This window comes from Streptomyces sp. NBC_00104 (genome assembly GCF_045160825.1).
In the GTDB taxonomy this organism is placed as follows: domain Bacteria; phylum Actinomycetota; class Actinomycetes; order Streptomycetales; family Streptomycetaceae; genus Streptomyces.
Window position 1 is genome coordinate 9,714,413 of sequence record NZ_CP108215.1, and the last position, 230,686, is coordinate 9,945,098.

The 230,686-nt window shown below is 69.8% G+C and carries 192 protein-coding genes and 15 pseudogenes (2 of these 207 cut by a window edge); 111 read left to right on the forward strand and 96 right to left on the reverse strand.

What is annotated here, in order from left to right:
- The 6 genes from OG272_RS42475 to OG272_RS42500 all read right to left on the reverse strand — a co-directional run.
- A protein-coding gene (locus tag OG272_RS42475; RefSeq protein ID WP_405895793.1) for a family 43 glycosylhydrolase crosses the window boundary here: on the reverse strand, positions 1-2,945 show its 5' portion. Its footprint begins 2,248 nt before the window's first position; only the first 2,945 of its 5,193 coding nucleotides appear in the window; its start codon is at positions 2,943-2,945; its stop codon lies off the left edge, out of view.
- A gap of 291 nt (positions 2,946-3,236) precedes the next feature.
- On the reverse strand, positions 3,237-4,211 hold the full coding sequence (locus OG272_RS42480) for a GNAT family N-acetyltransferase (RefSeq protein WP_327726682.1): 975 nt from the start codon (positions 4,209-4,211) through the stop codon (positions 3,237-3,239).
- 328 nt (positions 4,212-4,539) lie between these two features.
- A complete protein-coding gene (locus OG272_RS42485) occupies positions 4,540-6,261 on the reverse strand; it encodes a sulfate permease (protein WP_327726681.1) in 1,722 nt (573 codons plus the stop codon).
- A 467-nt stretch (positions 6,262-6,728) separates the two neighbouring features.
- Positions 6,729-7,460, reverse strand: coding sequence for an FAD:protein FMN transferase (locus tag OG272_RS42490; RefSeq protein ID WP_405895794.1), 732 nt, complete (start codon positions 7,458-7,460; stop codon positions 6,729-6,731).
- 4 nt (positions 7,461-7,464) lie between these two features.
- Entirely contained in the window at positions 7,465-8,193 is a 729-nt protein-coding gene (locus OG272_RS42495) for an FMN-binding protein (protein WP_405895795.1), read from the reverse strand.
- A 27-nt stretch (positions 8,194-8,220) separates the two neighbouring features.
- Positions 8,221-9,564: a ferric reductase-like transmembrane domain-containing protein gene (locus tag OG272_RS42500; protein WP_328224475.1), complete on the reverse strand. Its 1,344-nt coding sequence runs from the start codon at positions 9,562-9,564 to the stop codon at positions 8,221-8,223.
- A 148-nt stretch (positions 9,565-9,712) separates the two neighbouring features.
- Here OG272_RS42500 and OG272_RS42505 point away from each other — a divergent pair, with 148 nt between their 5' ends.
- The 5 genes and pseudogenes from OG272_RS42505 to OG272_RS42525 all read left to right on the forward strand — a co-directional run.
- Positions 9,713-10,402: a response regulator transcription factor gene (locus OG272_RS42505; protein WP_326574403.1), complete on the forward strand. Its 690-nt coding sequence runs from the start codon at positions 9,713-9,715 to the stop codon at positions 10,400-10,402.
- Positions 10,399-11,868, forward strand: a complete 1,470-nt coding sequence (locus OG272_RS42510) for a HAMP domain-containing sensor histidine kinase (RefSeq protein WP_326574402.1) — start codon at positions 10,399-10,401, stop codon at positions 11,866-11,868. The genes OG272_RS42505 and OG272_RS42510 overlap by 4 nt, the downstream gene beginning before the upstream one ends.
- A 261-nt stretch (positions 11,869-12,129) precedes the next feature.
- Positions 12,130-13,392, forward strand: coding sequence for a histidine kinase (locus OG272_RS42515; protein WP_405895796.1), 1,263 nt, complete (start codon positions 12,130-12,132; stop codon positions 13,390-13,392).
- A 70-nt stretch (positions 13,393-13,462) separates the two neighbouring features.
- On the forward strand, positions 13,463-14,107 hold the full coding sequence (locus tag OG272_RS42520; protein ID WP_326574400.1) for a response regulator transcription factor: 645 nt from the start codon (positions 13,463-13,465) through the stop codon (positions 14,105-14,107).
- Positions 14,108-14,121: 14 nt separating this feature from the next.
- Positions 14,122-14,747, forward strand: a pseudogene (locus OG272_RS42525) (hypothetical protein); the annotation flags it as partial.
- Between the two features lie 191 nt (positions 14,748-14,938).
- Here OG272_RS42525 and OG272_RS42530 read toward each other — a convergent pair.
- The 3 genes from OG272_RS42530 to OG272_RS42540 all read right to left on the reverse strand — a co-directional run bounded on the left by OG272_RS42530 (position 14,939) and on the right by OG272_RS42540 (position 17,905).
- Positions 14,939-15,982, reverse strand: coding sequence for a zinc-binding dehydrogenase (locus OG272_RS42530; protein WP_326574399.1), 1,044 nt, complete (start codon positions 15,980-15,982; stop codon positions 14,939-14,941).
- A 137-nt stretch (positions 15,983-16,119) separates the two neighbouring features.
- On the reverse strand, positions 16,120-16,887 hold the full coding sequence (locus OG272_RS42535) for a glucose 1-dehydrogenase (RefSeq protein WP_328224477.1): 768 nt from the start codon (positions 16,885-16,887) through the stop codon (positions 16,120-16,122).
- Between the two features lie 85 nt (positions 16,888-16,972).
- Positions 16,973-17,905: an SGNH/GDSL hydrolase family protein gene (locus OG272_RS42540; RefSeq protein ID WP_328224478.1), complete on the reverse strand. Its 933-nt coding sequence runs from the start codon at positions 17,903-17,905 to the stop codon at positions 16,973-16,975.
- Positions 17,906-18,344: 439 nt separating this feature from the next.
- On the opposite strand from OG272_RS42540, the pseudogene OG272_RS42545 reads away from it, so the two are divergent.
- The 8 genes and pseudogenes from OG272_RS42545 to OG272_RS42580 form a co-directional block, all read left to right on the forward strand.
- Positions 18,345-18,851: pseudogene (locus tag OG272_RS42545) on the forward strand (MarR family winged helix-turn-helix transcriptional regulator); the annotation flags it as partial.
- A 212-nt stretch (positions 18,852-19,063) separates the two neighbouring features.
- Positions 19,064-19,783, forward strand: coding sequence for a response regulator transcription factor (locus OG272_RS42550; RefSeq protein WP_326585517.1), 720 nt, complete (start codon positions 19,064-19,066; stop codon positions 19,781-19,783).
- A 360-nt stretch (positions 19,784-20,143) separates the two neighbouring features.
- A complete protein-coding gene (locus tag OG272_RS42555; RefSeq protein ID WP_327726674.1) occupies positions 20,144-21,385 on the forward strand; it encodes a cytochrome P450 in 1,242 nt (413 codons plus the stop codon).
- 39 nt (positions 21,386-21,424) lie between these two features.
- Entirely contained in the window at positions 21,425-21,622 is a 198-nt protein-coding gene (locus OG272_RS42560; protein WP_257537290.1) for a ferredoxin, read from the forward strand.
- Complete coding sequence (locus tag OG272_RS42565) at positions 21,619-22,842, forward strand: FAD-dependent oxidoreductase (RefSeq protein WP_328224479.1); 1,224 nt, start codon at positions 21,619-21,621, stop codon at positions 22,840-22,842. The genes OG272_RS42560 and OG272_RS42565 overlap by 4 nt, the downstream gene beginning before the upstream one ends.
- Entirely contained in the window at positions 22,811-23,650 is an 840-nt protein-coding gene (locus tag OG272_RS42570) for an SDR family oxidoreductase (RefSeq protein ID WP_328224480.1), read from the forward strand. The genes OG272_RS42565 and OG272_RS42570 overlap by 32 nt, the downstream gene beginning before the upstream one ends.
- 82 nt (positions 23,651-23,732) lie before the next feature.
- Positions 23,733-25,580 (forward strand): NAD(P)/FAD-dependent oxidoreductase, encoded by a 1,848-nt coding sequence (locus tag OG272_RS42575; protein ID WP_326574392.1) that lies wholly within the window; start codon positions 23,733-23,735, stop codon positions 25,578-25,580.
- A 17-nt stretch (positions 25,581-25,597) separates the two neighbouring features.
- On the forward strand, positions 25,598-27,316 hold the full coding sequence (locus OG272_RS42580) for a PQQ-binding-like beta-propeller repeat protein (protein WP_328224481.1): 1,719 nt from the start codon (positions 25,598-25,600) through the stop codon (positions 27,314-27,316).
- Here the strand turns inward: OG272_RS42580 and OG272_RS42585 are convergent.
- Positions 27,301-28,179: a LysR family transcriptional regulator gene (locus tag OG272_RS42585; protein ID WP_328224482.1), complete on the reverse strand. Its 879-nt coding sequence runs from the start codon at positions 28,177-28,179 to the stop codon at positions 27,301-27,303. The two genes, OG272_RS42580 and OG272_RS42585, sit on opposite strands and share 16 nt — an antisense overlap.
- A 68-nt stretch (positions 28,180-28,247) precedes the next feature.
- On the opposite strand from OG272_RS42585, the gene OG272_RS42590 reads away from it, so the two are divergent.
- The 9 genes and pseudogenes from OG272_RS42590 to OG272_RS42630 form a co-directional block, all read left to right on the forward strand.
- The gene (locus tag OG272_RS42590) at positions 28,248-29,204 is read left to right on the forward strand and encodes an EamA family transporter (RefSeq protein WP_328224483.1); all 957 of its coding nucleotides are present in this window, start codon (positions 28,248-28,250) and stop codon (positions 29,202-29,204) included.
- A gap of 79 nt (positions 29,205-29,283) precedes the next feature.
- Positions 29,284-29,925 (forward strand): TetR/AcrR family transcriptional regulator, encoded by a 642-nt coding sequence (locus OG272_RS42595; RefSeq protein WP_328224484.1) that lies wholly within the window; start codon positions 29,284-29,286, stop codon positions 29,923-29,925.
- Complete coding sequence (locus OG272_RS42600; protein ID WP_327726666.1) at positions 29,922-31,532, forward strand: CocE/NonD family hydrolase; 1,611 nt, start codon at positions 29,922-29,924, stop codon at positions 31,530-31,532. The genes OG272_RS42595 and OG272_RS42600 overlap by 4 nt, the downstream gene beginning before the upstream one ends.
- Positions 31,533-31,619: 87 nt before the next feature.
- Complete coding sequence (locus OG272_RS42605; RefSeq protein ID WP_326574386.1) at positions 31,620-32,270, forward strand: GntR family transcriptional regulator; 651 nt, start codon at positions 31,620-31,622, stop codon at positions 32,268-32,270.
- 78 nt (positions 32,271-32,348) lie between these two features.
- Positions 32,349-33,104 carry a PIG-L deacetylase family protein gene (locus OG272_RS42610; RefSeq protein WP_327726665.1) on the forward strand — a complete coding sequence of 252 codons (756 nt, stop codon included), beginning with the start codon at positions 32,349-32,351 and terminating at the stop codon, positions 33,102-33,104.
- The gene (locus OG272_RS42615) at positions 33,104-33,814 is read left to right on the forward strand and encodes a 4-carboxy-4-hydroxy-2-oxoadipate aldolase/oxaloacetate decarboxylase (RefSeq protein ID WP_327726664.1); all 711 of its coding nucleotides are present in this window, start codon (positions 33,104-33,106) and stop codon (positions 33,812-33,814) included. The genes OG272_RS42610 and OG272_RS42615 overlap by 1 nt, the downstream gene beginning before the upstream one ends.
- 79 nt (positions 33,815-33,893) lie before the next feature.
- Entirely contained in the window at positions 33,894-34,991 is a 1,098-nt protein-coding gene (locus tag OG272_RS42620) for a 4-oxalomesaconate tautomerase (protein WP_327726663.1), read from the forward strand.
- A gap of 10 nt (positions 34,992-35,001) precedes the next feature.
- Positions 35,002-35,952, forward strand: coding sequence for a catechol 2,3-dioxygenase (locus OG272_RS42625; RefSeq protein WP_405895797.1), 951 nt, complete (start codon positions 35,002-35,004; stop codon positions 35,950-35,952).
- Between the two features lie 130 nt (positions 35,953-36,082).
- Positions 36,083-36,482, forward strand: a pseudogene (locus tag OG272_RS42630) (MFS transporter); the annotation flags it as partial.
- Positions 36,483-36,573: 91 nt separating this feature from the next.
- Here the strand turns inward: OG272_RS42630 and OG272_RS42635 are convergent.
- The gene (locus OG272_RS42635) at positions 36,574-37,521 is read right to left on the reverse strand and encodes an alpha/beta hydrolase (RefSeq protein ID WP_327726662.1); all 948 of its coding nucleotides are present in this window, start codon (positions 37,519-37,521) and stop codon (positions 36,574-36,576) included.
- Positions 37,522-37,603: 82 nt separating this feature from the next.
- Between OG272_RS42635 and OG272_RS42640 the strand changes: the two genes are divergently transcribed.
- On the forward strand, positions 37,604-38,122 hold the full coding sequence (locus tag OG272_RS42640) for a MarR family transcriptional regulator (RefSeq protein ID WP_326574380.1): 519 nt from the start codon (positions 37,604-37,606) through the stop codon (positions 38,120-38,122).
- Positions 38,123-38,205: 83 nt separating this feature from the next.
- Here OG272_RS42640 and OG272_RS42645 read toward each other — a convergent pair whose 3' ends face one another.
- Positions 38,206-39,303, reverse strand: coding sequence for an FAD-dependent oxidoreductase (locus tag OG272_RS42645; RefSeq protein ID WP_326574379.1), 1,098 nt, complete (start codon positions 39,301-39,303; stop codon positions 38,206-38,208).
- A gap of 135 nt (positions 39,304-39,438) precedes the next feature.
- Here OG272_RS42645 and OG272_RS42650 point away from each other — a divergent pair, with 135 nt between their 5' ends.
- Positions 39,439-39,927 carry a hypothetical protein gene (locus OG272_RS42650; protein WP_405895798.1) on the forward strand — a complete coding sequence of 163 codons (489 nt, stop codon included), beginning with the start codon at positions 39,439-39,441 and terminating at the stop codon, positions 39,925-39,927.
- A gap of 21 nt (positions 39,928-39,948) precedes the next feature.
- Here OG272_RS42650 and OG272_RS42655 read toward each other — a convergent pair whose 3' ends face one another.
- The 5 genes from OG272_RS42655 to egtA form a co-directional block, all read right to left on the reverse strand.
- Positions 39,949-40,167: a dodecin gene (locus OG272_RS42655; RefSeq protein ID WP_326574377.1), complete on the reverse strand. Its 219-nt coding sequence runs from the start codon at positions 40,165-40,167 to the stop codon at positions 39,949-39,951.
- Between the two features lie 337 nt (positions 40,168-40,504).
- On the reverse strand, positions 40,505-41,467 hold the full coding sequence (egtD, locus tag OG272_RS42660) for an L-histidine N(alpha)-methyltransferase (RefSeq protein WP_326574376.1): 963 nt from the start codon (positions 41,465-41,467) through the stop codon (positions 40,505-40,507).
- Positions 41,464-42,273: an ergothioneine biosynthesis protein EgtC gene (gene egtC / locus OG272_RS42665; RefSeq protein ID WP_326574375.1), complete on the reverse strand. Its 810-nt coding sequence runs from the start codon at positions 42,271-42,273 to the stop codon at positions 41,464-41,466. Before egtC ends, egtD begins: the two co-directional genes overlap by 4 nt.
- Positions 42,273-43,619: an ergothioneine biosynthesis protein EgtB gene (gene egtB / locus OG272_RS42670; RefSeq protein ID WP_327726658.1), complete on the reverse strand. Its 1,347-nt coding sequence runs from the start codon at positions 43,617-43,619 to the stop codon at positions 42,273-42,275. Before egtB ends, egtC begins: the two co-directional genes overlap by 1 nt.
- Positions 43,616-44,890 (reverse strand): ergothioneine biosynthesis glutamate--cysteine ligase EgtA, encoded by a 1,275-nt coding sequence (gene egtA, locus OG272_RS42675; protein WP_326574373.1) that lies wholly within the window; start codon positions 44,888-44,890, stop codon positions 43,616-43,618. The genes egtB and egtA overlap by 4 nt, the downstream gene beginning before the upstream one ends.
- Before the next feature lie 309 nt (positions 44,891-45,199).
- On the opposite strand from egtA, the gene OG272_RS42680 reads away from it, so the two are divergent.
- Positions 45,200-46,024, forward strand: coding sequence for a TIGR02452 family protein (locus OG272_RS42680; protein ID WP_405895799.1), 825 nt, complete (start codon positions 45,200-45,202; stop codon positions 46,022-46,024).
- A gap of 78 nt (positions 46,025-46,102) precedes the next feature.
- Here the strand turns inward: OG272_RS42680 and OG272_RS42685 are convergent, their stop codons facing one another.
- The 6 genes and pseudogenes from OG272_RS42685 to OG272_RS42710 all read right to left on the reverse strand — a co-directional run bounded on the left by OG272_RS42685 (position 46,103) and on the right by OG272_RS42710 (position 52,762).
- Positions 46,103-46,549: a type II toxin-antitoxin system PemK/MazF family toxin gene (locus tag OG272_RS42685; RefSeq protein WP_405895800.1), complete on the reverse strand. Its 447-nt coding sequence runs from the start codon at positions 46,547-46,549 to the stop codon at positions 46,103-46,105.
- Positions 46,550-46,647: 98 nt separating this feature from the next.
- Positions 46,648-48,066, reverse strand: a complete 1,419-nt coding sequence (locus OG272_RS42690) for a flotillin family protein (protein ID WP_405895801.1) — start codon at positions 48,064-48,066, stop codon at positions 46,648-46,650.
- A gap of 159 nt (positions 48,067-48,225) precedes the next feature.
- Positions 48,226-48,450, reverse strand: a complete 225-nt coding sequence (locus tag OG272_RS42695; RefSeq protein WP_326574369.1) for a hypothetical protein — start codon at positions 48,448-48,450, stop codon at positions 48,226-48,228.
- An 82-nt stretch (positions 48,451-48,532) separates the two neighbouring features.
- The gene (locus OG272_RS42700; protein ID WP_326574368.1) at positions 48,533-49,957 is read right to left on the reverse strand and encodes an amidase; all 1,425 of its coding nucleotides are present in this window, start codon (positions 49,955-49,957) and stop codon (positions 48,533-48,535) included.
- Between the two features lie 295 nt (positions 49,958-50,252).
- Complete coding sequence (locus OG272_RS42705; protein ID WP_405895802.1) at positions 50,253-51,542, reverse strand: helix-turn-helix domain-containing protein; 1,290 nt, start codon at positions 51,540-51,542, stop codon at positions 50,253-50,255.
- Between the two features lie 246 nt (positions 51,543-51,788).
- Positions 51,789-52,762, reverse strand: a pseudogene (locus OG272_RS42710) (alpha/beta hydrolase).
- A gap of 725 nt (positions 52,763-53,487) precedes the next feature.
- Here OG272_RS42710 and OG272_RS42715 point away from each other — a divergent pair.
- A complete protein-coding gene (locus OG272_RS42715; protein ID WP_405895803.1) occupies positions 53,488-54,522 on the forward strand; it encodes a LacI family DNA-binding transcriptional regulator in 1,035 nt (344 codons plus the stop codon).
- Positions 54,523-54,626: 104 nt separating this feature from the next.
- Positions 54,627-55,919: pseudogene (locus OG272_RS42720) on the forward strand (4-hydroxybenzoate 3-monooxygenase).
- A gap of 10 nt (positions 55,920-55,929) precedes the next feature.
- Here OG272_RS42720 and trxA read toward each other — a convergent pair.
- Positions 55,930-56,316 (reverse strand): thioredoxin, encoded by a 387-nt coding sequence (gene trxA / locus OG272_RS42725; protein WP_326574364.1) that lies wholly within the window; start codon positions 56,314-56,316, stop codon positions 55,930-55,932.
- A gap of 127 nt (positions 56,317-56,443) precedes the next feature.
- Between trxA and OG272_RS42730 the strand changes: the two genes are divergently transcribed.
- A complete protein-coding gene (locus OG272_RS42730) occupies positions 56,444-57,904 on the forward strand; it encodes an NAD(P)/FAD-dependent oxidoreductase (protein WP_326574363.1) in 1,461 nt (486 codons plus the stop codon).
- A 52-nt stretch (positions 57,905-57,956) separates the two neighbouring features.
- Here the strand turns inward: OG272_RS42730 and OG272_RS42735 are convergent, their stop codons facing one another.
- Positions 57,957-58,622 carry a peptide deformylase gene (locus OG272_RS42735; protein ID WP_327726655.1) on the reverse strand — a complete coding sequence of 222 codons (666 nt, stop codon included), beginning with the start codon at positions 58,620-58,622 and terminating at the stop codon, positions 57,957-57,959.
- A 184-nt stretch (positions 58,623-58,806) separates the two neighbouring features.
- On the opposite strand from OG272_RS42735, the gene OG272_RS42740 reads away from it, so the two are divergent.
- Complete coding sequence (locus OG272_RS42740) at positions 58,807-60,216, forward strand: PepSY-associated TM helix domain-containing protein (RefSeq protein ID WP_405895804.1); 1,410 nt, start codon at positions 58,807-58,809, stop codon at positions 60,214-60,216.
- 166 nt (positions 60,217-60,382) lie between these two features.
- Here the strand turns inward: OG272_RS42740 and OG272_RS42745 are convergent, their stop codons facing one another.
- Genes OG272_RS42745 through OG272_RS42755 form a run of 3 tightly spaced genes read right to left on the reverse strand, consistent with a single transcriptional unit; the run spans position 60,383 to position 61,716 of the window.
- Positions 60,383-60,730 carry a tetratricopeptide repeat protein gene (locus OG272_RS42745; protein WP_326574360.1) on the reverse strand — a complete coding sequence of 116 codons (348 nt, stop codon included), beginning with the start codon at positions 60,728-60,730 and terminating at the stop codon, positions 60,383-60,385.
- A 51-nt stretch (positions 60,731-60,781) separates the two neighbouring features.
- On the reverse strand, positions 60,782-61,231 hold the full coding sequence (locus OG272_RS42750) for a MarR family transcriptional regulator (RefSeq protein WP_328224488.1): 450 nt from the start codon (positions 61,229-61,231) through the stop codon (positions 60,782-60,784).
- A complete protein-coding gene (locus tag OG272_RS42755) occupies positions 61,228-61,716 on the reverse strand; it encodes a MarR family winged helix-turn-helix transcriptional regulator (protein ID WP_405895805.1) in 489 nt (162 codons plus the stop codon). Before OG272_RS42755 ends, OG272_RS42750 begins: the two co-directional genes overlap by 4 nt.
- A 159-nt stretch (positions 61,717-61,875) precedes the next feature.
- Between OG272_RS42755 and OG272_RS42760 the strand changes: the two genes are divergently transcribed.
- Complete coding sequence (locus OG272_RS42760) at positions 61,876-62,841, forward strand: pirin family protein (protein ID WP_326574357.1); 966 nt, start codon at positions 61,876-61,878, stop codon at positions 62,839-62,841.
- 1,542 nt (positions 62,842-64,383) lie between these two features.
- Positions 64,384-65,511 carry a transposase gene (locus OG272_RS42765; protein ID WP_405895806.1) on the forward strand — a complete coding sequence of 376 codons (1,128 nt, stop codon included), beginning with the start codon at positions 64,384-64,386 and terminating at the stop codon, positions 65,509-65,511.
- Between the two features lie 315 nt (positions 65,512-65,826).
- Here OG272_RS42765 and OG272_RS42770 read toward each other — a convergent pair whose 3' ends face one another.
- The 5 genes from OG272_RS42770 to OG272_RS42790 form a co-directional block, all read right to left on the reverse strand.
- Positions 65,827-66,594, reverse strand: coding sequence for a glucose 1-dehydrogenase (locus OG272_RS42770; RefSeq protein WP_327732060.1), 768 nt, complete (start codon positions 66,592-66,594; stop codon positions 65,827-65,829).
- 122 nt (positions 66,595-66,716) lie between these two features.
- Positions 66,717-67,976, reverse strand: a complete 1,260-nt coding sequence (locus OG272_RS42775) for an MFS transporter (RefSeq protein ID WP_328224490.1) — start codon at positions 67,974-67,976, stop codon at positions 66,717-66,719.
- A 186-nt stretch (positions 67,977-68,162) separates the two neighbouring features.
- Positions 68,163-68,699 carry a cyclophilin-like fold protein gene (locus OG272_RS42780; protein WP_405895807.1) on the reverse strand — a complete coding sequence of 179 codons (537 nt, stop codon included), beginning with the start codon at positions 68,697-68,699 and terminating at the stop codon, positions 68,163-68,165.
- A 19-nt stretch (positions 68,700-68,718) separates the two neighbouring features.
- Positions 68,719-69,384, reverse strand: coding sequence for an SDR family NAD(P)-dependent oxidoreductase (locus OG272_RS42785; RefSeq protein ID WP_326574353.1), 666 nt, complete (start codon positions 69,382-69,384; stop codon positions 68,719-68,721).
- Between the two features lie 77 nt (positions 69,385-69,461).
- Positions 69,462-70,478: a zinc-dependent alcohol dehydrogenase family protein gene (locus tag OG272_RS42790; protein ID WP_405895808.1), complete on the reverse strand. Its 1,017-nt coding sequence runs from the start codon at positions 70,476-70,478 to the stop codon at positions 69,462-69,464.
- 173 nt (positions 70,479-70,651) lie between these two features.
- Here OG272_RS42790 and OG272_RS42795 point away from each other — a divergent pair, with 173 nt between their 5' ends.
- Positions 70,652-71,533, forward strand: coding sequence for a helix-turn-helix domain-containing protein (locus OG272_RS42795; RefSeq protein WP_326574351.1), 882 nt, complete (start codon positions 70,652-70,654; stop codon positions 71,531-71,533).
- A 109-nt stretch (positions 71,534-71,642) separates the two neighbouring features.
- On the opposite strand, the gene OG272_RS42800 is transcribed toward OG272_RS42795, so the two are convergent.
- From OG272_RS42800 to OG272_RS42830, 7 genes and pseudogenes are all read right to left on the reverse strand, one after another.
- The gene (locus tag OG272_RS42800) at positions 71,643-72,893 is read right to left on the reverse strand and encodes an MFS transporter (RefSeq protein ID WP_326574350.1); all 1,251 of its coding nucleotides are present in this window, start codon (positions 72,891-72,893) and stop codon (positions 71,643-71,645) included.
- Between the two features lie 681 nt (positions 72,894-73,574).
- Positions 73,575-73,832 (reverse strand): annotated as a pseudogene (locus OG272_RS42805) (hypothetical protein); the annotation flags it as partial.
- Positions 73,769-74,020 (reverse strand): annotated as a pseudogene (locus tag OG272_RS42810) (hypothetical protein); the annotation flags it as partial. The pseudogenes OG272_RS42805 and OG272_RS42810, both read right to left, overlap by 64 nt.
- The gene (locus OG272_RS42815; RefSeq protein WP_327726646.1) at positions 73,902-74,735 is read right to left on the reverse strand and encodes an NADP-dependent oxidoreductase; all 834 of its coding nucleotides are present in this window, start codon (positions 74,733-74,735) and stop codon (positions 73,902-73,904) included. The pseudogene OG272_RS42810 and the gene OG272_RS42815, both read right to left, overlap by 119 nt.
- A 27-nt stretch (positions 74,736-74,762) precedes the next feature.
- Positions 74,763-76,349 (reverse strand): Na+/H+ antiporter, encoded by a 1,587-nt coding sequence (locus tag OG272_RS42820; protein WP_405895809.1) that lies wholly within the window; start codon positions 76,347-76,349, stop codon positions 74,763-74,765.
- A gap of 34 nt (positions 76,350-76,383) precedes the next feature.
- Positions 76,384-76,755: a DUF2255 family protein gene (locus OG272_RS42825; protein WP_327726644.1), complete on the reverse strand. Its 372-nt coding sequence runs from the start codon at positions 76,753-76,755 to the stop codon at positions 76,384-76,386.
- 88 nt (positions 76,756-76,843) lie between these two features.
- Positions 76,844-77,860 (reverse strand): zinc-dependent alcohol dehydrogenase family protein, encoded by a 1,017-nt coding sequence (locus OG272_RS42830; protein ID WP_405895810.1) that lies wholly within the window; start codon positions 77,858-77,860, stop codon positions 76,844-76,846.
- Positions 77,861-78,227: 367 nt separating this feature from the next.
- Here OG272_RS42830 and OG272_RS42835 point away from each other — a divergent pair.
- From OG272_RS42835 to OG272_RS42860, 6 genes and pseudogenes are all read left to right on the forward strand, one after another.
- Positions 78,228-79,164: pseudogene (locus tag OG272_RS42835) on the forward strand (helix-turn-helix domain-containing protein).
- Between the two features lie 154 nt (positions 79,165-79,318).
- On the forward strand, positions 79,319-79,915 hold the full coding sequence (locus tag OG272_RS42840; protein ID WP_327726642.1) for a flavodoxin family protein: 597 nt from the start codon (positions 79,319-79,321) through the stop codon (positions 79,913-79,915).
- 35 nt (positions 79,916-79,950) lie between these two features.
- Complete coding sequence (locus OG272_RS42845) at positions 79,951-80,340, forward strand: nuclear transport factor 2 family protein (RefSeq protein WP_327726641.1); 390 nt, start codon at positions 79,951-79,953, stop codon at positions 80,338-80,340.
- Positions 80,341-80,367: 27 nt separating this feature from the next.
- Positions 80,368-81,069: a type 1 glutamine amidotransferase domain-containing protein gene (locus OG272_RS42850; protein WP_327726640.1), complete on the forward strand. Its 702-nt coding sequence runs from the start codon at positions 80,368-80,370 to the stop codon at positions 81,067-81,069.
- Positions 81,070-81,108: 39 nt separating this feature from the next.
- Positions 81,109-81,447 carry a MoaF-related domain-containing protein gene (locus OG272_RS42855; protein ID WP_327726639.1) on the forward strand — a complete coding sequence of 113 codons (339 nt, stop codon included), beginning with the start codon at positions 81,109-81,111 and terminating at the stop codon, positions 81,445-81,447.
- A gap of 104 nt (positions 81,448-81,551) precedes the next feature.
- Entirely contained in the window at positions 81,552-82,421 is an 870-nt protein-coding gene (locus tag OG272_RS42860; protein WP_328224493.1) for a helix-turn-helix transcriptional regulator, read from the forward strand.
- Positions 82,422-82,735: 314 nt separating this feature from the next.
- On the opposite strand, the pseudogene OG272_RS42865 reads toward OG272_RS42860, so the two are convergent.
- A pseudogene (locus tag OG272_RS42865) lies at positions 82,736-83,777 on the reverse strand (transposase); the annotation flags it as partial.
- 895 nt (positions 83,778-84,672) lie between these two features.
- Between OG272_RS42865 and OG272_RS42870 the strand changes: the two are divergent.
- From OG272_RS42870 to OG272_RS42895, 6 genes are all read left to right on the forward strand, one after another.
- A complete protein-coding gene (locus OG272_RS42870; protein WP_326574349.1) occupies positions 84,673-85,527 on the forward strand; it encodes a helix-turn-helix transcriptional regulator in 855 nt (284 codons plus the stop codon).
- A 360-nt stretch (positions 85,528-85,887) separates the two neighbouring features.
- Complete coding sequence (locus tag OG272_RS42875) at positions 85,888-86,556, forward strand: (2Fe-2S)-binding protein (protein WP_327726637.1); 669 nt, start codon at positions 85,888-85,890, stop codon at positions 86,554-86,556.
- 12 nt (positions 86,557-86,568) lie between these two features.
- Positions 86,569-87,549, forward strand: coding sequence for a xanthine dehydrogenase family protein subunit M (locus OG272_RS42880; RefSeq protein WP_326574347.1), 981 nt, complete (start codon positions 86,569-86,571; stop codon positions 87,547-87,549).
- Positions 87,546-89,741: a xanthine dehydrogenase family protein molybdopterin-binding subunit gene (locus tag OG272_RS42885; protein WP_327726636.1), complete on the forward strand. Its 2,196-nt coding sequence runs from the start codon at positions 87,546-87,548 to the stop codon at positions 89,739-89,741. Before OG272_RS42880 ends, OG272_RS42885 begins: the two co-directional genes overlap by 4 nt.
- A gap of 145 nt (positions 89,742-89,886) precedes the next feature.
- Complete coding sequence (locus OG272_RS42890) at positions 89,887-91,065, forward strand: XdhC family protein (protein WP_405895811.1); 1,179 nt, start codon at positions 89,887-89,889, stop codon at positions 91,063-91,065.
- Positions 91,066-91,292: 227 nt separating this feature from the next.
- Complete coding sequence (locus OG272_RS42895; protein WP_328505488.1) at positions 91,293-92,156, forward strand: helix-turn-helix transcriptional regulator; 864 nt, start codon at positions 91,293-91,295, stop codon at positions 92,154-92,156.
- A 187-nt stretch (positions 92,157-92,343) separates the two neighbouring features.
- Here the strand turns inward: OG272_RS42895 and OG272_RS42900 are convergent, their stop codons facing one another.
- Positions 92,344-92,493, reverse strand: coding sequence for a hypothetical protein (locus OG272_RS42900; RefSeq protein WP_405895812.1), 150 nt, complete (start codon positions 92,491-92,493; stop codon positions 92,344-92,346).
- Positions 92,494-92,540: 47 nt separating this feature from the next.
- Positions 92,541-94,040, reverse strand: a complete 1,500-nt coding sequence (locus OG272_RS42905) for a 3-hydroxyacyl-CoA dehydrogenase (protein WP_327726633.1) — start codon at positions 94,038-94,040, stop codon at positions 92,541-92,543.
- Between the two features lie 220 nt (positions 94,041-94,260).
- On the opposite strand from OG272_RS42905, the gene OG272_RS42910 reads away from it, so the two are divergent.
- The 8 genes from OG272_RS42910 to OG272_RS42945 all read left to right on the forward strand — a co-directional run bounded on the left by OG272_RS42910 (position 94,261) and on the right by OG272_RS42945 (position 102,955).
- Entirely contained in the window at positions 94,261-95,037 is a 777-nt protein-coding gene (locus OG272_RS42910; RefSeq protein ID WP_327726632.1) for an enoyl-CoA hydratase-related protein, read from the forward strand.
- The gene (locus OG272_RS42915) at positions 95,034-95,990 is read left to right on the forward strand and encodes an acyl-CoA dehydrogenase family protein (RefSeq protein WP_327726631.1); all 957 of its coding nucleotides are present in this window, start codon (positions 95,034-95,036) and stop codon (positions 95,988-95,990) included. The genes OG272_RS42910 and OG272_RS42915 overlap by 4 nt, the downstream gene beginning before the upstream one ends.
- Before the next feature lie 52 nt (positions 95,991-96,042).
- The gene (locus tag OG272_RS42920) at positions 96,043-97,245 is read left to right on the forward strand and encodes a CoA transferase (protein ID WP_326574339.1); all 1,203 of its coding nucleotides are present in this window, start codon (positions 96,043-96,045) and stop codon (positions 97,243-97,245) included.
- Positions 97,233-98,009, forward strand: a complete 777-nt coding sequence (locus OG272_RS42925; protein WP_405895813.1) for an enoyl-CoA hydratase/isomerase family protein — start codon at positions 97,233-97,235, stop codon at positions 98,007-98,009. The genes OG272_RS42920 and OG272_RS42925 overlap by 13 nt, the downstream gene beginning before the upstream one ends.
- A 14-nt stretch (positions 98,010-98,023) precedes the next feature.
- Positions 98,024-99,181, forward strand: coding sequence for an acyl-CoA dehydrogenase family protein (locus tag OG272_RS42930; protein WP_326585514.1), 1,158 nt, complete (start codon positions 98,024-98,026; stop codon positions 99,179-99,181).
- 58 nt (positions 99,182-99,239) lie between these two features.
- Positions 99,240-100,703: an aldehyde dehydrogenase gene (locus OG272_RS42935; RefSeq protein WP_405895814.1), complete on the forward strand. Its 1,464-nt coding sequence runs from the start codon at positions 99,240-99,242 to the stop codon at positions 100,701-100,703.
- Positions 100,704-100,826: 123 nt separating this feature from the next.
- On the forward strand, positions 100,827-102,020 hold the full coding sequence (locus tag OG272_RS42940) for an acyl-CoA dehydrogenase family protein (RefSeq protein WP_326574336.1): 1,194 nt from the start codon (positions 100,827-100,829) through the stop codon (positions 102,018-102,020).
- Between the two features lie 194 nt (positions 102,021-102,214).
- The gene (locus OG272_RS42945; protein ID WP_327726629.1) at positions 102,215-102,955 is read left to right on the forward strand and encodes a FadR/GntR family transcriptional regulator; all 741 of its coding nucleotides are present in this window, start codon (positions 102,215-102,217) and stop codon (positions 102,953-102,955) included.
- Between the two features lie 122 nt (positions 102,956-103,077).
- Here OG272_RS42945 and OG272_RS42950 read toward each other — a convergent pair whose 3' ends face one another.
- Both OG272_RS42950 and OG272_RS42955 read right to left on the reverse strand, forming a co-directional pair.
- Complete coding sequence (locus tag OG272_RS42950) at positions 103,078-103,947, reverse strand: NAD(P)-dependent oxidoreductase (RefSeq protein ID WP_327726628.1); 870 nt, start codon at positions 103,945-103,947, stop codon at positions 103,078-103,080.
- 110 nt (positions 103,948-104,057) lie between these two features.
- Positions 104,058-105,542: an aldehyde dehydrogenase gene (locus OG272_RS42955; RefSeq protein WP_326574334.1), complete on the reverse strand. Its 1,485-nt coding sequence runs from the start codon at positions 105,540-105,542 to the stop codon at positions 104,058-104,060.
- A gap of 592 nt (positions 105,543-106,134) precedes the next feature.
- Between OG272_RS42955 and OG272_RS42960 the strand changes: the two genes are divergently transcribed.
- The 10 genes from OG272_RS42960 (at position 106,135) to OG272_RS43005 (ending at position 117,330) form a co-directional block, all read left to right on the forward strand.
- Entirely contained in the window at positions 106,135-108,525 is a 2,391-nt protein-coding gene (locus OG272_RS42960) for a SpoIIE family protein phosphatase (protein ID WP_327726627.1), read from the forward strand.
- A 546-nt stretch (positions 108,526-109,071) separates the two neighbouring features.
- A complete protein-coding gene (locus OG272_RS42965; protein ID WP_326574332.1) occupies positions 109,072-109,815 on the forward strand; it encodes a 3-oxoacyl-ACP reductase family protein in 744 nt (247 codons plus the stop codon).
- Positions 109,816-109,839: 24 nt separating this feature from the next.
- Positions 109,840-111,054, forward strand: coding sequence for an acetyl-CoA C-acetyltransferase (locus OG272_RS42970; RefSeq protein WP_257562030.1), 1,215 nt, complete (start codon positions 109,840-109,842; stop codon positions 111,052-111,054).
- Entirely contained in the window at positions 111,051-112,013 is a 963-nt protein-coding gene (locus OG272_RS42975; RefSeq protein WP_405895815.1) for an NAD-dependent epimerase/dehydratase family protein, read from the forward strand. Before OG272_RS42970 ends, OG272_RS42975 begins: the two co-directional genes overlap by 4 nt.
- Positions 112,014-112,043: 30 nt before the next feature.
- Positions 112,044-112,883: an aspartate/glutamate racemase family protein gene (locus OG272_RS42980; RefSeq protein WP_328224499.1), complete on the forward strand. Its 840-nt coding sequence runs from the start codon at positions 112,044-112,046 to the stop codon at positions 112,881-112,883.
- Complete coding sequence (locus tag OG272_RS42985; RefSeq protein ID WP_327726624.1) at positions 112,880-113,239, forward strand: carboxymuconolactone decarboxylase family protein; 360 nt, start codon at positions 112,880-112,882, stop codon at positions 113,237-113,239. Before OG272_RS42980 ends, OG272_RS42985 begins: the two co-directional genes overlap by 4 nt.
- Before the next feature lie 67 nt (positions 113,240-113,306).
- Positions 113,307-114,056 (forward strand): SDR family oxidoreductase, encoded by a 750-nt coding sequence (locus tag OG272_RS42990; RefSeq protein ID WP_326574328.1) that lies wholly within the window; start codon positions 113,307-113,309, stop codon positions 114,054-114,056.
- 73 nt (positions 114,057-114,129) lie between these two features.
- Positions 114,130-114,918, forward strand: a complete 789-nt coding sequence (locus tag OG272_RS42995) for an SDR family oxidoreductase (RefSeq protein ID WP_405895816.1) — start codon at positions 114,130-114,132, stop codon at positions 114,916-114,918.
- A complete protein-coding gene (locus OG272_RS43000; protein WP_405895817.1) occupies positions 114,915-116,534 on the forward strand; it encodes a class I adenylate-forming enzyme family protein in 1,620 nt (539 codons plus the stop codon). The genes OG272_RS42995 and OG272_RS43000 overlap by 4 nt, the downstream gene beginning before the upstream one ends.
- On the forward strand, positions 116,527-117,330 hold the full coding sequence (locus OG272_RS43005) for an enoyl-CoA hydratase/isomerase family protein (RefSeq protein WP_328505483.1): 804 nt from the start codon (positions 116,527-116,529) through the stop codon (positions 117,328-117,330). The genes OG272_RS43000 and OG272_RS43005 overlap by 8 nt, the downstream gene beginning before the upstream one ends.
- 5 nt (positions 117,331-117,335) lie before the next feature.
- Here the strand turns inward: OG272_RS43005 and OG272_RS43010 are convergent, their stop codons facing one another.
- The 5 genes from OG272_RS43010 to OG272_RS43030 form a co-directional block, all read right to left on the reverse strand.
- Positions 117,336-117,506, reverse strand: coding sequence for a hypothetical protein (locus OG272_RS43010; RefSeq protein ID WP_327726621.1), 171 nt, complete (start codon positions 117,504-117,506; stop codon positions 117,336-117,338).
- A gap of 246 nt (positions 117,507-117,752) precedes the next feature.
- Positions 117,753-118,742, reverse strand: coding sequence for a GTP 3',8-cyclase MoaA (moaA, locus tag OG272_RS43015; RefSeq protein ID WP_405895818.1), 990 nt, complete (start codon positions 118,740-118,742; stop codon positions 117,753-117,755).
- Positions 118,743-119,211: 469 nt separating this feature from the next.
- Positions 119,212-121,521 (reverse strand): heterodisulfide reductase-related iron-sulfur binding cluster, encoded by a 2,310-nt coding sequence (locus OG272_RS43020; RefSeq protein WP_405895819.1) that lies wholly within the window; start codon positions 121,519-121,521, stop codon positions 119,212-119,214.
- Between the two features lie 85 nt (positions 121,522-121,606).
- Positions 121,607-122,569, reverse strand: a complete 963-nt coding sequence (locus OG272_RS43025; protein ID WP_405895820.1) for an electron transfer flavoprotein subunit alpha/FixB family protein — start codon at positions 122,567-122,569, stop codon at positions 121,607-121,609.
- Between the two features lie 104 nt (positions 122,570-122,673).
- On the reverse strand, positions 122,674-123,471 hold the full coding sequence (locus tag OG272_RS43030) for an electron transfer flavoprotein subunit beta/FixA family protein (protein WP_405895821.1): 798 nt from the start codon (positions 123,469-123,471) through the stop codon (positions 122,674-122,676).
- Positions 123,472-123,675: 204 nt separating this feature from the next.
- Here OG272_RS43030 and OG272_RS43035 point away from each other — a divergent pair, with 204 nt between their 5' ends.
- Together OG272_RS43035 and pntB are read left to right on the forward strand one after the other, a co-directional pair.
- Positions 123,676-125,208, forward strand: coding sequence for a Re/Si-specific NAD(P)(+) transhydrogenase subunit alpha (locus OG272_RS43035; protein WP_328224501.1), 1,533 nt, complete (start codon positions 123,676-123,678; stop codon positions 125,206-125,208).
- 6 nt (positions 125,209-125,214) lie between these two features.
- Positions 125,215-126,633 (forward strand): Re/Si-specific NAD(P)(+) transhydrogenase subunit beta, encoded by a 1,419-nt coding sequence (gene pntB / locus OG272_RS43040; protein ID WP_327726617.1) that lies wholly within the window; start codon positions 125,215-125,217, stop codon positions 126,631-126,633.
- Positions 126,634-127,574: 941 nt separating this feature from the next.
- Here the strand turns inward: pntB and OG272_RS43045 are convergent.
- Entirely contained in the window at positions 127,575-128,402 is an 828-nt protein-coding gene (locus OG272_RS43045; RefSeq protein ID WP_327726616.1) for a CoA ester lyase, read from the reverse strand.
- The gene (locus tag OG272_RS43050) at positions 128,399-129,004 is read right to left on the reverse strand and encodes a hypothetical protein (protein ID WP_405895822.1); all 606 of its coding nucleotides are present in this window, start codon (positions 129,002-129,004) and stop codon (positions 128,399-128,401) included. Before OG272_RS43050 ends, OG272_RS43045 begins: the two co-directional genes overlap by 4 nt.
- Before the next feature lie 535 nt (positions 129,005-129,539).
- On the opposite strand from OG272_RS43050, the gene OG272_RS43055 reads away from it, so the two are divergent.
- The 7 genes from OG272_RS43055 to OG272_RS43085 all read left to right on the forward strand — a co-directional run bounded on the left by OG272_RS43055 (position 129,540) and on the right by OG272_RS43085 (position 139,085).
- Complete coding sequence (locus OG272_RS43055; protein WP_328224503.1) at positions 129,540-130,787, forward strand: CoA transferase; 1,248 nt, start codon at positions 129,540-129,542, stop codon at positions 130,785-130,787.
- 779 nt (positions 130,788-131,566) lie between these two features.
- Entirely contained in the window at positions 131,567-132,658 is a 1,092-nt protein-coding gene (locus OG272_RS43060; protein WP_326585513.1) for an ABC transporter permease, read from the forward strand.
- A gap of 59 nt (positions 132,659-132,717) precedes the next feature.
- Positions 132,718-133,998 (forward strand): substrate-binding domain-containing protein, encoded by a 1,281-nt coding sequence (locus OG272_RS43065; RefSeq protein WP_328224504.1) that lies wholly within the window; start codon positions 132,718-132,720, stop codon positions 133,996-133,998.
- A 103-nt stretch (positions 133,999-134,101) separates the two neighbouring features.
- On the forward strand, positions 134,102-136,639 hold the full coding sequence (locus tag OG272_RS43070) for an ATP-binding cassette domain-containing protein (RefSeq protein WP_327750268.1): 2,538 nt from the start codon (positions 134,102-134,104) through the stop codon (positions 136,637-136,639).
- 31 nt (positions 136,640-136,670) lie between these two features.
- Positions 136,671-137,591, forward strand: a complete 921-nt coding sequence (locus tag OG272_RS43075) for an SMP-30/gluconolactonase/LRE family protein (RefSeq protein ID WP_326574313.1) — start codon at positions 136,671-136,673, stop codon at positions 137,589-137,591.
- A 280-nt stretch (positions 137,592-137,871) separates the two neighbouring features.
- Entirely contained in the window at positions 137,872-138,591 is a 720-nt protein-coding gene (locus OG272_RS43080; RefSeq protein ID WP_326574312.1) for a DUF6152 family protein, read from the forward strand.
- Complete coding sequence (locus tag OG272_RS43085; protein ID WP_328224505.1) at positions 138,588-139,085, forward strand: hypothetical protein; 498 nt, start codon at positions 138,588-138,590, stop codon at positions 139,083-139,085. Before OG272_RS43080 ends, OG272_RS43085 begins: the two co-directional genes overlap by 4 nt.
- Positions 139,086-139,278: 193 nt before the next feature.
- Here OG272_RS43085 and OG272_RS43090 read toward each other — a convergent pair whose 3' ends face one another.
- From OG272_RS43090 to OG272_RS43115, 6 genes are all read right to left on the reverse strand, one after another.
- Positions 139,279-139,674 (reverse strand): hypothetical protein, encoded by a 396-nt coding sequence (locus tag OG272_RS43090; protein WP_328224506.1) that lies wholly within the window; start codon positions 139,672-139,674, stop codon positions 139,279-139,281.
- Between the two features lie 230 nt (positions 139,675-139,904).
- Positions 139,905-140,678 carry an IclR family transcriptional regulator gene (locus tag OG272_RS43095; protein ID WP_405895823.1) on the reverse strand — a complete coding sequence of 258 codons (774 nt, stop codon included), beginning with the start codon at positions 140,676-140,678 and terminating at the stop codon, positions 139,905-139,907.
- A 262-nt stretch (positions 140,679-140,940) separates the two neighbouring features.
- On the reverse strand, positions 140,941-141,624 hold the full coding sequence (locus tag OG272_RS43100; protein WP_327726609.1) for an aspartate/glutamate racemase family protein: 684 nt from the start codon (positions 141,622-141,624) through the stop codon (positions 140,941-140,943).
- Positions 141,625-141,720: 96 nt separating this feature from the next.
- A complete protein-coding gene (locus OG272_RS43105) occupies positions 141,721-142,677 on the reverse strand; it encodes a class II fructose-bisphosphate aldolase (protein ID WP_328224508.1) in 957 nt (318 codons plus the stop codon).
- On the reverse strand, positions 142,677-144,125 hold the full coding sequence (locus OG272_RS43110; RefSeq protein ID WP_327726607.1) for a four-carbon acid sugar kinase family protein: 1,449 nt from the start codon (positions 144,123-144,125) through the stop codon (positions 142,677-142,679). Before OG272_RS43110 ends, OG272_RS43105 begins: the two co-directional genes overlap by 1 nt.
- A 352-nt stretch (positions 144,126-144,477) precedes the next feature.
- Positions 144,478-145,317 (reverse strand): hypothetical protein, encoded by an 840-nt coding sequence (locus OG272_RS43115; RefSeq protein ID WP_405895824.1) that lies wholly within the window; start codon positions 145,315-145,317, stop codon positions 144,478-144,480.
- A 318-nt stretch (positions 145,318-145,635) separates the two neighbouring features.
- On the opposite strand from OG272_RS43115, the gene OG272_RS43120 reads away from it, so the two are divergent.
- The 6 genes from OG272_RS43120 (at position 145,636) to OG272_RS43145 (ending at position 152,436) form a co-directional block, all read left to right on the forward strand.
- Complete coding sequence (locus OG272_RS43120; protein ID WP_327726605.1) at positions 145,636-146,457, forward strand: SDR family oxidoreductase; 822 nt, start codon at positions 145,636-145,638, stop codon at positions 146,455-146,457.
- Positions 146,458-146,502: 45 nt separating this feature from the next.
- On the forward strand, positions 146,503-147,954 hold the full coding sequence (locus OG272_RS43125; protein WP_328224509.1) for an aldehyde dehydrogenase family protein: 1,452 nt from the start codon (positions 146,503-146,505) through the stop codon (positions 147,952-147,954).
- A 31-nt stretch (positions 147,955-147,985) separates the two neighbouring features.
- Positions 147,986-148,777, forward strand: a complete 792-nt coding sequence (locus OG272_RS43130; RefSeq protein WP_328224511.1) for an aldolase/citrate lyase family protein — start codon at positions 147,986-147,988, stop codon at positions 148,775-148,777.
- A gap of 43 nt (positions 148,778-148,820) precedes the next feature.
- Positions 148,821-149,807, forward strand: a complete 987-nt coding sequence (locus OG272_RS43135) for a 2-dehydropantoate 2-reductase (RefSeq protein ID WP_328224512.1) — start codon at positions 148,821-148,823, stop codon at positions 149,805-149,807.
- A 68-nt stretch (positions 149,808-149,875) separates the two neighbouring features.
- Complete coding sequence (locus OG272_RS43140; protein WP_328224513.1) at positions 149,876-150,904, forward strand: zinc-binding dehydrogenase; 1,029 nt, start codon at positions 149,876-149,878, stop codon at positions 150,902-150,904.
- A 32-nt stretch (positions 150,905-150,936) separates the two neighbouring features.
- Positions 150,937-152,436, forward strand: a complete 1,500-nt coding sequence (locus OG272_RS43145) for an aldehyde dehydrogenase family protein (protein WP_405895825.1) — start codon at positions 150,937-150,939, stop codon at positions 152,434-152,436.
- Between the two features lie 26 nt (positions 152,437-152,462).
- On the opposite strand, the gene OG272_RS43150 is transcribed toward OG272_RS43145, so the two are convergent.
- From OG272_RS43150 to OG272_RS43180, 7 genes and pseudogenes are all read right to left on the reverse strand, one after another.
- Positions 152,463-152,846 carry an IS3 family transposase gene (locus OG272_RS43150; RefSeq protein ID WP_405895826.1) on the reverse strand — a complete coding sequence of 128 codons (384 nt, stop codon included), beginning with the start codon at positions 152,844-152,846 and terminating at the stop codon, positions 152,463-152,465.
- A 231-nt stretch (positions 152,847-153,077) separates the two neighbouring features.
- Entirely contained in the window at positions 153,078-153,374 is a 297-nt protein-coding gene (locus OG272_RS43155) for an IS3 family transposase (protein WP_405895827.1), read from the reverse strand.
- Between the two features lie 8 nt (positions 153,375-153,382).
- The gene (locus OG272_RS43160; protein ID WP_405895828.1) at positions 153,383-153,526 is read right to left on the reverse strand and encodes a hypothetical protein; all 144 of its coding nucleotides are present in this window, start codon (positions 153,524-153,526) and stop codon (positions 153,383-153,385) included.
- A gap of 107 nt (positions 153,527-153,633) precedes the next feature.
- Positions 153,634-153,813 (reverse strand): annotated as a pseudogene (locus OG272_RS43165) (winged helix-turn-helix domain-containing protein); the annotation flags it as partial.
- Between the two features lie 15 nt (positions 153,814-153,828).
- Positions 153,829-154,116, reverse strand: coding sequence for a helix-turn-helix domain-containing protein (locus OG272_RS43170; RefSeq protein WP_327726598.1), 288 nt, complete (start codon positions 154,114-154,116; stop codon positions 153,829-153,831).
- A gap of 66 nt (positions 154,117-154,182) precedes the next feature.
- On the reverse strand, positions 154,183-154,578 hold the full coding sequence (locus OG272_RS43175) for a nuclear transport factor 2 family protein (protein WP_327726597.1): 396 nt from the start codon (positions 154,576-154,578) through the stop codon (positions 154,183-154,185).
- Positions 154,579-155,006: 428 nt separating this feature from the next.
- Positions 155,007-155,511: pseudogene (locus tag OG272_RS43180) on the reverse strand (IS5/IS1182 family transposase); the annotation flags it as partial.
- 69 nt (positions 155,512-155,580) lie between these two features.
- On the opposite strand from OG272_RS43180, the gene OG272_RS43185 reads away from it, so the two are divergent.
- From OG272_RS43185 to OG272_RS43195, 3 genes are all read left to right on the forward strand, one after another.
- The gene (locus OG272_RS43185) at positions 155,581-157,020 is read left to right on the forward strand and encodes a sugar porter family MFS transporter (RefSeq protein ID WP_327726596.1); all 1,440 of its coding nucleotides are present in this window, start codon (positions 155,581-155,583) and stop codon (positions 157,018-157,020) included.
- Between the two features lie 93 nt (positions 157,021-157,113).
- Positions 157,114-157,881, forward strand: coding sequence for a glucose 1-dehydrogenase (locus OG272_RS43190; RefSeq protein WP_327726595.1), 768 nt, complete (start codon positions 157,114-157,116; stop codon positions 157,879-157,881).
- Positions 157,882-158,229: 348 nt separating this feature from the next.
- Positions 158,230-158,757 (forward strand): cupin domain-containing protein, encoded by a 528-nt coding sequence (locus tag OG272_RS43195; protein WP_327726594.1) that lies wholly within the window; start codon positions 158,230-158,232, stop codon positions 158,755-158,757.
- A gap of 1,453 nt (positions 158,758-160,210) precedes the next feature.
- Here OG272_RS43195 and OG272_RS43200 read toward each other — a convergent pair.
- Together OG272_RS43200 and OG272_RS43205 are read right to left on the reverse strand one after the other, a co-directional pair.
- Positions 160,211-160,702, reverse strand: coding sequence for an IclR family transcriptional regulator (locus OG272_RS43200; RefSeq protein WP_327726593.1), 492 nt, complete (start codon positions 160,700-160,702; stop codon positions 160,211-160,213).
- Positions 160,703-161,067: 365 nt separating this feature from the next.
- Positions 161,068-162,453, reverse strand: a complete 1,386-nt coding sequence (locus tag OG272_RS43205; RefSeq protein ID WP_327726592.1) for an MmgE/PrpD family protein — start codon at positions 162,451-162,453, stop codon at positions 161,068-161,070.
- 121 nt (positions 162,454-162,574) lie between these two features.
- Between OG272_RS43205 and OG272_RS43210 the strand changes: the two genes are divergently transcribed.
- From OG272_RS43210 to katG, 8 genes and pseudogenes are all read left to right on the forward strand, one after another.
- Complete coding sequence (locus OG272_RS43210; protein WP_327726591.1) at positions 162,575-163,333, forward strand: glucose 1-dehydrogenase; 759 nt, start codon at positions 162,575-162,577, stop codon at positions 163,331-163,333.
- A 42-nt stretch (positions 163,334-163,375) separates the two neighbouring features.
- A complete protein-coding gene (locus OG272_RS43215; RefSeq protein WP_327726590.1) occupies positions 163,376-164,248 on the forward strand; it encodes an NAD(P)-dependent oxidoreductase in 873 nt (290 codons plus the stop codon).
- Between the two features lie 38 nt (positions 164,249-164,286).
- A pseudogene (locus tag OG272_RS43220) lies at positions 164,287-165,749 on the forward strand (aldehyde dehydrogenase).
- An 81-nt stretch (positions 165,750-165,830) separates the two neighbouring features.
- Entirely contained in the window at positions 165,831-166,598 is a 768-nt protein-coding gene (locus tag OG272_RS43225) for an SDR family oxidoreductase (protein ID WP_327726589.1), read from the forward strand.
- Between the two features lie 854 nt (positions 166,599-167,452).
- Entirely contained in the window at positions 167,453-168,466 is a 1,014-nt protein-coding gene (locus OG272_RS43230; protein ID WP_405895829.1) for a zinc-binding dehydrogenase, read from the forward strand.
- A gap of 295 nt (positions 168,467-168,761) precedes the next feature.
- Positions 168,762-169,517: an SDR family oxidoreductase gene (locus OG272_RS43235; protein ID WP_326574303.1), complete on the forward strand. Its 756-nt coding sequence runs from the start codon at positions 168,762-168,764 to the stop codon at positions 169,515-169,517.
- A gap of 810 nt (positions 169,518-170,327) precedes the next feature.
- A complete protein-coding gene (locus OG272_RS43240; protein ID WP_405895830.1) occupies positions 170,328-170,801 on the forward strand; it encodes a lipocalin-like domain-containing protein in 474 nt (157 codons plus the stop codon).
- A 939-nt stretch (positions 170,802-171,740) separates the two neighbouring features.
- The gene (gene katG / locus OG272_RS43245) at positions 171,741-173,930 is read left to right on the forward strand and encodes a catalase/peroxidase HPI (RefSeq protein ID WP_405895831.1); all 2,190 of its coding nucleotides are present in this window, start codon (positions 171,741-171,743) and stop codon (positions 173,928-173,930) included.
- 210 nt (positions 173,931-174,140) lie between these two features.
- Here katG and OG272_RS43250 read toward each other — a convergent pair whose 3' ends face one another.
- The 4 genes and pseudogenes from OG272_RS43250 to OG272_RS43265 form a co-directional block, all read right to left on the reverse strand.
- Entirely contained in the window at positions 174,141-174,533 is a 393-nt protein-coding gene (locus OG272_RS43250) for a VOC family protein (RefSeq protein ID WP_326574300.1), read from the reverse strand.
- 596 nt (positions 174,534-175,129) lie between these two features.
- A complete protein-coding gene (locus tag OG272_RS43255; RefSeq protein WP_326574299.1) occupies positions 175,130-176,251 on the reverse strand; it encodes a peptidoglycan bridge formation glycyltransferase FemA/FemB family protein in 1,122 nt (373 codons plus the stop codon).
- Between the two features lie 171 nt (positions 176,252-176,422).
- Complete coding sequence (locus OG272_RS43260) at positions 176,423-178,186, reverse strand: FAD-dependent oxidoreductase (RefSeq protein ID WP_405895832.1); 1,764 nt, start codon at positions 178,184-178,186, stop codon at positions 176,423-176,425.
- 182 nt (positions 178,187-178,368) lie between these two features.
- A pseudogene (locus OG272_RS43265) lies at positions 178,369-178,451 on the reverse strand (IS5/IS1182 family transposase); the annotation flags it as partial.
- Between the two features lie 352 nt (positions 178,452-178,803).
- On the opposite strand from OG272_RS43265, the gene OG272_RS43270 reads away from it, so the two are divergent.
- The 4 genes and pseudogenes from OG272_RS43270 to OG272_RS43285 all read left to right on the forward strand — a co-directional run.
- Entirely contained in the window at positions 178,804-178,968 is a 165-nt protein-coding gene (locus OG272_RS43270; RefSeq protein WP_405896150.1) for a hypothetical protein, read from the forward strand.
- Between the two features lie 432 nt (positions 178,969-179,400).
- Positions 179,401-179,688: a transposase gene (locus tag OG272_RS43275; protein WP_326584620.1), complete on the forward strand. Its 288-nt coding sequence runs from the start codon at positions 179,401-179,403 to the stop codon at positions 179,686-179,688.
- A 14-nt stretch (positions 179,689-179,702) separates the two neighbouring features.
- Positions 179,703-180,602: pseudogene (locus OG272_RS43280) on the forward strand (IS3 family transposase); the annotation flags it as partial.
- A gap of 32 nt (positions 180,603-180,634) precedes the next feature.
- A pseudogene (locus OG272_RS43285) lies at positions 180,635-180,868 on the forward strand (transposase); the annotation flags it as partial.
- A 141-nt stretch (positions 180,869-181,009) separates the two neighbouring features.
- On the opposite strand, the gene OG272_RS43290 reads toward OG272_RS43285, so the two are convergent.
- The 3 genes from OG272_RS43290 to OG272_RS43300 are packed head-to-tail and all read right to left on the reverse strand — an operon-like array spanning position 181,010 to position 183,019.
- Positions 181,010-181,936 carry a sugar phosphate isomerase/epimerase gene (locus tag OG272_RS43290; RefSeq protein ID WP_328224521.1) on the reverse strand — a complete coding sequence of 309 codons (927 nt, stop codon included), beginning with the start codon at positions 181,934-181,936 and terminating at the stop codon, positions 181,010-181,012.
- On the reverse strand, positions 181,933-182,205 hold the full coding sequence (locus tag OG272_RS43295; RefSeq protein ID WP_327726583.1) for a hypothetical protein: 273 nt from the start codon (positions 182,203-182,205) through the stop codon (positions 181,933-181,935). The genes OG272_RS43290 and OG272_RS43295 overlap by 4 nt, the downstream gene beginning before the upstream one ends.
- A gap of 52 nt (positions 182,206-182,257) precedes the next feature.
- On the reverse strand, positions 182,258-183,019 hold the full coding sequence (locus tag OG272_RS43300) for a nuclear transport factor 2 family protein (RefSeq protein WP_327726582.1): 762 nt from the start codon (positions 183,017-183,019) through the stop codon (positions 182,258-182,260).
- 675 nt (positions 183,020-183,694) lie between these two features.
- Here OG272_RS43300 and OG272_RS43305 point away from each other — a divergent pair.
- A complete protein-coding gene (locus OG272_RS43305) occupies positions 183,695-184,591 on the forward strand; it encodes a helix-turn-helix transcriptional regulator (protein WP_327726580.1) in 897 nt (298 codons plus the stop codon).
- Positions 184,592-184,857: 266 nt separating this feature from the next.
- Here the strand turns inward: OG272_RS43305 and OG272_RS43310 are convergent, their stop codons facing one another.
- From OG272_RS43310 to OG272_RS43320, 3 genes are all read right to left on the reverse strand, one after another.
- Entirely contained in the window at positions 184,858-185,076 is a 219-nt protein-coding gene (locus OG272_RS43310) for an HAD-IA family hydrolase (RefSeq protein ID WP_327726579.1), read from the reverse strand.
- 5 nt (positions 185,077-185,081) lie between these two features.
- Positions 185,082-185,270 (reverse strand): hypothetical protein, encoded by a 189-nt coding sequence (locus OG272_RS43315; RefSeq protein WP_405895833.1) that lies wholly within the window; start codon positions 185,268-185,270, stop codon positions 185,082-185,084.
- A gap of 345 nt (positions 185,271-185,615) precedes the next feature.
- Positions 185,616-186,236, reverse strand: a complete 621-nt coding sequence (locus OG272_RS43320; RefSeq protein WP_405895834.1) for an SMI1/KNR4 family protein — start codon at positions 186,234-186,236, stop codon at positions 185,616-185,618.
- Positions 186,237-186,504: 268 nt separating this feature from the next.
- Here OG272_RS43320 and OG272_RS43325 point away from each other — a divergent pair, with 268 nt between their 5' ends.
- On the forward strand, positions 186,505-186,798 hold the full coding sequence (locus OG272_RS43325) for a hypothetical protein (RefSeq protein ID WP_327726577.1): 294 nt from the start codon (positions 186,505-186,507) through the stop codon (positions 186,796-186,798).
- Between the two features lie 60 nt (positions 186,799-186,858).
- Here the strand turns inward: OG272_RS43325 and OG272_RS43330 are convergent, their stop codons facing one another.
- The 3 genes from OG272_RS43330 to OG272_RS43340 are packed head-to-tail and all read right to left on the reverse strand — an operon-like array spanning position 186,859 to position 189,430.
- Positions 186,859-187,503 (reverse strand): 3-oxoacid CoA-transferase subunit B, encoded by a 645-nt coding sequence (locus OG272_RS43330; protein ID WP_328224787.1) that lies wholly within the window; start codon positions 187,501-187,503, stop codon positions 186,859-186,861.
- A gap of 56 nt (positions 187,504-187,559) precedes the next feature.
- Positions 187,560-188,231 carry a 3-oxoacid CoA-transferase subunit A gene (locus OG272_RS43335; RefSeq protein ID WP_328505454.1) on the reverse strand — a complete coding sequence of 224 codons (672 nt, stop codon included), beginning with the start codon at positions 188,229-188,231 and terminating at the stop codon, positions 187,560-187,562.
- Complete coding sequence (locus tag OG272_RS43340; RefSeq protein ID WP_328505453.1) at positions 188,228-189,430, reverse strand: thiolase family protein; 1,203 nt, start codon at positions 189,428-189,430, stop codon at positions 188,228-188,230. The genes OG272_RS43335 and OG272_RS43340 overlap by 4 nt, the downstream gene beginning before the upstream one ends.
- Before the next feature lie 82 nt (positions 189,431-189,512).
- Between OG272_RS43340 and OG272_RS43345 the strand changes: the two genes are divergently transcribed.
- Positions 189,513-190,400 carry a LysR family transcriptional regulator gene (locus OG272_RS43345; protein WP_326574260.1) on the forward strand — a complete coding sequence of 296 codons (888 nt, stop codon included), beginning with the start codon at positions 189,513-189,515 and terminating at the stop codon, positions 190,398-190,400.
- Between the two features lie 221 nt (positions 190,401-190,621).
- Here the strand turns inward: OG272_RS43345 and OG272_RS43350 are convergent, their stop codons facing one another.
- A complete protein-coding gene (locus tag OG272_RS43350) occupies positions 190,622-191,335 on the reverse strand; it encodes an IclR family transcriptional regulator (protein ID WP_328508094.1) in 714 nt (237 codons plus the stop codon).
- A 442-nt stretch (positions 191,336-191,777) separates the two neighbouring features.
- Here OG272_RS43350 and OG272_RS43355 point away from each other — a divergent pair, with 442 nt between their 5' ends.
- The 4 genes from OG272_RS43355 (at position 191,778) to OG272_RS43370 (ending at position 197,538) form a co-directional block, all read left to right on the forward strand.
- Positions 191,778-192,917, forward strand: a complete 1,140-nt coding sequence (locus tag OG272_RS43355; protein WP_405896130.1) for a maleylacetate reductase — start codon at positions 191,778-191,780, stop codon at positions 192,915-192,917.
- Complete coding sequence (locus tag OG272_RS43360; protein WP_328224527.1) at positions 192,917-193,870, forward strand: dioxygenase; 954 nt, start codon at positions 192,917-192,919, stop codon at positions 193,868-193,870. Before OG272_RS43355 ends, OG272_RS43360 begins: the two co-directional genes overlap by 1 nt.
- Positions 193,867-195,087 carry an FAD-dependent monooxygenase gene (locus tag OG272_RS43365; protein ID WP_328224528.1) on the forward strand — a complete coding sequence of 407 codons (1,221 nt, stop codon included), beginning with the start codon at positions 193,867-193,869 and terminating at the stop codon, positions 195,085-195,087. Before OG272_RS43360 ends, OG272_RS43365 begins: the two co-directional genes overlap by 4 nt.
- 213 nt (positions 195,088-195,300) lie before the next feature.
- Positions 195,301-197,538 (forward strand): SpoIIE family protein phosphatase, encoded by a 2,238-nt coding sequence (locus tag OG272_RS43370; protein WP_405895835.1) that lies wholly within the window; start codon positions 195,301-195,303, stop codon positions 197,536-197,538.
- 28 nt (positions 197,539-197,566) lie between these two features.
- On the opposite strand, the gene OG272_RS43375 is transcribed toward OG272_RS43370, so the two are convergent.
- From OG272_RS43375 to OG272_RS43385, 3 genes are all read right to left on the reverse strand, one after another.
- On the reverse strand, positions 197,567-198,571 hold the full coding sequence (locus OG272_RS43375) for a PDR/VanB family oxidoreductase (RefSeq protein WP_327726571.1): 1,005 nt from the start codon (positions 198,569-198,571) through the stop codon (positions 197,567-197,569).
- Positions 198,568-199,659: an aromatic ring-hydroxylating dioxygenase subunit alpha gene (locus tag OG272_RS43380; RefSeq protein ID WP_326574254.1), complete on the reverse strand. Its 1,092-nt coding sequence runs from the start codon at positions 199,657-199,659 to the stop codon at positions 198,568-198,570. Before OG272_RS43380 ends, OG272_RS43375 begins: the two co-directional genes overlap by 4 nt.
- Positions 199,660-199,963: 304 nt before the next feature.
- The gene (locus OG272_RS43385) at positions 199,964-200,887 is read right to left on the reverse strand and encodes a LysR family transcriptional regulator (protein ID WP_328224531.1); all 924 of its coding nucleotides are present in this window, start codon (positions 200,885-200,887) and stop codon (positions 199,964-199,966) included.
- A 238-nt stretch (positions 200,888-201,125) separates the two neighbouring features.
- On the opposite strand from OG272_RS43385, the gene OG272_RS43390 reads away from it, so the two are divergent.
- The 5 genes from OG272_RS43390 to fxsT all read left to right on the forward strand — a co-directional run bounded on the left by OG272_RS43390 (position 201,126) and on the right by fxsT (position 206,169).
- Complete coding sequence (locus OG272_RS43390) at positions 201,126-201,743, forward strand: nuclear transport factor 2 family protein (RefSeq protein WP_326574252.1); 618 nt, start codon at positions 201,126-201,128, stop codon at positions 201,741-201,743.
- A 186-nt stretch (positions 201,744-201,929) separates the two neighbouring features.
- Positions 201,930-202,391: a hypothetical protein gene (locus OG272_RS43395; protein WP_326574251.1), complete on the forward strand. Its 462-nt coding sequence runs from the start codon at positions 201,930-201,932 to the stop codon at positions 202,389-202,391.
- 76 nt (positions 202,392-202,467) lie between these two features.
- Complete coding sequence (locus tag OG272_RS43400; RefSeq protein ID WP_326574250.1) at positions 202,468-202,701, forward strand: hypothetical protein; 234 nt, start codon at positions 202,468-202,470, stop codon at positions 202,699-202,701.
- On the forward strand, positions 202,694-203,101 hold the full coding sequence (locus OG272_RS43405; protein ID WP_405895836.1) for a hypothetical protein: 408 nt from the start codon (positions 202,694-202,696) through the stop codon (positions 203,099-203,101). The genes OG272_RS43400 and OG272_RS43405 overlap by 8 nt, the downstream gene beginning before the upstream one ends.
- On the forward strand, positions 203,071-206,169 hold the full coding sequence (gene fxsT / locus OG272_RS43410) for an FxSxx-COOH system tetratricopeptide repeat protein (RefSeq protein WP_405895837.1): 3,099 nt from the start codon (positions 203,071-203,073) through the stop codon (positions 206,167-206,169). Before OG272_RS43405 ends, fxsT begins: the two co-directional genes overlap by 31 nt.
- A gap of 41 nt (positions 206,170-206,210) precedes the next feature.
- Here fxsT and OG272_RS43415 read toward each other — a convergent pair whose 3' ends face one another.
- From OG272_RS43415 to OG272_RS43425, 3 genes are all read right to left on the reverse strand, one after another.
- Positions 206,211-210,017, reverse strand: a complete 3,807-nt coding sequence (locus OG272_RS43415; RefSeq protein ID WP_405895838.1) for a tetratricopeptide repeat protein — start codon at positions 210,015-210,017, stop codon at positions 206,211-206,213.
- A gap of 55 nt (positions 210,018-210,072) precedes the next feature.
- Complete coding sequence (locus tag OG272_RS43420; RefSeq protein WP_405895839.1) at positions 210,073-213,579, reverse strand: tetratricopeptide repeat protein; 3,507 nt, start codon at positions 213,577-213,579, stop codon at positions 210,073-210,075.
- Between the two features lie 244 nt (positions 213,580-213,823).
- Positions 213,824-214,258, reverse strand: a complete 435-nt coding sequence (locus OG272_RS43425) for a DUF2809 domain-containing protein (RefSeq protein ID WP_326574246.1) — start codon at positions 214,256-214,258, stop codon at positions 213,824-213,826.
- Between the two features lie 540 nt (positions 214,259-214,798).
- Here OG272_RS43425 and OG272_RS43430 point away from each other — a divergent pair.
- The gene (locus OG272_RS43430) at positions 214,799-215,590 is read left to right on the forward strand and encodes a hypothetical protein (RefSeq protein ID WP_326574245.1); all 792 of its coding nucleotides are present in this window, start codon (positions 214,799-214,801) and stop codon (positions 215,588-215,590) included.
- A gap of 58 nt (positions 215,591-215,648) precedes the next feature.
- Here OG272_RS43430 and OG272_RS43435 read toward each other — a convergent pair whose 3' ends face one another.
- Positions 215,649-216,071 carry a pyridoxamine 5'-phosphate oxidase family protein gene (locus OG272_RS43435; protein WP_327726564.1) on the reverse strand — a complete coding sequence of 141 codons (423 nt, stop codon included), beginning with the start codon at positions 216,069-216,071 and terminating at the stop codon, positions 215,649-215,651.
- A 119-nt stretch (positions 216,072-216,190) separates the two neighbouring features.
- Here OG272_RS43435 and OG272_RS43440 point away from each other — a divergent pair, with 119 nt between their 5' ends.
- On the forward strand, positions 216,191-216,334 hold the full coding sequence (locus tag OG272_RS43440) for a hypothetical protein (protein WP_327726563.1): 144 nt from the start codon (positions 216,191-216,193) through the stop codon (positions 216,332-216,334).
- Positions 216,335-216,440: 106 nt separating this feature from the next.
- On the opposite strand, the gene OG272_RS43445 is transcribed toward OG272_RS43440, so the two are convergent.
- The 3 genes from OG272_RS43445 to OG272_RS43455 all read right to left on the reverse strand — a co-directional run bounded on the left by OG272_RS43445 (position 216,441) and on the right by OG272_RS43455 (position 218,559).
- Positions 216,441-217,142: a response regulator transcription factor gene (locus OG272_RS43445; RefSeq protein ID WP_327726562.1), complete on the reverse strand. Its 702-nt coding sequence runs from the start codon at positions 217,140-217,142 to the stop codon at positions 216,441-216,443.
- Positions 217,143-217,340: 198 nt separating this feature from the next.
- Complete coding sequence (locus tag OG272_RS43450; protein ID WP_326574241.1) at positions 217,341-218,042, reverse strand: CBS domain-containing protein; 702 nt, start codon at positions 218,040-218,042, stop codon at positions 217,341-217,343.
- A 52-nt stretch (positions 218,043-218,094) separates the two neighbouring features.
- Positions 218,095-218,559, reverse strand: coding sequence for a cyclic nucleotide-binding domain-containing protein (locus OG272_RS43455; RefSeq protein WP_326574240.1), 465 nt, complete (start codon positions 218,557-218,559; stop codon positions 218,095-218,097).
- A 517-nt stretch (positions 218,560-219,076) separates the two neighbouring features.
- On the opposite strand from OG272_RS43455, the gene OG272_RS43460 reads away from it, so the two are divergent.
- The 3 genes from OG272_RS43460 to OG272_RS43470 are packed head-to-tail and all read left to right on the forward strand — an operon-like array spanning position 219,077 to position 221,911.
- Positions 219,077-219,982 (forward strand): universal stress protein, encoded by a 906-nt coding sequence (locus tag OG272_RS43460; protein ID WP_327726561.1) that lies wholly within the window; start codon positions 219,077-219,079, stop codon positions 219,980-219,982.
- 22 nt (positions 219,983-220,004) lie between these two features.
- Positions 220,005-221,027: an alcohol dehydrogenase AdhP gene (adhP, locus tag OG272_RS43465; protein ID WP_326574238.1), complete on the forward strand. Its 1,023-nt coding sequence runs from the start codon at positions 220,005-220,007 to the stop codon at positions 221,025-221,027.
- Between the two features lie 5 nt (positions 221,028-221,032).
- Positions 221,033-221,911, forward strand: coding sequence for a universal stress protein (locus OG272_RS43470; protein WP_326574237.1), 879 nt, complete (start codon positions 221,033-221,035; stop codon positions 221,909-221,911).
- Positions 221,912-221,928: 17 nt separating this feature from the next.
- Here OG272_RS43470 and ppk2 read toward each other — a convergent pair whose 3' ends face one another.
- Positions 221,929-222,732 carry a polyphosphate kinase 2 gene (gene ppk2, locus OG272_RS43475; protein ID WP_326574236.1) on the reverse strand — a complete coding sequence of 268 codons (804 nt, stop codon included), beginning with the start codon at positions 222,730-222,732 and terminating at the stop codon, positions 221,929-221,931.
- A gap of 49 nt (positions 222,733-222,781) precedes the next feature.
- Here ppk2 and OG272_RS43480 point away from each other — a divergent pair, with 49 nt between their 5' ends.
- Positions 222,782-225,163 carry a phosphoketolase gene (locus OG272_RS43480; protein WP_405895840.1) on the forward strand — a complete coding sequence of 794 codons (2,382 nt, stop codon included), beginning with the start codon at positions 222,782-222,784 and terminating at the stop codon, positions 225,161-225,163.
- Between the two features lie 83 nt (positions 225,164-225,246).
- Here the strand turns inward: OG272_RS43480 and OG272_RS43485 are convergent, their stop codons facing one another.
- Entirely contained in the window at positions 225,247-225,639 is a 393-nt protein-coding gene (locus OG272_RS43485; protein ID WP_327726559.1) for an STAS domain-containing protein, read from the reverse strand.
- Between the two features lie 367 nt (positions 225,640-226,006).
- Between OG272_RS43485 and OG272_RS43490 the strand changes: the two genes are divergently transcribed.
- On the forward strand, positions 226,007-227,725 hold the full coding sequence (locus OG272_RS43490) for a GAF domain-containing sensor histidine kinase (RefSeq protein WP_326574233.1): 1,719 nt from the start codon (positions 226,007-226,009) through the stop codon (positions 227,723-227,725).
- Positions 227,726-227,901: 176 nt separating this feature from the next.
- On the opposite strand, the gene OG272_RS43495 is transcribed toward OG272_RS43490, so the two are convergent.
- The 3 genes from OG272_RS43495 to OG272_RS43505 all read right to left on the reverse strand — a co-directional run.
- On the reverse strand, positions 227,902-228,864 hold the full coding sequence (locus tag OG272_RS43495; RefSeq protein ID WP_327726558.1) for a carbohydrate kinase: 963 nt from the start codon (positions 228,862-228,864) through the stop codon (positions 227,902-227,904).
- Positions 228,865-229,020: 156 nt separating this feature from the next.
- Positions 229,021-230,010, reverse strand: coding sequence for a zinc-dependent alcohol dehydrogenase family protein (locus OG272_RS43500; protein WP_327726557.1), 990 nt, complete (start codon positions 230,008-230,010; stop codon positions 229,021-229,023).
- Positions 230,007-230,686 carry the 3' portion of a carbohydrate ABC transporter permease gene (locus tag OG272_RS43505; protein WP_327726556.1) on the reverse strand. Its footprint extends 205 nt past the window's final position, so 680 of the gene's 885 nt are visible here — the last part of the coding sequence; its start codon lies off the right edge, out of view — the gene reads right to left on this strand; the stop codon is at positions 230,007-230,009. The genes OG272_RS43500 and OG272_RS43505 overlap by 4 nt, the downstream gene beginning before the upstream one ends.

Consider the following 230,686-nt stretch of genomic DNA (forward strand, 5'->3'; position numbering starts at 1 on the left):
GCGTCGATGGTGACGGTGACGTGCTTCCACTCGCCGACGGGGAGCCGCGCCCCCGACAGCTTCTTCTCCGCGCCCCAACTCGCCGCCGTGATGGCCGAGTAGAGGGACGAGGAACCGTTGGACGGGCTGGCGAAAAGGTACTTGTCGCTGTCGGGGCCGAGGCCGAACAGCCACTGCCAGTTGTCGCCGCCCTTCCACTTCGCGTACGTGGCGACGGTGATGCTGTCGGCGTTCTTCAGCACGCCGTTCGGGATCTTGACGTACGGGGAGGTCGAGCTGCTGGAGCCGCCGGACATCTTGAACGAGCCGCCGTCGACGCCGGTGCCGAAGTCGGGCGTACGGACGTAGGTGCCGTGGTAGCCGTGGCCGCTGGAGTCACGGGCGATGTTGCCGCCGGTCTCTTCGAAGCCGTAGTGCAGGAGCAGGTCGGCCGGGACGTCCGGGCCCTCGGCGGAGACCGTGACCTCCGCGGTGACCTCGATCGCCGCGTCGCCCGGCAGGTCGCCCTTCACCGTGAAGGTGCCGGCCTGCGCGTACTGCGAGGCGTCCACGTCCTCCCAGGTGACGGCGACGGGCCGCTTGGCGCCGTCCGCGAACTCCGCGATGACGGTGGCCGGCAGGACCGGGGCGTCACCGATGCGCGTCTCGACCTTCGTGTCCTCGACGCTCGTGACGATCTGGTCCGGCTGGTAGGTCTGCAGCAGCCGGTCGTACTCGGCCTGGGTGACCGGGAGCACGGTGCCGTGCCGGGGCTTGGACGGCAGGTCGTAGTCGCTGGACGGGGTCCAGACGCCGGAGGCCAGGTCGGTCGTCTCGAAGGGGATGTAGCCGCGACCGCCGAACTCGTCGAGGAACGCGTACCACTTCTCCTCGGTGTTCGACTTGAACACCAGCGGCCCCTCGGCCGCGCTCATCTCGCCCTTGCCGATGCCCTCGGCGACCGCGGTCCAGGAGAGGCTGCGCAGCGAGTCGCTCTTCTCCTCGAAGATGAACTTGCTGTTGGGCGTGGAGGACGTGTTGTTCCGCTCGTCCTTGGAGAGACGGAAGTACTCGCCGTCGTGCTGGATGACCGTGGAGTCGATGACCGAGTAGCCGCGGTCGACCCAGACCTTCGGCTCGCTGAAGGTGTAGAAGTCACGGGTCGTCGCGTACATCATGCGGTTGTACGTGTCGCCGGAGTGCGCCTCGTTGTCGTACAGCTTCGACGCCCAGAAGACGACGTACTCGCCGAGCTGCTCGTCGTAGTACGCCTCGGGGGCCCAGGTGTTGCCCGCCGAGTCGGGGGAGACCTTCACCAGGCGCTGGTTGGTCCAGTTCACCAGGTCGGTGGACTCCCAGACCATGATGGACTTGCTGCCGGTGCGCTGGGAGGCGTCCCAGTCGCCGTTGCCGTAGATCCTCAGGTCGGTGGCGATCTGGTAGAACTTGTCGCCCTCGGGGGAGCGGATGATGAACGGGTCGCGCAGGCCCTTCTCACCGAGCGTGGAGGTCAGGACGGGCTTGCCGTCGTTCAACTCCCGCCACTTCAGCGGGTCGTTGCCCTTGCTCAGGGCCGCGTAGAGCTGCTCGCCGTCCGAGGTGCCCTCGCCGGTGAAGTAGCTGAACATGTAGCCCTTGTAGGCCTGCTTCGCGGGCAGTTCGGGCACCTTCGCGGTGAAGTCGCGGGTGGTCTTCGCGTCGCCCTTGGTGACGGTCGCGGTCAGCTCGACGGTCGTGGCGCCGTCGCCGTGCGCGGGACGGTGGACCTCGCCCTCGGCGGAGACGACGTCCGCGTTCGCGGAGGACCAGGAGACCTCGGTGCCGAAGTCGCCGTCGGTCGGGAGCGTGAGGTTGCCGCGGGCGTCGTCGAGGTTGTGCACGGTCAGTGCCTCGGCGGCCTGCTTGACGGCGGTCGTGTCGTCGAAGGCGGGCAGGACCGTGACCTCGAAGGTCTTGGTGGCGCTCGCGGTGCCCTTCTTCAGGGTCGCCGTCAGCGTGGCGTGGCCGTCCGGCTCACCGGCGGCGGGGCGGGTCACCGCGCCGGAGTCCGAGACCACGTCGGTGTTGTCGCTCTCCCAGCTGATGGACGAACCGCCGGCCGTGCCGGTCTTCGGCAGGTCCAGGTCGGTGGTCACCGCGCTGGTGTCGCCCAGGGTGAGGGCCGCCTTGTCGGCGGCGACGCCCTCCTCGGCGATGGGGAGCGAGAGCTGCTCGACCTCGGAACCGGCGAGGGCGCGGTCGTAGACCCGGAAGTCACGGATCTTGCCCTTGAAGAGCTTGTCGCTGGTGTAGACCGACTTGCCCAGGTAGTTGGCGGTCGTGGTGCCCGAGCCGATGGAGCCCGGGGTGATGCTGACCGACGTGTTGCGGCCGACCTCCACGCCGTCCTCGTACAGCACGCCCGTGGTGCCGGTCTGGGTGTAGGTGAGCTGCTTCCACACCGAGCGGGTCAAGTTGTGCGAGTCGGAGGGCCGGGTGTTCTGCTCGGTCGACCAGTTGCCGGACGCGATGGAGGTGCGCAGCGAGTTGCCGGTGGCGAAGAGGTAGCCGTTGCCCGCGCCGCCGCTGGTGTTGCCGAAGCCGTAGATGAAGTACGGGCCGGTCTGCGACTCGTCCATCAGCACGTCCATGGAGACGCTGATCGAGTCCATGCCCTTCATGACGTCGTTCGGCACCTTGACGTAGGTGTCCGAACCGTTGAAGGCGAGACCCTGGCCGTTGCCCGTCCAGCCGGCCGTGCCGTTCAGCGTGCCGTCCCGGCCGTTGCCGGAGGCGTCGGCGACCGTGGTGCCGGAGGCGGCGTCGAGTTTGTACCAGAGCGCCAGACCGGCGGTGAGGTCGGCGCTGTCCGCGGCGGCCGGCGCGGCGGGCCCGGCGAGGCCCAGAAGAAGTGACGCGGCTGTCAGTCCGGCGAGCGGACCCGCCCAGCGTCTCGCGCGGCCGCGCAGACGTTCTATGTACGTCATATCGAGTTATCCCTGCTGAGAGCACGGCTGATGAAGAGGTGGCGAAGGCAAGGGGAAAGCAAGGGGGAGGGGGGTCGAAAAGGGGCGGGAGCCCTCGCCCCGGGCTTCCCGCTGTTTCCACCATGTGACGTCGTGTTGCGAGAGTGTCAATCGGCGTGTGGTGAGGCGTCAAGAGGTTTCGAACAATGTCCGACAGGTCGAACGCGAACCCCCGTTCCCAGAGGGAACGGGGGCTTCGTCGTGGCCTGACGGGGCGTCGACGTGCCGCCCCTCCATGTCCTGCCGCCCGGCTCACTCGGCCGGGGTGCGCTCCACGGGGCGTATCAGCTCCCAGGTGTCCACCGCGAAGTCCCGCTTCATGCCGTGCCGTTCGTAGAGAGCGAGGGCGCCGCTGCTGTTGTCGGTGTCGACGCCGAGGCCGACGCGGTCGCGGCCCAGCGCCGCGTAGTGACCGAAGGCGTGCCGGAGCAGCAGGCTCCCGAGGCCCCGGCCGCGGGCCTCGCTCAGGACGCCGATGCTGGCGATCCAGGCCATGGCGGAACGGTCGTTGCGGGACCGCAGGGCCGCCACGTCACCGAGACCGTCGACGTGGGCGATCCAGATCAGCGACCAGTCGACGTGTGCGGCGTCGATGTCGTCCAGCCACTGTGCGTACGTACGCGGCTGGAAGTCGAAGTGGTCGGCGAAGGCCGTCTGGAGCAGGGCATGGGCCTGCCTGCGGTCCGCTTCGGCGGCACAGGTGCGCAGGGTCACGCCGGGCGGGAGCACCGGCAGAGGCTCGGTGGGGGAGAGCGGGCGGGCCATGACGTTGTAGCGGCGGACCGTGCGCCAGCCGCGCCCGCGCAACGCGTCGAGGTCCATGGTCGGCGCGATGTTGAGGTGCATGTGCACGACGGCCCGGTCCGCCCCGTTGGCCGCCGCGCGCTCCGCGGCCCGGGCCTCCATCAGGTCGAACAGGTGCAGCGCGCCGAGCGGTTGACCGGGCAGGGTGTAGTGGTCCATGTCGATGCGCTCGCCGCCGGACTCGTCCCACTGCAGCCCGTACGCCACGAGCCGGTCCCCGTCGAACAGCAGCCAGGAGTCCTGCTCCAGGTCCGCCTCGGGGTGCTTCAGATCGGCCTGCACCTCGCCCAGCTCGGTCTCGGCGCGGCCGATCTCCAGGACGTCGATCTCGTTGAGCAGCGCGCACACCGCCTCCGCGTCGTCGAGCGTCGCCGGGCGCACGGTCTGGCCGGGCGGCAGGGGGGTGGTGTGCGTCGTCGTCATGGGGTCACTGTCACGGGGCGGGGGTGGGGACCGCAACGGGATTTCGGGGCGGTCGGCGGGTGGCACCACGGCGGGCTGGTGGGATCGCGGCGGGCAGGTGGCACGGCGGTGGGGCGGTGGGGCCGTAGCACCTGGGCGGTGGGGCCGCACCAGGTGGGTGGGGCCGTAGCACCCGGGCGGTGGGGCCGCGCCCGGTGGGTGGGGCCGTAGCACCCGGGCGGTGGGGCCGTACCCGGGCGGTGGGGCCGTACCCGGTGGGTGGGGCCGTACCCGGTGGGTGGGGCCGTACCCGGTGGGTCGGGTCGCAGCCGGTCGGTGGGATCGGGGGTCACCCGTCGCGGTACCACGCCCGGTACGCGGCCACGGCGGTCGGCAGCGTCGGGAAGAGCAGGTCTTCGCCGACCGACTCGGCGAGGCCGTACGCCTCCAACTCGTCGAGCAGGTCCTGTTTCACACGGGCGAGGGCGAAGACGATGCCGCGACGGGTCAGTTCGCGGCGGAGTTCCTCGACCGCGTCGAGGGCGGTGATGTCGACCTCGACGTTGGCCTCGGCGTTGAGCAGGAACCAGCGCACCGTCTCCCCCCTCTCCTCCTGTTCGTCCACGGCGGCGACGGCGCGGCGGCGGAAGTCCTCCGCGTTGGCGAAGAAGAGCGGGGAGTCGTAGCGGTAGACGAGGAGCCCGGGGATCGTCCGGGCCTCCGGGTAGTCGTCGACGTCGTGCATGCCGGCCACACCCGGCACCAGTCCCTCCACGGCGTCATGGGGACGGGCCACCCTGGTCAGCAGCTCGGCCACCGACAGACCGACGGCGACCAGGACGCCGTACAGGATGCCCCAGGCCAGCACGCCGGCCAGACAGCCGACCGCGAGGAGCAGCTCCCGGTGCCGGAACGTGGCCAGTCGGCGGAAGCCGGCCAGGTCGACCATGCGGGCGGCGGCGTAGACGACGATCGCGCCCAGCACGGCCGACGGGGTGCGGTTCAGCAGCGAGCCGAGGAAGAGCAGTACGGCGAGGACCGCCACGCCGGAGACGAGCGCGTACACCTGGCTGCGGGCGCCCGCCGAGGCGGCCAGCGCGGTTCGGCTGGCGCTGCTGCTGACCGGCATGCCGTGCAGCACCCCGGCGCCCAGGTTGGCGGCGCCCAGCGCCAGGAACTCCTGGTTCGGGTCGAACCCCGGGCCCTTGTCGGCGCGGTCGGCGAACGCGCGGGCGGTCAGGACGACGTCCGTGTAGCTGACGAGCAGGACCCCCAGGGCGGGCAGCAGCAACGACGGCAGCTCGGTCAGGTCCGGCACGGCGAAGCCCGGCAGGCCGGACGGGATCGCGCCGATCACGTCGATGCCGTACCGGTCGTCGAGGTCGAGGACGACGACGGCGGTCGTACCGAGGACGACGGCGAGGAGAGGGCCGGGGAGAGCGCCGGAGAGGCGGGGCACGAGAAAGAGGAACGCGATCGCGACCGCCGAGAACACGACGGTGGCCGGGCGGGCGTCGTCGAGGTGCCGGAGGAAGGACCACAGCTTCGGGAAGAACTCCGAGCCGGACGCCTCGACCCCCGCGAGCTTCGGCAGCTGATCCATGACCATGATGAGTGCCAGGCCGGCCAGATATCCGATCAGGACCGGGCGGGAGAGCAGCTCGGCGACGAAACCGAGTCGCAGCGCGCGGGCCAGGAGACCGAGCAGGCCGACGGCGATGGCGAGGACGGCGGCGAGGACGGCGTAGCGGTGCGGGTCCCCTGCCGCGAGCGGGCCGATCACCGCCGCCGTCATCAGGGCGGCCGTCGACTCCGGGCCGACCGACAGGAGGCGGGAGGAGCCCAGGAGGGGGTACAGGGCGAGGGCGGGCAGCATCGTCCAGAGGCCGGTCACGGGCGGCAGCCCGGCGACGACGGCGTACGCCATGACCTGCGGGACGAGGTACGCGGCGACCGTCGCGCCGGCGAGCAGGTCTCCGCGTAGCCATGAGCGTCGATAGCCAAGGAGCGTGGCGAGGCCCGGGAGAAGGCGGCGCCATGCCGCTGTGCGCTCGGCGGGGGCGTCGGCCATGCGTCTCCCTTCGGCCCGGGGATCTCAGGATCTACCGCGGGTGGGGGGAACGCGACGGGGGTGGCGGGGCGGTGGCGGGGCGGTGGCGGTGGCCGTGGGGCCGATCGGCCGGGGTGCGGAGGTGCGCGGCGGCCTGGGCTGGGGCGGGGGCGCTCGGCGCGGCGGCCTGGGCTGGGCTGGGGGAGGGGGCGCTCACCGGCGCTGGCAGGGTGCCGCCGCGCCCACCCGTGCCGCCCAGCGGCACGATTGCCCGCAGCTACGCGACCCCTTCAGCGGCGCGGGGAACTGCGCGACCAGCCACGCACTTCCCGCGCTCGCCGAACAAACCGAGTCCCGAGCTGTTCGGCGCCCCGCACGAAAATCCAGCGGCTCGCCCATCGAGCCGTACCCCGTGCTGTTCGGCGCCCCGCACGCACACCCAAAGGTCGCCGAACGGGCCGCACCCCCGAGCGATCAGGCGCGCCCCCTCAGGACGCCACCGGCAACCCCGGCGTCCGGAACACCCGCTGCCGCGCGTCGACCGCGAAGATCTCGCAGCCCTCCCGGGACGCGGCCCACTCGATGCCCTCCGTGCCCATCGCGAACGCCGCCGTGGCCGTGGCGTCGGCCTCGGTCAGGGTCGGGGCCACCACCGTGAGGCTCAGCAAACCCGTCGCCGGGCGGCCGGTGCGGCCGTCGAGGATGTGGTCACCGCGCTCGTAGCGGGCGGAGGTCGCGACCGCGCCGTCCGTGAGGGACAGGACCGTACAGAGGCGGTCGGCCCGTTCCGGGTGCCGTACGCCCACCCGCCACGGACCGCCGGTCGCGGCCACGTCACCGCCCGCGTTGAGGCACAGCCTCTTCGCGCCCAGGTCCGTCAGCAGTTCCGCCGCCCGCTGCACGGCCCATCCCTTCACCATGGCGCAGGGGTCGAGCCCACGCCCCGGCAGCCGTACGTCGAACGCGCCACCCGTCGCCACCCGGTACTCCTCGCAGAGGGCCAGCACCTCGGCCAGGTCCCGGCCGACCTCGTCCGGTGCCAGCTCACCCCGGTCCAGCCGTGACACCTCGCTGTCGGCGCGGAACGGGCTGAACCGCGCGTCGACCTCGCGCAGCCAGTCGAACGCGGGCTCCGCGGCCTCGGCCGTCATCGCCCCGTTCTCGCCGTCCTCGACGAGCAGCGAGATGGGGAACCCCATGATGTGTTCGACGCGGCGCACCGGATCAGGCCTTCGCGTCGAGCGCGGCCTGGAGGGACTCCCGGTAGCCGTCGCTGGTGATCGTGGCGCCCGAGACCGTGTCGATGTCGGCGCTCTGCGCCGCCAGGGTCTCCTTGATCAGCACCGGGACGGCCGCCTCGGTCTGCGGGTGGTTCGGCTGCTTCAGCATCTCCACGGCGGTGATGTCGTCGCCCTCGAAGGTCACCTGGACCTGGACGTCACCCTTGGAGGTGCCGACCGTCGAGCCCGCGACGGTCCGGCTCGCGCTCTCCGCCGAGGACTCGGAGTCGGACGCGGAGTCGGAGCTGGACGCGGAGTCGGAGTCGGAGTCGGACGAGGACGCCGACTTCTCGTTCTCGTCGAGGGCGGCCTGCAGCGACTCCCGGTAGGCGTCGCTGGTGATCGTGGCGCCCGAGACCGTGTCGATGTCGGCGCTCTGCGCCTCCAGCGTCTCCTCGATCAGTACCGGCACGGCGGCCTCGGTCTGAGGGTGGTCCGGCTGCTGGAGCATCCTGACGGCGGTGATCTTCTCACCCTGGAAGGTCGCCTGGACCTGGACGGGCCCCTTCTCGGTGTCGATCGTCGGGCCCGAGACCACGGTGGAGCCCGCCGCGGCGGACGGGGCCGACTCGGCCGTCGCCGTCGTGGACGTCGTGTCGGTCGAGGGCGCGTAGCGCCAGACGGGGACCAGCGCGGCGGCGCTCAGGACCAGGGCGGGTATCGCTCGTTTCACAGTGCTTTCCTCGTGTCCCGGTGTCCCTCAGCCGGCCAGGCTGAAGCGTTCGAAGTGGATCTGCGGCTTGGGCACGTCCAGCTCGCGCAGGCTGCCCAGGACCGCGTTCATCATCGGCGGCGGCCCGCACAGGAACACGTCCCGGTCGGTGATGTCCGGCACCATGCGCTGCAGCTCGCGCGGTGCCAGCAGGTCGGGGCTGGCGGGGCCGGAGACCAGGTGCAGTTCGGCGCCCTTGTCGAAGGCGAGCTGCTGGAGCTCGTTGTAGAGGACCGCGTCCTGCTCGGCGGCCACCCGGTAGATGACCACGGCGTGCCCCTCGATCTCCTCCAGCAGGGCCCGGATGGGGGTGACGCCGACGCCGCCCGCGATGAGCACGGACTCCGGCCGGGTGCGGTGCATCGCGGTGAACGCGCCGTACGGACCCTCGGCGAAGACGCGGGTGCCGACCTTCACGTGGCGCAGGGCGGCGGAGCCCTCGCCGGCCGCCTTCGCGGTCAGCCGCAGCTGCTTGCCGTCCGGCGCGGCCGACAGCGAGAACGGGTTGGCCTGCCACCAGCGGTCCCGGGTGAGGAAGCGCCACAGGAAGAACTGGCCGGCCCGGGCAGGCATCCGGTGCAGGTCACGGCCGGTCATGTAGATCGAGACGACGTTGTCGGCCTCGGGGACGACCGCCGTGACGCGGAGCTGGTGACGCCAGTTGCGCCACAGCGGGAGCACCAGCCGGCCCACGAAGACGGAGGCCAGGGCCACGCCCCACAGCACGTACCAGTACGCCGTCGCGGTCTCCGACGAGGCGAACGACGTACCCGCCGCGACCTGGTGCGTGAAGGCCAGCACCACCGCGACGTAGGTGTACAGGTGGATGAAGTGCCAGGTCTCGTAGGCGAGCCTGCGCCGGGCGAAGCGGGCCGAGACCACGCCGATCACGATGATGATGCCGAGCGCGACGATCGCGCGCAGCACGCCCTCGACGGTCTCGGCGAGGTCGACCAGCTGGCTGAGCGGGTCCATGTCCGAGGACTGGGCGTAGCCGAAGGCGATGAACACACCGTGCGCGACCAGCAGCCACAGCACGGAGAAGCCGGTCCAGCGGTGCCAGGAGGTCAGCCGGTCCATGCCGATGCGCCGGTCGAACCACGGCAGCCGGGCCACCAGCAGCAGCTGGAAGGCCATCAGCAGCCCGCCGTAGAGACCGGCCAGGCGGCCCAGCACGATGAGGGCGTTGGAGGCGAAGCCGGCCTGCACGAAGAAGAAGGTCACCACGGCCACGTTCGCCGCCAGCACCGTGTACAGACCGGTGCGGGCGACCACTTTGGGGCGCGCTCCCGAGCGGCTGACCGCCGCGGGGGGTTGTTGGAGAGTGGTCACGGGGACAGCTCCTTGATCGGGTGGGGGATACGAGCTTGTCCGGCGGGAGCTGTCGTTTTACTGTCGGACAACTTTCAAGTATTTATCGATCTGCGGCCGAGCTGTGAGCGGCTATGGCGTGAAGCGACAGGTAGCGCAGTATGAGCACGTGGAAAAAGTGCGACTTCTCGTGGTGGACGACGACCCGCCGATCGCGGACCTGGTGGCGACCGTTGCCCGCTACGAGGGCTGGGACGCCGTCACGGCGCACTCCGGTGAGGAGGCGCTCAGGCAGGCGGCCGAGTTCCATCCCGACATCGTGGTCCTGGACCTGATGCTGCCGGGCGTGGACGGCTTCGGCGTGCTCGACCGGCTGCGCCAGTCCGGGACGATGGTGCCCGTGGTGTTCCTGACCGCCCGCGACGGCGTCGCCGACCGGGTCGCCGGCCTCACCCGGGGCGGCGACGACTACCTGGTCAAGCCCTTCGCCGTGGAGGAGTTGATGGCCCGGCTGCGCACCGTGCTGCGCCGCAGCGCCGGGCCCGCCTTCCAGCGGTCCGTGCTCCAGGTGTCGGACCTGACGATGGACGAGGACACCCGCGAGGTCCGCCGGGGCGACAAGCTGCTCACCCTCACCCCCACCGAGTACGAGGTCCTGCGCTACCTCATGCGCAAGTCCCCGACCGTCCTCACCAAGGCGCAGATCCTCGACCACGTCTGGGAGTACGGCTTCGGCGGTCGCTCCAACGTGGTCGAACTGGTCGTCAGCCGGCTGCGCCGCAAGCTCGAGGACACCGGCGAACCCCTCATCCACACCGTACGGGGCTTCGGCTACGTCCTGCGGCAGGCCACCGAGTGATCGACCGACTCAAGCAGACCTACCGCGGCATGCGCCTCGGCACCCGGCTGGCCCTCGGCCTCGGCGCCCTGGCGCTCGTCGTGTTCGCCGTCGTCGGCAGCGCACTGACCGTGTACATGCGCGACTATCTGTCCGCGCAGCTCAACGAGCAGCTGAAGATCGCCCAGATCGCCCAGTCCAAGAGCATCGCGGACTACGGCACGCTCCAGGGCAAGAAGTACTACCGCTGGTACTACGCCGTGTACGACACGTCGGACGGCTCCCCGGTGCTGCGGAAGCCCGAGGACCCCGGCGACCTGCCCGAGGACATCGACGACTTCACCCTCGTCGCCAAGGCGCTCACCGTCGAGGGCACGGAGGTCACCCGCACCGAACACCTCAAGGGCCAGGGCCAGTACCGGCTGCGGGCCTGCGAGGTCGAGCCCGGCGTGGTCCTGGTCAGCGCCGCGCCCATGGACGACATCGAGGACACCGTGGGCCGGCTGATCACGATCCAGGTCGTCACCTTCGTCCTCGCCCTGATGGCGCTCGTGGTGTTCGGCCGGGCCATGCTGCGGCGCGGCCTGAAACCGCTGAGCGACATGGCGCACACCGCCCGCGGTATCACCTCGCACGACCTGACGGACTCGGCGCGGCTGCCGGTGCGCCACGACAACCGCGACGGCGGTCCCGAGGTCGAGGAACTGCGCACCGCCTTCAACACCATGCTGGAGCACATCGACGACGCGCTCGCCGTCCGTACCGAGGCCGAGCAGCGCCTGCGCCGCTTCGTCGCCGACGCCTCGCACGAACTGCGCACCCCTCTGATGTCGGTACGCGGCTACGCCGACCTCTTCCAGTACGCCGCCGCCCACAGCCCCGAGGAACGCGACAAGCACCTGGCCCGGTTGCGTGCCGAGGCCGCGCGGATGGGATACCTGCTGGACGACCTGCTGATGCTCGCCCGCCTCGACGCCGCCGACGTGGAGACCCCGCTGCGGCTGGAGGAGGCCGACCTGGTGCGGTTGGCGCTCCAGGCGGCGGACGCCTTCCGCGCGGGCCACCCAGGCCATCCGCTGACCGTGACGACCGGCTCCGACCCCGTACGGCTGCGCCTGGACCCCCTGCGCCTGCGCCAGGTCCTCGACAACCTCCTCACCAACGCGGCCGTGCACACCCCGCACGGTACGAAGGTCCGCCTGGAGGTGTCCGTCGACTCCGGCACGGCCGAGGTACGGATCACCGACTCCGGGCCCGGCATCCCGGCCGACGACCGGGAGCGCGTCTTCGACCGCTTCTACCGCGTCGACAAGGCCCGCAGCCGCGACCGGGGCGGCAGCGGGCTCGGCCTCGCCGTCGCCCGCTCCCTGGTCCGCGCCCACGGCGGCACGATCGACCTGACCAGCCACCCGGGCGCGACCACGTTCACGGTGCGATTGCCGAGGGGCGAGGGGGAGAGCGACGGCGATGGTGGGGGCGGGGCCTGAGTGCCGTCGGCAATCGCACCGTGAACGTGGCCGCGGTGTGGTGCGCAGCCGAAGCACGGTGCGGGCGCGGGCGGGACGGCGCCGCGATCATGAAGGTGGGTGCGCAGCCGAGGCGAGCGGCCCGTGTCGGCGGGCTGCGCCACCGGAGGCCGAGGGCCCGCCCCGGACTCATGGCCCCCGCCGGACTCTCCGGCACGGGGTGATCAGCGGCTCACCCCGTGCCGCGTCGCCCGCCCCGTCCGGTCGCCTAATCTGATCGGCATGGGCAAGACGGTGCGGCAGGCCGCGCGGGCCACGCTCCAGTTGGGCATCGCCGCCGCGATGGCGTTCGGCATGTACCTGTTCATCACGGTGCTGCTGGTCACCGCGATCGCCACGCTCGCCGTGGTGGGTGCCTGGATGCTGCCCGAGACCGTGACGCTGGTCCGTCGCATCGCCGGCGCGAAACGCCACCAGGTGGCGGCCTGGACCGGCCGGGCCGTCCCCGAGGCCTATCAGCCGATCGAGGGCACCCTGCGCGAACGCCTGCGCATCGCCGTCCGCGACCCCGGCACCCGCACCGACGCCCGCTGGATGCTCGCGTACTACGTCTACGGCGCCCTCTTCTTCCTCGCGGTACCCCTGTGGCCACTGGGCCTCGCCGTCGACGGCGTGTGGAGCGGACTGCTCCGCCGCGATGCCCTCGTCCTGCCGCTGATCAGCCGTCTCGCCGACCTCGACGCCCACTGGTCCGAGACGCTGCTCAAGCCCTCGCCCAGGGCCCGCCTCGCCGAACGGGTGGAGGAGCTGACGGCGACCCGCGCCGACGCGATCGCCGCCCACGGTGCCGAACTCCGCCGTATCGAACGGGACCTGCACGACGGCGCCCAGGCCCGCCTGGTCTCGCTGTCCATGCGGATCGGGCTGGCCCGGCGCGCGTACGACCGCGACCCGGAAGCCGCGCGCAGGCTGCTGCTCGACGCCCAGGACCAGGCCGAGGCCGCGCTCATCGAACTCCGCCACGTCGTACGCGGCATCCACCCGCCGATCCTCACGGACCGCGGTCTCGCCGGAGCCGTACGGGCCCTGGCGGCCAGCAGCGGCCTCGAAGTGGCCGTGGACGTGCGCGGGTTGGAGGACACCGACGGGCCGCGCCCGCCCGCCGCGGTGGAGGCCGCCGCCTACTTCGTCGTCGCCGAGGCTCTGACCAACGCCGCCAAGCACAGCGGCCGCGACCACGCCGAGGTCCGTCTCGCCCGCACGACCCGGGGCGTCCGAGTCCTGGTACGCGACGACGGCCGGGGCGGCGCCGAAGGTGGCGCCGGTACGTCCGGTCCGGCTGCCACGACGAGCGGCCCCGGCACGGCCGGTCCGGCGACGGTCACGGGCCGCCCCGGCCCCCCGGCCGTCGGCGCCCCCGCGATGGGCGGATCCGGACTCCTCGGTATGCGGCGGCGGGTCGCCGCGCTCGACGGGAGCATGGCCGTGACCAGCCCTGTCGGGGGGCCCACCGTGATCGAGGTGGAGCTGCCCTGCGTATGGTGAGCGAATCGGGATCAGCGGCCGATCCGGGGACATCGCGTACGCGGCGGTCGAAAACAGAGGTGGGACTGCCGTGCGTGTGGTGATCGCCGAGGACAACGCCCTGCTGAGAGAGGGCCTGGTCCTGCTGCTGACCTCCTCCGGACACGAGGTGGCGGCCGTCGCGGGCAGCGGCCCCGAGGTGCTCCCCGCACTGCTGGAACACCGCCCGGACGTCGCCGTCCTGGACGTCCGGATGCCGCCCGGCTTCCGTGACGAGGGGCTGCGCGCCGCCCTGGAGGCCCGCCGGGAGATTCCCGGCCTGCCGGTGCTGGTCCTCTCGCAGTACGTGGAGGAGTCGTACGCCGCCGAACTGCTCGGCGGGGGAGCGAGCGGCGTCGGCTATCTGCTCAAGGACCGGATCGGCCGGGTCGACGAGTTCCTGGACGCGCTCGACCGGGTCGCGGCCGGCGGTACCGCGCTCGACCCGGAGGTGGTCACCGAGCTGCTGTCCCGCCGCAAGGACTCACCGCTCGACTCGCTCACCCCACGCGAGCGCGAGGTGCTGAAGCTGATGGCCGAGGGACACGACAACGCCACCATCGCCAGGACCCTGGTCGTCACCGAACGCGCGGTCAGCAAGCACATCGGCAACGTCTTCCTGAAGCTCGGCCTGCCCACCAGCGACAGCGGACACCGCAGGGTGCTGGCCGTGCTGGCCTACCTGAACAACACATAGCCGCCCCGCTGGTCGCGGCGCGGACGGGGGTTCTGCTGCTCCTCGCCGGGCACGGGACGACGGCCGGCATGGTCGCCCTCGGCACGCTCGCGCTGCTCGAACACCCCGACCAGTCGGCGGAGTTGCGGAACACCGACGCCCCGAGGCGGATCGCCGCCGCCGTCGAGGAACTGCTGCGCCACCTCGACATCACGCACACCGGACGGCGCCGGGTGGCCACCGAGGACATCGAGATCGCCGGGTGGACGCCGAGGACATCAAGATCGCCGGAGAGGCGGTCCGCGCCGGGGAGGGAATCATCTTCCCCGACGATATTGGCGACCGCGACCCGGAGACCGTCACCGACCCGGACGCCGTCACCGACCGGAGGCCGTCACCGACCGGAGGCCGTCACCGACCCGGAGGCCGTCACCGACCCCGACCGGCTCGGCCTCGGCCGCGACGCCCGCCGCCACATCGACTTCGGCTTCGGCGTCCACCAGCGCCCGGGCCGGCCGCCGGCCCGCCTGGAACTTAAGGTCGTCCACGGCACCCTCACCGCCGTATCCCCACCCGCCGCCCGGCCGCCGACAGGGACCGCCTCGCGTTCAAAAACGACGGGTCGGTGTACGGCGTGTACGGGCTGCCCGTGGCCCGGTGACGACCGCGCACGCGAGGGGCCTGCCACCGGCGACCACCGGCGGCAGGCCCCTCTCCCGTGGAGACGCCCGAGATGCCCGAGACGCCGAGACGCCTGAGACGCCCGAGACGCCTGAGACGCCCGAGACGCCTGAGACGCCCGGGGTGCCCGAGACGCTCGGGGCGCCCGGAACTCCGGGGACGTCTACTCGTCTACTCGTCGAACGTCACGACCACCTTCTCGGCCGCCCCCGGCGTCAGCGCCAGCTCGAAGGCCCGGTCGACCTCGGCGGCGGGCACCCGGTGGCTGATGAGCTTGGCGAAGCGCTCATGGTGCTCGACGATCTCGGGGGTGACCTCGAAGATCTCGGTGGGGTAGCCCTGGGAGGCGACGAGGGTCAGCTCGCTGCGGAGCATGCCGCCGAGGTCGATCTCCGAGCCCTTCTTCTGCACGGCGACCATGACGAGCTTCGCGCCCCACTTGGCCGACCCCACCACGGTGTTGAACACGGCGGGGACACCGGCCGCGTCGATGAAGATGTCGGTTCCGGGCCGGGGCTGGCCGAGCGCGTTGGCGGCCTGCCCGTGCAGTTCGGTCAGCCGTGCGGCGACATCCTCCTTGCCCGAGTCGATGACGGCGTCCGCGCCCACGGCCAGTGCCTTCTCCAGCCGGGAGGGGATGACGTCGGCCACGACCACGTGCTTCACACCGCGCAGCTTCAGCCAGATCGCCGCGCCGAGGCCGATGGGCCCGGCACCGAAGACGACGACCTTGTCGTCGGGCCCCGCCTCGGAACGGTTGACGCAGTGCCGGGCCACGGCCATGGGCTCGTTGAGGGAGGCGATGTCGAAGGGCACGGAGTCGGGGAAGACCGCCACGCCCTTGCCGACCTCGGCGTTCTCGATCAGCAGGTACTCGCTCATGCCGCCGTACCTGCCGCCGCAGCCGATGATGCCGGTCGGCGCGTCCTGCGGGTTGACCACCACCCGGTCACCCACCGCGAGGCCGGTGACCTCGGTGCCGACCTCGACGACCTCACCGGCCGGCTCGTGGCCGAGCGGCACCGGCACCATCTCGCCGCCCTGGTGACCGCGGGACGGCATGCCTCCCATGTGGAGGAAGGTCACGTCGGTGCCGCAGATGCCGCAGGCGCGTACGCGGACGAGGGCGTCCTTGGGGCCGGGCACGGGACGCTCGACGTCCACCACCTCGACCTTGCCGACGCCGGCGGTCTGGACGGACTTCATCGTCGCCATGGGGAGACTCGCTTTCTGGAGGTGCGGGACAGGGATGCCGCGGAGTGGGATGTGTGGAGAGGTGTTGCCGGTCGGGTCCGGCCCCGGACGGGTTCCGGGAACCGTGACCCGACCGGGTCGGGCCTGGGCGCGGGCCGTCAGACGGCGGCCCAGGCGTCGTCGACGGGCAGGATCACGCCGTTGACGAAGGCGGCCGCGTCGGAGGCGAGGAAGAGGATGGCGTCGGCCTGCTCCTCGGCCGTGCCGAGGCGCCCCATGGTGGCGCCGATCAGCCCGCCGACGACCGCCGGGCCGTGGGCCTTCTGGTCGGCGTCGACCTGGATGTTGGTCAGCGTGGGGCCGGGGGCGATCGCGTTGGCCCGGATGCCCTGCTTGCGGTACATCACCGACAGGCTCTTCACCAGGCCGACGACGCCGTGCTTCGACGCGGTGTAGGCGGCGCCGGCCGCGCTGCCGCGCAGCCCGGCCTCGGAGGCGGTGAAGACGATCGCGCCGCGCTCCGCCTTCAGCATGTGCGGCAGGGCGGCCCGGGTGAGCAGGAACGGCGCGGTCAGGTTGACCCGGATGACCCGCTCCCACTCGGCGTCGTCGACATCCGCGAGGGCCGACATCCGGTCCATGATCCCGGCGTTGTTCACCAGGACGTCCAGTCCGCCGAAGGCCTCCACGGCACGCTCGACGACCGCGTCCACGACCGCCTGGTCGCTGAGGTCGCCGACGACCGCGACAGCGGTGCCGCCGGCGGTCCCGATCGTCTTGAGGGTCTCCTCGGCGGCCTCCTCGTTGAGGTCGGCCACCAGGACCTTCGCGCCCGCCGCGGCGAACTTCAGGGCCGCGGCCCGGCCTATGCCGGAACCGGCGCCCGTGACGACGACGCTGCGGCCGTCGAGACCGATACTGCTCATGAACTGTCCCTCTTTCGTCGGGTGGGCCGGTCGCCGGGCCGGGGAGTGTCCGCCCCGGTCGGCCCACGATCAGTCGTCCGATGGTTCATGGGCGCGCCCCCAGGGCGTGCAGGACCGCGTCGGCCATGCCGCGCTCACCGCGCTCGTTGGGGTGCACGGAGGCCGCGGGGGAGCGCGGCACAAGTGGCTCGATCCAGCGGGTGCCCTCGGCGGAACAGGCGTCGTGGCCCTCGGACGCCCCGTACGTGTCGACGTACCGAGCCCCGGCGGCCTCGGCGCGTCGGCGCAGCATGGTGTTGAGCTCCCGCTCCTTGCTCCGGACGAAGGCGAGGTCACCGGGGGCGAGGCCCAGCTCGCGGCCGCAGTCACCGCCGTCGGACGGCAGGATCGCCGGATAGCCGACCACATGGACCCGTGCCTTCGGCGCCCGCCGTCGGACCTCGTCCAGCGCGCGGGCGAGGCGTTCGCCCGCCGCCTCGATCTTCTTCCGGATTTCGTCGCGGCCCCCGTACGTGTACAGCTCCGTGCACGGGGCGTCGCCGTCGCCGTCCCGGCCGCCGGTGACCTCGTACAGCACACCGCTCGTGACGCACCGCCGGATCACCGAGGCGAAGCCGATGTCGTTGCCGCCGATGCCGAGGGTGACCAGCCGGGTCGCGCCGGACAGGGCGTCGAACTGGGCGGGGTTGGTGCCGTCGTCGGTCGACTGGGGTGCGGACAGGTCGGCGATGGTGGCTCCGGTGCAACTGACGTCGCGGAAGTCGGACGCCTTGATCTTCAACTCCGCGGCGACCAGTGAGGGGTAGTTCCGGCCGGACCGCTCACACCCGGCGGGGCTGCCGCTCTGGTCCGGGATCCTCGGCCCGGCCGTGTAGGAGTCGCCGAGGGCCACGTACGGGCCTGTCGGGGGCGCCGGGGCACGGCCGCCCCCGTCGCCGTCCCGTCCGACACCGATCGCGATGACCAGTACTCCGCAGGCGAGCGCCCCAGCCAGGCCGGCTCGTAGAAGGGTCCTCATCGCTGTGTCCTGTCTTCCGTCTGCTGTGGTCTCGTTCGCTCGGCCGGGGGAGGAGCGGCTGGGGCGGCCGGGCGAGTTCGGGTCGTACGGGGTCGGGCTCGGCGTGCGTGAGGCACCGGGGGTATGAGGGTGTCCCCGGGCCCGGCGCCGTTCGGGGGGAGGTGATCGGCTGCCGGGTCCGGGGACGGCGCCGGGCCCCGTCCCCACGGGTGCGGCGCGTCGGGGCCGTTCCGCTCGAACGGCCCCGGTCCTTGGTCGCCCGCGGCCGGGGAGGCCGAGGGCGAGGGTGGGTCTTCGCTTCGTCCGTCCTCCGGCCTTCTTCCGGAGCGGACCCTGTCGTCTTGCTTGAGTTAGGCAAACACATGTGACTTACTTGAGTCAAGCAATCGAGCGAACGGGATTGCTTGAGTTAGGCAACGAGAAGGGTAGGGTGATGTTCATGTCCCCATCGCCGCCGACGGCCGGTCCCGCCTCCCCGGAAGTGATCGAGATCGAACGGGCTCTGACGCAGATCACCTATCTGAGCACCAGGGCCCGGCAGCACGAGCGGCTGATGGCCCTGGCCGGAGTGCCGCTGGACCGGGCCGCCGTGGCCCTGTTGCGCCAGGTGGCCGACTCCGAGCCGCTGCGCCCGGGGGAGCTGGCGGGTCGCCTCGACGTCGAGGCCTCCCATGTCACCCGCCAGGTCCAGCAGTTGGAGAAGTCCGGCTACGTCACCCGGGTCGCCGACCCCGGTGACCGCCGTGCCCTGCGCATCCGCCTCACGCCCACCGGTCAACAGGCCGTCGACCGCATCCGCGATGCCGGCGCGGTCGGCATGCGCATGGCCCTCGCCGACTGGTCCCCCGACCAGATCCGCCAACTCGCCACGCTCTTCCACCGCATGGCCGAGGTGTTCCTCGCCCACGCCGTCGACGAGGGCCAGGGCCCCGACGCGGGTCCCCCCGGCCTCGCCGACTGCCCCCGAAAGGGGCGCGGAGAACAGTGCGAGCCACCACGACGGACGGAACCCCGCCCCCACGGCGGCACCCCCACGGCGAGCAGGCTCTCAACGCCCCCAAGGCCTTCGGCCACGCACGACACCCGGCCCAAACCGCCGGCGGCAACCCATGCCGAAGGCGCCCCCAAGGAAAGAGCCCGACACGAATGGCCTTAACCATGTACGGCAGTGCCAGTGAGAATCCGTCGCTCCCCCGGGGCGCGGGGCAGCACGTCCTGATCGTGGTCGACGACCCGGACGTCGCCGAACTACTGTCCACGACCCTGGAGTTGGCGGGATACCGCATCCATGCGGCGGAGTCGGGCACGGAGGCGGTGGCACGGCTCACCGAGCAGCGGTTCGACCTGGTGGTGCTCGACCTGGCGCTGCCGGACCTGGAGGGCCTCGGCAGGGAGCGCCGCCCCGTCGCCCACCGCCCGCCGGTGCTGTTCCTGACTCAGTACGACTCCCTCGGCAAGCTTCTCCCCGAAGTCGGGCTGGGGGAGCAGGACTACGTCACCAAGCCCTTCCGCATCGCCGAGGTCCTGGCCCGCGCCCAGGTCCTGCTGCGCGGCCGAAAACCCGTCCGTCGGGACAGCGAACTCTCCTACGACGACCTGGTCCTGGACGATCCCGCCTGTCAGGCCCTGCGTGCGGGGCGGCCGTTGAACCTCACCCCGGCGGAGTACCGGCTGCTGCGCTACCTCCTCGTCAACGCCCACAAGGTGCTGTCGAAGGAGCAGATCGGCCGCTATGTGTGGGGCGACTTCCACGGCGACAACGCCATTGAGCAACTAGTCTCCCGGCTCCGCCGCAAGGTGGACCGCGAGGGCCCGCCACTGATCCACACCCGCCGGGGCTTCGGCTACTGGCTCGGTGGCTCGGGCGGCCAGGAATGAAGCTTTCGTGGACACTCCGAGAAGCAAACGCGCACTGACCACGTCGGAATGCGTGACACTCCGCGACGTCGTCGGCAGGGCGGCGCCAGAACACTCCGGCGCCGCCCTGCTCCGTCCCCGCGGCCCCCGCTCCGGACACTTCTGTGGACGTCAACTCATGCCCGGTGAAAGCTGGTTGCGGTCGAATGCGCGATCCGCACGGCCCGGCGCCCCAACTCGGGATGTGATCCGGCTCACGTCAGCTTCTTGTCAGGTAACTGGCCGGGAGGCGTCAGACCGCTCTGTTTGCATGTGTTCATCGAGGCCTCGAAGCAGTCCCCCGGCGCTCCCCACCGGAGCCCCCACCACCGAGGAGAGACCATGGCCGACACACTGACCGACGCCGCGTCCGACACGAGCGGGCAGCTCCCCGAGTATCCGATGCCCAGGGCGACGGGCTGCCCGCTCGCACCGCCGCCGGCCGCGGCGGAGCTGCGCGGCGACCAGCCGATCACCAAGGTGCGGATCTGGAACGGCAGCACCCCGTGGCTGATCACCCGCCACGCCGACCAGCGGACCCTGCTCACCGACCCGCGCGTCAGCAACGACGACCACGAGCCGGACTTCCCCCACGTCAACGCGCACCGCGCGGCGATCGCCCCGCACACCCCGAAACTCATCACCAACACCGACGCGCCGGAGCACACCCGGCTGCGCCGCTCGGTCAACGCGCCGTTCCTGGTGAAGCGGATCGAGGCCATGCGCCCGGCCGTACAGAAGATCGTCGACGACCTGATCGACGACATGCTGGCCGGCCCCAACCCGGCCGACCTGCTCACGGCCCTGGCCCTGCCGGTGCCCTCGCTGGTCATCGCCGACCTGCTCGGAGTGCCGTACAAGGACCACGAGTTCTTCCAGGAGAACAGCAACCGGGCCCTCGACAGCGCCCTGACGGCGGAGGAGGCGTCCGCGGCGGGCCGCAACCTGGGCGGGTACCTGGACGCCCTGTTCCGGGAGAAGCTCGTCGAGCCGGGTGACGACGTGCTGTCGGAGATGGCCGGCCGGGTCAAGAACGGCGAGATGGCCCACGAAGAGGCCGTCAACATGGGCGTGGCCATGCTGATCGCCGGGCACGAGACCACCGCGACGATGATCAGCCTCGGCACGCTCGCCCTGTTCGAACACCCCGACCAGCTGGCCGTGCTGCGCGAGACCGACGACCCGAAGGTGCTCAACGGCGCCGTCGACGAGCTGCTGCGTTACCTCTCCATCGTCCACTCGGGGCTGCGCCGGGTCGCCAAGGACGACATCGAGATCGGTGGGCAGGTCATCCGCAAGGGCGACGGGCTCCTGTTCGACCTCCAGACCGCCAACTGGGACCCGAACGCCTTCCCCGAGGCCGAGCGCCTGGACCTGAGCCGGCCCGCCCGTCAGCACAACGCGTTCGGCTACGGCCCCCACCAGTGCCTCGGCCAGAACCTGGCCCGCCTCGAACTCCAGGTCGTCTACGGCACGCTCTACCGCCGCGTCCCCACCCTCCGCCCGGCCGCCCCGATCGAGCAGCTGGCTTTCAACCACACGGGGACGACGTACGGCGTGAAGTGCCTGCCCGTCGCCTGGTGACACCCCCCCCACGAGTACGCGAGAGTCAAGGAGCAACCCATGCGTGTGGAACTCGACGAACCGAAGTGCGTGGCCTCCGGCCAGTGCGTGATGGCCTCGCCCGAGGTGTTCGACCAACGGGACGACGACGGCGTCGCGATCCTGCTGGAGGAGCACCCCGCCGACGACCTCATGGACGGTGTGCAGGAGGCCATCGCGATCTGCCCCGCCGCCGCGATCCGACTGGTGGACCAGTGAGGCGGATCCTCGTCGTGGGTGCCTCCGCCGCCGGACTGGCGGCGGCGGAGACGCTGCGCCGCGAGGGCTACGACGGCACGCTCACCCTCGTCGGCGACGAACCCCACGCCCCGTACGACCGGCCCCCGCTGTCCAAGCAGCTCCTCGCGGCGGAGTGGGACACCGACCGGCTCACCCTGCGCACCCCGGCCCATCTCGACGGACTCGACCTGGACCTGCGTCTCGGGGCCGCCGCCACCGGCCTCGACCTCAGGGAACGCGAAGTACGGCTGGCCGACGGCTCTTCGGTGCCGTACGACGGACTGGTCATCGCCACCGGCGTGCGGCCGCGGCGGCTGCCCGGTGAGGGCGCGCATGTGCTGCGCACCCTGGACGACGCGCTGACGCTGCGGGAACGCCTGACACCGGGGACGCGGCTGGTCGTGGTCGGCGCCGGGTTCCTCGGCGCGGAGGCCGCCGCCGTCGCCTGGCGGCTGGGCGCGAAGGTCACCCTCCTCGAACCGGCGCCGGTACCGCTGGCGCACGCGGTCGGCGGGGAGGTCGGCGCGGTGTTGTCCCGGGCCCACCTCGACCACGGGGTGGACCTGCGGACCGGTGTCACCGTCACCGAGGTGGCCGAGGACGGGGTACGGCTCGCGGACGGTGAGACGATCGAGGCCGACGAGGTGCTGGTCGCCATCGGCTCGCTGCCCAACACCGAGTGGCTGGCGGACAGCGGCCTGGGCGTCGGCGACGGCGTGCTGTGCGACGCGTACTGCGAGGCCGCGAGGAACGTGTACGCGGCCGGTGACGTCGCCCGCTGGTACAACCCGCTGTTCGGTACCTCGATGCGCATCGAGCACCGGACGAACGCGGCCGAGCAGGGCATGGCGACCGCCCGCAACCTGCTCGGGAGCCAGGCGCGCAAGCCGTTCGCGCCGGTGCCGTACTTCTGGTCCGACCAGTACGACATGAAGGTCCAGGCCTACGGCCATCTGCGCGGCCACGACGAGGTGTCGGTCGTCGACGGGGACCTCGCCGAACGCCGCTTCGTGGCCGTCTACCGCACCGGCGACCGGGTCACCGGCGCCCTCGCGGTCGGTATGCCGCCCAAGGCGATCCGGCAGTGGCGGCAGGCCATCGCGTCCGGCACCGGATGGCGCGAGACGTTCCCGTCGGAGAGACCGGCGGCAGAGGGGGAGGTCGACCATGGTGGAACAGTTGCCCGGCCCGTCGCGTGACGTGGTCGTCGTCACCGGCGCCGGCGGGATGGGCCTGGCGGTCGCCCGTCGGCTCGGCAGCGGGCGGACCCTGTTCCTCGCCGACGCCTCGCGCGGTCAACTCGACCGGGCCGTCGCCGCGTTGCGCGACGAGGGGTACGCGGTACGGGGCGTCCTGACCGACGTGTCCGACCGCGAGTCCGTGGACAGGCTCGCGCAGGAGGCGGCCGGTGAGGGCCGGGTGGCTGCCGTCGTGCACACCGCGGGGGTCTCCGCCGTCCAGGCTTCGGCGAAGACGATCCTGGAGGTCGACCTGCTGGGCACGGCCCATGTCATCGACGCCTTCGAGGCCGTGGCCACGCCGGGGACGGCCATGGTCTGCGTCTCCAGCATGGCCGGCCATGTCGCCTCCCTCAGCGCGGAGGACGAGGCCGCCCTCGCCACGGCCCCCGCGGAGGAACTCCTCGGGATCGGCGCCGTCGAAGCCGTCGGGGACAGTTCGACGAGGGCGTACGTCGTGTCCAAGCGGGCCAACCACGTGCGCGTCGAGGCCGCCGCGCTCGCCTGGAGCCGGCGCGGCGCCCGTATCAACAGCGTCAGCCCGGGGATCATCGCCACCGCCATGTCGAAGGCGGAGGTCGAGGGCCCGAGCGGCGCGCGCATGCTCGCGATGCTGGAGGCGAGCGGCGCGGGCCGCACCGGCACCCCGGCGGAGATCGCCGACGCCGTGGCATTCCTCATCGGCCCCGAAGCGGGTTACATCACCGGCACGGACCTGCTCGTCGACGGCGGGCAGGCCGCCTGGCTACGGCGCCACCGACCGGCCTGACCCCACGGCGCACGAGCGCACCACCACAACCGCACCACCCCGACCGCACCACAGTCGTACAAGGACCGCAGAGAGGACACCGATGTCCACCCCCCACACGCCGTCCGTCCCCACCTCCTTCGACCCCACGGCCTTAGACCCCGACGAGCTGGGTTTCGACCCGGAGGCGCTCCGCGCCCGGTACCGGGCCGAGCGCGAGCGCCGGATCCGCCCGGACGGCGGCGCGCAGTACCAGCGGATCGCCGGTGAGTTCGCGTACTACGACGACGACCCCTACACCGACCAGGAGTTCACCCGCGAGCCGCTGCACGACCGGGTCGAGGCGATCGTCGTCGGCGGCGGCTTCGGCGGGCTCCTCGCCGCGGCCCGGCTGCGGCAGGCGGGCGTCGAGTCGATCCGGGTGATCGAGAAGGGCGGCGACTTCGGCGGCACCTGGTACTGGAACCGCTACCCCGGCATCCACTGCGACATCGAGTCGTACATCTATCTGCCGCTCCTCGAAGAGCTCGGCTACGTCCCGAAGTGGAAGTACGCCCCGGGCGAGGAGATCCGGCAGCACACCCGGGCCATCGGCCGCCACTTCGACCTCTACCGGGACGCGGCCTTCCAGACCGTCGCCACCGAACTGCGCTGGGACGAGACGGAGTTGGAGTGGACCGTCGCCACCGACCGTGGTGACCGCATGCGGGCCCGCTACGTCGTCGTCTCCAGCGGCACGCTCAGCCAGCCGAAGCTCCCCGGCATCCCCGGCATCGAGACCTTCAAGGGCCGCACCTTCCACACCAGCCGCTGGGACTACGACTACACCGGCGGCGACGCCAGTGGCGGCCTCACCGGGCTCGCCGACAAGCGGGTGGCCGTCATCGGCACCGGGGCCACCGCCATCCAGGTCGTCCCCCACCTCGGGGCCGACGCGGCACACGTGTACGTCTTCCAGCGCACCCCCTCGACGGTCGACGTACGCGGCAACGGGCCCACCGACGAGGAGTGGGCGAAGACGCTCACCCCCGGCTGGCAGCGGCAGCGCATGGACAACTTCCTCAAGACCGTCACCGGCGTCCGGGTCGAGACGGACCTGGTCGACGACGCCTGGACCAGCAGCGCCCGCCTCCAGGAGAAGCTCATCCCGACCGACGCCTACGCGGACGTGCCGGAGGACGAGCGGGAACGGGCGTACGAGATCGCCGACTTCCAGAAGATGAACGAGCTGCGCGACCGGGTGTCGACGATCGTCGAGGACCCGGAGACCGCCGCGAAGCTCAAGCCCTGGTACCGCTACATGTGCAAGCGGCCCACCTTCAGCGACACCTACCTGCAGACCTTCAACCGTCCCAACGTCACCCTCGTGGACACGGCCGACACCCACGGCGTCGAGCGGATCACCGACAAGGCGGTCGTGGTCGGCGGGGTCGAGTACGAGGTCGACTGCGTCATCTTCGCCACCGGCTTCGAGGTCGGAGTCTCGGGGCTCCTGTCCGGCCGGCTCCCGGCGTACGGCCGGGACGGCGTGGGCCTGCTGGAGACCTGGATGACGGCCGGCCCGAAGACCCTCCACGGCTTCTACAGCCACGGCTTCCCCAACCTCTTCCAGCTCGGCCCCATGCAGAACGCCAGCGCGGTCAACTACGTCCACATCCTCGACCAGCAGTCGATCCATGTCGGCGAGGTCGTCGCCGAGGCCCGCAGGCGCCGCGCCCGGTACGTCGAGCCGACCGCCGAGGCCGAGGCGGCCTGGGTCGCCACGATCCGCGAGAAGGCCGCCGACCTGCACAAGTTCCAGGCGGAGTGCACCCCCGGCTACTACAACAACGAGGGCCGGCCCAGGAAGCGCAGCGAGTCGTACGGCGACGGGCCGGTCGCCTTCCACGAACTGCTCCGGCGCTGGCGCGCGGACGGTGGCATGGACGACGTCCTCGTCGGTGCCGAGTGAGAAGGGAGGGAGGAGACATGACCACCCTGGGAGAGGACTTGAGCATCCGGCACCGGTGGGCGAAGGCGCCCAACCGGTACGACGAGAGCGGTGATCTCCGTACCACCAGCGCCCGTTGGCGGGCGCGCCGGCTCAACCCGCCCAATCCGCTGTGGGGTTCCAACGGTGTCGCGTTCGGCCCCGACGGGCGGCTGTACGTGGCGCAGTTCCTCGCCGGGCAGATCAGCGCCGTCGACCCGGCGACCGGGGACGTCGACGTCGTCGTCCCGATGGACAGCCCGGTGCAGTCGCCGGACGACCTCGCCTTCGGCGCCGACGGCTCGATGTACATAGCCGACCTGGTGCCGGGCCGGGTGTGGCGGCGGAGCCCGGCGGGGGAGTACGGCCTCGTCTCCGACGAGGTGACGAACCCCAACGGCATCACCTGTATCGGCGACCGGCTCTTCGTCAACGAGATGAAGCCCAACGGCCGTCTGATGGAGCTGTTCCCGGACGGCGGCGACCCGGTCGTGCTCACCGACGGCCTGGCCCTCGGCAACGCGATGCAGCGCGGCCCGGACGGCTGTCTGTACTACCCGCACATGATCACCGGCCAGGTCTGGCGCATCCCACCGGACGGCGGGACGCCCGAAGTGGTCGCCGAGGACGTGCACGAACCGGTCGCGGTCCGCTTCGACCAGGGCGGTGTCCTGCACGTCCTCTCCCGGGGCGTCGAGGGCATCGTCACCCGCATCGACCTGCACGGCAGCGGCACCCGCACCCTCGTCACCAGCGGTCTGAAGGGGCTGGACAACGCGGCGTTCGACACCGAGAACCGCATGTTCGTCTCCAGCTTCGCCAGCGGCGGCGTCACGGAGCTGCACCCCGACGGCCGCACCCGCGAGATCGTGCGCCGCGGCCTCGACGGCCCCTACGGAGTGACGGTCGACCTCGGCGGCACGGTCTACGCCGCCGACCACTACCGGCTGGCGGGCCCGGCGGCCGACGACGAGGGCGAGCCGGTCGGTACGTCCGCGGAGGCGGGGCCCGGCGGGGTGCGGACCCACCTCCTGCTGCCCTTCGCGCACGGCATCACCGCCGACGGCGAACTGCTGCACTACACCTCGCAGTTCGGCATCGTGCAGACCTACGACCCGGCGAGCGGGGCGCTTTCGGAGCGGGCGCGGGGGCTGAACCGGCCCATCGGCATCGCGGTCGGACCGGACGGCTCGCTCGTCGTGGCCGAGACGGGCGCGGGCCGGGTCGTGGCCGTCGACGCCGAACCCGGGTCGGAGCCCGGCACCGTCACCGTGCTCGCCGAAGGCCTCGACCGTCCCACGGACGTGGCCTTCGACGCGGAGGGCCGTCTCTACGTCAGCGAGGAACGGCTCGGGTCGGTGCTCCGGATCGAGGCGGACGGCGGGACTGTCGTCGTCGCGGACGGGCTCGGCGCCCCGCAGGGGCTGGCGGTCCTCGGGGAGGAGCTGTTCGTGGTGGAGACCGGGCACCGCAGGCTGTGCGCGGTCGACCTCACCACGGGGGAGCGGCGGATCGACGCGGAGGATCTGCCGGTCGGGCCGCCCCCGGGCGTCGTCCCCCGCACCGAACCGGCGCTGTTCGCGGACGTCATGCCCGGTATGGCCCGCCGCTTCGCGGGCCTCGCCGCCGCCCCGGACGGGACCCTGCTCCTGTCGGCCAACGGCGAGGGCACCGTGCTGCGGCTCTCGCCGAGGGCGGGGGCTCAGCCGGAGCGGTAGAGCGCCGTCAGCAGTTCGATGGCGGCCGGGGTGGCGGGATGCGGGTCGTCCCGCCACCAGGCGAGCCGTACGGCGATCGGCTCGGCGTCGCGCACCGGCCGGTAGACGACGCCGGGCCGCCGGTACTGGTTGGCGGTGGCCTCCGCCGTCACGCCGACGGCGCGGCCCGTCGCGATCGTGGTGAGCCACTCGTCGACGTCGTGCGTCTTCTCCGTCGCCGGACGGGAACCGGGCGGCCACAGATCCGTGGTGGTCGTGCCGGTCCGGCGGTCGACCAGCAGTGTGTGCCCGCTCAGATCGGCGAGCCGCACCGATCTGCGGCGGGCCAGTGGATCGTCGCTCGCCATCGCGCACAGCCGCCGTTCCAGCCCCACGATCGCCGAGTCGAAGCGGCGGTCGTCCACCGTCCGGCGGACCACGGCGAGGTCGCAGGAGCCCTCCGCCAGCCCGGCCGTCGGGGAGTTGGCCCGCACGAACTGCAGGTCCGTCTCCGGATGCGCGGTACCCCAGCGGCGCTGGAACGTCAGCGTGTGCCTGCCCAGCGCCGACCAGGCGTACCCGATCCGCAGCCGCACGTGGCCCGAGGTCGCCTCCCGCACCAGGTCGTCCACCTCGCCGAGCACCCGCCGCGCGTGCGCCACCACCCGCAGTCCGGTCGGCGTGGGCGTCACCTCGCGGGAGGTCCGCCGCAACAGGCGTACGCCCAGGGCCCGTTCGAGCGAGGCCAGGGTGCGGGACACCGCCGCCTGGGAGACGCCGAGCGCCATGGCCGCGTCGGTGAAGGTGCCCTCCTCGACGATGGCCACGAGACACCGCAGCTGCCGCAGCTCCACATCCCCGGCGACGGGGCCCGTGTCATCCATGACTCCAGCGTATAGATCGGGACGCGGATGCATTTTGCGCAAGGGTCGTCCGGGCGCACGATCGGCGCATGGACACCGCCTCCGCTCCCGCTTCGTCCGGCACGGTCCCCGCGTCCCCGCCCTCGTCCCCGTTCCCCTGCCCGTCGCCGGCTCCCGGCTCCGCTTCCGAGTCGGGCGGGGCCCGCCTGGCCGGTGTTCTCACCATGGTCGGCTGCGGGGTGTCCAACCAGGTCGGGGCCGCCCTCGGGTCGCTGGCCTTTCCCGTGCTCGGGCCCGCCGGGGTCGTCGCGATACGCCAGTACGTCGCCGCGATCGTCCTCGTGGCCGTCGGCCGGCCACAGCTGCGGTCCTTCACCGCGCGGCAGTGGTGGCCGGTGGTGCTGCTGGCCCTGGTGTTCGGGACGATGAACCTGTCGCTGTACACCGCCATCGACCGCATCGGTCTCGGACTCGCGGTGACCCTGGAGTTCCTCGGTCCGCTCGCCATCGCCCTGGCCGGCTCGCGCCGCAAGGTGGACGCGTGCTGTGCGCTGATCGCCGCGCTGGGCGTGGTCACCCTGATGCGTCCGCAGCCCTCCGCCGACTACCTGGGCATGGGCCTCGGGCTCCTCGCCGCCGCCTGCTGGGCGTCGTACATCCTCCTCAACCGCACCGTCGGCCGCCGTATCCCCGGCGCGCAGGGTTCCGCGGCCGCCGCCGGGCTCTCCGCCCTGGCCTTCCTGCCGGTCGGCATCGGCGTCATGGTCGTGGCACGGCAGCCGCCCACCGCCGGGGCCGTCGGCTACGCCGTCGCCGCCGGGATCCTCGCCTCGGCCGTGCCGTACCTCGCGGACGTCTTCACCCTGCGTCGCGTACCCGCCCAGGTCTTCGGGCTCTTCATGAGCGTCAACCCCGTCCTGGCCGCGCTGGCCGGCTGGATCATGCTCGGGCAGGACCTGGGGTGGGTCGAGTGGGCGGCGATCGGCGCGGTGGTCGCGGCGAACGCGCTGAGCATGCTCGTGCCCGTCCGCCCCTCCACCGGGTGAGGGATCCAGGGCCGGATCCGCTCGCTGCGGTGTTCATGGACACTTGCTCATTTATTGACAGGTGTCCATTATCGTCGTCATGAAGCCGGAACCCGCCGAGTCGTCGACGCCTCGGCCGCCCATGGACCGCAGGGTCCGCCGCTCCCGGTCCGCGTTGATGCGGGCGGCGATCGCCCTGGTCACCGAGCGGGGCACCACCGCCGTCCCGGTGTCGGAGATCGCCGAGGCCGCGGATGTGAGCCGGCAGGTGCTGTACCAGCAGTTCGGCGACCGTGACGGGCTGCTGCTCCAGACCGGGCTCGACCTCGCCCGGCGCGAACTGATCGAGGGCCCCGCGTACGACCCGGCGGACATGACCGACCGCACCGGAGTGCTGGCCATGGCGCGGCACTTCGCGGAACACCGCGGCTTCTACCGCGCGATGTTCACCGGGTCCTGCGCGTTCGCCCTGAACAAGGCGCTGACCGAGCTGATCACGCCGGTCAACCGGGAGGTCGTACGCCGGCGGTACGGCACCCGTCTCGACCCCGAACTGGTCGACGACCTCGCCACGTTCCTCACCGGCGGCGCCTCCGCCGTCGTCAACACCTGGATCGTCGAGGGCGAAGAGCCGCTCGACCCCGAGGAGTTCACCGACCGGCTCCTGCGGATGGCGCCCGTGGTCGCCGCCGTGCCGGGCCGGCCCACCACGCCCGCACCGAACCAGGAGCAACGCCGGTGAACCTGAGCAGTCATCTCGTCCAGCGCGTACTGAAACTGCCCCCGCCGCTCACCCGCGACCTCGTCGTCGAGCGGGACCTACGGGTGCCGATGCTCGACGGGGTCGACCTGCTGGCCGACCGCTGGGCACCGCGCACCGGCGGCGAGGGCCTGCCGACCGCGTTGATCCGCTGCCCGTACGGCAGGCGGGGCGTCATCGCCCTCGGGGCGGTCAGGCCGTTGGCCGAGCGCGGCTACCAGGTGCTGATCCAGAGCACCCGCGGCGGCTTCGGCTCCGGCGGCACCCCCGACCACATGCGGCAGGAGCGCGCGGACGGCCTGGCCACCCTGGACTGGCTCGTCGAGCAGCAATGGGCCGGCGACGCGATCGTGCTGATCGGCACCAGCTACATGGGCTATGTGCAGTGGGCGGTGGCCGACCGGGTGCCGCCGCAGGTCAAGGCCATGATCCCGCACATGACGGAGTCGGCGCTGACCCTGGAGTTCCTGCGCGGGGACGGGATGTCGCTGCAGACGCCGTTCGGCTGGGGCGCGATGATCGCCCTGCAGGAACGTCCGTTCGCGATGGTCCGCCAGCCCTTCGAGCTGAAGGGAATCCGCCGCGCCCTCGACACCCTGCCCCTCGCCGACGCCGACCTCGCCGCCCTCGGTCACCGCTCCGACTACATCCAGGCCATCCTCGCCCACGACGCCGACGACCCGCACTGGGCCGCCCTCGATCACCGGGACCGGGTGGCCGACGTGACCGTCCCGGTCAGCTCGATCGGTGGCTGGTACGACATCTTCCTGCCCGGCCAGATACGCGACTTCACGACCCTCCAGGCGGCCGACCGGCCCGCCCGGCTGACCATCGGGCCCTGGACGCACACCTCGCTCGACAACACCCTGACCCGCGAGGCCGTCGAGTTCGGCCTCGCCCACGCACGCGGCGAACAGCCCCCGGAGCGCGCCCCGGTACGGCTGTACGTGACGGGGGAGGAGGCCTGGCGCGACTTCGCGTCCTGGCCGCCGCAGGGGTACGAGGGGCGGCGCCTCCACCTCCACCCCGGCGGGGCCCTGGCCGTCGAACCACCCACCGCGCCGCGGTCCGACGGGTACCGCTACGACCCGGCGGACCCCACGCCCTCGGTCGGCGGGGTGACCATGCCGCCCGGCGCCGGACGCGTCGACAACACGGCGCTGGAGGCCCGCCCGGACGTGCTCACCTACACCACCCCCGTGCTCGACGAGGACGTCGAGGTCGTCGGTGAGGTGAGCGCCGAGATCTGGTTCCGCTCCAGCCTGCCGTACGCCGATGTCTTCGTCCGGCTCTGCGAGGTCGACGCGCAGGGCCGCTCGGTGAACGTCTGCGACGGCCTGACCGGGCTGACCGGTGCCGACGAACTCGGCCGTGCCACCGTCCGGTTGTGGCCGACCGCCCACCGCTTCCGGCGCGGGCGGCGCATCCGGGTCCAGGTCTCCAGCGGCGCCTTCCCGCGCTACGCCCGCAACCCGGGCACCGGCGAGCCGCTCGCCACGGCCACGACCCTGCGGGCGGCCGACCAGAGCGTCCATCACGGTCCGGAACACCCCTCGGCGGTGATCCTGCCGGTGCGCGTAGCCCTGTAAACCGTGCGAACCCTGTGAGAACAAAATTGTTGACAATTCTGTTGGCTTAGATTTACGTTCGACAGGCACTCACTCAGGGAGGGCACGATGCAGGAGGAAGCCCGTCCGGGCACCGGGGAGCAGGCCAAACAGCTCGCGTTGGCGAAGCTGCGGCAGGCGATCCTGCATGGCGAGATGGCACCGGCCCAGCGGCTGGTGGAGAACGAACTCGCCGAGCAGTTCGGTGTGACACGGGCCAGCATCCGTGCGGCACTGATCGATCTGGAGGCCGAGGGACTGGTCGAGCGGATCCGTAACCGTGGCTCGCGGGTGCGGGTGGTGACCGTGGAGGAAGCGGTCGCCATCAGCGAGTGCCGCATGGCTCTGGAAGGGCTGTGCGCGGCGAAGGCGGCCACCCTGGCCACCGACGACCAGCTGGCCGAACTGGCCGACATCGGTACGGCGATGACCAAGGCCGTGGCCGACGGCGAGCCGGTGACGTACTCCGAGCTGAACCAGCGGCTGCACGCCCGCATCCGGGAGATCTCCGGTCAGCGGGTGGCGGTGGAGCTGTTGGAGAGGCTCAACGCCCAGCTGGTGCGCCACCGTTTCCAGCTCGCGCTGCGGCCGGGACGGCCCCAGCACTCCCTGGGTGAACACCTGGCCATGATCGAGACGATCACGGCGAGGGACCCGCGGGCGGCCGAGGAGGCCGTCCGCGCCCACCTCACGAGCGTGATCACCGCGCTGCGCGAATAGCGCGTCGCGCACGACGCTCCGGGGTGGCAGACAGGCCTGTTCGGCCTGTCCGGTCCGTCCACCGAGGAGATCCGACACATGACCGACGGCACGGCGCACGCCACCGCACCACCACGATCGACACTCGTCGTCACCGCGCACGCGGGGGACTTCGTGTGGAGGGCCGGCGGCGCCATCGCCCTGGCGGCCTCGCGCGGCGAGAAGGTCACCATCGCCTGTCTGACCTTCGGTGAGCGCGGCGAGTCCGCGAAGGCCTGGCGCGAGGGCCGGAAGCTGGACGAGATCAAGGAGATCCGCCGGGAGGAGGCCGAGAAGGCCGCCGCCACCCTCGGCGCCGGCATCGTCTTCTTCGACGCCGGCGACTACCCGCTGATCGGCACCCCCGAACTCACCGACCGCCTGGTCGCCGTCTATCGCGCGGCCCAGCCGGACGTCGTCCTCACCCATCCGCTGGAGGACCCCTACAACGGGGACCACCCGGCCGCCGCCCGGATGGCCCTGGACGCCCGGGTGCTCGCCCAGGCCATCGGCTACCCCGCCGAGGGAGAGATCATCGGCGCCCCGCCGGTGTTCTTCTTCGAACCGCACCAGCCCGAGATGTGCGGCTTCAGGCCCGAGGTCCTCCTCGACATCACCGAGGTCTGGGAGACCAAGCGCAAGGCCATGGAGTGCCTCGGCGCCCAGCGGCACCTGTGGGACTACTACACGGACCTCGCCGTACGCCGGGGCGTCCAGCTCAAGCGCAACGCGGGCCCCAACCTGGGCCTCGCCCACACGACCATGGCCGAGGCGTACATGCGCCCCTACCCGCAGGTCACGGGGGTGCTGGACTGATGGGCGGCGTGATCGTCACCAACCCGCCGAAGGCGCGGGCCGAGGACGTCGAGGCGATCGGTCGGTACGGCGTCGCCACGGTCCACGAGGCGATGGGCCGCACGGGCCTGCTCGGTACCCACCTGCGCCCGATCCAGCAGGACACACGGATCGTGGGCACCGCCGTCACGGTCCTCTCCTGGCCCGGCGACAACCTCATGATCCACGCGGCCGTCGAGCAGTGCGGCGAGGGCGACATCCTGGTCGTCACCACCACCTCGCCCTCCACCGACGGCATGTTCGGCGAACTCTTCGCCACCGCGCTCAGGCGCCGTGGCGTACGCGGCCTGGTCATCAACGCCGGCATCCGCGACACCGCCGAACTCCGCGCGATGGACTTCCCCGCCTGGGCCGCCGTCGTCAGCCCGCAGGGCACGGTCAAGGCCACCGGCGGCTCCGTCAACGTCCCCGTGGTCATCGGCGGCCAGGTCGTCCGCCCCGGCGACGTGATCCTCGCCGACGACGACGGCGTGGTCGTCGTCCCCCGCGAGAAGGCCCGGCGCACGGCCGAGGCCTCCGAGGCCCGCGAGCGGAAGGAGGCCGCCTCCCGCGCGGCCTTCCTCGACGGCCAACTCGGGCTGGACCGCTACGGGTTGCGCGAGACGCTCGTACGCCTCGGCGTGACCTACCGGTCCTACGAGGAGTACGCGGGCGAGGAGGCGGACTCGTGACGCCGTACGGGATGAACGTCGGCGAGCGCGGCCAAGTCGTGCGGCCGCACAGGGTGTACGCCGGCGGGGAGGCCCGGCCGTGACCGGGTGGCCGGAAGGGATCCGCTGCACGCTGATGCGCGGCGGCACCTCCAAGGGCGCCTACTTCCTGGCCGAGGATCTGCCGGCCGACCCGGCCGACCGCGACGATCTGCTGCTGAGGGTCATGGGCAGCCCCGACCCGCGCCAGATCGACGGCCTGGGCGGGGCCCACCCCCTCACCAGCAAGGTGGCCCTGGTGTCCGTGTCGGCCGACCTGCGGGCCGACGTCGACTACCTGTTCCTCCAAGTCGGCGTCGAAGAGCCGGTGGTGAGCGATCGTCAGAACTGCGGCAACCTGCTCGCCGGAGTCGGGCCGTTCGCCGTCGAACGCGCACTGGTGACCGCCGGCGAGCAGGAGACGTCCGTACGTGTCCGCATGCTCAACACCGGTGACCTCGCCGTCGCCACCTTCCCCACCCCCGGCGGCCGGATCGCGGTCACCGGGGAGGCGGGGATCTCCGGGGTGCCGGGGACGGCCGCGCCGGTGCTGATCGAGTTCCCGCGCGGCGGCGGCCCGCTGCTGCCGACCGGGAACCCCCGGGACGTCGTCGCCGGTACGGAGGTCACCTGTGTGGACAACGGCATGCCGACCGTCCTGATCCCCGCCACCGCCCTCGATGTCACCGGTCACGAGGCTCCCAAGGACCTGGAGGAGGCCCAGGCCCTCGCCGACCGGCTGCGGGAAATCCGGCTGGCGGCAGGCCGGTTGATGGGCCTCGGCGACGTCGAGCACACCACCGTGCCCAAGCTCAGCCTGCTCGCCCCGCCCCGGGACGGCGGCGCGGTCGCCACCCGCACCTTCATACCGGTGCGCTGTCACACCTCCATCGGCGTGCTCGGCGCCGCGAGCGTGGCGGCCGGGCTGCGCGTGCGGGGCGGCGTGGGGGAGGGGATCGCCCAACTCCCGCCCACCGGCGGCCGGTTGCGCATCGAGCACCCCACCGGCTTCCTCGACGTCGAGACCGACGTGGCGTACGGCGCCGACGGCAGCCCCTCGGCGAGCCGCACCGCCGTCGTCCGCACCGCCCGCAAGATCTTCGACGGCACGGTCTTCCCCCGGCCCGCCGACCGCTCCTTCCGCCCCTTCCGCTCCTGAGGAGTCACCGATGACCCCGCCGCTCGGCGACATCGCCCACCTCGGCCATGTCGAACTGCTCACCCCCGACCTCGACCGCAGCCTCTGGTTCTTCACCGAGATCCTCGGCCTCACCGAGAACGGCCGCTCCGGCGGCTCGGTCTACCTGCGGACCTGGGACGACTACGAACACCACAGCCTCACCCTCACCGCCCACTCCACCAACGGCATCCGCCGCACCGCCCTGCGGGCGTCCAGCGAGGAGGCCCTGCAGCGGCGGGTCAAGGAGCTGGGGAACACCGGGCGTTCGGGCCGCTGGGTCGAGGACGAACCGGGCATCGGCCCGCTGTACGTCACCACCGACCCCGACGGCCACGAGATCGCCCTGTACTGGGAGAGCGAGTGGTACGAGGCACCGGCCGACCTCAGGCCGGGGCTGAAGAACCAGCCCCAGGCCAAACCCGGCCACGGCGTCGGCGTCCGCCGCCTCGACCACGTCAACTTCCTCGCCTCCGACGTCGACGCCAACGCCACCTTCACCCGCGAGGTGCTCGGCGCCCGTCCCACCGAACAGATCGTCCTCGACACGGGGAAGGTGGCCGCCCAGTGGCTGACCTTCACCAACAAGTCCTACGACGTCGTCCACACCGAGGACTGGACCGGCTCGCGCGGCCGCCTGCACCACATCGCGTTCGCCACCGACACCCGCGAGGACATCCTCCGGGCGGCCGATCTCTGTCTCGACCAGGGCGTGTTCATCGAGACCGGCCCGCACAAGCACGCCATCCAGCAGACGTTCTTCCTGTACGTCTACGAGCCGGGCGGCAACCGCATCGAGCTGTGCAACCCGCTCACCCGGCTCGTGCTCGCCCCCGACTGGCCGCTCATCACCTGGACCCAGGAGGAGCGAGCCAGGGGCCAGGCATGGGGGCTGAAGACCATCGAGTCCTTCCACACGCACGGGACACCGCCGGTCGACTGACGGGCTCCGCTGACGGGCTCAGCCGAAGGGCCGCTCCGGGCCGGACGGAACTCAACTGTCGCCAAGATTGTTGACAAAGACTCTTGCTTGCGGCTGCCTAGCGTGTGGCTCACCCTCCGAGTTTTCCTGGTCCGAGAGCGTCGGCGTCTTCGGCCTCGGCCGCACCCTCGCCGGCATCGGCCTCGGCGGTCTGCTGCCGACCGCGATCAGCATGGTCTCCGACTACGCCCCGCGCGGCCGCGCCGCCCTCACCATCGGCATGCTGATGACCGCCCACCACGCCGGGCGGCATCCTCTCCGCGTACGTGGCCCTGTGGGTCGTGGAGCCCCTCGGCTGGCGCGCCGCCTTCTGGATCTGTGTGACCCCGCTGCTGTTCGTGCCGGTGCTCGCCCGGTTCATGCCCGAGTCGCTGGGCTTCCTGGTCGCCAAGGGCCGTCTCGACGAGGCCGGGCGGCTGGCCTGCCGCTTCGACGTCGACCTGCCCGCCGCGCGCGCCGGGAAGGCCCCCGCCGACCGATGCCGAGCGATCCCGAGAAGTCCCTGTCACCCACCGGCTGACCGCGGCGAAGGGCCGCTCGTGACCACCCCACGAGTCGACCCTTCGCCGCGGTGACGGCGTCCTACGACGCCCCCGCGCCGAACGCCCGCCGCACCCGCTCCGCGATCAGCGGATACACCGCGCGGGCCCTGGTCTCGTCCTTGGTGTCGTAGCCGTGGTCGGCGCCGCTGACGTCGTGGTGACCGACCAGGGATCCGGCCGTGCGCAGCCGGTCGGCGTAGGCCACGCCCTCGGCCTTGAGGAGGTCGTACTCGGCGGTGACGACGAAGGCCGGGGCGATGCCCTTGAGGTCGGCGGTGTCCGAGGGGTGCGCGGGCGAGACGAGGCGGTCGGCGCGCTGCTTCGGGTCCGGGACGTACGCGCTGTCGAAGACGTCCGCCATCCACGGGCGCAGCAGCGGCTTGGCGATGGCGGCCCGCTTGTCGCGGGCGGCGGTGGCGAGGTCGAGCGGCGGGTAGTGCAGGACCTGGAGGGCGATCGACGGTCCGCCCTCCTCCAGGGCCTGGCGGGCCACCGCCGCCGCGAGACCGCCGCCCGCGCTCTGCCCGCCCACCGAGAGCCGGGCGCCGTCCCAGCCGTGCTCGCCCCCGTGCTCGGCGGCCCACCGGACGACCTCGAACGCCTGCCGGGGCGGCGCGGGGAAGGGGTGCTGCGGGGCGACCACGTAGTCCACGTTGAGCACGGCCACACCCGCCTCCACGGCTATGCACCGGCACAGCGCGTCGTCCAGCTCGATCTGCGGCATGACGTAGCCGCCGCCGTGGAAGTTGACATGGACCGGCGGGGGAGGGGTGCCCTCGGCGTCAGCGGGCAGGTACAGCACGGCGCGGGCCGGGCCGTACGCGGTGGGGACGGTCAACTCGCGGGTGGCGCAGGCGTATTCGGGGAGGCGGGCTTGCCACGCTGCGGTGGACCCCGGACCGTCGGCTCGGCGGTTCGCCAGCGCCGCGAGCCGTTGCATCGCCTTGGCCGCGAAGGCGGCCACCGCCGGGCGGGCGAGAAGGGACATGGGGGCTCCGTTCGGTCGCGGGGGGCTGCCCCGGGGCGATGAACTTACTTGAGTCAGGCAACAAGATGGTAAAGTAGATCCCATGTCCCCATCACCGCTACCCTCCGACCCCGCCTCCCCGGAAGTGATCGAGATCGAGCGAGCCCTCACTCGCATCACCTACCTCAGCACCCGGGCCCGGGCGCACGAGCGTCTGATGAGCCTGGCCGGCGTACCGCTGGACCGTGCCGCCGTGGCCCTGCTGCGGCAGATCGCCGACTCCGAGCCGCTGCGCCCGGGAGAGCTGGCCAACCGGCTGGGCGTCGAGGCCTCCCACGTCACCCGGCAGGTCCAGCAGCTCCAGAAGACCGGCTACGTCACCCGCGTACCCGACCCGGACGACCGTCGCGCCCAGCGCATCGAGCTGACGGCGGTCGGCAAGCAGGCCATAGGCCGGATCCGCGAAGCCGGCGTCCGCGGTATGCAGATGGCGCTGGCCGACTGGTCGCCGGAGGAGCTCCAGCAGCTCGCCGGACTCTTCCACCGGATGGTCGACGACTTCCTCGCCCACGCCAACGAGCTCGTGGAGCAGGAGCCGGCGGCTTCGGTCCGGGCCGACTGACCCGTTCGAGGTGGGGTGCTCGGCTGCGGGTGGGTGGGACCGCGTGCGGCCACGACCCGCCCGCACCCGGCACACGAGCGTCGTCAGTAGCCGAGCTGCTTGCGTATGTACGGCGTCATCAGCGTCTTCGCCTTCGCGAGGGTGGACGTGCGAGCCCCCAGCACGGCGGTCTCGCCCCCGGGCACGGGCAGGAGGGTGAGTCCGTCGGCCGGACCGAGGGGCACGATCAGCGGGGTCCGCCTCAGCGGCCGGTACGGACGTGGTTCCTTGCGGTGTCTGCCCGAACTCCCCAGATAGGCGCGGATGTTGTGGGCGACGATGTCCGCCTGGGCGAACGCGACGGGGGAGATCTTCAGCTCGGAGACGTCGTTCACGTCACCGACCGCGAACACGTCGAGCCGGCCGTCGACCCGCAGCATCTGGTCGACCTTGACCTGCCCGGCGTCGTTCAGCCAGTCCCCGTGCCCGGCCAGCCGCAGCCAGAGGGTGTTCGGCGTGGTGCCGTTGGCCCAGAACGAGAGGTCGGCCTCGATGAGGTTGCCCCGGCCGTCCCGGTAGGTGCCGAAGTCGGGTCCGGGTGAGATGAACGAGTCGAGCCGCACCTCCACGTCGTGCGACTCCAGCCAGGTCAGGGCGCGCCGCCCGGCCCACTTGCTGCCGGTGGAGCCGAGCAGCTCCGTACCGGCGTGCGCGAGGGTGACCCGTGCGTCCGGCCGGGCCAGCCGGATCTCGGCGGCGAGCTCCACGCCGCCCGGCCCGCCGCCGACGATCAGGACGTGCTCGGCGGCGGCCACGCTCTCCTGGTGCGCGGCGAACGTCTTGGCCGCCTCCTCGGTGGTGGTGCCCAGGAAACGGGCCGGCTCCGGGTAGTCCGCGCCGGTCGCGATCACCACCACGTCGTACGGCAGCCGCTCACCCGTGGCGAGCCTCACCTGCCGCTCGCCGGTGTCGATGTCGATCGCCTTGCCCACCACGACACGGCCGTTGCGCAGCAGCCGGTTGTACGGGATGAAGGGTGTTGTCGTCCATGCCCTGTGCACGCCCGCGCGCAGCGCGGCAATGCGGTGGAAGAAGACCTCTTTGCGGTCCACGAGGGTGACCCGTGCGACCTCGTCCAGCTGCTTGGCGAGGCGGATGCCCCCGTATCCGCCGCCGATCACGATGATTTCGCCGTCAGGCACGCCGATTCTCCTGTGCTGTGTGGGGGGAGAGATGACGAGCGTAACGCTTGAAACTTAAAGCTATGGACGGAGTTCGTGTTTGTTGTGTGAAGCGACGACGGACGACACGAGTCATCTGCTGCCTAGGCTGGGGCCGTGACCGACAACGACCGGCCCCTCGCCGTATTCGACCTGGACAACACCCTCGCCGACACCGCGCACCGGCAGCGGTTCCTGGAGCGGAAGCCGCGTGACTGGGACGCGTTCTTCGCCGCCGCCCCGCAGGATCCGCCGCTGGACGAAGGTGTCGCGCTGGCACGGGAGAGCGCGCGGGAGTGCGAGGTCGTGTATCTGACCGGGCGCCCCGAGCGCTGCCGCCGCGACACCGTCGACTGGCTCGCCGGGCACGGGCTGCCCGAGGGGAGGATCTGGATGCGCCGCGACAACGACCGCAGGCCCGCCCGGCGCACCAAACTCGAGATCCTCCGCCGGCTCGCCCGTACGCGCGAGATCCGCGTCCTCGTGGACGACGACGAACTCGTCTGCGTGGACGCGGAACGCGCGGGCTTCACGGTCGTACGGGCGCGGTGGGCCGCCGGCTCCGCCGCGCTGAAGGTGGCGCAGGAGCGGGAGGGGCGGACCTGAGCGCCTGCCGTGACCGCCCGGTCAGTCGCTGTCGTCGTCCAGCCGGAAGCCGACCTTGAGGCCGACCTGGTAGTGCGCGATCTGCCCGTCCTCGATGTGCCCCCGGACCTGCGTGACCTCGAACCAGTCCAGGTTGCGCAGGGTCTGGGCGGCGCGGGCGACGCCGTTGCGGATGGCGTGGTCGACGCTCTCGCCCGAACTGCCGACGATCTCGGTGACCCGGTAAACGTGGTCGGTCATGCGGGTTCTCCTTGTCGCGTACTCCGCCGTGGCCGGTGCGCCACACATCACTCCACGGTGCCTCAGAGTGCGCGGGTCCGCGAGACGTCGGATCCGATCGCCCCGCCGCCCCCGAGGGGTGCGTTGTCGGGTGCGGGTGGGTGGGGGCTGGTCGCGCAGTTCCCCGCGCCCCTGAAAGACACGGCCCCTGCGGGCCGAAAAGCATGGGGCGCAGCCCCTGCTTTTCAGGGGCGCGGGGAACTGCGCGACCAGCCCCCACCGGACCCGCGCCTGGGGGTCGAAGGGGCGCAGCCCCTGGGGGATGGGACGGGTAGGGGCGGCGGGGGCGAGGAACCCGCTACGCCACTCCGCTCAGCGACAGCGCGAAGCGGCCCTCCTCATCCGTCCACCAATGCGTCAACTCCAGCCCGGTGGAGGCAAGTTCGGACCGCACGCCCTCCTTCCTGAACTTCGCGGAAACCTCCGTCCGCAACTCCTCCCCGGCCCCGAAATCGACCGCGAGGTCGAGCGCCGGGATCTTCACCGTCTGGGCCGTACGGGACCGCAGCCGCATCTCGATCCACTCGCACTCGGCGTTCCAGAGGGCGACATGGTCGAAGGCACCGGGATCGAAGTCCGCCCCCAGCTCCCGGTCGACCACGTTCAGCACGTTCTTGTTGAACTCGGCCGTCACCCCGGCCGCGTCGTCGTACGCGGCGACCAGCACCGCCTCGTCCTTGACCAGGTCCGTGCCCAGCAGCAGCGCGTCACCGGGCGCCAGCAGCGCGCGGACGGCGGCCAGGAACGCGGCGCGCTCCACGGGCACCAGATTGCCGATGGTGCCGCCCAGGAACGCCACCAGGCGCGGCCCGGGTGTCTCGGGCAGTGCGAGCCCGGCGGTGAAGTCGGCGATCAGGGCATGCACGTTCAGCCCCGGCCGCTCGGCGATCAGCGCCTCGCCGGCCTGCCGCAGCGCGCTCTCGCTGACGTCGACCGGCACGTACGTGTGCAGGTCCGGCATCGCGTCCAGCAGGTGCCGGGTCTTGTCGGAGGAGCCGGAACCCAGCTCGACCAGGGTGCGCGCACCGCTCGCCGCGGCGATCTCGGCCGCCCGGTCGACGAGGATCTCGCGCTCGGCCCGGGTCGGGTAGTACTCGGGCAACCCGGTGATCCGCTCGAACAGTTCACTGCCGCGCGCGTCGTAGAACCACTTCGGCGGCAGCGTCTTCGGGGTCCGGGTCAGGCCGTCCAGGACATCGGCGCGCAGGGCGGCGTCGGTGGCGTCCTCGGGCAGGGTGCGGGTGAGGAGGAACGGACTCACGCAGGGGGCTCCTTCGGACGTACGGGCGAGGTGTCGTCGTGCGGGCGGCTGGATTCCTCCAGCTCCTTGAGCGGGGTGAGCAGCACGTCCGTACGGCTCGCCGCGAGCAACGTGCGGTCCGGGACCTCCACCCAGTGCGGATCGTCGTCGTACGGCTCGGACGCCACGACCGTGCTGCGGCCGGGCTCGGCGCGATACCACAGCGTGTCGCCCCAGGCCGTCGCCGCGATGGTCTCGCCGTTGGTGAGCAGCAGGTTGAGCCGCGAACCGGGGGCCGCCCGGGCGACCTCCAGGACCGTGTCGGCCAGCGCCTGGCCCTCCTCGTCGCCCGCGCGCAGCCGGTTCAGCACCAGGGCCCACACCAGCGCGGAGTCGTTGCGGGCCTCCATCGACAGCACCTCGACGGCGGGCAGGTCGGCGGCGAGCGGCGCCAGGGACCGGGGCCACCCGGCGACCGCCCCGTTGTGGCTGAACAGCCAGGGCCCGGCCGTGAACGGCGCCGCCGCGGCCTCGTCGTCCGCGCCCGCCACCGTCGCGTCCCGTACGGCGGCCAGCAGCGCCCCGGTGCGGACGACGCGGGCGAGGTCCGCGAAGGACTGGTCGCCCCAGATCGGCCCGGCCCGGCGGTACCGCCCCGGCACCGGGTCGCCCTCGGCGTACCAACCGACCCCGAAACCATCGGCGTTGACCGTCCCGTACCGCTGCCGGCGGGGCGCCCACGACTGACGGAACAGACTGTGCGGAGGGTCCACCAGGACCCGGCCCAGCGCCGAATCCGGTCCGAGATAAGCGATGTGACGACACATCAGACGACCTCCGGTGAAGCGTCCCGCGCCGTGCGGAATCCGCTGAAGATCTGCCGCCGGATCGGATAGTCCCAGTTGCGGAACGTGCCCCGGCACGCCACCGAATCCACGGCGAACGCGCCACCGCGCAGCACCTTGTACTCGGGGCCGAAGAACACCTCCGAGTACTCCTTGTACGGGAAGGCGGTGAACCCCGGGTAGGGCAGGAAGTCGCTCGACGTCCACTCCCACACATCACCGATCAACTGCCGTACGCCGAGCGGTGATTCGCCCGCCGGGTAGCTGCCGGCCGGTGCCGGGCGCAGATGCCGCTGCCCGAGGTTGGCGTGCTCGGGCGCCGGGTCGTCGTCGCCCCACGGGTAGCGGGTCGAACGGCCGGTGACCGGGTCGTGCCGGGCGGCCTTCTCCCACTCGGCCTCCGTGGGCAGCCGACGCCCCGCCCAGCGGGCGTACGCGTCGGCCTCGTACCAGCACACGTGCAGCACCGGCTCGTCGGCCGGGACGACCTCGGTGACGCCGAAGCGCCGCCGCAGCCACTGCCGGCCGTCGCGCCGCCAGAACAGCGGCGCGTGGATGCCGTGCGCGCGGATGTGCTCCCAGCCGTCGGCCGTCCACCAGCGCTCGTCGTCGTAGCCGCCGTCGTCGATGAACGCCTGGTACGCGCCGTTCGTCACCGGCGTGGTGTCGATGTGGAACGCCGGGACGATCCGCCGGTGCGCGGGCCGCTCGTTGTCCAGCGCCCACGGCTCGGTGGAGGTGCCCATCGTGAACTCCCCGCCGGGCACGAGGACTTCGGTGGGCCCCGTGAACAGCGGGACGGGATCCGGGTCCGGCGCCGACAGCACGGCCGGTCCCCTGCGGAGCTGATGGGTGATCAGCATCGTCTCGTCGTGCTGCTGTTCGTGCTGGGCGATCATGCCGAAGGCGAAGCCCGCGTCGGTGAGCCGGGTGCCGTGGAAGTCGGCGCTCTCCAGCACGTCCAGGGCCCGACCGCGCACCTCGTGCAGATACTGCCGGGCCTCCTCGGGTGCCAGCAGCGGCAGCGAGGGCCGCTCGGCACGCGGATGCTCGAAGGCGTCGTACAGCCCGTCGATCTCGGGCCGCATCGCCTCCCGCCCGGCGACGTTACGCAGCAGCCACAGCTCCTCCTGGTTGCCGATGTGGGCCAGGTCCCACACCAGCGGGGACATCAACGGCGAGTGCTGCGCGGTGAGATCGGGCTCGTCCACCGCGGTCGTCAGGAGCGCGGTGCGGGCCCGGGCCGTCGTCAGCGCCGCCAGCGCGCGCTCCCGGAGTATGTGAGGGTCGGCGTCGGCCGTCGTGGCCGGCGTCTCGGGTGCGGTCATGCGGGGCTGTCCTTCCCGTGGAACAGGTCGAGCAGATCGTCGGCGGGGCAGCGGCCCCGGGCCACATAGCGGTCGGTGTACGCGGCGACCGCGTCCAGCACCTCGGAGCTCGCCCCGAGTCTGGGCAGCGCCTCGACCGCCGCGGCGAAGCAGACGGCCGCCGCCTCCCGCAGTTCGGGATCGGTGAGGCCGTCCCGCGTGGCCGCGTCCCACAGCGGATTGCGCGGCGGCGGCTGCGAACCCGCCCGCTCCGCGAGGGGTTTGACGGTCCGATAGGCGGTCTCGGCGGCCTCCGGGTCGTCGAACAGCGCCGTCGTCACGGCGAGCGGCACGATCCACCCGTCCTCGCCCGGCTGCGCGTCGATCATGCGGAGCTCCAGGTGGCCGCGCGGGCGCACCGGCGGGAACAGCGTCGTCAGGTGATAGTCGAGATCGGCGCGGCTCGGCGGGGTGTCGGACCTCGTCCACTCCCGGAACGTCATCGCTCCGGGCACACCCCAGGGGCCCTCGTCCGCCCGTACGCACATCACCGGCGCGTCCAGCACCAGCCGGGCCCACGCCCCGCGCGGGTCGCCGTCCAGCGCCGGGGCGTTCGTGCGGGCCGGGTCCATCGCCGCCCACAGCGCCTGCCGGGTCGAACGCCAGCCGGTGATCCGGCCCCGCGCCAGCGGCGAGTGCGCGAACGCCGCCACCAGCACCGCGCCGAGCTGGTGCGCGAGCCACCAGCGCCGCCGATGGCCGAGAGTGCCCGGCTCCTCGTGCCCGGCGTCGAGACACACCTGCACCGAGGCGGACGAGCACATCATGGCCCGGCCCTCGGGTCCGAAGCGGTCGAGATAGATCTCCATCGCGTCGTACCGGGGCTCGTGGAGATAACGGGTCGGGGGGTTCCAGGGTTCGTGACCGAAGCCGCTGATGCCGAGATCCGCCTCGCGCAGCGTGGCGCGTACGGCGGCGAGGTCGGCCGAGACGGACCCGACGCACTCCATCAGGGAGGCGGCCGGTGCCGAGCTGAGCTCCAGCTGGCCGCCGGGCTCGACGGTCAGCGGCGAGTTCAGGGTCAGGGTCCGCAGTGCGGCGTAGGCCGCTTCCAGTCGTGCGGGTGTTGCCGGGAGCCGCGGATCACGCAGCTCGTGGACGTGCCATTCCAGCTCGACACCGAGGGTGCGGGGTGGACCGGTCTTGAAGCAGATGCCCCGTACCAGGGCCTCCACCTCCGCCTCGGTGACCGCGGAGTGTCGCTCCGTACAGTCACTCAGCGAATCTGACATGTCGGGATCCTCCTGAGATGCCATCTCGTTGGCCAAGCCGCCGATCCGTTCCCGATGAGGGGCGGCCCGGCAATGCTCGTACCACCCAAAACCCTCGTGCCGCTTTCGCACAAGGGGGCACATCATGGCAATGCGGATCGACGATCTCTGTTTTTGTGAACTCCAGGCACCTCTTCCCGCTCCCGTACCGGGCCATTCCCACGAGAAAACTCCGTTGCGGTCACTCACCAGCATCGCCCAGGATGCGCCCATGAGCACGACGGGGGAGTACGGGCGGGCAGCGCCCGCGCCGCACATGGGGGCGACGCCTTGAGCGCACGCCTACGGGGAATCGCCCACGAGACCGAGAAGATCGTCGCGGCGGGCGGCTATCGGGCCCCCGCCGGCCACGACGTCTTTCTGGCGGTCGGGATCGAGACCGCACGGTCCGGCACCCGCCTGTACGGCCCGGACCCGGTGGAGACACCACGGATCGGCCCGGTGACATCGGTCATCGAGGTCACCGGCGAGAGCAGCCTGGAGGCCGCCCACCGCCTCACGGCCACCGACGGCCCCGTGGCCGTCCTCAACTTCTCCTCCGCCCGCAACCCCGGCGGCGGCTACCTCAACGGCGCCCAGGCCCAGGAGGAAGCCCTCTGCCGTGCCTCCGCGCTCTACACCTGCGTCCGCGAGGCCCGCGCGTTCTACGACCACCACCGCACCCACCGCGACCCGTTCTACACGGACCGCGTCATCCACTCGCCCGCCGTCCCCGTCTTCCGGGACGACCGAGGCACCCTCCTCGACACCCCGTACACCGCCGGGTTCCTGACCTCCGCGGCTCCCAACGCGTCCGTCGTCCTGCGGACGACGCCGGAGCGCGCGGCCGAGCTACCACGAGCCCTGGCCGTACGCGCGGAACGCGTACTGGAGACGGCGGCGGCCCACGGCTATCGGCGACTCGTGCTGGGAGCCTGGGGCTGCGGTGTGTTCGGCAACGACCCGAAGCAGGTGGCGGCGGCGTTCCGAGCGCTCCTCACCGAGGGCGGCCGCTTCGCGGCCCACTTCGAGCACGTGGTGTTCGGGGTGCTGGACCGTACGAAGGGCGCGGTGGTCCGGAGCGCCTTCGAACAGGAGCTGAGCACCGGGTCCTGAGGGCGCGGGGCTGTGTCGACCTGCGGCTCCGCCGCGTGGGCGCGACCAGCCACAGGCAGCCTGCAGACGGCCTACGGCCTAACGCCACCCATACCGTTCCCGCAGCCGGTGCACGACGGCGTTGAACCGCATCCGGTCCAACGCACAGGCCTCCCGCCGCATCCCGGCCTCATGCAGCCGCAGCACCCGATCCACAGCCACCCAGGAATCCCGCCCCGACCGATCCCACGGCCCACTCCCGATCGGCACCCACTCGCGGTCCCGGTCATGCCGCTTGCTGGACAACTGCACGGCGAGCAACGTCCCTGCGGCCTCCCGGGCCACCACGAGCACCGGCCGGTCCTTCCCCCGCCCGTCGTTCTCCTCGAACGGCACCCACGTCCACACGATCTCCCCGGGATCCGGATCCCCGTCATGCGCGGGCGAGTACTCGGTCCGCACCCGCCCGACATCACGGGGATCGGCTTCGGTGGTGGCGGTGGGCCCGTAGCGCCCGGGCACTTCTTGATCAGCGAAGGAAGTCACAGCCACACGCTAACCCGCGCCCCTTCAGGGGCGCGGGGCACCGCGCGACAGGCCACCGTCAACCCGCGGCCGACGACTCACAGTCGAGGCCGCGGCGGCTATGACTCCCTGTCGACCTGCACCTTCTCCACGGCCACCTTCTCCACAGACACCCCATTGACCCCGGCCGGGCCGCCGGCGGGCACCGCGTTCTGGTTCATCGAGGACAGCAACTGCCGGGCCAGCCCCAGCCCCGTCCCACCCATCGTGAGCGCCTTGGCGAACATGTCCGCCATCCCGTCGGCCCCGTTGAGCAGCACCATGTTGTCGACGTTCCCGAAGGCGGACGCACCCGCCTGCACGATCTCCGGCCACTGCTCGGCCAGTTGCTGCGCGATCACCGCCTCCTGGTTCTCGGCCAGCGCGGCGGCCCGCGCCTTGATGCCCTCGGCCTCGGCGAGCCCCTTCGCCCGTGTGGCCTCGGCGGCGGCGAGCCCCTTGGCCTGCCGGGCGGCGGCCTCGGCCTCACCGGAGATCTGGGTCGCGGTCGCCTCGGCGGCGGCCGCGAGTTCGGTCTCCTTGGCCTTGGCCTGCGCGGCGGAGATACGGGCGTCGCGCTCGGCCTCGGCGAGAGTGCGTTTCTCGTAGGCCTTGGCGTCCGCCGGCTTGCGGACGTCCGCCTGGAGCTGCTGCTCGCGCCGGGCCGCCGCCAGCTCCGCCACCCGGGTCTCCTGGACGACGACCTCCTGCAGGGCGGCCGCCTCGGCGAGCGGGCCGGCCTGCTTGGACTCCGCGGCGGCCTTGTCCCGCTCGGCCTGGTAGCCGGCCTGCAGGATCTCGCTGTCCCGGGTGGCCTCCGCCATCCGTGCCGCGGCCATCTGCTCGGCCTCGGTGGCGAGCCGGTTGGCCTCGGCCTGCGCGATACGGGCGTCCCGCTGGACGGCCGCCGCGTGCGGCATGGCCAGGTTCTTGATGTAGCCGGTCGGGTCCTCGATCTCGTGGATCTGCAGCGAGTCGACGATCAGACCCAGCTTCTCCATCTCCGTCCCGCACGCCGCCCGTGTCTGACCAGTCAGCTTGTCGCGGTCGCGGATCATGTCCTCGACCGTCAACCCGCCCACGATGGACCGGAGATGACCGGCGAACACGTTGTGCACCCGCTCCGAGACCCGCTTCTGCTGATCGAGGAAACGACGGGCCGCGTTCGCGATGGACACGAAGTCGTCGCCCACCTTGAAGATGACGACACCACGGATCTTCAGCGGAATGCCCTGATGGGTCACGCAGTCCACGGAGAGCTCGGTCTGGTTCAGGTCGAGCGAGAGCTTGCGCACCGCCTGCACACCGGGCAGCACGAGCGTGCCGCGCCCCGTGACGATGCGGAAGTTCATGCCCTCCTCCAGGCCCTCCATCTTGGTCTTGGAGCCGGAGATGATGAGCGCCTCGTTGGGTTCGGCGACACGCCACATGAGTTTGAACAGACCGACCATTACCAGGACGGCGCCCAGGGCCGCCCCCGCGATCATGCCGATGAACATCGGCACACCCCCTCTGCCAGGTGCCCTTTCGGCACCGAACGTCGGGAGTGTCCCGCGTGGTTCAGCGATGGACCAGACATCCGGGGACCGTTGTTGCAGTCCTGATGCGAACCGGTGCCAGAAGGCCGACAGACCGGGAGCCGCCGACCTGTCGGACCGTCAACCGTCGTACGCCGCCGACACGTACACCGTGCGCGGCGGCAGATACTCCATCACCATCACGAGCGTCCCCGGCGCGATGCGGTCCTTCGCGGAGGCGGGGTACGCCAGAAAGTGCTCGGCGCCGCCCCGCACCCGGACGATCACCTCGCCGACGAGCCCGGGACCGACCGCACCGGTCACCCGTCCCATCAGCCCGACCATCGACGCTTCGTCCATGGTCACAGCGTACGGGTCGTATCCCGGGCACCGGACCCGCCCGCGCGACCGGCGCCGAACCCGCCGACGCCGCGCGGGCCGAACGCGCTCACACGGCGGGGGAATCCGCGGTGGTCCGCTGCGGCGGCCACAGCTCGTGCCAGCGCTGGTCCGCCTCCAACTGCGCGGCCAGCGACAGCAGGAGAGGCTCGCTGTTCGCCGGGCCGAGCAACTGCGCGCCCACCGGCAGTCCGTCGTCCACGAACCCCGCCGGTACGTTCACGCCGGGCCAGCCCAGCACGTTCCACGGCCAGGCGTACGGGCAGGCCGCGATCATCGCGCGGTCGGTGCCGAGGCCGCCGAGGTTCAGCATGGAGCCGACACGCGGCGGGGGAGCGGCGGTCGTCGGCGCCAGCAGCACGTCGTACGACCGGAAGAGCGCGCCGATCCGCCGGTGCAGCGTGACCTCCGCGCGGCGGGCCAGTCGCAGCGGTGCCCCGCCGAGGAGCCGGCCGAGGCGGGCGGCGTCGAGGGTGCGCCGGTCGAGGAGGCTCTGCTCGGTGATGGCGCCGACCCGTTCGGCGATACCGGCGGTGGCGCGCGGGATGAACGTCAGCCCGATCTGCCCGTAGCGGGGCTCCGCCTCCTCCACCACGTGTCCGAGCGCGGCGAGCCGCTCCGCGACGGCCCGCACCCGCTTCTCCACGCGGGGGTCGAGGCGTGCGGGCAGCGCGGTGAAGGGCGGCCTCAGGGACAGGGCGATCCTGAGCCGCCCCGGATCCCTCCCGACGGCCTCGGAGGCGTTGACGGCGGGGGGCCGGTGCAGGTCGCCCTCGTGGTTGCCGGCGGCCGCGTCGAGCAGGAGGGCGGCGTCGGCGACCGTGCGGGCGAGGGTGCCGTTGACGGTGATGCCCTGGAAGGACTCCGCGTGCGGCCAGGTCGAGACGCGGCCGCGCTGGGGCTTGATGCCGATGAGATGCGTCCAGGCCGCCGGGATGCGGACCGAACCGGCGCCGTCCGAGCCCAGCGCGGCCGGCACGAGCCCCGCGGCCACGGCCGCCGCGGAACCTCCGGAGGAGCCGCCGGGCGTGTGGTCCGGGTGCCAGGGATTCCTGGTTGCTCCGAAGGCCGGCCCCTCCGTGAACGGCCACTGCCCAAGTTCGCAGGTGTTGGTCTTGCCGACGACGATCGCCCCGGCCGCGCGCAGCCGCCGTACGGCCTCGCCGTCCTCCGGCAGCGAGGGGAACTCACCCTGGCAGCCGAACGCGGTCGGTTCGCCCGCCACGTCCATGTCGTCCTTCACGGCCACGGGCACGCCGAGCAGCGGCCGCCGCCCGCCCGCCGCCAGCTCCTTGTCCGCCGCGTCGGCCTCCACGAGCGCCGCCTCGGCCCGCACCCGCCGAAACGCGTTCACCGTCCCCTGACTCGCCTCGATCCGGGCGAGCGTCCCCTCCACGAGCGCCCGCGACGTCACCTCCCCGGCGGCCAGCGCACGAGCACACTCCACGAGACCCGGCGCACGGTCGACACCCATACGGAACACCTCCGGAAGCAGACTTTCTACCGAACGGTAACGTCCGCACGGTCGCGAAGATACGGGGAGGACAAGTTGGCTGACGGGGGCGGCGATTCTTGGCGAGGGGCGAGGGGCGAGGGGCGAGGGGCGAGGGGCGAGGGGCGAGGGGCGAGGGGCGAGGGGCGAGGGGCGAGGGGCGAGGGGCGAGGGGCGAGGGGCGAGGGGGACGGCTGGGCTCGGCTCCGGTGAGCCGCACCCGCACCCGCACCCGCACCCGCACCCGTAGCCGTCCCCGCCCGCCGGACGCGGTCGCTCAGCCGCGTGCCAAGTGCCGCATGGTGAGGGCCAGATGGAGCCGGAGCCGGCCCTGGGGGGTGCGGACCGGCCAGCCGAGGAGGGCCTCCGCATGGGTCAGGCGGTCCTGGAGGGTGGAGTGGTGGACGTTGACGCCGACGGCCGCCGCCCGCAGGCTGGCCGTCGAGGCGACCGCGTGGAGCGTGGCGAGCATCCAGGGCGAGTCGGCCGCAGCCCGCTCCAAGTCCCGTACGTCCGGCGGCGGTTCGGCCCCGGGCCCGATCAGTTCGGCGAGGAGGGCGATCCCACCGAGGTCGTCGGCGTGGACCACCCGCTCACCGGGGTCCTGCGCCGTGCCCTCGGCGGTGAACCGCAACGCGATCCGCGCGCCGTCCCAGGAACCCGGCAGCCCCAGCACGGGCACCGCGGGCCCGACACCGACCCGCCCACCGGGAAGCCTGGTCTCGCCGAGCCTGCCGCCGGCCGCCCGATCCCGCGGTCCACCGTCGCCGGGCCCGACGACGGCTCGACGACCATGTGCCTCCCCATCGCCGAGCCCGCCTTCCCCACGACCACGCGCGCTCCTGCCACCGGGCCTGCCGTCCTCCCGAGCGCGCGGCCCGTCACCACCGGGCGCGTCGTCACGAAGACCGGGCCCGGCGCCGTGCCGGTCACGCGCCTCGCCGTCGGCGAGCCTGCCGGCTCCGCGGGCGCGTCGCGCCTCGTCGTCGGTCGCTCTCCCCTCCCGGCGTACGCGCAGGATGCGGGGCCGGCCGCGGAGTGGCGCGAGGGCGCGGGCCAGGGTCGTGGGGTCGTCGGGGTCCAGGCCGAGGCGGCGGGCGGCGTGGAGGCGCGCCTGCTCGGTGGCGGTGGCGTCGAGGACGGTCTCCACGAGCGCCGGGTCGTCGGCGGGGGAGAGGGGCGCCCGGCCCCGGGTCCGGTCCAGCACCAGCCGGAGGACGCCGGCGGCCCGCTCCAGGATGACCGCGTCCACCACGCTCGGCTCGGCGTTCCCGGCCCGTTCCAGCCACAGCGCGGGTTCGCCGCCCGGGACGAGCGGGGCGGACGGCCAGGTCGGGTCCGGCGGCAGGTCGCTGTCCTGGCGCCGCCCGTCGGGCTCCACCCGCACGTGCACGCGCCGCTCGGTGTCGACCAGCCGCGCGGGGCACCCGGCCAGCACGGCCGCCCCGCGCACCAGCGCCTCCAGCCCGGCCCGCCCCTCGGCCAGCGTGTCGAAGTAGGCGATGACCCGCACAGCCGCACCGGCATCCGGATCCACCGCCGTCAGCCGCCCCGCCAGCTCTTTCATACGACCCATAGTGCGGCATGGGCCACGCCGCACTATGTCCGCGCCCCTGAAGAGCACGGGGAACTGCGCGCCCAGCCCCCACCGACCCGCAGACGGGGGTCGAAGGGGCGCAGCCCCTTGGTGGGGGCACCTCCCGCTCGAGCGAAGCCGAGAGTGGGGGAGGGACGAGTAGGGGCGGCGGGGGCGAAATCCATCGAGGGCCCCAACGCACCGCCCCCAACTCACCACCCCCGACGCACCCCCACCTCACTCCCCGAGCAACCGCCGCAACCACCGCACATGCGCCTCCCGACAGTCACGAGACACCGCCGCCTGAGGCGCGAGCCCGTCGAACCCGTGAAATCCGCCAGGCCAGACATGAAGCTCGGCGACCCCACCCGCCTGCCACAACCGAGACGCATACGCGACGACCTCGTCCCGGAACGTCTCCGCGGACCCCACATCGAGAAACGCCGGAGGCAACCCCGTCAGATCCTGCGCCCGCGCGGGCGCCGCGTACTCGGACACGTCCGGCCCACCCCGCCGCTCACCCAGCAACGCCGTCCACCCCGTCTCGTTGGCCGTCCGGTCCCACACCCCCCGCCCCGCCATCTGGTGGGCGGACGGGGTGTCGTTGCGGTCGTCGAGCATCGGGCACAGCAGCACCTGCCCGATCGGCCGAGGCCCCTTCCGGTCCCGAGCGAGCAACGCCAGCGCGGCGGTCAGCCCACCACCCGCACTCGCCCCCGCGATGACGATCCGCTCGGCATCGCCGCCGAACTCCTCCGCGTGCGCGGCGGTCCACAGCAGTCCCGCGTAGACGTCCTCGACGGGCGCCGGGTGCGGATGCTCGGGAGCCAGCCGGTACTCCACGGACACCACGACCGCGCCCAGCTCTCGCGCCCAGGCCAGCGGCTCGTCCACCCCGACCCGGTTGTTGCCCACGACCATGCCGCCGCCGTGGACGTGGTAGATCACCGGTAGCGGGCCCGGCGTCGCCGGGGCGGCCGGGCGGCAGATCAGCAACGAGATCCCCGGCGCACCCTCGGGCCCCGGCACGATCCGGTCCTCGACCTCGTAGACCCGCCCATGGTGAGGTCGAGCTGTGCCAGCATCTGGATGCCCGGTCCCCGGCGCATCGCGGGGATCTCGTCCATCGTCAGCGCGCGCGGAACCATGTCCTTGATCGCCTCCAGAGCCGCGGCGAGCTCCGGATCGAACGGGGGCGGGATCATGGTCATGGCTTCTCCTCGTGCGGGTACCGCGTCCACGGTTCGTCCGTACCGCGACGCGTGCCAACGGTTCTGTACCGCGATGATGCGCGCGACGGCAGGGCGGGCGGACGCCGTCGTACGGCGGTGGATGCCCGCCATCCGGCGGGTGGCCCGCGGGAAACCCGGGGGAGAGGCGGCCGGCGGAAGCCCGTAGCGGCGCGTCCGGCGGTAGCACGCAGCGGTGCGGTCCGTGGGTGTGCCGACCGCTGTCCGTGCCCACATCGAACACACAGTTCACGCCATAGCTTTCGAGCATCACCACCCCATGGCGCCCGGAAGTTCCGGTCGCCGGACAGCGGAGGCCGGCCCCCGCGCTCGCCGTCCGAGGGCCGGTCGCACGTGTCGGCCAGGCGTGACACCCGTACCGGCCGCCCCCGCCGACCAGTGGGTCGGGTACGGCCACCAGCGGAACCCCGGTCCCTCGGCCGCATCGCGCGACCGTGGCGGTCTCCGGGCGGAGGTCGGTCGCCCATACACCGGGCGGAGGTGGAAGACTGACCGATCGTCTGTTCGGGGCCATCTTCGCCACGCTTGTGGAGATGGCGCGAAATAGCTGTCGGGTTGCACAGATTTCGAACACATTCGCCAAACTGCCCAGCCACAAAGATCGGTGGCCCGAACCCGAGCTCCCGCGTGGCCGGTACTCCCCCGGCCGGAACGACCTTCACCGCTTCTGCAAGGATGCCGTCCTCATGGTGCAGATACCGAAAGAGCCCGCCCCGCCCTCGCCCCTGCAGCGATCCGTGCCCACGAGCGCCGATGTGGCACGACTCGCGGGTGTCTCACGCGCGACGGTCAGTTACGTCCTCAACAACACCAGCGCCGTCCGTATCAGCGAGCCCACCCGCCGCCGGGTCCACGAGGCCGCCAAGGAACTCGGCTACGTGCCGCACGCGGCGGCCCGCAGCCTGCGCGCCGGACACAGCCGCCTGGTCCTGATGCCCACCCCGAACGTGCCCATCGGCCCGCTCTACAGCCAGTTCATCAACGAGATCCAATGGGCCCTCAGCCGTCTCGACTACACCGTGGTGCAGCACGGCGGCATCGGCCTGCGCGGCGACGACGCCGCCCGCGCCTGGGCCGAACTGCGCCCGGTCGCGGTGATCGTGCCCGGCGTCGGCCTGGGCCCGCAGGGTGTGGCCGTCCTCAAGCGCTCCGGCGCCAAGGCCGTCGTCACCCTCACCCCCGAACCCGTCGAGGGCGCCCACGCGCTGATCCTGGACCACGCGGGCGTCGGCCACAGCGCCGGCCGGCACCTGATCGAGCGCGGCCGCCGCCGGATCGGTGTCGTCGTGCCCGAGGAGCCCGGCCTCGGGGTCTTCTCCCAGCCCCGGCTCGCCGGCGTACGGCGCGCGGTGCAGGGCACGGAGGCGACGATCACCGAGCTGCCGCTCGCGTACGACGAGGGGGCCGCGGCCCGGCTCGCCCGCGACTGGCGCTCCCTGGGTCTGGACGCGGTCTTCGCGTACAACGACGAATACGCGATGCTGGTGATGCGGGCTCTGCAGGACGAGGGCATCGGCATCCCCGGGGAGACGGCCGTGGTCGGGGCCGACGACCTGATGCTCGGCCGGCTGCTGCGGCCGCGCCTCAGCACCGTCCACCTGGAGCTGCCGTCCGGACGTCACCTCGCGGAACTGGTCGACCGCGTGGTGCGCGACCCCGCGTCGGTCCCCACGACCCACGACGTACTGGGTGCGAGGATCGTCCACCGCGAATCGAGCTGAACGGCGACCGTCCGAGCCGAACGGCGACAATCGCGCGGGGCCCCGAGGGCGCATCAGCTGAGCGGACAGGGCAGGACCGGATTCCTCGCCTCGGGAGGCGCGTCATGCGCACGACGGTCGGCATCATCGGCGGCGGCCCCGCCGGGCTCCTCCTCGCCCGGCTGCTGCACCGGGCGGACATCGACTGCGTGGTCCTGGAGAGCCGGACCCGCGCGTACGTGGAACAGCACCTGGGGTATCCCCGGCCGGAGGCCGGGGGAGTGCCGGAACGCTGGAGCAGGGCACGGTCGACGCGCTGCGCGCGTGCGGCGCCGCCGAACGCCTGGAGATCGAGGGCGTGGTGCACCACGGCATCGAGCTGCGCTTCGACCGCGAGCGGCACCACCTCGACTTCCCGGTCCTCACCGGCGGCCGTACGGTCACGATCTACGCCCGCACGGAGATCGTGAAGGACCTCGTCGCCCTCCAACTCGCCGACGGGCCAACCTGTTGTTCCAGGCGGAGGCGATCGGCGTCGAGGGCGCGCTCGGCGAGCGGCCGGTGGTGCACTTCGTCCACGACGGCTACCAGGAGGAGCTGTCCTGCGAATGGGTGGTCGGCTGCGACGGCTTCCACGGCATCGCCCGCCATGTCTTCCCGGCCTCGACCCGCCGGGTGTACGAGCACGAGTACCCGTACTCCTGGCTCGGTGTCCTGGCCGAAGTCCCACCGTCCTGCGAGGAGTTGATCTACGCGCGTGGCGAGCACGGCTTCGCCCTGCACAGCATGCGCCCACCCGTCTCCCGCCCCCACCCTTCCGGGGAAGTCGCTTCGCTCCCGGTGCGCACGCCGGTGTCCCGGCTCTACCTGCAGGTCCCGAACGGCACCGACCCCGCCGAATGGCCCGACGAGCGGGTCTGGGACGAACTCGCCGCCCTCCCCCAGCTCTCGGCTTCGCTCGAGCCGGGGGCACCCCACCGCGACCGACGCCGACTGGACCCTGGAACGCGGACCGATCACCGCCAAGGCCGTGACACCGATGAGGAGTTACGTCTACGAGCCGATGCGCAACGGACGGCTGCTGCTCGCCGGGGGACGCCGCCCACATCGTGCCGCCGGCGGGCGCCGAGGGCCTCAACCTCGCGGTCTCCGACGTCCGCGTCCTGGCACGCGCCTTCACCGAGCTGTACGAAGGCGGAAAGGCGCAACTCCTCGACCGCTACTCGCAGTCGTGCCTCGACCGGGTCTGGCAGGCGACCCGCTTCTCGTACGACATGACCAGGATGCTGCACACCCGGCCGGACGGCGGCGCCTTCGACCACCGCCTCCAGCTCGCCAGGCTGCGCCGGATCACGGCGTCCCGGCAGGCGGCCGCCGGACTGGCAGCCAACTACACGGGACTGCCGCTGACCTGGTGAACCGGCCGGCTCACTGACCGTTCTGCTCGACCTGCGCCTGCTGCTCGGCGACGGCCTTGCGGACCTCGTCCATGTCCAGCTTGCGCGCCTGCCCGATGACGTCGGTCAGCGCGGCCTCGGGCAGCGCGCCCGGCTGCGCGAACACGGCCACCTGGTCACGGACGATCATCAGCGTCGGGATCGACTGGATACCGAAGGCCGCAGCCAGCTCCGGCTGCGCCTCGGTGTCCACCTTGCCGAACACCAGGTCCGGGTTGTCGTCGGCGGCCTTCTCGTAGACCGGGGCGAACTGCCGGCACGGCCCGCACCAGGACGCCCAGAAGTCGATCAGGACGAACTCGTTGTCGGTGACCGTCTGGTCGAAGTTCTCCTTGGTGAGCTCCACGGTGCTGCTCATGGCGTGCATCCCTCTTCCTGGTATCGGTGCTCGGGGCGAGCCGCACTCGACAACGCCGCCCCGCGGTGGCGTATTCCGCGCGCGTACCCGTTTGGCCACCGCGCACACCAACAACCAGACTGACCCCATGACGGATACGGAGAACACCGAAGGCGCCGCAGGCGAAGCGACGCCGACCGAGTACGACGTCGTGGTGCTCGGTGCCGGACCAGTGGGGGAGAACGTCGCCGACCGCACCCGCGCGGCCGGCCTGTCCACCGCGATCGTGGAGAGCGAGCTGGTCGGCGGCGAGTGCTCGTACTGGGCGTGCATGCCCAGCAAGGCCCTGCTGCGCCCCGCGATCGCCCGCGCGGACGCCCGCCGTGTACCCGGCCTGCGCCACCTGGTCGACGGCCCACTGGACACCGCCGCCGTGCTCGCCCACCGAGACTACGAGACCGCCCACTGGAAGGACGACGGCCAGGTCGGCTGGCTGGAGAGCGTCGGGGCGAAGCTGTATCGCGGCCAGGGGCGCCTGGCCGGGCCCCGCCGCGTGGTCGTGGACGCCCCCGACGGCGGCCGCCACGTCCTCACCGCCCGGCACGCCGTGGTGGTCTCCACCGGCAGCCGCGCCCTCCTGCCCGACCTGCCGGGACTCGCGCAGGTCAGGCCCTGGACGAGCCGCGAGGCCACCAGCGCGCGGACGGCCCCCGGCCGGCTGATCGTCGTCGGCGGCGGTGTCGTCGCCGTCGAGATGGCCACCGCCTGGCGGTCCCTGGGCTCCGAGGTCACCCTCCTCGTCCGCGGCAAGGGGCTGCTGCCCCGGATGGAGCCCTTCGCCGGTGAACTGGTCGCCGAGGCGCTGGCCGAGGCGGGCGCGGACGTCCGCACCGGTACGTCGGTGACGGCGGTGTCCCGCGAGAACGGAACCGTGGTGGCCCTCACCGACACCGGCGACCGCCTGGAGGCCGACGAGATCCTCTTCGCCACCGGACGCGCCCCGCGCACCGACGACCTCGGCCTCGACACCGTCGGCCTGGAACCCGGCTCATGGCTGCCCGTCGACGACAGCCTCCGGGTGACGGGCAGCGACTGGCTGTACGCGGTCGGGGACGTCAACCACCGGGCGCTGCTCACCCACCAGGGCAAGTACCAGGCCCGGATCGCCGGGGCCGCCATCGCCGCCCGCGCGGCCGGGGTCCCGCTCCTGGAGAGCGACCCCTGGGGCGCCCACGCGGCCACCGCCGACCACGCAGCCGTCCCCCAGGTCGTCTTCACCGACCCCGAGGCCGCCGCCGTCGGCCTCTCCCTCGCCGAGGCCGAACAGGCCGGCCACCGGGTCCGCGCGGTCGACGTCGAGTTCTCCTCCGTCGCGGGGGCGGGCCTGTACGCCGACGGCTACCGGGGCCGCGCCCGTATGGTCGTCGACCTGGACCGCGAGATCCTGCGCGGCGTCACGTTCGTCGGCCCCGGCGTCGGTGAACTCATCCACTCCGCCACCGTCGCCGTCGCCGGAGAGGTCCCGATCAACCGGTTGTGGCACGCGGTGCCCTCGTACCCGACGATCAGCGAGGTGTGGCTGCGGCTGCTGGAGGCGTACCGGGGCTGAACCGGCCGGCGCGACGGGGCGGACGTCGCCTGTCGTGGCGCAAGTCGGGGCGCTAGCTGTTCTGTTCGGGGAGAAGGAAGCCGAGGGCGCGGGCGGCGTCGGCCGGGGTCGGATCGTTCCAGCGGTCGGCCATCGCCTGGTTCGAGGAGAGGGAGCGCAACTCGGCGTGGTCGAGGTAGAGCATGCCGTCGAGGTGGTCCGTCTCGTGCTGGACGATCCGGGCGGGCCACCCCGAGAACTCCTCGTCCACCGCCCGCCCGTGCTCGTCGAGCGCGCGTAGGCGCACCTTGGCGTGCCGGGCCACCACGGCCTGCCAGCCCGGCACGCTCAGACAGCCCTCGAAGAACGCGTCCCGGGACGGGCCCACGGCCTCGTACGCCGGATTGACCAGGACGCGGAACGGCTGCGGGACCCGGCCCCGGGCCAGCCGCACCTCCTCAGGGACCGGCGCCGGGTCCTCGATCACCGCGATGCGCAGGGGCACCCCGACCTGGGGTGCGGCGAGGCCGACGCCCGGGGCCGCGTGCATGGTGGCGCGCAGGGCGGCGACGAAGCGGGCCAGGAGGCCCGGGGCCAGCTGGCCGTCGAAGGGCTCGGCGGTGCGGCGCAGGACCGGATCACCCGCGGCGACGATCGGCAGCGGCCCCTCGTGGGCGAGGAGCTCCTCTACCCGGTCGCTCAGGGGGCGGGACTCGGTGCGATCACGTTCGGAAGGCATCGGGCCAGGATGCCAACCCCGATCGCGCGACGCGAGGCGGCTCTCGCGGAGACCCGCCCGCGAAGGGACGAGAAGTACCGGAGATGGTGCGTGACCCACATCACACAAAGCGCCGGGAACTCGGAGGCCGCACGCCCCGACTACTGAACCGCCACGTCGTCCCCGCAACCCGGAGCGTCCGCCGATGACCATCGCCCCCTCGACCGAGACGGACGAGCCCCAGAAACCCGTCGCCAAGCCCGACGGCGCCACGAAGGGCTGGGCCTCGCTCAGGCCCCTCGTCCTGCGGCTGCACTTCTACGCGGGCGTCCTCGTCGCCCCGTTCCTGCTGGTCGCGGCGCTGACGGGTGGGCTGTACGCCGCCTCGTTCTCGATCGAGGACATCGTCTACGCGGACCGGACGACGGTCGCGAAGGTGGGCGACGAGAAGCTGCCGATCTCCGAGCAGGTGGCCGCCGCCCGCAAGGCGCACCCCGAGGGCACCATCGCCGCCGTCCGCCCCTCGCCGGAGGACGACGCGACGACCAGGGTGATGCTGACGGGCGTCGAGGGCATCGACGAGACCAACACGCTCGCGGTGTTCGTCGACCCGTACACGGCTCAGGTGCGCGGCGCCCTGGAGCAGTACGGCTCCACGGGCGCGCTGCCGGTGCGGACCTGGATCGACAAGTTCCACGCCAACCTCCAGCTCGGCGAGACCGGCCGCCTCTACAGCGAACTCGCCGCGAGCTGGCTGTGGGTCATCTCCGGCGGCGGCCTCGTGCTCTGGTTCGCCCGCCGCCGCGCGCAGCGCAAGGTGCGCGGCACCAGCGGCCGCCGCCGCACCCTGGGCCTGCACGGCACCGTCGGCGTCTGGGCCGCCGCCGGGTTCCTCTTCCTCTCGGCGACGGGCCTGACCTGGTCGACGTACGCGGGGGCCAACATCGAGGTCCTGCGCACCGAGCTCCACCAGGCGACCCCGGCCATCTCGGCCGCCGCGGGCGACCACGGCGGCCACGACGAGGCCGCGGCGGACGGAGGGGCCGCCGCGGAGGGTGACCTGGTCAAGATCCTCGCCGCCGCCCGCGCCGAGGGCCTCGGCGACCCGGTGGAGATCGTGCCGCCCGCCGACGAGTCCTCCACGTACGTCGTCAAGCAGGTTCAGCGCAGCTGGCCCACCAAGCAGGACGCGGTGGCCGTGGACCCCGCCACCGCCGAGGTGACCGACACGCTCCGGTTCGCCGACTTCCCGATCCTCGCCAAGCTGTCCCGCTGGGGCATCGACGCCCACACCGGCGTCCTGTTCGGCCTCGCCAACCAGCTCCTCCTGATGGCCCTCGCGCTCTCCCTGGTCATGCTCGTCCTCTGGGGCTACCGCATGTGGTGGCAGCGCGGCCGCGCCTCGTCCTTCGGCCGCCCGATCCCCCGCGGCGCCTGGCAGCAGGTACCACCCCAGATCCTGGTCCCCGCCCTCGCCCTCATCGCCGTCCTCGGCTACTTCGTGCCCCTCCTCGGCATCCCGCTCGCCGTGTTCATCGCGGTGGACGTCGTCCTGGGCGAGATCGCGCATCGGCGCGGGAAGCGGTCGTACGAGGGCCGGGTGGAGGCGAAGTAGGTCCGCCGGGGGAGACGGGACAGGTCTCTTGGCGGAGGCAGGAACAGGTTTTGCGGCGGAGGCCGGAACGGGTCTCCCGGCGGAGGTGAAGCAGCGCGAGGGGGCGCGTCCGGTCGGACGCGCCCCCTCGCGCTGTGACGTCGTCCACAGCCGCTCGACTCTCGGGCTACAGCCGCTCGAAGTCGCCCGAGAGCGCCGAGGCGATCCGCAGATGGGACTCCGCCTCGTCGTGGCGGGCCTGCCGCTGGAGTGTGCGGCCCAGCATCAGCCGGGCGTAGTGCTCCACCGGGTCCCGTTCGACGAGAACGCGCAACTCGGCCTCGGCGCGGCGCAGTTGGGCCGAGTGGTAGTAGGCGCGGGCCAGCAGCAGCCGTGGGCCGGTCTGTTCCGGAACCTCCTCGACCAGCGGGCCGAGGACGCGCGCGGCTGCGGCGTAGTCCTTGGCGTCGAAGAACATCCGGGCGCGTTCCCAGCGCTCGGCCGATGTTCCGTGGTCGTAGTACGTCGTGTCCACTGGTGACCTCCTTCGACGGCCCACAACCCCCACTGTCTGTTGAATATTCCACTACTTCATCGCGGCCAGCTCCGCGTTGGCCCGCTCGGTGATGAGCGTCAGTACGCGCCCGGCGGCCGCCAGGTCCTCGGCGGGGATGTCGGCGTAGATCCGGGCGGAGATGGGTGCGGTCTCGGCGGCGGACCTGGTGAAGGATTCCCGTCCGGCGTCCGTGATCCTGAGCCGGGACGGCTGTGCCGGGTCCGTCTCCACCAACTCCGCGGCGACCAGCTCCTCGACGACGGCCCGTATGTCGGTTTCCCCGACCTTGAGGGCGTCGACGACCTGGTCCACGAGCCGGTCGCGGTCGACGGGTTCGTCGGCGACCGCGACGACCCGGAGGGTCACCGACTGCGGGAACGTCAGGCCGTGGCCGGTCAGCACCCTCTCCAGTACCGCGCGGCCGGCGTAGTGGGCGAGGGCGATGACCCGGGGGTTGGTCGTGGGTGCGACGGCGGTCATGACTGCTCCTTCTCGTGTGCGTGCTCGGTGGAAGGGGGGAGCGGTACGTCGAGCAGGGTGGTCAGCTCGCGGGCGAACTGGTGCGTGCGGGCGCCGTCGAGGCCGCCGAGCGGCTCCAGCAGCCGGTGCAGCAGCCCCTGGACGACCTCGATCGCGCGCCGGGTGACCTCGCGCCCCTGCTCGGTCAGCTCCAGCCGCACGGCGCGGGGGTCGCGGGGGTCCCGGGCGCGTTCCAGGAGGCCTGCGGTCTCCAGGGCGCGGGCGAGCTTGGAGACGTACAGGGCCTCCAGCCCGGTGTGGTCGGCGAGCTGCCGCTGGCTCGGCCGCTGTCCGGCCCGGTGCATGCCGTACAGCGACGCCACCAGCGCGTACTGCGCGTGCGTCAGCCCCAGCGGGGCGACCGCGCGATCGACCGCGACCCGCCACTTCATGGACAGCCGCCAGACGAGAAATCCGGGCGTCCCGCCCTCGAAAGCCGTACTCACGAGAGATACCGTACATGGCTACTATAGTCATGGCTACTATTTTCGATCGAGGCGGCGGGCGGGCCGGATGCGCGCCCCGCGCCGTTTCCGAGTCACGTGACCCGGGGCGGGAGGGGGGATGGCTGACGGTGGGAGCCGGACGGGTCTAGGTTGTGGAGCATGAGCAATCTTGATCGCGAGGCGGTGCCCGCGGTGTGCGGTGGCCGTGGCTTCGTGGTGGCCGAGCCGGTTCGTGAACTCCTCAGCCCCCGCCGGGTGAAGCTCGGCGAGTCCACCGAGGTGCGGCGTCTGCTGCCCAACCTGGGCCGCCGCATGGTGGGAGCGTGGGCCTTCGTCGATCACTACGGGCCCGACGACATCGCCGACGAGCCCGGCATGCAGGTGCCGCCGCACCCGCACATGGGCCTGCAGACGGTCAGTTGGCTGCATCAGGGGGAGGTGCTGCACCGCGACTCCACGGGCAGCCTCGCGACCATCCGCCCGCGCGAGCTGGGACTGATGACCTCCGGGCGGGCCATCAGCCACTCGGAGGAGAGCCCCAGGTCGCACGCCCGTTTCCTGCACGGCGCCCAGCTCTGGGTGGCGCTGCCGGACAGCCACCGGCACACCGACCCGCGCTTCGAGCACCACGCCGAACTGCCCGTCGTCACGGCGGCCGGCCTGAGCGCCACCCTCATCCTCGGCTCCCTGGACGGCGCGACGTCACCCGGCACGACCTTCACGCCGATCGTCGGCGCCGACCTGACCCTGGCCGCCGGCGCCGACCTGCGCCTCCCTCTCGAACCCGACTTCGAGTACGCCGTCCTCTCCATGTCCGGCGAGGCGCATGTCGACGGCGTCCCCGTCCTCCCCGGCTCCATGCTCTACCTCGGCTGCGGCCGCACCGACCTCCCCCTCCGCGCCGACTCGAACGCCTCCCTCATGCTCCTCGGCGGCGAACCCTTCGAGGAGGAGCTGATCATGTTCTGGAACTGGATCGGACGGTCGCAGGAGGAGATCGCGCAGGCGCGTCGGGACTGGATGGAAGGGACGCGATTCGGGGAAGTGAAGGGGTACGAAGGGGACCCGTTGCCGGCCCCCGCACTACCGCCGACGCCTCTGAAGCCGCGAGGAAGGGCTCGCTGACCTGCGAATGTGGCTGATTGGTCGGTGACGGGTGGGTGACTCGCCGCCGTGCGTTGGCTTCCGCGGTTCCTTCGTCTGCGGGAGGGCGGCTGGGCGCGGCGTAAGCCCGACGCGGGTGCTGAGCCATTCCACGGTGTTTCCGTCTTTGGGTGGCTGTGGCAGGACGCTTAACCCTTTGCCAACCGTGCTGACGCGTCATCAGATGTCGGTAGGGGTTGGTGTCCTGCCTTTGCGGGGGTAGGGCGGTCGCTGCAGGCCGGGTGGTCCCTGGACGACTTCCGACTTGGCGAGTGACCGAGTCCCAGGCGGGCAGGGGGACTTGGTGCGCGACCTGATTCGACGACGCCTCCGTCGCCGAGGTCGTGCCGGCCTTCGAGCGGATGGCAGCGACCGCGGTTCCTCGCCAGCTGCCGCTGGACAGCCCGCCCCTCGTCCTGGGCGCCCGCCTCACCCGCGGAGGCGCCAAGGCCTCGGGAGTACGGCGTCGGCTCTTCACTGCGACGTTCGATGTCGCTGGTAGATGGGGTTACTGCAGGACCGCGGCGCCGACTGCCGCCGCTGGTGCCGGGGGCGGCACTGGTCGCATCCGTGGTAGGCGATGGTTGACTGCGTGCGACCCTGGTGGCTGGTCGTGCTCAGGGCCGCGGTGGCTGCATATCCCGGTGGGGCCGTGAGCGATGTCAAACTCCACGCTGTGAGGGGGGCGGCCCTGTCGGTGAATTGGGGTCCTGGACCGATGTTCACGGTCGGACGACGGGCCGCCGCACAGCCGGCTCCCAAGCCCTTGAGGTACGCCGTTTTGCGGACCCGGCATTCGAGCAGAGCGCGGGAGCGGTGAGCAAGCGGTAAGCGCCGGATGGCCTCCCCCTCGCTGGGGTGCAGCGTGTGCGGCAGTGTTGCCTCGGTAGAGTCGGCGGCTGCGAAACCGATACCCACGGGTGTCCGGGCGAGGGCGATCACGACGGTGGTGCGCGCGTGTCGCCGTTCAGTGAAACAACCGTGGTTCTGGATCACTTTCCGTGCCAGAGCCACGGAGGGTCACCACAACCGCGATCATGAACGGCCGTGGGTGATGTGTTCCTCCAGGACCTGTGGTTCCACCGGGTCGAAGGCGTTGTGCTCGAAAGTGCAGTGGTCGACGGCGAGTTGGTGATCGTGCGGGCCCGCGCGTCGGCGGAGCGGGCTGCGTGTCCTGCTTGCTCGACGACGTCGGGCCGAGTGCACAGCCGATACGCCGCCTCGCCGACACCGCAGTCGGCGGTCGTCACGTGGTGATCGAGTTACAGGTCCGGCGGTTCCGCTGCCGCGACCGCGCCTGCCGGCAGGCCACGTTCGCCGAGCAGGTCGACGGGCTGACCTTCCGGCACGGGAGACGAAGCGCTGGGCTGCAGACGGTGCTGCAAAAGGTGGCGGTGATGCTGGCGGGCCGGGCCGGCGCCCGCCTGGGCGGACACGCTCGCGGTCCGGGCGAGCCGGTCTACGCTCCTGCGGCTGATACGCCGCCTTCCGGAGCCGGAAGTGCACACACCACGGGTGCTCGGAGTGGACGAGTTCGCCCTGCGCAAGGGACACAACTACGGCACGATCCTGGTAGACATCGACACGCGCCGTCCGGTCGACCTGTTGCCCGACCGGGCCACGGCAACGGTGGCTGCCTGGCTCACCGACCATCCCGGCGTCGAGGTGATATGCCGTGACCGGTCGACCGCTTACGCCGAGGCCGGACGGCTCGGCGCCCCGGATGCGATCCATGTCGCGGACCGGTGGCACATCTGGAAAAACCTGGTGGACGCCGTCGAGAAGACGGTCATCCAGCACCGCGCCCTGCTGCGCGAGCCGGAGGAAACTCCCCCGGTCCGCGCTGAGCCCCTCGAGAATCCGGCTCTTATGCCGCGTTCCCTGGATGAGCCACGACAGTCAGGCCGTCTGTCCGATCGGGTGCGGGAGCAGCACTCGGCCGTCCATGCCCTGCTGGATGAGGGGCTCGGGCTGCGGCCGATCGCCCGCCGGCTGGGCCTGGCCCGCAACACCGTCCGCCGACTCGCGAATGCGGCCACCGCGGACGAGCTCCTCGTCGGACGGTGGACCGGCAGGACCAGCATCCTCGATCCCTACAGGCCCTACCTGCATCAGCGGTGGGCGGAGGGCTGCACCGTCGCCCGCCGCCTGTTCGAGGAAGTCCGCGAGCGCGGCTATCCCGGTGGCGAGAGCGTCGTGAAGAAGTACGTGCAGCGGCTCCGCGAAGCCTTCCCGCACGACGATCCGCCCCGCAAAGCGCCGTCCGTGCGGGACGTGACCAGCTGGATCACCCGTCGCCCCGACCGCCTCACCGACGACCAGGCCCAGCAGCTCAAGCAGATTCTCGCCCGCTGCCCCGCCCTCGGTAGAACCGCCGAACACGTCAGTCTCTTCGCCGAGTTGATGAACGACCGCCGGGGCCGGGACCTCAGTCAGTGGACAGAGCGCGTGCAGGCTGACGACTTGCCCGCCCTGCATGGCTTTGTCACCGGCCTCGGCCAGGATTTCGATGCCGTCGTCGCCGGGCTCAGCCTGCCCTACAGCTCTGGAGCGGTCGAGGGCCACAACAACAAGATCAAGATGCTGAAGCGGCAGATGCTCGGCCGCGCCAACTTCGACCTGCTCCGCAAGCGGGTCCTCCTCGCAGCGTGAGGCCGTTCATGATCGCGGTTGTGATGACCCTCCGCGGCTCTGGCACGGAAAGTGATCCAGAACCCGTGCAGGTCTGGCCCAGAACATGGGAGTGCCAGTTGGTGCGCGCGCCCGGTGAGAAGCGGACCATGTCGACGCCAATCCGGGTCGGCTCCTGGCCGTCGTGGACGACGTCCCACCAGACGTCACCGGTGAACCAGCCCGACGGGGCCTCGTTGCTGGGCTGCTGCTTGACGAACTGCATGGCGCCTCACACATCGTCGCCTGCGAGCGGGGTTTGGGATGCCGGCCCGACGACGCCGTCGCGGCCCGTCCCTATCGGGCGACGTAGCCGCCGTCGACGGGGAGGGCGACGCCGACGACGAAGCCGGCTCCGGGGCTGCACAGCCACAGGACGGCGTGGGCGATCTCCTCGGCGGTGCCGAGGCGGTTGATGGGCTGGTTGGCCTCGGCCTCGGCGCGGTCGAGCTCCCCCTTGGTGATCATGTCGCTGACCATGGGGGTGTCGATGGTGCCGGGGCAGACGGCGTTGACGCGGATGCCGCGCGGGGCGTATTCGAGGGCGGCGCTGGTGGTCAGGCCGATCACGCCGTGCTTGGAGGCATGGTAGGAGGCGCGGCCGGGGAGGCCGACCAGGCCGCCGAGCGAGGAGCAGTTGACGATGGCGCCGCTGCCCTGGGCGCGCATGTGCCGCAGCTCGTGCTTCATGCAGGCCCACACGCCGCGGAGGTTGATGGCGTTGACGCGGTCGAACCGCTCGGCGGGTTCCTCGGCGGCATCGCTGGGCGGGATCTGGATGCCGGCGTTGTTGTAGGCCATGTCGAGGCGGCCGAAGGTCTCGACCGTGCGGTCGACCGCGGCGGCGACCTGTTCCTCGTCGCTGACGTCGCAGGTGAGGGCCAGCACCCGGTGGCCGACGTCGGTGAGGTCCTTCGCGGCGGCGTGGAGAGCGGCTTCGTCGACGTCGGTGAGGGCGACGGCGGCCCCGGACTCGGCGAAGGCGCGGGCGGTCGCCAGGCCCATGCCTGAGGCGGCTCCGGTGACGAGGGCGACCTGACCGGTGAAGTCGTAGGTGGGGTTCACGTCGTGCTCTCCCATCGTGGATGATCTGTGGTTCTGGAGTCCCCCGTTCCGTTCATGGCAGGGGGCTGCTCGCTTGCTTTGTGCGCTGGGTCGCGTCAGGTGTGCGGCGGTCAGGGCTGGGGTCAGCGATGCGACGGTGTCTGTACCGGCTCGTCATCCAGCGCGTGGGCCGGGGCGGCAGGGTGCTGGGCCACGATGCGGCTCCTGCCGGAGGTGCCACGGACGGCGAGGGCGATGAGCGGGAGCAGGGTGAGCGCGGCGATGACGGTGCCGACCAGGGGCGGGCCGGTCACGCCGAGGGAGGAGTCCAGGGCCGCACCCGCGATGAAGGATCCGCCGGCCACGCCGACGTTGAAGGCGGAGGTGGTCAGCGCGGACGTCAGGGTCGGGGCGTCACCGGCGAACCGCATGGCGAGCGCCGTGACGACGGGGTTGACCGCGAAACCGGTCAGGCCCATGAGGAAGACCAGGACGGTGGCCGTGACCGCGTTGGTGGACAGCGGGATCATCAGGAACAGGACCAGGGCGGTGGCCGCTGCGGCTGTGATGGTGGTGCCCATCGGACGGCGCTCACCCAGACGGCCACCGGTGGTGGTGCCGCCCAGGGCGCCGATACCGAAGGCGATGAGGACGAACGGGACGGCGCCCGCCGGGATCCCGGCGCGGTCGGTCAGCAGCGGGGTGACATAGCTGTAGGTCGCCAGCACCCCGCCCATGATCAGCATGGCGGCGCTCAGTGCCAGCCACAGCCGGCCCTGGCGCAGAGCGCCGAACTCGGCGCGCGGCGAGACGGTCACGCGGTGTTCCTGGGTGGGGATGAAGCGGCCGATGAACACGGCGGCGAGCGCGGAGAGAGCGGCCAAGGCCCAGAACGGGCCACGCCAGCCGACGAACTGGCCGGCGAAGGACCCGATGGGCACGCCGACGACGTTGGCCAGGGTCAGCCCACCGATCATGACGCCGGTCGCGCGGGTGGCCCTCTGTGGGCCCGCGGCGGCGGTGGCGACGACGAAACCGACCGACCAGAACGCTCCGGTGGCCAGCGCGGTGACGACGCGGGCGGCGAGGACGACGGAGAAGGAGCTGCTGAGGGCAGCCACCACGTGACCGAGGCTGAAGACGGACAGGGCCAGAAGCAGCGTCTGACGCTGGGGCAGGCGCAAGGTGGCCATCGCCATGGTCGGCGCCCCGATGATCATGCCGATGGCGAATGCGGTGATGAGCAGTCCGGCCTGGGAGGTGCTCACACCGAGGCCGGTGGACAGTTCGGGAAGCAGCCCGGCGATGACGAACTCGGTGGTGCCCATCAGGAACGTACCTGCGGCCAGCACCCAGACGACGAAGGGGAGCTTGCCGGGGGTGGTCCCGGATGTGGAAGGCATACGGGTGGACTCTCCTTGAGCGGAATGGCGGATCGGAATGTGGTCAGGCCACGGGGACGGGAAGGCCGCCAGAGCGGGCGGCGGCCACCTGTTTCAAGGTTCCACGGCCGAAAGGGGGCGGAAACGGGAGAATGTTCTCCCCCCTCTGGGTCGCTGGCCGCATGCTTGCGGTGGCTGTCGGCCGGGTCAGGGGGCGGCTTCGATAGTGATGTGTTTGGCGTCGGCGAGCCGTTGGGTGTCGCTGTCGTCGACGTGGCCGAGGATGATCAGGTCGGCCGAGGCGGAGTCGCCGTCGCGGTAGAACAGCGCCATGTTGCCCCAGGGTGCGTAGTAGGTCAGGTCGCCGGCCTTCGGTGCTGCCGGGGCCGGGGCGCCGGAGGTGTCCAGCTTGCGCGGCAGATAAGCGATCCGCTCCGTCTGGTGGAAGTCCTCCAGATCGAGGCTGAGCGGGAGCAGGGAGGCGAAGTCGCGGGCTACGGCGTTGTCGTCGAGGGTGGCGTCGACCGGTTGGCCGCCGAGGGTGAGCCGGATGTCCATGGCGGTATTCCTGTCGGACGATGCGGTGGATGTCGGGCGGGTCGGCGTCTGTTGCCGTACGGAAGGGGACGACGCGGAGGGCGCGGAGGGGGTGGCGGGCGAGTTGTCGGTGCAGGCGGTGACGGCAAGCAGCAGGGCTGTGGCTGCGGCGCCGCGGGCCGCCCAGGTCGGGAGGGTGGTCGGCATTACGGGGCGTCCAGGGGGTTCAGTCGGGCAGGGGCTCGGAGTAGTGGCGGAAGCCGTCGCGCTCGGTGTGGATGTCGTACAGGCGCCGGGCCAGGGCGTCGGGGCTGCTGTGTTCGGCGTCGGGCCGGATGGCGCCGGGGACGATCAGCTGGGCGACGTGGATGTTCTGCGGGGCGAGGGTGTCGTGGAGCAGGTGGGCGTAGGCGCTCTCGGCGGCGAAGGCGATGGAGGTGCCGGCCACGTTCGGGTTGGGGCGTACGGCGCTGGAACCGTTGACGAACAGCAGGGTGCCGCGGCCGAGTTCGCGCATGCCGGGCAGGACGGCGTTCACCGCGGTGACGGGGCCCTTGACGGAGAAGGCGAGGGGGGCGTCGAGGTCGTCTGCGCCGGTGTCGAGGACCGGTTTCATGAAGTCGGCCCGGGGCACGGGGCTGTACTGGAGAATCTCGACGGTTCCCAGCGAGGTACCGGCCGCGTACAGGGCCGCGGTCAAGGACTCGATGTCGAGGACGTCGGCGGCGAAGCCGCGCGCTTCGATGCCGTCGCGGGCCAGCTCGGCCGTGAGGTCGTCCAGGTGCTGGGTGTTGCGGGCGATGAGGGCGACGCTGTGGCCGGCGGCTCCGAAGCGGCGGGCGCTGGCGAGCCCGAGGCCGGGTCCGGCCCCGATGAGCGCGAAGGTGGTCACGGTGAGTCCTTGGTGGAGAGGGGCAGCGCCGGGGCCGGGCTTCGGATGCCCGGCCCCAGTGGCGGGACGGGGTGCGGTCAGGGCTTCAGAAGGGCCTTGATGGCGCGGCGTTCGTCCATCGCCTTGTAGCCTTCGGCGACCTTGTCCAGGGGCAGGGTGAGGTCGAAGACCTTGCCCGGGTTGATCCGGCCGGTCAGGACCCGGTCGATCAGGTCGGGCAGGTATCGGCGCACCGGGGCGGGGCCGCCGCGCAGGCCGACCTGGGAGAAGAACAGCTCCTGGCCCTCGACCGAAACCTCGTGCGGGACGCCGACGAAGCCGACGTTGCCGCCGGGCCGGGTCGAGTGCAGGGCCTGCCGCATGGACTCGGCCGTGCCGACGCACTCCAGGACCGAGTCGGCGCCGATGCCGCCGGTGAGGTCCTTGACGCGGGCGATGCCTTCCTCGCCGCGTTCGCTGACGATGTCGGTGGCACCGAACTCCGTAGCCAGCTTCTGTCGCGATTCGTGGCGGCTCATGGCGATGATCCGCTCCGCCCCGAGCTCCTTCGCGGCGATGACACCGCACAGGCCGACCGCGCCGTCGCCGACGACGACGGCGGTGGAGCCGGGCTTCACCTCGGCGGCGAGGGCGGCGTACCAGCCGGTACCCATCACATCCGAGACGGCCAGAAGACCAGGCACGAGCGCGGCGTCCGGGTGCTCGTCGGTGGCAACCAGCGTGCCGTGGGCGTTGGGGATCCGCACGTAGTCGGCCTGGCAGGTGCTCATGAACTCGCGGTGCAGGCAGGAGGACTGCCAGCCGTTCAGGCAGTTCGCGCAGGTGTTGTCCGAGGTGGCGAACGATCCGACGACGAACTGGCCCGGCTTGACGTTGGTGACCTCGCTGCCGACCTCCTCGACGATACCGACGTACTCGTGTCCCATCGGGTGGGGCTCGTCGACGGGTTCCGCGCCACGGTAGGGCCACAGGTCCGAGCCGCACACGCAGGTGGCGACCGTGCGGATGACGGCGTCGGTCGGCCGGCTGATCGTCGGGTCGTCCAGGGTCTCGAGGCGGACGTCGCCGGGGGCGTGAATGACTGCTCCGCGCATGATGGGTGTTTCCTTCGGCACGAGGGTCTGGAACCGCAGCCCGGACATCTGGGACGGCTGCTCGAAATCGAGCCTCGCACGCGAGGGCAGGCGCGAAAAGCGGAGGAATCTATCCGGGGAGAGGAACATCCAGGGAGGAAATTCTCCCTCCTTCCTCAGGTGCGATCGATGTCATGCTGGGAAGCATGACCAGCAATCTCGCCTCGAACGAACTGGGAGAATTCCTCAAGAAGCGCCGTTCGGAACTGAGCCCACGCACGGTCGGGCTGCCCGAGACGGGCGGGCCCCGCCGGGTGGACGGGCTGCGCCGTGAGGAGGTCGCCCAGCTCGCCTCGATCAGCACCGACTACTACACGCGTCTTGAGCAGGGCCGTATGCAGGCGTCCGCCCCTGTGCTGGACGTCCTCGCCCGCGTACTGCACCTGGACGACGACGAGCGGGGCTATCTGTTCCAGCTCGCGGGCAAGAACACCACCCGCACCCGGCGTCACGGCAGGCAGAAGGTACAGCCCCAGCTGCAACGCGTGCTGGACGACCTCACCGCCACCCCGGCCATCGTGCAGGGGCGGCGCGGTGACATCCTGGCGTGGAACGCGCTGGCAGCCGCCCTGGTCACGGATTTCTCCCGCATTCCGGAGAAGCACCGCAACTACCCGCGGCTCATCTTCACCGAGCCGGCGCTGCGCAGCCTGTACGCCGACTGGGAGGGCTCGGCGCGGATCGCCGTGGCGCAGGTGCGGATGGAGGCGGCGAAGTATCCCCAGGATCCCCGTCTCATCGAGCTGGTCGGTGAGCTCTCCACGCGGGACAAGCAGTTCGCCCAGTGGTGGGGCGATCACAGGGTCGCTGCCCGCACGGTGGGCACCAAGACTCTCAACCATCCGGTCGTCGGCGAACTCGTCCTGGACTGGGACACCCTCACCGCCAACACTGACCCCGACCAGCACCTGACCGTCTGGACCGCCGCCCCCGGCTCCGCCACCCACGAGCGGCTGCGCATCCTCGCCTCGTGGGCCGCCGACCAGAACCTGGCGCCCTCGCCTTCCCTCCGCTGACCGGTGCCGCCCCTACACCGACGGTGTGACCCCACCGGGCTGAACCTCACGCTCGGTCGGTCCGCGAGCGCGACCTGCTGCTCACGTGTGGGACGAGTCGAGCGCCGCGTCAGCCAATGTCCTGAGTGCCGCAGCTGACCGGCTGGTCTGCGACCGCTTGGGGCTGAGGCGGGGACGTTTCGGTGCGGGTGGCGCGCATCAGCGCAAGTACGGTCAGCGGTACGAGGGTGAGGGCGACCGCCATCGTGCCGACCAGCGGGGGCCCTGCTTGCCCCAGCGGTGAGGTCAGGGCGATGCCTGCCGTCCAGGAGCCGATGGCGATGCCCACGTTGGGCGCCGAGCCGCTGAGGCCGGAGACGAGGTTGGGCGCGGAGCTGGAGAAGCGCAGGGCCAGCGCGCCGAGCACCGGGGTCGCGGCGAAGCCGGTCATCCCCATGAGTGTCACCAGAATGACGGCCGCCACGGGGTTCGGGGAGAGCAAGGTCAACAGCAGCAGGACCAGTGTGGTCGTGGCAGCGGAGGTGATGAGCGTGGCAAGGGGGCGGCGGTCGCCCAGGCGCCCGCCGACCGTGGTGCCCAGCAGGGCTCCCAGGCCGTAGCCGGTCAGGACCATGGGCACGGCTCCATGGGGGATGCCGGCCCGTTCGGTGAGCAGGGGCGAGATGTAGGTGTACGTCGCCAGGACACCGCCCATCAGCAGCGTCATGGAACTCAGCGTCAGCCAGACCCGGACATCGCGCAGCGCGGCGAACTCGGCCCGGACGGAAGGCGCTTCGCGCCGCTCGTCGGCAGGGATGTACCGGCCGATGACCGCCGCCGCGCCGGCCGACAGCGCGGCGAGTACCCAGAACGGCCCGCGCCAGCCCGACAGCTGTCCCAGCCACGCGCCCAGCGGTACGCCGGCCACGGTGGCCACGGTCAGACCTCCCAGGAGCATGCCCAGGGCCCGTGACGTAGCTGCCGGTCCTGCCGCGGTCGTGGCCACGATCGCGCCGACGCACCAGAAGGTCCCGGTGGCCAGCGCGGTCACCACGCGGGCCGCGAGCACAAGGGCGAAGGACGAGCTGAGCGCGGCGACCAGGTGGCCGAGGGCGAAGACGACGAGCGCGAGGATCAGCGTGGAGCGCCGCGGCAGGCGCAACGTCGCAATAGCCATCACCGGGGCCCCGACGATCATGCCTGCAGCGAACGCCGTGATCAGCAGACCTGCCTGAGAGACGCTGACATGCAGATCGTCGGCGATCTCGGGCAGCAGGCCCGCGATGACGAATTCGGTGGTGCCCATGAGGAATGTTCCGGCGGACAGCACCAGGACGACGAAGGGCAGTTTGTGGGGTGGGCCGTCGGCCGTGGGTGACATTCGGTGGCATTCTTTTTTAGGGCGATGTGCGACCGCTGCGAGGTGGGGATGCCGTAGAGCATCGCACCGCACGGGCGTTCTGTGAGGGGGAGGAATTTCTCCCTGCTTCGTAGCGGACCAGGGAGTGGTCTCCCTTTTCGGCAGCTGCCGCTTCACGGGATGAGGAACTCACTTGTTCCGGCAGAGACGTGGCAGCGGTGCGTCGGCCACCCAGGTATTGGAGGGGCCAGAGACCAGCGGCACAGCCTGCGCTTTGGGGCTGTGCCCGTTTCCGTGGCGCCTTGTCGGCCGTCGGCCAGGATCTGCCGCCTCTTCCCTCAGCCGGCCGTGGTCGGACTTCAGTGGGGGGGAGCGGCCGGTGGATCGGTCCGGTGGCCTGGGACAGGGGCAGCCCCGTGACCCGGTCGGTGTGGGCGATGATCTCCGCGGGGATGGAGAGGGACGTCTCCTCGGCGGTGTGGGCCCCGAGGCCGAGCCGATCGGGGAGTGCAGGCGGGGAGTTGGTCCTCGGCAACGTCGGCCTTGCTCAGCAGGCGGAGGCGTTCGTCGTGTCGAGGGTCTGCTGCTCGGCGTGGACGCGGAGTTGCAGGTCGCGGAGTTCTCGTGGGGGAAAGCCCACGGTCCGGGATGCTCCGTGCACCGGGTGTAGAAGTCGGCCCGGACCGCCACAACCACACACGGTCGGCTGTTTCGATCACCTGCGGCCAGCAGCAGGTCGATGAAGCGGGTGCGCTCCGCGGAATCACGGCACAGGGTGAAAATTTCCTCGAACCGACAACGATCACCCAGCCCTCCGGGTCGTCCTCGCCCAGGGTCAGCAGCCGCCCGTAGGTTCCTGCAGGCTTCGCTCCGGGGGTGAGCACACGCAACACGGCGGGTGAGTGCCGACGGGTGATGTGCGCCCTCAACCGGGGTATCAGCCCGGCCCTCAGGTGCGATGACGTGCCGCTGCCGGACGGGCCTGGGACCACGGCGAACCGGCGGTCGCGCCCCATCTGCAGCAACTCGTCAGCCAACCGGTCCCGCCCGAAGAACGACGCGCTGTCGTCGGGCTCGAACCGGGCCGGTCCGCGGTACGGCGCAGTGTCGGGTCTCGATGCCGCGCTCACCGGGCACTTCGACGCCACCGACCGATGAGGCGACACGGCCACCGTCGCGGACCGCACCGATGGCGAAGCCGGCGACGCCCGCGGTGTCGACGAGTCCGTCGACACCATCGGGTGTCTCCCTGCGCACCAGCTCCGGGAACTCGGTACCGCGAGGCACGACCACGTCAGCCCCGAGCTCCTTCACCAGTGCCTCGTCCTTCGGCGCCGCGTCGGCGATCACCCGGAGCCCGTCGGCCTTGGCCAACTGGACAGCGTAGCCGCCGACCGCGCCGGCCGCTCCCGTGACCGCCACGGTGGCACCTGCGGGAAGTTCCAGCAGGTCCAGCGCCATACGGGCCGTCAGTCCGTTCATCGGCAGCGTGGCGGCCTCGACATCGGTCGCGCCCGCCGGTACGCGGACCACCGACTCGGCGGGTACGACCAGGTGCTCGGCGTAGGCGCCGTGTGTTCCGGAGACGACCACGACGGCCATGACGTGGTCACCGGCCTTGAGATCGGTGTTGGTTCCCTCGCCGATCTGCTCGACCACGCCGGCCGCGTCCATCCCTGGAACGTAGGGCGGCTCGGCGTCGGAGACGAAGGCGATTCCGCGGCGTACCAACATGTCGACGGGGTTGACTGTCGCCGCGTGCACGCGGATCCGGATCTCGCCCGGCCCGGCCTCGGGGACCGGAAGGTTAAGGACCCGCAGTACGTCGGGTCCGCCGAATTCGGTCAGTCCTATGGCCTTCATGGGAAGTCCTTCCTCAGAAGAGATGAGTCATTCGACCGCCGCGCCTCCCGACAGGCGGATCTCTTCGCTGTCGAGGGCGGCCTGCTGGCGGCGCAGTACGGTGTCGTCGATCTGGCGCTCGTCGCGTAGCCGTACGACGGTGGCGCGTTTGTTGGCGATGAGGGCCAGGCGCAGCGCGAGGTAGTCCTGGTGCTGGAGCACCGCGGGGTCGTCGTGGGCGCCCGCGCTCCGGGCCCTGACGGACGCCAGGTGGGCCTCGTACTCCTGCCGCAGCCACTCGACGATCTTCGGATCGCTCTGCAGGCCGGCGGCGAGTCGGGGTATCGCCTTGATCGCCTCTTCGATGGCGGTGGCCTCGGCGAGGCCGTGTTCGTCGTCGACCGCGGTGTCGGGTGGCAGCTTCGCCCAGCGCACCGCCACCGGCAGCAGCAGGCCTTGCACCACCAGCGTCACGAGGATGACGCCGGAGGTGACGAAGACGATGAAGCTGCGGTCGGGGAAGGGCTCGCCCGAGTCGAGTGTCTGCGGCACGGAGAGCACCATCGCGAGCGAGACCGCGCCCCGGAAGCCGGCCAGCCCGCTGACCACCCGGGTCCGGTGACCTACGCGGAGCATGCGTTGCTGGGGCCGGCGGTCGAGCGCGCGGACCAGGTAGGTGGAGGCGTACAGGAACGCGAAGCGCACGGCGACGAGTACCACGCAGATGACACCGACCGCGATCAGCGCGTCCCGGAGATCGGCACGGCCCAGGTCGCGGACCGCGTACTGCAGTTCCACCCCCACCAGGACGAACAGCGCCCCATTGATGATGAAGGTGGCCAGCGGCCAGAGCGCCAGTGCCTGCGTGCGGTGTTCGGCTCGGATGATACGCGGGGCGACCTGGGACATGATCAGACCGCTGACGACCACCGCGAGGACGCCGGAGGCTTCGATGAGTTCAGCGAGCAGGTAGGCGGTGAAGGGCGCAAGGATCATGACCAGGTTGCCCAGCAGGGGATCGGTCAGGCGGCGCCGCAGGTTCATGTTGATCCACGCGACCGCCACGCCTACCGCGGCTCCGCCACCGTAGGCGAGCAGGAACAGCCCACCGACGTGCGGGACGCTCAGGTGTTCCTCGCCGACCGTGATGCCGACGGCGAGGCCGTAGATGACCAGAGCCGTGCCGTCGTTGACCAGGCTCTCCGCGCGCAGGACAGTGACCTGGCGGCGCGGCAGGGCGCGGGCCAGGACACCGACCGCCGTCGCGTCCGTGGGCGCCATGGCCGCGCCGAGCACCCACGCCGGCCCCCACGGCAGGCCGAGGGCATGCCCGGCCGCGGCGACGGCCCAGGCCGTGAGGATGACGAGTACGGTGCTCAGCTGCAGGATGCCGCGCAGGTTGGTGCGGATCTCCCGCAGGGAGGTGGTGAGGCTCTCCCAGTACAACAGGACCGGAAGGAAGAGCAACAGCACGACTTCCGGGGGCAGGTGCGCCTCCCGCACCGCCGGGACGAACCCCAGGAGCACACCTGTCACGAGCAGGACGACCGGCGGGGCGATGCCGAGGCGCTGTCCCACGGCGTTGCCCACCAGCACGGCCACGCCCAGGACCACGACGAGTTCGAGACCGAGCAAGGTGTTTCTCCTGGAGGGGTGAAAGAGCTGCCGTTCAGCGGGGTACGAGCTTCAGGGTCGTGTCCCGCGACGCCACCATGGGATTGACGTAACTCGCTCCGTACCGGCCGTACTTGGTGCGGTAGGCGGTGTCGATGCGGTCGTTCACGCCGGGGTCGGTGACCTCGACGAAAGTGACGTCCTTGTCGACGCCGCCGGAGCGGATACGGCCCTCGTGGCGGGCCAGGGCCGCGCGGTACCAGGCGCCGGCGCTGCCACGGAAGGAGCGGACGTAGAGGTCGTCGCCGTCGCGGACGACCCAGATCGGCACGGGAGTGCGCGGCGTTCCGTCGCTGCGCGAGGGGGCGATCCGAAGTTCCTCGGCGTGCCCGATCCGGGTCAGCTCGTCGTTCGCCCAGGTCGTCATGGGCTTGCCTCCTCTGCGACCGTTCAGTGGGGTGTGCTCTCCTGGACGTGAGCGCCGCTGGGGCAGCTCACGCCCAGGAGGCGGCGGGTCAGGGCGTGAGGAGGGTCTTGATGGCGCGGCGTTCGTCCATCGCCCTGTAGCCTTCGGCGACCTTGTCCAGGGGCAGGGTGAGGTCGAAGACCTTGCCCGGGTTGATCCGGCCGGTCAGGACCCGGTCGATCAGGTCGGGCAGGTATCGGCGCACCGGGGCGGGGCCGCCGCGCAGGCCGACCTGGGAGAAGAACAGCTCCTGGCCCTCGACCGCAACGTCGTGCGGGACGCCGACGAAGCCGACGTTGCCGCCGGGCCGGGTCGAGTGCAGGGCCTGCCGCATGGACTCGGCCGTGCCGACGCACTCCAGGACCGAGTCGGCGCCGATGCCGCCGGTGAGGTCCTTGACGCGGGCGATGCCTTCCTCGCCGCGTTCGCTGACGATGTCGGTGGCACCGAACTCCGTAGCCAGCTTCTGTCGCGATTCGTGGCGGCTCATGGCGATGATCCGCTCCGCGCCGAGCTCGCGCGCGGCGATGACACCGCACAGGCCGACCGCGCCGTCGCCGACCACCACGGCCGTCGAGCCGGGCTTCACCTCGGCGGCGAGGGCGGCGTACCAGCCGGTGCCCATCACGTCGGAGACGGCGAGCAGGCCGGGCACCAGCTCGCCGGACGGGTGCTCGTCGGTGGCGACCAGGGTGCCGTGGGCGTTGGGGATGCGGACGTAGTCGGCCTGGCAGGTGGACATGAACTCGCGGTGCAGGCAGGAGGACTGCCAGCCGTTCAGGCAGTTCGCACAACTGTTGTCCGAGGTGGCGAAGGAGCCGACCACGAACTGTCCCGGCCTGACGTGGGTGACCTCGCTGCCGACCTCCTCGACGACACCGACGTACTCGTGGCCCATGGGGTGGGGTTCGGTGACGGGTTCCGCGCCTCGGTAGGGCCACAGGTCCGAGCCGCACACACAGGTGGCAACCGTACGGATGATCGCGTCCGTCGGCTTGACGATCTTGGGCTCGGGGACGTCCTCCACCCGGATGTCACCGGGGGCGTGGATCACAGTTGCTCGCATGTCTTTTCTCCTGATGCGTTTCTCGGGTGGGGGTGGCTCCGGTGGGGGTGGCGCGGGTGGGGTCTTCGCGCCGGTGGGTGGCCCTTGCCGGTCGGCGGCCGCTTCAGGAGTTCCATCGTGCTTCTCTTCGTGCGTTGCTGTGGCGCTGCTGCTTGGGCAGCGGTGACACCCGGACGTGACGGATTCCTCGATGATGGCCAATGGGGTATACGGAAGCGTCGACGGCCTGTGAAAAAGAATTGCCGGTCTCTCGCTGCTGTCACCGCCCGCAGGGCCCGTACACAGGAGAATTTCACCCCAGGGAAGAAGTAACCAGGGATAAAACCTTCCTACCCAGCAAAGTGGCGGACAGCGCACACTGGCCAGTATGAACAGCAGTGCGCACCGTAAGGAGCTGGGGCAATTCCTCAAGGCCCGCCGGGCCGAGCTCAGCCCCCGCACGGTCGGTCTGCCCGAAACCGACCGGCGCAGGCGCGTGGCCGGCCTGCGCCGGGACGAGGTGGCCGTGCTGGCCGCCATCAGCACCCGTTACTACACCGGCCTGGAGCAGGGTCGCATGACCCCTTCCGCGTCCGTGCTGTCCGAGCTTGTTCGCGCCCTGCACCTCAGCGACGACCAGCGGGATCGTCTGTTCGAGCTGGCCGGAAGGGAGGCCGGCGGGGCGCGGCGGCGTGCTCCGCAGAAGGCGCACCCCCGGTTGCATACCGTGCTGAACGAGCTCAGCGTCGCCCCCCGGCATGATCCTGGGCCGGTACCTGGACATCCTGGCGTGGAATCCGATGGCCACGGCCTTGCTCGGCACCGACTTCGCGAAGGCCCCCAAGCAGCAGCGCAACTACGCCCGGCAGCTCTTCACCGATCCGGCCATGCGGACGCTGTACGCCGACTGGAGTGACTCCGCTCGCAACGCTGTGGCCGTGTTGCGACAGCAGGCCGCGGCCTGCCCCGACGACCGGAGACTGACCGCCCTCGTCGGTGAGCTGTCGGTCCAGGACGACCAGTTCTGTCAGTGGTGGGGAGGCCGCCATGTGGCCCCCCGCCCCGGAGGCACCACGATGTTCAACCACCCGGAAGCCGGTGAACTCACCCTCGCCTGGGACGCCCTCACCTGCGTGGCCGACCCCGACCAGCAGTTGATCGTCTGGAGCGCCGAACCCGACTCGCGCACCTACGAGGGGCTGCGCTTCCTCTCCTCCTGGGCTGCGACCCAGCACGAGACTCCGCGGTCGACACCCTCAGCCGACGGGTGCTGTCTCCTTTCCCGCCCGCACAGGGAAATGACAGAGGGATCCCAGTGTAAATAGCCACTGGGATTCCTGCGTGCCACCTTTGTACTTCCTCCCAGCCAGGAACAGTTCCCGACCAGGGACAGATCCTTCCTACCTTCGCAGTCGAATTGCGTGCCATGCTTTTTTCAGAGCACGATTCGCACAATCCTTTTCGAGGAGCAATACCGTCATGTCTTCCTCCCGCCCCGCGGTCGCCGTGGCGTTCCACTCCGGCTACGGCCACACCGCTGTCATGGCCGAGGCCGTGGCGCGCGGTGCCGCGGAAGCCGGTGCCGAGGTGATCTCCATCTCCGTGGACACGATCACCGACGAGCAGTGGACGCAACTGGACGCCGCAGACGCGATCATCTTCGGCGCCCCCACCTACATGGGCACCGCCTCCGCCGCCTTCCACACCTTCGCCGAGGCCAGCAGCAAGCGCTGGTACACCCAGACCTGGGCCGACAAGATAGCCGCCGGCTTCACCAACTCCGGTGCCAAGAACGGCGACAAGTCCTCGACCCTGGGCTACTTCTTCACCATGGCCGCCCAGCACGGCATGCACTGGGTCAGCCTCGGCGTGCAGCCGGGCTGGGCCTCCACCGAAGGCAGCGAGGACGACATCAACCGTCTGGGTTACTTCGTCGGCGCAGGCGCCCAGACCCCGGTCGACGCCGGCCCGGAGGCCGTCCACAAGTCCGACATCGCCACCGCCGAGGGCCTCGGTGCCCGCGTCGCGCAGCAGACCGCATTCTTCCTGGCCGGCCGTAGCGCTCTCGCCGCCTGAGACAGACCGTCCACACACATCCAAGGAGCATCATCATGTCCGACTCCCCGAACGTCGCTCTCGTCCGTCGGCTCTACGACTCCGGTATGGCTCCGGACGTGGCCGCCGAGGTCATCGACCCCGACGTCGTCTGGGACATCACCCCCGGCTTTCCGTACGGCGGCGTCTACAAGACCTGGGCGAGTGCCGGGGCCGACTTCTTCGGCCGGCTCGCGCCCAACTTCACCTCCTTCGGCGCGGTGCCCGAGGAGTTCTACGGCTCCGGTGACCACGTCTTCGTCCGCGGCCACTACCACGCCGTGTCCAAGTCGGGCCAGGAATCGGACGCGCGCTTCATCCACCTGTGGACGGTCGGTGGCGGCAAGCTCACCCACCTGATCCAGGCCGCCGACAGCCACGTCGTCCAACAGGCCGCGAACGGCTGACCGCACTCACTTCCAGGGAGAAACCCAATGGCAAAGATCCTCTTCCTCATCACCGCCGCCGACCACTGGACCCTGGCCGACGGGTTCGAGCAGCCGTCCGGCTTCTGGGCCGAGGAGGCCATCGGTCCGTACGGCGTCTTCAAGGAGGCCGGCTACGAGGTCGCCGCGGCCACCCCGGGCGGCGTCCCGCCGACCGCCGACGCGCTCAGCCTGACGCCTGAATTCAACGGCGGCGAGGAGGGCGCCGAGCAGATGAAGACCGCCCTGCGCGAGGCCACCGAACTGGCGAACCCGATCCGCATCGAGGACGTCCGGATCGACGACTATGACGCCGTCTTCGTCCCCGGCGGCTGGGGCCCGATGGAGGACCTGTCCGACGACCCCGCGGCCGGCAGGCTGCTGAGCGACTGGCTCGCTTCCGGCAAGATCGTGTCGCTCGTGTGCCACGGCCCGGCCGCCCTGCTGTCCACCGTGGACGCCGACGGCAAGTCCCCGTTCCACGGCTACCGCCTGACCGGACTGTCCAACTCCGAGGAGATCCAGAACGGTCTCGCCGACCGGGCGAAGTGGCTGCTCCAGGACCGTCTCGTCGCGGACGTGGGCGCGGACTACCACAAGGGCGAGGAGAACTTCGCCCCCCACATCGAGGTGGACCGCACCCTCATCACCGGCCAGAACCCCGCCTCGGCCGTCCCGCTCGCCCAGGAAGTCGTCAAGGCCCTCGGCTGACACCCCGCACCGCCGCTCAAAGAAAAAGAGGCAGTACCGATGGACAGCAACGTGACCCTTCCCAGCGTGGGGCAGACCTGGCTGGCGGACCTCGGCCCGGACACGCCGCTCGGCCACTTCACCGTGGAGATCACCTTCGACTCGGCGACCCAGGTCACCTTCGAGGTGACGGGCGGTGCCATCAAGGGCCGGAAGCAGACGATGGAGTACACCACCACCCAGCTCCGCGACGGCCTGTACGTCGTGCGCTGGACCGAGCCCGACGCCGGTGACCACGTCACCCACATCGAGGACTACACCGAGGGGACCTGCATGGCCAGCTCCGTCATCGGTGGCGAATTCGTCCAGCTCCATGGAAAGTGGAGCCGCGTCCGCTGAACCTGTGGATGTCAGCCGCAGGCCGCGCATCATCCTGGCGGTGAGGCTTCCAGGGACAGATCTCTCCCCCTGACAACACTGCTCTGCGATGGCAGGGTGATGGCATGAACCGCGATCCTCACCGCCATGATCTGGGGGAATTCCTCAAGGCACGCCGTGCCGAGCTCGACCCGGCCGCCGTCGGCCTACCCGACGGCGGCCCGCGTCGTGTCGCGGGCCTGCGCCGTGAGGAGATCGCCGTACTTGCGGCCATCAGCACCGACTACTACGCCCGCCTCGAACAGGGCCGTATCCAGCCCTCACCGTCCGTGCTGGAGTCCCTGGCCCGGGTGCTGCACCTGGACGACGACCAGCGCGCCTACCTGTACGAGCTCGCGGCCAAGGACGAATACCGCCCGCACCGCCGACAGCCGCGCCCCAGGATCCAGGCCCAGTTGCAGCGCATGCTCGACGACATGGCGCACACCCCCGCCTTCGTGATCGGACCGCGCACCGAGATCGTCGCCTGGAACGCCATGGGCGCCGCCCTGATCACCGACTTCGCGAAGATCCCCGAGAAGCAGCGCTACTACATACGGCTCCTCATCACCGACCCCATGATGCGCCGGCTGTACGCGGACTGGGAGGGCGTCACCCGGCTCGCCATCGCCCAGATGCGGATGCACAACACGAACAACCCCGGGGACGCGCGGCTCGCCGCTCTGGTCGGCGAACTCTCGGTCCGGGACGACCAGTTCCGTCAATGGTGGGGCGCCCACAACGTCGCCGTCCGGGACACCGGGACCAAGCACCTGCACCACCCCGTGGTCGGAGACCTGCATCTCGACTGGAACGCCGTCACGTGGGCCGCCGACCCCGACCTGCAGATCATCGTCTGGACCGCCGAATCCGGCACGCCCACCCACGACAGCCTGCGCATGCTGGCGTCCTGGGCCGCCGACCCCAGCCACATGACCAGCGGCAGCTCCGCCTGACCGTCCCCAGTATTCCTCCGAGAAATGGGAGAGTCCTTTCTCCTACGCAGCGCGCATACAGGAAAGGGCTCTCCCTTCTTCACTCGGTGCTGGACGCCATCGCCCGGGTGCTGAGGCCGAGCACAGCCACGTCACCCGCTGAAGCAGCACAAGAAGCCGGCGGCGGCGCAGACCCAGCGGGTGCGCGGTGTGCTGCGGCAGTCGCTCGACTCGATCGAGGGCGTCCCGGCCTACATCATCGGTCGGCGCTCGGACATCCTCGCCTGGAACAAGATGGCCGGACCGTGTTCGGAGACTGGTCGGAACTGCCGATACTGCCACCAGCGGTCCACGTCCGCCGGTGTGGCGGCGGTGGCTGAGCACCACAGCCAGACCGGTTTCGGGTCGCGGTCGCCCGGCAGGCGCTCGACTTCGAGGCGCACCAACGTGCCGTGCAGGACGGGCAGTTCCTCCTTGGCGTGGTCCAGCCAGGGGCCGCGGTGGGTGAGTCTGGGGTGCATCCGGTCCCAGGCCCGGCGCCTCGGCGTTGCCGTAGCGGGTGGTGTCCGTAGCTGTGGTGACGTCGGGCTGGTGCCGGCTGTCGGGCTTTGGGAAAGTGAGGACGCCGTCGTGCCGACGGGGCCGCCCGCCCTTCGGGCCAAAGCGCGCGGTGCCCGGGTCGCGGAGCATGACCCGGTCCGAGCGCAGGTGCCCGACCAGCACGACCGGCAGGTCGGCCAGGGCGTGGGAGAGACGGGTGACGTCGCAGCCGGCGTCCATCACGATCAGGATCTCCGGGTCGCCCGGCCGCCAGTGCCCGGCCTGCATCAACCGCTTGACGACGCCGCGCAGTTGGGCGGCGGTCAGGAGCGTCGCGTCGTCGGCGGACCCCAGGCGCACGGCGTCCAGCAGCGCGACCCAGGAGGTGCGGCCGGACTCCAGCGCGGCGACGAAGGAGTACGGCCAGCCCGGCACGAACTGGTCCGTCTTGCGGTCGCCACGCCCGTACACATGGCAGAACAGCCGGTCGTCGCTGGTCGGGGCATCGGGGCGGAGCCAGTTGCTCACGTCCACGGCCGGCACGACCCTGCCGTCGGCCGCCGTCGGCAGCGGCAGGCCGGCCAGCGTGCGGCGCAACCGCGTCGGCTCCGGCCAACCCCGGTCCACCGCCGCGTACAGCGCACCGTGCCCGCGCCGGTGCTTGAGGGCCAGCGACAGCTCGACCAGCGAACTCACCGGCCCGTCCGCGCACAACACCGCGTCCGTGAGCTCGAAGAGCGCGTCCGCTCGGGCGTAGAGGCATTCGTCGAACTCGACCCGAAAGCGGGACAGGATGCCCCATGCGTCGCCTGCGGGCGCGTCGACCGGGAGACTCATACGCAGCGGCCGTTCTCTCGTGCTTCATGACTCGACATCTCGAAGCGTGGAGGACGGCCGCCCCTGCTGTCCCGGGAGGAACCGCAGATCAGCAGGTCGGGTGACCTGCGAGGTTGAACGCCAAGCTAAGCGGCGGCGTTGGTCATGTCCTCCGGCGGGTTGGAAGGGATCTCCCGGGAAGCGTGGTCCCCCTTCGGCTCGCCCTGAAAGGCCGTGCCGAAGCGAGGGCGGCGAATCCGGGCGCGGCCGGCCGTCGGGCACAGAGAGTATCCGTCTGCTCATTCATGCCGCCCCCATGGAGGGGCGATCACGCTCGCGGGCAGGGAGCCGGGTACGCCGTCACGGGCATGGGGGGCTGTGGAAATGCCGACCGGCCTCATACCGCTGCTGGGGAAGTGGCATCCGCCCCCGCGTCCTTCCTCGCCTCGTTCGCGCGCCACACGCCTTTCGGCAACGAACAGAGGACGGCCCACGGGGTGGGGGACTCCAAGGGGATGTCCTCCAGTAGCCTGAGCCGGTCCCGGGCCGCGCCGATGCCCCTGCGACTGTCGCGCGTGCCCACAAAAGGGAAAACGTGGTCCCGGGATCACATCATCCAGGGAGAAAACTGTCCCTCCCTCTGCCCGGGTGAACGGTGGCAGACTCGCGGCCATAACCAGTAACGTGCCGGATGCGAGTGGGGAGAATTCTCGCGAGATGCCGTGTCGAATCGAGTTCGGATTCATCGATGTCGGCCGCGTCAGGAACCCTATTTCGGACCCGCCGCGCACGCCCGGAGTCTGCCGCTCCTCTCGGCTCGACTGATCCCGTCAGCTGGTGTGAATGAAATGCAAGGCCATCCTGGGATGAAAACGCCCCCCTCACAATGTGGGGATTTCGTGTGAGAGTGACTTGCATGGAGAGCAGCACACATTTGAACGAGCTGGGTGCGTTTCTCAGAGCCCGGCGAGCGGAGCTGAGCCCGCGCACGGTAGGGCTGCCGGAGTCGGGAGCGCCGAGGCGCGTGCCAGGTCTTCGGCGGGACGAGGTCGCCCGGTTGGCCGGGCTCAGCAGCCCGTACTATGCGCGCCTTGAGCAGGGGCGTGTAGTACGGCCGTCGGCGGTGGTGCTTGCGACGCTCGTCCGTGTCCTGCACCTGGATGACGAACAGCGGGATTATCTGTTCGAGTTGGCGGGCGAGGTGGGAGTCAAGGTGTGCCGACGCCCGGCGCAGAAGGTTCAGCCTCAGGTGCAGCGGTTCATCAACGATATCCCGTTCACCCCGGCACTGGTGCTGGGCCGGTACATGGGCATCCTCGCCTGGAACTCGTTGGCCGCCGCCTTGGTCACCGACTTCTCCCAAATCCCGGTCAAGAAGCGGAACTTTGTCCGGCTGCTCTTCACCGAGCCCGCCATGAGGGTGCTGTACCCGGACTGGGAGCGTGTCGCCCACGCGTGCGTCACGCAGTTGCGGATGGAGGGCGCCAAGTGCCCCGGAGACGCGCAGCTGACCGAGCTCGTGGGTGAACTGTCGGTGGCTGACGCCCACTTCCGCCGATGGTGGGGAGCGAAGCACGCCACGGTGCTGAGCGTGGGAACGAAGACCCTGCGGCATCCGGTCGTCGGGGACGTCACCCTTGACTGGGACAGCTTCACCAGCGTCACCGATGGCGAGCAGCAGTTGGTGATCTGGACCGCCGAACCAGGAACGGCATCTCACGACAACCTGCGTCTTCTCCAGGCCTGGACTGCGCGGCCGTCGGAGGCATGAGCGGCTGCATGCATCCGAGCCATGCCGGACACCCAACGTGAGACATCATGGGCTCGGCGAATTGGTGAATGCTACATCTTTCTCGGCTGCGGTCGTTGCTCGATAGTGCCACACCCGATTTGATCTGTTCCACTGCCGGGCAAGCGGAGCAGAGTTCCCTTCGAGGGAAGAATATCCGGGGAGAAAACTCTCCCTCCCATGGGTGATGCCGGTGGTGCAAGACTTCGGGGCGTGACCAACCGCGGTCGCACAGCATGTGCGCATTCTGAATACGCGGTGGTGACGAAGTCGTGGGATTCGCCCAGCTCCCTGTCGCCGTGCAGGCCAGGTGCCCCATCCACCGAGTCCGAAGGCCTATGTATGTCCTCCCCTGAGTTCACTGACCCAGATGTTCCACCCTCCACCGCCTCCACCGAGTCCACCGACTCCGAGGCCCGCACCGCGCCGACACGACGCACCTTCATCGCCACCAGTACCGCGGTCGGTGGTGCCGTCGTCGTCGGTGGCGTGATCGGTGGGTCCTTGCTCACCGCCGGGGAGGAGGTGGCTGCCGCCGAGGCGCCCCCGTCCAGCCGTGTCTCTCTGACGGTCAACGGCACCCGCCGGACCGTGGCGGTGGACAACCGCACCTCGCTGCTGGACCTGTTGCGTGAGCACTTCGATCTGACCGGTTCGAAGAAGGGCTGCAACGCGGGTGCTTGTGGTGCGTGCACGGTGCTGGTCGACGGCCGGCGGGTCAACTCCTGTCTGACGCTGGCCGTCCGCCTGGAGGGCGCCGAGGTCACCACCATCGAGGGCCTGGCCGACGGTGACGAACTGCACCCGTTGCAGAAGGCGTTCATCGAGCAGGACGCGTTCCAGTGCGGTTACTGCACGCCGGGCCAGATCATGTCGGGCGTCGGCTGCATCCAGGAGGGCCACACCGACTCGCCGGAGGAGATCCGCGAGTGGATGAGCGGCAACATCTGCCGCTGCGGCTGTTACGTGAAGATCGTGCGCGCGGTCGACCAGACCGCCGGCCGGAAGTAAGGAGCCGCTGACATGCATCCCTTCTCCTTCACGAAGGCCGCGAACACCCGTGAAGCCCTCGACGCCGGTCGGCGCGGCGGCCGTTACATCGCCGGGGGCACCACACTCGTCGACCTGATGCGCGAGACCGTCGAGCGTCCCGAGGCGCTGGTCGACATCTCCGGTCTGCCGCTGGACGAGGTCACCGTCACCGAGCGCGGCGGGCTGCGCATAGGTGCGCTGGTGAGCATGGCCGAGACGGCCGCGAACCGGAAGGTGCGCACCACGTACCCGGTCATCTCCGAGGCGCTGGAGCTGAGCGCGTCGGCGCAGCTGCGGAACATGGCCACCATCGGCGGCAACATCATGCAGCGCACCCGGTGCACGTACTTCCGCGATGTGACGGCCGACTGCAACAAGCGTGATCCGGGGTCGGGTTGTGCCGCGCTGAACGGCCACAACCGCACGCACGCGATCCTCGGCACCTCCGACTCCTGCGTGGCCACCCACCCCTCCGACGTCGCCGTGGCCTTCGCGGCGCTGGAGGCGACCGTGCACCTGCTCGGCCCGGACGGGGAACGCCGTATCCCCTTCGCCGACTTCCTGCTGCGGCCCGGCACTACTCCGAACCGCGAACAAGCCCTCCGAAAGGGAGAGTTGATCACGGCAGTGGAGATCCCGGCTCTTCCACGTCCCCTGCGGTCGGGCTATCTGAAGGTGCGTGACCGGCAGTCGTACGAGTTCGCCCTGACGTCGGCGGCTGTCGCCCTGCATGTGCGCGGCGGGGTGATCCGGGAGGCGAAGGTGGCGGCCGGGGGAGTGGGCACGGTGCCGTGGAAGCTGTCCGCAGTCGAGCGGCACCTCATCGGTGAGCGTCCCTCGGGGGCGTTGTGGAAGGCTGCCGCCGCGAAGGCGGTGGCAGGTGCCCGTCCCCTTGACCACAACCGTTTCAAGGTCGAGTTGCTGAAACGGACCGTTGAGCGTCAGCTGCGCATCGTAGGAGGTACGAAGTGAGCCCCCAGCCGCAGGCAGCCGTAGGCGCGCCGCTGTCGAGGGTGGACGGCCGGCTGAAGGTCACGGGTAAGGCGGTGTACGCCGCCGAGCACGACGTTGACGGGGTGGTGCACGCCGTCATCGTCGACGCGAGCATCGGCCGGGGCCGTATCACCTCCATCGACACCGGTGATGCCGAGAATCATCAGGGTGTGCTGCGGGTGATCCACCATGGCAACGCGCCGAAACTGCCCTACCGCGACAACGCCGGCTCCAACAACCCACCCGGTCGCAGACTGCGGGTGTTCCAGGACGACCGGGTGCTCTTCCACGGTCAGCCGGTCGCCGTCGTGGTCGGCACGACCCTGGAGGCCGCGCAGCACGGGGCGAGTCTGGTCAAGGTCCGCTATGACGCGGAGGAACCCTCGACCGATCTGCACGAGGCCGAGCGGGACGAGCCGACGGACTACGCGCGCGGTGACGCGGAAGCGGGCCTGCGCTCCTCGGCCGTACGCCTGGACCTGACCTACCAGTTGGCGCGCAACCACCACAACCCGATGGAGCCGCACGCCACCATCGCCCGCTGGGACGGCGACAAGCTCACTGTCTGGGACAAGACGCAGTGGGTGGTGGGCACCCATGACGAGCTCGCCGCCGTGTTCGACCTGCCGGCGGACGCGGTGCGGGTCATCAACCCGTTCGTCGGGGGCGGCTTCGGCAGCGGGCTGCGCTGCTGGCCGCACACGATCGTCGCCGCCCTGGCCGCGCGGGAGACGAAGCGTCCGGTCAAGCTGGTGCTGAGCCGCAGGCAGATGTACTTCGGCACCGGCTACCGGCCGTCGTACGAGTACCGGCTGCGCCTCGGCAGCGACCGGCGCGGCCGGCTGTCCGCCGCGATCCACGACATCGACGCCGAGACCTCGTCGTACGAGACGTTCACCGAGGCCGTCATGGCGGCGGGGCAGATGATGTACAGCATGCCGAACGTCAGCCAGGCGTACCGGCAGGTTTCCCTGGACGTGAACACCCCGATCTGGATGCGCGGCCCTGGTCTCGCCACGGCGTCGTTCGCCATCGAGTCGGCCATGGACGAACTCGCGCACGAACTCGGCCTCGACCCGATCGAGTTGCGTCGGCGCAACGAACCCAGCGAGGACGAGTCCAACAACCTGCCCTTCTCCACCCGGCGGCTGCGCGAGTGCTACACGATCGGCGCCCGGGAGTTCGGCTGGAGCCGCCGCTCCGCCCGGCCGCGATCAAGGCGCGAGGGCGACTGGCTGATCGGTCTGGGCATGGCCGCCGGTGTCTACGATCCCGGGCGTTTCCCCGCGGAGGCCCGGGCGCGTCTGGATGCCGACGGCACCGCCGTGGTCGAGGCGGCCACCAGCGACATGGGGCCGGGTACCTACACCTCCCAGACCCAGGTGGCGGCCGACGCCCTCGGGCTGACCATGCGCACGGTCACCTTCCGGCTCGGCGACTCCCTCTATCCGCCGACCGGCCCGCACGGCGGCTCGGCCACCATGGCCAGCGTCGGCACCGCCGTCGTCGACGCCTGCGACAAGGTCCGCGAGCAGGCGATCAAGCTGGCCGTCGAGGACCGCGAGTCACCGCTGTACGGGGTGGACGCCGGCGATGTGGTGGTGCGCGGCGGCCGGCTGCACGTGCAGGGCAACCAGGCGCGCGGCGAGACGTACCGGAGCCTGCTGGCCCGCAACGACCGCTCGCATCTGGAAGCGAGCGGCTCCTACGCCGGGCCGCCCAGTCCTGCACGGCGCTCCTACCACGCCTACAACGCCACCTTCGCCGAGGTCGCCGTGGACGCGACCCTGGGCCTGGTGCGGGTGCGGCGGATGCTCGGGGTGTACGACGCGGGCCGCATCATCAGTCCGAAGCTGGCCGAGAGCCAGGCGTTCGGCGGCATCGTGGGCGGCATCGGCACGGCCCTGCTGGAGCACACCGCCACCGATCACCGCGACGGACGGATCGTCAACGCCAACCTGGCCGACTATCTCGTCCCGGTCAACGCCGACGTCCCCGAGGTCAGGGCGATCTACCTGGACGGCGAGGACAACGACGGCAACGCGCTGGGGGTGAAGGGGCTCGGCGAGGTCGTCCAGGTGGGCGTGGCGGCCGCGATCGGCAACGCGGTCTTCAATGCCACCGGCCGCCGGGTGCGTGAACTGCCCATCACGGCCGAGGCGTTGCTCTGACCTCAGCACGCCCATCGACCGGTCCGGCAGCAGCTCCACTGTCCGGCTGCCGGGCCAGACAGGGTCGCCGCCGCGCACAGATGCTCCCCCGCAGCGCGGCGGCGGCCCGCCCCACGTTCCCCCGGCGAACCACGGAGAAAGACTCATGCTGAACATCGCGGACACACTGCACCGCTGGTGCCGCGAAGCACGCCCCTTCGCCCTGGCCACCGTTGTTGACGTCACCGGCAGCGCTCCTTTGCCGATCGGCACGTCGGTCGCGGTGGACGCCGACGGCAACGCGGTCGGCAGCATCTCCGGCGGCTGCGTCGAGGGCGCGGTCTACGACCTGTGCCGACAGGTCCTGCACGACGAGGGTCCTGTCCAGCGCGCCTGGTTCGGCTACTCCGACGACGACGCCTTCGCCGTCGGACTGACCTGCGGCGGCGAACTCGATGTCCTCGTCCGGCGCATCGACCCGGCCACCGAACCGCATCTCGGTGCTGCCCTGGACGACATCGTCCAGGGCAGGCCGACCGCCGTGGCGCAGGTCGTCGACGGCCGCCACGACCTGCTGGGCCGCATGGTCTGCGTCCTTGCCGACGGCACCGCCTCCTACGGAACCCTGGACGGAGGGCCGACGGACCGCGCGGTGACCGCACAGGCGGGCGCCCTGCTCCGGTCCGGACGCACCGCGCGCGTCGAGCTGGGCGGAGACGCCGACACCTGCCCGGACCGGCTGTCCGTCCTCGTCCATGTGGCCGCCACCCGCCCCCGCCTGATGATCTTCGGTGCCGTCGACTTCGCCGCCGCGCTCAGCCAGGCCGGCCGCTTCCTCGGGTATCACGTCACCGTGTGCGACGCTCGCCCCGTCTTCGCCACACCGGCACGCTTCCCGGACGCGGACGAGGTCGTCGTCGACTGGCCCCATCGCTACCTGGAGCGCACGAGCGTGGACGCCCGCACCGCCGTCTGCGTCCTCACCCACGACGCCAAGTTCGACATCCCCCTGCTACGGCTGGCCCTCGATCTGCCCGTCGGCTATGTCGGGGCCATGGGATCGCGGCGCACACACGAACAGCGTCTCCGCCTTTTGCGCGAACAGGGCATGTCCGACGCTCTCGTCGCCCGCCTGCACTCGCCGATCGGCCTCGATCTGGGGGCTCACACACCGGAAGAGACAGCTGTCTCCATCGTGGCGGAGATCATCGCCTCCACCAACCTCGGAAGCGGCCTGCCCCTCTCCCGGCGAACGGGACCGATCCACCGTGCGAGGTCCCCGTCGCCAGGCGCGGCCGATGCGCTGCCCACGGTCGAAGGGACAGCCGCACGTGCCGGTGTGTGAAGCGGAACGGTCTCGCGGATGATCAATGGTGTGTCGGGGCAGCGACGAGGCCCGGCGGCCCCATCTGAGGCGGTGTTCCCGCAGCCGAACCCGCCGCCCTCGCGGAACCTTGACCGCTGAACACGCTCGATCCGCAGACGTTTCCGTCCAGCAAGTGCGCCACAAGCACATCTGTGGAGCGACGCTTCGCCCCGGCCAGGGGCCCCATCCCTGTGAGATTGGCTGACATGACTGGCAGTGCACCCCATGAGTTGGGTGACTTCCTGAAACTCCGGCGTGCGGAGCTGACTCCCCGGTCCGTGGGGCTGCCCGACTCGGGAGCGCCGCGTCGAGTCCCCGGCCTGCGCCGGGAGGAAGTGGCAGTGCTGGCCGCGATCAGCACCGACTATTACACACGGGTGGAACAGGGACGCATGCATGTCTCCGAGCCCGTGCTGGAGGCCATCGCCCGAGTGCTGAAGCTCAGTGACGACCAGCGGGAGTACGTCTTCGAACTGGCGGGCAAGGACGCCGGCCGCCCGCACCCGCCCGAGGCTCAGGTCGTCAACCCGCAACTGCAGCGGCTGCTCGACGACCTCATGTCCATCCCGGCCATGGTCCTCGGACGCCGGATGGACGTGCTGGCCTGGAACGAGATGGGTGCTGCCCTGGTGGGCGACTTCGGGCGCATCCCGAAAGGGGACCGCAATTACGCGAAGATGATCTTCTCGGACCGCATGAGGGGCCTGTACGCCGACTGGGAGGCCGCGGCCCGCCTCGCTGTCGCACAACTGCGCAGGGAAGCGGCCCGCAACCCCGGCTCGACGAGACTCGCCGCACTGGTCGAGGAGTTGTCGGAGCGGGACGCGGACTTCCGGCGGTGGTGGGCCGAGCACCTCGTGGCGGCCCGGAAGGTCGGTGCGAAGACGCTGAACCATCCGATCGTCGGCGAACTCACCCTCGAATGGGACACCCTGACGTGCAGCACCGACCCCGATCAGCAACTGACCATCTGGACGCCCGCACCCGACACGGCCACGCACGACAGGCTGCGCAGCCTTGCGGCCTGGGTGGCTGACGGGCACCCGGCCGCCCCCGGTACGGCGAACTGACGACGACATCGCGCGCGGGCGAATCCGGTTCGCCCCACTCAGGCGCCGCCCACTTCGCCGGCGGCGCGGCGCCTTCGAGGCGTGGTCCGGAGGTTTGCCGACGTCACCGCGAGCGAGACAGCCGGTTCACAGAGAGCGAGTGTCAGGTGGGTGAAGGGCGGCCAGGGTGAGCTCTGGCCTGCACGCCCTAGGGTCGGTGCCGGTGTCCGGCCCTGCAGTCGGCGAAGTACCAGCCGAGCCGCATGGTCACTGCTGCTTCCAGGTCGGCGTCCTCCCGGATCTCTCCCTGGTGGTGGGCGGGTGCGGAGAGCAGGGGTCCCTCCCTGGTTGCAAACATCCAGGGAGGGACCCCTTCCCCGCACAGCCACTTACCCCATGATGCCGTCAGCCGAGGCCGTCGTGGGAGATGGTCTGCACCTCGGCCCGCAGGGCGTGGCTGGCCCGGTATCGCGGGTCGTGGTACGACGACCAGAGGGCGTCGAGCAGCTCGAGCACCCTGCGCGTTGACCACCGCGCGCTCCAGGCGAACGGGCCTATGGGGTAGTTGGTGCCCAGGAGCATCGCGAGGTCGATGTCGTCCGGGGTCGCGACCCCGTGGTGGGCCGTCTCCCACGCCTCGTTCGCGATCATCGAGAGAACTCGGGCGACCACGAGCCCCGGGATGTCGGCCATGGGAAAGGCGTGGATGCCGGCGCGATCCAGCAGGGCGACGACGACGTCCGTGAGGGCGGCATCGGCGGAGGCGAGGGCGAGAGCCGTCGCCGTCGAGGGATCCAGGCAGCGATCGAGGAGGAGTACAGGCTCGCTTCGCCGGGCGGACTCCTCGCGTGCGCTCCGGCCGCGAGTGACCATGACGGACCCCAGACTGACGAATTCGATGCGGGCGGTGTCGCTTACCTCCCGGCCGAACTCGAGGCCGCTGCGAGTGAGCACGGCCTCCAGTTGGTCGTCCGACCCGTGCAGGACCACTCGCGTGGCGCCTGTCACTGCTTCGGCCTTCACTTCCGCGGCGAGGGGACGTGCTCGCTCGGCGCTCTCGCCGTACTCGTAGAAACCCTGGCCGGTCTTGCGACCGAACCGTCCTGCGGCGATGAGTTCGCTCTGGATGAGGGAGGGTGCGAAACGCGGGTCGTAGTGGTACGACGTCCAGACGGACTGTGTCACCGCGAAGTTGACGTCGTTGCCGATGAGGTCCATCAGTTCGAACGGGCCCATGCGGAATCCGCCGGCGGAGCGCATGAGTTCGTCGATCGTCTCCGGAGTGGACGCACGCTCCTCGACGAGTCGGAGGGACTCCCCGTAGAAGGCCCGGGCGACCCGGTTGACGATGAACCCGGGTACCGAGCGGACGTGGGCAACCGACTTACCCCAGCGTAGGGCGAGTTCGGCGACGGTGTCGACGACCTCGTCGGAGGTCTGCAGGCCCCGGACGACCTCGACGAGCCTCATGACGGGGACGGGGTTGAAGAAGTGCATGCCGACCACGCGTGACGGATCCGGCGTGCCGGCGGCGATGGCGGTGACCGACAGCGACGAGGTGTTCGTCGCGAGGACGCACGTCGGTCCGAAGTGTTCTGCGGCGCGCCGCAGAACCGCCTGCTTGATGTCGAGGCGCTCGAGGATGGCCTCGACGACGACCGTGGGTGCGTCCGTCGGCGTCTGGGTGAGGTCGGTGAAGGTACGCAGCCGTGCCTTCACCAGGGCGGGTGCCGCCGGGTCTCTCCGGCTGAGACGTGCGGTGATGTCGGACCCGGCCACCTTCAGCTGCGCCTCGTCCGGGTCGACCAGGTGCACCGGGTGACCGGAGGCGAGTGCGACCTGCGCGATCCCCCGGCCCATCGTGCCCGCTCCGATCACGCAGATGTGGGCCAGTGGTTGTGACATCAGGGGCTCCTCGGCGTCGTCCGTGGATCGCCGCCGCCGTAGTGCCGCGGACGATCCCCAAGATCCTTGACATGGTTCCTCGACAGAGTATCGTAATGTCAAACTTTTGCAGGTGTATGAAAAACAGATCAGGGTGTGAGGTGTTCGTCAGGTGAACGCGCCGTGACGCGAACCAGTCGCATTCCGTACGGGCCGACTCGTCGAACCAGGAGCTGAGTCCATGAGCTACGAGGACATCACCGTCGCCGTCCATGACGGCGTCGCGGTGATCACGATCAACCGGCCCGACCGGGCCAACAAGCTGAGGTTCGAAACAGCGCGTGAGCTGCTCGCAGCGTTTCAGCACGTGCGGCAGTCGCCCGACATCGACGTGGCGATCCTCACCGGCGCGGGCGAGAAGTTCTTCTGTATCGGGGGAGAGCACGAGGAGCCCACGTCGCTCGACTACTCCAGCGTGATGCCGGTCATCGATCTCTACGAGTTCATCGACGCGATGCCGAAGCCGGTGATCGCGGCGGTCAACGGATACGCCGTCGGCGGGGGGAACGTGCTCCAGGTCGTGTGCGACCTCTCGATCGCCGCCGACCACGCCGTGTTCCGCCAGGTGGGTCCGATGGTCGGCAGCTTCGACGCCGGCTTCGGCACCTGGTACCTCGAGGAGACCATCGGGCGGCGGCGGGCGAAGGAGATGTGGTACCTGAACCGCAAGTACCCCGCGCAGGAAGCCCTGGACATGGGCCTGGTCAACGAGGTGGTGACCGGCCGCCCCGTCCTCGACCGCGCTGTCGAGGTCGCGCAGGACCTGCGTCGACGCGGCCCGTTCGCGCTGGCCGCCCTCAAGACCGCCTTCTCCAGCCGCCACACCGGTGTCGTCGGGCAGGCACGCCTCGCACACGACCTCCTGCTCACCGCCTACCGCAACACCCAGGAGGCGGCCGAGATGTCGGAGTCCTTCGAGGAGCGCCGCGACCCCCGTCGCGAGAGGTTCTACCGATGACGGGGCGCAATGCGGAACTCGACGACTTCCTCGAGGTGCTGACGAAGCGTCTTGTGTCGGTGGAGTGGAGCGACGCCCACGCCATTCGCGCCGCGCTCGCCGCGGCGGATGTCCTCGATCTGGCACAGGAGGCGGCCGAGCTCGACGACGCCGTCGACTGGCTCGTCGCAGCCGTGCGTACGACCGCGCACTTCTCGCCCGCAGCCGCGTTCGCCCTCGCGGGCCGGTTCACCGCGCAACGTGGTCTCGCCACTTCGGACGAGGACGGCCGCGAAGTGCGGGACGTAACCTCTGCGGTCACCAATCCCACCGCACCCGACCCGTGGACGGCCACTGTGCCGACCTTGTTCGCGCCCGGCGCGGTGGTGCTCTTGGACCGCTCCACGGGACGGGCCGTGCTGGCCCGCCGGGACGCGCTGGTGGGGGAGCCCGAGGGAACACGGCGCAGCGGACTGCGCGAAGCCGCCCTGCGGACGGTCCGGCTCGACGACACGGTCGTGACGCTGCCGGAGGCTGTCACGAGGCGCACCGCGCGCGACTGGGACCTGTTCACCTCCGCTGCGGCCCTCGGCCTCGCCGAGACAGCGCTGCACACGGCGGAGACGTACGCCGGTGAGCGGCGTCAGTTCGGTTCCCCGATCGGTACCTTCGCGGGTCTGCGCGCGATCCTGGCCGAGATGCGGATCCGTGTCCGCACGGTGCACGCGATGCTCGACGGCGCGGTCGCCGGCGACCTCGACACGGCAGAGTTGCTGGCCCAGGCCGGCAGGACCGCCGTCGACGTCTGCCTGGACGCGATCCAGGTGCACGGCGGCTACGGGTACATCGACGAATACCCCGTGGCCGGTCTGCTGCGCGACGCGATCAGCCTCCGGGCCCGCGGCGGCGGCCGCCGGACCGTCCTGGCGCAGGTCGCCTCTCGACGCCTCGGCAAGCCCGGGGGCGATACGTGAAGGCTCTCGCACACTCCGCGCCCCTGAAGCACCACCCGAGGAAGGAGGCCTCATGAACGCGTCTGCCGGCCCGCTGCACGGGATCACCGTGGTCGACATCTCGTCGTCCTACGCAGCACCGACCACTTCCATGTACCTCGGCGACATGGGAGCGGAGATCATCAAGATCGAGCCCGTGCGTGGAGACGACGCCCGTGGATGGGGGCCACCCTTTCTCAACGGCGAAGCCGCGTGGTTCCTGTCGGTCAACCGCAACAAGAGGAGTTTGTGCCTGGACATACGCGGTGAGCAGGGTCGTGAGGTGCTCTTCCGGCTGCTGGAGACCGCGGACGTGTTCATCGAGAACCTGAATCCGGCCAAGCTCGAGCGGCACGGCCTGGGGCTCGACGCACTGCGTGAACGCTTTCCCCGGCTCGTGATCTGCGCGCTGTCGGGATTCGGGATCGACGGCCCCGATGCCGCGCTCCCGGGATACGACCTGATCGCCCAGGCCCGCTCCGGGATGATGAGCGTCACCGGTGACGCCGGAGTACCGCAGCGCGTCAGCACCGCTCTGTCCGATGTCGCGGCCGGCACTGTCGCCGCGTACGCCATCGCGGCCGCGTTGGTCAGGCAGCAGAGGCACGACGTCGGCGAGATCATCGACGTCGCCCTGCTCGAAGCCGACCTCGCCTTCATGTCACCTCGGATCGCCAGCTTTCTCGCGGGCGATCCGGAACCCCGCCCCTGCGGCGGCACCGACTCGGTGGTCGCGATCTACCAGACGTTCCGGACGAGCGACCGCCCCATCGTCGTCGCCGTGGGGAACGACAAGATCTGGCTCCAAGCCTGCGCGGCACTGGGCCTGGACGAGCTGGCCCAGCGGCCCGACCTGGCCACCAACGCCGGACGCCGCGCGCGCCGGGACGAGGTCGTCAACGCCTTCCAGTCGGTTCTGACCACGAGGACCTCGCAAGAAGCTCTCAAGGCTCTTCAGGACGTCGGCGTACCGTGTGCGCGGATCAACTCGCTGTCCGAAGTCGTCGACGACCCTCAAGTGGAGGCTCGCGAGGCGATCGTCAGCCAGGAGCATCCGCGTGCGGGCGTCTTCCGGGGCGTCGCGAGCCCGTGGCGTCTCGGTTCGCAGAGGAGTCGGGCGCCCCGCCTGCCGGCGCCGCTCCGGGGCGAGCACGGGCGCGACATCCTTACAAGTGCAGGATTCGACGACGAGCGGATCGCCGATCTCGCGGAGGCGGGTGTCGTATGGGTTCCCTGATCGAGGTGGACGACGACGGGCGTGTGCGGACGATCACCCTGAACCGCCCGGACCGGCTCAATGCCCTGAACACCTCCGTGCTGGACGCACTGGCGGAGGAGGTCCGGCGGGTCGCTGAGGAGAACAGGGGCATCCGGTGCCTGGTCATCCGAGGCGCAGGTGACCGGGCGTTCAGTGCCGGCGCCGACCTTGAGGAGATCCGCGGCCTCGACGCCGACCATGCGCAGGCCTTCATCCGGCGGGGCCACCGCGCGATCGGCGCGATCGAGCGCTCACCCGTTCCGGTGATCGCCGAGGTCGACGGCTTCGCCCTCGGCGGCGGATTCGAACTCATGCTGGCGTGCCACGTGGTGATCGCCTCGGACCGCAGTCAGTTCGGCCTCCCGGAGGCACGGATCGGCTGTATCCCGGGATTCGGGGGCACCCAGCGGCTGCCCAGAACCGTGGGCAAGGCGGCGGCCTTCCATCTGATGCTCACCGGCAGCCGGATCGACGCCGAGCGTGCCTGGCAGATCGGTCTGCTGTCGGTCCCGCCGGTTCCCACCGCCGAACTGCCCCGTGAGGTGGCGGAGACGGCGTTTCTGATCGCGTCCGGGAGCCGCACCGGTCTGGCCAACCTGCTCGAAGCCGCGCGGCAGAGCACGTCCGGCCCAGCCCTGGAACACGAGGCGGCACTCGCCGCCCTTTCGATCGCCTCCGTCGACGGCCAGGAGGGCATCACGTCCTTCGCCGAGCGACGCGAGCCCGTCTTCACCGAGGAGTGACGGAATTGAACACTGTGCCTGAGCATCCACCCTCGGCGGACCGCACCACCGTCCTCTCACTCCTCGATGGCGTCATCGCGCACACCGTGACGCCGGCCGCAGTGGCCGTGGACCGGGACAGTTCCTTCCCTTCGGCGTCCGTCCAGGCGCTCGCCCAGGCGGGTCTCGGCGGGCTTCTGATCCCGACCTCGCTCGGAGGGCGAGGCACGTCCACGGCGACGTACGCCGAGGCACTGTCCCGGATCGCGGCCGCCTGTGGATCGACCTCGACGGTCTACATGACCCAGATGCACTGCGCCCACCCGATCCACCTCCAAGGGCGGCCCGACCAGCACGAGGCGTGGATTCCCGCGCTCTGCGAGGGCACGGCCATCGGAGCGATCGCCCTGACCGAGCCCGAGGCGGGATCGGACGTCGCGTCGATGCGTACGAAGGCGCGCCGTGACGGCGACTCCTATGTGATCAACGGCGAGAAGACGTTCATCTCCAACGGCGATGTCGCCGATGTCATCGTGCTCTTCGCGACGGTCGACCCGAGTCGCGGCAAGGACGGCATCACGGCCTTCCTCGTCGACACGGAGTACGCACGGGGTCTCGAGGCCGGTAAGCCGATGAAGAAGCTGGGCCAGAAGGGCGCCTCTACCGTCACGCTCGGATTCCAGGACTGCCGGATCCCCGTGGAAGCGCGCCTCGGCGCCGAGGGCGAGGGCTACCCCCTGCTGTTGCGGTCGGTCACGAAGTCGCGTATCAGCGCCGCAGCCCAGGGCGTGGGCTTTGCACAGGGTGCCTACGACGCCACCGTGCGCTATTGCGCGGAGCGAGATCTCCTCTCTTCCCGTACCCGCGGTGCCCAGGACCTCCAGTTCGAACTGGCCCGCCTGCGGGCGGAGATCGCGGCCGGGCGGTCGATGCTGAGGGAGGTCTGCGATCTGGTCGACGCCAGCGACGAGGACCCCACGGCCGAGGTCGCCATGGTCAAGCTGCACTGCACGACCCTGGGCGTGCGAGTCGCCTCGGCCTGCGTCGAACTTCTCGGCGAGGACGGAGATCGCGACGACATCGGTGCGGAGCGCCGACTGCGCGACGGGAAGATCACCGAGATTTACGACGGGACCAACCAAGTCCAAAGCATGCTCGTCGCCCGGGACATCCGCCTCTCGGCGATGCCATGACAGAGCACGTCTGCCGACGCCGCCGACTCACACGAGTCTTGTCCACGAGGAGAGGTCCATGATGTGGGAGGGCCGTTACGACCGCCTGTTCATCGGAGGGCGGTGGGTTCCGGCACACGGTGAGCATCTGAGGATCGTGTCGCCGTTCACGGAAGAGGTCGTCGCCGAGGTTCCCTCGGCGTCTTCGAGCGACATCGACCGTGCCGTCGCCGCGGCACGTGACGCGTTCGACAACGGGCCGTGGCCGCGTATGCCGCTGGAGGCGCGCATGGCGGTACTACGGGAACTGCGGCGGCTGCTCGCCGAGCGGCAGGAACCGATCGCACAGCTCATCACTGACGAGATGGGCTGTCCCATCACGCAGTCCCGCACCATCCAGGCCGCCAATCCGGTCCGGGTGATCGACGCGTGTCTCGATCTCGCGCTGGACTACCCGTTCCGGTCGATCCGTACGGCAGAGACGGGCAGCGCGCTCGTCACCCGGGAACCCGTCGGCGTTGTGGCCGCCGTCGTTCCTTGGAACGTGCCCATGAGCATCAGCGTCCAGAAGGTCGTTCCTGCCGTGCTGGCGGGGTGCACGGTCGTTCTGAAGCCGGCCCCGCAGACGGCTCTCGACGCGTACCTCCTGGGCGAGCTGATCGAGCGGGCCGGGTTCCCGGAGGGCGTGGTCAACATCGTTCCGGCGGAGCGCGAGAGCAGCGAGCACCTCGTCGCGCACCAGGGCGTCGACAAGGTGTCCTTCACCGGATCAACCGCTGCGGGTCGTCGGATCGCGGCGCTGTGCGGTCACGATCTGCGGCGCGTCACGCTGGAGCTGGGTGGAAAGTCGGCCGCCCTCGTTCTGGATGACGCCGACCTTGACCGGACCGTCGAGGCGATGCGCCTCGGGGCGTTCCGCAACAACGGTCAGGTGTGCACCCTGAAAACCAGGGTGCTTGTCTCCGAGGCGCGTCAGGCCGAGCTCGTCGAGCGGCTCCGCTCCCTGATCGACTCGATGCCCGTGGGCAGTCCCTACGACGAGGCCACGCAGATCGGGCCGCTGGTCTCCCACCGGCAGCGTGAGACGGTGGAGCACTACGTCGCCACCGGTCTCAAGGAGGGCGCGACCCTCGTCACAGGTGGCGGACGTCCAGAGGGTCTTGACCGCGGCTGGTTCGTGGAGCCGACCCTCTTCACCGGTGTGCGGCCGGATATGACGATCGCTCAGGAAGAGATCTTCGGGCCGGTCCTCGCCGTCATGACCTACCGGGACGAAGCCGAGGCGGTCGAGATCGCCAACAACTCGCCTTACGGTCTCAGCGGGGCAGTGTTCACATCGGACCCCCGCCGAGGGCTGGAACTCGCGAGCCGGATCCGCACCGGTGTCGTGGAGCTGAACGGGCACCCGGTCGGGCTCAAGGCACCGTTCGGTGGGTTCAAAGCCAGTGGCATCGGGCGCGAATACGGGCCCGAGGGGCTGGACGTATACACGGAGTTGAAGTCCATCGGGCTGCCCCCGGACATGGCGACATCGTTCGCGTGACCGACCGACCGAGCTGGGCCCGGGACAACCCGAACGCTCTGCACCCATCGCCCCTGCTGACCAACGGGTCGCGGTTGTCGGGACGACGCCGTGGCCACCGGACTGAGAGGAACGGACCATCAGATGGATCGTCTTGCCCACACCGATGAACTGACCGAGGACCAGCGGGAGATCCTCAAGGTGGTCAGACAGTTCGCCGAAGAGAAAATCATGCCGGTCGCCACCGAACTCGAGCACAAGGACGAGTACCCGACCGACATGGTTGAGGGACTGAAGGAGCTCGGTGTCTTCGGCCTGATGATCCCGGAGGAGTACGGCGGGCTGGGTGAGTCGCTCCTGACGTACGCGCTGTGCGTGGAGGAGATCGCACGAGGCTGGATGAGCGTCTCGGGTGTGATCAACACCCACTTCATCGTCGCGTACATGCTGATGCAACACGGCACCGAGGAGCAGAAGCGGAAGTACCTCCCGCGGATGGCCACCGGCGAGGTGCGGGGCGCCTTCTCGATGTCGGAGCCTGGCCTCGGCTCCGACGTCTCGGCCGTGGCCACCAAGGCCGACAGACTTCCCGACGGCTCCTACTCGATCACCGGCCAGAAGATGTGGCTCACCAACGGCGGTTCGTCGAACCTGGTCGCGGTGCTGACGAAAACAGATGAGGGCGCGGCCTCGGTCTACAAGAACATGACCACGTTCCTGGTCGAGAAGCAGCCCGGCTTCGGCGAGACCGCCCAGGGCGTCACCGTCCCGGGAAAGATCGACAAAATGGGTTACAAGGGCATCGACACCACCGAGATGATCTTTGACGGCCATCGGATCGAGGGCGCCCAGATCCTCGGGGGAGAGCCCGGCCAGGGCTTTTACCAGATGATGGACGGTGTCGAGGTGGGCCGCGTGAACGTCGCCGCGCGCGCGTGCGGCATCGCCGTTCGCGCCTTCGAACTGGGCATCGCGTACGCGCAGCAGCGTGAGACGTTCGGCAAGCCGATCGCGCAGCACCAGGCGATCCTGTTCCGCCTGGCGGAGATGGCGACCAAGGTCGAGGCCGCCCACGCGATGATGGTCCGCGCGGCCCGCAAGAAGGACTCCGGCCGGCGCAACGACGTCGAGGCCGGCATGGCCAAGATGCTCGCGAGCGAGTATTGCAAGGAAGTGGTCGAGGCGTCGTTCCGCATCCATGGCGGGTACGGCTACTCCAAGGAGTACGAGATCGAGCGGCTCTACCGTGAGGCGGCCTTCATGCTCATCGGCGAGGGTACGTCCGAGATCCAGAAGATGATCATCGGCCGCAGTCTGCTCAAGGAGTACGCGATGTGACGAGCCCAGGGACAGCCGGCGCATGCCTCCCCACCGGTAGTCCGGTAGGGAGGCTCTCGATCAGCAGGTTGAAGCACGACATTTTTCGGTATGACAATTTACCGACCCTGGTCATATACTGCGGCTTTGGATCAGGCCTTGTGTACGTCCGAACGTGACGGCGTCGGGCATGTCGACGGTTGGGGAGGCGTGGTATGGCTGAAACGGGGTCTGGGGCGGCGGAGAAGTTCCGGGCGCGACAGGTGACGCGGCCGCGTGATCAGGTGGAGCAGCAGATCAGGGAGGCGATCCTGGAGGGTCGTTTCGCCCAGGGGGAGAAGCTTCCGCCGGAGACGGAGCTGGCGAAGCAGTTCGGGGTGAGCCGTCCGACCGTGCGTGAGGCGTTGGGTGCGCTGGTGAGCGGCGGCCTCATCCGGAAGATTCCGGGCATGGCCGGCGGGAGTTTCGTCAACACGGTCACTCCGGATTCGCTCAGCCGGATGCTGAGTGAGTCGGTGGACACCATTTTGCGCCTGGGTGCCTTGGACATGCTCGAGCTGACCGATGTGCGGCGGGTGTTGGAGGTCCCGGCCGCCCGTCTGGCCGCTCGGCATCGGAGCGAGGAGCAGGTGGGCGAGCTGCGGTCGATCGTGGAGCGGCAGAGGACGACGACCATCGATGATCCGGGGATCCCCGGCTACGACCTGGCGTTCCACACGACGATCGGGCAGGCGTCGGGCAACCGGCTGCTGGCGGCGTTCATCGCCGCGGTGCACGATGCGACGCATCCGGCGCAGTACCTGGACGTGACCGCGGAAGTCGGGAAGCGGACGGTGAAGCAGCACATGGTGATCCTCGCGGCGATCGAGACCGGGGATGAGGACGCGGCCGCGGAAGCGATGCAGTCGCACCTCGACTACGTCCTGCGGTATTCGACCACCCAGCCCAAGGCATAGTTCCACGCACGGCGACCTGAGTGACTCGTCCGAGTCGGCATCGCTCATGCACGCACAAAAGCTGGTGTTCATGCGTGTGCCCTCCCAGCCGGCAGGCTGGGAGGGCACACGCATGAACCGCATCAATCGGCGTACCACTCCGCCATGAACTGGCTCTGGTCCGCGTCGGGGCCGAAGCGGTCAATGGCCTCCATGGTGAACTCCTCGACGAGGTGCCCGATCGGGGTGGCGTGCCCGAGGCTCTCCGCCATCTCGTTGGCCAGGTGGAGGTCCTTGAGCATCAACTGGAGCGTGAAGCCCTGTGCCCTGTAGGAGCCGCCGCTGAGGAGCTGGGGGAACGTGTTCTCCGTTGTGTAGTTCCGGCTGCTCGACTTGTTGATGACCTCGACCACGGTGTCCTGGTCGATTCCGCACGCCTGCCCGAGACGAACGGCCTCGAGCGCGGCGAAACGGTTGCAGCTGTTGAGCAGGTTGTTCACGAGCTTCATCGCGTGTCCCGTGCCCGCGGGACCCACGTGGAAGACATCAGGGGTCACGGCCATCAGCAGGTCCCGGGCCTTGGCGAACGCCTGCTCGGAGCCTCCGACCATCAGGGTGGCCGTGCCGGCCCGGGCCCGTTTGACGCCCCCGGCGATCGGCGCGTCGACGAAGTCGACGCCGAGTTCGGCGAGGGCGGGAACGATCTCCCTGTCCGTCGTAGGTGCCCCGGTGGTCGTGTCGATGACCAGAGTTCCCGGCGCGAAGTGCCGTGCGATTCCCTGGTCGCCCAGGAGGAGTTCGAACACGTTCGCCGGTCCCGGCAGCGAAAGGAAGACGTACAGGCAGCGCTTCGCTGTCTCGTCCGCCGACATGAAAGTGGCGCCCTGGCTCACGAGCTCGTCAGCAGCCTGCCGGTTCAGATCGCTCACGTACAGATCGTGATCCGCCACGAGACGGCTCGCGATGGCCGAACCCATGGCGCCAACGCCGATGAACCCCAGCTTCTCGGACATGCGGGTACCTCACTCACCTCATGGCCGACCGGGAGTCGACCAGCTCATGACTGTCGGTCGTGCTTGCGGGAGGGAGGGGCCGGGTTCCGGGCCGCTTCCGCCTCCCAGGGTCAGGCCCGCGGGTTGAAGGGGTCCTTGATGGTGTTGCCGGTGTCGATCCAGGCGGACTTGACCTCGGTGTACTCGTTCACGGCATGTATGCCGTTCTCCCGGCCGATGCCGCTCTCCTTGAAGCCGCCGAACGGGGCGACGTAGTTGACCTTGCGGTAGTTGTTGATCCACACCGTGCCGGCGCGCAGGCGCTTGATCATCCGGTGCGCCAGCGCGATGTCTCGGGTCCAGACGCCTGCGGCCAGACCGAAACTGGTGTCGTTGGCGATGCGGATGGCGTCGTCCTCGTCACGGAACCGGATCAGTGAGGCCACCGGCCCGAACACTTCCTCCCGGGCGATGCGCATGTCGTTGGTGACCTCGGTGAACACTGTCGGCTCGACGAAGAGCCCCTTCTCCAGGGCGGGGTCGTCCGGGCGCTTGCCTCCGGCGGCGAGCACCGCGCCCTCGGCCTTGGCGATGTCGATGTACCGCAGCACCTTGTCGTACTGTGCTCGGCAGGCGACCGTCCCCATTTCGCTCGCCGGGTCGCTCGGATCGCCCAGCCGGATCTGCGACGCCCGGGTGGCGAGCGCCTTGGCGAAGTCGTCGTAGATGTCGTCGTGGACCAGGACGCGGGACCCCGCCATGCAGGTCTGGCCGGTGGCCGCGAAGATTCCGGCCATCACACCGTTGACGGCGTTGTCCAGATCGGCGTCGGGAAAGACGATGTTCGGTGACTTGCCCCCCAGCTCCAGCGACACACGGGCCAGCCGAGCGGCCGCAGTGGCCGCGATCTGCTTGCCGACCGAGGTCGAACCGGTGAACGAGATCTTGTCCACGCTGGGGTGAGCCACCAGGGCGGCTCCAGTCTCGCCGGCCCCGGTCACCACGTTGACCACACCGTCGGGGAAGCCCGCTTCCTTGATCAGTCGTGCGAACACCAACGTCGAAACCGGTGTCACCTCCGACGGCTTGACCACCACCGTGCATCCGGCGGCCAGCGCAGGCGCGAGCTTGGCCATCAACAGCATCAGCGGGCTGTTCCACGGCGTGATCAGGGCCACCACGCCGATCGGCTCACGCATCGTGAACGCCTGCATGTTCGGCACGCTCGTCGCCAGCGTCTCACCGATCGGGCTCTCGGCCACCCCGGCGAAGAAGTAGCAGTGGTTCGCGAGTGCCTTCGCCTGGTCGGCCACTTCGCGGATCAGCTTGCCGTTCTCGCGTACCTGCACCGTCGCCAGTTCGGCGGCGCTCTGTGTGATCAGGTCGCCCAACCGGCGCAACAGGCCCGCACGCGCCAGGGGAGTCGCGCTCGACCACGGACCCTCCTCGAAGGCCCGTCGTGCTGCGGCCACCGCGGCATCCACGTCATCAGTGGTCGCCGTCGGCACCTCCGCCCAGTCCTCACCGTCGAACGGACTGGTGCACCTGAACGTCGAGCCGTCGGCGCTCGCCCGCCACTGACCGTCGATCAGTATCGAGAAGCTCTCGATCGGCATCTTGGACCTTCCTTTCCTGGGTGTGCGCCATGCGGCGCCGGGGTGGGCAGCGGGAGTGGTCCTGCGCGTCAGGGGCGCGGCGGAGGAAGGAGCGGCCGTGAGACGGCCGGACCGGTACGAGGACGACTCGGCGAATGGCATGCAACTGCTGCCCACCTCGCGAATCTAGCTCTGGGCCTTCAGTCGGTCAACTGTCAGACAAAGGCAAGTGTGCATGCGATCCTGGCCTGCAGCCGTAGTCATTGGGCGGCCCGGGGCTTAAGTCGACCGCCGGAGGTGAGCCCGCGGATTTCGCGGCTGGATCCGGTCGTTGCGGGCGGGAGGATCCGCACAGAACGGCGCGAGCGTACGGGCGTCGCTCTCTCGCCGTGGCCGCCCGCATCCAAAGCCAAGGAGGCATTTCTCCTTCGCTGATGGTTGCCGCGCGGATCCGGGACGGTCTCCGCGAGTACGGCGCCGCTAAGTCATTACCATGAGAGGCAACGGCATGGCCAGAAATGGGCTGATGTGGATGGGTGTACCGACGGCTTACCGGTACCTCGGCGCAGGACCGGGAAATGTGCTGCAGGGGCCTTGTACGGCCACTGCGGTCGTGGATGGCCAGGGCAGCATCTCCCTGTGGAGTCCGGAGGCGGAATCTCTCCTCGGCTATCGGGCGAGAGACATCTATGGCACGCCCGCGGTGGATCTGCTGATCACCCCGGCGGACCGTGAAGCGGCGCTGGCAGCCGGCCGCCGACGGGGTGGAGCCGGGCAGGGCTGGGACGGTGTGCTGGCCATGAGACACCGAGACGGGCATGCGGTCCGGGTCGCGCTGCGCGTGCGTCCCGTGCTTGGTGGTCAGGGGCAGGCCGGCTGGTCGGTCGGCGCCGCCGACGTGCGGCAGGTGGAGCGGTCGGAGTTCGATCAGGCGGTCCTCAAAGCGCTGTTCGAACAGGCCCCGATCTCCATCACCGTTGTGGGCACCGATCTGAAATTCCGCGCGGTCAATGCCGTGGCCATGCGCGATCTGGACCTGCCTGCCGAGCGGATCATCGGGCGCCGCAACCACGAGGTGGCACCGGAGATCGACTTCCAGATAGCCGAGGAGCGCCTGCGCCGGGTGCGGGACACCGGCGAACCGGAGATCGGTTTCCCGGTGCGCGGTCGACTCCCGTCGGACGTGGAGCGCGAGGGTATGTGGTCCTCCTCATCGTTCCGGCTGACGGACTCGGCCGGCCACGTCCTCGGTATGTGCCAGACGTTCGTCGACGTCACCGAAGGTTATCGGGCCCAGCAACGGCTGGAACTGCTGACCGAGGCCGGGGCGCGGATGGGCACCACGCTGGATGTGGAGCGCACCGCGCAGGAACTGGCCGACGTGGCCGTTCCCGGGCTGGCGGACTTCGCCGTCGTCGACCTGCTGGAGGCCACGGTGCGCGGGGAGGAGCCGGCTCCCGTGCCGGTGGCCGCACCGGCGCTGCTTCGCCGGTCGGGAGTCCGATCGGTGCGGCCGGGGAATCCGGAGGCCGCGTATGTCGTGAGCGAGAGGGTGACGTTTTCCCCGGGCACACCACAGGCTCGGTGCCTGGTGGGCGGGCGGCCGGAACTCATGCGGAAGCTGGATGACGGCGAGCAGTCGACCTTCGATCCGCGCATCGTCGAGAAGATACGTGCGTCCGGCACCCGCTCGGCCATGGTCGTGCCGCTGCGGGCACGCGGGATCACGCTTGGTGTGGCTGTCTTCGCTCGCCACCGCGACTCCCCTCAGTACGATGAGGGGACTCTGGCCCTGGCCGAGGACTTCTGTTCGCGTGCCGCGGTGTGTATCGACAACGCCCGCCGCTACACCCGCGAACACACCACCGCTCTCGCTCTGCAGCGCAGCCTGCTGCCGCGCGAACTGCCTGACTCTCCTGCGGTGGATACCGCCTACCGGTACTTGCCCGCCGCCGCCCACGCCAGCGCCGGCGGGGACTGGTTCGATGTTCTGTCCCTGTCCGGTGCCCGGGTCGCCCTGCTGGTCGGCGACGTCACCGGGCACGGCCTGCATGCGGCGGCCATCATGGGGCGACTGCGCACCGCTGTCCACACCCTGGCGGATCTCGACCTCGACCCCGACGAGGTCCTCGCCCACCTCGACGATCTCGTCGTCCGCCTGGCTGAGGAGGATCCCGACTGTCAGGGCGCCAGCTGTCTGTACGCCGTCTATGACCCGGTCTCCCGCCTGTGCACCTTCGCGCGCGCCGGCCACCCCCCACCCGCCCTGGTACGCCCCGACGGAGCTGTGGAGTTCCTCGACGCCGTCCCGCCGGGCCCGCCGCTCGGCCTGGGCAGCCTGCCCTTCGAAACCGCCGAGTACCAACTCCCTGAGGGCAGTCTGCTCGCGCTGTACACGGACGGTCTCATCCAGGACCCGGGGCGCGACGTCGACGCCGCGCTGGATCGGCTGGCCCGCGTGCTGGCCGGTCCTGGCCGACCGCTGGAGCAACTGGGTGACGCGGTGATGTCCGCCCTCGTCGCCGAACGCCGCTCCGACGACGTGGCCCTGCTCCTCGCCCGCACCCGTGTCCTGGCAGCGGACCGGGTCGCCTCCTTTCAGCTGGCGGCCGACCCGGCCCTGGTGGCCCAGGCCCGATCCCTCGCCACCCGCCAGCTCGCCGAATGGGGCCTGGAACAGCTCGCTTTTGCCACCGAACTCATCATCAGCGAGCTGGTCACCAACGCCATCCGGCATGCACGTGGCCCCATCGCGATGCGTCTCATCCACACCCAAACGCTCATCTGCGAAGTCTCCGACAGCAGCCTCAGCGCCCCGCACCTACGCCATGCCCGGACCACCGACGAGGGAGGTCGTGGCCTTTTCCTGGTCGCTCAGCTCGCCTCCCGCTGGGGCACCCGCTACGCCCACGACGGCAAGACCATCTGGGCCGAACAGCCCCTGCCTCCCGCCGAGGTGCCGGGTGTGCGGATGGACGAAGCGGTCGACCTCCGGACGGGCTGATCCGCGGGAACGCAGACTCGTTCAGCAGGTGGCTGGCTTCGTCTTTGGTGTTGCGCACATGCGGTACGCCGGGCCACCGAGGGGGCAGGGCCGGTACGGAACCGAAGGGCCGCCCAGCCTGTGTCCGAAGACGATGACGCCCTTGCCTGCGGACTGTCTGTCGAACTCTGCGTACGCTTCCACGACCTGGTCCCGCCGTCAGAGGGTCAGAATTCAGGCGTCGCCGAGAGACGCCGCTGCGTGCACAGCCAGAAGCGGGCCGACAGCCCGCGTGGCACGCCGCAGGCCAGGAGGTAGTGAGCAGATCCTGGCGACGGCGGGCGTTCTCTTTTTCCGCTCGCGCATGGCTGAGTGAGGGCCACTCGTACGGCGCGCCGTGCACGCCTGGGCCTCGCCTACCCGGCGAGCTGGAACCGTTGGGCACGGTCGGCTGGGGAGGCCTGCCGGGTTCGATGCGCCGCGACCTGCCAAGACGCCGATGCGCTTGACTGTGGAACCACTCGCTTACATCTTGACAGTGAGTTGAATGTCAGACATCTTGTGGGCATGTCCACACAGGTAGCCATCGTCACGGGCGCGGGCCGAGGCCTCGGTCGCGCCGTCGCCCACAGCCTGGCCCGCCGCAAGGTCGCCGTCGTCCTCGCCGGACGTACACCCGAGCATCTGGCGGAAGTCCGGGACGCCGTGCTCGACGAGGGCGGCGCCGCGCTGGCCGTGCCGACCGATGTCTCCGACGCCGCGTCGGTCCAGGCCCTCTTCGACACCTGCCTGGAGGAGTACGGGCGTCTGGACGTCCTCGTCAACAACGCCGGTGTCACCGCGCAGGTGCAACTCGCCGACATGACCGAGGGCGACTGGGACCGTATCTTCGACATCAACGTGCGCGGCATGTTCCTGTGCAGCCGGGCGGCGGCCCGGCACTTCGCGTCGACGGGTTCCGGTCGGGCGATCAACGTCGCCTCGGTGTTCGGGCTGCTCGGTCGGCCCGGGTTCACCGCCTACGGCGCGTCGAAGGGTGCCGTCATCAACTTCACCCGTGCCGCGGCCGCGGAATGGGCGAGGTTCGGAGCGCAGGTGAACGCTGTGGCGCCGGGCTACTTCGCGACGGACATCAACGCCGAACTGCGTGACGACGAGGCCGCGGTGGCCAAGGTGGTGCGGAGGATCCCCGCCCGGCGCATGGGGCGGCCCGAGGAACTCGCCGATCTCGTGACCTACCTGTCCCTCGACGCCCCGGATTTCCTGACGGGGCAGACCATCGCCATCGACGGCGGAGAATCCAGCGTCTGACCACGCCTCAAAGGAGTCGTACTAATGTTCGAGGCCGTCATCTGTGAGCCTGTCCGTACCCCGGTCGGGCGCTATGGGGGCGTGTTCAGGGACGTACCGGTCACCCACCTCGCCGCCACGGTGGTCAAGGGCCTCGTCGACCGCACCGGCGTCACCGCCGACGCCATCGACGACGTGATCTTCGGCCAGGGCTACGCCAACGGGGAGGCAGCGGCCATCGGCCGGATCGCCGCCCTGGACGCGGGCCTGGACATCACCGTTCCTGGCCTGCAGATCGACAGGCGTTGCGGATCGGGGCTGCAGGCCGTGATCTACGCCTGCATGCAGGTGGCCACCGGCGGCTCGCAACTCGTGCTGGCGGGTGGCGCGGAAAGCATGAGCCAGGCCGAGTACTACATCCCCGGTATGCGATGGAACCAGGGGCGTCAGCCCCAGCTGCTCGACCGGCTTGCCCAGCCGCGTGGCAACTCGGGCGGCCGACGCTTCCCCGTGTCCGGCGGGATGATCGAAACCGCTGAGAACCTGCGTGCCGAGTACGGCATCAGCCGCACGGAACAGGACGAGTGGGCGGTCCGCTCGCACGCCCGCGCCGTCAGCGCGATGGAGCGCGGCCTCTTCGCCGACGAGACGATCCCGGTCGTGGTGCCGGCTCGCAAGGGAGACGACCTCACGGTCACCGCCGACGAGCACCCCCGGCCGGGGACCACGGTCGAGTCGCTGGCCCGGCTACGGCCGCTGCTCGAGGGCACCATCGACGGGGCGACCGTGACCGCGGGCAACTCCAGTGGCCAGAACGACGCGGCCGCCGTCGCCATCGTGACGACGCCGCAGCGCGCCGAGCAGCTCGGACTGCGTGCATACGCCCGGCTGGTGAGCTGGTCGCTGGCCGGGGTGGAGCCGCACCGTATGGGTATAGGGCCCGTACCCGCGGCGCAGCGAGCGCTCGAACGAGCCGGGCTCCAGTGGTCCGATCTCGACCTGGTCGAGCTCAACGAGGCCTTCGCCGCCCAGGTGCTCGCCTGTCTGCGCGAGTGGAAACTCGGCAGTGGTGACCTGGAGCGGGTCAACGTCAACGGTTCGGGTATCTCCCTCGGCCATCCCATCGGCGCCACCGGCGGCCGGATCCTCGCGAACCTGCTGCGGGAACTCGACCGGCGCGACGCGCGCTACGGAATGGAGACCATGTGCATCGGCGGCGGCCAGGGGATCGCGGCGATCTTCGAGCGGGTCGCGCGATGAGCCGGCGACGTGTCCTGGTGACCGGGGCCGCCGGATTCCTCGGCTCGCACGTGGTCGAGCAACTCAGTGCGGCCGGCCACTACGACGTGGTGGCCACGGATGTAGTGCGCTCCGAGCGCGCTGAAGCACTGGCCGCCCTGAAGCATGTCGAGTTCCTGCCCATGGACCTGCGCGACACCGACGCGCTTGACAAGGCCGTCAGTACCAGCGACACGGTGATCCACCTGGCTGCGGTCCGTTCCCACGCCGCCTCGGCGTCGCCGCGCGCCGCACACGACGTGAACGTGGGCGCGGCGTACGACCTGATCAGCCTGTCGGCCCGGCACGGTGTCGAGCGCCTGGTGCTCGGGTCGACCCACCTGGTCTACGGTCCCTTCGACGACCCGGCCGCGCCCCCCTTCACCGAGGACCAGGCGTCGATCCGTCGCGGCCTGAACATGTACGCGGCGGGCAAACTGGCCGCCGAGGCCTTCGCCGAGGCCTTCGCCCAGGCCGGCGGTGCTCCGTACGTGATCCTCCGCTACGGCACGATCTACGGACCGCGGGCCAACCGTGACGGCAACGCCGGCATCCTGATCGGCATCCTCGACGCGCTCGACCGCGGCGAACGCCCGTCGGTGCCCTGGCAGAAGGACTCCGTGCATGCCCTCATCCACGTCCACGACGCGGCACGGGCCACGGTCCGCGCGGTCGAGACGGCCGGCGTCGAGCGTACGGCGGTCAACGTCGTCGGCACGCCGGTCACGGCGGAGGAGCTCTACACCGCGCTGGTACGCGTCGAGGGCTCCGATCCGGACGTCATCGACTGGCGTGCCGAGCGCACCAGGTACCAGCACGTCAGCGCCGGGAGGCTGGCCTCGGTGCTGGGCCTCACCGCGACGACCGACCTGCTCAGCGGCCTGCGGGAGTTCGTCGACTGGTACCGCGAAGACGTCAAGGGCGTCGACCGAGCCCAGTGACCGGAACCCAGAGATCGGAAGACGAACCCTGTGACCCGCATCCTGTATCTGAGTCTGTCCAACGCCGCGTACTCCTCGAACTACTTCCCGTTCCTGCGCCGGTACATCGATGACTTCGTCTCCGAAGGCACCGAGGTCGAACTGAGGGGGGCCCGGGTCGGACGCATCGACAGCTTCCGGTTCTGGGAGGCCCTCGACTCCGTGTCGATCCTGGATTCCGTGCTGGACGCGGAGCAGTCCGGCTTCGACGCGGTCGCGATCGGGAACATCCTGGACCCCGCGCTGCGCGAGGCCCGCTCCATGGTCGACATCCCCGTGCTCGGCTACGGGGAGACCTCGATGCTGACCGCGTGCCTCATGGGCAGCAAGTTCGCCCTGGTGGGCGTCAACCCCTACTTCGGGGGACGCTTCGAGGAGAACGTCGCCAAGTACGGGCTGCGCGAACGACTGGCCGGCATCGAGTGCATGGACCTCACCCCGCACGAGCTGGACGCCTGCTTCTCCGACGACGAGGGCCGCAAGCGTGCCACCGACTCGTTCCTGGCGGCGGCCCGGGCGACCATGGCCCGCGGGGCCGAGGTCATCATCCCGGCGGGCGGCCGTATCACGGCGTTCCTCAACTCCGTCGGTCTGCGCGAGGTGGACGGCGCGCCCGTTCTCGACGGCACGGCGACCCTGCTGGCCATGACCGAGTCGGCGGTACGGATCCGTGCCGCGGCGGGTTCCTTCGTCAGCCGGCGACGCCTGTACGCCAAGGCCCCCACCGACGTGATCGGGGCAGCGGCGGCCGAATACGCCGAGAGCTACGGGCTGCCCGCACTGGCCCGGCTCGCAGACCCCGCCACCGAGGCCCCTGAGGAGAAGAAGTGAGCGCGCCCCAGCCCATCGGACCGCCGGTCTACCCCCTGAGCAAGCAGGACACCTTCGTGTCCAACCTCGACCGGCTGAGGGAGACCTCGGACGCCGTGGCGGACGCGTTCCGCGGACTGCGTCACGCGGCCGACGCGCACGGCACCTTGGACGCGAAGCAGCGCGAACTCTGTCTGCTGACAGGCTTCGCCGTCACCCGCAACGAGGGCGGGTTCCGCGTCCACTGCACCCGCGCCAAGGACGCGGGCGCGACGATGGAGGAGATCGAGCAGGTCGTCATCCTCATGCTCGGCACTTCCATGGGCCTGGTCCCGGTCGTCGAAGCGCTCAGCTGGGCGCACGACGAGCTGAAGTGACCAGAAACGTTGTCCCACTACCCGCAACGCCCCCTTCGGAAGGCCGAAGGCATCGACAGGAGGACATATGGCCGACGTCAATCAGCCGAAGAAGGCTCTCGTGGTGGGCGCCGGCTCCGGCATCGGACGCGCCACGGCCCTGCGCCTGGCGGACACGGGCATCACCACCGCCGCGGCCGATCTGAATGCCGAGGCCGTCCAGACGCTGGCGAAGGAGCACCCGAACATCGTCGCCCTGGGTGACAAGCCGTGGGACGCGACCGACCCGGAAGCCTGTGACCGCATGCTCGAGGAAGCCGTCGATGCACTGGGACACGTCGACCACGTGATTTCCACTGTGGGCTGGACGGCCATCACACCGTTCCTCGACGAGTCGCCCGAGTACTGGCGACGGATCATCGACGTGAACCTGATGTCGAGCATCTACCTCTCGGCGGCGGCGGGAAGGGTGCTGCGCGAGAACGGCGGCAGCATCGTCCTCACCTCGTCCGAGGCGGGCACGGTGGGAACCTCGGGCGAAACCGTCTACTCCGCGGCCAAGGCGGGCGTCATCGCACTGGTCAAGTCACTCGCCCGCGAATGGGCCCGCCACGGCATCAGGGTCAACGCGGTGGCCCCCGGGATCACGGCCACGCCACTGCTGGAGAGCCAGGGCGGGGACTCACTGCTGTCGAAGATCGTGCGGGGGGTCCCGCTGCGCAGGGCGGGCGAGCCGGAGGAGATCGCCGCCGCCCTCACGTTCCTCGCGCTCGACGACGCGAGCTACATCACCGGCCAGACCCTGTGCGTGGGCGGCGGTCTGACCATGGGGTCGTAGACCCGGACACACATGACGAGTGCGGTGCGGCCGGCGGCGGCACGCACGGACAACTCCCGTTGGTGAGGACAACATGGAACTCGACAGCAAGACGATCATCATCACGGGTGGTTCTCGTGGCATGGGACGGTGCCTCGCGCTCCGGCTCGCAGGCGAAGGCGCCAACGTCGTCGTCAACTACCGGCGCGACGCCGAGGCGGCGGAGCAGACCGTCGCCCGTATCGAGGAAGCCGGCGGCAGTGCCCTGGCCGTGCAGGCCGACATCTCGGACACCGAAGCCGTCGAGGCGCTCGTGGAGACCGCGGCCGACCGATTCGGCAAGATCGACGTCATCGTCGCCAATGCGGCAGCCAGCGCGTTCAAGCCGCTGACACAGATCCACTCCCATCACATAGCCAAGACGATGGGCATCACGGTCCAGGGCTTCCTCGATCTGGCGCGCGCCGGCGCCCAGCACATGCCGCCCGGCGGGAGGATCGTCGCCGTCTCGGGATGGGACAGCTTCCGCGTCCTCCCGGGACATGGACTCCTCGGCGCCGCGAAGGCCGCCATGGAGACGATCGTGAAGTACTTCGCGATCGAACTGGGCAGCCGCGGCATCACCGCCGTCGGGGTCTGCCCGGGGCCCATCGACACCGATTCCTTCCGGTACTACGCCGGCGAGGCCTGGGAGGACTACGAACGCCACTGGCTGGCCCAGACACCCTCCGGCGCCTACCCCACGCCGGAAGAAGTCGCCGAGGTCATGGCGTTTCTCTGTTCCCCTCGCAGTGCGGCCATCAACGGCCAGACGATCGTCGTCGACGGCGGGCTGTCGCTCGCCACGATGCCGATGTCCTTTGGGCAGGGGCTCAAGCCATGACTACCGCAACCAACGACGCGGCGCAGACGGTCGTCCAGCTCATGAGCCAGATCGAGCGCCGGCCCCGCCACTCCGTCGCGGTCGAGGGACCCGACGGCCGGCACCGGCTCACCGTCGCCGACCTGACCGAGGCGTCGAACCGGCTGGCCAACGCCTTCATCGGCCTCGGACTGGCCCCGGGCGACCGGGTGGCCTACGTCGCGCAGAACCACGTCGAGTACGTCGTGCTCGAGTTCGCGCTGCTGAAGGCGGGACTGGTCAAGGTCCCGCTCAACCACCGGTTCACGCCGCACGAGCTCCGCCGGTGCATGGAACTCGCCGACGTCCGCCTCGTGGTCGCGGACGGTCCGGCTGCCGCCGCTGTCGACGAGGTCGTCGACGGCGACGAACTCCTGAAGGTCGTCCTCGGCGAACGGCCGGGCTGGCGTTCGTTCGACGCATTGGCCGCCGCGGGTTCGCCACTGCGGCCACGGGTCCACGTGGGGCCCGACGACCTTTACCACATCAGGTTCAGCTCCGGTTCGACGGGACGGCCCAAGGGCATCGCCATCTCGCACCGTGGGGCACGCGCGGCGATCCTCGGCAACACCTGGGTGATGAGCACGAGCGGACCGACTCTCGCTCCCCGAACCCTTCAGGTGGCGCCCCTGGTGTACGCGGGCGGCTGGAGTGTTCTGCCCACGCTGCTGTGCGGGGGCACGAACGTGGTCCTGCCACGGTTCGACGCGGACGAGACACTCCGGGTGATCAAGGACGAGCGGATCGACTGGATGTTCGCCGTTCCCACCATGCTGCGCCGGATCAGCGCTTCCGACGAACTCCCGCTGCTGCGTGACGCACAGCTCTCCTGCCTGATGCTGGCCGGTGAACCCGCCGCCCTTCCGGCGCTCGAGACCGTCAGCGAGCATACGGACGCACTGCTCCAGTGCTGGGGACAGACCGAGGCACCCGCGTCCACCACACTGCTCAGCCGGCAGGAGATGAGGACACCCGCGTTGTGGCCCTCCATCGGCCGGCCCGTTCCCGGCGTGGAGTTCTCCCTCCTCGTGGGCGGTGAGGTGCTCGAGGAGGTGGCGCCCGGCACCCAGGGAGAACTGGTGATCCGCACCCCGAGCATCACCACTGCTCTCCTCGGCGCGGAGGCCGAGCACGCCGAACGCCTTCTTGCCGACGGCTGGTGGCGCACATCGGACCTGGGCCACTTCGACGAGGAGGGCCGGGTCTTCATCGTCGGCCGCGCCAGCGAGACGATCATCACCGGCGGCACCAACATCCAGCCTGTCGAGATCGAACGCGCTTTTGAAGAGCATCCCGGAGTGCGTGAGGCCGTCGTGGTGGGCGTTCCCGACGAGCAGTGGGGCGAGACCCCGGCGGCGCTGGTCCACGCACCCGACCTCGACGCCCTCAAGCCGGAGGAGCTCACCGACTGGGTGCGCGGCAAACTGGCCGGATTCAAGAATCCCCGCCACGTCTACCTCTCGAGCGACCCGATTCCTCGGGCCTCCGGCGAGTCCAAGATCGCTCGCGGCGACATCAAGCGGATGCTCCGCGCGTGGGTGGCGGATCCCGCCCACGTCCCTGCCAACGTGACAAAGGTGGTGACCCCTCGTGGATGAGGTCGTGGTCGACGGTACGGACGTGATCGGTTCGGTGCGGCTGAACCGTCCGGAACGTGGCAACTCGGTGACGCCGGTCGTCGCTACGGAACTCGGTGACGCTGTCCAGAGGCTGTGCGACACGGACGGGGTCAAAGCGGTCGTGCTGACCGGGACGGGTTCGGTGTTCTGCGCCGGGGCCGACGTCCGGGAGATGTTCGACGTGTACCAGGGCGACGGCGCCGACGGCCTGATGGACTACCTCGCCGACGTGTGGATGCCCGCCGTACAACGCACCATCCGCCTCATCTGGGGCGCCTCGAAGCCGATCGTCGCCGCGTTCAACGGCGCGGCCACGGCCGGTGGACTCGATTTCGGCCTCGCCTGTGACGTGCGTGTGGCCGCTTCCACCGCGCGTTTCGCCGAGAGCTACGTCAACCTTGGGATGGTCCCCGTGGCCGGCGGCGCCTACCTGCTTCCCGCGGTGGCGGGCCTGCCCGCCGCCACCGCTCTGCTGGCATCGGGCGCCTTCGTCAACGCCGACCGGGCTCTCGGCCTCGGCATCGTGAACGAGGTGTGCGAGCCCGACGAACTGGATGCCTGCGCATTGCGGTGGGCGACGGAGATGGCTCACGGGCCCGTCGAGACCTTCGCGCGGGTCAAAGGCATCGCCCGCGGTGCGTCGACACCGGCCTTCGAGACAGCCCTGCGCGACAGCCTCGCCGCGAACATCGAACTGATCGCGCGCCCCGAGGTCCGAGAACGCATCGTCGCCGTCATGGAAAGGTTCAGTCTCGCGACGGCACAGCGCGGCTGACTGCTTCAGGTCGTCAGGCAGGCCGTCGCCTGCGGGCCGTGGAGGACGGCGCGCCAGTCAGGGGCCGTGCACGCGGGAGGCGGCCTGAGCGCGTAGGTGAGCTGCGGTCGGTGATCGGCCGGCTTCGTGCACTCGGGGGTGAACAGCCGCAGCTCGGCGTTACGGGACTTTCGCATGTGCCTTCCGACACTCCTCTCGCGCTTCGCGCGATCCCCGCCGTCGCACCGTTCGGCGGTGAGCAGCGGCCTGCCGTGACCTGCGGATCGGGGAGCACACTGCTCAGGGCGCAACGGTGCAATCGGGGTATACACACCGTCTTCGACGGCCGTAACGGGCCTTGGGCGGGTAAACCACGAGCTGCCGGTGAGCAGCTGCCGTTGTTGAAGCGTCACGGCCCTTGGCGGTGCGGTCCACGATGCTGATCAGCCCCCGATTGCCGACATGGGCCTGTCGGGCTGGACGAAGGACGGGTCGTCCAGGCCCGCTCCCGCCTTCTTGCCCCACATCGCCAGGCGCCAGATGCGGGCGATCTCCTCGTCGGGGGCGCCGGAGCGCAGGGCGGCGCGCAGGTCGGTCTCCTCGCGGGCGAAGAGGCAGGTGCGGACCTGGCCGTCGGCGGTGAGGCGGGTGCGGTCGCAGGCCGAGCAGAAGGGGCGGGTGACGGAGGCGATGACGCCGACGCGGTGCGGGCCGCCGTCCACCAGCCAGCGTTCCGCCGGGGCCGAGCCGCGCTCGTCCTGGCCCTCGGGGGTCAGGTCGAAACGGGTGCGCAGTGACGTCAGGATGTCGCCCGCCGTGACCATGCCGTCGCGCTTCCAGCCGTGCTGGGCGTCCAGGGGCATCTGCTCGATGAAGCGCAGTTCGTAGTCGTGCTCCACGGCCCAGGCGAGGATGTCGGGGGCCTCGTTCTCGTTCAGGCCCGGCATCAGGACCGAGTTGACCTTGACGGGGGTCAGGCCGGCGTCGCGGGCGGCGGCCAGGCCTTCGAGGACGTCCTTGTGCCGGTCCCGGCGGGTGAGGGTCTTGAAGACGTCCGGGCGGATGGTGTCCAGGGACACGTTCACCCGGTCCAGGCCCGCCGCCTTCAGGGCCGTCGCCGTGCGCTTGAGGCCGATGCCGTTGGTGGTCAGGGACATCTGGGGGCGGGGGGCGAGAGCCGCCACGCGCTCCACTATGCCGACCAGGCCGGGGCGCAGCAGCGGCTCACCGCCGGTGAAGCGGACCTCCGTGACGCCCAGGACGCGGACGGCGATGTCGATGAGACGGACGATCTCGTCGTCGTCGAGCAGGTCGGGCTTGGCCAGCCACTGCAGGCCCTCCTCGGGCATGCAGTACGTACAGCGCAGATTGCACCGGTCGGTCAGCGAGACCCTCAGGTCGGTGGCCACTCGGCCGTAGGTGTCGATGAGCACGTGGGCCCCCTCCCTCGTCGGACCGAACACAAGGCCCTGGAAGACGTGTCCGGTCGAACCGCATGTCGGCAGACATTTTTGGTCCGAATGAATGATCAAGAATCCAGTGGTGACTACACACCGTGCCGACGAACAGCGCTGTGCCGCCAGCCACTCGGCCCTCCAGCTCCGTCCCTCTGCGGTTTGAGTAGGCAGCCGCGAATGCGGGGGTCGACGGCAGGTCGGAATCGCCGTCTGGCAGAAAGTGATGGCATTGCCGCTTCCCGCGCCGTCACTTCCATGGCGTCGGGATGCTGTTGCGCTCGCTGGGCTCAGTGTCCGACGAATGCCGGGCTCGGCAAGCAATCACCGACTGCCCGCCAGCATGCCATCGCGTATGACTGCGGTGGGAGGGAGTTTTTTGTCCCTGGCTACGGCGCAGCTCGAGGCGCGCTCCGTTTTCCCTGACGTTTTGTCATAAGGAGGTGGATTACGGCTTGGGAACGGGCGGGGAGGGCTTCGTGGTCGCGGGCCAGGTGTTGGTGGAACGTGCCGGGGTCTTGACGGACTCCAGGAGCAGCTGGGCGACGTCGACGACCGTGATGGACTCCTTGGCCTTGCCGCCCGCGGCGGAGCCGCTTTCGGCTGCAGCCTTCTTGCCGTTCACGGAGTCCGTGAGCATGACGAGGCAGAACGGGCAGGCGGTGGAGACGATGTCCGGGTTGAGGGAGAGGGCTTCGTCGACGCGCTCGTTGTTGATGCGCTTGCCGATCCGCTCCTCCATCCACATCCGCGCGCCGCCGGCGCCACAGCAGAAGCCGCGTTCCTTGTGGCGGTGCATCTCCTGCTGGCGCAGGCCCGGGACGGCGGTCATGATCTCGCGCGGGGGCGTGTAGATCTTGTTGTGGCGGCCCAGGTAGCAGGGGTCGTGGTAGGTGATGAGGCCCTCGACCGGGGTCACCGGGATCAGCTTGCCCTCGTCGATGAGGTGCTGGAGCAGCTGGGTGTGGTGGATGACCTCGTAGTCGCCGCCGAGCTGCGGGTACTCGTTGCCGATGGTGTTGAGGCAGTGCGGGCAGGTGGCGACGATCTTCTTGGCCGACTTGGGCTTGCGGGACTCCTCGGTCACCTTGCCGTCGTCGTCCATCTCCTCGCCGAACGCCATGTTCAGTGCCATGACGTTCTCCATGCCGAGCTCCTGGAACAGGGGCTCGTTGCCGAGGCGGCGGGCGGAGTCGCCGGTGCACTTCTCGTCGCCGCCCATGATGGCGAACTTGACGCCCGCCATGTGGAGCAGCTCCGCGAAGGCCTTGGTGGTCTTCTTGGCCCGGTCCTCCAGGGCGCCGGCGCAGCCGACCCAGTACAGGTACTCGACCTCGGAGAGGTCCTCGATGTCCTTGCCGACGACCGGGACCTCGAAGTCGACCTCCTTGAGCCACTCCAGGCGCTGCTTCTTCGCCAGGCCCCAGGGGTTGCCCTTCTTCTCCAGGTTCTTGAGCATCGTGCCCGCCTCGGACGGGAACGCGGACTCGATCATCACCTGGTAGCGGCGCATGTCGACGATGTGGTCGACGTGCTCGATGTCGACGGGGCACTGCTCGACGCAGGCGCCGCAGGTGGTGCAGGACCACAGGACGTCGGGGTCGATGACGCCGTTCTCCTCGACGGTCCCGATCAGCGGCCGCTCGGCCTCGGCGAGAGCCGAAGCGGGCACGGAGGCCAGCTGCTCCTCGGACGCCTTCTCCTCGCCCTCCATGGTCTTGCCGCCACCGGCGAGGAGGTAGGGGGCCTTGGCGTGCGCGTGGTCCCGCAGCGACATGATCAGCAGCTTGGGGGAGAGCGGCTTGCCGGTGTTCCAGGCCGGGCACTGCGACTGACAGCGGCCGCACTCGGTGCAGGTGGAGAAGTCGAGGATGCCCTTCCAGGAGAACTGCTCGACCTGGCTGACACCGAAGACGTCGTCGTCACCGGGGTCGGTGAAGTCGATCGGCTTGCCGCCCGACGTCATGGGCTGCAGACCGCCCAGCGCCGTCGCGCCGTCGGCGTTGCGCTTGAACCAGATGTTCGGGAAGCCGAGGAAGCGGTGCCAGGCGACACCCATGTTGGTGTTCAGCGAGACCGTGATCATCCAGATCAGCGAGGTGCCGATCTTGATCATCGCGACGAAGTACACCAGGTTCTGCAGGGTGGAGGGGTCCAGGTCCTTGAAGGCGAGGACCAGCGGGTACGAGGCGAAGTACCCGGCCTCGTAGTGGTCCACGTGGTGGATGGCGCCCTCGAGGCCGCGCAGCACGTAGATCGCGAGACCGATGGTGAGGATGACGTACTCGACGAAGTACGCCTGCCAGGCCTTGGAGCCCGCGAAACGCGACTTGCGGCCGGCCCGGGAGGGCAGGTTGAGCAGCCGGATGGCGATCAGCACCAGGATGCCGAGGATCGTCATCACACCGATGAACTCGATGTACATCTCGAACGGCAGGAAGCCGCCGATCACCGGCAGCGTCCAGTCCGCCTGGAACAGCTGGCCGTACGCCTGGGCGAGAGTCGGCGGCAGCGTCAGGAAGCCGATCGCGACGAACCAGTGGGCGAAGCCGACGATCCCCCACCGGTTCATCCGGGTGTGCCCGAGGAACTCCCGGGCCAGGGTGATCGAGCGCGCCTTCGGGTCATCCGTACGGCTGCCCGCCGGTACGGGCTGACCGAGCTTCACGAACCGGTAGATCTGCGCCACGGCCCGCGAGATCAGCGCAACGCCGACCACGGTCAGGACCAACGACACAATGATCGCGGCGAGTTGCATGAGGGGATCACTTTCTCAGCGAATCCGAACGGGGTCGGGTCGTGCCCAAGGGTGACTGTGGCGCCGAGCCGGGAATACGCACGTCTCAGCCCTTGCGGGTGTTGATCTTCTCGGTGAGCTGGGGGACGACGTCGAAGAGGTCGCCGACGACGCCGTAGTCGACGAGGTCGAAGATGGGGGCCTCGGCGTCCTTGTTGACGGCCACGATCGTCTTGGAGGTCTGCATGCCGGCGCGGTGCTGGATGGCGCCGGAGATGCCGTTGGCGATGTACAGCTGCGGGGAGACACTCTTGCCGGTCTGGCCGACCTGGTTGGTGTGCGGGTACCAGCCCGCGTCCACCGCGGCGCGGGAGGCGCCGACGGCGGCGCCGAGGGAGTCGGCGAGGGCCTCGATGAGTCCGAAGTTCTCGGTGCCGTTGACGCCACGGCCGCCGGAGACCACGATCGCGGCCTCCGTCAGCTCCGGGCGCCCGGTCGACTCGCGCGGGGTACGCGCGGTGACCTTGGTGCCGGTGGCCAGCGCACCGAACGTCACGGCCAGCGCCTCGACCGTACCGGCGGCCGGGGCGGCCTCCACGGCGGCGGAGTTGGGCTTGACGGTGATGACCGGGGTGCCCTTGGAGACACGGGTCCTGGTGGTGAAGGAGGCGGCGAACACCGACTGCGTGGCCACCGGACCGGAGTCACCGGCCTCCAGGTCGACGGCGTCGGTGATGATGCCGGAACCGATGCGCAGCGCCAGACGGGCGGCGATCTCCTTGCCCTCGGCGGAGGACGGGACGAGGACGGCGGCCGGGGACACGGCCTCGACGGCGGCCTGCAGCGCGTCGACCTTCGGCACGACCAGGTAGTCGGCGTACTCGGCGGCCTCGTGGGTGAGAACCCGGGTCGCGCCGTGCTCGGCGAGGGCGGCGGCCGTGCCGGCGGCGCCGGCACCGAGCGCGACGGCGACGGGCTCGCCGATGCGGCGGGCCAGGGTCAGCAGCTCCAGGGTGGGCTTGCGGACGGCACCGTCCACGTGGTCGACGTAGACGAGAACTTCAGCCATGGGATTGCTCTCCTGCGGATTGCGAAGGCCTAAAGGGGGGCGGGGCGGGGCGGTGAAGGGTCGGGCCTCGGCCGGACCCACGGGTCGCGGCGGGCCACAGGGCCTTAGATGAACTTCTGGCCCGCGAGGAACTCGGCGAGCTGCTTGCCGCCCTCGCCCTCGTCCTTGACGATCGTGCCGGCGGTACGCGCCGGGCGCGCGGCCGCGGAGTCGACAGCCGTCCAGGCACCCTCCAGACCGACCTCGTCCGCCTCGATGTCGAGGTCGGACAGGTCCCAGGCCTGCACCGGCTTCTTCTTCGCCGCCATGATGCCCTTGAAGGACGGGTAACGCGCCTCACCCGACTGGTCGGTGACCGACACCACCGCCGGCAGCGACGCCTCAAGCTGCTCGGAGGCGGTGTCACCGTCACGACGGCCCTTCACCACCCCGTCCTCGACGGACACCTCGGACAGCAGCGTCACCTGCGGAACACCCAGACGCTCCGCGACCAGCGCCGGAACCACACCCATCGTGCCGTCCGTCGACGCCATACCGGAGATCACCAGGTCAAAGCCGGCCTTCTCGATCGCCTTCGCCAGCACCAGCGACGTACCGATCGCGTCGGTGCCGTGCAGGTCGTCGTCCTCGACGTGGATCGCCTTGTCCGCGCCCATCGACAACGCCTTGCGCAGCGCGTCCTTGGCGTCCTCCGGACCCACCGTCAGCACGGTGATCTCGGCGTCGTCTCCTTCCCGTTGGCACTCCTCCGCGATCTGCAGCGCCTGCTCCACCGCGTACTCGTCCAGCTCGGAGAGCAGACCGTCCACGTCGTCACGGTCGACGGTCAGGTCATCGGCGAAGTGCCGGTCGCCAGTGGCGTCGGGCACGTACTTCACAGTGACAACGATCCTCAAGCTCAATGCATGCCCCTTCACAAACGATCTCTACAGTCGTGCTCTTTATTGACAATGCGAGAAGAGTATGACATTTAAATCCTAGTTAGATCAATACTGACTGCTCTCGAAGCACCCCTACGGACCGACGCATCGGCCATGGCTGGGCGGCTCACGCCAACGCCCGTGGATGCCTCGACACCGGGCGTGCCGGACGTAAAGGAGGACGCCGTGCTCATCGGTGTGGTGAAGGAGTCCAAACCGGGCGAGACGAGGGTCGCGACCACGCCGACGACCGCCGCGCAACTGCTGAAGCTCGGCTATGACGTGGTGGTCGAACCGGGTGCGGGTGAGGCATCCAGCTTTCCCGACGACGCGTATGTCGAGGCGGGCGCCACCATCGGTGATGCCCTGGCGGCCGACATCGTGTTCGGGGTGAACCCGCCGTCGGTAGACCAGTTGGACGAGCTGCGCGAAGGCGCCACGCTCGTCAGCCAGTTGGGGCTGACGGGGGAGCCCGACCGGGTGGAGGACCTGGCCGGGCGGCCGATCACCGTGCTCGCCATGGACGCCGTACCGCGGATCTCACGTGCCCAGTCTCTGGATGTGCTGTCCTCAATGGCCAACATCGCCGGCTACCGGGCCGTGGTCGAGGCGGCCCATGAGTTCGGCCGGTTCTTCACCGGCCAGGTCACGGCCGCGGGCAAGGTGCCTCCGGCCAAGGTGCTGGTCGCCGGTGCCGGTGTCGCCGGCCTCGCGGCGATCGGCACCGCCGGCAGTCTGGGCGCAGTGGTGCGTGCCACTGACCCGAGACCGGAGGTGGCCGACCAGGTCAGGTCACTCGGGGGCGAGTACCTGGCGATCGAGTCTCCCGAGGCGGCGGTCAGCGCGACCGGGTACGCCAAGGAGATGGGGGACGGCTACAAGACGCGTGAGGTGGAGCTGTACGCCACGCAGTGCCAGGACGTCGACATAGTCATCACCACCGCCCTCATCCCCGGGAGGCCGGCGCCGCGACTGATCACCGCCGAGATGGTGGCCGACATGAAGCCGGGCAGCGTGATCGTGGACATGGCCGCGTCCAACGGTGGCAACGTGGCGGGCTCCGTCGCGGGTCACAAGGTGGTGACCGACAACGGGGTGACCATCATCGGCTACACCGACCTCGTGGGCCGGCTTCCCGCCCAGGCCTCCCAGTTGTACGGCACCAACCTGGTCAACCTCATGAAGCTGCTGACGCCGGACAAGGACGGCACGCTGGTGCTGGACTTCGACGATGTCGTGCAGCGTTCGATGACCGTCGTGCGCAAGGGGGAGCTGACCTGGCCCCCGCCGCCGGTGCAGGTGTCGGCGACTCCGGCGGCGGCGCCTGCGGCGGCGACGGCGGTTCGGGGCGACAGCGCGGCTCCGCGAGTCGCCTCACCCGCCAAGCGGTTCACGGCGGTCGCGGCAGTCGGCGCACTGCTGTTCGTGACGGCCGCGTTGTCGCCGCGTGCACTGCAGGGCCATCTGACCGTCTTCGCTCTCGCGATCGTGGTCGGCTACTACGTGATCGGGCATGTGCACCATGCCCTGCACACTCCGCTGATGTCGGTGACCAACGCGATCTCCGGCGTCATCGTGGTCGGGGCGCTGCTGCAGATCGGCCACGGGGACACGGCGATCACGGCCGTCTCGTCCGTCGCGATCCTGCTCGCCGCCATCAACATCTTCGGTGGGTTCGCCGTCACCCGGCGCATGCTCGCCATGTTCTCCAGGAGCTGACCCCGCATGGCTGTCGACACCGCCGCACAGGCGGCATACATCGTCTCGGCACTGTTGTTCATTCTGGCCCTGGCGGGTCTGTCGAGGCACGAAACCGCCAAGGCCGGCAACACCTTCGGCATCGTCGGCATGGCGGTGGCGCTGATCGCGACGGTCGCGCTGGCCATCGACCAGGACCTGGAGAACTCCGGCCTCGGCCTGCTGATCGGCGCCACCGCCGTCGGCGCCCTCATCGGGCTCCGACGGGCCAAGGCGGTGGAGATGACCGGTATGCCGGAGCTGATCGCGCTCCTGCACAGCTTCGTGGGGCTGGCCGCGGTGATGGTCGGCTGGAACGGATACCTTCACGTCGAGGCGGACCTCGACGGCAGCGGAGCGCAGGCGCTGCGCGTCACGGACACCCTGGGCATCCATCATGCCGAGGTGTTCATCGGTGTGTTCATCGGCGCGGTGACGTTCACCGGTTCCGTCGTGGCCTTCCTCAAGCTGTCCGCACGGATGAAGTCCGCGCCGCTGACGCTGCCCGGCAAGAACGCCCTCAACGTCGGCGCCCTCCTCGTGTTCGCCATGTTGACCACCTGGTTCGTGATCGAGCCGAGCCTCTGGCTCCTGGTGGCGGTCACCGCGATCGCGCTGCTGCTCGGGTGGCACCTGGTGGCCTCGATCGGCGGCGGTGACATGCCGGTCGTGGTGTCCATGCTGAACAGCTACTCCGGCTGGGCCGCGGCCGCGTCGGGATTCCTCCTGGAGAACGACCTGCTGATCATCACGGGTGCTCTGGTCGGTTCCTCCGGCGCGTACCTGTCCTACATCATGTGCAAAGCGATGAACCGGTCCTTCCTCTCCGTGATCGCCGGTGGCTTCGGGATCGAGGCGGGCCCGGGTGGTGACCGGGACTTCGGGGAGCACCGGGAGATCGGTGCCGAAGGCGTCGCAGAGATACTCACCGGCGCCGACTCGGTGATCATCACCCCCGGCTACGGCATGGCGGTCGCGCAGGCGCAGCACGGTGTGGCCGAACTGACCCGCATCCTGAGGGAGAAGGGCAAGGACGTCCGCTTCGGGATCCATCCGGTCGCCGGGCGGCTCCCCGGCCACATGAATGTGTTGCTGGCCGAGGCCAGAGTGCCCTACGACATCGTGCTGGAGATGGACGAGATCAACGACGACTTCGACGGCACGTCCGTGGTGCTCGTCATCGGCGCCAACGACACCGTCAACCCGTCGGCGACGGACGACCCCGGCAGCCCGATCGCCGGTATGCCGGTGCTGCGGGTCTGGGAGGCCGACAACGTGGTGGTCTTCAAGCGGTCCATGGCCTCCGGTTACGCCGGCGTGCAGAACCCGTTGTTCTTCCGGGAGAACTCGGCGATGCTCTTCGGCGACGCCAAGGAGCGTGTGGAGGACATCCTGCGCGCACTCTGACGCAGTCGCGGCCGGCCGCTGACACAGTCTCGGCCGGCCGCGACGCGGCCTCGTCCGATATCCATCACGCTGTCTTTCCCGAGCTTCCCTCAACCCACCGCCGGGCCACCAGGGCCGGTCACGTCATGCGCCGTAGGTGCGACGACCTGGCGCCGCCCTCGTGTTCGACGAGGAATTCTTCCTCTACGTGAGTCCCGCTGTCGGAACGATGGCGGCCTTCGCGACCTACGGTGCGGGGTTGGAGTTCTTTTGGCCGTGACGACGGAGTCGCCGGGGGAGCGGCCGTCACGATGCCGCCCAATCCGCCTTCTTCACCGGCCTGTTCGGTACGCGCGTACGCTGCAGCGGTGTCTGGCTCGGCCGTGAGAGCGGGACGAAGGTGGGGGAGGCCTGACACCTATGCTCGCCACGGCCCTGCTGCCCTGGGTGAACTCTGTGGGGCGGCCGCTGGGTACATGGTGTTGACCAGTCTTGTCGGATGCACGGCCGTCTTCCTGGCCTGACCTGCCGCCGACTGCGGGCGGCTCAAGAGACCACTCCACGAGTCGAACAGGAGTGAGCCCGGGCTGAGAGCCACGGCGAGCACATGGGGGCACCGTATGACGAGGTATGGGCTGCACATTGGCGGCTATTGGGCCGGCCCCGACCCGACGGCGGCGAGTGGCTCGACACCGAGGATCCGTACTTGGGGGCGGCCCTGGGCCGGATCTCCCGCGGGAACGGCCAGGATACTTCGCTTACCGTGATCGCCGTCCGCGATCAGCGTGGTGATCGGCGGACGACGAAGCTCCGCCGAACATCTTCGTGAGGCGGTGCCAAGCGTCAAAGGGGTGGTTCCGGAGGCAGGCGGTCACCCTCAGTTACCGCCTGCCTCCGGCTCGCACCACCGCGCCCGGCGTTCCGGGCCTCGCGGTGCGGGGCGAGGCCCGGAAGCCAGTGGATCAGGGCGCGGGGTGGGAGTCGTGGGTCTGGCCCAGAAGCCGCCTGGCTCTCTCCAGGACGGGCTTGTCGATCATCCGGCCGTCGACCGCGGTGACGGAGTCCCCCGCGGCGATGACGGTGCGCGCCCACTCCAACTCGGCCTCCGACGGGGCGAATCCCCGGCCGACTGCCTCGACCTGGGCCGGGTGGATGCAGAGTTTCCCGGTGAAGCCCAGGCGGCGCGCGTGCATGACGTCCTCGTGCAGGACCTCGGCGTCCTTCACCGCGGTGGTGACCCCGTCGACCGGTGGGCAGATGCCGGCCGCGGCGGAGGCCGAGACGAGCTTGGAGCGCGCGTACGCGAGGGCGGCATGGTCGTCCCAGGCGACACCGAGCTGCCCGGCGAGGTCGACGTTGCCGAAGGCCGCACGGGCGACGCCCACCGTGGCGCACACCTCCCACGCCCGCTCCACACCCGCCGCCGTCTCGATGAGGGGAACGAGCTCGCAGCGTCCGGCGACCCGGGCGGCGACTTCCGTGAGTACGGCCGGATCATCCGCCTTGGGCACCATGACGGGGCAGCCGTGGCGGGCCGCTTCCGCCAGGTCGGACTGGAACCACGGGGTTCCCGGCGGATTGATCCGGACGACCGCGTCGTTCCCCTGAGCGAGCCAGGCGGCGGCACTGGCGCGGGCCTGCGCCTTGTCCTCAGCCGCGACGGCGTCTTCGAGGTCGATGATGACCAGGTCCGCACCAGCAGCGGCGGCCTTGGAGAAGCGGTCCGGGCGGTGTCCTGGGACGAAGAGCCAGCTACGAGCCGACGAGATGTACCTGCTGCCGATGGTCATGCGAACGTCACTTCGGCGGTGGCGTGCTGGGCCTCTCGGCCAGAGGCGATACGCAGCTCCGTCCGGCCGCCCACCGGAGTGCCGGCGGCGAGAAGGCGCTCGCCCGCGAAGGCCGGGCTGCGCAGACGATAGGACACGGATCGCACCTGTCGGGCCGGGGCGTTGCGGTGGACGAGATCCATCATGAGCAGCACCAGAAGGGGGCCGTGGACCACCAGCCCCGGATAGCCCTCCTCGTCCCGGGCGTAGGGCAGGTCGTAGTGGATGCGGTGGGCATTGGAGGTGAGCGCGCTGAAGCGGAACAGCAGGGGCGGGTCCGGCTGCAGTGAGAGCTGCCACGCGTCGTCGGCCTGGGGTTCCGCCAACGCTTCGAGCGCCGCGGGAGTGCTCCGGGTGGGGCCGCGTCCGGACCGGTAAACAATGTCCTGCTCCTCGACGAGACAGGTCCGGCCCCCCTGCTGGAACTCGTTGCGCTGGGTCACGAAGAGCAGTTCACCGGTTCTGCCGTGCTTGACCTCGACGCTCTGAACGCTGCTGACCCGCTCGGCCTTCTCACCGAGACGCAGGGGTTCGGAGACGGTGCAGCGCCCTCCGGCGAACATCCGCTGACGGTCAGGGACGGGGGGCAGGAAGTGGCCGTGAGCCGGGTGGCCGTCGGGCCCGAGATCGCACTGGGCGGGCCAGTCCAAAAAATAGAGCCAGTGCCACAGCGCCGGGAGAGGAGCCCCCGAGCCTGCGACCGGTTCGGGTCTGTCGAGCAGCGCTGCCAGCGCCGCGACGGGTCCTGGGAGCAGCGGGTCCTCGCAGGTGACCGAGCCCGGCTTCCATGACTCCACGTGCGCTTGCAGAGGACTCGTACTGAGCTGCATCGGTCCGTCCTTGGGAGCGGTGGGGTGCACGCGGGCGCTGCGCCGCTGATGGGCCCGGCCCGTCGACTGACGACCTTGACATAGTTGTAAGACAATTACATGATTGTCAATAGAGGGGCGCTTGTGGGCGCACGGTGAAAATGCCCGCCCAGCCTGGAAGCAGGGCGGTTGATTCCTCTTGACCGGTTCCCTCTGGTCCAGGGTGTCCAGCGGTTCTTGTGTGCTGTGGAAGCACCTGCAGTGCGCCGTTCCGCAGAAGGGAATCACGTTGACGCCATCACCCCGGCCGCTCGGCGGCCTGCGCATCGTCGAAGGCGCTTCCTTCGTGGCCGGCCCCTCGGCGGGCCTGGCTCTTGCCCAGCTCGGGGCGGACATCATCCGGGTCGACCCTCCGGGCGGTGGAAGCGACTTCCTTCGTTGGCCGCTCTCCTCCACCGGGCACAGTCTGTTCTGGGCCGGCCTGAACAAGGGCAAGCGGTCCGTGACGATCGACCACCGTACTGAGCAGGGACGGGAACTGCTGCTCGCCCTCGCCACGGCGCCCGGAAGCGGGGCCGGGATCTTCCTGGACAACATGGTCGGCAGGCACCGGCTGACGTACGACGAACTGCGTGCTCGGCGCAAGGACGTCATCCACGTGCACCTCCAGGGCAGGAGTGACGGGTCCCCGGCCGTCGACTACACGATCAACGCGGAAGTGGGAGTACCGCAGATGACCGGCCCCCAGGGCGGGGAGCAGCCGGTCAATCACGTACTGCCCGCCTGGGACCTGCTGTCCGGAATGGTCGTGGCCTCGGGAATCCTGGCCGCTGTCCTCCATCGTGAGCGTGAGGGGCAGGGAGCCCAGCTCGAACTCGCCCTGGCGGACGTGGCGTTGGCCGGCGTCGGCAGCATGGGATGGCTGGCGGAAGCGGAGATGAGGGGCGGTCCGCGGGGCCGGCAGGGAAACCACATGTACGGCTCCTTCGGCGTGGACTTCGAGACCTCGGACGGTCGTCGGCTGATGGTGGTCGCCCTGACCGAGGGGCAATGGCGCGCACTGCGCGACGTCACCGAGACGGGTGCCGTCTTCGCCGCGCTGGAGCGGGCCCTGGGCGCGGACCTGAGCCAGGAGGGCGACAGGTATCGGCTGCGGGAGACGATCGCCGCCGTGCTGAGGCCATGGTTCGCCCAGCGGGACTTCGGCACGGTGCGCGAACTGCTGGAGCGCGCGAAGGTCCTGTGGAGTCCGTATCTGGACATGGCCGAGGCGGCTCGCGCCGCACGCGCTGACGAGACGTCGGTGGCGGCGGAGATGGACCAACCCGGGATCGGCCCTCTGCTGGCTACTGGCCGACCACTGCGGTGGGCCGGAACCGGGGCGCCTCCCGTGCCGGCTCCACGCCTCGGCGAACACACCGAGGACGTGCTGTCCGACCTCCTCGGCCTCTCGAGCGAGGAGATCGGCCGACTGCAGGACGCGGGTGTCGTCCGTGTGAGCGGCGATGGCAGCCGGCGGAGTCGACGGTCGCCCTAGCCGCGACAGCGCAGTCTGCCCGCGCGGGCGTGACCGCCCCCGGAACTCGTGCTCCGGTGGCGACGCCGGTTGGCGGTGCTGGGTCCGGCCGCAGGCCGCTCTTCTTTGGTGCGTGCCGGTAGAAGGGCGGGCCTTTGTGGTCTTCTGTCAGCCTTGATCGACACACCGGCAGTGACGGTTGTGTGGCCTGGCACGGTGAACGGAGGGCCCGTGACGGTCGTGTCAGGGGACCCTTCCTGAGTGTCCGGCCGGATTCCCTCCTCGTCGGGGCCGTACACGACGACGTCGCACCGAACGGTTCGACCGTTGCTTCCTCGGCTCTGACGACGCCGGTGTATCGGACGGTGTCGGAAGTGTTTCGATCTCCGTCATCGACGAACGCCGCGACGTCCTGACGTTCTCGATCCGGCAGACCGGCGACTGAACGCGCTTCCGAGTTGCTGTCGCCCACCGGCAGCCCCTGCCCTCGACGTGATCTTGTACAGCCGCGTCACCAACGCCCCCCGGCTGGCCGGCCACTCCGCTGGCCGCAGAGCCACCCGTGCTCGTCAGGCGCTGTTCGGACGGCCCGTGGCGGTGGGCACTCCTGCGGCAGTAGGGAACGATGCGGCGTTCGACGGTGAGGTCGAGGAAAACGCGTCCATCACGAGGTGGCAACAGACCCGAATGTCACTGCCAGGCCTCTTGACGGACAGTTGTTACGCAGCTTTGAATGCAGTCTGACATTAGCTCGCTTGGTAGAAGTTGGGCCAGGCGCTCTGCAATGAGGCGGTGTGCTGATGAAGGTAACGCGCTGGGATCTGCCGAGGGTGGCCGTGGACGCCCCCTCTGCCGATGCCGCCGCAGTGGCTGCGGCTGAGCGTGCGGGCCGGCTCACAGACTTGAAATATCGCTGGCCCGCTCGCTACCGGGCGAGCTGGGCCGCGTTCCTGATGCTCGCCGCGGTGGTGCTCTTCGCGGCACCGCGCACGCTCAGCAGCGCGTCGCTCGAAATGGTCACCGCGCTCGCCGGTGTGCTGGCGATCGCCGCGATCGGACAGATGCTGATCATCATGCTGGGTTCGATCGATCTGTCGGTCTCGGCCATCATGTCCGTGGCGGCCGGCATGATCGTCCACTACGGCGGCCCAGGGGCGAGCGTGCCGACGGTGATCGCCTTCGCGTTGGTGATCCCGGTCGTGTTCAGTGTGGTCAACGGAGTGCTCATCGCAGTTTTCCGGCTCAACGCACTGATCGTCACCCTGGCGACGTTCGGCATGATCTCCGGTGGGATCACGCTGTGGACGAGCGTGTCGCTGTCCGTCTCCGGGCAGGCGCCACAGTCCCTCCAGGACTTCGCACAGAAGACGTTCTTCGGCGTCAATGTCGTCTTCCTGTTCGCGCTGGTCGTGGCCGTGATACTCGCCGCGATCCTGACCAAGACCCGCTTCGGCCGCCGGATCGCAGCCGTCGGCGCCAATCGGCGATCGGCGCGCGCACTCGGAATCCGGGTCACCGCGGTCGAACTGTCGACGTACGCCCTCGCCGGGCTGCTCTACGGCATCGCGGGCGTGCTGCTGGCCGGGTACATAGGGACGCCGGACGTCTACGCGGGCGCACCGTACCAAATGGCCACGATCACGGCGGCGGGCATCGCGGGAGTGATCTTCAGCGGAGGGCCGGCGAGCGTCGCCAGCGTCGTGATCGCCGCAATCTTCCTCCAGTTTCTCGACCAGGCGCTCTCCCTCATGGGCCTTTCGGCCGGGGCGCGCGTGGTGATCCAAGGACTTGCCCTCGTGGTCGCCGTCGCTGCCATCACCCTTGGTCAGTACGGCGCCTCGAGCTTCAGGCGTGGCTTCAAGAAGGCCGGACGCCCCGTTGCCGGCGGCTGACCCCAAGCAGTGTCATCCGCCGCATCTCCGTTACCTGCCATGCCGATAGGAGCACATCAATGACGATGGGCAAGCAGGCCTGCGTGCGTAGTCGTAAGACCCGCCAAAGGCTCACCATCACCACAGTCGCCGCGATACTCGCGCTGACCGCCTGTTCCAGCACGACAGCGAGCAACTCCGCGAACAACGCGGGCTCGGCGGACGCGTCCGCAGGGTCCTCCGCGCCGGTCGACGAGAAGGCCGTCGCCACGACCATCACGCGCATGTTCCTGAAGGACATTCCGGTCGAAACCATGGACCCGGTCGTCCAGGAAGCCATGAAGACGGCCGCCGTCAAGTTCACGCCGAAGATGGAGTCCAAGCTCCAGGAGTGTCTGACGAAGAACGTCTGTGAGACCGGCACCGGCTCGCTCACGATCGGCTTCCCGAACGACAACATCAATCCGTGGCGGCAGACCTTCCGCGCCGAACTCACCGCCCAGGCGATCTCCTCGGGCCAGGTCTCGAGGATCATCTACAGCCTGGGTTCCGATGTCGCGAGCTACCTGGCGAACTTCAAGAGCATGATCGCCCAGAGGCCCGACATCATCGTGATGGACACGATCTGGGGAGCCGCCGTACTGCCCGTGGTGCAGCAGGCCAAGGCGGCCGGCATCACCGTCGTCCAGGTGGAGACACCGGTTCCGGACGCGGTCGCGAAGGCGGTGGACGTCTACGCGCCCGCCGACCTCTGCGGTGCCTACACCGACGGTGCGAAGCAAGTGGCCCAGATGGTCGGCAAGCCCGGCACCTACGGTCTCTACACCGGTGTTCCCGGCAACGCCAGCGCGGCGGCATGGCAGCCGTGCCTCCAGAAGGGCCTGAAGGACGCGGGCTGGCGCAAGTCGATCGAGGGCTTCACGCAGTGGACACCCCAGGGCATGACGCAGGCGGGTAATTCCCTGTACGCCTCCGGCCGGGCCCCTGAGGCGGTGGCTTACGACTACACCCTGGAATACTTCATGGCCCCGTACCTCAAGGCCGACCGTACGCCGCCGATTCTGATGTCGGACGTCGTGAACTACGCCTTCCTCAAGCAGTTCAAGCAGGCGCAGGAGGACGGCGTCAAGGCAACCGCGTTCGTCGCCAACAGCCGTGTGTGGTACGGCCGCATCGGTGTCACCGCCGGAATCATGGCCAAGCAGGGCCAGAAGGTCGACCACGAGGTGTCGATTCCGTACCCGATGGTGGACATCAGCGAGGTGATGCCGAGCTACGACCCGGCGATGCCGGCGAACGCACCGGTCCCCACCCTCTTCAATGCCAAGCAGGCGGCCGCGGTTCTTGCGGCAGGTTCGTGATTCCTGAACGACCTGGTGGTTCTGGCCGGACCGGGCGAGGCCCGGTCCGGCCAGAACCGAAGAATCGAATCAGCCAGCGGAGGAATCCTTGATGGAGAAGATCATGCCGCGTACAGACGATCTCGCCGAGGACAGGACCCCCGGCACTACGGACGTGGAGCGCAGCGTCCCCGCCGTCACCCTCACCGGGGTCACGAAGTCGTTTCCCGGCGTTCGCGCACTGTCCGACGTCGACTTCGACTGTCGCCCGGGCGAGGTCCACGCCCTGGTCGGCGAGAACGGCTCCGGGAAGTCGACCCTGATCAAGATCGCGTCGGGTGTCCTGGGCGCGGACGAGGGCACTGTCCTCATCGGCGGCGAGGAACTCGGTGCCGGCGGAGTGCAGCGGGCCCGGCGCCTGGGACTCATCACCGCCTACCAGGACACTTCACTGGTCCCCGAGCTGAGCGTGGCCGACAACATCACCCTCAGCTTCAACGCCGTCGGCGAGTCGCGGCCGCCCGACCTGGACCGGATGCTCGCCCGGTTCCACCTCCCGTTCAAGCCCACGGACCTGGTCTCCGCTCTCGGCCCGGGCGCCCGCCAACTGCTCGAAGTGGCGAGAGCGATGGCCCACCGCCCCCGCGTACTGATGCTCGACGAGCCCACCGCCGCGCTCGACATGCGCTTGGCGGAGCAGCTCAGCGATCTCATCAAGCAGGCCCGCGACGAGGGCGCCGCCATCGTGTACGTGAGCCACCGACTGGCCGAGGTCAAGCGCCTTGCCGACCGTGTCACGGTGCTGCGCGACGGCGTCATCCAGGGTACGCACGAATCGCGGGACTGGGACGTCGACGAGATCGTCGAACTCATGGTCGGCGCGCCGACCGAACTCGAGTTCCCCACGCGTACGCCGCCGTCTTCGTCGCCCGTCCGGCTGGACATCCAAGAGCTCTCCGGTCGCGGGTTCGGGCCGGTGTCGATCAACGTGCGTGCGGGCGAGATCGTCGGCGTCGCCGGGGCCGAAGGCAACGGCCAGCGAGCGCTGCTCCGCGGCGTCATCGGCATCGACCGGACCGGCGGATCCAGCAGCGTCGACGGCAAGAAGCTGCGCCGCGTCACGCCGGCGACCGCGCTCGACGCCGGCATCAGCTTCCAGAGCGGCGACCGGGCGGCCGAATCGGTCTTCGAGTCGATGTCGGTCATGGACAACGCCACGATCCAGCTGGGCCCCGATGCCGGGCCCGCCGGGTTGTCGCTCAGTCGACGGTTGCTGCCTGCCTTCCGGCAGGCGAAACGTGATCTGGGCATCGTCGCGGCGTCGCCGTATCAACCCGTCAGCGGACTGTCGGGCGGCAACCAGCAGAAGTCCGTGCTCGCCAGGCCCGCGCTGCGCCAGCCGAAGGTGCTCATCGTCGACGAGCCCACGCAGGGCGTCGACGCGCGGGCCCGTATGGACATCTACCGCGTCCTCGCGTCCGCTGCCGACGAGGGCATCGCGGTCCTTGTGAACTCCTCCGACTCGGCTGAACTCGCGGGGCTCTGCGACCGTGTGTACGTCATGTCGCGCGGACGCGTCGTCCAGGAACTCAGCGGGCCGACGACCGAGACCGAGATCGTGCGCGGCTTCGTCAGCGCGACCGATGTGGCCGAAGAGCAGGGACCCGCCCTGATCCAGGGCCAGGGACTGCTGCGGCGGCTGGTCGGCCGCGTGTCGGCGCACCTGCCCATCGCCATCCTGCTGCTGCTGATCACCATGGTCGCGCTCTACACCGGCACGCAGTCCGACGTGTTCTGGACGAAGACGAACCTGGCGAACCTGCTGATCCTCACGTTGCCGCTGGCCTTCGTCGCGATCGGTCAACAGTTCGTGATGTTCACCGGCCTGCTGGACATCTCCATAGGTTCGACGATGAGCCTGACGGTCGTCATCGTCTCCATGACGTTGCCCGACCTCGGGTTGTCATCGCTCCTCTCCACGCTGAGCCTGTTGACAGTGGAAGTCCTGGCGATCGGCCTGTTCAACGTTCTACTGATCGAAGTTCTCAAAGTGACACCGATCGTCGCGACGGTGGCGACCATGGGCATCGTTCAGGGCATCGCGATCGTCCTGCGTCCGCAACCGGACGGTGCGATCGCCCCGGAACTCGTCACACTCGTCGCTCAGGGCATCGGCTTTGTTCCGGCCGCGTTCATCATGCTGGTGGTCATCGCGGGCGTCACAGAGCTCTGGCTCCGTCGAAGCCGCGGCGGGCTCGCCCTGCGCGCTGTGGGATTCCACGGCGAATCCGCTCGTCGTGTGGGGACACGCGTCGTCCGGGTACGTGTGCTCAGCCTCATTCTCTGTGCCCTCGGCGCCGTAATCGGTGGCGTCTTCCTCGCGAGCCAGACCGGCTTGGGGTCGAACGCGGTAGGCGCCGGCTACACCCTTCCCTGCTTCGCCGCCGTGTTCCTCGGCGGAGCGGTGCTCAGCGGTGGCCGCGGCTCGTTCGTCGGCGCCATGCTCGGGGCGCTGTTCCTGGGCCTGCTGAACAACGTCACACCGCTGCTGCACATCCCGGACGCCTGGCAGCAGATCCTTTACGGGGGCATTCTGCTGGTGGCCGTCGCTGCCTACGCCTCGCTCGAGCGCGCCCGCAACCGCGGCGTCCGCACAGCCTGACAACCCAATCGGCTCGCACTGGAGAACAACGGTGACCTACGAGATCAACACACTGATCCCCAGTCGGACCTTCGTGGAGGCGCCCCGCTGGCACGAGAACCGGGTCTGGTTCTCAGAGCTGTACACATGCAGCGTCATGTCGGCCAGGGAGGACGGCTCCGACCTTCGCGTCGAGGCGACAGTCCCGGCACAGCCGTCCGGCCTGGCCTGGCTGCCCGACGGCCGACTGCTCGTCGCGTCGATGAGGGATCGCACGTTGTTGCGTCGCGAGGCCGACGGCAGCATGGTGGTGCATGCCGACCTGAGCGGACATGTCAACGGCTTTTGCAACGAAGTCATCGTCGACCGGCACGGCCGGGCTTATGTCGGCGACTTCGGATTCGACCTGGACCACCGGGCCCCGATGGCACCAGGCTCGCTTCACCGGATCGATCCGGACGGCCGGATCACCCGGGTCGCCACCGACCTCTGGTTCCCGAACGGCTGCGTCATCACCGAAGACAACGTCTTCATCGTCAACGAAACCTTCGGGAACCGCATCTCCGCCTTCGACCTGACTGACGACGGGCGGCTCGTCAATCACCGGGTGTGGGCCGAGTTCGGTCCGCTGCCCAGAACGACGGAGTTCGCCCAGGCCGAGGCGGAGTTCCTCGTGTGGCCTGACGGCATGTGCGTCGATGCCGAGGGTGCGCTGTGGATCGCCGACCTCGGTTCCGAAAAGGTCCTGCGCCTGCGCGAAGGGGGCGAGGTGATCGACGAGATCGTGCCCGGCATGATGCCCTTCTCGTCCGTCATCGGAGGGGAGGACGGCCACACCATGTTCATCTGCGCCGCACCCAACTTCGACGAGCAGGAACGCCGGAGCACGACCGAGGCGAGGATTCTGACGACGCGCGTGTCGGTGGGGATGGCAACGGGGACGATGGAGAGCCGGCCTGCTGAAGTCAGGTAGCCCGTGTCGTGCTGCTTCGCTCCGCACCAGGCGACGGCTGTCAGGGCGTGTGTCGAAGTCGCCACCGAGCCGGCCGACCACAGCCTCGGACCCTCGCACGGAGGACTGACGACCAAGCTCCTGCTGAAGGTGCCAGGTCAGTCACTGAAGGTGCCCTGGACGTACCTCTCACGGCAGGGACTCCCTGATCCTGGGAGAAAATTGACCCTCCTTCGCAGGGCGTCTGTTGAGGTTCACTGACTGCGGCACACCCCAAGCCCTCCCAAAGGATCGACTCGGTATGCACTTCATCACCATCGCCGCACCCGTGGCTCGCACCGGCGCCCGTCGCGTCAGGCTGGCGACAGCGTCTCTGGTCTCCGCGACGATGCTCATCATGTTTTCGGCGGGTGCCGCACAGGCGCACCACGGGTTCGACGACTTCGATACCGATCGCCTCTACTACATCTCGGGTACCGTCTCGCAGGTCCGCTGGGGCGAGCCGCACTCCTACTTCAACGTGACCATCGACAGCGATCTCCCCGCTGACACCCCCGAGCGCGATCTGCCTGAGGGACTGCGGGACGCCGCCGACAGCGACCCGATCAACGCCGCACCGTCCTACAGCGGTTCTCACGAGGAGCTGGAGGTCACCATCGCGCCGCCGAGCTTCACGGGGATGTGGGGCCTGGACCGCGAGCTCGAAGACGGCGAACGGATCGAAGCCGTCGGTTACGTCGGCAGGAGTCACACCGACGAGTTCCGTCCGGTCGTGTTCTGGTACGAAGAGGGGAAACCTGTCAACCAGGTGCTCAACGAGGAACTCCCGGCGACGCCGCTGCCGGTGCCGTATCCGGAGGGCGACGCACCGTCCGCCGACGCCGACCAGGATTCCCCGTCTGCCTCAGCGGACTCCGAGGGCACGTCACCGGTCGCGGTGTGGGCCACGGTCGGTGGCGTACTGGTCGCCGTCATCGCAGGTGGAGCCTTCTACCTGCGACGACGCTCGCCCCGAGCGTGATGGCGCTCGTCATGGACAACGTCTTCTCCTGGCTGGAGGACGGCTGGTTCGCCGAGGCCGTCCGTGGCACGGCCTACCTGTACCCGATGCTCGAAAGCGTCCACATCATCGGCATCGCCCTCCTCATAGGGCCGGCCGCAGCATTCGATCTTCGGCTGCTGGGGCTCGGCCGACGGGCACTGCGGGTGACGACCGCGGCCAACTACCTGCTCCGCCTGTCGCACCTCGGCTTCCTGATCGCGGCAGCCACCGGCATGGCCATGTTCCTGCCCGGCGCGAGCCTCATCGCCGACCGTGGCAGTGCTCCGTGGAAGCTCGGCCTCATCCTGCTCGCAGGTCTGAACATCCTGATCTTCCATCGACGGACCTACCGCAGCGTGGCCGACTGGGATATGGACCAGCCGACGCCTGCCGCCGCCCGGCTCGCCGCGGTCGTCTCCCTCACGTCGTGGTCGGGTGTCACGATCGCGGGAAGGCTCCTGGCCTACACCTGACCGCCACAGCGGACGGAGCCGAGTCCAGCGGACGGAGCCGAGTCGCTGGTGACCCCGTGCCAACGCTGAGTGGACTCCAGGACACCGGAGGCCGCGACCTCCGAGACCAGCAAACGAGCACGATGCGCAGGAACACGCGCGACGAAGCGCGAACTTCTCCTCGATCGCGCCTCGGCTGCCAGTCCGGGCCTGTTCAGGGTGTGACCTGGGAGCTGGTGTACATCAGAGGCGGAAGACGAGTTCGGCCTGGTCGCGCTTGGTGGTGTGCAGGTACCAGTAGACGGGGGAGATCTATCTCCTCGGGCTGGGCCGTCGGGAATCCGGGGACGGCCGACGTGCCGATCGACACGTCGATACCGACGTGGGCCGCCTGGATACCGATGCCCGCCAACTCCTTCTGCAAGTTGATCACCCAGTTGCGCAGCGCCGCCGCAGCCGCGTTGACATTGCCGACCTGCGGCACGGGGTCGATCGAGCCGGCGCCGGTGGTGTACAGCGGAGTTCCAGCTCCGGCCTCCCGCCTCGCGGCCAGCACCGCCTTGGTGGTGGTGATGGCCCCGTAGAGCTGGAACTCGATCTCGTGCTGCACATGAGACGGTTCGGTGTCGGCCGGAGTGGTCAGTACGGTGGAGTCGGATCTGCCGACCGGGGAGTATTCCAGGACGTCGATCCCGCCGACGCGAGGACGGGTTCGCCCCCGGCTGAAAGCGGCCCCGGGCCGCGGAGTACCGCGCGCGTGCTCGCCGGGTCCAGAGGAATACCCCGTCGTGCAGCACATGGCGCTGGGCGGCATCGGATCATTCCGCACCTTTGGACACATCAGCGGCGCTGGTTCTCCATCAGGCGTTCCGAAATAGTCGTTGCTGCCTGCTTGACGGCGAGCACTGCGTGCTCGACCTCGACATCGCGCCGTTCGCTCTCGTTCCAGGCGACACCCACGCTGCCCAAAGCGGTCTTCTGATCGGTGAGAATGGGTGCGGCGACGCCGTAGACGCCTGGGTTGAACTCTCCCATGGTCAAGGCGTAGCCGTCTTTCTTCATCTTCCCCAGGGTAGTGCGGAAGTCACTCCACGTGCCGCCCAGCCCTGAATTCTCAATTTCGCTCTGCTGGCGAGCGTAAATTGCTTTCAGGCGGTGATGAGGGAGATGGGCCAGGATTATCTTGGAAATTGCCCCTTGGAACAACGGGCGCCGCTGCCCACGGCTGAACCGGTTTTCAGGGCTCAGTGGAGCGCGGTATTCGTCGACACACAGGACCGAATCACGAAACGCGGTGCACAGCAGGGCCGAGTGCCCGATACGGTCCACCAAATCCTTGAGTACGCCTTGGCCCGCCAGGAGCAGGGGGTCCGTCAGACGCATCTGCAGGTCCATCTCTATGATCCGCGGGCCGAGGGTGTAGTGGCCATTGCGCACCGCCTCGAGCAGGCCCGCCTCATGTAGGGCCTTGATATAGCGATAGCCTGTCGACCTGGAGGTCTCCAGAGCCTCGATGATGGCCGTTGTGGACCAAACGGGTTCAGCTTCGCTGAACAGCTCCATGATGTGGAGCATTTTGGCCAGGCTCGCGCTGCCTTGAGTCACTGTCACCATGACATGGTATCTCACCATATGGGATATTGTGTAGAGATTCCCGGCTTGCTTGGAGCAACGGTCTCTGGGGGTGGGCGCCCCCTTCGGCAGGCGCGGTAGGCGCCCGCGCGGACCTTGTCGCCCGCGAGAGCTGCCACGCGCCCCTGAAAGGCGAGACCCTCCAGGGCGCCCGCGACCAACCGCGATCCCACCACCCGCTACACCACGGCCTCCGCCTGGCGGGAAAGACCGCTTCTGTGGCATGGACAGGTTAGAGCCTGATTCAAGCCGTCTGCTCGTGCAGCACACGTACCGCGTTCTCCGCTCCGCTGCGCGGGCTGGAGAGAACCGGCTTGCCGACGGCTTCGGCGATCGTGGGGGCCAGCCGTGCCATGGACGCCTGGGCCAGCACGATCGTGTCGACCTCTGCGGCCAGCGCCCGCGCGCCGTCCAGCACCATCGTGTCGTGGCGGTCGCGGTCACCGGACATCAGCACCGAGAAGGCGCCCTCGCAGAGCCGCTCCCGAACGGTGACGTCGCGACCGGCCGCCCGTGCCTTCTCCTCGACGAGGGAACGGGTCGGCGGCAGTGTCGTGGGGACCGTCGCCAGGAGGCCGATGGTGTCCGCGGTCTTGACCGCTGACGCGGTCATCGCGTCGTCGATCTTGACGATCGGGACGGAGACCAGGCGTCGGGCCACGTCGATGGCCGGACCGAGCGAGGAGCAGGCGGAGAAGATGACATCGGCCCGCGCGGCCTCCGCGGCCTGGGCCAGGTGCACCATGCGCTGCGTGCTGGCAGGTGAGATCTCACCGTCGCGCATCACGGTTGCGAGGACGTCGCTGTCGACGAAGTGCAGGACCTTGGCGTCCGGCGCGAGCTCCGCGAGGTAGTTGTTGATGACCGGCTCGACGCTGACGAACACCAGGCTGGTGTGCAGCACGGCGATCGAGGGAGTGGTGGACATGGTGGCTCCTTCAGGATGCGGCATCGGCCCGCGTGCCGAGGAGGGCACGAGAGCGTGGGACAGACGGCGCGAACCGCCCCGGGTTCGACAGAGACGTCAGAGCGTGGTGGTGCCCTGGGGTTTCGTCGATCGCATGGGGTGGCCGGTCTCGTACGCGGCGGGCGGGACGTGGCCCGCCTCGCCCTGGAGGGAGAGCGTTTCCCCCTCGGCGCGGGGGCTCAGGCGGCCGATGACCTCCAGGGCGGCGTCCCGGACCGCGTCGCGGCCCGCCGCCCACAGGGAGACGACGTCGGAGCCGGGCAACGTGGACGGGAGGGCCGCGCGGACGGCCTCCAGATAGGCGCGGCGCAGTTCGGCGTTGACGTTGACCTTGGCGACGCCCCGCGCGAGGGCGCCCTGCAGCTCCTCGACGGGCAGACCGCTGGCGCCGTGCAGGACGAGCGGGACCGGTACCACCTTGTGGAGGGCGGCCAGCCGCTCCAGGTCGAGGCGGACCGGCTCCTTGGTGAAGCCGTGGACGTTGCCGACGGCCACGGCGAGGGCGTCCACTCCCGTGGCGGCCACGAACTCGCCCGCCTGCCGAGGGTCGGTCATTGCCGCGGTCTGGGCGACGGCGTCGGTGGAGACGTCCTCGTCACCGGGCAGGGCACCGAGTTCGGCCTCCACCCAGGCCCCGTGGTCCCGGGCCCGCCGAACCGCCTCCTTCGTCAGAGCGATGTTCTCGGCGAACGACAGGTCTGAGCCGTCGACCATGACGGAGGTGTAACCCGCCTCCAGGCAGGCCGTGATCTCTTCCAGGTCCCGGCAGTGGTCGAGGTGGACACCGAGTCGGGCGGCGGAGTGAGTGGCGGCGTCCAGCGCAAGCCACATCAGGGCCTGGCGCCCGGCGTGCTTGAAGGGGCTGGACCCTGCCTGGATCAGGACCGGCCGCCCGGCGGCCTCGGCGGCGGCCACGATCCCCTGGAGTGTCTCCAGGTTGTAGGTGACGAACCCGGGCAGCGCGTGACCGGAGGCCGCGGCCTCTTTCAGGGCATCGGTTCCGTGCAGCAGCATCAGGCGCTCCGGAGCAGGTCGAGGGCGTCGGCGAGGGCGTCGGTGCCCCCGACGTTTCCGGCGAAGACGATGTAGGGGATGCCGACGGAGGGGCCGTCCGCGGGCTCCCAGAGCGAGACGATGCCGGGCAGCAGCGTGCCCCGGGCCCAGGCACGACGGATCTCCAGGCCGTGGGTGGCGGTGTCGCTGGAGGTGATACCGCCCTTCGCGACGACGAAGGCGGGCCGCCGGGTGGCCCTCACCTGGCGCACGGCCTCCACGAGCGCGGCGGAGACCCGGCGGGAGATCGCCAGACTGTCGTCCGCGTCGACACCCGGCACCAGCACACGAGAGGTGCGGATCACGGCGTCGGCTGAGTCCAGCGCGCCGGCGGCCGCGGTCGCGACCTCGGCGATGTGGGCGTCACGCCGCTGCTCGTCGAGCAGGAGGGCCACGTCCAGCTCGTACTCGGCGATCCCGCCCCGCTCCCGCAGCCGGTCCAACTGCCGTGTCGTCAGCGCGACATGAGACCCCACGACGATGAGACCGTGCGGTGCGTCCCCGCGCAGCGGGCGCAGTTCCGCCGGGCTGAGCGGGGCCCGCCCCTCTTGTCCGGCGCGGGCCCTGACGAAAGACGGCCCGACCCGGTACAGCAGCCGCGTGCCGTTCTCCTCCGCCTGGGCGAGGGCTAGGGCGAGGACCCGCAGATCGTCGTCGCACACCGCGTCGACCACGGCCGTGCGTCCGCCGCGCAGCGAGGACAGCAGTCGCGCCGTGTGCGCCGGGCCCCCACCTCGCAGGTCGTCCAGCGTGATGCGCAGGACCTCGTCCGCGGGCACGTGCCCGCCCGTCTTCTCCTCGACCCACTCGGGCAGCGACGAACTGCGGTAGCCGAAGGTGGCGTCGCGGGCGAACTCGCTCTCGCCGACCGGCAGCAGCCCGTCGGCCGTCCGCATCCAGTGCTGTGAGCCGACCGTCAGTCGGCCCGCCTCGATGTAGGCGGGGACCAGTACCACTCCGTCCGGCGCGCCGACGCCCAGCTCGGTCAGCTCCTCGGCGAGGACATCGGTCTCCAGCGGGAAGTGGCCGCGCAGGGTCGAGTCGCCGCGGCTGGCCAGGACGTAGCCGGTGCCCTCGGCCGCCGCGGCCTCGTGCAGTGCGCGGACCACCTCGCGGTTGCGGGCGGCGGCGTCCTGCGGGGACAGGCTGCGGGTGTTGGTGAGGACGAAGAAGGCGGTGCTGTCCTGGCGCAGCGCCCAGCGCAGGTCGTCCACCGTCCAGGAAGTCAGGACGGGCACGTCGGCGACCGTCTGGGTGCCGGTCGGATCGTCGTCGAGGACGACAAGACGGGGGCCGCCGGACAGGCGGGCGGCCACTTCCGCGGCGCTCACTTCGCGGACTGGAGGCAGACCTTCCAGCACTGCGGCCTCGGGGACGGTCCGCGTCTGGGTGTGGAGGGGGAGAGACATGGCGAATTCCTGGCCTGTTCCGAGTAGTTGAGGGGGGGGAACGTCAGTCGAGATCGCGCTTGATCACGTGGGTGCGATGCGCAGGTCGTCCGCGGCCTGCATTCGTACGGCCGTCCAGGGCGGTCCCGCGGACGCGGGACCGCCGGACTCTCGGGCGGCCGATGCCGCCTCGTGGCACGCGACGGTGTTCCTGCGGGTCCCGAGAACGGCAGAGGTCTGCCCACGCGAGCGTCGGCTTGCCCGGCTTTCGGCACATGTCCAGTACAGCGGTATGCGCATCGCGGGGGGCCTGGCCGTGAGGACGGTGCCCACGGGGCAACGCGGGCCGTGGACCGCGTTGCCCCGTGGCGAGTCAGAACGTGTGCAGGACCATGCGCAGGAACTCGGTCGGCTCGATGGCCTCGACGGGCACCGGACCTTCGTTGGCGAGGAATTCGTATCCGGTCTCGGGGCCGTACTCCTCACCGCCCGCCGTGACCTTGCCCTTGGTCTGGAACAGGATCTCGATGGAGGGGAACTGGCCCGCCTGGTACACCGCGCCGGGTTCCAGGCGCACGAACCCGATCCGCAGGTCGCGCTCCGTGAAGTTCCCCAGCCACTTCTCCGAGACGCCCGCCTCGCCCTGCGGCAGCCAGTCATAGGCATCCGGGTCCATCGCGATGACATCGGTGTACCGCGGGGTCGCGAACTCGAGCTTGCCTCCCATGGCATGCTCGAAGATCGCCAGCGAGCCGTCCACGGTCTGGGGCACACCGTTGCCGTCCGTGTAGTGGTACATGCCCTTCTTGAACTCGCCGGTCTTGGCCAGCTCGGCGTTCGTCGCCTCACGCTGCGCGACGCTCAGGTAGCCGGCACCGCTCGCGCCGCCGCACTGCAGGACCATGGTCCGAAGACCCTCGGCACGCTCCTGGGGGCCGTAGTGGATGCTCTCGGGGAAGTACCCCACCCACCCTTCCTTCAGCACGTCGTTCTCGGTGTAAGGCAGCGTGCCCTGGATGACGTAGCGGATCTGGTCGAAGTTGTGCCGGTGGCGAGGGGTCCGCCAGCCGCCACCGCCCGTGAGACCCATGTTCAGGTCGTAGTTGTTGGGTGAGCCGTCTTCGCCGAACAGCAGGTGCTTCTGGTCGAGCTTTCCCTCACGCATGCTTCCGACCTGCTCGACGCCGGTGTCCGATGCCTTGCCTACGCGCATCTCTGCTCCCTCACGCAATTGATCTCACCCCGCGGCGAGAGTCGACGGGCTGTGACGTCCCGTCCGCCCGCAGGTGTCCTGCATCAGCTCAGGGCCAGTCGCCTGTCGTTGACGATATCCCATAATACGGGATACTGTTCAAGAGCTGCTAGGGGTGCCTCTCCACTGGATTGAAAAGATCCCACGATGCAAGACAGATTGAACTTGCGGCTGTCTGGAGGCGGGCCAGGTGAGGCGGGAGCGTGGCGGCCAGAACAACGCCCTCTGTCCACCCCCTGCCGCACGTCCACCACGAAGCGCGAGCCACGAGGATCGACCATGACGGCACCCCTGACTCACACCCCCTATGACTCCGGCGTGCCGGCGTTGGCGCGGGACTTCAGCGTCGAAGGGCGGGTGGTCCTTGTCACCGGTGCCGCCCAGGGCATCGGCCGCGAGTTGGCGCGGCAGTTCGCGGCGGCCGGAGCCCTTGCCGTGGTGGCCGACCTCGACATCGACAAGGCGGAGGCCGTCGTCAAGGAGATCCATGACGCCGGTGGGGCTGGTCTGGCCGTCAGGGTCGACGTGGCCGACGAGGCGTCCGTCCAGGCGATGGTCGACACCGCCATCGAAAGGTGGGGCCGGGTCGATGTGCTGATCAACAACGCCTCGATCTTCGCGACCCTCGAGAAGGGGCCGTTCGACCAGATCCCCGTGGCGCAGTGGGAACTGGTGCTGAAGGTCAATGTCACCGGCAGCTATCTGTGCGTTCGGGCGGTGGCCCCTCATATGCGCGCGGCGGGCTTCGGCCGCGTCATCAACATCTCATCCGATTCGGTGACCCGTGGCGTCGTCAACTACCTGCACTACGTCACCTCCAAGTCGGCGTTGATCGGCATGACCAACTCCCTGGCGCGTGAGCTGGGCGGTCACGGGATCACCGTCAACTGCGTGCGGCCGGGCATGGTCGCCACGGAGGTCGAGCGCACCGCCAACCCCACGGTCGAGGCCCGTGAGCGCGCGGCGTCACAGCAGTGCATCCCACGGGGGATGGTCCCCACCGACCTGGTCGGCGTCATGTTCTTCCTGGCCGCACCGGCGTCCGCGTTCGTCACCGGCCAGACGATCGCATGCGACGGCGGTTACACCCACAGCAGTTGACCCGTCCGACAAGCCACCACGCAGCCCGAGGAGACGTCGCCGACCATGAAGCAGTACCCGCACCTATACATCGACGGTCGCTGGACCGAACCGATCGAACCCCACGAGCGGGAGCTCGACGACCCCACCCGTCAGGAGGTTTTCGCCCGGGTGGCTCTGGGGAGCGCCGCGGACGTGGACCGTGCGGTCGCCGCGGCCCAGCGCGCGTTCGAGAGCTTCTCCACCACCTCGGCGGACGAACGGATCGCTCTGATCGACCGTGTCATCGCCGTGTACGAGTCGTACATCGACGACTTCTCCGAACTGATCGCGCGCGAGGTCGGCATCCCCGTCAGCAGCCGCGCTCAGGTCACGGGCCCGGCTGAGCACATGAGGGTGGCCCGCGACCTCCTGCGCGACTACCCCTTCGAATCGCGGGTGGGCAGCGCCATCGTCCGTCGCGAGCCGATCGGTGTCAGCGCGCTGATCTCACCGTGGAACTGGCCGGTCCAGACCGGCATCATCAAGACCATCTACGCTCTGGCCGCCGGGTGTACGGTGGTTGCCAAGCCCAGTCTCAACTCCGCCGCGAGCGGCGTGCTCATGGCCCAGGTGCTGCACGAGGCCGATGTGCCGCCCGGCGTGTTCAACCTGGTGAACGGCACTGGCCGTGAGGTGGGCGACGCGCTGTCCCACCACCCGGGCGTCGACATGATCTCCTTCACCGGGTCCACCGGCGCCGGCAAGCAGGTGGGCGCCGCCGCCGCGGGCACCGTGAAACGGGTCTGCCTCGAACTGGGCGGAAAGTCGGCCAACATCGTGCTGCCCGACGCCGACCTCGAACGGGCCGCGCGCTGGACCATCCAACGCTGCTTCTTCAACGCCGGTCAGTCCTGCCACGCCCCCAGCCGGCTGCTGGTGCACGAAAGCCAGATGGAGCAGGTGCTGCCCTTCCTGGCCGACGAGGCACGCAGCTACCGTCTGGGTGACCCGCTGGAGATCTCGACGACCATGGGTCCGCTCGTCAGCGCCGCCCAGTACATGTCGGTCCGAGGTCACATCCAGAGCGCTCTCGATGAGGGCGCCCGCCTCGTCACCGGTGGCGTCGAGCGCCCCGACGGTCTCGACCGGGGCTATTTCGTGCAGCCCACGGTGTTCGCCGGAGTCACCCCGGACATGAAGATCGCCCAGGAGGAGGTCTTCGGCCCCGTCATGGCGGTTCTGTCCTACCGCGACGAGGACGACGCCCTGCGCATCGCCAACGATTCGCCCTACGGGCTCGGAGGCTATGTCTTCGGCGGCGACCGGGCGAACGCCCGCCGCGTGGTGAACGGACTGCGCGCCGGACGCGTCAGCTACAACGGCGCGCCCACGGATTCCTGCACGCCCATGGGCGGATACAAGCAGTCCGGCACCGGCCGCTCGATGGGCAGGTTCGGGCTCGAAGAATATCTCGAAGTCAAATCCGTGTACGGGTTCGAGGACGAGGCGCAAGCGCTGCCGACTCTGTTCGGCTGAGACACCCCGAGTCGGTCAGGAGCCGTCAAACATGAGCAACGAAGCCACCCGCCTGCTGCGCAATCCTGTCAAGGAGAAGCTGTCCAGGGGCGAGACGGTGTACTCGATGACCGTCCGGCTGGTGCGGACCGTCGACATCGCCGCCATCGCCCACACGGCCGGGTTCGACTCCGTCTACATCGACATGGAGCACAGCCCGTTCTCCCTGGAAGCCGCGAGCCAGATCTGCATGGCCTGCAATCATCTGGGCGTCACTCCACTCGTCCGTGTCCCCGGCCTGGACCCGTCCTTCATCGCCAGAGTCATGGATGCCGGCGCCATGGGGATCATCGTGCCCGGCGTGCAGTCGGCTGACGAGGCACGCACCGCGGTCCGTGCCGTGAAGCACGTGCCCTTGGGAGAGCGCTCCCTGGCGGGTGCACCGCCCCAACTGCACTACCGGTCCTTCCCCGCCGATCAGACCATCCGCGAACTCGACGAGTCATCCATGGTGGTGGCGATGATCGAATCCCAGGCCGGTCTGGATGCCACGGACGCCATCGCCGCGGTAGAGGGCGTGGACATGCTCCTCGTGGGTGCGAATGACCTCAGCGTCGAGCTGGGTGTCGCGGGGCAGATGGACCACCACCAGGTGCACAAGGCGTTCCTCCACGTCATCGAAGCCTGCCGAGCACACGGGAAGACCGCGGGTATCGGTGGCCTGGGAGGGCGGCCCGATCTCATCCGTCAATACCTGGAACTCGGCGCCGGCTATGTCTCGACCGGCAACGACATCTCGTTCCTGAGCGCCGCCGCGGCGCAGAAGCGTCGGCAGTTCGACTGATCAAAGCGTCACGAAACAGTACGTCACGGAACAGGAAGCGCACATGAAAATCTGCGTGTACGGAGCGGGGGCCGTGGGCGGGCACATCGCCGGACGCCTCGCCGCTGCCCAGGCCGAGTTGTCGCTGATCGCCCGTGGTGAGCAGCTGACCGCGATCCGGCAGCACGGACTGCGGGTGAAGACCCGTGACGGAGAGCTGGTCTCCCACCCGGTCGCCACCGACCGGCCCGGCGAGCTGGAGCCGCAGGACCTCGTCATTGTCGCGGTCAAGGCCCCCACCCTGCCGGCCATCGCCGTGCACATCGGTGCCCTGCTCCACCAGGACAGCCTGGTGCTGTTCGTCAACAACGGCATTCCCTGGTGGTACTTCCACTCGCACGGCGGGGCCTTGGACGGCACCCATCTTCGACGGCTGGATCCCGAGCGGGCGCTGTGGGACCGCATCGGTCCGCAGCGCGCCGTGGGCGGCGTGGCCTACACCGCCTGCAGCGTGATCGCACCGGGAGTGATCCACGCCGAGAATCCACGTAACCGCCTGATCGTCGGACGCCCTGACGGCCGGCCCGACGCGAGGCTCGACGCACTGGCGTCGCTTCTGAACCCGAGTGGTCTGGAGGTCACCGTCACATCGGAGATCCGTGACGCGGTCTGGGCCAAACTGCTGATGAACCTGATCGGGGGGTCGCTGGGCATCCTCACCGCCTCAGCCATGAAGGACGTCCTCGACAAGCCCTCCATCGCCGGCACCGCCAAGGCGATGGCAGCCGAGGGCGCCGCCATCGCTCGTGCCCTGGGCTGCGATCCGGGTGATCCCGACGAGGTTCTGAGCAAGCAGGCCAAGTCCGGCCATCTCCAGAGCATCGCGCAGGACATGCTGGCCGGCCGGCCCATGGAGATCGACGCCATGTTCCGGGTCCCCCTCGACCTGGCCGAAATGGCGCAGGTCCCAGTACCCAACCTTGACCTAGTGATCGAACTGGCCACGCAGCGGGCCCGCGCCGCGGGTCAGTACCACGACACCAGTAGCTGACCTCGCGCGTCCGTCGACCCGGGCGCCCGCATGTTCTTGGACTCGTTCGACAACACGGGATTGTGATCATGAAAGCAGTTCTCTTCCTGGGCGAAGGCAAGCTCGATCTCCGTGAGGTCCCCGATCCGGTGCCCGGGCCTGATGAAGTGGTGATCCGTATGAAGGCCTCCGGCATGTGCGGGAGCGACCTCCATCACCTCCACGGCCCGCTGCGCACCGGATCCGAGCTGGTGATCGAAGGACATGAGCCGTGTGGGACCGTCGAGCTTGTCGGTGACGCCGTGCGCCCCAGCGAGGCCAAGGACGGGGACCGGGTCATGGTCCACCACTACGACGGGTGCCGTACCTGCCGATACTGCCGTTCCGGCTGGACGCAGCACTGTCCGAATGCGCGCACGGTGTACGGCGGGCTGGACGGCGACGGTGGACACGCCGACTTCATGAAGGTTCCCGCGCACACGCTCATCCGTCTGCCCGGCGCACTGTCGTTCAAGACCGGTGCGGCCATCTCATGTGGCACCGGAACGGCCTTCGCGGCCCTCAAGAGGGTCGGCCTGTCCGCCGACGAGACGGTGGCGATCTTCGGTCAGGGGCCCGTGGGTCTGAGTTGCACCATGCTGGCCAAGGCCTTCGGTGCTCGGGTCGTCGCCGTCGACGTCGAGCCCTCCCGGCTGCATATGGCCAAACAGTTCGGTGCCGACCACGTCGTCAACGCGCAGGAGCATGACCCTGTGGCCGCTGTTCGGGAACTGACCCGCGACGGCGAAGGGGCGGACAAGTCCCTCGAATGCAGCGCCAACCCCACTGTGCGTCGTCAAGCCGTCCAGGCACTCCGACGCTGGGGAACCGCGTGCATGGTCGGAGTCTTCGGCCCGATCGAGCTGGACAGCGAGGAACTCATCCAGCTGCAGAAGACCGTCGTAGGCTCACTCACCTTCAGCAAGAACCTGCAGGAGGAGTGTGCCCTGTTCGTGGCCGAGCGCGGCCTGGACGTGGAATCGCTGTTCACGCATGAGTTCCAGCTGGACGAGGCGGAGCGGGCCTACGAGCTGTTCGATCGACGAAAGATCGGCAAGGGCGTCTTCATCTTTGACTGACGCAGCATCACAGGTTAGGTGAGAGGACACCCATGACCACATCCCAGCAAAGCTCCCCTCTGTGCGAGCAGGCCCGGAGCTTTTTCTCCCGCGACGTGCACCAACTCTTCATCGACGGCCAGAGCGTCCCGGCCGCGTCTGGACAGACACTGACCACCGTCAATCCGTCGACCGGTGAGGTCCTGACGCTGCTTGCCGCCGGCGATCAGTCCGACGTCGACCGCGCGGTCCTCGCCGCACGCAAGGCATTCAACGGCCGGTGGAGCACCTGGACTCCCTACGAACGCCAGGCGTTGCTGACGCGCATCGCCCAGATCCTCGACGAGAGATTCGAGGAACTGATTCAGATCGAGGCCATGGACATGGGCGCCCCTGTCTCCAGGCTGCGCAACAGCAAGCCGGCCCTGATGAAGATGTTGTCGTTCTTCGTCTCTCAGGCGGCGAACATCACAGGGGAGACCCTGATGAACGGTATCCCCGGCAATGTCGCCACGATGACGTTGAAGGCCCCGGTCGGGGTCGTCGGCGGAATCATTCCCTGGAATGGCCCCCTCAACGGGCAGTTCTGGATCATCGGTGCTGTTCTGGCCAGCGGGTGCACGGCTGTGCTCAAGCCGTCCGAGGAGGCATCTCTGTCGGTGCTGCGGGTGGCCGAGATCCTGCACGAAGCCGGAGTGCCGGCGGGGGTCATCAATGTCGTCACCGGTCTGGGCAAGGAAGCCGGCCATGCGCTGGCGGCCCATCCCGATGTAGACCGCATCGCTTTCACCGGTTCGACCGAGACCGGCCGCAGCATCATCCGGGCATCCGCCGTGAACATCAAGAAGCTGCAGCTGGAACTGGGCGGCAAGTCGGCGGACATCGTGTGCGCGGACGCGGACCTGGACAAGGCGGTGCCGGGAGCGGCGATGGGAGTCTTCGCCAACTCCGGTCAGATCTGTTTCGCCGGGACTCGGGTGCTCGTCCAGCGGTCCGTCGTCGACGAGTTCACCGAGCGGCTGCTGACGTTCATGGATACCTTGCGGGTCGGAAACAGCCTGGACTCCGCCGTCACGTTGGGCCCGGTCGTCTCCCAGCCCCAGTTGGACAAGGTGCTGTCCTACATCGATGTCGGGCGGGACGAAGGGGCTGAACTGCTCCGCGGCGGCGGGCGGCTCGGGGGTGAGTTCGAGAACGGATACTTCGTGCAGCCGAGCGTCTTCGGCGGTGTGACCAATGAGATGCGGATCGCTCGCGAAGAGATCTTCGGCCCCGTTCTGTCGATCCTGCCGTTCGATGACGTGGACGAGGCCATCGCCGTCGCCAACGACAGCGACTACGGTCTCGGCGGAGCGGTGTGGTCACAGAATCTGTCCACCGCACTTCGCGTGGTCCACGGCGTGCACACCGGCACGATGTGGGTGAACTGTTACGGCCACATCGATCCACTGGTCGGATTCGGCGGAACGAAGCTGAGCGGGTACGGCTCCAAGGGCAGTGCCGCGCACATGGACACCTATCTGTACACCAAGAGTGTCTACATGGAACTGTGACCGTGCGGCCCCGTGTGCTGTCGGCGTCATAAGTGAGGTTCCCCCGCTGCGCGGGAGTGGCTGACTAGCGGGTCAGGGCGGGTTGACGTGGTTTCAGATTCACTGGTTCGGCCGTTGTCTGGTCGGCGTAGTGCTTCTCTTCGAACTCGATGGGGCTGAGGTAGCCGAGGCGCTTTTGGGATGCGGCGGGGGTTGTAGAAGCCGTCGATGTACTCGAAGAGCGCGAGATTCGCTTCGGCTCTGGTGCCGAAAGTCCGTCCGCGGATGCACTCGGTCTTGACCAGCATCCACAGGTTCTCCGCCAGGGCATTGTCGAAAGAGTCGCCGACCGAGCCCATGGACGCTTGAACACCTGCTCCGACCAAGCGTGTTGTGAGCTTGATGGACGTGTATTGACCGGGTTCAACCATTTGTAGCAACACTCCTGTTCAGAGAGGTGTGTTGTGGGACGACCAGCGGGTTGGATGACGGAGTTGACGGGTCGGTCGCCGATGAAGTCGCCGGGGCGGCCCACGACTCTGCGGGAGAAGGCGTCGCGGATCGCCGACAGCCACAGTGGCCCCTCCAGGGTGGGGATCATGGTCAGGTCGGTGACCCACAGCCGGTTCGGCGCGTGTGCCGTGAAGTCGCGTTGCACCAGGTCAGGGGCGAGGTCGGCGTCTGGGTCGCGGCGGGTGAAGCTCTTGCTCCTGCGGGGGCTGATCCCGGCCAGGCCGGCCTGGCGCATGAGCCAGGCCGGCCCGCTTGCGGCCGACATGGACGCCCTCGCGCTTCAGGACGGCATGGATCCTGGGCGATCCGTAGATCCCGCCGGAATCCTGGTGGATCCGCTCGCAGGGGTCCTTCTCGGCCTGGCACCAGCGGTAGTAGGTGGAAGAGGGGATGTGCAGTTCCCGCAGCACGGGCTCGACCCCCAGGTGCGGGTGCTCGTCAGCCACACCATGCGTCAGCTTTTGAAGCCCTTGCGCCGGTCTTTGGCGGGGCCGCGGTCGAGGTGGATGCGGTAGATCAGCCGGGACCGGTGGCCGGACTTGATGCAGATCAGCGCCGCCATGGAGACGCGCTTGCTGCCCACGGCGGTAACCCGCACGACGGGTGTGTGCCCGCGTCGGCCCCAGGTACGGCCCTTGGGCGGCCTCAGCCCCTGGCCGGCTTCGTCTTCGAAACAGAGCCAGGCGCCCAGGTCCGCCGCCGTCCTTATATGACGGGCCACTGCTCGTCCTTCCAGGCGGCGATCTTCTCCTCATCCCGCTCGGTGGCCTTGCGTGAGGGGACCTGCACACTCCAGCCGATGCGGTGCAGCAGCAGGTCCAGCCCGGCCAGGGTGTACTCCACGCCGAACCGGCGTCGCACGACCTCCGCGATCCTCGCAAGAGTCCAGCACTGGTCGCTCTAGCCGGCAGCGACCGGCCCGGCATCCAACACCATTTCCAGAACACGCAGTTGACTCGCATCGAGCTTACAGCGGGCACTGCCGGGCCCTTGGAGGACCAGGGCCTGCTGGCCGCCCGAAGCCAACGCCCGCCGCCAGCGGTTCGCCGACATCCGGGTCACTCGGAACCGCCGGGCCACCTCCCGGTCACTGGCACCTGCCTCGATCAGATCGGCGGCCGCCAACCGGACCCGCTCACGCCGAACCCGCTCGTCAGCTGTCAGCCCTCCGCCATCGGGATACCTCATCCCTCTGGCATAGCGCGGCCCACGACAGCCGTCACGACCCCGCGTAACCCACACCCTTAAAGATCTCTAGCCGTTCTGTCGCTCCAAGGCTTCGAATACGGGGGCGTTGTCCACGTAGATCCGCTGATCGACGAACTTGCCGTCGGCAATGGTGATCTTGGAAGCCGCCTTGATCTCGATCACCGTCCCATCGTGAAGCGTCCAACGGCCGATGGACTCGAAGAAGACGACCCCGCCCTCCTCCTCCCACACGTTCACGAGGTCGTGTCCGAGCGAGAGGACCTCGTCGAGCTTGCCGCGCAAGGCGGAGATGATGTTCTCTCGCCCCTTGATCTCTGGGCTGTTTCCGAACGTCAGCGTCATTTCCTCCGCGTAGTAGGAGCCGAACTCCTGGGGGCTGTTCGCCTCCATGGCCGCGTAGTACTCGGTCAGCAGCCTCACTGTTTCGGTGCTTGCGCGCAACGCGATCAGACCTTTCCGTGTAGATCTTTGCCGGGCTGCCCGCATTGTCCGTAACCCCTGTCACTCCGCCGCAGGCGGGCCGATCAGTCGAACCATTGACTGAATCCCACAATGCAGGATAACGTCCGGCTTGCAACGAGGGAATGTGTGCACCGTCACAGCTGAGCCGGGGGCGCTTCGCCCCAACTGTCAAGGCAGAGCAAGCAGCTTGCCTTGATCAAGACGGTCCACCTCGGCGCGAACGAGCCGTGCACCCACAGGGCGTCACGTCCGTGCCACTGGGCACCGAAACACCAGGCCAAAGGCAGTAAGACGCATGACCGAACAATGTCGATCGACCCGTGCGGAACTCATACCCTCAGCCCGGCCCACAAGGTTGTCCCGTGCGGGGCATGAGTTATCGGGTCAGGGCCAGGTTGTGGAGCCGAGCGATGCCGAGCAGGCCCCCCGCCCTGGTAGCCGACGTCAGCGATCGTCGGTGCACCGCGGCAGGCCCGGCCGATCCCGGATTTCCGTGCAGGCCCGACAGTCGCTCGACCGCCGGGAAGCGGGCCGACCGCCATGGCCGAGCGGCTGTCGACGGCGACGACGACCTGGGAGCTGGTAGAAAAGCGATGGTTCGTGCCGTTTTTGTGGGAGACGGCGTCCTTGCGGAGCCGACGGCCCGCGAGATCGCCGGCAAGGGATCGAGGATCCGGCCCGCCGCCGGCCTCGACACCTCGGACTACGGCGCCACCTGCCGCAGCGCGCGGTTGCAACGCCGATAGGTCGCCACCACGAGCACCACACGGTCGGCCAACGGCAGCCACCGCACCCCGCCCGGCTGAACATCATCACCACCACGCCGCCGCACCAGCGCGACGAGTTCGGCGATCGCACCTTGATCAGTCCGAAGAACGGCCCGATCCACTTCGGATCTTCAGCCGAGAACACCCCCGCCCATACCCGACCAACGCACCAACCATCACCTCGTGGTTACGGGACGACCTCTAGGGAGACCTTGTGTCCGACACCTCAACCCCCACACAAATCCTGACCCCCACGGGTGGTCGCGAGGACCCGAGAACATTCATGCTCCGGCTGACCGTGATCGCCAGCCTGGGTGGTCTGCTCTTCGGTTTCGACACGGGCGTGATCGCGGGCGCGCTGGTGTACCTCAACGAGGACTTCCAGTTGACCGCCGTCACCGAGGGGCTTGTCGTCACCTCGCTGCTCTTCCCCGGTGCGACGGCGGGTGCGCTTCTGGGCGGCCCCATCGCTGACCGTGTGGGGCGGAAGAAGTCGCTGGTCATCGCCGGCGTGATCTTCGTGATCAGTACGGTCGCCTGTGCTCTGGCTCCCAGCGTCGCCTTCCTGATCGTGGCGCGCATCGCGCTCGGCTACGCCGTCGGCGTCGCATCCGTCGTCGTTCCGCTGTACCTCGCCGAGATGGCGCCGGCCTCGCAGCGGGGCCGCATCGTCACGGTGAACCAACTCATGCTGGTCATAGGCCTGTTCCTGGCATTCGTCATGAACGCGGTGCTCGCCAACCTGATCAACGACCATGTCGTGTGGCGCTACATGCTCGGCGTCGCTGTCATTCCGGCCGTCGGGCTTCTTGTCGGCATGCTCAGCCTGCCCGACACCCCTCGTTGGTACGCGAGCAAGAAGATGTGGTCGGAGGCAAGACTCACTCTGCAGCGGGCGCACGTCGCCAGCCGGGTGGAGGCCGAGTACAAGCAGATCACTGCCATCGTCGAAGCGGACGAGATCCAGGGCAAGATCTCCGTCTTCGCCACTCTGCGCAGTGAGCCGTGGATGAAGCGTCTGATCCTGATCGGCATCATCCTGGCGATGGCCCAGCAGACCACAGGCATCAACGTGGTCATGTACTACGCGCCGACCGTGCTGGAGGACTCCGGCCTCACCCGATCCGCGTCACTGCTCGCCTCCGTCACCGTCGGCATCACGATGATCGTCTGCACGGTGGTGGGTATGTGGATTCTCGGTGTGATGGGGCGTCGCAAGATGATGCTGCTCGGTTTCGGTGGTGTCGCCGCCTCACACCTGGGGCTCCTCGTCACGTATCTGCTGCCCGACTCGGACCTGCGCTCGTACCTGATCCTGTTCTTCATGCTGCTCGTGACGGCGTTCATGGTGACCTTCCTGGGCACCACAGGCTTCCTCGTGCTCTCGGAGCTGTTCCCGTTGCCGATCCGCGGCTTCGCCATGGGCGCTTCCCTCGGCGGGCTGTGGCTCGCCAATTCCCTCATCTCGTTCCTCTTCCCGATCCTCGCCGAGCGGATCGGATCGATGGCAGTATTCTCCGGATTCATGGTGCTCAACGTTCTGGCGGCGCTGTTCGCAGTTCGTTGGATTCCGGAAACCAAGGGACGCACCTTGGAAGAGCTCGAGGTTGAACTGCGTGACCGTTACACCGGCACGGTTACCGAGCGCCCCTGACCTGACGCCACCCCGCCCTCCTCGGTATCTGCCGGTCCGACCCGCCGGATCGGCAGATACCGGGTTCCCTCATGACAGAAAGTGAGACCCAAGATGACTGCACGCAGGTTCGCCGGAAAGGTCGTCTTCGTGACCGGGGCCGGTAGCGGCATCGGCCGCGCCACGGCGACAGCGTTCGCGGCCGAAGGCGCCGACGTGGTGGTGGCCGATATCGACACGGTCGGCAACGAAGAGACGGCTCGGATCGCCGCCGAGCACGGTGGCCGGGTGCTCGCCGTCAAGTGCGACGTGACCTCCTCCAGCGACATCCAGGCCGCTGTCAATCGGACGGTCCAGGAATTCGGTCGCCTCGATGTCGCGTTCAACAACGCCGGCATCGAACAGCCGCCGGCCCCCCTCGTCGACATCTCCGAGGATGAGTGGTCACGGCTGCTCGACGTCAACCTGCGTAGCGCTTTCTTGTGCATGAAGTATGAGATCCCCGCAATGCTCGAGAACGGCGGCGGCTCTATCGTCAACACCTCGTCCGGCGCGGGCGTCGTCGGTATCGGAGGTCAGGCCGCGTACGTCGCCGCCAAGCACGGACTGATCGGCCTGACGAAATCGGTGGCCCTGGACTATGCCGCGCAGGGCGTCAGGGTCAACGCGGTCTGCCCGGGCATCATCGAGACCCCGATGATGGACAGGTTTTCCGGCGGCACCCCCGAAGGCCGGGCCCGAGTGATCGGTCAGGAACCCGTCGGCAGGATGGGCAGGCCCGAGGAGATCGCTTCCGCGGTGCTCTGGCTTTCTTCTGATCTCGGCGCATTCGCGACCGGCCATGCAATGGTCATCGACGGCGGCCAGACGGTCGGCATCTGACTCGCGCCTGTCCGTCGGTCCGGACCCATCACGAGGGTTCAGGCCGACGGAATCGCGAGATGCGACTTCGTACGAGGCGCGGTCGTCCGCCGGAGCAGACCCGCACCAGGGAGCCGCGACCTCCGGACGTCGGGGCGGAGTGCGCCCCTTGTCCTTGATGTCGGTGAGGGCTCCTTCCCGATCGTGGCCGTCACCGAGTCGTCGCCATTCCTGAGGAGCGCGATGTGCTCCTGAAACGGCGGAGGCTGCGGTATGCCCGCGCTCTCCGCCGGGCGGTGCGTTCACAGTGTGCTCCGCCCCCGCCTCGTTCGGTGGAATACAGATCACAACATGGAAGGGTCCACAATCATGGCTGGAGAGCATCGCGAATTTCAGTCGCGCTTGATCGTCACCGCACTTGATGCCGACGGCAGGTCGACGTTCGTGAGTGACGGTCCGACGACTGACCGACTCGTCGCCGACGGCTACACCCGCAATCACCTGTGGCAGGCGACGCAAGTGCCGACGCCGGTGATGGCGCCGAACGGTCCCGGCGGCGCCTCGATCATCCCGCCGCCGCCGGCCGGGTACAACTACGTCATCACGGCCTTTGCTCCCGACAGTGAATGGGACTACGAGGGAGGCTATGCGCGGATCCTGGCGGAGTCGGGTGCCGGGGACGCGGTCGATCCCACGGATGCCCCCGGTATGCACACGACGGACACGATCGATATCGTCACCGTGATTTCCGGGGAGGCGTGCGTTCTGCTCGACGCGGGCGAGACGACCATGAGACAGGGCGACACCATCATTCAGCGCGGCACCAAGCACGCCTGGCGAAATCGGACCGACAGGCCCTGCGTGGTCTCAGCGGTTCACATCAGCGTGATCCGCTGACCCTCCATTGACCTCTTGCAGCGTTGCCACTACAGGGTGCGGACGGCTGCGGCGGTGAACGACAACAGGGTGACGATGACACCGTGACCCACTGGGCCACGGCGTGAGGCAGGTCGAGCGCGGCAGAACAGGGAACAACGCGGCTACTCCACCTGTGGGTTGACGCTCCCAACCCGTCGCCCGTCGGATGAGCACCTGTGCACCCGTGGATGCCCGCGCCACCAGAAGGGACAACCCCATGCACCGCGAGAACCCTGACCTGTCCCCCTTTGCTCGTCGCGTGATCGTGGGCATCAACGACACCGGGGCGTCCACGGTCGTCGCCGACGAGCGGGACATGCCCTGCACTCGGCTCCCCAATGGAATCCTGCTGCGGGAGGTGTGGCAACAGCGAGGTATCCCCGCCGCAGCGGACGATCGGCCGAAGCCCGACTGGACGCTGGGGCCTGCCGCACCGACCGAAGGAGCATCGTGCGGATCCTTACGGTGCCGACCGCGAACGGCGACGAGCTCGCAGAACCGGATCTCCACACAGGCCCTTCTTTGCATGTGATCACGATGCTCAGCGATGAACTGATCGTCATCCTGGAAGACGGCGAGGTGACGCTCGGCGTCGGAGACTCGGTCGTATTGCGGGATAGCATGCATGATCTCCGAAATGTGCAAACCCGACCGGCAACGTTCGTGTATACCTCCGTTCCTCTTACCAGGAGTGGGTCAGAGTGCTGAGGGGACTGAGGGGACGCAGGAAGATTCCGCGCCGGACGAGCCTCCGAGGAGCATCGCGTAGATGAACCGGTAGATCGCCTCGGGTGCGCCCCCCGGCCCGGACACCGCCGTGTCCCCGTTCCCGAGCCTCAGCAGCCGCTGCCGCCCTCTTGTCTCCACATGCGGAAGCAACAGCGGGAACTTCACAGAGAGTTGATCACGAGCTCATCACGAGTCTCATCCGGATGCGTCTACCGCACACTCAGGAATCGGGGGTGGTTCGGGAGGACCAGCCATGGCTGATGCCCAGACGCCGGTGTGGTGACGTTCGTCGCATGGCCACCTGCTCCTCCGGGACGCTGTGACGTGCTGGTTGAGACTGCGGTCATCGCTCCTTGGTTGATCGCCGCGGTCCGCGACGCGGCCGAGCGCCTGCGATGGCGGTGGACCTGCAGGGCAGGATCGCCGCCCTGCCACCGGTCATGTTCGCCGCACCCGGCCGGCACGTCACCTATGTGCCGCGCCGAAGCGTGAAGCGGGCCTCCGAGGGCTATTGCGGCGAGGGAAAACGGCCGCCAAAGACTCTCTGATCATCGCGGACACAGCCTGCGTGCGCCGCCTCCGGACAGGGCTTTGGTCGGCTCGATGGCCGCCTCGATGCCTTTGAGGGCCGGGGACCGGTGCAGGCCGCGACACGCCCTGGGGCCCCGGTCAGCCGGTCTCGCCGACCGGCAAGGGTGCCGCTTCAGGGGGCACCGAGTTCGGCGCTGATCTTCGCCGCACACCCTCGGACCTTCTCGACGGAGCTGTCCAGTTGCGGCTTCGCCGGCCGAGAAGCGGCGCCCGAGATGGCCACTGCCGCGATCACTTCACCGGTGCGGTCGTGGATGGGTGCCGCCACCGCGCGCAAGCTGTGTTCGTACTCTTCGTCGTCGAGCGCGAACCCGCTATCGCGAACCACTGTCAGATGCTTCCGGAGCTCCGCGGCGGTGGAGATCATGGTGTCCGTGCGCCGGATCAGCGGGCCGTCCGGGTAGAGCGCGTGCAGCTCGGACTCCGGCAGGGCTGCCAGCAACACCTCGCCCATCGCCGTGGTGTGGGCCTCGTCGCGTTTGCCGACCCAGGAGTGCATGCGCACGGCGTACGAGCCGTCCACTAGGGCGACTGTCACGGCGGCGTGCCCTTCCAGCACACCCACGTGGCACGTCTCGCTCAACTCCTCGACCAGCGCCTGCATGTGGCGTTCCGATACGGTCGCCAGATCAGTGCTTGCGGATGCGAGGGCCCCGAGCTGGATCAGCTTGCCGCTGAGCCGGAAACCGGGCCCACTGGCGACTGAGCTGCTCCGGCTTTTGTAGCGTCCGGTGATCTTGTTCGTCCATCCCCTCCCTTGCTTCCCGGGCTTGGGGGGCCGTGGACGCGACCATCACCTGCATTCGCACGCGTGCAGCGGCCGAGCCTGGCCAGGGAGGGCAATGCCGATGGCGCAAACGTGAGGCCGGCCGCCGACCTGCCTCCCGGCGTCGTTCGGGAGCAGTGGCACAGTGGCGCGCGTCCACCGCGGTATGCGATGCGCCCTCTGATGCTGAGGAAGCAGGCTCCTCACGCGAGACGCCGACTGATCTCAGCAACGTCGGCAACGGATTCCAGGTTCTTGATCAGTTCGATGACGACCTCGACCTGTTCAGGCGGAGGAGGGCATGCCGCAGCGGCTGCGCAGTCCCGGAACTTTCCTGACAGGTCATCCCACGTGGTGGGCTTATCCGGACTACCTGGATAACCGGCCCCGTGCTTGGCGAAAGTCCGGCCGTCTGTGGTCGTCATCTCGATGCGCCCCGGAGGGAGTTCGAGCTTCCAGTCGAGGGAACTGTCCTCGACGGGGACGACCTTGGCGGCTGTGGCGCGGACTCGCCGGTCGCGGACTCCCTCCTCGGTGAAATGTGCGAGCCTGACCGACCCATGAACGGCTGCCAGTGCAATGAGGTACGGGAGGCTGAACTTTGCGTCGACAAGTGTCTGCGGCGCCCTTCGGACGTCCAGAGGGGTGCACATGAGGTTGTGGTAGTCCCCCACGAAGACGCGAATCTCCTCGATGGCTTCTGGCTCCAGGTCGTGTTCCGACATGAGCTCGATCGTCGCGTGAATATGGCTGTGCGATGTTCCGACCGAGGGCCAGGTTTTGTACAAGGTGCCTGCGCCTCGGTAGTCGCTACCGAGTTCGGCCAGCATCAGCTCGCGATCGTACTGACCAGCGAAGAAGGTGTTGAAGACGCCGACGGGGCCTTCGAACAGTCGGTCAACGCCAGTTAGGCCCTTTTCGGCCAGCAGCGCAGCTGTGACGGCGCCTCGCGCCGAGAATCCCGCATAGAGCGCCCTGAGGTCGCTGCCCGTGCCGGCGATGACTTCCATGACCCCGGCGGACTGCTGACTTGCGATGCCGAGCGCATGCTGGAGGGCGGAGCCAGACAGGCCCAGCACGCGGGACGCCGCGGCAGTCGCGGCGTAGATGCCGAGAACGCTGGACAGGTTCCAGTCCTTGCGCCATCCGACGTGGCACCGCAGGCGGGCGAAGATGTCCTGTCCGGCCGCGACGGCAGCGATCAGGTCGGCGCCGGTCACCGAACCCTTGCGCTCAGACACAGCCATGGCAGTCGGCACCACCGAACTCGCGGCGTGTTGACCCCAGGGCGTTTGGTCGTCGAAGTCCAGACAGTGAGCCAAGCCGCCGTTGGCGAAGGCGGCGTTCACCGCCGGGACCCGCAGACCCAGCCCCCATACAGACGCTTCGCCCCGACCGCCGTCCCCCTTCACCAAGTCAAGGAGAGCTTGGGCCGCCGGTTCCGCACCACTCGCTGCCAGGGCGACACCCAGGGTGTCGAGGATGCTCATCTTCGCCGCCTCGATCGCAGGGCTGTCCAAAGCCTCGATGGTGACGGTCGCTGCCATCGCTGCGAAGTGGTGAGAGGCGTCTTGTTCGGTTCCGGGCATGCCGCACCTCGTTCCGTGAGAGTGCAAGACACTTTACGATATGTCTATGGTCTGACAGTATCCCCGATGTGATAGTTGTGATGCCTGGTGAAGGTGCAATGTCCCAGGCTGGAGGGCGACCATGACCTGGACTTCGCAAACAAGGTGGCCTTCGTCGCCGGAGCGTCGAGCGGGCATTGGCCGCGCCGCCGCGCCGGCCTTCGCGCGCGCCGGTGCCTCGGTGGCAGCGGTCGACATCGACGAGGAGGGTGCAGCGGAAACCGTTCGCCAGATTGAGAAGGGCGGCGGAACCGCGATCGCGCTCACCTGCGACGTGACCTCTCAGGCGGCGGTCTCGGGAGCGGTCCAGGCGACCCTCGACAGCTTCGGCCGACTCGACGCAGCGTTCAACAACGCCGGGATCGAGCAGCCGGTCGCACCCCTGGCCGAGATCAGCGCGACCGACCTCGACCACTTGATCGCGGTCAACCTCAAGGGCGTCTTCCTGTGCATGCAGAGCCAGGTGCCCGCGATGCTCGCCGGAGGTGGAGGCACCATCGTCAACACCGCCTCCGGCGCCGGCGTGGTTGGTATCGCGGGCCAGGCCGTCTATTGCGCGACCAAGTTCGGGGTGGTCGGCATGACCAAGGCGGCGGCTCTCGACTACGCCGCGCTCGGTGTGCGGATCAACGCCGTGTGCCCCGGGATCATCCAGACCCCGATGATGGACCGATTCACTGGGGGCACCGACGAGGGCCGTGCCCGGGTTGTAGCGCAAGAACCAATCGGCCGGATGGGGTCCCCCGAAGAGATCGCCGACGCGGTCCTGTGGTTGTCGTCGGATGCGTCGTCCTTCGTCGTGGGCCACGCCATGGTCGTGGACGGCGGGCAGACGGTTTGACGCCGTCCAGCCCGAGAGCGGTTCGGACTCGACGAGAAAGAGATGTGGATGGCCAGGATCGGCTTCATCGGAGTGGGCGCGATGGGTTCCTCGATCGCCAGTCGGCTGGTGAACGGTCACGACCTCCTGGTCAGCGACCACAACCCTGCTGCTGCCGCGGAGTTGGTGACTCAGGGGGCTCGATTCGCGACACCGGAAGAGATCGCTGAGGAGTGCCGGACCATCTTCCTCTGCCTTCCCGGCCCTCTCCAGGTGAAGGATCTGCTGCTGGGCCCCAAGGGCCTGGCGTTCGGCCTCACAGCGGGAACGATCATCATCGACACCACCACGGGCACCCCCGCCACAGACGCGGAGTTGGTGGCAACGCTCTCGGAACGGCAGGTGACCTACGTCGACTCCCCGATCGCCGGTGGCGTGCGAAGGGCGCGCGAGGGAACCGCCACGCTCATGGTTGGTGCCGACCCCGATGTCTTTGCCGGGATCCAGGACCTGCTTCATGAAGTGACGACCGAGGTGGTCAATGTCGGCCCGGTCGGGTCGGGTCACGCGATGAAACTCGTCAACAACCTGCTCAACGCGTGCAACCGCTTTGCAGCGTTGGAGACCATCCGTCTGGGAGTCGCGGCAGGGATGAGGCAAGAGGTCGTCGTCGACGTCATCAACAGGTCGAGCGGCCGGAACTACGCCACGGAGTACACATTTCCGCAGCTGCTCTCAGGAGAAGCGTACAAGCCACAGGGGTTCACCCTCCAACTCATGCTCAAGGACGTCCGCCTGGCGAACGAGCTCGCGGAGGCCCTTGGCCACTCGACTCCGATCGGCAACCTGGTGCAGGAGTTCACACAGCAGGCGATCGAACGTTTCGGCCCCACCGCTGACCAGAGCCGGATGATGGCCGAGTGGTACGACGCATGACCGACACCGGACATACGAGCACGATGACGCCCGACGCAATGCTGATCGACGGCGAATGGCGTCAAGCCTCCGACCGGGGAACTTTCGAGTCCTTCAACCCTGTGACGGGGCTGGCGTGGGCAACCTGCCCACGTGCCACGAAGCAGGACGTGGACGACGCCGTCGCCGCTGCGCGCCGTGCCTTCGAGCACGGACCTTGGTCGACTTCCACCCCTCTCGAGCGAGCGCGTCTTCTGCGCAGACTCGGGGACCTTGTCAGCGAGCATTCCGAGGAGCTCGCCCGGCTTCAGGTCCAGGAGAACGGCAAGCTATGGCGTGAGGTCGCGGATCAGGCCAAGGCGCAGGCCAACGCCTGCTATTTCTTCGCCGGGCTTGCGGAGCATCCGATCGGCCATACCCTCGCCGTGAGCAATCCCGACATGCAGGCCTTCACGCTCCGCGAGCCGGTCGGTGTCGTGGCTGCGATCACCCCGTGGAACAGCCCCATCGCCCAGCTGATCGCCAAGCTCGCTCCCGCCCTGGCGGCCGGCTGCACTGTGGTTGCCAAGCCTTCGGAGATCACACCCGTCTCCACGCTCTATCTCGCCCGGCTGATCGAAAGAGCGGGATTCCCCCCGGGTGTCGTGAACGTCGTCTCGGGCGGCGGTAAGCGGGGCGCCACTTGGTGGAGCACCCACACGTCGACCACATCTCGTTCACCGGGTCCACCGCCGTGGGGAAGCAGATAGCGGCAACAGCCGGCTCCCGTTTGGCGCGGGTGTTCTTGGAACTGGGCGGGAAGTCCCCCAACATCGTCTTCCCGGACGCTGACCTTCCCAACGCCGTCAACGGAGTCATGGCGGGGATATTCGCGGCGACCGGGCAGACCTGTATGGCGGGATCGCGAGTGCTCGTTCACAACGACATCTACGACGAGTTCGCCGACGTACTTGCACAGCGGGCCTCGGAGATCAAGATCGGCGATCCGATGGACCCCGCGAGTGAGATGGGCACCGTCGCATGCCGGTCGCAGTACGACAAGGTCCTCGGTTACGTGGACATCGCCGTGCGAGAAGGCGCACGCCTTGTCACCGGAGGGAAACGTCCCGACGCTCCTTCGCTGAGCCGTGGCTTGTTCATTGCGCCGACCGTGTTCACGGAGGTCACGAACGACATGCGCATCGCACGGGAGGAGGTCTTCGGCCCGGTCGCGGCACTGATTCGCTTCCGGGACGAGGACGAGGCTGTGCAGATCGCCAACGACACCTCTTTCGGCCTCGCCGCCGGTGTCTGGACGAATGACGTGTCGCGGGCTCATCGACTGATCCGACGGCTCCGAGCCGGCACAGTCTGGATCAACAACTACCGCAAGGTCAACTACGTCGCCCCGTTCGGCGGCTTCAAGGAGTCGGGTGCCGGGCGAGAGAACGGCGTCGACGCGCTTCACGAGTACACCGAAGTGAAGACCGCGTGGATCACTACCGGGGGAACGATCAACGACCCGTTCAACCCACGCGCCTGACGAAGGGCGTACCCACTCAGGGAAGGTCCGAGGACGGGCCGTGGTCAGCACACATCGAAGCGGACGGAAACAGGAGCCACTGTGGATCTGAGCCTGAGAGGCAAGACAGCCCTGATCTCGGGAGCCAGCGCGGGCATCGGGCGAGAGACCGCGAAGACGCTGGCCCGCGAGGGAGTACAGACCATCGTGGTCGCCCGGCGAGCCCCCGAACTCGAGGCGTTGGCCGACGAGATTCGAGCGGAGGGTGATCCGGCACCCGTGCTGATCATCGACGACCTCCTCGATGACGGGGCCTTTGGCCGTGTCACAGCGAGACTCATGGACGAGTTCGGCGGCGTCGACATCGTCGTCAACAACCTGGGGCAGGCTCGACCGTTCGACCTGGAGACCACTGAGGCGGAATGGAGCGAAGCGTTCCGTCTCAACTTCACGACTCCAAGAAGGCTCACCACGCCATTCATCGCGGGCATGAGGGAACGGGGGTTCGGACGAATCGTCAATCTCACCGCGACATCGGAGCCGCAGCATGTAAGTGGCTCACTCACATCCAAGGCGGCCGTCCTCATGTGGGCGAAGGGCCTTTCCCGCCTGGTGGCAAAGGACGGCGTGACTGTCAACTGCGTCTCGCCCGGTTACCTGCTGACCGACCAGATCAAGAACAACTTCATCCCTCAGTTCGTCCCTACCGAAAAGGATCAGCAGGACTGGCTCGAGCGGGAAATCCCAACCGGGCGCTTCGGAGATCCCGCCGACGCGGCCAACCTCATCACTTTCCTGTGCTCTCCGCTGGCCGGGTACATCACAGGACAGCGGATCTATGTCGACGGTGGATGGAACCGGCACGTGTGACCGACATGGGGCCTGGCTCCGCGAACAGGGCTCCGGTGTCGTCGTGTGACGCCCGGTGAGTGGCGGCCTTGTCAGCTCGGTGGCGCCCAGGATCGCGGCTCGGTACGTGCTGCCAAGACCAGGGGTGCGCCCCGCGATTCGTGGAAGACCGTGCATGCCGGCGCATCTACGCTGATCCGGCGGGCCCTTGGCCAACTCCGTGAGCACCCGAGGCCGTATCCGATGAGGTCCCGCGCTGCTGGAGCGGCTGGCCGAGGTACCCCACCTATGAGGTCCACTCGGCGTACGGCACGAAGCCATCCAGCCGGTCAGCACTGCCGAATGCGTCCAGGTCGCTGCCCGTTGCGGCGATGAACTCGGCGCCCAGCTTTGCATCATGCAGAGCAGGCTGCGGGATACCTCGGCCGCAGGACGCTCGCGAACCTCGCCTCGATGAGGCCCGTCCAGCTCGGCGAGGGCCATTACGCCCTTCGCGTGGCGGCCCCATGGCAGCGTCGAGCTACTCGGTCGGCGTCATCGACCGCACACGCAGCTCAACCGCTCCGGGCCCACAGGGGGCGCAAGTTGGTGGCGATCCCGTCATCACTGGGCGGCAGCGCTTCCAGGTCCGGACGGACGCAGTCGAAAACGTGATCAGCCCCAAGAGCATGCCGCGCCTGTCAGTCACTGACTACCGCCCTCCCTCCTCGGTGTCTCGACCGCGGGCTCGAATCGCCAGCTGGTGCTGGGCATGAGGGGAAAGGCTTGCCAAGCAAGGTACAGTCTGACTATTGTCTGACTGAATCGCAGTATGTAAAATCTTTAACTATGGTCGGGAACGGCCCTGTCGATCGCAGCGCATCCTTAGGAGCGGCATGCAAGGGATCGTGTTTCGAGGCGAGCGCAAACTCGAACTGGTGACTCTTCCGGACCCGACACCGGGACCCGATGAGGTCATCGTCCGGATCGAGGCGTCGGGTATGTGTGGGTCTGATCTGCACATGTACCGCGGATCCAGGAGTGGGACGCACGGCAGGATCGCCGGCCATGAACCTGCCGGTGTGATCGTCGAAGCGGGCTCGGAGGTTCCCGGAAGCTGGCTCGGCCGGTCGGTCATGGTTCACCATTACTTCGGCTGCGGCAAGTGCGACCAGTGCCACGCCGGCTGGACCCAGATGTGCCGCAACGGAGCTGTGGCCATGGGTAACACCGCACACGGATCGCACGCCGACCTGGCCAAAGTGCCGCTCAGTGCGATCCTGCCCATGCCTGACGGTTTGTCGTACCTAGCCGCTGCGGCCATCAGTTGCGGCACGGGAACGGCCTGGGGGGCGCTCAAGCGCCTGAATCTGACTGGCGACGACACCATCGCAATCTTCGGTCAGGGCCCGGTCGGACTGGCCGGCACTCAGCTCGCCGTCGCCATGGGTGCCCGCGTGGTCGCCCTCGACATCTCGCCCGCCCGCCTGAAACGGGCGCACGAGTTCGGTGCGTGGCGGACGATCAACCCCGCGCAGGTGGAGTCGGTCGCCGACGCCGTCCGCGATGTCACCGGCGGCCGTGGCGTCTCGAAGAGCTTGGAGACCTCGGGCGCGTCATCCGCCGCGCAAGCCGCGCTGCACGTGTTGGACCTGTGGGGTGCCGCCTGCTGGGTCGGAGTCGGTTCGACCATCCACTTCGACCTCGCCGAGCACCTGTACAAGCAGATCACCGCGACGACTTCGTGGACGATGTCCATTCCGGCGATGGAGGCCTGCGCCAACTTCGTCGTCGAACGCGGCGTCGATGTCGATGAGCTCTTCACCGAGCGCTGGAAGCTCACTGATTACGCGAACGCCTATGAGCTGTTCGACAAGCAGACGTCGGGCAAGGGCGCCTTCATCCCGTAGTAACCCCCGCAAAAAGAACCGCCCATGACCGGTTGCCCTGATCAACGATTGTCGGCGACGACTTTGCAGCCACTCGTGTGATGGCGGCCTCTTTCCCCATCGGCCGGATGGTCATGTCGTAGATGCGGTGCGCGAGCCGTACTAGCGACCCAGAATGCGTTGCCGTGGTGGATCGGACATGGTGAACCATATCGACGTAACTGAATCGCTGCCAATCAGGGTAGCTTCCGTATTTGTCCGGACGATTCAACCAGAGCCACGTCAGTCGACGTGATGTACAGAAAGGGAAAAGAGGATGGAAGACCGCGTGCCCGAACTCTCCGGGAAGAATGTCCTCATCACTGGCGCCCTCGGCACAATTGGGCAGGCGCTGGTCGCCCGCTATGCCGAAGAGGGTGCCAACATAATCGCGCTGGATCGGCCGGACGCGCCCGATCCGCAAAAGGTACTGGACGGCATTGCTCAGGGCGTGCGTTATTTCGGCTCCGATCTGAACGACTTGGCCGGACTGGAGGCCAATGTGGCAGCGCTGGCCGACGAGGTCGGCGGAATCGACGTGCTGGTCAACAATGCAGCGCTGGTTATCTTCAAGCAGCACGATGAGTTCTCCATCCAGGAATACGAGGACCAGGTTCGGGTGAACTCATCGGCCGCCTTCGTCCTGTCACGTGTCTGCTCCCAGCAGATGAAGATGAAGCGCTACGGGAAGATCGTCAACATCACCTCGTTGACCCTGACAGGTCGATGGGACGGCTATGTGCCGTACATCGCCTCCAAGGGGGCCATGTACGGCCTGATCAAAGGGTTTGCCCGCGAGCTCGGTGAATACCTGATCAACGTGAACGGCATCTCGCCTGGTGCAGTCGTCTCGGAGGCTGAATTCCGGGACCGAGGTGAAAAGCGCGAAGAGTACCACCAGTGGATCCTCGAGAATCAAAGTATCAAGCGCCGAATCGAGGCCGTTGACATCGCCAACGCAGCCGTATTCCTGTCGACTTCGGTGTCGGACCTGATCTCTGGCCAGAACATTCAGGTCGACGGCGGTTGGTAGTCGGCCGAGAGAGGACTGGCGACCGGGTATCCTCAAGCCGTCCCGGAAGCGTTGTCGAGCCAGACAGTAAAGTCCTGCTGGAGTACGTGATCGCACCCACCGCGAGAGGGGCTCACTAGCCTCGAAATTTGTGACGGCTCGCCGGTTCGACTGGCGGGCCGTTTGGGTTTGTTCGGAGGTCGGTGGGCAAGTTGAGGGCCCCGTCTACCGCGTCGGATGGGCGCCGGGTTCCACGGCCCCGGCGGGGGTGATGCTGCTCGCATGGACGGCAGAGTGCTGGTCGGGCGGGTGCGGCAGGGCGGCGGGCGGCCGGCCCTGGTCGTTCATGATCACCTCGGTCCCGCCGGTGGGCTGTGAGGCGGAGGATGCGAAGGCGTCAGGTGACGATCATCGAATGGCGTGTTCTTGACAATTAACCTTTCCTGGCGCTTTGCCCGTCTTTGGTCTGTTCTTTGCAGGGATTGAGGCATCCAGGGAGGAAACTCTCCCTTCCGGAGACAGAGTGGGCGATGCGATTCTTTCGACGTGACCGGGCAGCGAATCCCTATACGGGGGATTCTGTTGTCAGCGGTTACGGCCAGGCGTGTCCCACCGATCGATGGCAACCGAACCGCCGCTGCGTTTGCGGGAGGTATTCCATGACTTGGGCAACCGGGCAATCGGTGCACCGCAACCGCAACCGCAACCGCAATCTGGGATCTCTGTCGAATCCGGGCGGTTTGCGCGGGGGTCGCATGCATGTTCACGAATGGCGGGGATCTGCTACTCGCCGCTTCTATCATCTGAGAAGTCTGAGGAGATCGACGAAGCATGATGACAAAACTCAGGGTTCCGCGACTCTGGCTGGCGCTGGCGCTGGCGCTTGCGCTCCTGGTGTCCGTGCCTTTCTTCGCTCAGGCCAGCGCGACTGAGCGCGGTACGGGTTCCCTCGTTGGCGTGTGGCGTATGACATCCTTGGAAGTCGGCACCGAGGGAAACCTTCAACCTGTGCCCTACTCCGGCCAGATCGTTTTCACCAAGTCCGGCACGATGTCGGTGCAGGCGATGAACCCTGACGCCAACGCTCCCGACACGCCATACACGAAGAACGGGTACGAAGCCTTCTACGGGGCTTTTACCATCGACAAAGCCGCCAGGACGTTCGTTGTGACCGTCGAATCGTCATTGGCGCGTGACCTCATCGGGCAGAGCCTGACGCGCGCGTTCCGAGTATCGGGCAACACCCTCGTCCTGACACCGCCGAATCCGGCAGAAGGCTGGCGCGCCACTTATCAGCGCGTCTGATCGAACAGGACCTGCTCACCAGGCCTCGATTGTTCATGAGTCCCCGTCAGATCTCTGACGGGGACTCTGTGGTGTCTGGGTGGTCAGTGAAGTTGATGTTCGGGGCGCGGTATTCGGCCTACCGCGGACCGGCTCGTTCATCGGCATGCCAGACCCCGCCCACGCCGAAGTAGAAGTTTCCACCGCCGCCCCAGGGGCGCGCGGTCCGGAACCAGTTCAGCAGGAGTGTGTGATGCTCCGCTTCTTACAGACTTTCGGTCGCCGAGACCGTCCACGTTGGGGACGAACGAGGACGTCATCAAGAATGTCCTGTAGTCGTCATGGCCAGGAGTGCTACTGATTGCGGTTGCTTCGCTGCGCGGGGTCGAAGGAGGCTTGGGCCCCAACCGCCGAAATGGACGGCTCGCCAGACGGTACAGGGGCGCAGTAGGTAGCCGTCGACGGTGCCGTGTCTGTGCGCGTACCACTCGATGGCCTGCCGCACCCGGGTCGTTGTTGACGTGCCGTCAGGTGAAGGTGCGAGGTTCCTTCCGCGGCTGTGTCGCCTGCGGGGTAAGTGGCAGCTTCGGGTCGGTCGAGTCCGCGTCCGCGTCGGCGCTCGGCCGTGCGAGCCGCGATGGCTCCGGGCAGCGTCGACGTAAGGTCGGCCACCCGGGGTGGCTACGGTCACAAGTCCGCCGTGAGCAAGACCCCGGCTGCATGGCCGAACTCAGCGGTGTGCCGCGCCGTCCGCTCCACGAGCGTCAGGGCAGGCGCCCCGGCCCCGTCGCCTGGAAATCGAATTCCAGGCAGCGAAGAATCCTCTGCTCGCACGTTTGTCATGCGGGGGTGCTCTGCGTGTTTCGTAGCGGTGCCGTCTGCGGTGCGCGACCATACGGACGCCGACATCACATTCATCGGCATGGTGCGTGGAATCACCGAGACAGAAAGAAGGACGACGTGTCCGGCAGCGAAAGCGAGAACCCGGCAATCGCCTCCCCGACCCCCACGGCGACTCGGCCCAGGACGAACCGGGACTGGTGGCCGAATCAGCTGGACCTTCAAATTCTCCACCAACACTCGTCCCGCTCCAATCCGATGGACGAGGACTTCGACTACGCGAGAGAGTTCGCGACCCTCGACCTCGACGCACTGAAGCAGGACGTCTTCGAGGTGATGACGACGTCACAGGAATGGTGGCCTGCCGACTACGGCCACTACGGGCCGCTCTTCATCCGGATGAGTTGGCACGCCGCGGGCACGTACCGCGTCGCCGACGGTCGGGGCGGTGGCGGCAGCGGCGCTCAGCGCTTCGCCCCCCTCAACAGTTGGCCGGACAACGCGAGCCTCGACAAGGCGCGCCGTTTGCTGTGGCCGGTCAAGCAGAAGTACGGACAGAAGATCTCCTGGGCCGACCTTCTGGTTTTCGCCGGTAACTGTGCCATGGAATCGATGGGGTTCAGGACGTTCGGGTTCGGATTCGGGCGAGAGGACATCTGGGAACCCGAGGAGATCTTCTGGGGGTCCGAGGACATCTGGCTCGGAGATGAGCGCTACAGCGGCGACAGGGAACTCTCCGCTCCCTTCGGTGCCGTGCAGATGGGACTGATCTACGTCAATCCGGAGGGGCCCAACGGCAATCCGGATCCGATGGCCGCCGCCCGGGACATTCGCGAGACATTCGGGCGCATGGCGATGAACGACGAGGAGACGGTCGCACTCATCGTCGGCGGCCACACGTTCGGCAAGTGTCATGGTGCGGTGGACCCCGCGTACATCGGTCCGGAACCCGAGGCCGCACCCGTCGAGCAGCAGGGTCTCGGCTGGCGGAACACGTACGGCAGCGGCAAGGGAGCCGACGCGCTCACCAGTGGGCTCGAGGGCGCATGGACCTCCGAGCCGACCAGGTGGGACAACGGGTACCTGGACAACCTGTTCGGATACGAATGGGAGCTGACGACGAGTGCCGCCGGTGCCAAGCAGTGGACCCCCACGGATCCTTCGGCCAAGGGCACGGTGCCCGACGCTCACGATCCGTCGAGGAGGCACGCTCCCATGATGCTGACGACGGACCTCGCGCTGAAGCTGGATCCGGTCTACGGCCCGATCTCGAAGAGCTTCCACGAGAATCCGGACAAGCTCGCGGTGGCCTTCGCCAAGGCGTGGTACAAGCTGTTGCACCGCGACATGGGGCCCGTCACGGGCTACCTCGGCCCGTGGGTTCCCGAGCCGCAGCTGTGGCAGGACCCCGTCCCCGAGGTCGATCACGAACTCGTCACGGACCAGGACATCGCTGCTCTCAAGAGCAGGATCGTCGCCTCGGGACTGTCCGTCTCCCAACTGGTCACCACCGCTTGGGCGTCCGCGGCGAGTTTCCGCGGCACCGACAAGCGCGGCGGGGCCAACGGGGCACGGATTCGCCTCGCGCCGCAACGGGACTGGGAGGTCAACCACCTGCCCGAGGTGGCGGAGGTGCTGCAGAGGCTGGAGCAGATCCAGCAGGACTTCAACCTCTCACATGCCGCCGGCACGAGGGTCTCGCTCGCCGACCTGATCGTCCTGGGCGGGTGCGCGGCCGTCGAGCAAGCCGCGAGGAACGCCGGTCACGACATCACCGTCCCGTTCGCACCGGGGCGTACGGACGCCTCGCAGGAACAGACCGACGTGGAGTCGTTCGCCGTGCTCGAACCCAGGGCCGACGGATTCCGGAACTACGTCCGCGCGGGAGAGAAGCTGTCGCCGGAGACGCTCCTGCTGGACCGCGCCAACCTGTTGACGCTGACCGCCCCCGAGATGACGGTGCTGATCGGCGGCATGCGGGTGCTGAAAACCGGCTACAAGCGATCCTCGCACGGCGCCTTCACTCACCGGCTGGCGGCACTGACCAACGACTTCTTCGTCAATCTGCTCGACATGGGCACGGAGTGGAAGACGTCGACTTCGGACGAGAACGTGTTCGAAGGCCGGGATCGCGCCACAGGCGAGCTCAAGTGGACCGCCACCGCGGTCGACCTCATCTTCGGCTCACACTCCCAGCTCCGAGCCGTCTCGGAGGTCTACGCGTCCCAGGACGCGGGAGACAAGTTCGTACGTGACTTCGTGGCCGCGTGGGACAAGGTGATGAACCTCGATCGGTTCGACCTCTCCTGAATCCGATGTCCCGGCCGGGGCGGTGACGCCGATCGCTCAGAGCTCCCGCAACGCTTCCACGGCGGGCACGCGCGCTCCACCCACAGCACGCGTGCCCGCCGTCCGGGGCTCCACTCGCACCACAGCGGCTCTGCGGCACCGTGGGGTATCCGACCTTGTTCCGGCAGCCGGAGAGCGACATCCGAGCAATGCCGCACGGGGCCCCGATCGTCAGTGCTCCTGGAGCACGGAGAGAACGTTCCCGGCGGGGTCGGTGAACCAGGCGATCGCCGCAGGACCGCCGTCACCGACCCGGACGACGCCCTTCCCGTCATGGTCGAATCCGGGATAGCGCTCAAGGTTCACACCGCGCCGCTCCAGTTCATCGACGGCGGCCTCGATGTCGTCCACAGGAAAGTTGAGAATCGTGAACGTTGCGGGGACGTGCGTCTCCTTCGGGTAGACGAAGACGCGCGCGCCGCTGCCGAGTGTGAGGGTCAGCATCCCCATGTCCCCCTGCCCGGTCTCCTCCACCTGGAGACCGAGGGTCTCACCGTAGAACCGGCGGGCCTCGCCAAGGTCGTCGACCGCGAAGCCGCTGAACGCCTGCGACTGTCCGAACATGCCGTGTGTCTCCTTCACGGGTGAGCCGTCACAAGCTCTCAGGGCACACCACACGCACCACGGTCAACAGCACGCCGCGCGGTCGACACCCGGATGGTCGTGCGCCCTTCACCCTCACGAAGCGATGGCCGGCCGCCGCCTGTGCTCCGCAGACGGACAGTCACCGGAGCCGATCACCATCGGCCCCGCACAGACCGACGCTGAAATCGCAAGCCGCGCCGAGCCGGGCCCGCACCCCGCCGCAGGTCAGCGCATCGGCCTGGAAGGGGACGGTGGATCTTCTCCGGCCGCGTCCTGGGTCCGATCGCCTCCCCTCCGAGTCAGAGGTGTCTCTACGCCGTTGGCGACCCCATCAGGGCCCGGTGCCGGCCGACTTCGCCCAGGAGGCGCTCGTCTTCGGCTGACCCGACGACAGCGGGGCCGGACTGGGTCGCCCTGTCCACGCGAGTGCCACCCCGCACGACCGACAGGCCGACTCACCCGCCCGCAGTCGGCGTTCCACGCTCACCGCTCACCGCTCACCGCTCACCGCTCACCGCTCACCGCTCACCGCTCACCGCATCGGCGTCGACGATCGGCACGAGGCGGCCCCGGTGTCAGCGGCGGGACATGTAGAGGGCGAGGGCCTTGTGCAGCACCTTGTTGAGCGGGAAGTCCCACTCACCGAGGTATTCGACGGCCTCGCCGCCGGTGCCGACCTTGAACCGCAACAGTCCCAGCAGGTGGTTGCTCTCTTCCAGGGTGTCGGTGATGCCCCGGAAGTCGTAGACACCGGCGCCGAGCGCGTGGGCGTCGCTCATCATCCGCCACTGAATGGCGTTGTTCGGCTGGACCTCGCGCTTGCGACTGGTGGAGGCGCCGTAGGAGTACCAGACGTGCTCGCCGACCATCAGCATCGTGGCCGCCGCGAGCACCTCGCCCTCGTGGTGGGCGAGGTAGAGGCGCATGCGGTCCGGGTCCTCAGCTGTCAACGCGGTCCACATCCGCTGGAAGTAGGCCAGCGGGCGGGGAAGGAACCGGTCCCGCTCGGCGGTCTCCACGTAGACGCCGTAGAAGGCGGGCAGGTCCTCGTAGTCGCCCTGGACGACCTTGACGCCGGTCTTCTCCGCCTTCTTGATGTTGCGGCGCCACTGCTGGTTGAGACCCTGCTGGACCTCCTCCAACGACCGCCCGGCGAACGGCACTTGGAAGACGTAGCGCGGCTGTCCCGCGGCGAAGCCGTCCTCGCCGCCGGGCTCTGTCCGCTGCCAGCCCATCCGGCGCAGCCGGTCGGCGAGGTCGAGGGCCCGCGGCTCGTGCACGGTCGCCTCCACGTCCCGCAGCCGCCCCGCCCGCGGGTCGGCGATCGCGGCCTTGACCGCCTCGGCACTCCAGCGGCGGGCCACCACGGGCGGCCCCATCTTCACCGAGAACGCCCCCTGCTCCTTCAAGTACGCCAGCATCGGCTCAAGCCACCGCTGAAGATCCGGCGCAGCCCAGTCGATGACCGGCCCCTCGGGCAAGTAGGCGAGGTACCGCTTCAGCTTCGGCAACGGCCGCAGCAGCACCAGTCCCACGCCGACGAGACGGTCGCTCTCGTCGAACCAGCCCAGGCTCTCCGCCCGCCAGTCCGGCTTCACGTCGCCCCACGAAGGAACCTGCATGTGACTCACCGCAGGCCGGGCCCGCACGAATGTCAGATGATCCTCGCGGGTGATCGCCTTCAGGCGAAAGCTCATGCGCAGGGCTCCTTTGCTCGACGCACAAGCCTACTGAGGCATACGGCACGTCCAGGTCCTTCACACACCCGCTGTCGTCGTGCGCGAAGCGGGAACAGGCCGCCAGCAAGATCACAGATCATGCTCATCGCGCGTGTCGCGAACCCGATGCCTCATCACCATGCGGAGATGTCAACCGACGTCGAAGAGATTCGGCAGGCGGAGGAGGTAACGGGTGCGGTCGTGGCGTTTGAGTGCCTCGAACTCGGGGGCCCGGTACAGCGGGGTGATGGTGCATCGTTCGGCGGCCGAACCGATCTCGTCCAGCAGGGCGTTGACTGCCTGCCGGGCCGAGGTGTTGGCGCCTTCCATGGTGGCCAGGTCGATGGGCACGGCCACATAGTCGCCGGACAGGAAGAGGTTGGGGATCTTCGTGGCCGACCGCGGACGGTGGTGAAAGGTCCCCGTCGGGTGGATCAGCAACTGTTCCTCGTTGGCCGGGTTCGGAGTACCGAGTCCGGTCACGGCCGGATCGAGGAACCAGGAGTGCAGCACGGAGTCCTTCAGGACCGTACGGCCGCTGTCGTTGAGCGCCGCCTTCAACTGCGCCCACACCTCGCGGGCGACTTCGGCGCGGGTGCACTGCTTGGCCGTCTTGCCGTACAGGATGCCCGGCCGGTCCCACTCGGAGACGTCGACGGACAGGCAGTCCGCGACCGTCCCGTCACCGAAGTCGGCGGGGAAGTCGTGGCCCGGCCAGTGCTGGGCCTGGGCGATCGCGGTGAGCGACCAGGGTGAGTCGATGAGGTCGAGATGGCCGTGCAGGATCGGCGTACGTTCGGTCAGATAGAACTGAATGCCGGTCATCCAGTCCGTCTCCAGCCGGTCGCACGCGGCCAGTTGAGGATCGGCGGCGCGCACGGCGGAGTTCCAGGTGCGGCGGGCGTGCTCGACCGGCATGGCCGAGATGTAGTGGTCGGCGGTGACGGTCCGGCGGGCACCTTCCGGATCCTCCACGACGGCCCCGGCGACCCGGCCCGCGTCCAGGGTCAGGTCCCGTACGGTCCAGCCGATGTGGAACTCGACCCCGAGTGACGTCAGATAGGTCACCCAGGGGTCGATCCAGGCCTCGTTGGTGGGCGCGTTGAGGATCCGGTCCAGCGGTCCGTCCGCGCCCCGCCCCAGGAGGTTGAAGGCGAACGCCTCCAGTAGCGTGCCGACCGTACGGGTGCTGGCCTCCTCCGCCTTGGTGGCCACGATGTTGCGGGTGATACCGACGGCGAGGATCCGTTGGTAGTCGTACGACATCCGCCCGGCCCGTACGAACTCCCACCACGGCGTCTGCTCCCAGGTGTCGTCGCGGCGTTCGTCGCAGCTGGTGAGGAAGACCAGGAGGCGGTTGGCGAAGTAGAGGGCCTCGTGGAGGGGGAGGTTGAAGGCGGTGTCCAGGACGGAGGTGAGGGCCCGGCGGATTTCGTCGGGGGTGAGTTCGGCCGGGGTGCTGTCGGGCCAGGGAAGCGGGATCCGGATGTCCTCGCGGCCGCCCGAGCGGGCGAACAGCATCTCCTTGGGGGCGACGAGGTTGTCGTGGACGCCGTTGGGGTTGCCGGGGAAGGGGATGCGCCGCATGGTGTCGGGCAGGTTGTGATAGATCCCCGGGATGAAGCGGAAGCCGTGCTCTCCGGGCAGAGGATCGCGCCCGCCCGTGCTGCTGTCCGGCACGTCCATGCTGCGGGCCTTGCCGCCCAGGGCCTTGCGTTCGTAGACCGTGACCCGGAAGCCGCGTTCGGCGAGTTCGTGCGCCGCCGTGAGCCCGGCGACGCCCCCGCCCAGTACGGCCACGGTGTGTGGGGTGGCGCCGCTCCGGGCCGCGGCCTGCTGAGGCGTTCCGAGGGCGACTCCGCCGCCGGCGACCGCGGCCGCACTGAGGAACCCTCTGCGTGTGGTGCCGCTCATCCCCACCCCTTACCTTCGGTAACCGTTGGCGCACGAGGATAGGAGCGACGCACCGATCTCGGAAGGCGACCGACGGCGCGGGGATCACTTTGGCTTGATGCCGCATCACCACGACGCCACGCGAACGGCGTGCGGCGAAGGTATTCCTGGTCGCTGGATCACCCGGCACGCAGTGGCAGGCAGACCCCGAACAGCGGCGCGAGCTGCCGCATGGTCAGGTCCGGTAGTAGACAGCCACCATCAGTACCCGGTCGGTAGGCGGCAGACAGCACGCCGCCCGATCCGGGATCCGTCGCCACCCCGCGCGCGACGAACTCGACGACGTTGTCGGCGACCGCCCGGAGAACGGGACTGTCCAAGACGGCTCCGACACCGTGATCACATCGGCCACCTCGAGATCCGTCCACCGCGGCTGATCCCTCCGGCCCGTGAGGGGCGGGGGCCGGTCACGAAAGCGAGGACGTCGCGGACCGCTTCGAGCAGGCTGCCGAAGTGACGCTGCGCGCCGTCCACCGCCCCTGCAACCTCCGCTGGCCGAACGCGGCATCGACTTGTCCTCCAGCCAGGTCTACCGGCTGGTGACTGAGCGACCCGAGCGACTGAGCCTGAAAGTTCTCATGGCCTTGCTGGACATCCTGGACTGCTCGATGGACGACCTCATCGAGCCAGTAGCGTCGGCCTCCTCGACTGCCAAGCCGAAGCGGGCAGTCGGCGACGCCGACACCAGCGTCGGGTCGTTCCGCCCCAAGCGGGCCCGGATCGTCCCGCGGCCAGAGACGTGACCCAGCCCGACCGGGTCCTCACTGACCCCCTGCGGCACCATCGTGGACATCGTCGCGCCCGTCGAGCCTGATCTGACTGTGGAGTAAATCCGGGACGCGGTGCCCGTACAACTGACACGGTGGCTGTGAGGACACCGCGCCGGCGGTGACCGAAAGCCGTTTTCGCCGCTGATGGACCAGGGTCTGTCCGGCGCGCTCCCGCTCCGGGGGTGGCCGCGCACTGCCGTGTCGTGATCAACCTGCTGGCCGCGGGTCTGCCGGGTGCGCAGCCATTAAGGGGTCCTTGCAGAAAGATCGTGTTGTGGCACGGTGGAGATGTACGTGATCCCGTCTTTTGTGGGGTGTGAAGCTCCCCCCTTGACCTGGACAGCCTGATACTGGGACGGAAGGTCCCGGAGGAAGCAGTCACAGGTAGTGAGCAAGAAGAGCAACATGAGCAAGCGGTACACGGCCGAGTTCAAACGCGACGCCGTCGCGCTGGCGCTGTCGTCGGACAAGACGGTCACCGAGGTCGCCCGGGACCTGGGGGTGAGCCCGGAGGGTCTGCGTGGCTGGGTGAAGCAGGCCAAGGCCGACCGGGGCGAGGGGCCCGCCGGGACTCTGACCAGCGCCGAGCGGGAAGAACTCGCCCAGCTGCGGCGTAAGGTCCGCGAGCTGGAGAAGACGGTCGACATCCTGGGAAAAGCGACCGCCTTCTTCGCGCAGGACAAGATGAGGTAGACACCGCCACGCGGTGCCGCTTCATCGACGCGGAGAAGACATCGGACGACAATCACGCAGGTCACAGCGTCGCGCTGCTGTGCCGTGCGCTCGGAGTGCCGCGCTCTACCTACTACGCGCACCGGGCGGCCGCGTCAGCGCGCCGGGTCGCGCGGCGCGAGGAGGAACGCCTGGTGGACGAGATCCGGGTGCTCCACGCCGGATCGCGCGGCGCCTACGGGGCCCCGCGGATCCACGCCGCCCTGCGGCGGGCCGGGCGGGCGGTGAACCCGAAGAGGGTCGAGCGGCTGATGCGCAAGTACCGGATCGTCGGGATCACCCGCCGCCGGCGTCGGGGCCTGACCAGGCAGGCCAGGCGGGCGGTGTTCGCCGCCGACCTGATCGGCCGGGACTTCACCGCCCCCCGTCCCGGGATGCGGCTGGTCGGTGACATGACCGAACTCGTCACACGGGAAGGGAAGTTGTATCTGGCGACCTGCATTGATCTCGCGACGCGGGAGGTGATCGGCTGGGCGATGGCCGACCACCACCGCGCCGAGCTGCCGGTCGCCGCCCTGCGGATGGCGGCCGGACGCGGTGGTCTGGAGGACGGCTGCATCATGCACACCGACCGCGGCAGCGAATACACGAGTGATGAATTCCGCACCGAGATACGCAAGTTGCGCATGCGACAGTCGATGGGACGTGTCGGCTCTTGTTACGATAACGCTGCTGCGGAAAGCTGGTTCGCCGTCCTGAAAGCGGAGATCGGAACCACCGTCTGGGAGACCCGCGAGGCCGCCCGGGCCGACGTCTTCCGCTACATCGAGATCGAGTACAACCGCAGCCGACTCCGCAGACACCCCGAGCATGGGTACGTCACCCCACTCGAAACGAGAACCTTGCTCAGGCAAGACCTCACCCCCGCAGCGTAAACACCCGCTGTCCAGGGCCCGGGGGGAACTTCAAGACGCTCCAGGGTGTGCTGTTCGTCCTCTACACAGGTGTCCAGTGGGAGTTCCTGCCGCAGGAGTTGGGGTTCGGTTCCGGTCCTACCTGCTGGCGGTGGCTGGCCGAGTGGCAGGAGGCCGGGGTATGGGAGGCACTCCAGCGGGTGCTGCTGGACGGGCTACGGGCGGCGGACCGTCTCGACTTCTCGCGCGCCACCATCGATGCCTCTCATGTGCAGGCCAAGCGGGGGTTGTGAGCCGGGGCAGGTCCTTGTCCCACCAGTCCCAGATCTCCACCGCGCGGAACCCGGAGTCGGCCGCGGCGCGTGCCCGGTCGTCGAGCGGCCGGTCGCCTTCGAGGAACATCAGCTCGATGCAGGCGGAGAAGTCGATCACGCGAGGGCCTTCCTCGCCACAGCCGTACCCGCCCTGAGCGCGGCGACGGGATCGGCCGCCTCGTCCAGTTCGATGAGTATCGTGCCGGCGCCGGGTGTTCGGGACATCGCGTCGGCCCATCCTTTCCAGTCGACGATGCCCGTGCCGAGTTCGGTCATGTAGGGCTGCTGCTGGGCAAAGACCGTTTCGTCGATGGTGAGTTCGACGTCGATGGGCTTTACCGCGTCCTTCCAGTGCACCAGGGTGATGCGTGGCGCGTGACGGCGTGCCACGGCGACGGGGTCGCCGCCGCCGAGGGCGATGTGGCAGGAGTCGGGGCACAGCCAGACGTAGCGCGGGTCGGTCAGGGCCATGAACAGGTCGATGTCGCGCTCGTACCAGAGCGTGCTGTTGGACTCCGTGTGGAAGGCGAGCCGCACGCCCTGTCGGCTGACGGCCTCGCCGACCATGTGCGCGATGTCGGCCATGCGGGTCATGTACGCGGCGTCGACGAAGAAGGGCGGGCGCGTCCCGAACGTCGTACGCATGGGCAGTCCGGCGACGAGAAGGTCCGCCCCGACCTCGGCGAGGAAGGCCACGCGCCGTTCGGTGTCGGCGACGATCGCGGGCAGGTTGTCGCCGCGGCGCCAGTCGGGGGCGTCGCTGTCCGCGGTGAACGCGCTGACGACGGACAGGCCCCGGCCCGCCAGCTCGCGCCGGAAGGCGGGCGCGCTGCCGAACGCCCGCAGGGCGGACTCGATGTCGCCTGGTGCGAAGGTCAGCTCGATACCCGTCACACCGGCCTCGGTGAGCGCTTCCATCACCCGGTCCCAGAAGTCTTCGGGGTTCGCCGACGCCCAGTCGCGTACGGCGTCGGCGGAGGTGAGCCCCCAGAAGTCCGGGTGGTAGAAGGTGACCACGTCGGTGGCGAAACGCGGTGTCACGGCTGTCGTTCGGCACCGCCACGGGCGTTGTAGACGACGATGCCGTCGGCCGAGTCGACGGCCTTGCGGTAGTTGCGGAACACGGCCAGCGCCTCGTCCCGGAGTACGTCTCCTACGACCTCCATGCCGCGTGCCTCGGCGCCCTTGGCCGGGCCTTCCAGAGTCGCGTAGCGGAGGGTGGTGCCGTCGGCCGCGTAGGTGTTGCGGAAGACGACCCCGTTGTCGACGTGGAAGATGAAGGACTTCCCGGCGTAGGTGAACTCACTCATCGCGCTTCTTTCCTTGCGGGCGGTGTGCGGCCTTGGTGCACGAACCGCCCACTCAGAACAGGCCGTTGGCGTGGGGCAGCTCGGCCGGGATCGGGGTGATGATGTCCCAGTGCTCGACGATCTTGCCGCCCTGGACGCGGAAGAGGTCGTAGTACGCGACGGGGACGCCGAACTCGCCCTCGGACTGGAGCAGGACGAACTCGCCCTCGGCGATGACCTTGTGGACGGTCTGGTAGACGAGGTTCTTGCCCTGCTCGCCCCACTTCGCGGCAGCCGCGCCGAAGCCGTCGAGGCCGTCGGCGGCCTCCGGGTTGTGCTGGTGGTACGTCTCGGTGGAGATGTAGTCGGTGAGCACCGAGTAGTCGGCGCCGACCAGGACCTTCTGCGCGAACTCGGCGACCAGGGCCCGGTTGGCCTCGGCCTCCTGGGGCGCGGTGACCTCGGTGGGGCCGTCGGTCTGCGAGCGTCCGGAAGCGGTGTCGGTGACCAGCGGGGTCAGGGCGTCCCAGTGCTCGGCGAGCCTGCCGTCGGAGTCGACGCGGAAGACGTCGAAGGCGATCAGCGGGTCGGGCCCGAAGCCGTGGTAAGTGCCGTGCAGGGCGACCAGGTCGCCGTCGGCGATCACCCGGGCGCCCTCGTAGCGGAAGCCCTCCGGCAGACCGGCGACAAGCCGGCGCAGGGCCTCGGGGCCGTCGGCGGCCAGGGTGCTGTGCTGGGTGTAGTCGGCGGCGACCCAGCGGTCCACCGCGCTCGGGTCCTTCTGGCCGAACAGTTCGCCGGCTGCGCTCAGGACGGTGTTCTTGGCGTTGCTCATGACGGTTCTCCTCGCAAGGGCAGGTCGTGGATGGGGACTTGAGGGATGGGGACGTGAGGGATGGGGACGTGAGGGATGGTCGTGGTCAGCCGCTGGTCGAGGGCGGAGGTCGGGAAGTCCAGGCCCGAACTCGCCGGCTGTGTCCCGGTAGACCTCGGTGTCGGACAGGCTGCGGCCTTCGATGGACCACGCCCGCTGCATGGCCTCGGCCGCGTCCAGTTCGCTGATGCCGGGCTGGTCGCGCAGCGCGGCCGGCCCCGCCGCCGCGGCGGCGGAGTCGAGCACGGTCGTTCCCCGCGCCAGGGCGCGGTCGTAGCCCGTGCCGAGGCGACCCCGGTCAGGCGCGTGACGGTGCCGCGTTCGGCCGACAGGTGCGGATAGGCCGCCACCGGCAGCGCCCGGGCACCGGTGTAGGGGCCGGCCGACACGACAGTGAGCCGGATGCGGTGAGCGTTGTGCTCGGCGAAGGCCCGCAGGGTGGGGCCGAAGCCGTAGTACCAGGCGCAGTACGCGTCGAAGACGTACGTCAGGGAGGCCCGTTCCGCCGTAGGCATCACATGCCCTCCTCTCTGACCAGGCTCTTACCGCTTTCCGACAACGATTGATGCCGGATGGGCTGACAGCTCCAAGCTAGAGTGGTTGAACAGGTTGAATCGGATACGATGGTGACTGGTGATGGTCAAAAACCGACATGATGTCGATCGAGGGATCCCGGAGGTCTCCTTCGCGGCGCCCGCCGGCACCCCTGCCGGGGTCGAGGTGCTGTCCCTCACCGAGCTGCGCCACCGCGTACCCGACGAGCGGCTCACGGCCCCCCAGCGCCCGGACTTCCACCACCTGGTCACCCTCACGGGCGGAACCCTCTGGCACACGGTCGACTTCACCGCCTATGCCCTCGAACCCGGCTCATGGCTGTGGGTTCGCCCCGGCCAGGTTCAGCAGTGGGGCGACCCCACCCACGCCGACGGCACCCTGATCCTGTTCCGCCAGGACTTCCTCGACCCGGCCACCACGGCCGGCGCCCACGTAGAAGACCCGCACGCGCCGATCCTGCGCAGGCCCCCGTCCGCGGACGCCCAAGCCCTGCGACTGGCCGCCGACCATCTCGCCGCGGAGTTCCACGCCCTCGGACGCCTGCCCCTGGAGATTCACACCGCGGCCCTGCGCCACCTGCTGGCCGTTCTCGTCCTGCGACTGGCCCACCTCACCGCGCCTGTCGGCAGCGCCGCCCCCGAACCCGACGCCACCTACCTCCGCTTCCGTGACGCGGTGGAAAAGGACTTCGCCCGCACCCGCCGGGTCGAGGACTACGCCGAAGCGCTCGGCTACTCGGCCCGCACCCTTGCACGCGCCACCCTCGCCTCAGCCGGCCTGGGCGCCAAGGAGTTCATCGACCGCCGTGTCGTCCTCGAAGCCAAGCGCCTCCTGGCCCACAGCGATCAGGCAGCCGCCCGAATCGCCGACCGCCTCGGCTTCTCCAGCGCCACCCACTTCAGCAAGTACTTCCGCCAGCGCACCGGCCAGACCCCGATCACCTTCCGCGAAACGGTCCGCGGGCACACCCCGGGGTGAGACATCTGTCCGGCCGTGCTCGCAGCTCTCGACACCGATGCGCTGCTGACCCACGCCTGCCGCTGCAAGAACGGAAACCGGCATACAAGGCGCCCTGGACGAGCACCTGATACTCAGGTGCTCCGTGACCTGAGACTGCGCGCGGGCGAGTTCGGCTCATAACGGCGACTGGTCCTGGGGTAGTTGCCTCATGACCGGCCTGGACGGCGCAGCACGGTGTCGCGTTTCGCGGGCGGCAGGACGGGGGCGCTGTCGCCGTCTGCGGTTCAGGACCGATCCGCCTGGGAGCCCGGCGTGTTGAGCCGCGGTGAGAGCGCCCGGCGGAGATCGTCGAGGCGGCGGTAGTGGAGGGCGGTCATCCCCGCTGCGCGGGCCGCAACGACGTTGTCTGCGGTGTCGTCGACGAACAGGCAGCGGTCGGCCTGTGTTCCGAGGCGCTCGGCGTCGATGTCGCAGAGCACGGCGTCGTAGGCGAGTTGTGGCATGTCCTTCACTCCTGCGCCGTTGATCGGCGGCTGATCTCGTCTGCGTAGATGCCCCAGTCTCCGGCGGCGGTGCGCTGCCCTTTGACGGCGACGGCGACGGCGACGGCGACGGCGACGGTGACGGTGATGTCGATGTCGATGCCGAGGGCGCGGGCGCGGGCAGCGGCGGGCAGCTCGGTGGTGAGCAGTAACATCGCGGTCGAGCGGCGTTCCCCGAGCCGGATGCGGAGTTTGCGGAGCCGTTCGCCCATGGCCCATGGCCCATGCACTGGTCGGGCGGCCGGGCCGGCCTCCAGGAAGGAGCCAGGGCGAGTCTGTCCGGGCGAGGACGGCATGGCTGTCGCGGGGTGGCGGTCGGCAAGCAACCTCGCGGGGCGGGGGGCTGGACACCGCACGGGACTGCGCGGCCGGTCCGTGACTGCGGCCGGACCCCGTCCTCGGTCCGCCGCAGCACGGTCCGGTGGCCGTCCTTCTCCAGGCTTCGCCATGTCTCATGGGACAAGGGCGCTGCGAGGATCTCGGGTTCGCGTCCCGTCGCCTCAACACTCTGCGGCTTGCGGCCACAGAGTTTTCCGGGCCCTGGCCCGGGGGCCCCAGGGGGCGCTTGCGACGATCGCCGGGGAGATGAGCCCCAGAGCGTCGTTGTCCTTGCCGTCCCGCATGTGGTCCAGCCAGCGTTCGTACCAGGAGAGGAAGTCCTGGGCCGAGGAGACGTTCGGGGGCCAGAAGCCGTCCGCGTTCCCGGTGAGCACGCGGCCGGTGAGGGGGCCGGTCACGCCGATGAGGCACAGGTCGGTACAGCCCATCTCGATGATGTGGAGGAACAGGTCTCCTTGCAGCGCCTCCGGGTGGTCCACGTGATGGAATCCCCGCGGGGTGCCGTCCGGCGGTTGCCGGTCCATGGTGTACAGCCTGCACTCCGCCTGCGGAAGCAGACCGTAGAAGGGGCCGGCACCGCTGCCCCCGAGCTCGACAAGGAACTTTCGGTAGGCCGACGGCAGTTCGATGTGGTGTTCGCCCTCGAAGACGTCCGCCCGCGCGGAACTGATGCGCGGGCCAACGCGAAACGCGTGACGCTCGGCGCCCATCGAGTGGCTGCGCCGCACCTGGTACGGGACCTTCGCCAGCTTGGAGCGTATGCGCGATATACGGGAGTCCATCGGAGGATCTCTTCTCTCGTCCGCGGCCACTCTACGGGCCCGTCCGAAGGAGACACCTCCGGATTTCTGGAGAACCCTCCAGTCTCGGCTCCGCCGCCTGGTTCACCCGGCCTCCGCCATGGCCGGCGCCAAAGGACGTACGGAGTTTCCCAAGGCCGCGACCATGCACGGTTGAACGGGTGACGTTCTTGGTCTCGGTGGCACCGGGTTCAAGGCTGAGAGACCATGGTTCAGGGGCTCCAAGCACTCCACGCCGGGGAGCGTGATCATGAACACCAAGCCTGCCTGTGGGCCCGAGCGCGACCCTGACTTCTTCGAGGAAGTCGACAAACTGTTCGCCAAATACCCTGAGGCCGCTGACAGATATGCGGTGAAGTGCAGAAGGCTGGAGGTCGACATACTGAAAATCGACTTCAGCAAGCAGGTAGGGGTCCGGCGTATCGAGGACGGCCGCATCGTCACGGAGTTCGTCGATCGAGACAAAGCCGAGCATTCTTTCAGCGGTTGCTGCGAGTGGCCGCGCACCGACGACGGCCTCTGCAACGAGCAGTGTCAGGTTTGATTCAGGCTCCTGGGACGTCGATGGTGTCCGGGATGCAGTACGGGCCTGCTGGTTGAGGCGTCATGAGGGAGCGAGCGGCGGAGTGCTGGCGCCGTCGGCCGGTGCGAGGGGTACGTCGAGGCGTGCCGCGAGGTCGTCGTAGGTGATGCCGAAGGTTTCGAGCACGGTGGTGCCTTCGGGGCCGACACGGAACGTCGCGAGGTCGGTGTAGACACGGTCGACGCACCCCAGCCCGGTCAGCGGGTAACCGCATTCCCGTACCAGTTTGGGTGCGCCGTCCTTCGCGAAGAGGGTCATCATGACGAACACCTTCTTGGCGCCGATCGCGAGGTCCATCGCTCCGCCGACAGCCGGGATCGCGTCGGGCGCGCCGGTGTGCCAGTTGGCCAGGTCGCCGACAGCCGAGACCTGGAAGGCACCGAGCACGCAGATGTCGAGGTGGCCGCCGCGCATCATCGCGAAGGAGTCCGCGTGATGGAAGTAGGCCGCTCCGGGTAGCTCGGTGACCGGGATCTTCCCCGCGTTGGTGAGATCGGGATCCGCTTGGCCGGACTCGGCCGCGGGGCCCATGTTGAGCATGCCGTTCTCGGTGTGCAGCACCACCCCCGATCCCTCGGGGAGGTGGTCGGCGACCAGCGTGGGCTGGCCGATGCCCAGGTTGACGTAGGAGCCGTGCGGAATGTCGCGGGCCACCATGGCGGCCATCTCGTCCTTGCCCAGCGGCCCTCGGTCGAGGTGCTCCACCAGCGAAGCGATCGGGTTCACGCGCCCACTCCCGTCTGCACGACACGGTCGACGTAGATGCTCGGCGTCACGACGGTCTCGGGGTCGATCGCACCGACCTCGACGATGTCGCGGACCTGTGCCACGACCGTCGTCGCGGCGGTGGCCATGACCGGACCGAAGTTGCGGGCCGTTTTGCGGTAGACGAGGTTGCCCATCCGGTCGGCCCGGTGGGCGCCGATCAACGCGACGTCGCCCTTGATGGGGTACTCCAGGACGTGAGTGCGGCCCTCTATCTCGCGGGTCTCCTTCCCCTCCGCCAAGGGCGTACCGGCGCCCGTCGGCGAGAAGAAGGCACCGATGCCGGCGCCTGCCGCGCGCATCCGTTCGGCGAGGGTGCCCTGTGGCACCACCTCGAGTTCGATCCGTCCCGCCCGGTAGAGACGGTCGAAGACCCACGAGTCGGACTGGCGGGGAAAGGAGCACACGATCCTGCGTACCCGCCCCTTGTCCAACAGCGCGGCCAGCCCCGTGTCTCCGTTGCCGGCGTTGTTCGACACCACGGTCAGATCGGTCGCGCCCTGCCGGATGAGCGCGTCGATCAACTCGACCGGCATACCGGCCATGCCGAACCCTCCGACCAGCACGGTCGAGCCGTCCCTGATCCCGGCCACGGCCTCGTCGGCATCCGCACACACCTGAACAGTCATCGGGCCCGCTCCGTCACGTTCTCCAGGACGACCGCGAGGGCCTGTCCGACACCGATACAGATCGCGGCGACGCCCCACCGCTGCCCCGACTCGCGCAACCGCGCCGCGAGCGTGCCGATGAGCCGGCCGCCGGAGGCGCCGAGCGGATGGCCGATCGCGATCGCACCGCCCTTGCTGTTCACGATGGCCGGATCGATCTTCCAGGCGTCCACGCAGGCCAGCGACTGAACGGCGAACGCTTCGTTGAGTTCGACCGCCGACACGTCCGACCAGGAGATCCCCGCCCGTTTCAGTGCCCGATCGGCCGCCTCGACCGGCGCGAACCCGAACATCTGCGGTTCCAGCGCGGATACCCCGCGGCCCGCGATGCGGGCCAGCGGTGCGAGGCCGATGCGCGACGACGCCTCCTCCGAGCCGATCAGTACGGCGGACGCGCCGTCGTTCAGCGGTGAGGCGTTGCCGGCGGTGATGACGCCGCCGGGCCGGAACGCCGGCTTGAGGCCGGACAGCTTCTGCGGCGTGGATCCGGGCCGGATGCCCTCGTCGCGGGAGAGAAGGACCTCGCCGTCCGGCGCGACGGGAACCACCAGGTCGTCGTAGAACCCCGAGTTCCAGGCTTCGTTCGCGAGCTGGTGCGATCGCGCGGCGAACTCGTCCTGCCTGCCCCGGGGGACGGCGAACCGCTCGGCCAACTGCTCGTTCGCCTCGCCCAGGGAGACGGTCCATTCCTTCGGCATGCGCTCGTTGACCAGCCGCCACCCCAGCGTGGTCGACACGGCGGTCACGTCGCCGGCGGGGAAGGCGCGTGACGGCTTCGGCAGGACCCACGGCGCACGCGTCATCGACTCCACCCCGCCCGTGAGGACGATGTCGGCGTCGCCGCTCTCGACGGCACGCGAAGCGATGATCGCCGCGTCGAGCGAGGAGCCGCACAACCGGTTGACGGTCGTGGCAGGCACCGAGGTCGGCAGCCCCGCCAGCAGGACCGCCATCCGGCCGACGTTCCGGTTGTCCTCGCCCGCGCCGTTGGCGTTGCCCCAGACGACGTCGCCGATCAGCGCGGGGTCCAGGGACGGTGCCTGGGCCAGGGTTCCCGAGACGGCGACAGCGGCCAGGTCGTCGGGCCGGACTCCGGCGAGCGCTCCACCGAACCGCCCGAACGGTGTTCTCACCGCGGTGTATACGAAGCTTTCAACCATGGGCTCACCGTAGGTTCCGGGATTGATCTCGTCCAATATTCAGTTCCGCTTGATTGATCAGTCTTCGAGATAAGATGTGGTCATGGAACTCCGGCATGTCCGTTACTTCCTCGCTCTCGTCGAGGAATGCCACTTCGGCCGTGCCGCCCAGCGCCTGCACGTGGCCCAGTCGGCGCTCTCCCAACAGCTCAAGCAGTTGGAGCGACAGCTCGGGACGCCGCTCTTCACCCGGTCCACACGGAGGGTGGAGCTCACCGAGGCGGGCCGCCATCTGGTGCCTCACGCGCGGTCGATCCTGACCGAGGTGGAGCGGGCGGAGGATCAGATGGCACTGCTCGCCGCCGGGCGGGTCGGCCGCGTGTCCATCGGGTTCGTCGGAACCGCCACGTACGACGTCCTTCCGCGGATCGCCCGTACGGTCCGGGCACAGCTGCCCGGCGTGTCCCTGGAACTCCGCGGTGAGCTGCTCAATCCGGAACTGGTCGAAGGCCTGCTCCAGGGCACCTACGACCTCGCCCTGTTGCGAACCGGCACTCCGGTGGACGCCGCCGTGGAGGTCACCACCCTCCGGTCCGAACGGCTGGTGGCTGTCCTGCCCACCGCTCACCCCCTGGCGGGCCGCCACGACATCGCCCTCGCGGCACTCGCCGACGAGGCGATCGTCGTCCACCCGTCGCGCGACCGCTCCTCCATGCACGGCCGGGTTCTCGCAGCGTGCGCCCGTGCCGGCTTCGAGCCCTCCGCTCTGGTCGAGGTCGGCGAGACGGCGACGATGGTCGTGTTCGTCGCCGCGGGTCACGGCGTCGCCCTGGTTCCGGAGTCGGTACAGAGTCTCCGCGTCGACGGCGTGACCTACCTGCCGCTCGTCGAGAACGAAACCGTCGACCTGGGCCTGGCACGCCTGGCGGGCCGGAATTCACCGGCGGCCGACCAGGTCGCAGCGGTCATCGAGGCATCCGTGAGGCACTGAGCCATGCCCCGGAACGGGGCGGCAGAGCCCCGGGCGACTCGGATCGTTTCGTGATCCGAGCGGCGGCAGCGCGGCTTGCGCAGCCTGGGGGTGGCGCAGGCGAACGCAGCCTGGGGGTGCAGGCGAACGCAGCCTGGGAATCGGCTCGGCGTACTCCCGAAGAAACCGGAAGCGGGTGCATTTTTCGGGTCCGGGTGGTCAGGTGGGCCCGTCAGGGGTTCCTATGTCCCGTCGCCGGACCCCAGGCCCCGGGAGATGCCCCGGCCGGCCAGTACGACCGCGGGCACCAGCAGATGGGTGCGGGCGTCGGCGCCCACCACGGACAGGGCCGCGACCACACGGCCTTTCGAGTCGGTGACCGGCGCCGCCACCGAGTAGGCGTCCGGGCTCATCTCCTCGCGCACGACGGCGGCGCCGGTCCGCCGGCATTCCGCCAACGCCACCCGCAGTGCGGCCGGGTCGGTGACGGTCCTGGGCGTGAAGCGGGCCAGACCGTCCCGTACGACCTCGGTGAACAGCTCCGCGCCCGCGTGGGCCAGCAGTACCTGGCCGACGGCGGACGCGTGCAGGGGGAGTCGGCCGCCGACCCCGGAGACCACCGGAACCGCTCCGGTCGCGGAGATCCTTTCGACGACCAGGGCGTCGGTGCCGTCGAGGACGGCCAGTTGCACGTGCTGCTGCGTGGCGGCGTGCAGGTCCTCCATGACGGGCATCGCCCGGACCCGCAGCGGCAGTCCACGGGGGTTGAGGGCGCCCAGCTCCCACAGGCGCAGGCCGATGACGTAGGCGCCGCCGGCGACGCGCTCCAGGGCTCCCCACGCCGTCAGTTCTCCGACCAGCCGATGGGCCGTGGCGTGGCGGAGGCCGGTGAGCCGGCACACCTGGGCGAGTGTCAGCTCCGGGTGTTCCGGCGTGAACGCGCCCAGGATCGCCAGGGCTCGCGAGGTGACCGTGCGGCCGCGGTCGCTGCTGTTGGCCGTTTCCGGCTCCTCTCACCCACGGTGACGGGGTTGCCGCCCGTCCCTCCTCCTGGCTCGCGGACGTATGTGCGCGCAGGAGAGTGTCCATTCACCGGACATCGTACTGACCGTCGGGGGGTCGGTGCCCCAATCTCTGTCCCGGGCCCTGAGGCCCTCATGGGATGGGCGGGACGTGGACGGCGGACCGGAACGGGACTTCGGACGGAGTCGGCTGCCTCCCTCGCGACGTGATGTTCCGGCCGGGTCCCGCCGACCGACCGGGCTCCGGACGGGGACGAGCGGTCCTGCCCGATGACGAGCCGGACGCGGCCCCTGGCCGGACGAGCGAGCCGCCGCTGCCGCTGGTCGGCGACGTCGTGCCCGTCCCGCTCAAGGATGAAAGGAGTCAGACATGCCTATGACCGGGACGTCGCGAGCCCCCGGCGGCCATGACGCCGACTCGGCCTACAGGTCGTCGACGCGGTTCGAGCACGAGACTCTGCCCCAGAGGGTGTGTTTCGCCTCGGGCGAGGCGGCGGCGACGGTACGGGCCGAGGTGCAACGGCTCGGCGCCGCACGGGTGATGGTGATCGCGGCAGCCGCCGAGGCGGAGCTCGCGCACCAGGTCACCGCCGGTCTACCGGTCGTGCTGCGGTGGAGCGAGGTGGTCATGCACGTTCCCGTGGAGGTGGCCGAGCGGGCGCGCGCCGCCGCGGCCCGAGGTCACGTGGACTGCGTGGTCAGCGTCGGTGGGGGATCCACCACCGGCTTGGCGAAGGCGATCGCGCTGACCACGGACCTGCCCCTCGTGGCCGTTCCCACCACGTACGCGGGCTCGGAGGCCACCAGCGTGTGGGGTCTCACCGAGCAGGCGCGCAAGACGACAGGTGTGGACGCGCGGGTCCTGCCGCGGTCCATCGTCTACGACGCGACCCTGACCGTGTCCTTGCCGGTACCGATGAGCGTCGCATCGGGGCTGAACGCGCTGGCGCACTGCGTCGACGCGATGTGGGGCCCCCGCGTGGATCCGATCGACCGTGCGCTGGCGGCAGAGGGAATCCGCGCGCTGGCGACCGGACTGCCCGCGGTGGTCACCGACCCGGCAGGTCTGTGGGGCCGCGAGCGGACGCTGTACGGGACCTATCTGTCGGCGGTGGCGTTCTCGTCCGCGGGTTCGGGGCTGCACCACAAGATCTGCCATGTCCTGGGCGGCATGTACGACCTGCCGCACGCCCAGACCCACGCGGTGGTGCTGCCGTACGTACTGGCGTTCAACGCATCCGCCGCCCCGGAAGCCGAGCAACGGATCGCGGCCGCGTTCGGCGCGGAGTCGGCGATCGAAGGCCTGCAGCGGCTGCGGCACGACGTGGACGCGCCGAAGGCACTGCGCGACTACGGGCTGGAGGAGGCCGATGCCGACAACGCCGTGCAGGCGGTCCTGGACGTGGTCCCGGACAGCAATCCCCGTCCGGTGACGGCCCACGATCTCCGGCGCCTGCTGCGTTCGGCGTGGGCCGGCACGGACCCGAGCACGATGACCGATGGCAAGGAGGACTGATGATGAGTGGGCAGAGCGGCGACGCCGGCGCACAGGCGGCCGCTGACCAGCAGGCGCGTGAGCAGGCCCTGGTCGAGCAGGTCGTGGCCTCGTTCGAGACGGCCGAGGACCCACGGCTGAAGCAGATGATGCAGGCGCTGACCCGGCACCTGCACGCGTTCCTGCGCGAGGTGCGCCTGACCGAGGGGGAGTGGGCGTCCGCCATCGAGTTCCTCACCGCGGCCGGACACATCACCGACGACAAACGGCAGGAGTTCATCCTGCTGTCGGATGTCCTCGGGGCGTCCATGCAGACGATCGCGATCAACAACGAGGCCTACGCCAACGCGACCGAGGCGACGGTGCTCGGCCCGTTCTTCGTCGAGGGCTCGCCCGGGATCCCCCTGGGCGGGGACATCTCCTTCGGCGCCGCCGGACAGCCGTGCTGGGTCGAGGGCACGGTCACCGGCACCGACGGCGCACCCGTCCCGGGGGCACGCATCGAGGTGTGGGAAGCCGACGAGGACGGCTTCTACGACGTGCAGTACGACGACGACCGCGTGGCGGCACGGGGTCACCTCGTCGCCGACGACAACGGCCACTATCGGTTCTGGGCGATCACCCCGACCCCGTACCCCATCCCGCACGACGGCCCCGTCGGCGCGCTGCTCGCCTCCGTCGGCCGTTCCCCCATGCGCGCCTCGCACCTGCACTTCGACGTCCGGGCCGGGGGAAAGCGAACGCTGATCACCCACATCTTCGTCCGCGGCGACGAACTCCTCACCCGTGACGCCGTGTTCGGTGTCAAGGAATCGCTCATCCACGACTTCGTGGAGCACCCTGCGGGCACCCCCGCCCCCGACGGACGCGATCTCGCGGACCGTGCCTGGTCCAGCGTCCGCTTCGACATCGTCCTCGCGCCCGCGCACACCGCGGGGCCGGGCGTCGTTTCCACCGAAGGAGCCAGTGAATGACCAGCCAGGGCAAGAGATCCGCGCCGGGCCCGCGCGTGGCCGTGGTCGGCGGAGGAATCGGCGGTCTGGCCACCGCGGCGTTCCTGCACCGCGCCGGGATCGAAGCGACCGTGTACGAGCAGGCGCCCGCGCTGACCGAGGTCGGTGCCGGCCTCGTCGTCTCCCCCAACGCGGTGCGACTGCTGCGCAGCCTCGGCCGGCTGGACCGTTTTCGCGAGCGCGCGGTGCCGCTGCGGGTCGGGTGGGAGTTCCGGCGCTGGGAGAACGGGCGGGTGCTGTTCTCGCAGGATCTCGGCGAGGAATGCGAGCGGCGCTTCGGCGAGCAGAGTTACGTCGCGCACCGCGCCGATCTGCTCGACGCGGTGCGCGCGGCGGTCCCCGAGCCGTCACTGCGCCTGGGGATGCGGCTCGCCGGCCTCCACCGGATGGACGACGGCGTCGAACTGACCTTCACCGACGGATCACGGGAGTTCGCCGATGTCGTGGTCGGCGCCGACGGCGTCCACACCACGGTGGGCCGCTACGTGGCCGAAGCGGGAGCACCGCGGCTCTCGGGCATCTGTGCCTGGCGATGCCTCGTACCGGCCCAGCTCGCACCGGCCTTCGCGCGCCGTCCGGTCCAGACGCTCTGGCTGGGCCCCGATCGCCACCTGGTCCACTACCCGATCTCCGCGGGCACGCAGATCAACATCGTCGCCTTCGGGCCGGCGCACGACTGGACGACGGAGTCGTGGTCGGCGCAGGCGCGGATCGAGGACCTCCGCGCCGAGTTCGCCGGGTGGTCGGACGATCTGGGGGCGCTGCTCGCGGCCGCGGAACGCGTCGGGCGGTGGGCGCTGCTCGACCGGGACCCGCTGCCCCGCTGGACCCATGGGCCCGTCGCGCTGCTGGGAGACGCGGCGCACCCGATGTTCCCCTTCTTCGCGCAGGGAGCGGCGCAGGCGATGGAGGACGCCGCCGTTCTGGCAGGGTGCCTCGGCGACCGGCCGGAAGACCCGGCTGCCGCGCTGCGCCGCTACGAGGACATCCGCCGCCCGCGCGCCACCCGGGTGCAGCAGCTGAGCCGCGGCAGGGCGGAGAGCAACCACCTGCCCGACGGGCCGGCCCAGCGGGCCAGGGACGCGTCGTTCGCGAACGCGGACCCCTTCGCGCACAACGGGTGGATCTATGGGCACGACGCGGAGCTGACCGCGCGCGAGGCACTGACGACGCCCTGAGCGCACGTCCCGGCCGCTGTCATCGTGGGCGGAAACCGGCCGCGGCCGGCATGAGCACCAGCCGCACCGTCACCGTCACGAGCACCAGCCGCGCCGTCACCGTCACGAGCACCGGCACGAGCGCCAGCCTCACCGTCATTATGATGGTATGGGCGATTCCTTCCGAGAGTGGTGGTATCGCCGGGGCGCGTCCGTAGTCGGGCAGGAGGTGCGGTGACGGCTGAGAAGGGTGAACCCGCGAGGGGCCCCGAGCAGTCCGAGCGGCTCCGGCCCGTCTTCCCGTGGGCCCCGGGCGACGACATCTGGGGCGGCGGGGAGCGGGACACGAAGACACTGGACGTCGTCCTCGAACACGCGACGACCTGTCTGGGCGGCCTGGGTGCCATGGTGCACCGGCACGACGGTGCGGCCGGCCGGCTCCGCCTGGTCGCGGCCGGCGGGCTCGCCCGGGAACGCGCGGCAGTGTGGGCGGATCTGCTCGACCAGCAGGATGTGGCGCCCGCGCTCGCCGTACGGCGTCGTGCGTTCGTCAGCGTCGCGGGAGACAGCCTGGGCGTCGGCGCGTCCGGCACGGCGGCCGTACCCCTTCCCGGCGCCGACGGGCCGGCCGGTGTGCTGTCCGTGCTCACGGCAGAACCCGGTGAGCCCGACGAAACCCAACGGTCCCTGCTGCGCGCGTTGGCCGGGTGGGCCGGTTCGCGCCTGGGCGGTGGGACCGGGACCTCGCCCGCCTCCGGCCCGGAGGCAGGCGCCGGGCGATCACGATCAGTACGCATGGGGGAGCTGACGGCCGCACTCGCCGAGGCCGTCACCTCGCGTGACGTCGTGCGGGCCGTCGCCGAGTTCGTCCTCGCTCCCTTCGGCGCCGACGGGCTGATATTCCAGGTGCTCGAAGGGGACCGCCTGACAGTCGTCGGCGCTGCCGGGTATCCGCAGGAGTACCTCAGCATGGTCGACGGGATCACGCTCGGCGCCCATACCCCGATCCAGGACGCGGTGCGGACGCGTACTCCTCTGTTCATCGAGTCGAGAGCGGAGATCGCCGGGCGCTATCCGACGCTGAGGCGTCTGAACGACGCCTCTCCGAAGGAGGCGTGGGCCTTCTTGCCCATGATGGCCTCGGGACGGGTCATCGGCCTGTGCGTGGTGTCCTTCAGCGAGCCACGCTCCTTCAGCGACGACGAGCGCTCCTTGCTGACGGCTCTGAGCGGTCTGGTCGGTCAGTCGCTGGAGCGGGCCCGTCTGTACGACATGGAGCACGCCCGAGCCCGGGAACTGCAGCGCGGCCTGCTGCCGAGGACGCTGCCCCGCCTGCCCGCCGCCCGCGCCGCCGCCCGGTACCTGCCCGCGGGCCGGGGCGAGGAGGTGGGCGGTGACTGGTACGACCTGATTCCCCTGTCCGCCGACCGGGTCGCGATGGTGATCGGCGACGTCATGGGCCACGGCATCACCGAGGCGGCCACGATGGGCCGACTGCGCACGGCGGTACGCACCCTCGCCGACCTGGAGATGCCCCCCGACGAGCTGTTCAGCCGTCTCGACGACCTGGTCTCCGACCTCGGCGAGGACTTCTACGCCACATGCCTCTACGCCGTCTTCGACCCTGTCGCGCGCACGTGCTCGTACTCCCTCGCCGGCCACCCCCCGCCGGTCGTCGTCCAGCCCGACGGCACCGTCCACAGCCCCGACGTCGATCCGGACCCGCCCCTGGGCGCCGGTAGGCCGCCCTTCGAGACGCACCAGCTGCATCTGCCCGACGGGAGCTTTCTCGTCCTGTGCACCGACGGTCTCGTCGAATCCGCCACCCGGGACACCGACGAGGGACTGGCCCAACTGCGCCAGGTGGTCTCCCGTGCCACGGCCGACACCACCTGTTTCGAGGCCACCGACGAGGACGACGACGTCCGATGTCTGGAGGAGTTGTGCGACAAGATCGTGTCGGCTCTGCTGCCCGACCACGAACAGACGAATGACGACGCCGGCCTGCTCGTCGTCCACATCCGGTGCACCCCGGCCCGGGATGTCGCTTCCTGCATCCTCCCGGAGGATCCCCGGTCGGCCGGGCAGGCCCGGGACTACATCCGCCGACAGCTGAGCGCCTGGGGACTGGACGATCTCACGCTGACCACGGAGCTGCTGGCGAGCGAGCTGGTCGGCAACGTGGTCCGCCACTCCAAGGGCCCCGTCCGCCTCCGTCTGCTGCGCAGCCGCTCCCTGATCTGCGAGGTCTACGACGGCAGCCTCACCACCCCCCGTATCCGCCACGCCAGTCACACCGACGAAGGCGGACGTGGCCTGCAGCTCGTCGCCGCTCTCTCCCGGCGCTGGGGCGCCCGCTATCTCTCCGACGGCAAATGCATCTGGACGGAGCAGGACCTCCCGCCGTCGTACGCCGCCGAGAATCCTGAAGCCACAGGCGTTCCCGTGCCGCCTCCCCTGCCGGGAGAGTGACCGGAGGCGGCGGCCGGGTGCGTCGCTTTCAGCAGTCGATGGTGAGGGAGGCGCCCGCGACGCGGGAGACGCAGGAGCACATCGCCCGGTTCTCCGCCCGCTGATGTTCCGAGAGGAACACGTCCCGGTGATCGACCGTGCCCGTCACGTCGAGGATCGCGACCCTGCACAGGCCGCACTCGCCTCGGCGACAGTCGTACATCATCTCCACCCCGGCGCTTTCGAGGGCGTCGAGGAGGCTCGTGCCGACGGGTACGTCGAAGCTCAGCCCGCGTGCGGGAACCTCCACGCGGAACGGTGCCGCGGGAAGGGCCCCACTCGTGCCGAACGTCTCGAAGCGGAGTCCGCCGGGTGGCCTGGCGGCGCGTTCCCAGGCTGCCCGTACGGCCGACAGCAGCCCCATCGGGCCGCAGACGTACAGCACGCCCCCGTCGCCGAGGGAGGCGACGAGCTCGTCCGGGTCGACGAGGTCGCCGTCGATGTCCTCGACGACCCGCACCCTGCCGTGGTGTTCCCGCTCCAGGTCCTCGACGAAGGCCATGTGCTCGCGCGACCGGCCGGCATAGACGAGCCGATAGTCGGCGCCCCTTGCACGCAGGGCGGAGGCGAGCCCGACGATGGGTGTGATGCCGATGCCTCCGGCGAGCAGCACACTCGGTCGGCGCCCCGGGCTGAGCGGGAACCCGTCGATCGGGCCGGCGAAGGTGATCTCCGCGCCGGGGCGAAGGCCGTGCATCCACCGCGATCCTCCGCGGCCGTCCCGCTGGAGGCGTACGGCGATGCGGAGCAGCCCGTCGTCACGGCCGTGGTCCACCAGCGAGTACGAACGCGTCTCGGGCCCGCCCGGCAGGGGGACGGTGATGTCGAGATGACTGCCCGGAGGGACCGACTGAATCGGTCTGGACGGGCGCATCACCAGTTCGACGATGTCCGGCACGATTTCGGTACGTCCCACCACGACCGCGGTGTGGGCGGTGGCGCCATGCGGACCGGAACCGGGCGGCTGTGTCGAGGTGTCGGCGGCGCTCGTCATGCCGTCTCCCTCGTCGTGGACGCGACGGCGGCCAGGCGGCTCGGGGGCGTGCGGTCCCGTCCCTGTTCCCGGGCGACCTGCGCGTCGATGATCCGGCGCACCCACATCCCGCCGGCGTCGATGTTGAGGTTGTAGAACTCGTGTCCCGGGTTGGCCTCGATCGCCCGCTGCTGCGCGTTGAGCATCTCGGTGTCCTGGCCGAACACGTGCGACACGTTCTGGCGGAGCAGGGTGGTCAGGCTCTGGTCCCGGAGGTGGTAGTCGCGGGTGAAAGCCCAGAAGTAGTGGCAGGTGCCGGCGGTGGCGGGTGTCACCGTGTTGAGCACGCGGCCGTTGACGCCGGCGCTCCGGTCGCCCTCCGGCGCACCGGTTCCGGCCGGTGCGACACCGACATCGATGGTGATCGTCGAGGGAGCGGTGTAGTGGATGACCTGCCACCGGTCGACGGGCCCCTCGTAGTCGGGGTCCTTCCGGCGCAACTGCATGCCGAGGAAGGGGGGTGCCTCGATTCCGCGCATCCACCGGGTGAGCGTGACCGAACGGTCGTCGTGGGCCACCTCGGGCTCGGACTCGGAGAGCTCGTCGCTGGCGAGGCTGTCGGCGTGCAGGAACTGCTCGTGGGTGAGGTCCATGAGGTTGTCGAGGACCAGTCGGTAGTCGCAGTCGAGGACGATGCTCTCGCCGTCCCCGGCCCACTGCGGATCGTCGTTCCAGTGCAGGTCGGGGACGAGATCGGGGTCGGCCGCCGCGGGGTCGCCGAGCCAGACCCAGACGAACCTGTGCCGCTCCACGACGGGGTACGAAGCGACCGCGGCGGACGGGTTGAGGGTCTCCTGGGCAGGCATCCGGGTGCAGCGGCCGTTCGGTCCGTAGGCGAGGCCGTGATAGCCGCAGACGACGTCGTCACCGTGCAACTCGCCCATCGACAACGGCACGAGACGGTGCCAGCAGGCATCGGCGAGCGCCACCGCCTCCCCGGACGTGGTGCGGTAGAGCACGAGGGGGCGCTCGCCTATGGTGCGCGGCAGCAGGGTACGACCCAGTTCGGTGTCCCATGCCGCGGCGTACCAGGTATTCAGCGGGAACATGACGGTTCTCCTCCTCCGGGTTGGTGACGCGCCGCCCTCGCAGAGCGAGAGCGGCGACGGGGATTCGGGTGGCGTGCGATCACGACCTGCGCGGTGGGAACGGGACCGGCACGCGGCTCGAGCCGGTCTCGTTGTCACGCCACCAGGCCGGTGTCCACCTGCTCCCTCGGGGGAGGGGTGCCTCCGGTCACCGACACGCTAAGCACCCACGAGGTATGAGTCCAATGAATACTGGAAATGATTCGCAATCACATCGTCAATGGACTGTCGCCGATGACAATGGGCTGTCGCCAATGAACCGTCGTCAATGAACTGCGCGGATCAGCTGCTCCCGCAGCCACGCGAGTCCGGGATCGCCGGCGCCGCGCGGGTTCCACACGAGATCGACTCCGAGGGGCGGCAGGGGGAGAGGCGGCTCCATGATGCGCAGCCCGTTGCGCGGCGCCAGTTGCTGAGCCAGTCGGCGGTGCAACAACGCGATCATGTTCGTGCCGCTCACCACCGAGGGGATCATCAGGAACTCGAAGACGACGACCTGCACGATGAGATCGGGGATCATCCGGGCGAGGGCCTGCTGTGCGCCGACCCGTCCTCGCTCCCACTCGAACACCACATGAGGCAGCCGGGCGAGGTCATCGACGGTCAGCGTCGCCCCGATGCGGTCGTTGTTCGCGTCGGCGACCACCACCCAGCTCTCGTCGTAGAGCCGTTCCCTCGGGAGCGAGGTCGGCATGGTGTCCGGCAGCAACGCCACGTCGGCGGTCGCCTCACCGCGGGTGAGGTCCATCGACGACGCGGGCGCCTCCAGGTGGAGACGAACATCCGGAGCGGACACGGCGACCATCGCGCTCAGGGCGGGCAGGACCGTCAGAGCCGAGGCGCTGGACGCGGCGATGCGGAAGGTGCGGCCCGATGTCGCCGGATCGAACGTCGGAGGCGTGAGGACCTGGCTGGTGGCGGTCTCCAGAATCAGGTTGACCGGTTCGATCAGCGCGTCGGCACGCGTGGTGAGTACATAGTCCCGGCCGACCCGGACGAGGAGCTCGTCACCGAGCGTGCGCCGTAGCCGCTGCAGGGCGTTGCTCATGGCCGGCTGCGTCAGCCCGACCGCCTGGGCGGCGCGCGTGACACTGCGGTGCTGGAGAAGGGCGGCGAGCAGGGGGAGCAGATTGAGATCGACGCGATGCAGGCCGGCCATGGGGCGCGACGGCCGGGACTCGGTATTCACCTCATCTATATATCGCATGCGAAAGGATCATTCGACCGAGGGTCGGTGAGGTACTACCGTTCGGCTGTCCACAAGCCCAGGCCGATGCCGCCGCCTCGGGGGCGTTCCAGCCCTGCTCGACGCCGTCTCCACGCAGCCCCTGGGCGACATTCCGCTGCGTTCGTCGCCGACCCGATGGCGGACAAGCCCGGATCGATCCCATCCGGACGCCGTCGTACGACACCCATGGAGGTCTCTCATGCCGACAACCGAGACAGATCAGCACGAGCTCCGCCGGCTCGTCGAGAACTGGGCACTGTGGCGCGACGCCGGCGACTGGGAACGGTTCGCCACCGTGTGGCATCCCCTCGACGGCTGGATGACGGCCACGTGGTTCCAGGGGCCTGCGACGGACTTCATCGCCGTCAGCCGGGAGGGCTTCGACAACGGCGTCAGCATCCTGCACTTCCTCGGCGGACACACCGCCGACGTCGTGGGCGACCGGGCCGTCGCCCAGACCAAGATGACCATCAACCAACGGGCCGAGGTGGATGGGGTCGAGGTCGATGTCGTCTGCACCGGGCGCTTCTACGACTTCTGCGCGCGTCACGAGGGCGCGTGGAAGATCGTGCGTCGGCAGCCCGTCTACGAGAAGGACCGTCTCGACCTCGTCGATCCGTCCGCGACGCTCAGCCTGGACCGGGAGTTGCTGGGCCGTTTCCCCGTCGGCTACCGCCATCTCGGGTACCTGCAGACCAAGGCGGGCTTCACGGTGAAGACCGGGCTGCCGGGCCTGACGGGTGACGTCGTGCAGCGCCTCTACGAGGAAGGCGCGAAATGGCTGGCCGGCTCGGCCACTCCGGGCGATCCTCACTGACGCGTCGCGCTCTTCCGGGCTCTGGAGCGGGCCCTCGGCCTGGGCAAGAGGCGATGGGCCGCAACGAGCAGTCGGCCGAGGGAGGACCGGCCGAGGGACGACTGCGTGCCGGTCGCATGACGCCCGGTGGGATCGCGGTCTTGATCAACGCAGTTGTCGTTGGTTCACTTGCTGGTTGTGGAGAGCATGCTGGCAGCGCTGATAGCGGTGGCGGGAACCTTGCTCGGCGTCGTCGTGACGAACAGGCAGCAGAACAGGCGTGCCGACCGGAGCGAGAAGATCGTCGCCGCCGAACGGCTGCGGCAGGAAAGGATCACGGCCTACGCCGAGTTCGCCCGTACGGTGATGGAGTTCAGGATGTCCCAGTACCGGCGCTGGCGCCGTCGTCAGGACGACTACGACAGCCCCTCCTACGAAGAGGCCCGGTACGAGTCCCATCAGCACAGGGCGCAGGCGTGGTACGCGCTCTACCGAGTCCGTCTGGTCGCGGCGGGCGAACGCGACCTGGTGGAACTGGGCAAGACGGCGATGACCCTCGCGACGCGCATCGACGAGGCGGGTGACCTGGAGGAGCTCAAGAACATCGGCTCCATGACCCGGAACGCGGTGGAGGAGTTCATCGACGCGGCCTCCCTCCAGGTCTCCTGATCCACGAGGGCGGGTGAATACCGGGTCTTCCGCCCGCGCCGCGGGGACGGCGCCGATAGCCTGAAGCAACCCCGGTGTGAGGGCGAAGAGTTACCTGACGGAAGGGCTGCGGATGGGGGGCGGTGCGGTGGGCGAGGACGAGCCCGAACCGGAGACCGGTGACTTCAGATTCGGCGACGAGGGCGAGGTGGAGGTGTTCGACGGATCCCGGTGGACCGTCCACCTCGGCCTGCCCGGCGACGACGCCGGAAGCGCCATGCGGGAGGATCCGGAGACCGATTCCGTGACGCCACCGCCCGGCAGTGACTGAGGCGTCCGGCGAACCGCCCGTACCGGAGCGGAGCGACGTGCCGCGGCGGGTACGGGACCCCGAGGCCCGCCGCACGCTGGAGGCGTGGCTGGCCAGGACCGGGACCGTGCTGTCCTACGCGGGCTGGGAGGACGCCGGGAACTCCGGCGCCCAGGTCTTCGCGGTCTACGCCCGACGCCGTCACGAAGGGCGGCTCACCGACGCCCGCAAGCTCGTCGTCAAGGTGCTGCCACCCCGCGCCTCGTCGGTCCGTGAACCCCAACGCCACGCACGCGCCGAAGAGTTGTCGACCCCTACTTCGTCGAGCGCCGTCTCGCACGGCAGTTGCCCGACTATCCGCCCCAACCCCTCGGCGGCAACGGCTGGATCATGTTCCAGGAGATCGCGGGCGGCAGTCTGACGGACTACCGGTCGTTGTCCGCGCTGATGGAGTCCGAGACCGTGGGCGGCCCCGCGATCGCCGCGCTCTGCGGGCGGGTCGTCGAGTCGGTCCTGAACGAGTGGAACACGCCACAGACCCTGGGCTTTCACCGGGGAACCGTCTCGGACGTGCTCACGGGGCTGCTCGGTCCCCGTATCGAGGAGGGCGGAACACTTCACACCTGGGCGCGTCACGACCCCGGTCTGTTGGAGAATCCGCGCCCGTACCTCGCGCTGCCCGGTGAGTCCCGCCTCTTCCCCAATCCCTTCGCCCTGGTGACCGGGCCCCGTATGGCCGGCGACGAAACCCTGTCGCTGCTGGCGGGCCTGGGACACGGCGATCTGCACCCGGGCAACGTGGTGTGCCGCCATCGGCCCGGGCGGGCCGCGGACGCCCACCGGTTCATCGATCTGTCGAGGTTCAGCGATGACGCGCCCCTGGTGTGCGACCCCGCCCACTTCGTTCTCTCCATCGTGGCCTCGCAGTTGGCCAAGGAACGGGCCCCCGAGGTCCGCACCGACCTCGCCCGGTATCTCATCGACCCCGACGGGCATCCGGGGCACGACGTCCGCGTCGGTCTGCGCGAGGTGATCCGCTCGATTCACGAGGCGGAGAAGGGCTGGGTCGAGAACAACGGCCGCGGGCTGTACGCGGAATGGAAGAGCCACCGGCTCCTGGCCCACCTCGCCTGCGCACTCGTCTTCAGCGGGCGCGCCCGGCTCCGCCCGGAGGACAGACAGTGGTTCTTCGAACTCGCCGCGCGCGCGGCAGGGGCGTACCTCGGTCACCAGGACGAGCGGCGCACCGAGCGGCCTGCCGGACCCACCACCGTCGGTTCGCGGGGCACCCGCCACATCGCTACCGAGCCCGGCCCCCCTGTGGTGTTCTGGCGGACCGAACGGCCCACCGCCCCCCTCGGGTACCACGTGGCCCGCGAGCGGGAACTGACCGCCGTCGGCCGACTCCTCGCTCAGCGGGAACAGCCGGTGATCATCACCGGACCGCCCGGTACCGGCAAGTCGCAGCTCGCCCTCGCGTACCTGGACCGGCACGGCGGCGCGTACGACTTCGTCGCCTGGCTGCCGGCCCAGCGCGAGGAACTGCTGTCCCAGGTGTTCTCCGACCTGGCGCGGCTCTGCGGTGTCGAGGCCGAAGCCGCCGCCGGGGCCGATGCCGTCGTGGCGGCTCTGGGCCGTATGGGCAGCTGGCTCGTCGTCTTCGACGACGCCGACCGGCCCTCGGCCGTCCGCCGCCACCTCCCACGACCCGGGTCGCGCTTCACCGTACTGATCACCTCACGCAACCCGCTCTGGTCCCAGATCGGGCACCAGCACCGGCTCGGTGACTTCGACCGCGCCCAGTCCACACTTCTGCTCACCCGCAGGGTCGAACAGCTCTCCGTGCCCGACGCCGACCGTGTCGCCTCCGTGCTGGGCGATCTGCCGCTCGCCGTGGACCAGGCCGCGCAGCAGCTGGAGGGCTCGCCGATGAGCGCGGACGGATACGTCGCGCTCATCGAGAAACACGCCAAGGACACCCTGGCACGCGGGCTCGACGAGGACGTCTATCCCGCCTCCCTGGCCGCCGTCGTGCGGATCGCCGTCGACCGGCTCCAGGAGCGGGAACCCGACGCGGCTCGTCTCGTCCGGCTGACGGCCTGTTTCGCGACCGCTCCGCTGCCGTTCTCGCTCCTCGACGAGGCCGCCGAGCTGCTGCCCCCCGTACTGCGCGGCGCCGTCGCACAGGCGCCTGACCGGCTGTCCGACCTGGTGATAGCCGCGTCCCGGGCCGGCCTGGTGCAGGTCGACCGCGGTGACCTCCACATGCACCAGTTGTTCCGCAGGCTCGTCCGTGAGGAATGGGCTCCCGAGGCGGACATGGACCGTTCGGCGGCGCGGAGAATACTGTCGGCCACCGATCCGGGCGATCCCCGGGACCCCGGCACCTGGCGGACGTACGCGGTGCTGCTGCCCCACGTCCTCGAACTCGACCTCCCCGCCGCCACGGATCCCGCGTGTCACCGGATGTTCCTGCGGATGGTCCACTTCCTCACCGTCAGCGGCGACGCCCGGACCGCCCGGGAACTCGTCCTGGCCGCGATCGAACGCTGGCGCACCGAGTACGGGGCCGAGGCGGACATCACGGTGTCCGCCACGGAGCACCTGGCCCGCGCCCACGTCCAACTCGGCGGCCACCGTACGGCGGTGGAACTGGACCGACGTGTCCTTGAGCATCGCACCCGCCGGTCGGGCGCCCAGGACGCCGAGACCCTCACCGCCGAGCACAACCTCGCGGCGGACCTGATCACCCTCGTCTCCCACACCACCGGGCTGTACAGCGACGACGGCGACCACGCCCTGCGGCTCCAGCGAGACGTGGTGGCCCGCCGTACCGAGCTGCTCGGAGGGGACCACCGGGACACCCTGCTGTCGCTGTACAACCTGGCCCTCGTCCTGCGGGGTGCCGGCCACGACGTCGAGGCCCGGGACACCCACCGCGGCGCGTACCTGGGACTGGCGCGGATCCTCGGCAACGACCACCCCGAAACCCTTCGTGCGGCCCACGGATACGCGGTCGGCCTCAGGGACGCCGGGGCGCTCACGGAAGCCAGGAACCTGCACGAGGACACCTACCGGCGGCGCAGAACGGTCCTGGGCCCTCATCACCCCGACGTACTGCAGTCCGCCTGCAGCTACGCCCGTGCCCTCGGCGGCCACGGGGACGACGCGGCGGCGGTCGTTCTCCTGAGGGACGCCCACGGTCGTGCGCTGACCGTCCTGGGGCAGGACCATCCCGACACCCTGCGCTACGCCCACTGGCTGGCGGTGAGTCTGCGCCGTACGGGCGAAGGAGAGGAGTCCGCCCGGCTGATCGAGGACACCTACCGGCGACGGCTGCGCCTGCTGGGCGAGTCGCACCTCGACACCCTGCGTACGGCGTCCGTCCACGCGGCGGAGCTCCGGTCCGCCGGTGACATCGACGGGGCCCGTGAGCTGGAGCGGGCGATCCGGCGCCGGCTGGCGCTGCTGGCCACCCGTACCGCCTGAACCGGGGCGGCGCGCCGACCGGACGCGCGCAGGGCGTCGTCTCAGCCCTGGTCGCCGAGTTCGTGTGCCGTGCGCACGGCTTCGACGAGAGCGTCCGCCGCCGAGGACTCGACCGACGCCGAGAGTAGTTCCCGGAACCGGGGGTCCCCCAAGTCCCGTGCCACATCCGAGAGTTCGTACAGCGCCATCGTGGCCACCGGTGTCTGCGGTCCGCACTCCAGCCCCGCGACGAAACCGCGCAGGGCCAGGCCGAAGGCGGTCTCGGGGCTTCCCCCGAGCCGCTCCCGTTCACTGAGCGCGGACAGGGCCCTCGCCTGGCCGTCATGGTCCTCGATCGCCTCGAAGGTCTCCAGGGCCTGTTGATGCCAGGACACCGCACCGGCCGCGTCGTCCTCGATGGCGGCCAGCAGTCCGAGCTGGTGGCGGGAACGGCCCGCGCCGTACCGGTCCCCGCACTCCTCGGCGACGGTGAGGGCCCGTAGGTACAGGTCCCGGGCCCGGTCGATGTCGCCCGTGCCCTGAGCCAGTACGCCCAGTTGGTGGTGGACGGTGCCCACCGCCGCGCGGTCGCCCGCCAGGGTCAGAAAGGCCAGTGCCCGTTCGTAGTGGGCCCGTGCCTGCTCGGGTTCGCCGGCGTCGGCGGCGATCATTCCCAGCAGGTGTTCACCGGCCGCGGTTCCGGCCACGTCGCCCACCTCGTCGCCGATGCGCATGGCGCGCCGGCACAGTGCGGTCGCCTCCGCGAGGTCGCCCTGTTCCCGTGCCAGCAGCGCGAGTTGGAGGTAGCCGGAGGCCATCGCCGTCCGGTCGCCGAGCTGTTCGTGCACGGCCAGCGCGCGCCGGTAGTGGCCGTCGGCCTCGTCCAGTCGGCCGCAGTTGTGTTCCACCACGCCGAGTTGGTGCAGGGCGGCGGCCGTACCCGCCGGGCTCTCCTCGTCGGGCCGGGAGGCCTCCAGGTCGAGAAGCGCCTCGTAGTGCCCTCGGGCCGCGGCCGTGTCCCCCGTGAAGATCGCCACACTGCCCAGATAATGCCGAGCGCGCTTCACCTCCTCCAGGTCGTCGAACCCGGTGAAGGCCACCAGCGCACGTTCGTAGCGCTCCTTGGCGGCCGGGTACTCTCCCATCGCCTCTTCCAGCGTGCCCAGTTCGATGTCGGCGGTCGCGGCCTCCTGGTCGAGACCGGCTCGGGTGAACAGCTCAAGTGCCCGCTCCCGATGGCTCCTGGCCTCGGTGAAACGTCCGGTGTCCTGGGCGGCGCAGCCCAACGCGTCGTGCAGGACGGCGGTGGCGTGGTCCGTCAGCGGTGTCCACTCCAGGGATTCCCGCGCCAGACGCTCCATCTCGGTGAAGGCGCCTGTGGGCCGCAGCCGGTCGACCAACGCGGCGGTCATCGCGAACGCGTCGTCGATCAGGCCCGCTTGCCGGAAGTGGTGTCTGCTCTCGGTCAGATCGCGCACGATCCTGGGGGTGTCACCCTTCTGCCGCTGGATCTCCAGCCAGTGGTGTGCGGCCCGCTCATGGGCCGCGGCCAGCCGATCCGGCGGCTCGGACCCGGTGAGCAGCGTGGCCAGCCAACGGCAGACGAAGTAGGACGGTTCGGTGTCTGTGTCTGTGTCCGCGTCGGTGGCGGCGGTGGACGACAGCAGGCCCTGGCTCTCCAGTACCGCGAGCGTCTCGCGTGTCGGGGCGGTTCCGGTCCCGGGGGAGGCCGCGAGGTCGTCCGGATGTACGGGGTGACGGTGGACCGAGAGCGAGACGAGGGCCGTGTACTGCGCGGGCGTGAGGTCCCTCAGCAGTCTGTCCGCCCCGGTGTCGCGGGCCAGGAGCCGGCGCGTCGAGCGGATCGCGGCACCCAGTCCGCGGGAACGGGCCGCCGCGCGGGAACGGCCCTCGGCGGCCAGCCAGTCGGACAGCCGGGCGTCCAGCCCGGGGAGGACCGGCGCGGCGCCGCGCACCAGCGCGTCCAGGAGGCCGAGGCCGGCGGGGTGGCCGCCGATCTCGGTGAGGATCAGCGGCACGGCCTTGTCGGGGAGCCGGCTCAGGCCGGGCAGTCGGCCGATGAGGAGCCTCGACTCGGCCGGTGACAAGGGGCCGAGGTGGAAAGTCGCCGTCGCGCGGCCGGTCCGTGTCGGCAGCCGCAGCCGGTGCCGACCGGTGATGATCAGACGGCACCGGTCCGGCCGGTCGGCCCAGTCGGCCAACTGCCGGGCCAGCAGGGGGTCGACGCACCGGGCGTACGGGTGGCCGGGTTCCGGTTCGGTCTCCACGTCGTCGACGACCACGATCAGCGGCGCCCCGCCGGGCGGGGCCTCGGCCACCCGCCGGCGCGCCCCGGCCAGGACGGACGCGTCCGCCGCACCCCCGATCCGCACCACGTCCTCGGCACGGGGCGCGAGGCGCTGGAGGAACTGCGTGACGAGCGTCGACTTGCCCACCCCGGCGAGCCCGTGCACGACCAGCCCCGCACCGCCGTCGTCCCAGAGCCGCATCAGATGACGCAGGACGGCACGGCGGGCCACCGGCTGTACGTCCCGCCGTGGGTTCGGGGGCGTCGCCGGCCCGGGGCGAAGCACGGTGTCCCGGGGCGTCGGCCGGGGTTTCGCGGGGAGGGGCGGCACGCCGAGGAACAGGGCCGGAGTCGGCCATTCGCACAGGTCGGTCGGGCTGCCGTGGTCCTCCGGGCGCCGCTTCTCCAGCCGATGCCGGGCCTCGGCGACGGCGTCGAGGACGGCCTGTACGTCCGCGACGCCGTCCCGCGGGCGCGGTCGGCCGAGGACGGCGTACACCTCGGCGCAGAAGGCGGCGGCGTAACTGTCGCTCACCGCCGCGGTCATGGCCAGTACGCACCGTACGCCGGCCGCGACGAGCTCGGCGGCGAGTCCGGTGAGCCGTTCCTCGTGGTCGGCCGAGGTCCGTGCCGGGCCGTCCGAGGGGCGTCCGGCTCCCGTGGAGCAGCCCGCCAGCACCACGAGCCGGGGCGCGCCGTCGGCCGGGAAGGCGTCGGCCAGGTCCCGCGCGGTGACCGGGCGGGTGCGGCCCCGGCCGTCCTCCAGCAGCAGTGCGTCCGCTCGCGCATGGCACGACAGGTGCAGGATGTCGCAGGGCCGGCGCCGGATCGCCCGCCGGATCTCGGTGAGCGTGTCGGGCCCGTCGATCATCTCGACGTCGATGTGCCGTTGCCGCACCCCGGCCTCGACGGCGCCGACGATCCGCCGTGCGTCCGCCTCCAGGTCCAACGCGGGCCCCTCCAGGTCGTCGAGCGGGTCCGCGAAGGCGGCCAGGATCCGCAGGCCGTCCGCCCCGGCGGGTTCGTGTACGGGCCCCGGCCGGCCCGTCGGCGCGCGGTAGAACCGGACCCGGGGCGACATCGCGAGCGGTGTCGGTGCCCCGGGCAGCAGCACGGTCTCCCACGGAATCCCGGCGAACTCCGGTACGGACACGGCGATTCCGATCCACACGGGCTGCTCGGGACCGCTCCCGTCCAGCGCGCGGGCGACGGCTTCGCCGGCCGGCCCGCCGAAGAACGCCTCTCCGATCGCGATGCCCAACGCGTGCACGGCGTACCGGGACGCGGTGGACACGGGGGTGGTCCTGCTCGTGGCCGGATCGAACCTGGTCAGCGACGGGCGCCCGGCCCGGGACCGGGTGAGCCTCCACAGTCGCTCCTGCACGGCGCGGGTGAGCCCGCGATGCTCATGGGCGACGACGGGGGTGCCGTCGACCGACACGGCCGTCTCCCCGCGGGTCACGGTCACCAGGACGGAGACCGGTCGCGCAGCGGAGTTCGGTCGCGTGGCGGAGTTCGGTCGTGCGGTGGAGTTCGGGCCGGCCTCGGACCTCACTGTCATCGTTCCCTCGGGGTTGGGGGCGTCCACGACACGGTGCGCGGCGTATCGCGTCGGCTCATCCGGCTGTGAGCGGCGTTCCCGCGGGTTCCCGGGGGCCGCGGGAGTGGTAGCGGGCGGCCGCCGCGGGACGGCCCAGGTCCTGGAAGCAGTCGCCGATGACGCGATAGGTGTCGGGCCGGTCGCGTGTCTCGTCGGTGCGGCGGAACAGGGCGAGCGCCTCCCGGGCTTTGGCCAGCCCCGCGAGCGGACGGCCGCGTTTGCGGTCGAGGGTGGCGAGCCGGGTCAGACACTGCGCCTGGCCGACCACCCTGCGCAGTTGCGTGTTGAGGTCCAGCGCGGCCCGCACATGGTCCTCCGCGATGTCGAGAGAGCCTTGACGCTCCGCGCAGATGCCCAGGTGCTGGTGGGAACGGGCGATCTCCTCGGTGGCGCCGCGAGCGGTGGCGATGCGCAGCGCCGCGTCGAATTCGGTGTGGGCTTCGTCGAGTTCGCCGGCGACCACGTGCAGGGTGCCGACCTGGTTGCGGATCTCCATCTCCTGCATCTCGTCGCCGGTGTCCCGGCACAGGCCGGCCGCCGTGCGGCAGTGCGCCATCGCGGTGGTCACGTCGTGGGCGTCCTGGGCGACGTAGGCCAGGCTGCGCAGACAGGCGACGACGGCACCGGTGTCGCCGGCCCGTTCGAAGGCCGCCAGGGCCTCTTCGTAGCCGGCCCGGGCCCGGGCCGCGTTCCCTCGGTACTCGTCCAGCATGGCCAGTTGGTAGCGGGACGCGGCGGCGTCCCGGTTGAGCCCGAGACCCTGGAACACGTCGAAGGCCCGGCGGTAGCGTCTCTCGGTGTCGGCGTAGTCGCCGAGTTCGTGGAGCACCGAGCCGAGCTGGTGCTCGGCGAAGGCGATCCCCAGGAGGTCACCGGCCGCGTCGCTCACCGTCAGCGCACGCTCCAGGTGTTCCCGTGCCTCGTGCATCAGTCCCCGGTCGCGGGCGACCAGACCGAGCTGTCGATGGGCCTGTGCCGCCTGCTCGGAGCCGGGTTCGACCCAGTCCAGCACGCGCCGGCACAGCTGTTCCTCGGCGGTCCAGTGACCCACCGCGTGCAGCAGCCGGCACACGCGCTGGGCCACCTGCGCGGCTTCCGCGGGCCGGTCGCAGGCCTCGTGGTGGTCGATCGCCTCGAACCCGGCGTGGACGCGTTCCCGTTGGGGCAGTGTCTGCCGGTCGAGGACGTCCGCCCAGTGGATCGCGGCCCGTTCGTGGCCGGAGCGTGCCGACCGGGCGTCCAGCGCGGCGAGTTCGGCCGCGGTCCAGCGGTGTACCGACCACAGGGGCTCGCCGTCCCGTCCGACGCCGTCCGGGGCCAGGAGACCGGCGGAGACCAGCTCGTCGAGGGCGTCCGCGACGTCCTCGGCGTCCGTGAACGCCCGCTGCGGTACGGGCGAGCGGTGGACCGCCGCGTACGTGAGCAGGGTCCGGGAACCGGCGTCGAGGGTGGCGACGAGTTCGCCGAGCAGGGTGTCGGCGGCGGTGATCCGTAACGCCTCCCGCAGGGCGCTGCGCGTACGCCCCGCGACCCGGGCCCGGGTGGCGTCGATGCCGCCGGTCAGCCGCTGGAGCCGGTGAGCCAGATCGGTGTCGGTGACGGAGGTCCGTCCGAGCAGGGCGTCCAGATAGCCGTAGGCGCGGGGATGGCCGCCCACGGCTTCCTTGAACCGGTGCCATTCGCTCCGCGGCAGCCGCCGGGTCTGCGGGAGTCTGAGGCGGAGCAGGTCCGTCTCGGCCGACGTCAGCGGTGGCAGGGCCAGGTGCGGCAGCCGTGCCGCGCCTTGTCGTGCGGGCGGGAGTGGGTGGCGGGAGGTGACGAGTACGTGGGTCCTCGTGTCGAGGTCCGCCCACGCCTCCAGGAACGCGCCGAGTTCCGGGTCGGTGAGGCCCCCGGCCCCGCCCGTGCCGGGGGCGAGGTTGGCCTCGAACTCGTCCAGCACCAGGACGGGCGCCGGGGTGTCGGGGTCGGCCGCCGCGCGGGCGAGTTCGCGCAGCCGGTCCCGCCACGGTCGTCGGGCCTCGGTGAGGGGGCCGGTCCCGTCCACCGCCCCGGGCAGCACGGCCGTGATCGCGTGCAGGATCTCCTCGACATCCGTCCTGCCCCGCACCAGCGCGACGGGACGGTCGGCCGCGTGGAAGCGCAGCAACTCCCCGACGAAGGCGGACTTTCCGCCTCCGCCGACGCCGTGGACGACCAGCCCCGCCCCGTCCGTCCCCAGGGCGCGCGCGGCGATCCGCAGCTGGGGCCGGCGCCCCACGAACGTGCCGAGGGGCAGGGCCAGCGGCGGCCGTACGGCAGGCGTCGTCGCCGGGCTCCTGCGGCTGTGCCGTGCGTCCCGGACGTCCCCCGTCTCTCCGGTCCGTACGTCGGACACGGGCGCCGTGCGGGCGGCGGCGTACAGGACTGGGATGTGCCACTCGGGAAGGGCGGCGTCACCACCCGTCTCCTGCCGGGTCCCCTCAAGGGCGACCCGTGCGGAGTGCAGGGCTTGGAGCGGGCCGCTCCCGGCGGCGAGGCCGGTGTAGAAGGCGGCTGTCAGCTCGCCGGCGTACACGTCCCGGACTGGTGCGGACATGGCGACGACCGCGGGTATTCCGGAGGCGGCCAGTTGCTCGGCCATTCCGGGCAGGAAGGCCGTGCCGCCGCCGTCCTGGCCCGGCAGGCGTCGCGCGGAGGCCGTCGAGCAGCCGGCCAGGACCAACAGCGCCGACGGACCGGCCGCGGACACCACGCGGTACAGGTCTTCGGCCGTGACCGGGGCCGGAGCCCCGTCGACGGTCTCCAGCCGGAGGTGTCCCGGGCGGGCGTGGCAGACGATGTGGACGAGGTCCGCGGGCGCTTCCTTCAGGGCCGCGGCGAGAGCGTCCAGGCTGCCGGAACTGAGCAGCCGCAGGTCGACCGGGGTGGCGGAGCCGGTCACCGCGGCAGCCAGGCGGGCCGTCTCGGCCTCCAGGTCGAGCAGCCCCTCCTGTGGCGTGTGCGCGGAGGAGGGACCGGCCAGCAGCGCCACCAGCCGCAGCGGGCGCGCCGTGCCCGGGGCGGCCACCCGAGGGGGGACCGCGTCGCCGGGGCCGGTGCGAAAAGGGCGGATGACGGGGTGCAGGGCGAGGGGGGCCGATGCGCCGGGCAGGAGCAGCGTCTCCCAGGGCAGTCCGGCGAGCGGTCCCGGCTCGACGTCCAGCGCGAGCGACAGCGTCTCTCCCCGCTGGACCGCGTCCCGCGCCGCGTCGGACAGGGCCCGGCACACGGCGTTCCCGGCCCGTTCGGCGAGCAGCTGCCCCATCCGGTCGGTCAACTGGACGGCCTCGGCGATCCGTTCGGGGTCCAGGGCCTCTCGTGACCGCTCATGGAGCCGGGCCACGGCCCGTGCCGTCTCCACCAGCGGGAAGTGCGGGGCCGTTCGCGGCGCGTGGGCGACCGCCCTCTCGCCGGCCCACAGGGTGACGTCCGCGTTCCGTACGGACAGACGGTGGTTCACCGGGGCACCGGCACGCGCTTCGCGCTTGTGCTCTTGGTTCACAGATCGACTCCTCGACCCGGCAGGACGGTGCGGAGCGTCGCCGGGGTCCGTGCGGACACTCCCACCCATTGTGGGCTTCACAGGCGCGGCCCCGCGCCGACTACGCCGCAATTGCGGGAAGTTGATCGAGAATGGCCGACGCCCCTCGCGACGGCGGCCGGCCGCGTCGGGCCAGGCGCGCGCTGATCCGGGCCGTCTCGCCGTGAACCGGGCCGCGCCCCCGCGGGCAGCGCGGCCACACGTATCAACCGGGCCCGGTACGCCGACGTGCCGGGCAGCGGTCCAGCGCGGTGTGGACGAGCCAGCCCGCTGCCGCACCGACCGCGTACCAGAACAGGTCGGGTGGGTTGAAGGTGGAGCCGAGCACGAGGCGGGCGACGGCGCTGTTCCGGGCGAGCTCCGCGGTCACCCCGCTGAGTTGAACGAACTCGACCCCCCAACTGACGGCCAGTGCGCTACCGGCGGCCGTCAGGGGCGTCACTCGTGGCGCCACCAGCACGACGAGGGCGAGCAACAGGACGGTGTACAGCGCGTCTCCGCCGTATTTGGCCAGGCTTCCCGAGGCCACCGCCCGGAGCCCCAGCCCCGCGCCGACGGTCACCACCGCGGCCCCGGCCGCCGCGAGACGGATCCGTGCCGGTTCGACGGCGCTGTCATCGGTTCCGGGGATGAAGGGCACAGGGGCATACTGCCGGACGTCCGGTGCGCGCGGCGGACCACACCACGGGCCGGACGGGAACATGCCGACATCGCCTGTCGGTTCGGCAGGGGTGCGGGTGGTGGCGAGGCCGTCGACGGTGGCCGCGCGGAGCCGAGGGCCGGTGATCTCTCCGTCCTCGGGCAGCCTCCCTTAGGCAGTACGAGTGAATGAGCTGATTGTTCAGTTCGGGGCGGGTGGTGAGTCTTCTACGGTCTCTGCATGGATCCGGGGTTGCGGGAAAGGCCCTGCGGGCGGGGGACCGGTGGAAAGGCGCACCTGATGTCGGGGTTGGGGAAGTCGCCGGACGTGCTCAGGGCCCGGCTGGGCCGCTGTCAACGGAACGGGGCGTGGGTCTGGGGCGCGGTGGGCGTTGCCTGTCTCGTCGCAACAGCGCTGACTTTCAGCGGGCCTTGGGCGAACGGGAGCGTGGCGGCGCGGATGGTGGCTTTCGGGCCGTCCACCGGTTGCTGGGGGTTGGCGGCCTCCCTGGTGCTCCGCGCCTGGGGGACGAGTGGACGGGTGCGGACGCGCCTGCTGCTGTTGGGCGGTTCGGCGGTGGCCGGGGGTGTGTACCGGGGGGCGGTCCACGTGCTGTCGGCGCACCCTCCGGGTTCGGGACGGGGCGGGGGATCACTGCTCGGTTCGGTGGTGGTCACCGGAGTGACACTGACGGTCGGCCTGGGGATGGCCGGTCTGGTGGTCGCGGCCGATGCCGGCAAAGGCCGGCAGGTGTTGCTGCGGCGCGTGCTGGACGGGGTCGTCACGGCCGGGACCGTGTTCATGACGGGATGGGTACTGCTGCGGGGCGCCGGTGACGGCTGGCGGCTGGGGACGGGGATGGTCGGTGTCCTGTGGACCGCGGAGGTCGTGTTCCTCAGTTTTCTGTTCGCCCTGCGCCGTCTCGTACGGAGCGACCAGAGAGTCACGTTGTGGGTGGGGACCCTCGGGCTGTCCCTCATGCTGATCGGCGACACCCTGCGGCTGTGGACGGTCGGCCCGCACAGTCCCGAGGCGATGTCCTGTCAGCTGGTCGACACCTGCACCACCGCGGGCCTGCTGGTGGCTGCCGTCGGCCCTTGGGTGAACGGCGGGGCGACCATGCTGGGCACCGCTCGGCCGACGTTGCGCTGGGGGATGGAGGGTGCGGCGGCGTTCATTCCCCTGACGGTCTGCACGGTCACGGCACTGGGCTATGTGTTGGCTCCTTCCGCGCATGATCCGGTGCCGCTGCTGGTCGGTGGGACGGTGCTGCTGAGTCTCTGGGCACGCAAGACGTTCCTGCCGCGCGAGAACACCGGAGACGACGACTGAGTTCCCGTGCGGCTGCCCTCCCCTGCCGGACAGGCGTGGTGGGGCTGCGGGCCGGCGGTCACAGGGCGGCTCGTGCCCCGACGAGTTCGCGTCCGGTGACCATCTCGGCGGCGATCCGCACGAAGACTTCGTCCCGCATCGGCATCCAGGAGGTGGGGCCGCTGCGGGAGAGACGTTCGTGCTCGGCCGGGTCGGTCACCACGGCGGCCCGCCCGGTGACGACGACGCTCCAGCCGGAACGGGTGGCCGGGTCGAACTCGTCCCCCTCGAAAGCGACCACGACACCGTCGATCGCGCGCACGAGGTCGGACGTCGCCGACGTGCACAGCAGGACGGAGCCATCGGTGTCGAGGGCGAAATTGACCGGCAGGACCGCGGGCAACGCCTGTCGGGTGTACACCACCCGGCCGACCTGCACCTTGGCCAGCAGACTGACGCACTCCTGCCGGTCGAGAGCGCGAAAAGCATCGTTCTGAACCATCCGTCCATCGTCAGTGCGGCGATCGAACACGGGTAGGGCCTGTCGGCCTCTTCTGGGTCCCTGTGTGGCTGCGGAACGGGTGCCGTGGTCCGGTCGTCGACGAGGGAGAGCGTCGGTGCGTGGTCGGGAGGCGCGTGCTCGGCCGGGACCGGCTGATGCCGGCCCCGCTCCGGTTCATGGCGGCGGCGCCGTCCATCACGGCACAGGCGTCCCTCGTGGCCCTGGGCCGCGCCTGGGGCGTACGGGGTACGACGTGCGTGTGACGGGTGGGCCGACCGCGAACGGCGGATCATCGGCCGGGGGGAGGGGCGCGTCGGCCACCCGGGCCGAAGCCGGGCAGAGGCACGGTGGCCGGGTGCGAGGCGGGGGTTACCTCCTGCGATGCTCGTCCGTCTCCGGTTGATCCAGGTGGGACGCGAGGACCGCGGCCTGGACGCGGCGCTGGACGCCCAGCTTGGCGAGCAGGCGGGAGATGTGGTTCTTGACGGTCTTCTCGGAGAGGAAGAGCTTCTTGCCGATCTCGCGGTTGGTGAGGCCTTCGCCGATCAGCGCCAGGATGTCCCTCTCGCGCGGGGACAGGCTCGCCAGCTCGGACGGTACGGCGGGGGCGCTGACGGGTTCGGCGCGCAGCGAGCGCATCAGGCGGGCCGTGGTCGCGGGGTCCAGCATCGACTGGCCCGAGGCGACCGTGCGTACCGCCGAGACGAGGTCGGAGCCCTTGATCTGCTTGAGAACGTAGCCGGAGGCGCCGGCCATGATCGCGTCGAGCAGGGCCTCCTCGTCGTCGAACGAGGTCAGCATCAGACAGGCCAGCTCCGGCATCTGGCTGCGCAGCTCACGGCAGACCGAGATGCCGTCTCCGTCCGGCAGGCGCACGTCGAGGACGGCGACGTCGGGGCGCAGCGCCGGACCTCGTACGAGCGCGTGCGCGACGGTGCCGGCGTCGCCGATCACCGAGATGTCCGGCTCGGAGTCCAGCAGGTCGGCCAGACCCCGGCGGACGACCTCGTGATCGTCCAGCAGAAACACGCGGATCGGGTTCTGCTCGGTGTACGTACGCGGCTCAGGCATCACGGCCCCTCGTTCCCCGGTGGAAGTGAGAGTGAGAGGACAGATCCCGGGCTGTCCATGATGACGATCATCACGCGCCCGGGCCGAATGCACCAGGGCCGATCGGCCCCACTCACACAGCGCCCCCGCCGAGGGCGGCCGCGTGGGCGGGGCCGACCGGTCCGGTGCCGTCCCACAGCCGTGGGGTGTCCTGGAAACTCATGCAGGGCGGACCTCCTCGGCCGGGTCCGCGGACGCCGCCGCCGTGGCCGGTCCGCCGGGCCGTGTGACGTCGAACCGCACATCCACGACCCCCTCGACGGCCCGCACCAGCCGCGCCGCCACCGGCACCAGCGAGGTGTCACGGACCCGGCCGACGAGCTTCACGACGCCGTCCCGCACCTCCACGCGCACGGACGAGCCCGGTGCGGGGAACAGGTAGGACACGATCTCGCGGCGGACCTCCTCGGTGATCTCCTCATCGGTGCGGAGGAAGACCTTGAGCAGGTCGGAACGGCTGACGACGCCTTCGAGCATCCCCACGGCATCGACCACCGGGAGCCGCTTGACCTTGGCCCGGGCCATGGTGCGGGCCGCTTGGGCGAGCGTGGCGTCCGGGCGCACGGTGAGCGCGGGAGAGGTCATGACGTCCTCGGCGGTCACCCCGCCCGCCTTCGCCAGATCGCCCAGGCGGCGCAGTTGCGTATACCGGTCGGGGTCGCTGTCGCGGAACTCCTCCTTGGGCAGGAGGTCCGCCTCGGAGACGACGCCGACGACACGGCCCTCGCCCTCGATGACGGGCAGGGCGCTGATCTTCCAGTCCTGCATGAGCCGCACGATCTCCTTGAAGGTCGCCCCGCGACCGACCGCGGCGACCGTGTGGGTCATGACATCGCTGACGATGTGCGGGGTGCCGTGCATGGCCCCTCCTTCGTGCCGTGCTTCGGGCTTCGTGCCCTGCTTCGGGGCGGGGTCAGATGGCATTGCCGGCGCCGTAGGGGGCGTACAGGTCGAGCAGTCGGGTCCGGGCCGAGCGCAGACGGTGCGCCAGCACCTGGCCCACCCACTGGCTGACGTCATTGCCCAGGGCCGGGTCGTCCCGGCACATGGACCGGACGGCGACGGCGTCGAACTCGTAGGCCCGGATCGGAGTCGTCGCCTCGGCTCCCATCTGCCAGGCGTGGGGTGGGAAGAGCCAGGACCAGCCGACCAGCTCGTTGTGCCCGAGACTCTCGATGACCGCCGCCCGCCGGCCCGGCACCCGCATGTCGAGCTCGATCGTGCCGGTGCGGATGATCCAGAAGCGGTCGGCGTGTCCGCCTTCCTCGAACAGACGCGTTCCCTGGGGGATGGACACATCCCTGGCCAGACGCATGAGCCGCTGACGGTGCTCGGCCGTCAGTGCGCGCAACATGCTGGGGGTGGGGGGAGCGTTCATGATGTCCTCCGCTGCCGGGTGAACGGACTTCCATCACCAGGGTGTTCCGGGGCGTCGGCGCGGGCCATGGGCCACTCGGGCCCTGGAACGGGCCGGTCGGTCCCGGAGGCGGGGTTCCGGGACACCGGCTCGTGGAGTGGGGCCGAGGAGCGGGGCGGACGGGCCTCTCGGACCGGGACCTTCGGGACTCCGTGGGCCGTACGGCCGCCCGGCTCCGACCGCCCGGCGCGCACGACCGGCCGACGGCGCACGAACGGGCTGCGGCACGTCGGTGTGCGCTGTCCGGCACTGCCCGCGCAGGCGGCGTCGGCGGCGCCGCCTGGGACGTCCCGGGCCTCGGCAGGCTCTGGGCCGGGCTCCCTGAACGGGGTCCCGCCGCGCCGGGCCGTGTCCGAGCCCCGCAGAGGGTCCTTCGGCCCGGGATCGGGACCACTGGCCCCTGCCCGGACGAGCCCCTGAACACCACGCTGGAATCGAATTCCTCGCCCTGGAGGAATTCGCCCTGGAGGTGGAGAGCATGCCCCGTACCGTCACCGTCGGCCTCGACGGCTCGCCCGAGAGCCGGGCCGCCGCCGAGTGGGCCGCTCGCGAGGCGCGACTCCGCGACCTCGCACTGAAGATCGTCCACATCTGGGAGCCGGTACCGGACCCCATCGCCCAGGCGCCCCTCCTGGGCTCCGAGACTCACCAGCACTGGACCGAGCGCATTCCCCGCGAGGCCGCCGACGGCATCAGACTGCGTCACCCCGGCGTCGAGGTGACCAGCGAACACGTCGACGGCCGTCCGAGCGAGATCCTGGTCGAGGCGACGAGGAACGCCGAACTGCTCGTCCTGGGCTCCCGGGGTCTCAGCGGGATCGGCGGGTTCATGGTCGGTTCCGTGGGCCTCGCCGTCGTCGCCCACGCGGAGTGCCCCGTGGTACTGGTCCGTGCCCTGGAGCTGGCCGCGGACGAGCACGAGATGGACCCGGCCGGCATCCCGTCCGCCGCGACCCCGTTCCGGCCCGTCGTCCTCGGCCTCGACGTCGAGAGCCCGAACGAGGAGCTGATCGAGTTCGCGTTCGCGGCAGCCGCCCGTCGCGGCACGTCCCTGCGCGTCGTCCACGGCTGGAACCCGCCCCCGTACTACGCCTACGGCCTCGCCGCCGACCTCGAACTCCACGCGGAGCTCACCCGCCGCGAGACCACCGCGCTGACCGAGGTCCTGCGCCCGTGGCGCGAGAAGCACCCGGACGTCGAGGTCACCGAGGAGCCCCACTACGGCACCCCCGGCAATCACCTCGTCGACGCCTCCCGCGAGGCCTCGCTGGTCGTCGTGGGCCGCCGCGTCCGCCGCAGTCCGTTCGGTGCCCACATCGGCCCCGTGACGCACGCCGTCCTGCACCACTCCACCGCCCCCGTCGCCGTCGTCCCCCACCACTGACCCACCCCGAGGAGCAGTCACCATGAAGGCAGCGGTCGTACGAGCATTCGGCGAGCCCCTGGTCATCGAGGAACGCCCGGACCCCGAGCCCGGTCCCGGCCAGGTCCGTGTCCGCGTCGAGGCGTCCGGGCTGTGCCACACCGACATCCACGCCGCCCACGGCGACTGGCCCGTCAAGCCGAACCCGCCGTTCGTGCCCGGTCATGAGGGCGTCGGCCTCGTCGAGAAGCTCGGCGACGGCGTCACCCACCTGAGCGTCGGACAGCGGGTCGCCGTGCCCTGGCTCGGCAAGGCCTGCGGACGCTGCGAGCACTGCCTGTCCGGCTGGGAGACGCTGTGCGAGCAGCAGATCAACACCGGCTACGGCTGCGACGGCGGGTACGCCGAGAAGATGCTCGCCTGGGCCGACTTCGCGCAGCCGGTGCCCGAGGGCGTCACCGCCGTCGACGCCGCCCCGCTGACCTGCGCCGGCGTCACCACGTACAAGGCGCTCAAGGTCGCCGAGGTGCGGCCCGCGCAGCTGGTCGCGATCTCCGGCGTCGGCGGACTCGGCCACCTCGCCGTGCAGTACGCCAAGATCGCCGGCGCCACGGTGGCCGCGATCGACGTCACCGACGAGAAGCTCGAACTCGCCACCGAACTCGGTGCCGACCTCGTCATCGACGCCCGCAAGGAGAACGTCGGCGAGGTGCTCAAGCGGCACGGCGGCGCCCACGCGGCCATCGCGCTCGCGGTCAACGACGCGGCCTTCGCGGCCGTCAACACGGGCCTGAGGCGTGGCGGCAAGCTCGTCATGGTCGCCCTGCCCGCCCACGGCACCGTCCAGGTCCCGATCTTCGACACGGTCCTGAACGGTACGAGCGTGATCGGCTCGATCGTGGGCACCCGACAGGATCTCGCCGAGGTCTTCCGACTGCACGCGGCCGGCCGGACCAGGGTCATCTGCGAGACCCGCCCGCTGGACTCCGTCAACGACTCCATCGCCGAAGTGCTGCGCGGCCAGGTCAGGGCCCGGATCGTGTTCGACCTCGGCGCGGGACGGTGAGGGAGATGACGATGGACCTGCCGATCGTCGTCGGCGTCGACGGCTCCGAGCCCAGCCTGCGGGCCGTGGACTGGGCGGCCGACGAGGCCGCCCTGCGCGGGGCGCCGCTGCGTCTGGTGTACGCCTCGCTGTGGGAGCGGTACGAGGGCGCCCACCTCGCCGAGGAGCTGGACAGGCCGGCCGAGCGGGTACGGGCCGAGGACATCGTGGAGGGCGCCGCCCGACGCGCCCGCCTGCGCCGGCCCGAGGTGAAGATCGCCACCGACGTACTGCCCGAGGAACCCGAGTACACGCTGCTGCGGGAGAGCCGGAACGCGTCTCTGCTGGTCACGGGCACCCAGGGCCGCAGCGCCCTCACCGAGGCGCTGCTCGGCTCGGTCAGCCTGACCGTGGCCGCCCATGCGCACTGCCCGATGATCGTCATCCGCGGCAGCCACGACAACCAGGCCCTGCCCGCCACCCACGGCCGTATCGTCCTCGGCGTGGGGGAGAAGCCGACGTCCTCGGCGGCGGTGCGCTTCGCCTTCGAGGAGGCGCGGCGACGTGGGGCGCGGGTCGACGCCGTACGGGCCTGGCGGTGCCCCGCGCACGAGACCAGCGACCACCCGCTGCTGGCCGGGGAGCCCGCGCGTCTGCACGAGCAGCGGGCCGCGGACGCCCTGGAGGCGGCCCTCCAGGACGCTCCCGCCGATGTCCGGCTGCACCGCCGTACGGTCGAGGGCCACGCCCGGAACGTGCTGGCCGACGCCTCGCGCGAGGCCGACCTGCTGGTCGTCGGGGCCAGGCGCCGCAAGCGGAGCTTCGGCCTGCAGCTCGGCCGGGTGACCCACGGGGTGCTGCACCACTCCGCCTGCCCGGTGGTGATCGTGCCCGAGCCGGAGTGAGTACGGTGACCGGCTGCTCAGAGACCCGCCGCGTGATCGGGGACGTACGTCTGCAGATCACGCGGCGGGCGCTGGTAGCCGGTCGACGGCGGTCGCGGGGGCAGCTCCAGCACCGGTGGCGGGACCTCGTGGTACGGCACGGAGGCGAGCAGGTGGGCCATCATGTTCAGTCGCGCCCGGCGCTTGTCGTCGCTCTCGATCACGTACCAGGGCACCTCGGAGATGTCGGTGTGCACCAGCATCGCGTCCTTGGCCCGCGAGTACGCCTCCCAGCGGGCGATCGACTCCAGGTCCATCGGCGACAGCTTCCAGCGTCGCAGCGGGTCCTCCAGCCGCTTGCGGAACCGCTCCTGCTGCTCGGTGTCGCTCACCGAGAACCAGTACTTGCGCAGCAGGATCCCGTCCTCGGTCAGCATCCGCTCGAAGATCGGGCATTGGCGAAGGAAGAGCTGGTACTCCTCCTTCGTGCAGAAACCCATCACACGCTCGACGCCGGCCCGGTTGTACCAGGACCGGTCGAACAGCACGATCTCCCCGGCGGCCGGCAGATGCTCGACGTAGCGCTGGAAGTACCACTGGGTGCGCTCGCGCTCCGTCGGCTTGGGGAGAGCCGCGATCCGGGCGACACGCGGATTGAGGTGCTCGGCGACCCGCTTGATCGTGCCGCCCTTGCCCGCCGCGTCCCGCCCCTCGAAGATCACGACCAGCCGGGCGCCCTCCGCCCGCACCCACTCCTGGAGTTTCACCAACTCCGTCTGCAGACGCAGCAGTTCCTTCTCGTATGCCGCGCGCGGCACCTTCGCCGCCTGTTTGTCGGCCATGTCGCCTCCACCGCCCTCTGACCCCCGTCGATGAGTTCCGGAGTCACCCATGACCAAGGTCGAACACCAGAACGTCACCGTACTTTCCGACGACGAGCTGCGCACCCTGGACGCCCACTGGCGGGCCGCCAACTACCTGGCCGCGGGCCAGATCTACCTGATGGGCAACCCCCTGCTGACCGAGCCCCTGCGTCCGGAACACATCAAGCCCCGGCTGCTCGGCCACTGGGGCACCTCGCCCGGCCTCAACCTCGTCTACACCCACCTCAACCGGGTGATCAAGGCGCGCGGGCTCGACGCGCTGTGCGTGTGGGGTCCCGGGCACGGCGGCCCGTCGGTGCTCGCCAACTCGTGGCTGGAGGGCAGCTACAGCGAGACCTACCCCGACGTGTCGCGCGACGCGGAGGGCATGGCACGGCTCTTCCGGCAGTTCTCCTTCCCCGGCGGCGTGCCCAGCCATGTCGCCCCGGAGACACCCGGCTCCATCCACGAGGGCGGTGAACTCGGCTACTCGCTGGCCCACGCGTACGGCGCCGCCCTCGACAACCCCGACCTGCTCGTGGCCTGCGTGATCGGGGACGGCGAGGCGGAGACCGGGCCGCTGGCCGCCGCCTGGCACTCCAACAAGTTCCTCGACCCGGTGCACGACGGAGCGGTCCTGCCGATCCTGCACCTCAACGGCTACAAGATCGCCAACCCGACGGTGCTCTCCCGCATTCCCGAGGCCGAACTGGACGAGCTGTTGCGGGGATACGGCCATGTGCCCATCCATGTGACCGGCGACGACCCGATGCGGGTGCACCGCGCCATGGCCAGGGCTGTCGACGAGGCGCTGGACCGCATCGCCCTGATGCAGCGGTCCGCCCGCGAGGGCGGGGTCGCCGAGCGTGTGCACTGGCCGGTGATCGTGCTGCGCACGCCGAAGGGGTGGACCGGCCCCGCCGAGGTCGACGGGGAGCCCGTCGAGGGCACCTGGCGTGCCCACCAGGTCCCGCTCGCCGGAGTGCGTGAAAACCCTGAGCACCTCGGGCAGTTGGAGACCTGGCTGCGTTCGTACCGGCCCCAGGAGCTCTTCGGCCCGGACGGACGGCCCGCCGAGGACGTCCTCGCCTGCGTCCCCGACGGCGCGAAGCGGCTCGGTTCCACCGCACACGCCAACGGCGGACTCCTCGTCCGCGACCTGCCCATCCGGTCCCTCGACGACTTCGCCGTGAAGGTCGAGAAGCCGGGCACGACGCTGCACGAGCCCACCCGGGTCCTCGGCGACCTCCTGGAACAGGTCATGAAGGACACCCGCTCCCGCCGGGACTTCCGGGTGGTCGGCCCGGACGAGACCGCCTCCAACCGGCTCCAGGCCGTCTACGACGCCAGCGGCAAGGCATGGCAGGCCGAGCACCTGCCGGTCGACGAACACCTGGACCGGCACGGCCGGGTGATGGAGATCCTCTCCGAACACACCTGCCAGGGCTGGCTGGAGGGCTACCTCCTCACCGGACGGCACGGACTGTTCTCCTGCTACGAGGCGTTCGTGCACATCGTCGACTCCATGGTCAACCAGCACATCAAATGGCTGAAGACCTCACGGGACCTGCCCTGGCGCGCCCCCATCGCCTCCCTCAACTACCTGCTCACCTCGCACGTGTGGCGCCAGGACCACAACGGTTTCTCCCACCAGGACCCCGGCTTCGTCGACCACGTCCTCAACAAGAGCCCCGAGGTCGTACGGGTCTATCTGCCCCCGGACGCCAACACCCTCCTGTCCGTCGCGGACCACGCCCTGCGCAGCCGCGACTACGTCAACGTGATCGTGGCCGGCAAACAGCCCTGCTTCGACTGGCTGTCCATCGAGCAGGCCCGCGCGCACTGCGCGCGCGGCGCGGGGGTCTGGGACTGGGCCGGCAGCGAGAACGGCGGGGAGCCCGATGTGGTGCTGGCCTGCGCGGGAGACGTACCCACCCAGGAAGTGCTGGCCGCCGCCCAACTGCTGCGCCGCCACCTGCCGCGGCTCGCCGTGCGTGTGGTCAACGTCGTCGACATGACCCGGCTGCTCCCGCGTGAGGAACACCCGCACGGGATGAGCGACTTCGAGTACGACGGCCTGTTCACCACCGACAAACCGGTGATCTTCGCCTACCACGGCTACCCGTGGCTGATCCACCGGCTCGCCTACCGCCGCACCGGCCACAAGAACCTGCACGTGCGCGGCTACAAGGAGTCCGGCACCACGACCACGCCGTTCGACATGGTCGTCCGCAACGACCTCGACCGCTACCGCCTGGTCATGGACGTCATCGACCGCGTCCCCGGCCTCGCCGTCCGTGCCGCCGCCGTACGCCAGGCGATGGCCGACGCCCGCACCCGCCACCACGCCTGGATCCGCGAGCACGGAACCGACCTGCCCGAGATCGCCGACTGGAGCTGGAACGCCTGAAGGTCCGGTCGGCGGCCCAGAGGGGGTCGAGCGACCCGCTCGACCCCCTGCCGGGGTCCGGTGCCAGGGCCTGGTGCCGGGACTCAACCGGCCGAAGCGGAGACGGAGTCGGCGACCGGCGATCCGACCGCCTCCTCGGGCAGTCGGGTGCGGATGTCGAAGACGCCGGTCAGATCGGCATGGCGCAGGATGCGCAGGAACGGGGCACTGTTCGTGACCAGCCGTAGCCGGCCGTCTCGGGCCTGCGCGTGGTTCCGCGCCCGGCACAGCACGCCCAGCCCGGCGCAGTCGATGAAGGAGACCGGACGCAGGTCGAGCACCAGATCGGGGCGCGGACCGGAGGTCAGCGAATCCAGGCAGGCCGCGAGCGAGGGAGCCGTCACGATGTCGATCTCGCCCCGCAGAGTCACGACGGTCGCGCCACCGACGGTGCGATGCGTGCGGTACCGCGCGGACCTCGTGTGGTTGTCGTCCATGGAACGAGACAACCCGTGCCGACAGGGTGCGCGGAAGGGCCGTTCGGTCCCTGTCGCCCCGTGTTCGACAGGGCCAGTGGGCCCTCCCCGCCGAGGTGCGTCCAGGGAAGTGGTGACCGGGAACGCGGGCGCGTATCTCCGGCCGACGGAGCGACACCGCGGGGGATCGGTGCCGCTCCTGCCTCCAGTGTCCCTCGGATCACCCGCGCCCCCCAGGGCCGATGGTCCCGATCCTGACCGACTCGCCGCCGTCGGGGACCGGGCGACTCGGAGGGATCCGCTACCGCCCCCGGCTGCCGACGACTAACTTGGCACGTGACCGGACCGGTGGGGGTCCGTCGTACCAGGGGATCTGGAGGAACAGCAGGTGGGAAGCCCCGACGAGGCCCGCGTACGGCTGCCGCAGCTGAGACTGGACGAGCTGCTGGACGAGCTCCAGGCGCGCCTGGACGCGGCCCGCGGCACCCGCGACCGGGTGCACAGCCTGCTGGAGGCGGTGCTCTCGGTCGGCCGGGAGCTGGACCTGGAGCAGGCTCTGCGCAGCATCGTGGAGGCCGCGGCGGTGCTGGTCGACGCGGAGTACGCGGCGCTCGGAGTGATCGGCCCGGACGGCAAGCGGCTCTCCGCCTTCCACACGGTCGGTGTGTCCGAGGAGCAGATCGCCCGTATCGGACCGTACCCGGAAGGCCACGGCATCCTGGGCGAGCTGATCCACCACCCGGAGCCGTTGCGCCTGGCGAAGATCTCCGAGCACTCGGCGTCGTACGGCTTCCCGCCCCACCACCCACCGATGAACACCTTCCTGGGCGTCCCGATCCGGGTGCGCGACCAGGTCTTCGGGAACCTGTATCTGACCGAGAAACGGGGTGGCGCCCAGTTCGACGAGGAGGATGTCTCGGTCACGCTCACGCTGGCCGTGGCGGCCGGAGTGGCCATCGACAACGCGCGGCTGTACGCGGAGTCGCGGCTGCGGGAGCGGTGGCTGCGGGCGAACGCCGAGATCGTCCACCGGCTGATGGCGGGCGGGGCGCGTGCCGAGGTCCTGGGGCTGATCGCCGAACAGGCCCGGGAGATCACCGGTGCGGCCCTGGCCGTGGTGGCGATGCCGATGGAGGAGACGGAATCCCTCTCCGTGGAGCTCGCCCTGGGCCAGGGAGCGGACGCGATCCGGGGCATGATTCTGCCGATGGACGGCACCCTGATCGGCGAGGCTCTCTCCGGTGCGACCGCCGTCACCAGCGCGGACGTCCTCCATGACGAACGAGTCCTGGCGGGCTCCCTGAGGTTCACCGGCCTAGGGCCGGCCGTGGCCGTTCCCGTCGGAACGGGCGAGAGCGGCGTACGAGGTGTGCTCCTCCTGGTGAGGGAAGCGGGGCGGACCGCGTTCTCCGAGAAGGAGATCGACCCCCTGAGAGGCTTCGCCGCGCAGGCGGCGATCGCGATGGAACTGGCGGAACGCCGCCTGGAGGCCGAGGAGGTCGCGGTGCTCAAGGACCGTGACCGGATCGCCCGTGACCTGCACGACCTGGCGATCCAACGACTGTTCGCCACCGGCATGACCCTGCAGAGCGCGGGCCGTTTCATCGAGCACGCGGAGGCGTCCGAACGCGTGTCGCGGGCGGTGGACGACCTCGACGAGACCATCAAGATCATCAGGTCGACCATCTTCGGCCTGCGTACGCGTGAGGGAACCGAGGGGAGCGGCCTGCGGGCCCGCGCCGTGCGGGTGGTCGGGGAAGCGGCGCCGGTGGTGGGCTTCGCCCCCAGCGTGCGGATGGAGGGCCTCCTGGACACCGATGTGCCGAAGGAGATCGCCGACAACGTGGTCGCCGTACTCTCCGAGGCCCTGACCAACATCGCCCGGCACGCCCGAGCCGACCACGCGGATGTGGTGCTCGCGACCGACGGGCGCGAGGTCCGGCTGTCGGTCGCGGACAACGGCGTGGGCATTCCGCCCGAGGGCCGCCGCAGCGGCCTGCGCAACATGGCGGAGAGGGCCGAGCACCTGGGCGGCCGCCTCGAACTGACGCGACCCACCGACGGCGGGACCTCTCTGGTGTGGCGCGTACCGGTGAAGAAGGCCTAGGGCCCTTCTGGTGGATCTCCGTGGCGTCGCGACGCCCGGCACGCACGCTCGCCGCGCGGCGCGAAGGGACAGGTGGCTCCGCCACATGACCCTCCACGCCGCACGCCGATCGCACGCACCGAACGCCGCTCCTTCCTCCACGGAGATCCATCAGAAGGGCCCTGGCCGACCGGCCGTCAGGCGCTGTCGGTGGTCGCGAGCTCTGTCAACTGGCTTCGCCACGGGGGATTGGGGCCGGCGACCGAGCAGGTCAGGGCCGCGACCCGGGTGCCGAACCGGCAGGCTTCCGCGACATCGTCGATTCCGAGTCGGGTCAGCCGGCCACCGAGGAGGCCGCGGGCTGCGAGGTGGTGCAGCAGGCCGGCGGTGAAGGAGTCGCCCGCGCCGACCGTGTCGATGACCCTGGTGGTCACCGCGGGCACCCGCAGCCGTTCGCCGTCGAGCGAGGCCACGACGCCGTCGGCGCCGAGGGTGATCACGACGAGCCGTACCCCCGCGGCGTGCCAGAGGTCGCACGCCTGCTCGGGCGGGGTGCCCGGCAGGAGCAGTTCCAGGTCGTCCTCGCTCAGCCGCAGGATGTCGGCGAGACCACACCAGTGCGTCAGCCGGGCGCGGTAGGCCTCGGGGCGCACCAGCAGCGGCCGCACGTTGGGATCGATGCTGATGGTGGCCCGCGGAGCCGCTGACGCCACGAACTCCTCCACCACCGCCCCGCCCGGCTCCCGGATCAGCGCCAGCGACCCGGTGTGCAGACAGGCCGTTCCGGACAGATCCACCCGGGCCAGTTCCCCTGAAGTCCACTGCCAGTCCGCCGTGTTCCGGGCGTGGAACGAGAACGCGGCCTGCCCGGTGGCGTCCAGCTCCGCCACGGCCAGCGTGCTGGGCTCACCGGCGGCGACGGCGCACGACAGGTCGACCCCGGATGCCTCCAGATGGGCCCGGAACAGGCGGCCGAACACATCGCCGGACAGACGGGCGAGGAAGCGGGCCGGCGTGCCCATCCGGGCCAGGGCCACCGCCGTGTTCGCGGGTCCGCCGCCCGGCAGCACCCGCAGGGCGAGTTCGTTCGCGGCGTTCGCCGGTTCGGTGAAGGCGTCCGCGACGCACTCTCCCAGAACGGTGATCCGTTGCCGGCTCATGGGCTGCTCTCCCTCGGAAAGGCTCGAAGAGATCGGGGACGAAGGGGGGAATCAGTGGGGGCCGGACCCGGACTTCGCTCGGGTCCGGCCCCCGCTCGACAGGTGCGACCGGGCGAGGCGTCGAGGAAGACGACGAGCGCACCGGCCGAGGTGGCGTCAGGGCAGTACGACGATCTTGCGTCCTTGGCCGGCGGCGAACTGGTCCAGTGCCTGCGGGTACTCCGACAGCGGCATCCGGTGGCTGATGAAGACCTGGGGATCCAGCACCCCGGTGGCGAAGAGTTCCGCCGCCCGCTCGTAGCTGTGCAGCACCGCCATGGAGCCGGTGATGGTGATCTCCTGGTTGTAGATGCGGTACGGGGAGATGGTGGCTGTCGTCGCGTAGTCGGAGACGCCGAACTGCAGGAACGTCCCGGCCTTGGCGACCCGCTCCAGGCCGTCCTGGATGGCGGCGGCGTTGCCCGTCGCGTCGACCACCACGTCCCAGCCGGCCGGCCGCCCCAACTCCTCGGCGGAGAGCGCCGTTCGGGAGCAGCCCAGCTTCGCGGCCGTCGCCAGTCGCTCCGGGTTGACGTCGACGACGTCGACCGACGAGGCGCCGGTGCGCTTGGCCAGCTCCAGCATCATCAGCCCCATCGTCCCGCTGCCGTAGATGAGCACGTGGGAGCCGAGCCTGCTGTTGAGGACGTCGTAGCCGCGTACGGCGCAGGACAGCGGCTCGATCAGGGCCGCGTCCTGGACGTCCACGTGGTCGGGCAGCCGTACACAGTTGGCGACGGGCGCCACGGCGTACTCGGCGGCGCCGCCGGACCGGGTCACCCCGATCGCCTGCCACCGGTCGCAGAGGTTGTTGCGTCCCAGGCGGCAGTAGCGGCACTCGTTGCAGTACAGCGAGGGGTCCACGGCGACCCGGTCGCCGAGCGCGAGTTCGGTGACGTCTCTGCCGAGGCCCACGACCTCCCCGGCGAACTCGTGACCCGGCACGACCGGCAGCGTCGGTGCGAACTCGCCCTGCAGGATGTGCAGATCGGTCCCGCACAGCCCGCAGGCCGCCACATCGACCACGACCTCGCGCGGCCCGGGTGTGGGGTCGGGCACCGTGGTGACGGTGACCTTGCCGGGGGCTTCGATGACAGCGGCTTTCACTTGACTGCTCCTAGGGACAGGCCGCGGACCAGTTTGTCCTGGGCGGCGAAACCGGCGATGAGGACCGGCAGGGAGACCAGCGTGGCGGCGGCGCAGAGCCGGGCGAGGAACAGTCCCTCGTTGGTGATGAAGCCGACGAGGAACACCGGGGCGGTCGATGCCTGGGTCGCGGTGAGGTTGACGGCGAACATGAACTCGTTCCAGCTGAAGATGAAGCAGATCAGCGAGGTGGCGGCGAGTCCGGGCATGGCGACCGGCGCGACGATCCGCAGCAGCACGGTGGGCAGGCCCGCGCCGTCGACCTCGGCGGCCTCCAGGATCTCCTTGGGGACCTCGGCGAGGAACGAGCGCATCATCCACACCGCGATCGGGAGGTTCATGGCGGTGTAGAGGACGACGAGTGTCCACACGTTGTCGAGCATTCCGGCGTCCTTGACGATCAGGTACACGGGAAGCAGGGCGGCGATGGCGGGGAGGAACTTGGTGGACAGGAAGAAGAACATCACGTCGGTCCACTTCTCGACCGGCTTGATGGACAGCGCGTAGGCCGTCGGCACCGCGAGGGCGAGCACCAGCAGGGTCGAGATGACGCTGGCCATGGCCGAGTTGAGGAGGAAGGGGGTGATGTCCCGGCTGAAGAGGAGTTCGTACTGGTCGAGGGTGAGGGCGGCGAGGG

What these genes read in the sequence shown, in the direction of transcription:
- OG272_RS43255 (WP_326574299.1), bottom strand. Translation starts at nt 176,251, where the DNA reads ATGAGCTTTCGCCTGAAGGCGATCACCCGCGAGGATCATCTGACATTC.
- OG272_RS42485 (WP_327726681.1), bottom strand. Translation starts at nt 6,261, where the DNA reads ATGGCCGACGCCCCCGCCGAGCGCACAGCGGCATGGCGCCGCCTTCTC.
- OG272_RS42760 (WP_326574357.1), top strand. Translation starts at nt 61,876, where the DNA reads ATGAGCAATCTTGATCGCGAGGCGGTGCCCGCGGTGTGCGGTGGCCGT.
- OG272_RS42850 (WP_327726640.1), top strand. Translation starts at nt 80,368, where the DNA reads ATGGCAAAGATCCTCTTCCTCATCACCGCCGCCGACCACTGGACCCTG.
- OG272_RS42895 (WP_328505488.1), top strand. Translation starts at nt 91,293, where the DNA reads ATGACTGGCAGTGCACCCCATGAGTTGGGTGACTTCCTGAAACTCCGG.
- OG272_RS42975 (WP_405895815.1), top strand. Translation starts at nt 111,051, where the DNA reads ATGAGCCGGCGACGTGTCCTGGTGACCGGGGCCGCCGGATTCCTCGGC.
- OG272_RS43020 (WP_405895819.1), bottom strand. Translation starts at nt 121,521, where the DNA reads ATGCAACTCGCCGCGATCATTGTGTCGTTGGTCCTGACCGTGGTCGGC.
- OG272_RS42920 (WP_326574339.1), top strand. Translation starts at nt 96,043, where the DNA reads ATGAACGCGTCTGCCGGCCCGCTGCACGGGATCACCGTGGTCGACATC.
- OG272_RS43065 (WP_328224504.1), top strand. Translation starts at nt 132,718, where the DNA reads ATGACGATGGGCAAGCAGGCCTGCGTGCGTAGTCGTAAGACCCGCCAA.
- OG272_RS43395 (WP_326574251.1), top strand. Translation starts at nt 201,930, where the DNA reads ATGCTGGCAGCGCTGATAGCGGTGGCGGGAACCTTGCTCGGCGTCGTC.
- OG272_RS43375 (WP_327726571.1), bottom strand. Translation starts at nt 198,571, where the DNA reads ATGACGAGCGCCGCCGACACCTCGACACAGCCGCCCGGTTCCGGTCCG.
- OG272_RS42585 (WP_328224482.1), bottom strand. Translation starts at nt 28,179, where the DNA reads ATGGATGACACGGGCCCCGTCGCCGGGGATGTGGAGCTGCGGCAGCTG.
- OG272_RS42750 (WP_328224488.1), bottom strand. Translation starts at nt 61,231, where the DNA reads ATGACCGCCGTCGCACCCACGACCAACCCCCGGGTCATCGCCCTCGCC.
- trxA (WP_326574364.1), bottom strand. Translation starts at nt 56,316, where the DNA reads ATGAGCAGCACCGTGGAGCTCACCAAGGAGAACTTCGACCAGACGGTC.
- OG272_RS42800 (WP_326574350.1), bottom strand. Translation starts at nt 72,893, where the DNA reads ATGTCACCCACGGCCGACGGCCCACCCCACAAACTGCCCTTCGTCGTC.
- OG272_RS43110 (WP_327726607.1), bottom strand. Translation starts at nt 144,125, where the DNA reads ATGTCTCTCCCCCTCCACACCCAGACGCGGACCGTCCCCGAGGCCGCA.
- OG272_RS43195 (WP_327726594.1), top strand. Translation starts at nt 158,230, where the DNA reads ATGGCTGGAGAGCATCGCGAATTTCAGTCGCGCTTGATCGTCACCGCA.
- OG272_RS42550 (WP_326585517.1), top strand. Translation starts at nt 19,064, where the DNA reads ATGTACGGCAGTGCCAGTGAGAATCCGTCGCTCCCCCGGGGCGCGGGG.
- OG272_RS43145 (WP_405895825.1), top strand. Translation starts at nt 150,937, where the DNA reads ATGACCACATCCCAGCAAAGCTCCCCTCTGTGCGAGCAGGCCCGGAGC.
- OG272_RS43105 (WP_328224508.1), bottom strand. Translation starts at nt 142,677, where the DNA reads ATGCTGCTGCACGGAACCGATGCCCTGAAAGAGGCCGCGGCCTCCGGT.
- OG272_RS42735 (WP_327726655.1), bottom strand. Translation starts at nt 58,622, where the DNA reads ATGCCTTCCGAACGTGATCGCACCGAGTCCCGCCCCCTGAGCGACCGG.
- pntB (WP_327726617.1), top strand. Translation starts at nt 125,215, where the DNA reads ATGGCTGTCGACACCGCCGCACAGGCGGCATACATCGTCTCGGCACTG.
- OG272_RS42950 (WP_327726628.1), bottom strand. Translation starts at nt 103,947, where the DNA reads ATGTCCGAGAAGCTGGGGTTCATCGGCGTTGGCGCCATGGGTTCGGCC.
- OG272_RS43320 (WP_405895834.1), bottom strand. Translation starts at nt 186,236, where the DNA reads ATGGACTCCCGTATATCGCGCATACGCTCCAAGCTGGCGAAGGTCCCG.
- OG272_RS42730 (WP_326574363.1), top strand. Translation starts at nt 56,444, where the DNA reads ATGACGGATACGGAGAACACCGAAGGCGCCGCAGGCGAAGCGACGCCG.
- OG272_RS43390 (WP_326574252.1), top strand. Translation starts at nt 201,126, where the DNA reads ATGCCGACAACCGAGACAGATCAGCACGAGCTCCGCCGGCTCGTCGAG.
- OG272_RS43445 (WP_327726562.1), bottom strand. Translation starts at nt 217,142, where the DNA reads ATGCCTGAGCCGCGTACGTACACCGAGCAGAACCCGATCCGCGTGTTT.
- OG272_RS42690 (WP_405895801.1), bottom strand. Translation starts at nt 48,066, where the DNA reads ATGTTCATCGGCATGATCGCGGGGGCGGCCCTGGGCGCCGTCCTGGTA.
- OG272_RS42990 (WP_326574328.1), top strand. Translation starts at nt 113,307, where the DNA reads ATGGCCGACGTCAATCAGCCGAAGAAGGCTCTCGTGGTGGGCGCCGGC.
- OG272_RS42910 (WP_327726632.1), top strand. Translation starts at nt 94,261, where the DNA reads ATGAGCTACGAGGACATCACCGTCGCCGTCCATGACGGCGTCGCGGTG.
- OG272_RS42705 (WP_405895802.1), bottom strand. Translation starts at nt 51,542, where the DNA reads ATGAAAGAGCTGGCGGGGCGGCTGACGGCGGTGGATCCGGATGCCGGT.
- OG272_RS43050 (WP_405895822.1), bottom strand. Translation starts at nt 129,004, where the DNA reads ATGTTCGCCGGAGGGCGCTGCACCGTCTCCGAACCCCTGCGTCTCGGT.
- OG272_RS43150 (WP_405895826.1), bottom strand. Translation starts at nt 152,846, where the DNA reads ATGGTTGAACCCGGTCAATACACGTCCATCAAGCTCACAACACGCTTG.
- OG272_RS42480 (WP_327726682.1), bottom strand. Translation starts at nt 4,211, where the DNA reads ATGACGACGACGCACACCACCCCCCTGCCGCCCGGCCAGACCGTGCGC.
- OG272_RS42795 (WP_326574351.1), top strand. Translation starts at nt 70,652, where the DNA reads ATGCTGGGAAGCATGACCAGCAATCTCGCCTCGAACGAACTGGGAGAA.
- OG272_RS42700 (WP_326574368.1), bottom strand. Translation starts at nt 49,957, where the DNA reads ATGGGTGTCGACCGTGCGCCGGGTCTCGTGGAGTGTGCTCGTGCGCTG.
- OG272_RS43315 (WP_405895833.1), bottom strand. Translation starts at nt 185,270, where the DNA reads ATGTTACTGCTCACCACCGAGCTGCCCGCCGCTGCCCGCGCCCGCGCC.
- OG272_RS43355 (WP_405896130.1), top strand. Translation starts at nt 191,778, where the DNA reads ATGACCGGGACGTCGCGAGCCCCCGGCGGCCATGACGCCGACTCGGCC.
- OG272_RS43295 (WP_327726583.1), bottom strand. Translation starts at nt 182,205, where the DNA reads ATGAGTGAGTTCACCTACGCCGGGAAGTCCTTCATCTTCCACGTCGAC.
- OG272_RS42595 (WP_328224484.1), top strand. Translation starts at nt 29,284, where the DNA reads ATGAAGCCGGAACCCGCCGAGTCGTCGACGCCTCGGCCGCCCATGGAC.
- OG272_RS42935 (WP_405895814.1), top strand. Translation starts at nt 99,240, where the DNA reads ATGATGTGGGAGGGCCGTTACGACCGCCTGTTCATCGGAGGGCGGTGG.
- OG272_RS43190 (WP_327726595.1), top strand. Translation starts at nt 157,114, where the DNA reads ATGACTGCACGCAGGTTCGCCGGAAAGGTCGTCTTCGTGACCGGGGCC.
- egtA (WP_326574373.1), bottom strand. Translation starts at nt 44,890, where the DNA reads ATGTCAGATTCGCTGAGTGACTGTACGGAGCGACACTCCGCGGTCACC.
- OG272_RS43365 (WP_328224528.1), top strand. Translation starts at nt 193,867, where the DNA reads ATGACCAGCCAGGGCAAGAGATCCGCGCCGGGCCCGCGCGTGGCCGTG.
- OG272_RS43000 (WP_405895817.1), top strand. Translation starts at nt 114,915, where the DNA reads ATGACTACCGCAACCAACGACGCGGCGCAGACGGTCGTCCAGCTCATG.
- ppk2 (WP_326574236.1), bottom strand. Translation starts at nt 222,732, where the DNA reads ATGGCCGACAAACAGGCGGCGAAGGTGCCGCGCGCGGCATACGAGAAG.
- OG272_RS42625 (WP_405895797.1), top strand. Translation starts at nt 35,002, where the DNA reads ATGACCCCGCCGCTCGGCGACATCGCCCACCTCGGCCATGTCGAACTG.
- OG272_RS42540 (WP_328224478.1), bottom strand. Translation starts at nt 17,905, where the DNA reads ATGAGGACCCTTCTACGAGCCGGCCTGGCTGGGGCGCTCGCCTGCGGA.
- OG272_RS42740 (WP_405895804.1), top strand. Translation starts at nt 58,807, where the DNA reads ATGACCATCGCCCCCTCGACCGAGACGGACGAGCCCCAGAAACCCGTC.
- OG272_RS43215 (WP_327726590.1), top strand. Translation starts at nt 163,376, where the DNA reads ATGTGGATGGCCAGGATCGGCTTCATCGGAGTGGGCGCGATGGGTTCC.
- OG272_RS43200 (WP_327726593.1), bottom strand. Translation starts at nt 160,702, where the DNA reads ATGCAGGCGCTGGTCGAGGAGTTGAGCGAGACGTGCCACGTGGGTGTG.
- OG272_RS43275 (WP_326584620.1), top strand. Translation starts at nt 179,401, where the DNA reads ATGAGCAAGCGGTACACGGCCGAGTTCAAACGCGACGCCGTCGCGCTG.
- OG272_RS43240 (WP_405895830.1), top strand. Translation starts at nt 170,328, where the DNA reads ATGATGACAAAACTCAGGGTTCCGCGACTCTGGCTGGCGCTGGCGCTG.
- OG272_RS43260 (WP_405895832.1), bottom strand. Translation starts at nt 178,186, where the DNA reads ATGAGCGGCACCACACGCAGAGGGTTCCTCAGTGCGGCCGCGGTCGCC.
- OG272_RS42560 (WP_257537290.1), top strand. Translation starts at nt 21,425, where the DNA reads ATGCGTGTGGAACTCGACGAACCGAAGTGCGTGGCCTCCGGCCAGTGC.
- OG272_RS43305 (WP_327726580.1), top strand. Translation starts at nt 183,695, where the DNA reads ATGGTCAAAAACCGACATGATGTCGATCGAGGGATCCCGGAGGTCTCC.
- OG272_RS43140 (WP_328224513.1), top strand. Translation starts at nt 149,876, where the DNA reads ATGAAAGCAGTTCTCTTCCTGGGCGAAGGCAAGCTCGATCTCCGTGAG.
- OG272_RS43335 (WP_328505454.1), bottom strand. Translation starts at nt 188,231, where the DNA reads ATGACTGTTCAGGTGTGTGCGGATGCCGACGAGGCCGTGGCCGGGATC.
- fxsT (WP_405895837.1), top strand. Translation starts at nt 203,071, where the DNA reads ATGTTCCAGGAGATCGCGGGCGGCAGTCTGACGGACTACCGGTCGTTG.
- OG272_RS42615 (WP_327726664.1), top strand. Translation starts at nt 33,104, where the DNA reads ATGGGCGGCGTGATCGTCACCAACCCGCCGAAGGCGCGGGCCGAGGAC.
- OG272_RS42875 (WP_327726637.1), top strand. Translation starts at nt 85,888, where the DNA reads ATGTCCTCCCCTGAGTTCACTGACCCAGATGTTCCACCCTCCACCGCC.
- OG272_RS43060 (WP_326585513.1), top strand. Translation starts at nt 131,567, where the DNA reads ATGAAGGTAACGCGCTGGGATCTGCCGAGGGTGGCCGTGGACGCCCCC.
- OG272_RS42790 (WP_405895808.1), bottom strand. Translation starts at nt 70,478, where the DNA reads ATGCGCGGAGCAGTCATTCACGCCCCCGGCGACGTCCGCCTCGAGACC.
- OG272_RS42530 (WP_326574399.1), bottom strand. Translation starts at nt 15,982, where the DNA reads ATGGCGACGATGAAGTCCGTCCAGACCGCCGGCGTCGGCAAGGTCGAG.
- egtC (WP_326574375.1), bottom strand. Translation starts at nt 42,273, where the DNA reads ATGTGTCGTCACATCGCTTATCTCGGACCGGATTCGGCGCTGGGCCGG.
- OG272_RS43095 (WP_405895823.1), bottom strand. Translation starts at nt 140,678, where the DNA reads ATGGTGACAGTGACTCAAGGCAGCGCGAGCCTGGCCAAAATGCTCCAC.
- egtB (WP_327726658.1), bottom strand. Translation starts at nt 43,619, where the DNA reads ATGACCGCACCCGAGACGCCGGCCACGACGGCCGACGCCGACCCTCAC.
- OG272_RS43125 (WP_328224509.1), top strand. Translation starts at nt 146,503, where the DNA reads ATGAAGCAGTACCCGCACCTATACATCGACGGTCGCTGGACCGAACCG.
- OG272_RS42715 (WP_405895803.1), top strand. Translation starts at nt 53,488, where the DNA reads ATGGTGCAGATACCGAAAGAGCCCGCCCCGCCCTCGCCCCTGCAGCGA.
- OG272_RS42815 (WP_327726646.1), bottom strand. Translation starts at nt 74,735, where the DNA reads ATGAAGGCCATAGGACTGACCGAATTCGGCGGACCCGACGTACTGCGG.
- OG272_RS42640 (WP_326574380.1), top strand. Translation starts at nt 37,604, where the DNA reads ATGTCCCCATCACCGCTACCCTCCGACCCCGCCTCCCCGGAAGTGATC.
- OG272_RS43470 (WP_326574237.1), top strand. Translation starts at nt 221,033, where the DNA reads ATGACGATGGACCTGCCGATCGTCGTCGGCGTCGACGGCTCCGAGCCC.
- OG272_RS43025 (WP_405895820.1), bottom strand. Translation starts at nt 122,569, where the DNA reads ATGGCTGAAGTTCTCGTCTACGTCGACCACGTGGACGGTGCCGTCCGC.
- OG272_RS42905 (WP_327726633.1), bottom strand. Translation starts at nt 94,040, where the DNA reads ATGTCACAACCACTGGCCCACATCTGCGTGATCGGAGCGGGCACGATG.
- OG272_RS43480 (WP_405895840.1), top strand. Translation starts at nt 222,782, where the DNA reads ATGACCAAGGTCGAACACCAGAACGTCACCGTACTTTCCGACGACGAG.
- OG272_RS43340 (WP_328505453.1), bottom strand. Translation starts at nt 189,430, where the DNA reads ATGGTTGAAAGCTTCGTATACACCGCGGTGAGAACACCGTTCGGGCGG.
- OG272_RS43115 (WP_405895824.1), bottom strand. Translation starts at nt 145,317, where the DNA reads ATGCGCGTAGGCAAGGCATCGGACACCGGCGTCGAGCAGGTCGGAAGC.
- OG272_RS42995 (WP_405895816.1), top strand. Translation starts at nt 114,130, where the DNA reads ATGGAACTCGACAGCAAGACGATCATCATCACGGGTGGTTCTCGTGGC.
- OG272_RS43345 (WP_326574260.1), top strand. Translation starts at nt 189,513, where the DNA reads ATGGAACTCCGGCATGTCCGTTACTTCCTCGCTCTCGTCGAGGAATGC.
- OG272_RS43415 (WP_405895838.1), bottom strand. Translation starts at nt 210,017, where the DNA reads ATGACAGTGAGGTCCGAGGCCGGCCCGAACTCCACCGCACGACCGAAC.
- OG272_RS43120 (WP_327726605.1), top strand. Translation starts at nt 145,636, where the DNA reads ATGACGGCACCCCTGACTCACACCCCCTATGACTCCGGCGTGCCGGCG.
- OG272_RS43460 (WP_327726561.1), top strand. Translation starts at nt 219,077, where the DNA reads ATGCCCCGTACCGTCACCGTCGGCCTCGACGGCTCGCCCGAGAGCCGG.
- OG272_RS42555 (WP_327726674.1), top strand. Translation starts at nt 20,144, where the DNA reads ATGGCCGACACACTGACCGACGCCGCGTCCGACACGAGCGGGCAGCTC.
- OG272_RS43210 (WP_327726591.1), top strand. Translation starts at nt 162,575, where the DNA reads ATGACCTGGACTTCGCAAACAAGGTGGCCTTCGTCGCCGGAGCGTCGA.
- OG272_RS42535 (WP_328224477.1), bottom strand. Translation starts at nt 16,887, where the DNA reads ATGAGCAGTATCGGTCTCGACGGCCGCAGCGTCGTCGTCACGGGCGCC.
- OG272_RS42845 (WP_327726641.1), top strand. Translation starts at nt 79,951, where the DNA reads ATGTCCGACTCCCCGAACGTCGCTCTCGTCCGTCGGCTCTACGACTCC.
- OG272_RS43070 (WP_327750268.1), top strand. Translation starts at nt 134,102, where the DNA reads ATGCCGCGTACAGACGATCTCGCCGAGGACAGGACCCCCGGCACTACG.
- OG272_RS42940 (WP_326574336.1), top strand. Translation starts at nt 100,827, where the DNA reads ATGGATCGTCTTGCCCACACCGATGAACTGACCGAGGACCAGCGGGAG.
- OG272_RS42610 (WP_327726665.1), top strand. Translation starts at nt 32,349, where the DNA reads ATGACCGACGGCACGGCGCACGCCACCGCACCACCACGATCGACACTC.
- OG272_RS42880 (WP_326574347.1), top strand. Translation starts at nt 86,569, where the DNA reads ATGCATCCCTTCTCCTTCACGAAGGCCGCGAACACCCGTGAAGCCCTC.
- OG272_RS42570 (WP_328224480.1), top strand. Translation starts at nt 22,811, where the DNA reads ATGGTGGAACAGTTGCCCGGCCCGTCGCGTGACGTGGTCGTCGTCACC.
- OG272_RS42580 (WP_328224481.1), top strand. Translation starts at nt 25,598, where the DNA reads ATGACCACCCTGGGAGAGGACTTGAGCATCCGGCACCGGTGGGCGAAG.
- OG272_RS42860 (WP_328224493.1), top strand. Translation starts at nt 81,552, where the DNA reads ATGAACCGCGATCCTCACCGCCATGATCTGGGGGAATTCCTCAAGGCA.
- OG272_RS43450 (WP_326574241.1), bottom strand. Translation starts at nt 218,042, where the DNA reads ATGCACGGCACCCCGCACATCGTCAGCGATGTCATGACCCACACGGTC.
- OG272_RS43250 (WP_326574300.1), bottom strand. Translation starts at nt 174,533, where the DNA reads ATGTTCGGACAGTCGCAGGCGTTCAGCGGCTTCGCGGTCGACGACCTT.
- OG272_RS42605 (WP_326574386.1), top strand. Translation starts at nt 31,620, where the DNA reads ATGCAGGAGGAAGCCCGTCCGGGCACCGGGGAGCAGGCCAAACAGCTC.
- OG272_RS43300 (WP_327726582.1), bottom strand. Translation starts at nt 183,019, where the DNA reads ATGAGCAACGCCAAGAACACCGTCCTGAGCGCAGCCGGCGAACTGTTC.
- OG272_RS43495 (WP_327726558.1), bottom strand. Translation starts at nt 228,864, where the DNA reads ATGAGCCGGCAACGGATCACCGTTCTGGGAGAGTGCGTCGCGGACGCC.
- OG272_RS42955 (WP_326574334.1), bottom strand. Translation starts at nt 105,542, where the DNA reads ATGCCGATCGAGAGCTTCTCGATACTGATCGACGGTCAGTGGCGGGCG.
- OG272_RS43325 (WP_327726577.1), top strand. Translation starts at nt 186,505, where the DNA reads ATGAACACCAAGCCTGCCTGTGGGCCCGAGCGCGACCCTGACTTCTTC.
- OG272_RS42780 (WP_405895807.1), bottom strand. Translation starts at nt 68,699, where the DNA reads ATGCCGACCACCCTCCCGACCTGGGCGGCCCGCGGCGCCGCAGCCACA.
- OG272_RS43010 (WP_327726621.1), bottom strand. Translation starts at nt 117,506, where the DNA reads ATGCGAAAGTCCCGTAACGCCGAGCTGCGGCTGTTCACCCCCGAGTGC.
- OG272_RS42900 (WP_405895812.1), bottom strand. Translation starts at nt 92,493, where the DNA reads ATGTTTGCAACCAGGGAGGGACCCCTGCTCTCCGCACCCGCCCACCAC.
- OG272_RS43485 (WP_327726559.1), bottom strand. Translation starts at nt 225,639, where the DNA reads ATGGACGACAACCACACGAGGTCCGCGCGGTACCGCACGCATCGCACC.
- OG272_RS43080 (WP_326574312.1), top strand. Translation starts at nt 137,872, where the DNA reads ATGCACTTCATCACCATCGCCGCACCCGTGGCTCGCACCGGCGCCCGT.
- OG272_RS43455 (WP_326574240.1), bottom strand. Translation starts at nt 218,559, where the DNA reads ATGAACGCTCCCCCCACCCCCAGCATGTTGCGCGCACTGACGGCCGAG.
- OG272_RS43135 (WP_328224512.1), top strand. Translation starts at nt 148,821, where the DNA reads ATGAAAATCTGCGTGTACGGAGCGGGGGCCGTGGGCGGGCACATCGCC.
- OG272_RS43205 (WP_327726592.1), bottom strand. Translation starts at nt 162,453, where the DNA reads ATGCCCGGAACCGAACAAGACGCCTCTCACCACTTCGCAGCGATGGCA.
- OG272_RS43130 (WP_328224511.1), top strand. Translation starts at nt 147,986, where the DNA reads ATGAGCAACGAAGCCACCCGCCTGCTGCGCAATCCTGTCAAGGAGAAG.
- OG272_RS43270 (WP_405896150.1), top strand. Translation starts at nt 178,804, where the DNA reads ATGGCCTTGCTGGACATCCTGGACTGCTCGATGGACGACCTCATCGAG.
- OG272_RS43330 (WP_328224787.1), bottom strand. Translation starts at nt 187,503, where the DNA reads ATGGCCGCCATGGTGGCCCGCGACATTCCGCACGGCTCCTACGTCAAC.
- OG272_RS42775 (WP_328224490.1), bottom strand. Translation starts at nt 67,976, where the DNA reads ATGCCTTCCACATCCGGGACCACCCCCGGCAAGCTCCCCTTCGTCGTC.
- adhP (WP_326574238.1), top strand. Translation starts at nt 220,005, where the DNA reads ATGAAGGCAGCGGTCGTACGAGCATTCGGCGAGCCCCTGGTCATCGAG.
- OG272_RS42515 (WP_405895796.1), top strand. Translation starts at nt 12,130, where the DNA reads ATGGGCAAGACGGTGCGGCAGGCCGCGCGGGCCACGCTCCAGTTGGGC.
- OG272_RS43360 (WP_328224527.1), top strand. Translation starts at nt 192,917, where the DNA reads ATGATGAGTGGGCAGAGCGGCGACGCCGGCGCACAGGCGGCCGCTGAC.
- OG272_RS42575 (WP_326574392.1), top strand. Translation starts at nt 23,733, where the DNA reads ATGTCCACCCCCCACACGCCGTCCGTCCCCACCTCCTTCGACCCCACG.
- OG272_RS43170 (WP_327726598.1), bottom strand. Translation starts at nt 154,116, where the DNA reads ATGAGGTATCCCGATGGCGGAGGGCTGACAGCTGACGAGCGGGTTCGG.
- OG272_RS42635 (WP_327726662.1), bottom strand. Translation starts at nt 37,521, where the DNA reads ATGTCCCTTCTCGCCCGCCCGGCGGTGGCCGCCTTCGCGGCCAAGGCG.
- OG272_RS42830 (WP_405895810.1), bottom strand. Translation starts at nt 77,860, where the DNA reads ATGCGAGCAACTGTGATCCACGCCCCCGGTGACATCCGGGTGGAGGAC.
- OG272_RS42840 (WP_327726642.1), top strand. Translation starts at nt 79,319, where the DNA reads ATGTCTTCCTCCCGCCCCGCGGTCGCCGTGGCGTTCCACTCCGGCTAC.
- OG272_RS43235 (WP_326574303.1), top strand. Translation starts at nt 168,762, where the DNA reads ATGGAAGACCGCGTGCCCGAACTCTCCGGGAAGAATGTCCTCATCACT.
- OG272_RS43230 (WP_405895829.1), top strand. Translation starts at nt 167,453, where the DNA reads ATGCAAGGGATCGTGTTTCGAGGCGAGCGCAAACTCGAACTGGTGACT.
- OG272_RS43045 (WP_327726616.1), bottom strand. Translation starts at nt 128,402, where the DNA reads ATGACCATCGGCAGCAGGTACATCTCGTCGGCTCGTAGCTGGCTCTTC.
- OG272_RS42945 (WP_327726629.1), top strand. Translation starts at nt 102,215, where the DNA reads ATGGCTGAAACGGGGTCTGGGGCGGCGGAGAAGTTCCGGGCGCGACAG.
- OG272_RS43435 (WP_327726564.1), bottom strand. Translation starts at nt 216,071, where the DNA reads ATGGTTCAGAACGATGCTTTTCGCGCTCTCGACCGGCAGGAGTGCGTC.
- OG272_RS43100 (WP_327726609.1), bottom strand. Translation starts at nt 141,624, where the DNA reads ATGTCCACCACTCCCTCGATCGCCGTGCTGCACACCAGCCTGGTGTTC.
- OG272_RS42970 (WP_257562030.1), top strand. Translation starts at nt 109,840, where the DNA reads ATGTTCGAGGCCGTCATCTGTGAGCCTGTCCGTACCCCGGTCGGGCGC.
- OG272_RS43380 (WP_326574254.1), bottom strand. Translation starts at nt 199,659, where the DNA reads ATGTTCCCGCTGAATACCTGGTACGCCGCGGCATGGGACACCGAACTG.
- OG272_RS43310 (WP_327726579.1), bottom strand. Translation starts at nt 185,076, where the DNA reads ATGCCACAACTCGCCTACGACGCCGTGCTCTGCGACATCGACGCCGAG.
- OG272_RS42855 (WP_327726639.1), top strand. Translation starts at nt 81,109, where the DNA reads ATGGACAGCAACGTGACCCTTCCCAGCGTGGGGCAGACCTGGCTGGCG.
- OG272_RS42925 (WP_405895813.1), top strand. Translation starts at nt 97,233, where the DNA reads ATGGGTTCCCTGATCGAGGTGGACGACGACGGGCGTGTGCGGACGATC.
- OG272_RS42825 (WP_327726644.1), bottom strand. Translation starts at nt 76,755, where the DNA reads ATGACGACCTGGGCGAACGACGAGCTGACCCGGATCGGGCACGCCGAG.
- OG272_RS42870 (WP_326574349.1), top strand. Translation starts at nt 84,673, where the DNA reads ATGGAGAGCAGCACACATTTGAACGAGCTGGGTGCGTTTCTCAGAGCC.
- OG272_RS42915 (WP_327726631.1), top strand. Translation starts at nt 95,034, where the DNA reads ATGACGGGGCGCAATGCGGAACTCGACGACTTCCTCGAGGTGCTGACG.
- OG272_RS42890 (WP_405895811.1), top strand. Translation starts at nt 89,887, where the DNA reads ATGCTGAACATCGCGGACACACTGCACCGCTGGTGCCGCGAAGCACGC.
- OG272_RS42590 (WP_328224483.1), top strand. Translation starts at nt 28,248, where the DNA reads ATGGACACCGCCTCCGCTCCCGCTTCGTCCGGCACGGTCCCCGCGTCC.
- OG272_RS42655 (WP_326574377.1), bottom strand. Translation starts at nt 40,167, where the DNA reads ATGACCGACCACGTTTACCGGGTCACCGAGATCGTCGGCAGTTCGGGC.
- OG272_RS42965 (WP_326574332.1), top strand. Translation starts at nt 109,072, where the DNA reads ATGTCCACACAGGTAGCCATCGTCACGGGCGCGGGCCGAGGCCTCGGT.